The 224,438-nt window shown below is 63.5% G+C and carries 211 protein-coding genes, 11 tRNA genes and 1 riboswitch (2 of these 223 cut by a window edge); of the genes, 152 read left to right on the forward strand and 70 right to left on the reverse strand.

Annotated elements, in window-relative coordinates; all coding sequences use genetic code 11:
- On the forward strand, positions 1 to 26 hold the 3' end of the coding sequence (locus ACP92_RS09185; RefSeq protein WP_013233852.1) for an RES family NAD+ phosphorylase. It extends 445 nt beyond the left edge of the window; the window shows 26 of its 471 coding nt (coding positions 446-471); the start codon falls outside the window, past its left edge; the stop codon is at positions 24 to 26.
- Between the two features lie 24 nt (positions 27 to 50).
- Here ACP92_RS09185 and ACP92_RS09190 read toward each other — a convergent pair whose 3' ends face one another.
- Positions 51 to 944, reverse strand: a complete 894-nt coding sequence (locus tag ACP92_RS09190; protein ID WP_013233853.1) for a ketopantoate reductase family protein — start codon at positions 942 to 944, stop codon at positions 51 to 53.
- 163 nt (positions 945 to 1,107) lie between these two features.
- On the opposite strand from ACP92_RS09190, the gene ACP92_RS09195 reads away from it, so the two are divergent.
- Together ACP92_RS09195 and ACP92_RS09200 are read left to right on the forward strand one after the other, a co-directional pair.
- Positions 1,108 to 1,569: a MarR family winged helix-turn-helix transcriptional regulator gene (locus ACP92_RS09195; RefSeq protein ID WP_013233854.1), complete on the forward strand. Its 462-nt coding sequence runs from the start codon at positions 1,108 to 1,110 to the stop codon at positions 1,567 to 1,569.
- A gap of 362 nt (positions 1,570 to 1,931) precedes the next feature.
- Entirely contained in the window at positions 1,932 to 2,954 is a 1,023-nt protein-coding gene (locus ACP92_RS09200; RefSeq protein ID WP_013233855.1) for an alpha/beta hydrolase, read from the forward strand.
- Positions 2,955 to 3,218: 264 nt separating this feature from the next.
- Here the strand turns inward: ACP92_RS09200 and ACP92_RS09205 are convergent, their stop codons facing one another.
- Complete coding sequence (locus ACP92_RS09205; protein WP_013233856.1) at positions 3,219 to 3,887, reverse strand: alpha/beta hydrolase; 669 nt, start codon at positions 3,885 to 3,887, stop codon at positions 3,219 to 3,221.
- Positions 3,888 to 4,051: 164 nt separating this feature from the next.
- Between ACP92_RS09205 and ACP92_RS09210 the strand changes: the two genes are divergently transcribed.
- Positions 4,052 to 4,714: a hypothetical protein gene (locus ACP92_RS09210; protein ID WP_013233857.1), complete on the forward strand. Its 663-nt coding sequence runs from the start codon at positions 4,052 to 4,054 to the stop codon at positions 4,712 to 4,714.
- 12 nt (positions 4,715 to 4,726) lie between these two features.
- Here the strand turns inward: ACP92_RS09210 and mog are convergent, their stop codons facing one another.
- Positions 4,727 to 5,356: a molybdopterin adenylyltransferase gene (mog, locus tag ACP92_RS09215; protein WP_013233858.1), complete on the reverse strand. Its 630-nt coding sequence runs from the start codon at positions 5,354 to 5,356 to the stop codon at positions 4,727 to 4,729.
- Positions 5,346 to 5,951, reverse strand: coding sequence for a ribosome biogenesis factor YjgA (gene yjgA, locus ACP92_RS09220; RefSeq protein ID WP_013233859.1), 606 nt, complete (start codon positions 5,949 to 5,951; stop codon positions 5,346 to 5,348). Before yjgA ends, mog begins: the two co-directional genes overlap by 11 nt.
- A 75-nt stretch (positions 5,952 to 6,026) precedes the next feature.
- On the opposite strand from yjgA, the gene pmbA reads away from it, so the two are divergent.
- The 3 genes from pmbA (at position 6,027) to ACP92_RS09235 (ending at position 9,637) form a co-directional block, all read left to right on the forward strand.
- The gene (pmbA, locus tag ACP92_RS09225; protein WP_013233860.1) at positions 6,027 to 7,391 is read left to right on the forward strand and encodes a metalloprotease PmbA; all 1,365 of its coding nucleotides are present in this window, start codon (positions 6,027 to 6,029) and stop codon (positions 7,389 to 7,391) included.
- 75 nt (positions 7,392 to 7,466) lie between these two features.
- Positions 7,467 to 7,958 (forward strand): GNAT family N-acetyltransferase, encoded by a 492-nt coding sequence (locus tag ACP92_RS09230; protein ID WP_013233861.1) that lies wholly within the window; start codon positions 7,467 to 7,469, stop codon positions 7,956 to 7,958.
- Positions 7,959 to 7,999: 41 nt separating this feature from the next.
- Entirely contained in the window at positions 8,000 to 9,637 is a 1,638-nt protein-coding gene (locus ACP92_RS09235; protein WP_269147549.1) for an MDR family MFS transporter, read from the forward strand.
- Between the two features lie 74 nt (positions 9,638 to 9,711).
- Here the strand turns inward: ACP92_RS09235 and ACP92_RS09240 are convergent, their stop codons facing one another.
- Both ACP92_RS09240 and ACP92_RS09245 read right to left on the reverse strand, forming a co-directional pair.
- A complete protein-coding gene (locus ACP92_RS09240; protein ID WP_013233863.1) occupies positions 9,712 to 11,196 on the reverse strand; it encodes a cryptochrome/photolyase family protein in 1,485 nt (494 codons plus the stop codon).
- Positions 11,197 to 11,721: 525 nt separating this feature from the next.
- A tRNA-Leu gene (locus ACP92_RS09245) sits at positions 11,722 to 11,806 on the reverse strand.
- Between the two features lie 237 nt (positions 11,807 to 12,043).
- On the opposite strand from ACP92_RS09245, the gene rnr reads away from it, so the two are divergent.
- The 3 genes from rnr to cysE all read left to right on the forward strand — a co-directional run bounded on the left by rnr (position 12,044) and on the right by cysE (position 16,288).
- Entirely contained in the window at positions 12,044 to 14,563 is a 2,520-nt protein-coding gene (rnr, locus tag ACP92_RS09250; protein ID WP_013233864.1) for a ribonuclease R, read from the forward strand.
- A 110-nt stretch (positions 14,564 to 14,673) separates the two neighbouring features.
- Complete coding sequence (gene rlmB, locus ACP92_RS09255; protein WP_013233865.1) at positions 14,674 to 15,411, forward strand: 23S rRNA (guanosine(2251)-2'-O)-methyltransferase RlmB; 738 nt, start codon at positions 14,674 to 14,676, stop codon at positions 15,409 to 15,411.
- Positions 15,412 to 15,535: 124 nt separating this feature from the next.
- Positions 15,536 to 16,288, forward strand: a complete 753-nt coding sequence (gene cysE, locus ACP92_RS09260) for a serine O-acetyltransferase (RefSeq protein ID WP_013233866.1) — start codon at positions 15,536 to 15,538, stop codon at positions 16,286 to 16,288.
- 55 nt (positions 16,289 to 16,343) lie between these two features.
- Here cysE and ACP92_RS09265 read toward each other — a convergent pair whose 3' ends face one another.
- The 5 genes from ACP92_RS09265 to ACP92_RS09285 all read right to left on the reverse strand — a co-directional run bounded on the left by ACP92_RS09265 (position 16,344) and on the right by ACP92_RS09285 (position 21,163).
- Positions 16,344 to 17,135 carry a UDP-2,3-diacylglucosamine diphosphatase gene (locus ACP92_RS09265; RefSeq protein ID WP_013233867.1) on the reverse strand — a complete coding sequence of 264 codons (792 nt, stop codon included), beginning with the start codon at positions 17,133 to 17,135 and terminating at the stop codon, positions 16,344 to 16,346.
- A gap of 30 nt (positions 17,136 to 17,165) precedes the next feature.
- On the reverse strand, positions 17,166 to 17,654 hold the full coding sequence (locus ACP92_RS09270) for a peptidylprolyl isomerase (RefSeq protein WP_013233868.1): 489 nt from the start codon (positions 17,652 to 17,654) through the stop codon (positions 17,166 to 17,168).
- Positions 17,655 to 17,783: 129 nt separating this feature from the next.
- Positions 17,784 to 18,353 carry a peptidylprolyl isomerase gene (locus ACP92_RS09275; protein WP_013233869.1) on the reverse strand — a complete coding sequence of 190 codons (570 nt, stop codon included), beginning with the start codon at positions 18,351 to 18,353 and terminating at the stop codon, positions 17,784 to 17,786.
- Positions 18,350 to 19,567, reverse strand: coding sequence for a L,D-transpeptidase family protein (locus ACP92_RS09280; RefSeq protein ID WP_085943896.1), 1,218 nt, complete (start codon positions 19,565 to 19,567; stop codon positions 18,350 to 18,352). The genes ACP92_RS09275 and ACP92_RS09280 overlap by 4 nt, the downstream gene beginning before the upstream one ends.
- Before the next feature lie 36 nt (positions 19,568 to 19,603).
- Positions 19,604 to 21,163 (reverse strand): nuclear transport factor 2 family protein, encoded by a 1,560-nt coding sequence (locus tag ACP92_RS09285; protein ID WP_048348526.1) that lies wholly within the window; start codon positions 21,161 to 21,163, stop codon positions 19,604 to 19,606.
- A 232-nt stretch (positions 21,164 to 21,395) separates the two neighbouring features.
- On the opposite strand from ACP92_RS09285, the gene cysS reads away from it, so the two are divergent.
- The 4 genes from cysS to tilS all read left to right on the forward strand — a co-directional run bounded on the left by cysS (position 21,396) and on the right by tilS (position 26,087).
- Complete coding sequence (gene cysS / locus ACP92_RS09290) at positions 21,396 to 22,787, forward strand: cysteine--tRNA ligase (RefSeq protein ID WP_013233872.1); 1,392 nt, start codon at positions 21,396 to 21,398, stop codon at positions 22,785 to 22,787.
- 1 nt (position 22,788) lies between these two features.
- Complete coding sequence (locus ACP92_RS09295) at positions 22,789 to 23,448, forward strand: DNA-3-methyladenine glycosylase family protein (RefSeq protein WP_013233873.1); 660 nt, start codon at positions 22,789 to 22,791, stop codon at positions 23,446 to 23,448.
- A gap of 160 nt (positions 23,449 to 23,608) precedes the next feature.
- Entirely contained in the window at positions 23,609 to 24,589 is a 981-nt protein-coding gene (locus ACP92_RS09300) for an acetyl-CoA carboxylase carboxyltransferase subunit alpha (protein ID WP_013233874.1), read from the forward strand.
- Positions 24,590 to 24,668: 79 nt separating this feature from the next.
- Positions 24,669 to 26,087, forward strand: coding sequence for a tRNA lysidine(34) synthetase TilS (gene tilS, locus ACP92_RS09305; RefSeq protein WP_041310518.1), 1,419 nt, complete (start codon positions 24,669 to 24,671; stop codon positions 26,085 to 26,087).
- A gap of 320 nt (positions 26,088 to 26,407) precedes the next feature.
- On the opposite strand, the gene ACP92_RS09310 is transcribed toward tilS, so the two are convergent.
- Together ACP92_RS09310 and ACP92_RS09315 are read right to left on the reverse strand one after the other, a co-directional pair.
- Entirely contained in the window at positions 26,408 to 26,695 is a 288-nt protein-coding gene (locus ACP92_RS09310) for a hypothetical protein (protein ID WP_013233876.1), read from the reverse strand.
- A gap of 100 nt (positions 26,696 to 26,795) precedes the next feature.
- Positions 26,796 to 27,101 (reverse strand): hypothetical protein, encoded by a 306-nt coding sequence (locus ACP92_RS09315; protein ID WP_013233877.1) that lies wholly within the window; start codon positions 27,099 to 27,101, stop codon positions 26,796 to 26,798.
- Positions 27,102 to 27,361: 260 nt separating this feature from the next.
- On the opposite strand from ACP92_RS09315, the gene ACP92_RS09320 reads away from it, so the two are divergent.
- On the forward strand, positions 27,362 to 28,021 hold the full coding sequence (locus ACP92_RS09320) for a LysE family transporter (RefSeq protein ID WP_013233878.1): 660 nt from the start codon (positions 27,362 to 27,364) through the stop codon (positions 28,019 to 28,021).
- 72 nt (positions 28,022 to 28,093) lie between these two features.
- Here ACP92_RS09320 and ACP92_RS09325 read toward each other — a convergent pair whose 3' ends face one another.
- Positions 28,094 to 28,393 (reverse strand): PsiF family protein, encoded by a 300-nt coding sequence (locus ACP92_RS09325; RefSeq protein WP_013233879.1) that lies wholly within the window; start codon positions 28,391 to 28,393, stop codon positions 28,094 to 28,096.
- An 84-nt stretch (positions 28,394 to 28,477) separates the two neighbouring features.
- The gene (locus ACP92_RS09330; RefSeq protein ID WP_013233880.1) at positions 28,478 to 28,876 is read right to left on the reverse strand and encodes a lysozyme inhibitor LprI family protein; all 399 of its coding nucleotides are present in this window, start codon (positions 28,874 to 28,876) and stop codon (positions 28,478 to 28,480) included.
- Positions 28,877 to 29,041: 165 nt separating this feature from the next.
- Between ACP92_RS09330 and ACP92_RS09335 the strand changes: the two genes are divergently transcribed.
- From ACP92_RS09335 to ACP92_RS09350, 4 genes are all read left to right on the forward strand, one after another.
- Entirely contained in the window at positions 29,042 to 29,392 is a 351-nt protein-coding gene (locus ACP92_RS09335) for a hypothetical protein (protein ID WP_041310520.1), read from the forward strand.
- 85 nt (positions 29,393 to 29,477) lie between these two features.
- Entirely contained in the window at positions 29,478 to 31,976 is a 2,499-nt protein-coding gene (locus tag ACP92_RS09340; RefSeq protein WP_013233881.1) for an ABC transporter permease, read from the forward strand.
- 81 nt (positions 31,977 to 32,057) lie between these two features.
- On the forward strand, positions 32,058 to 32,459 hold the full coding sequence (locus tag ACP92_RS09345; RefSeq protein ID WP_013233882.1) for a group II truncated hemoglobin: 402 nt from the start codon (positions 32,058 to 32,060) through the stop codon (positions 32,457 to 32,459).
- A 7-nt stretch (positions 32,460 to 32,466) separates the two neighbouring features.
- Positions 32,467 to 33,948 carry a DNA recombination protein RmuC gene (locus ACP92_RS09350; protein ID WP_232284919.1) on the forward strand — a complete coding sequence of 494 codons (1,482 nt, stop codon included), beginning with the start codon at positions 32,467 to 32,469 and terminating at the stop codon, positions 33,946 to 33,948.
- Between the two features lie 394 nt (positions 33,949 to 34,342).
- On the opposite strand, the gene moeA is transcribed toward ACP92_RS09350, so the two are convergent.
- The 4 genes from moeA to ACP92_RS09370 all read right to left on the reverse strand — a co-directional run bounded on the left by moeA (position 34,343) and on the right by ACP92_RS09370 (position 40,867).
- A complete protein-coding gene (gene moeA, locus ACP92_RS09355; protein ID WP_013233884.1) occupies positions 34,343 to 35,629 on the reverse strand; it encodes a molybdopterin molybdotransferase MoeA in 1,287 nt (428 codons plus the stop codon).
- Positions 35,626 to 36,252 (reverse strand): molybdenum cofactor guanylyltransferase MobA, encoded by a 627-nt coding sequence (mobA, locus tag ACP92_RS09360; protein ID WP_013233885.1) that lies wholly within the window; start codon positions 36,250 to 36,252, stop codon positions 35,626 to 35,628. Before mobA ends, moeA begins: the two co-directional genes overlap by 4 nt.
- 13 nt (positions 36,253 to 36,265) lie before the next feature.
- Entirely contained in the window at positions 36,266 to 37,381 is a 1,116-nt protein-coding gene (moaA, locus tag ACP92_RS09365; RefSeq protein WP_041310524.1) for a GTP 3',8-cyclase MoaA, read from the reverse strand.
- A 297-nt stretch (positions 37,382 to 37,678) separates the two neighbouring features.
- The gene (locus ACP92_RS09370; RefSeq protein WP_013233887.1) at positions 37,679 to 40,867 is read right to left on the reverse strand and encodes an Rne/Rng family ribonuclease; all 3,189 of its coding nucleotides are present in this window, start codon (positions 40,865 to 40,867) and stop codon (positions 37,679 to 37,681) included.
- A gap of 801 nt (positions 40,868 to 41,668) precedes the next feature.
- Here ACP92_RS09370 and ACP92_RS09375 point away from each other — a divergent pair.
- The 4 genes from ACP92_RS09375 to ACP92_RS09390 all read left to right on the forward strand — a co-directional run bounded on the left by ACP92_RS09375 (position 41,669) and on the right by ACP92_RS09390 (position 44,978).
- Positions 41,669 to 42,736 carry an RluA family pseudouridine synthase gene (locus ACP92_RS09375; protein ID WP_013233888.1) on the forward strand — a complete coding sequence of 356 codons (1,068 nt, stop codon included), beginning with the start codon at positions 41,669 to 41,671 and terminating at the stop codon, positions 42,734 to 42,736.
- A gap of 118 nt (positions 42,737 to 42,854) precedes the next feature.
- Positions 42,855 to 43,514 (forward strand): HAD-IIIA family hydrolase, encoded by a 660-nt coding sequence (locus tag ACP92_RS09380; RefSeq protein WP_013233889.1) that lies wholly within the window; start codon positions 42,855 to 42,857, stop codon positions 43,512 to 43,514.
- Between the two features lie 9 nt (positions 43,515 to 43,523).
- Positions 43,524 to 43,898, forward strand: coding sequence for a Rieske (2Fe-2S) protein (locus tag ACP92_RS09385; protein WP_013233890.1), 375 nt, complete (start codon positions 43,524 to 43,526; stop codon positions 43,896 to 43,898).
- A gap of 48 nt (positions 43,899 to 43,946) precedes the next feature.
- Positions 43,947 to 44,978, forward strand: coding sequence for a S49 family peptidase (locus ACP92_RS09390; protein ID WP_013233891.1), 1,032 nt, complete (start codon positions 43,947 to 43,949; stop codon positions 44,976 to 44,978).
- Positions 44,979 to 45,086: 108 nt separating this feature from the next.
- On the opposite strand, the gene ACP92_RS09395 is transcribed toward ACP92_RS09390, so the two are convergent.
- Complete coding sequence (locus tag ACP92_RS09395; RefSeq protein WP_013233892.1) at positions 45,087 to 45,851, reverse strand: SAM-dependent methyltransferase; 765 nt, start codon at positions 45,849 to 45,851, stop codon at positions 45,087 to 45,089.
- 202 nt (positions 45,852 to 46,053) lie between these two features.
- Between ACP92_RS09395 and ACP92_RS09400 the strand changes: the two genes are divergently transcribed.
- Positions 46,054 to 47,511 (forward strand): Ppx/GppA phosphatase family protein, encoded by a 1,458-nt coding sequence (locus ACP92_RS09400; protein ID WP_013233893.1) that lies wholly within the window; start codon positions 46,054 to 46,056, stop codon positions 47,509 to 47,511.
- A gap of 284 nt (positions 47,512 to 47,795) precedes the next feature.
- Positions 47,796 to 48,830 carry a Fe(3+) ABC transporter substrate-binding protein gene (locus tag ACP92_RS09405; protein ID WP_013233894.1) on the forward strand — a complete coding sequence of 345 codons (1,035 nt, stop codon included), beginning with the start codon at positions 47,796 to 47,798 and terminating at the stop codon, positions 48,828 to 48,830.
- A 95-nt stretch (positions 48,831 to 48,925) separates the two neighbouring features.
- Here ACP92_RS09405 and ACP92_RS09410 read toward each other — a convergent pair whose 3' ends face one another.
- Entirely contained in the window at positions 48,926 to 50,068 is a 1,143-nt protein-coding gene (locus ACP92_RS09410; protein ID WP_171941728.1) for a GNAT family N-acetyltransferase, read from the reverse strand.
- Positions 50,069 to 50,188: 120 nt separating this feature from the next.
- Between ACP92_RS09410 and ACP92_RS09415 the strand changes: the two genes are divergently transcribed.
- The 4 genes from ACP92_RS09415 to ACP92_RS09430 all read left to right on the forward strand — a co-directional run bounded on the left by ACP92_RS09415 (position 50,189) and on the right by ACP92_RS09430 (position 55,027).
- A complete protein-coding gene (locus ACP92_RS09415) occupies positions 50,189 to 52,246 on the forward strand; it encodes an NAD(+) synthase (RefSeq protein WP_013233896.1) in 2,058 nt (685 codons plus the stop codon).
- Positions 52,247 to 52,422: 176 nt separating this feature from the next.
- Positions 52,423 to 52,761 (forward strand): P-II family nitrogen regulator, encoded by a 339-nt coding sequence (locus ACP92_RS09420; RefSeq protein ID WP_006463535.1) that lies wholly within the window; start codon positions 52,423 to 52,425, stop codon positions 52,759 to 52,761.
- Between the two features lie 265 nt (positions 52,762 to 53,026).
- Positions 53,027 to 54,547 (forward strand): aldehyde dehydrogenase, encoded by a 1,521-nt coding sequence (adh, locus tag ACP92_RS09425; protein WP_013233897.1) that lies wholly within the window; start codon positions 53,027 to 53,029, stop codon positions 54,545 to 54,547.
- 99 nt (positions 54,548 to 54,646) lie between these two features.
- Positions 54,647 to 55,027 (forward strand): DUF779 domain-containing protein, encoded by a 381-nt coding sequence (locus tag ACP92_RS09430; RefSeq protein ID WP_041310527.1) that lies wholly within the window; start codon positions 54,647 to 54,649, stop codon positions 55,025 to 55,027.
- Here ACP92_RS09430 and ACP92_RS09435 read toward each other — a convergent pair.
- Complete coding sequence (locus ACP92_RS09435; protein ID WP_013233899.1) at positions 55,008 to 57,035, reverse strand: sigma-54-dependent Fis family transcriptional regulator; 2,028 nt, start codon at positions 57,033 to 57,035, stop codon at positions 55,008 to 55,010. The genes ACP92_RS09430 and ACP92_RS09435 overlap by 20 nt on opposite strands.
- 187 nt (positions 57,036 to 57,222) lie before the next feature.
- Between ACP92_RS09435 and ACP92_RS09440 the strand changes: the two genes are divergently transcribed.
- Positions 57,223 to 58,476: a PA0069 family radical SAM protein gene (locus tag ACP92_RS09440; protein ID WP_013233900.1), complete on the forward strand. Its 1,254-nt coding sequence runs from the start codon at positions 57,223 to 57,225 to the stop codon at positions 58,474 to 58,476.
- 33 nt (positions 58,477 to 58,509) lie between these two features.
- On the opposite strand, the gene ACP92_RS09445 is transcribed toward ACP92_RS09440, so the two are convergent.
- The 3 genes from ACP92_RS09445 to trxB all read right to left on the reverse strand — a co-directional run bounded on the left by ACP92_RS09445 (position 58,510) and on the right by trxB (position 60,640).
- On the reverse strand, positions 58,510 to 59,163 hold the full coding sequence (locus ACP92_RS09445) for a Smr/MutS family protein (protein ID WP_171941729.1): 654 nt from the start codon (positions 59,161 to 59,163) through the stop codon (positions 58,510 to 58,512).
- A 69-nt stretch (positions 59,164 to 59,232) separates the two neighbouring features.
- On the reverse strand, positions 59,233 to 59,565 hold the full coding sequence (locus ACP92_RS09450; RefSeq protein ID WP_041310529.1) for an I78 family peptidase inhibitor: 333 nt from the start codon (positions 59,563 to 59,565) through the stop codon (positions 59,233 to 59,235).
- A 118-nt stretch (positions 59,566 to 59,683) separates the two neighbouring features.
- Positions 59,684 to 60,640, reverse strand: coding sequence for a thioredoxin-disulfide reductase (trxB, locus tag ACP92_RS09455; protein WP_013233903.1), 957 nt, complete (start codon positions 60,638 to 60,640; stop codon positions 59,684 to 59,686).
- Positions 60,641 to 60,999: 359 nt separating this feature from the next.
- Here trxB and ACP92_RS09460 point away from each other — a divergent pair, with 359 nt between their 5' ends.
- A complete protein-coding gene (locus tag ACP92_RS09460) occupies positions 61,000 to 63,342 on the forward strand; it encodes a DNA translocase FtsK (RefSeq protein WP_013233904.1) in 2,343 nt (780 codons plus the stop codon).
- A gap of 59 nt (positions 63,343 to 63,401) precedes the next feature.
- Positions 63,402 to 64,115: an outer membrane lipoprotein chaperone LolA gene (gene lolA, locus ACP92_RS09465; protein WP_013233905.1), complete on the forward strand. Its 714-nt coding sequence runs from the start codon at positions 63,402 to 63,404 to the stop codon at positions 64,113 to 64,115.
- 84 nt (positions 64,116 to 64,199) lie between these two features.
- Here lolA and fdxA read toward each other — a convergent pair whose 3' ends face one another.
- A complete protein-coding gene (gene fdxA / locus ACP92_RS09470; RefSeq protein WP_013233906.1) occupies positions 64,200 to 64,538 on the reverse strand; it encodes a ferredoxin FdxA in 339 nt (112 codons plus the stop codon).
- 237 nt (positions 64,539 to 64,775) lie between these two features.
- Between fdxA and ACP92_RS09475 the strand changes: the two genes are divergently transcribed.
- The gene (locus ACP92_RS09475; protein ID WP_013233907.1) at positions 64,776 to 66,080 is read left to right on the forward strand and encodes a replication-associated recombination protein A; all 1,305 of its coding nucleotides are present in this window, start codon (positions 64,776 to 64,778) and stop codon (positions 66,078 to 66,080) included.
- 3 nt (positions 66,081 to 66,083) lie between these two features.
- Here the strand turns inward: ACP92_RS09475 and ACP92_RS09480 are convergent, their stop codons facing one another.
- The gene (locus ACP92_RS09480) at positions 66,084 to 66,725 is read right to left on the reverse strand and encodes an alanyl-tRNA editing protein (RefSeq protein ID WP_013233908.1); all 642 of its coding nucleotides are present in this window, start codon (positions 66,723 to 66,725) and stop codon (positions 66,084 to 66,086) included.
- A gap of 97 nt (positions 66,726 to 66,822) precedes the next feature.
- Between ACP92_RS09480 and ACP92_RS09485 the strand changes: the two genes are divergently transcribed.
- Complete coding sequence (locus tag ACP92_RS09485) at positions 66,823 to 67,770, forward strand: LysR family transcriptional regulator (RefSeq protein ID WP_013233909.1); 948 nt, start codon at positions 66,823 to 66,825, stop codon at positions 67,768 to 67,770.
- A gap of 6 nt (positions 67,771 to 67,776) precedes the next feature.
- Here ACP92_RS09485 and ACP92_RS09490 read toward each other — a convergent pair whose 3' ends face one another.
- The gene (locus tag ACP92_RS09490) at positions 67,777 to 68,400 is read right to left on the reverse strand and encodes an anaphase-promoting protein (RefSeq protein WP_156181769.1); all 624 of its coding nucleotides are present in this window, start codon (positions 68,398 to 68,400) and stop codon (positions 67,777 to 67,779) included.
- Between the two features lie 189 nt (positions 68,401 to 68,589).
- Between ACP92_RS09490 and serS the strand changes: the two genes are divergently transcribed.
- Positions 68,590 to 69,891: a serine--tRNA ligase gene (gene serS / locus ACP92_RS09495; RefSeq protein WP_013233911.1), complete on the forward strand. Its 1,302-nt coding sequence runs from the start codon at positions 68,590 to 68,592 to the stop codon at positions 69,889 to 69,891.
- Positions 69,892 to 70,004: 113 nt separating this feature from the next.
- Here serS and ACP92_RS09500 read toward each other — a convergent pair whose 3' ends face one another.
- The gene (locus ACP92_RS09500) at positions 70,005 to 71,885 is read right to left on the reverse strand and encodes a GGDEF domain-containing protein (RefSeq protein WP_041310532.1); all 1,881 of its coding nucleotides are present in this window, start codon (positions 71,883 to 71,885) and stop codon (positions 70,005 to 70,007) included.
- Positions 71,886 to 72,149: 264 nt separating this feature from the next.
- Between ACP92_RS09500 and ACP92_RS09505 the strand changes: the two genes are divergently transcribed.
- Both ACP92_RS09505 and ACP92_RS09510 read left to right on the forward strand, forming a co-directional pair.
- Positions 72,150 to 72,239, forward strand: a tRNA-Ser gene (locus tag ACP92_RS09505).
- A gap of 307 nt (positions 72,240 to 72,546) precedes the next feature.
- Positions 72,547 to 74,304: a GGDEF domain-containing protein gene (locus ACP92_RS09510; protein ID WP_013233913.1), complete on the forward strand. Its 1,758-nt coding sequence runs from the start codon at positions 72,547 to 72,549 to the stop codon at positions 74,302 to 74,304.
- Positions 74,305 to 74,312: 8 nt separating this feature from the next.
- Here ACP92_RS09510 and ACP92_RS09515 read toward each other — a convergent pair whose 3' ends face one another.
- Entirely contained in the window at positions 74,313 to 75,335 is a 1,023-nt protein-coding gene (locus tag ACP92_RS09515; protein ID WP_013233914.1) for a LacI family DNA-binding transcriptional regulator, read from the reverse strand.
- A gap of 100 nt (positions 75,336 to 75,435) precedes the next feature.
- On the reverse strand, positions 75,436 to 75,861 hold the full coding sequence (locus ACP92_RS09520) for a MarR family transcriptional regulator (RefSeq protein WP_013233915.1): 426 nt from the start codon (positions 75,859 to 75,861) through the stop codon (positions 75,436 to 75,438).
- A 156-nt stretch (positions 75,862 to 76,017) separates the two neighbouring features.
- Here ACP92_RS09520 and ACP92_RS09525 point away from each other — a divergent pair, with 156 nt between their 5' ends.
- Positions 76,018 to 77,214 carry an HPP family protein gene (locus tag ACP92_RS09525; RefSeq protein WP_081441937.1) on the forward strand — a complete coding sequence of 399 codons (1,197 nt, stop codon included), beginning with the start codon at positions 76,018 to 76,020 and terminating at the stop codon, positions 77,212 to 77,214.
- A gap of 74 nt (positions 77,215 to 77,288) precedes the next feature.
- On the forward strand, positions 77,289 to 77,414 hold the full coding sequence (locus tag ACP92_RS25190; protein WP_013233917.1) for a hypothetical protein: 126 nt from the start codon (positions 77,289 to 77,291) through the stop codon (positions 77,412 to 77,414).
- Positions 77,415 to 77,488: 74 nt separating this feature from the next.
- On the opposite strand, the gene ACP92_RS24555 is transcribed toward ACP92_RS25190, so the two are convergent.
- On the reverse strand, positions 77,489 to 77,758 hold the full coding sequence (locus ACP92_RS24555; protein ID WP_156181770.1) for a hypothetical protein: 270 nt from the start codon (positions 77,756 to 77,758) through the stop codon (positions 77,489 to 77,491).
- Between the two features lie 22 nt (positions 77,759 to 77,780).
- Between ACP92_RS24555 and ACP92_RS09530 the strand changes: the two genes are divergently transcribed.
- Positions 77,781 to 77,999, forward strand: coding sequence for a DUF1289 domain-containing protein (locus ACP92_RS09530; protein ID WP_041310534.1), 219 nt, complete (start codon positions 77,781 to 77,783; stop codon positions 77,997 to 77,999).
- On the opposite strand, the gene ACP92_RS09535 is transcribed toward ACP92_RS09530, so the two are convergent.
- The gene (locus tag ACP92_RS09535; RefSeq protein ID WP_041310536.1) at positions 77,993 to 78,628 is read right to left on the reverse strand and encodes a Maf family nucleotide pyrophosphatase; all 636 of its coding nucleotides are present in this window, start codon (positions 78,626 to 78,628) and stop codon (positions 77,993 to 77,995) included. The two genes, ACP92_RS09530 and ACP92_RS09535, sit on opposite strands and share 7 nt — an antisense overlap.
- Before the next feature lie 187 nt (positions 78,629 to 78,815).
- Here ACP92_RS09535 and ACP92_RS09540 point away from each other — a divergent pair, with 187 nt between their 5' ends.
- From ACP92_RS09540 to ACP92_RS09680, 29 genes are all read left to right on the forward strand, one after another.
- The gene (locus tag ACP92_RS09540) at positions 78,816 to 79,316 is read left to right on the forward strand and encodes a YceD family protein (RefSeq protein WP_013233920.1); all 501 of its coding nucleotides are present in this window, start codon (positions 78,816 to 78,818) and stop codon (positions 79,314 to 79,316) included.
- 107 nt (positions 79,317 to 79,423) lie between these two features.
- Complete coding sequence (rpmF, locus tag ACP92_RS09545; protein ID WP_006463510.1) at positions 79,424 to 79,606, forward strand: 50S ribosomal protein L32; 183 nt, start codon at positions 79,424 to 79,426, stop codon at positions 79,604 to 79,606.
- Positions 79,607 to 79,826: 220 nt separating this feature from the next.
- Positions 79,827 to 80,924 carry a phosphate acyltransferase PlsX gene (gene plsX / locus ACP92_RS09550; protein WP_013233921.1) on the forward strand — a complete coding sequence of 366 codons (1,098 nt, stop codon included), beginning with the start codon at positions 79,827 to 79,829 and terminating at the stop codon, positions 80,922 to 80,924.
- Between the two features lie 17 nt (positions 80,925 to 80,941).
- A complete protein-coding gene (locus tag ACP92_RS09555; protein ID WP_048348527.1) occupies positions 80,942 to 81,928 on the forward strand; it encodes a beta-ketoacyl-ACP synthase III in 987 nt (328 codons plus the stop codon).
- Between the two features lie 73 nt (positions 81,929 to 82,001).
- Entirely contained in the window at positions 82,002 to 82,934 is a 933-nt protein-coding gene (gene fabD / locus ACP92_RS09560) for an ACP S-malonyltransferase (protein ID WP_013233923.1), read from the forward strand.
- The gene (fabG, locus tag ACP92_RS09565) at positions 82,931 to 83,686 is read left to right on the forward strand and encodes a 3-oxoacyl-ACP reductase FabG (RefSeq protein ID WP_013233924.1); all 756 of its coding nucleotides are present in this window, start codon (positions 82,931 to 82,933) and stop codon (positions 83,684 to 83,686) included. The genes fabD and fabG overlap by 4 nt, the downstream gene beginning before the upstream one ends.
- A 163-nt stretch (positions 83,687 to 83,849) precedes the next feature.
- Positions 83,850 to 84,089, forward strand: coding sequence for an acyl carrier protein (gene acpP / locus ACP92_RS09570; protein WP_006463505.1), 240 nt, complete (start codon positions 83,850 to 83,852; stop codon positions 84,087 to 84,089).
- Positions 84,090 to 84,122: 33 nt separating this feature from the next.
- On the forward strand, positions 84,123 to 85,364 hold the full coding sequence (fabF, locus tag ACP92_RS09575) for a beta-ketoacyl-ACP synthase II (protein WP_013233925.1): 1,242 nt from the start codon (positions 84,123 to 84,125) through the stop codon (positions 85,362 to 85,364).
- Positions 85,365 to 85,445: 81 nt separating this feature from the next.
- A complete protein-coding gene (locus ACP92_RS09580; protein ID WP_013233926.1) occupies positions 85,446 to 85,946 on the forward strand; it encodes a protein YgfX in 501 nt (166 codons plus the stop codon).
- A gap of 91 nt (positions 85,947 to 86,037) precedes the next feature.
- Positions 86,038 to 86,640 carry an RNA polymerase sigma factor RpoE gene (gene rpoE / locus ACP92_RS09585; protein ID WP_006463502.1) on the forward strand — a complete coding sequence of 201 codons (603 nt, stop codon included), beginning with the start codon at positions 86,038 to 86,040 and terminating at the stop codon, positions 86,638 to 86,640.
- A gap of 79 nt (positions 86,641 to 86,719) precedes the next feature.
- A complete protein-coding gene (locus tag ACP92_RS09590) occupies positions 86,720 to 87,418 on the forward strand; it encodes a sigma-E factor negative regulatory protein (protein WP_013233927.1) in 699 nt (232 codons plus the stop codon).
- Between the two features lies 1 nt (position 87,419).
- Positions 87,420 to 88,436: a MucB/RseB C-terminal domain-containing protein gene (locus ACP92_RS09595; protein WP_013233928.1), complete on the forward strand. Its 1,017-nt coding sequence runs from the start codon at positions 87,420 to 87,422 to the stop codon at positions 88,434 to 88,436.
- 14 nt (positions 88,437 to 88,450) lie between these two features.
- Positions 88,451 to 89,929 carry a DegQ family serine endoprotease gene (locus ACP92_RS09600; protein ID WP_013233929.1) on the forward strand — a complete coding sequence of 493 codons (1,479 nt, stop codon included), beginning with the start codon at positions 88,451 to 88,453 and terminating at the stop codon, positions 89,927 to 89,929.
- A 93-nt stretch (positions 89,930 to 90,022) separates the two neighbouring features.
- On the forward strand, positions 90,023 to 90,316 hold the full coding sequence (locus ACP92_RS09605) for a glutaredoxin family protein (protein ID WP_013233930.1): 294 nt from the start codon (positions 90,023 to 90,025) through the stop codon (positions 90,314 to 90,316).
- 177 nt (positions 90,317 to 90,493) lie between these two features.
- A complete protein-coding gene (gene lepA, locus ACP92_RS09610) occupies positions 90,494 to 92,287 on the forward strand; it encodes a translation elongation factor 4 (protein WP_013233931.1) in 1,794 nt (597 codons plus the stop codon).
- A 1-nt stretch (position 92,288) separates the two neighbouring features.
- Positions 92,289 to 93,203 carry a signal peptidase I gene (gene lepB / locus ACP92_RS09615; protein ID WP_013233932.1) on the forward strand — a complete coding sequence of 305 codons (915 nt, stop codon included), beginning with the start codon at positions 92,289 to 92,291 and terminating at the stop codon, positions 93,201 to 93,203.
- 193 nt (positions 93,204 to 93,396) lie between these two features.
- The gene (gene rnc, locus ACP92_RS09620; RefSeq protein WP_013233933.1) at positions 93,397 to 94,356 is read left to right on the forward strand and encodes a ribonuclease III; all 960 of its coding nucleotides are present in this window, start codon (positions 93,397 to 93,399) and stop codon (positions 94,354 to 94,356) included.
- Entirely contained in the window at positions 94,353 to 95,282 is a 930-nt protein-coding gene (gene era / locus ACP92_RS09625) for a GTPase Era (protein ID WP_013233934.1), read from the forward strand. Before rnc ends, era begins: the two co-directional genes overlap by 4 nt.
- A 103-nt stretch (positions 95,283 to 95,385) precedes the next feature.
- Entirely contained in the window at positions 95,386 to 96,246 is an 861-nt protein-coding gene (gene recO, locus ACP92_RS09630) for a DNA repair protein RecO (RefSeq protein ID WP_013233935.1), read from the forward strand.
- A 146-nt stretch (positions 96,247 to 96,392) separates the two neighbouring features.
- The gene (pdxJ, locus tag ACP92_RS09635) at positions 96,393 to 97,166 is read left to right on the forward strand and encodes a pyridoxine 5'-phosphate synthase (RefSeq protein ID WP_013233936.1); all 774 of its coding nucleotides are present in this window, start codon (positions 96,393 to 96,395) and stop codon (positions 97,164 to 97,166) included.
- A 10-nt stretch (positions 97,167 to 97,176) separates the two neighbouring features.
- Positions 97,177 to 97,569 carry a holo-ACP synthase gene (gene acpS, locus ACP92_RS09640; protein ID WP_013233937.1) on the forward strand — a complete coding sequence of 131 codons (393 nt, stop codon included), beginning with the start codon at positions 97,177 to 97,179 and terminating at the stop codon, positions 97,567 to 97,569.
- Positions 97,566 to 98,594, forward strand: coding sequence for a beta-N-acetylhexosaminidase (nagZ, locus tag ACP92_RS09645; RefSeq protein WP_048348528.1), 1,029 nt, complete (start codon positions 97,566 to 97,568; stop codon positions 98,592 to 98,594). Before acpS ends, nagZ begins: the two co-directional genes overlap by 4 nt.
- Positions 98,595 to 98,614: 20 nt before the next feature.
- Positions 98,615 to 100,480 carry an excinuclease ABC subunit UvrC gene (uvrC, locus tag ACP92_RS09650; protein ID WP_013233939.1) on the forward strand — a complete coding sequence of 622 codons (1,866 nt, stop codon included), beginning with the start codon at positions 98,615 to 98,617 and terminating at the stop codon, positions 100,478 to 100,480.
- A gap of 123 nt (positions 100,481 to 100,603) precedes the next feature.
- Positions 100,604 to 101,203 carry a CDP-diacylglycerol--glycerol-3-phosphate 3-phosphatidyltransferase gene (gene pgsA, locus ACP92_RS09655; protein WP_013233940.1) on the forward strand — a complete coding sequence of 200 codons (600 nt, stop codon included), beginning with the start codon at positions 100,604 to 100,606 and terminating at the stop codon, positions 101,201 to 101,203.
- A 70-nt stretch (positions 101,204 to 101,273) separates the two neighbouring features.
- Positions 101,274 to 101,349, forward strand: a tRNA-Gly gene (locus tag ACP92_RS09660).
- 152 nt (positions 101,350 to 101,501) lie between these two features.
- Positions 101,502 to 101,575, forward strand: a tRNA-Cys gene (locus ACP92_RS09665).
- 11 nt (positions 101,576 to 101,586) lie between these two features.
- Positions 101,587 to 101,662, forward strand: a tRNA-Gly gene (locus tag ACP92_RS09670).
- Positions 101,663 to 101,715: 53 nt separating this feature from the next.
- Positions 101,716 to 101,791 (forward strand) — tRNA-Gly (locus ACP92_RS09675).
- Positions 101,792 to 101,845: 54 nt separating this feature from the next.
- Positions 101,846 to 101,921, forward strand: a tRNA-Gly gene (locus tag ACP92_RS09680).
- 121 nt (positions 101,922 to 102,042) lie between these two features.
- Here the strand turns inward: ACP92_RS09680 and ACP92_RS09685 are convergent.
- The 6 genes from ACP92_RS09685 to ACP92_RS09710 form a co-directional block, all read right to left on the reverse strand.
- Positions 102,043 to 103,170 (reverse strand): ABC transporter permease, encoded by a 1,128-nt coding sequence (locus ACP92_RS09685; protein ID WP_013233941.1) that lies wholly within the window; start codon positions 103,168 to 103,170, stop codon positions 102,043 to 102,045.
- Between the two features lies 1 nt (position 103,171).
- The gene (gene rbbA, locus ACP92_RS09690; protein WP_013233942.1) at positions 103,172 to 105,913 is read right to left on the reverse strand and encodes a ribosome-associated ATPase/putative transporter RbbA; all 2,742 of its coding nucleotides are present in this window, start codon (positions 105,911 to 105,913) and stop codon (positions 103,172 to 103,174) included.
- Positions 105,910 to 106,986: an HlyD family secretion protein gene (locus ACP92_RS09695; protein ID WP_013233943.1), complete on the reverse strand. Its 1,077-nt coding sequence runs from the start codon at positions 106,984 to 106,986 to the stop codon at positions 105,910 to 105,912. The genes rbbA and ACP92_RS09695 overlap by 4 nt, the downstream gene beginning before the upstream one ends.
- A 7-nt stretch (positions 106,987 to 106,993) precedes the next feature.
- Positions 106,994 to 108,427, reverse strand: coding sequence for an efflux transporter outer membrane subunit (locus tag ACP92_RS09700; protein WP_049788058.1), 1,434 nt, complete (start codon positions 108,425 to 108,427; stop codon positions 106,994 to 106,996).
- Between the two features lie 242 nt (positions 108,428 to 108,669).
- Positions 108,670 to 109,875, reverse strand: coding sequence for a sensor histidine kinase (locus tag ACP92_RS09705; protein ID WP_013233945.1), 1,206 nt, complete (start codon positions 109,873 to 109,875; stop codon positions 108,670 to 108,672).
- The gene (locus ACP92_RS09710; protein WP_013233946.1) at positions 109,872 to 110,576 is read right to left on the reverse strand and encodes a response regulator transcription factor; all 705 of its coding nucleotides are present in this window, start codon (positions 110,574 to 110,576) and stop codon (positions 109,872 to 109,874) included. Before ACP92_RS09710 ends, ACP92_RS09705 begins: the two co-directional genes overlap by 4 nt.
- A gap of 121 nt (positions 110,577 to 110,697) precedes the next feature.
- Here ACP92_RS09710 and ACP92_RS09715 point away from each other — a divergent pair, with 121 nt between their 5' ends.
- The 7 genes from ACP92_RS09715 (at position 110,698) to ACP92_RS09745 (ending at position 118,167) form a co-directional block, all read left to right on the forward strand.
- Positions 110,698 to 112,080: an aminotransferase class I/II-fold pyridoxal phosphate-dependent enzyme gene (locus ACP92_RS09715; RefSeq protein ID WP_244273916.1), complete on the forward strand. Its 1,383-nt coding sequence runs from the start codon at positions 110,698 to 110,700 to the stop codon at positions 112,078 to 112,080.
- Positions 112,077 to 113,201, forward strand: coding sequence for a GNAT family N-acetyltransferase (locus tag ACP92_RS09720; RefSeq protein ID WP_041310541.1), 1,125 nt, complete (start codon positions 112,077 to 112,079; stop codon positions 113,199 to 113,201). The genes ACP92_RS09715 and ACP92_RS09720 overlap by 4 nt, the downstream gene beginning before the upstream one ends.
- Positions 113,198 to 114,454 (forward strand): MFS transporter, encoded by a 1,257-nt coding sequence (locus tag ACP92_RS09725; RefSeq protein WP_013233949.1) that lies wholly within the window; start codon positions 113,198 to 113,200, stop codon positions 114,452 to 114,454. The genes ACP92_RS09720 and ACP92_RS09725 overlap by 4 nt, the downstream gene beginning before the upstream one ends.
- Before the next feature lie 80 nt (positions 114,455 to 114,534).
- Positions 114,535 to 115,509 carry a chemotaxis protein gene (locus ACP92_RS09730; RefSeq protein ID WP_013233950.1) on the forward strand — a complete coding sequence of 325 codons (975 nt, stop codon included), beginning with the start codon at positions 114,535 to 114,537 and terminating at the stop codon, positions 115,507 to 115,509.
- A gap of 155 nt (positions 115,510 to 115,664) precedes the next feature.
- Positions 115,665 to 116,699 (forward strand): nicotinate-nucleotide--dimethylbenzimidazole phosphoribosyltransferase, encoded by a 1,035-nt coding sequence (gene cobT / locus ACP92_RS09735; RefSeq protein WP_013233951.1) that lies wholly within the window; start codon positions 115,665 to 115,667, stop codon positions 116,697 to 116,699.
- Complete coding sequence (locus tag ACP92_RS09740) at positions 116,692 to 117,516, forward strand: adenosylcobinamide-GDP ribazoletransferase (RefSeq protein ID WP_013233952.1); 825 nt, start codon at positions 116,692 to 116,694, stop codon at positions 117,514 to 117,516. The genes cobT and ACP92_RS09740 overlap by 8 nt, the downstream gene beginning before the upstream one ends.
- A 3-nt stretch (positions 117,517 to 117,519) precedes the next feature.
- Complete coding sequence (locus ACP92_RS09745) at positions 117,520 to 118,167, forward strand: histidine phosphatase family protein (RefSeq protein ID WP_013233953.1); 648 nt, start codon at positions 117,520 to 117,522, stop codon at positions 118,165 to 118,167.
- 6 nt (positions 118,168 to 118,173) lie between these two features.
- Here ACP92_RS09745 and ACP92_RS09750 read toward each other — a convergent pair whose 3' ends face one another.
- Complete coding sequence (locus tag ACP92_RS09750) at positions 118,174 to 118,827, reverse strand: response regulator (protein WP_048348529.1); 654 nt, start codon at positions 118,825 to 118,827, stop codon at positions 118,174 to 118,176.
- Between the two features lie 4 nt (positions 118,828 to 118,831).
- A complete protein-coding gene (locus ACP92_RS09755) occupies positions 118,832 to 120,226 on the reverse strand; it encodes a cache domain-containing protein (RefSeq protein ID WP_013233955.1) in 1,395 nt (464 codons plus the stop codon).
- A 234-nt stretch (positions 120,227 to 120,460) separates the two neighbouring features.
- On the opposite strand from ACP92_RS09755, the gene ACP92_RS09760 reads away from it, so the two are divergent.
- The 7 genes from ACP92_RS09760 (at position 120,461) to ACP92_RS09790 (ending at position 127,623) form a co-directional block, all read left to right on the forward strand.
- Positions 120,461 to 122,530, forward strand: a complete 2,070-nt coding sequence (locus ACP92_RS09760; protein WP_013233956.1) for a carbon starvation CstA family protein — start codon at positions 120,461 to 120,463, stop codon at positions 122,528 to 122,530.
- 19 nt (positions 122,531 to 122,549) lie between these two features.
- Positions 122,550 to 122,765 (forward strand): YbdD/YjiX family protein, encoded by a 216-nt coding sequence (locus tag ACP92_RS09765; protein ID WP_013233957.1) that lies wholly within the window; start codon positions 122,550 to 122,552, stop codon positions 122,763 to 122,765.
- A gap of 319 nt (positions 122,766 to 123,084) precedes the next feature.
- On the forward strand, positions 123,085 to 123,453 hold the full coding sequence (locus ACP92_RS09770) for a hypothetical protein (RefSeq protein ID WP_041310543.1): 369 nt from the start codon (positions 123,085 to 123,087) through the stop codon (positions 123,451 to 123,453).
- A 152-nt stretch (positions 123,454 to 123,605) separates the two neighbouring features.
- On the forward strand, positions 123,606 to 124,484 hold the full coding sequence (htpX, locus tag ACP92_RS09775; protein WP_013233958.1) for a protease HtpX: 879 nt from the start codon (positions 123,606 to 123,608) through the stop codon (positions 124,482 to 124,484).
- Between the two features lie 145 nt (positions 124,485 to 124,629).
- Complete coding sequence (gene ybaL, locus ACP92_RS09780) at positions 124,630 to 126,270, forward strand: YbaL family putative K(+) efflux transporter (protein WP_013233959.1); 1,641 nt, start codon at positions 124,630 to 124,632, stop codon at positions 126,268 to 126,270.
- Between the two features lie 94 nt (positions 126,271 to 126,364).
- A riboswitch (FMN riboswitch) is annotated at positions 126,365 to 126,533 on the forward strand.
- An 87-nt stretch (positions 126,534 to 126,620) separates the two neighbouring features.
- On the forward strand, positions 126,621 to 127,130 hold the full coding sequence (locus tag ACP92_RS09785) for a 6,7-dimethyl-8-ribityllumazine synthase (protein ID WP_013233960.1): 510 nt from the start codon (positions 126,621 to 126,623) through the stop codon (positions 127,128 to 127,130).
- A gap of 175 nt (positions 127,131 to 127,305) precedes the next feature.
- Positions 127,306 to 127,623 carry a hypothetical protein gene (locus tag ACP92_RS09790; protein ID WP_041310545.1) on the forward strand — a complete coding sequence of 106 codons (318 nt, stop codon included), beginning with the start codon at positions 127,306 to 127,308 and terminating at the stop codon, positions 127,621 to 127,623.
- 111 nt (positions 127,624 to 127,734) lie between these two features.
- Here the strand turns inward: ACP92_RS09790 and ACP92_RS09795 are convergent, their stop codons facing one another.
- The gene (locus ACP92_RS09795) at positions 127,735 to 128,292 is read right to left on the reverse strand and encodes a DUF2242 domain-containing protein (RefSeq protein WP_013233962.1); all 558 of its coding nucleotides are present in this window, start codon (positions 128,290 to 128,292) and stop codon (positions 127,735 to 127,737) included.
- A gap of 373 nt (positions 128,293 to 128,665) precedes the next feature.
- Between ACP92_RS09795 and ACP92_RS25060 the strand changes: the two genes are divergently transcribed.
- Entirely contained in the window at positions 128,666 to 128,809 is a 144-nt protein-coding gene (locus ACP92_RS25060; RefSeq protein WP_232284921.1) for a hypothetical protein, read from the forward strand.
- A gap of 59 nt (positions 128,810 to 128,868) precedes the next feature.
- Here the strand turns inward: ACP92_RS25060 and ACP92_RS09805 are convergent.
- Positions 128,869 to 128,955, reverse strand: a tRNA-Leu gene (locus ACP92_RS09805).
- A gap of 309 nt (positions 128,956 to 129,264) precedes the next feature.
- On the opposite strand from ACP92_RS09805, the gene ACP92_RS09810 reads away from it, so the two are divergent.
- The 6 genes from ACP92_RS09810 to ACP92_RS09835 all read left to right on the forward strand — a co-directional run bounded on the left by ACP92_RS09810 (position 129,265) and on the right by ACP92_RS09835 (position 133,920).
- Positions 129,265 to 130,131, forward strand: a complete 867-nt coding sequence (locus tag ACP92_RS09810) for an alpha/beta fold hydrolase (RefSeq protein WP_013233963.1) — start codon at positions 129,265 to 129,267, stop codon at positions 130,129 to 130,131.
- 96 nt (positions 130,132 to 130,227) lie between these two features.
- Positions 130,228 to 130,578, forward strand: coding sequence for a RidA family protein (locus ACP92_RS09815; RefSeq protein ID WP_013233964.1), 351 nt, complete (start codon positions 130,228 to 130,230; stop codon positions 130,576 to 130,578).
- A gap of 6 nt (positions 130,579 to 130,584) precedes the next feature.
- Complete coding sequence (locus ACP92_RS09820) at positions 130,585 to 132,834, forward strand: RelA/SpoT family protein (RefSeq protein WP_013233965.1); 2,250 nt, start codon at positions 130,585 to 130,587, stop codon at positions 132,832 to 132,834.
- Positions 132,835 to 132,939: 105 nt separating this feature from the next.
- Positions 132,940 to 133,016, forward strand: a tRNA-Val gene (locus ACP92_RS09825).
- A 91-nt stretch (positions 133,017 to 133,107) separates the two neighbouring features.
- A tRNA-Val gene (locus ACP92_RS09830) sits at positions 133,108 to 133,184 on the forward strand.
- 328 nt (positions 133,185 to 133,512) lie between these two features.
- Entirely contained in the window at positions 133,513 to 133,920 is a 408-nt protein-coding gene (locus ACP92_RS09835; protein ID WP_013233966.1) for a response regulator, read from the forward strand.
- 98 nt (positions 133,921 to 134,018) lie between these two features.
- Here the strand turns inward: ACP92_RS09835 and ACP92_RS09840 are convergent, their stop codons facing one another.
- Positions 134,019 to 134,213, reverse strand: coding sequence for a hypothetical protein (locus ACP92_RS09840; protein WP_041311729.1), 195 nt, complete (start codon positions 134,211 to 134,213; stop codon positions 134,019 to 134,021).
- Between the two features lie 483 nt (positions 134,214 to 134,696).
- On the opposite strand from ACP92_RS09840, the gene thrS reads away from it, so the two are divergent.
- From thrS to ACP92_RS09885, 9 genes are all read left to right on the forward strand, one after another.
- Positions 134,697 to 136,604 carry a threonine--tRNA ligase gene (gene thrS / locus ACP92_RS09845; protein ID WP_013233967.1) on the forward strand — a complete coding sequence of 636 codons (1,908 nt, stop codon included), beginning with the start codon at positions 134,697 to 134,699 and terminating at the stop codon, positions 136,602 to 136,604.
- A gap of 73 nt (positions 136,605 to 136,677) precedes the next feature.
- On the forward strand, positions 136,678 to 137,199 hold the full coding sequence (gene infC / locus ACP92_RS09850) for a translation initiation factor IF-3 (protein ID WP_081441899.1): 522 nt from the start codon (positions 136,678 to 136,680) through the stop codon (positions 137,197 to 137,199).
- A 292-nt stretch (positions 137,200 to 137,491) separates the two neighbouring features.
- On the forward strand, positions 137,492 to 137,689 hold the full coding sequence (rpmI, locus tag ACP92_RS09855; protein ID WP_006712688.1) for a 50S ribosomal protein L35: 198 nt from the start codon (positions 137,492 to 137,494) through the stop codon (positions 137,687 to 137,689).
- 25 nt (positions 137,690 to 137,714) lie between these two features.
- A complete protein-coding gene (gene rplT, locus ACP92_RS09860; RefSeq protein ID WP_006712690.1) occupies positions 137,715 to 138,077 on the forward strand; it encodes a 50S ribosomal protein L20 in 363 nt (120 codons plus the stop codon).
- A gap of 191 nt (positions 138,078 to 138,268) precedes the next feature.
- Entirely contained in the window at positions 138,269 to 139,297 is a 1,029-nt protein-coding gene (gene pheS, locus ACP92_RS09865; protein ID WP_041310552.1) for a phenylalanine--tRNA ligase subunit alpha, read from the forward strand.
- 79 nt (positions 139,298 to 139,376) lie between these two features.
- A complete protein-coding gene (gene pheT, locus ACP92_RS09870) occupies positions 139,377 to 141,803 on the forward strand; it encodes a phenylalanine--tRNA ligase subunit beta (protein ID WP_013233970.1) in 2,427 nt (808 codons plus the stop codon).
- A 64-nt stretch (positions 141,804 to 141,867) separates the two neighbouring features.
- Positions 141,868 to 142,281 (forward strand): integration host factor subunit alpha, encoded by a 414-nt coding sequence (locus ACP92_RS09875; protein WP_026051953.1) that lies wholly within the window; start codon positions 141,868 to 141,870, stop codon positions 142,279 to 142,281.
- A 3-nt stretch (positions 142,282 to 142,284) separates the two neighbouring features.
- Positions 142,285 to 142,692, forward strand: coding sequence for a MerR family transcriptional regulator (locus ACP92_RS09880; RefSeq protein ID WP_013233972.1), 408 nt, complete (start codon positions 142,285 to 142,287; stop codon positions 142,690 to 142,692).
- A 158-nt stretch (positions 142,693 to 142,850) separates the two neighbouring features.
- Positions 142,851 to 143,360: a GNAT family N-acetyltransferase gene (locus ACP92_RS09885; RefSeq protein WP_013233973.1), complete on the forward strand. Its 510-nt coding sequence runs from the start codon at positions 142,851 to 142,853 to the stop codon at positions 143,358 to 143,360.
- 72 nt (positions 143,361 to 143,432) lie between these two features.
- On the opposite strand, the gene ACP92_RS09890 is transcribed toward ACP92_RS09885, so the two are convergent.
- Positions 143,433 to 144,059 carry a phosphatase PAP2 family protein gene (locus tag ACP92_RS09890; RefSeq protein WP_013233974.1) on the reverse strand — a complete coding sequence of 209 codons (627 nt, stop codon included), beginning with the start codon at positions 144,057 to 144,059 and terminating at the stop codon, positions 143,433 to 143,435.
- Between the two features lie 423 nt (positions 144,060 to 144,482).
- Here ACP92_RS09890 and epsL point away from each other — a divergent pair, with 423 nt between their 5' ends.
- The 11 genes from epsL (at position 144,483) to ACP92_RS09945 (ending at position 158,991) form a co-directional block, all read left to right on the forward strand.
- Positions 144,483 to 145,661 (forward strand): XrtB/PEP-CTERM-associated polysaccharide biosynthesis outer membrane protein EpsL, encoded by a 1,179-nt coding sequence (gene epsL / locus ACP92_RS09895; RefSeq protein WP_231944470.1) that lies wholly within the window; start codon positions 144,483 to 144,485, stop codon positions 145,659 to 145,661.
- Positions 145,662 to 145,671: 10 nt separating this feature from the next.
- On the forward strand, positions 145,672 to 147,084 hold the full coding sequence (locus tag ACP92_RS09900) for an undecaprenyl-phosphate glucose phosphotransferase (RefSeq protein ID WP_048348530.1): 1,413 nt from the start codon (positions 145,672 to 145,674) through the stop codon (positions 147,082 to 147,084).
- Positions 147,085 to 147,141: 57 nt separating this feature from the next.
- Complete coding sequence (locus ACP92_RS09905; RefSeq protein WP_013233977.1) at positions 147,142 to 148,056, forward strand: EpsD family peptidyl-prolyl cis-trans isomerase; 915 nt, start codon at positions 147,142 to 147,144, stop codon at positions 148,054 to 148,056.
- Positions 148,057 to 148,134: 78 nt separating this feature from the next.
- Positions 148,135 to 148,929 (forward strand): polysaccharide export protein EpsE, encoded by a 795-nt coding sequence (epsE, locus tag ACP92_RS09910; protein WP_013233978.1) that lies wholly within the window; start codon positions 148,135 to 148,137, stop codon positions 148,927 to 148,929.
- Positions 148,930 to 148,993: 64 nt separating this feature from the next.
- On the forward strand, positions 148,994 to 150,394 hold the full coding sequence (gene epsF / locus ACP92_RS09915) for a chain length determinant protein EpsF (RefSeq protein WP_013233979.1): 1,401 nt from the start codon (positions 148,994 to 148,996) through the stop codon (positions 150,392 to 150,394).
- A gap of 94 nt (positions 150,395 to 150,488) precedes the next feature.
- Positions 150,489 to 151,370, forward strand: coding sequence for a chain length determinant protein tyrosine kinase EpsG (gene epsG, locus ACP92_RS09920; RefSeq protein WP_013233980.1), 882 nt, complete (start codon positions 150,489 to 150,491; stop codon positions 151,368 to 151,370).
- A gap of 22 nt (positions 151,371 to 151,392) precedes the next feature.
- Positions 151,393 to 153,036, forward strand: a complete 1,644-nt coding sequence (gene xrtB / locus ACP92_RS09925; protein ID WP_013233981.1) for an exosortase B — start codon at positions 151,393 to 151,395, stop codon at positions 153,034 to 153,036.
- A 43-nt stretch (positions 153,037 to 153,079) separates the two neighbouring features.
- A complete protein-coding gene (locus tag ACP92_RS09930) occupies positions 153,080 to 154,516 on the forward strand; it encodes an O-antigen ligase family protein (RefSeq protein WP_013233982.1) in 1,437 nt (478 codons plus the stop codon).
- A 23-nt stretch (positions 154,517 to 154,539) separates the two neighbouring features.
- Positions 154,540 to 155,799 carry a glycosyltransferase family 4 protein gene (locus ACP92_RS09935; protein ID WP_013233983.1) on the forward strand — a complete coding sequence of 420 codons (1,260 nt, stop codon included), beginning with the start codon at positions 154,540 to 154,542 and terminating at the stop codon, positions 155,797 to 155,799.
- Positions 155,796 to 156,908: an acyltransferase family protein gene (locus ACP92_RS09940; RefSeq protein ID WP_232284924.1), complete on the forward strand. Its 1,113-nt coding sequence runs from the start codon at positions 155,796 to 155,798 to the stop codon at positions 156,906 to 156,908. Before ACP92_RS09935 ends, ACP92_RS09940 begins: the two co-directional genes overlap by 4 nt.
- A 94-nt stretch (positions 156,909 to 157,002) precedes the next feature.
- Positions 157,003 to 158,991, forward strand: a complete 1,989-nt coding sequence (locus ACP92_RS09945) for an acyltransferase family protein (RefSeq protein WP_013233985.1) — start codon at positions 157,003 to 157,005, stop codon at positions 158,989 to 158,991.
- Positions 158,992 to 159,069: 78 nt separating this feature from the next.
- On the opposite strand, the gene ACP92_RS09950 is transcribed toward ACP92_RS09945, so the two are convergent.
- Positions 159,070 to 160,440 (reverse strand): hypothetical protein, encoded by a 1,371-nt coding sequence (locus ACP92_RS09950; protein ID WP_048348531.1) that lies wholly within the window; start codon positions 160,438 to 160,440, stop codon positions 159,070 to 159,072.
- A gap of 277 nt (positions 160,441 to 160,717) precedes the next feature.
- Here ACP92_RS09950 and ACP92_RS09955 point away from each other — a divergent pair, with 277 nt between their 5' ends.
- From ACP92_RS09955 to ACP92_RS09995, 9 genes are all read left to right on the forward strand, one after another.
- Positions 160,718 to 161,908, forward strand: a complete 1,191-nt coding sequence (locus ACP92_RS09955) for a glycosyltransferase family 2 protein (protein WP_013233987.1) — start codon at positions 160,718 to 160,720, stop codon at positions 161,906 to 161,908.
- A complete protein-coding gene (locus ACP92_RS09960; RefSeq protein WP_232284925.1) occupies positions 161,895 to 163,112 on the forward strand; it encodes a WecB/TagA/CpsF family glycosyltransferase in 1,218 nt (405 codons plus the stop codon). The genes ACP92_RS09955 and ACP92_RS09960 overlap by 14 nt, the downstream gene beginning before the upstream one ends.
- A 271-nt stretch (positions 163,113 to 163,383) precedes the next feature.
- Complete coding sequence (locus ACP92_RS09965) at positions 163,384 to 164,799, forward strand: mannose-1-phosphate guanylyltransferase/mannose-6-phosphate isomerase (protein ID WP_013233989.1); 1,416 nt, start codon at positions 163,384 to 163,386, stop codon at positions 164,797 to 164,799.
- Positions 164,800 to 164,858: 59 nt separating this feature from the next.
- Entirely contained in the window at positions 164,859 to 165,761 is a 903-nt protein-coding gene (locus ACP92_RS09970) for a beta-1,6-N-acetylglucosaminyltransferase (RefSeq protein ID WP_013233990.1), read from the forward strand.
- 96 nt (positions 165,762 to 165,857) lie between these two features.
- Complete coding sequence (locus ACP92_RS09975; RefSeq protein ID WP_013233991.1) at positions 165,858 to 167,234, forward strand: UDP-glucose dehydrogenase family protein; 1,377 nt, start codon at positions 165,858 to 165,860, stop codon at positions 167,232 to 167,234.
- A gap of 7 nt (positions 167,235 to 167,241) precedes the next feature.
- Positions 167,242 to 168,105 carry a hypothetical protein gene (locus tag ACP92_RS09980; protein WP_013233992.1) on the forward strand — a complete coding sequence of 288 codons (864 nt, stop codon included), beginning with the start codon at positions 167,242 to 167,244 and terminating at the stop codon, positions 168,103 to 168,105.
- 11 nt (positions 168,106 to 168,116) lie between these two features.
- Positions 168,117 to 169,535, forward strand: coding sequence for an MOP flippase family protein (locus ACP92_RS09985; protein ID WP_232284926.1), 1,419 nt, complete (start codon positions 168,117 to 168,119; stop codon positions 169,533 to 169,535).
- 55 nt (positions 169,536 to 169,590) lie between these two features.
- Complete coding sequence (locus ACP92_RS09990) at positions 169,591 to 170,478, forward strand: glycosyltransferase (protein WP_013233994.1); 888 nt, start codon at positions 169,591 to 169,593, stop codon at positions 170,476 to 170,478.
- A 20-nt stretch (positions 170,479 to 170,498) separates the two neighbouring features.
- Positions 170,499 to 171,437: an acyltransferase family protein gene (locus ACP92_RS09995; RefSeq protein WP_013233995.1), complete on the forward strand. Its 939-nt coding sequence runs from the start codon at positions 170,499 to 170,501 to the stop codon at positions 171,435 to 171,437.
- On the opposite strand, the gene ACP92_RS10000 is transcribed toward ACP92_RS09995, so the two are convergent.
- Positions 171,421 to 172,425, reverse strand: coding sequence for a beta-1,6-N-acetylglucosaminyltransferase (locus ACP92_RS10000; RefSeq protein WP_167578386.1), 1,005 nt, complete (start codon positions 172,423 to 172,425; stop codon positions 171,421 to 171,423). The two genes, ACP92_RS09995 and ACP92_RS10000, sit on opposite strands and share 17 nt — an antisense overlap.
- Positions 172,426 to 172,507: 82 nt before the next feature.
- Here ACP92_RS10000 and ACP92_RS24845 point away from each other — a divergent pair, with 82 nt between their 5' ends.
- From ACP92_RS24845 to ACP92_RS10015, 4 genes are read left to right on the forward strand one after another with little or no spacing between them, the layout of a single operon-like run.
- Positions 172,508 to 172,684, forward strand: coding sequence for a hypothetical protein (locus ACP92_RS24845; protein ID WP_167578387.1), 177 nt, complete (start codon positions 172,508 to 172,510; stop codon positions 172,682 to 172,684).
- Between the two features lie 20 nt (positions 172,685 to 172,704).
- Positions 172,705 to 173,271 carry a serine acetyltransferase gene (locus ACP92_RS10005; RefSeq protein WP_013233997.1) on the forward strand — a complete coding sequence of 189 codons (567 nt, stop codon included), beginning with the start codon at positions 172,705 to 172,707 and terminating at the stop codon, positions 173,269 to 173,271.
- Entirely contained in the window at positions 173,268 to 174,299 is a 1,032-nt protein-coding gene (gene galE / locus ACP92_RS10010) for a UDP-glucose 4-epimerase GalE (RefSeq protein WP_013233998.1), read from the forward strand. Before ACP92_RS10005 ends, galE begins: the two co-directional genes overlap by 4 nt.
- A 41-nt stretch (positions 174,300 to 174,340) precedes the next feature.
- The gene (locus ACP92_RS10015) at positions 174,341 to 175,420 is read left to right on the forward strand and encodes a glycosyltransferase family A protein (RefSeq protein ID WP_013233999.1); all 1,080 of its coding nucleotides are present in this window, start codon (positions 174,341 to 174,343) and stop codon (positions 175,418 to 175,420) included.
- A gap of 285 nt (positions 175,421 to 175,705) precedes the next feature.
- Here the strand turns inward: ACP92_RS10015 and ACP92_RS10020 are convergent, their stop codons facing one another.
- Positions 175,706 to 176,869 (reverse strand): glycerate kinase, encoded by a 1,164-nt coding sequence (locus tag ACP92_RS10020; protein WP_013234000.1) that lies wholly within the window; start codon positions 176,867 to 176,869, stop codon positions 175,706 to 175,708.
- Positions 176,870 to 177,108: 239 nt separating this feature from the next.
- On the opposite strand from ACP92_RS10020, the gene ACP92_RS10025 reads away from it, so the two are divergent.
- From ACP92_RS10025 to ACP92_RS10040, 4 genes are all read left to right on the forward strand, one after another.
- Positions 177,109 to 177,348: a hypothetical protein gene (locus ACP92_RS10025; RefSeq protein ID WP_041310562.1), complete on the forward strand. Its 240-nt coding sequence runs from the start codon at positions 177,109 to 177,111 to the stop codon at positions 177,346 to 177,348.
- Positions 177,349 to 177,481: 133 nt separating this feature from the next.
- Positions 177,482 to 178,342 carry a hypothetical protein gene (locus tag ACP92_RS10030; protein WP_216665949.1) on the forward strand — a complete coding sequence of 287 codons (861 nt, stop codon included), beginning with the start codon at positions 177,482 to 177,484 and terminating at the stop codon, positions 178,340 to 178,342.
- A 132-nt stretch (positions 178,343 to 178,474) separates the two neighbouring features.
- Positions 178,475 to 178,837, forward strand: a complete 363-nt coding sequence (locus ACP92_RS10035) for a hypothetical protein (protein WP_156181771.1) — start codon at positions 178,475 to 178,477, stop codon at positions 178,835 to 178,837.
- A 37-nt stretch (positions 178,838 to 178,874) separates the two neighbouring features.
- Positions 178,875 to 178,951, forward strand: a tRNA-Pro gene (locus ACP92_RS10040).
- 303 nt (positions 178,952 to 179,254) lie between these two features.
- Here ACP92_RS10040 and ACP92_RS10045 read toward each other — a convergent pair.
- Complete coding sequence (locus ACP92_RS10045) at positions 179,255 to 179,578, reverse strand: hypothetical protein (RefSeq protein ID WP_048348532.1); 324 nt, start codon at positions 179,576 to 179,578, stop codon at positions 179,255 to 179,257.
- Positions 179,579 to 179,715: 137 nt separating this feature from the next.
- Between ACP92_RS10045 and ACP92_RS10050 the strand changes: the two genes are divergently transcribed.
- The 3 genes from ACP92_RS10050 (at position 179,716) to ACP92_RS10060 (ending at position 181,730) form a co-directional block, all read left to right on the forward strand.
- A complete protein-coding gene (locus tag ACP92_RS10050; RefSeq protein ID WP_013234002.1) occupies positions 179,716 to 180,387 on the forward strand; it encodes a TetR/AcrR family transcriptional regulator in 672 nt (223 codons plus the stop codon).
- A 55-nt stretch (positions 180,388 to 180,442) separates the two neighbouring features.
- Entirely contained in the window at positions 180,443 to 181,354 is a 912-nt protein-coding gene (locus tag ACP92_RS10055; RefSeq protein WP_081441901.1) for an NAD(P)-dependent oxidoreductase, read from the forward strand.
- Positions 181,355 to 181,505: 151 nt separating this feature from the next.
- The gene (locus ACP92_RS10060; RefSeq protein WP_041310574.1) at positions 181,506 to 181,730 is read left to right on the forward strand and encodes a hypothetical protein; all 225 of its coding nucleotides are present in this window, start codon (positions 181,506 to 181,508) and stop codon (positions 181,728 to 181,730) included.
- A 77-nt stretch (positions 181,731 to 181,807) separates the two neighbouring features.
- Here ACP92_RS10060 and dmeF read toward each other — a convergent pair whose 3' ends face one another.
- Positions 181,808 to 182,797, reverse strand: a complete 990-nt coding sequence (gene dmeF / locus ACP92_RS10065; protein WP_013234004.1) for a CDF family Co(II)/Ni(II) efflux transporter DmeF — start codon at positions 182,795 to 182,797, stop codon at positions 181,808 to 181,810.
- Between the two features lie 11 nt (positions 182,798 to 182,808).
- Positions 182,809 to 183,084, reverse strand: coding sequence for a metal/formaldehyde-sensitive transcriptional repressor (locus ACP92_RS10070; protein ID WP_013234005.1), 276 nt, complete (start codon positions 183,082 to 183,084; stop codon positions 182,809 to 182,811).
- 247 nt (positions 183,085 to 183,331) lie between these two features.
- Here ACP92_RS10070 and ACP92_RS10075 point away from each other — a divergent pair, with 247 nt between their 5' ends.
- The 11 genes from ACP92_RS10075 to ACP92_RS10125 all read left to right on the forward strand — a co-directional run bounded on the left by ACP92_RS10075 (position 183,332) and on the right by ACP92_RS10125 (position 195,611).
- Positions 183,332 to 184,954 (forward strand): methyl-accepting chemotaxis protein, encoded by a 1,623-nt coding sequence (locus ACP92_RS10075; RefSeq protein WP_048348534.1) that lies wholly within the window; start codon positions 183,332 to 183,334, stop codon positions 184,952 to 184,954.
- Between the two features lie 195 nt (positions 184,955 to 185,149).
- Entirely contained in the window at positions 185,150 to 186,022 is an 873-nt protein-coding gene (locus ACP92_RS10080; protein WP_013234007.1) for a CheR family methyltransferase, read from the forward strand.
- Positions 186,019 to 186,624, forward strand: a complete 606-nt coding sequence (gene cheD, locus ACP92_RS10085; RefSeq protein WP_013234008.1) for a chemoreceptor glutamine deamidase CheD — start codon at positions 186,019 to 186,021, stop codon at positions 186,622 to 186,624. Before ACP92_RS10080 ends, cheD begins: the two co-directional genes overlap by 4 nt.
- A 60-nt stretch (positions 186,625 to 186,684) precedes the next feature.
- Complete coding sequence (locus ACP92_RS10090; RefSeq protein WP_013234009.1) at positions 186,685 to 187,764, forward strand: protein-glutamate methylesterase/protein-glutamine glutaminase; 1,080 nt, start codon at positions 186,685 to 186,687, stop codon at positions 187,762 to 187,764.
- Between the two features lie 173 nt (positions 187,765 to 187,937).
- Positions 187,938 to 188,333: a chemotaxis response regulator CheY gene (gene cheY / locus ACP92_RS10095; protein ID WP_006712751.1), complete on the forward strand. Its 396-nt coding sequence runs from the start codon at positions 187,938 to 187,940 to the stop codon at positions 188,331 to 188,333.
- A complete protein-coding gene (gene cheZ, locus ACP92_RS10100) occupies positions 188,326 to 188,985 on the forward strand; it encodes a protein phosphatase CheZ (protein WP_041310577.1) in 660 nt (219 codons plus the stop codon). Before cheY ends, cheZ begins: the two co-directional genes overlap by 8 nt.
- Before the next feature lie 274 nt (positions 188,986 to 189,259).
- Positions 189,260 to 190,435 (forward strand): flagellar biosynthesis protein FlhB, encoded by a 1,176-nt coding sequence (gene flhB / locus ACP92_RS10105; RefSeq protein WP_013234011.1) that lies wholly within the window; start codon positions 189,260 to 189,262, stop codon positions 190,433 to 190,435.
- A gap of 2 nt (positions 190,436 to 190,437) precedes the next feature.
- Positions 190,438 to 192,555, forward strand: coding sequence for a flagellar biosynthesis protein FlhA (gene flhA / locus ACP92_RS10110; protein WP_013234012.1), 2,118 nt, complete (start codon positions 190,438 to 190,440; stop codon positions 192,553 to 192,555).
- Entirely contained in the window at positions 192,552 to 194,036 is a 1,485-nt protein-coding gene (flhF, locus tag ACP92_RS10115; RefSeq protein ID WP_013234013.1) for a flagellar biosynthesis GTPase FlhF, read from the forward strand. The genes flhA and flhF overlap by 4 nt, the downstream gene beginning before the upstream one ends.
- A 34-nt stretch (positions 194,037 to 194,070) precedes the next feature.
- Positions 194,071 to 194,871, forward strand: a complete 801-nt coding sequence (locus tag ACP92_RS10120; protein WP_013234014.1) for a MinD/ParA family ATP-binding protein — start codon at positions 194,071 to 194,073, stop codon at positions 194,869 to 194,871.
- 5 nt (positions 194,872 to 194,876) lie between these two features.
- Positions 194,877 to 195,611 carry an RNA polymerase sigma factor FliA gene (locus ACP92_RS10125; RefSeq protein WP_013234015.1) on the forward strand — a complete coding sequence of 245 codons (735 nt, stop codon included), beginning with the start codon at positions 194,877 to 194,879 and terminating at the stop codon, positions 195,609 to 195,611.
- Between the two features lie 89 nt (positions 195,612 to 195,700).
- Here ACP92_RS10125 and ACP92_RS10130 read toward each other — a convergent pair whose 3' ends face one another.
- The 3 genes from ACP92_RS10130 to flgA form a co-directional block, all read right to left on the reverse strand.
- The gene (locus ACP92_RS10130) at positions 195,701 to 196,159 is read right to left on the reverse strand and encodes a flagella synthesis protein FlgN (RefSeq protein ID WP_013234016.1); all 459 of its coding nucleotides are present in this window, start codon (positions 196,157 to 196,159) and stop codon (positions 195,701 to 195,703) included.
- 24 nt (positions 196,160 to 196,183) lie between these two features.
- Positions 196,184 to 196,501 carry a flagellar biosynthesis anti-sigma factor FlgM gene (gene flgM, locus ACP92_RS10135; protein ID WP_041310580.1) on the reverse strand — a complete coding sequence of 106 codons (318 nt, stop codon included), beginning with the start codon at positions 196,499 to 196,501 and terminating at the stop codon, positions 196,184 to 196,186.
- 164 nt (positions 196,502 to 196,665) lie between these two features.
- Entirely contained in the window at positions 196,666 to 197,403 is a 738-nt protein-coding gene (flgA, locus tag ACP92_RS10140) for a flagellar basal body P-ring formation chaperone FlgA (protein WP_232284927.1), read from the reverse strand.
- 210 nt (positions 197,404 to 197,613) lie between these two features.
- On the opposite strand from flgA, the gene flgB reads away from it, so the two are divergent.
- From flgB to flgL, 11 genes are all read left to right on the forward strand, one after another.
- Positions 197,614 to 198,042 (forward strand): flagellar basal body rod protein FlgB, encoded by a 429-nt coding sequence (gene flgB / locus ACP92_RS10145; RefSeq protein WP_013234019.1) that lies wholly within the window; start codon positions 197,614 to 197,616, stop codon positions 198,040 to 198,042.
- A gap of 6 nt (positions 198,043 to 198,048) precedes the next feature.
- Entirely contained in the window at positions 198,049 to 198,453 is a 405-nt protein-coding gene (flgC, locus tag ACP92_RS10150; protein ID WP_013234020.1) for a flagellar basal body rod protein FlgC, read from the forward strand.
- A 10-nt stretch (positions 198,454 to 198,463) separates the two neighbouring features.
- Complete coding sequence (locus tag ACP92_RS10155; protein ID WP_013234021.1) at positions 198,464 to 199,186, forward strand: flagellar hook assembly protein FlgD; 723 nt, start codon at positions 198,464 to 198,466, stop codon at positions 199,184 to 199,186.
- Between the two features lie 39 nt (positions 199,187 to 199,225).
- Positions 199,226 to 200,524, forward strand: coding sequence for a flagellar hook protein FlgE (gene flgE / locus ACP92_RS10160; protein WP_013234022.1), 1,299 nt, complete (start codon positions 199,226 to 199,228; stop codon positions 200,522 to 200,524).
- Positions 200,525 to 200,638: 114 nt separating this feature from the next.
- Positions 200,639 to 201,376, forward strand: a complete 738-nt coding sequence (gene flgF / locus ACP92_RS10165) for a flagellar basal-body rod protein FlgF (RefSeq protein WP_013234023.1) — start codon at positions 200,639 to 200,641, stop codon at positions 201,374 to 201,376.
- Between the two features lie 37 nt (positions 201,377 to 201,413).
- The gene (gene flgG, locus ACP92_RS10170) at positions 201,414 to 202,196 is read left to right on the forward strand and encodes a flagellar basal-body rod protein FlgG (RefSeq protein WP_013234024.1); all 783 of its coding nucleotides are present in this window, start codon (positions 201,414 to 201,416) and stop codon (positions 202,194 to 202,196) included.
- A 65-nt stretch (positions 202,197 to 202,261) separates the two neighbouring features.
- Positions 202,262 to 202,921, forward strand: coding sequence for a flagellar basal body L-ring protein FlgH (locus ACP92_RS10175; protein ID WP_013234025.1), 660 nt, complete (start codon positions 202,262 to 202,264; stop codon positions 202,919 to 202,921).
- Positions 202,922 to 202,959: 38 nt separating this feature from the next.
- Complete coding sequence (locus ACP92_RS10180; RefSeq protein WP_013234026.1) at positions 202,960 to 204,090, forward strand: flagellar basal body P-ring protein FlgI; 1,131 nt, start codon at positions 202,960 to 202,962, stop codon at positions 204,088 to 204,090.
- Between the two features lie 93 nt (positions 204,091 to 204,183).
- Complete coding sequence (flgJ, locus tag ACP92_RS10185) at positions 204,184 to 205,158, forward strand: flagellar assembly peptidoglycan hydrolase FlgJ (RefSeq protein ID WP_013234027.1); 975 nt, start codon at positions 204,184 to 204,186, stop codon at positions 205,156 to 205,158.
- 138 nt (positions 205,159 to 205,296) lie between these two features.
- Positions 205,297 to 207,633, forward strand: a complete 2,337-nt coding sequence (gene flgK / locus ACP92_RS10190; protein WP_013234028.1) for a flagellar hook-associated protein FlgK — start codon at positions 205,297 to 205,299, stop codon at positions 207,631 to 207,633.
- A gap of 21 nt (positions 207,634 to 207,654) precedes the next feature.
- On the forward strand, positions 207,655 to 208,788 hold the full coding sequence (gene flgL, locus ACP92_RS10195; protein WP_013234029.1) for a flagellar hook-associated protein FlgL: 1,134 nt from the start codon (positions 207,655 to 207,657) through the stop codon (positions 208,786 to 208,788).
- Between the two features lie 97 nt (positions 208,789 to 208,885).
- Here flgL and ACP92_RS10200 read toward each other — a convergent pair whose 3' ends face one another.
- The 16 genes from ACP92_RS10200 to fliF all read right to left on the reverse strand — a co-directional run.
- Positions 208,886 to 210,298, reverse strand: coding sequence for an efflux transporter outer membrane subunit (locus ACP92_RS10200; protein WP_048348535.1), 1,413 nt, complete (start codon positions 210,296 to 210,298; stop codon positions 208,886 to 208,888).
- On the reverse strand, positions 210,295 to 212,268 hold the full coding sequence (locus ACP92_RS10205; RefSeq protein WP_013234031.1) for a MacB family efflux pump subunit: 1,974 nt from the start codon (positions 212,266 to 212,268) through the stop codon (positions 210,295 to 210,297). The genes ACP92_RS10200 and ACP92_RS10205 overlap by 4 nt, the downstream gene beginning before the upstream one ends.
- Before the next feature lie 8 nt (positions 212,269 to 212,276).
- On the reverse strand, positions 212,277 to 213,494 hold the full coding sequence (locus tag ACP92_RS10210; RefSeq protein WP_041310583.1) for an efflux RND transporter periplasmic adaptor subunit: 1,218 nt from the start codon (positions 213,492 to 213,494) through the stop codon (positions 212,277 to 212,279).
- A gap of 116 nt (positions 213,495 to 213,610) precedes the next feature.
- Positions 213,611 to 214,414, reverse strand: coding sequence for a flagellar biosynthetic protein FliR (fliR, locus tag ACP92_RS10215; RefSeq protein WP_013234033.1), 804 nt, complete (start codon positions 214,412 to 214,414; stop codon positions 213,611 to 213,613).
- Positions 214,415 to 214,453: 39 nt separating this feature from the next.
- Entirely contained in the window at positions 214,454 to 214,723 is a 270-nt protein-coding gene (gene fliQ / locus ACP92_RS10220; protein ID WP_013234034.1) for a flagellar biosynthesis protein FliQ, read from the reverse strand.
- Positions 214,724 to 214,744: 21 nt separating this feature from the next.
- Positions 214,745 to 215,542, reverse strand: coding sequence for a flagellar type III secretion system pore protein FliP (gene fliP, locus ACP92_RS10225; RefSeq protein ID WP_231944479.1), 798 nt, complete (start codon positions 215,540 to 215,542; stop codon positions 214,745 to 214,747).
- Positions 215,526 to 216,086 (reverse strand): flagellar biosynthetic protein FliO, encoded by a 561-nt coding sequence (gene fliO, locus ACP92_RS10230; RefSeq protein ID WP_232284929.1) that lies wholly within the window; start codon positions 216,084 to 216,086, stop codon positions 215,526 to 215,528. The genes fliP and fliO overlap by 17 nt, the downstream gene beginning before the upstream one ends.
- 79 nt (positions 216,087 to 216,165) lie before the next feature.
- The gene (fliN, locus tag ACP92_RS10235; protein WP_013234037.1) at positions 216,166 to 216,621 is read right to left on the reverse strand and encodes a flagellar motor switch protein FliN; all 456 of its coding nucleotides are present in this window, start codon (positions 216,619 to 216,621) and stop codon (positions 216,166 to 216,168) included.
- Positions 216,622 to 216,623: 2 nt separating this feature from the next.
- Entirely contained in the window at positions 216,624 to 217,628 is a 1,005-nt protein-coding gene (fliM, locus tag ACP92_RS10240; RefSeq protein ID WP_013234038.1) for a flagellar motor switch protein FliM, read from the reverse strand.
- Between the two features lie 29 nt (positions 217,629 to 217,657).
- Positions 217,658 to 218,173 (reverse strand): flagellar basal body-associated protein FliL, encoded by a 516-nt coding sequence (fliL, locus tag ACP92_RS10245; protein WP_013234039.1) that lies wholly within the window; start codon positions 218,171 to 218,173, stop codon positions 217,658 to 217,660.
- Positions 218,174 to 218,308: 135 nt separating this feature from the next.
- A complete protein-coding gene (locus ACP92_RS10250; RefSeq protein ID WP_013234040.1) occupies positions 218,309 to 219,604 on the reverse strand; it encodes a flagellar hook-length control protein FliK in 1,296 nt (431 codons plus the stop codon).
- 48 nt (positions 219,605 to 219,652) lie between these two features.
- Positions 219,653 to 220,093, reverse strand: a complete 441-nt coding sequence (gene fliJ / locus ACP92_RS10255) for a flagellar export protein FliJ (RefSeq protein ID WP_013234041.1) — start codon at positions 220,091 to 220,093, stop codon at positions 219,653 to 219,655.
- 37 nt (positions 220,094 to 220,130) lie between these two features.
- On the reverse strand, positions 220,131 to 221,537 hold the full coding sequence (fliI, locus tag ACP92_RS10260; protein WP_013234042.1) for a flagellar protein export ATPase FliI: 1,407 nt from the start codon (positions 221,535 to 221,537) through the stop codon (positions 220,131 to 220,133).
- 38 nt (positions 221,538 to 221,575) lie between these two features.
- Positions 221,576 to 222,277, reverse strand: a complete 702-nt coding sequence (gene fliH / locus ACP92_RS10265; protein WP_013234043.1) for a flagellar assembly protein FliH — start codon at positions 222,275 to 222,277, stop codon at positions 221,576 to 221,578.
- Positions 222,278 to 222,330: 53 nt separating this feature from the next.
- Entirely contained in the window at positions 222,331 to 223,326 is a 996-nt protein-coding gene (gene fliG / locus ACP92_RS10270) for a flagellar motor switch protein FliG (protein ID WP_006462657.1), read from the reverse strand.
- Positions 223,319 to 224,438 carry the 3' portion of a flagellar basal-body MS-ring/collar protein FliF gene (gene fliF / locus ACP92_RS10275; RefSeq protein ID WP_041310586.1) on the reverse strand. 662 nt of this gene lie beyond the right edge of the window, so 1,120 of the gene's 1,782 nt are visible here — the last part of the coding sequence; the start codon falls outside the window, past its right edge; the stop codon is at positions 223,319 to 223,321. Before fliF ends, fliG begins: the two co-directional genes overlap by 8 nt.

Below are 224,438 nucleotides of genomic sequence, written 5' to 3' on the forward strand. Positions count from 1 at the left end.
AGTTCGATGCCAGACTGTTCGGCTGATGACGGCTGATGAGGCGGTACAGGCTACTGGGCCTTGCTTTCGATCAGCTTGACCAGGGCATGGACGGTCAGGTTGGCCGGCGCGGACAACCCATGCGCCTGCGCGCGCGCCACGATGAAACCATTGAGGTGATCGATCTCGCTGGGCTTGCCGCGCGCCAGGTCCTGGGCGGTGGAAGAGAACTGGCCGGGCATGGTCTGGACGATCTTGCGCACGGCGCTGTCCACGTCGTCGGCCAGGGTCACGCCTTCGGCCGCAGCAACTGCCTTGCATTCAGTCACCAGCTGGGCAATCACCTCGGGGATGCCAGGGCCTTCGACCAGCTTGCCATAAGGCAGTTGCGCAATGGCCGAGAGGGCATTGTAGGCGCAGTTGAGGATGAGCTTGAGCCAGAGCTCGCCGCGCACATTGTCTGATATCTCGGTGGGAACGCCCGCTGCGACGAGCGCATCGGCGGCATCGCGGCTCCCCGCTGCGGGCTCGATGACCAGCTCGCCCCGGCCATGATGCTTGACGTGTCCTGGTCCGGCCATCTCGGTGGCCACATAGACGACGGCGGCTGCCACCGGCTGAGCCATCACGGTGCGCAGGCGCTCGGCGTTGTCGGTGCCGTTCTGCAAGCTCAGCACCAGCGTATCGGGTGCGAGATGGGGCGCCAGTTGCGCGCCGGCAGTTTCTGTATCGGGCGACTTGACGCAGAACAGCACCAGCTCAGCATCAGCGGCAATGGCCGCATCGGTGCTGGCCTTCACCGCAATGGTCTCGTCGAAGGCCTTGGTTTCGAGACGCAGGCCACGGGTGTTGAAGGCCTCCACGTGCTGCGGCCGGCCCACCAGCGCCACCTGATGCCCGACCCGCGCCAGCATGCCGGCAAAATAACAGCCCACTGCGCCTGCGCCCATCACTGCGACTTTCATCCCTGTCTCCTCGCTGGTCAAAGCGGAAAGGCTAGCACAGCGCAGCTTGGATTTCAGGAACAGGATGGGCATTGTCAGCAAGCTGACGACGCAACGATAGCGATGGAAGAAATTTCAATTAAATAGCTTGCTATTTAATTTTGACCTCGCTAAACTGCGTTCCATGGTTTCGAAAACAGACAAACGCAAGGCGGCCCCGCTACTGGATGCCCAGTTGTGTTTTGCGCTGTATTCGACGTCCTTGTCGATGAGCAAGCTCTACCGCAAGCTCTTGCGCGACTTGGGCATCACCTATTCGCAGTACCTGGTGCTGATGGTGTTGTGGGAACAGGATCAGCTCACCGTCTCCGAGATCGGCGAACGCCTGGTGCTGGATTCGGCCACGCTGACCCCCTTGCTCAAGCGCATGGAAGCGCAGGGCCTGGTGACCCGGGAGCGGGCGGCCAGCGACGAGCGGCAGGTGGTCATCTCGCTCACCGCCGAGGGCGACACGCTGCGCGAGAAGGCGGTGGAGTTGCCGCGTGAAGTCTTGCGCGCCACCGAATCGACCGCTGCGGAGCTGGCGGCGATCAAGGAAGAATTGATGCAGTTGCGGGCGCGCCTGCACAAGAATACCGGCGACTAGCCAGACGCCGTAGAGCAAGAGCAATGCAGGCAGGGACATGGGCCGGATGGCGTGTCCCTTTTTTGAAGTCAAATATATAGTGCGCTATTTAATAGTATGTAATTACGCATTCAGGAAGTCGTACGCAGCTTGATGTGCAGGTTCTCCTTTCCCTCCGACAGGTCCGCAGGAGGGCAGTTATACCGAGAGCCAATAGCGTCATATAAGTAGTTTGCTATTTAATAGTTCTTTAATAGTTATTTGGTAGTTATTTAATGGTTGTTTGATTGAAACGCCGTTTTTTTGCTGTAACCCGACGCAGTCCCCTCGTTGCAGTTCTCCGGTGTCCGCACCGATTTGATATTTGATAAAGGAAGAAAATCATGACATCGTTCAAGCAACTCGCCGCCGTCGCCGCCATCGGCCTGGTATTCGGTAATGCCTATGCCGCTGGCGACGCTGGCGTGGAACCCACCACCCAGGCTTTCCTGCAGGCCCTCGAAGCCGGCGGCGGCAAGCCCCTGGAACAGCTTTCGCCGGCGGACGCCCGCGCCGTGCTGGTGGGTGCGCAAGCCAGCGTGAAGCTGCAACTGCCCAAGGCCGATGTCTCCGAGAAGACCATCAGCGCCGACGGCCAGCAGATCAAGCTGACCATCGTGCGTCCGGCCGGTTCGGCCAAGAAGACGCTGCCGGCCTTCATGTTCTTCCACGGCGGCGGCTGGGTGCTGGGCGACTTCCCCACCCACGAGCGCCTGGTGCGCGACCTGGTAGCCAACTCGGGTGCAGTGGCGGTGTTCGTGAACTACACGCCTTCGCCTGAAGCGCATTATGGCGTGGCGATCAACCAGGCCTATGCCGCTACCAAGTGGGTAGCAGAACATGGCAAGGAGATCAACGTCGATGGCAAGCGCCTGGCCGTGGCCGGCAACAGCGTGGGCGGCAACATGGCTGCCGTGGTGGCCCTGATGGCCAAGGACAAGGGCGGCCCGGCGCTGCGCTCGGAAGTGCTGCTGTGGCCGGTGACCGATGCCAATTTCGAGACCGCATCCTACAACCAGTTCGCCAATGGCTACTTCCTGACCAAGAACATGATGAAGTGGTTCTGGGACAGCTACACCACCGACGCCGCCAAGCGCAAGGAAATCACCGCCTCGCCCTTGAACGCGACCCCGGCGCAACTGTCCGGCCTGCCGCCGACCCTGATCCAGACCGCCGAAAAGGACGTGCTGCGTGACGAGGGCGAAGAGTATGGCCGCAAGCTGGCTGCTGCCGGCGTGGCCGTGACCAGCGTGCGCTACAACGGCATGATCCACGACTTTGGCCTGTTGAACGTGCTGGCCAAGGTGCCGGCGGTGCAGACGGCGATGCGCCAGGCGGGTGAAGAGCTCAAGTTCCGCCTGAAGTAATTGCATCAGCTTGTCCTGCGCGTGAAGTCGCGCAGGGCGTGGTGCTTCAAATGCAAAAGGCTCCTGGACGCATGCATGTGTCCGGAGCCTTTTGCGTTTTTGCCTTTTGTGTACCTGCTAACCGTTCGTCCTGAGTAGCGGCGGCAGCCGCGTATCGAAGGCGCTGCTACCTGTACGCCTGCGATACGGCCCTGCGGGCCTACTCAGGACGAACGGGCGGCGGGGCGCAAAGGAATGCCTTGCACCTCTCTCGCCCATCCATCTTTACGCCAGCACGCGCGTCAGCCACGCGCCGATATCCTCGACTTCTTCACCACACACCGAGTGCTGCATGGGATAGTCATGCCACTCGACCGGATGGCCCAGTTGCGTGAGCAGTTCGCGCGACTTCACGGCGCGCTCCAGCACCACCACTGGGTCCATGGTGCCATGGGCCATGAAGATGGGCGTGTCGTGGTTGGCGGCATGGCGTTCGGCCTCGATGGTGGCGGCCAGCGGCAGGTAGCCGGACAGGCACATCAGGCCCGCCAGGCGTTCCGGATGGCGCAGGCCGGTCTGCAGGGTCATGGCGCAACCTTGCGAGAAGCCGGCCAGCACAATCCGGTTGGCCGGGACGCCGCGCGCCTTTTCCTGGGCGATCAGGGCTTCGATGGCGGCCTGCGAGGCGCGCAGGCCGGGTTCATCCTCGCGGCGCACCAGGTCGGGGGCGAAGATGTCGTACCAGGCGCGCATCACATAGCCGCCGTTGATGGTCACCGGCATGGTCGGCGCGGTCGGGAAGATGAAACGGATCGGCGGGCAGGCCGAGAGGTCCAGCTCGCGCACGATAGGCACGAAGTCCGAGCCATCGGCTCCCAGGCCATGCAGCCAGATGACGGAGGCGGTGGGATTGGGAGCGGTATCGATCTGGATGGTGTCGAGTGGTGCGGCCATGGGCGTGCGGTTCCTGATTCCTGTGCGGTTGGGGGAGGGCGATTTGTCTGTCTCGCTGCCCGGGCGCACAATACGGTCTTGTCCAAGGATGTGCGCCTGGGCGATGGGCTCACATCATACGATGAACGCGGCCGTCCTGCTGCGATCGGTCACAAGGAGCTTTGATGAAGTGCAAACGATTTTCCGGACTGCTGGCCGGCGCCCTGAGCCTGTTGCTCGTCTTGCCGCCGCCCCTGGCGCAGGCTGAGGCCGAGGGCAGGCTGTTCCAGCCCACCGGCGAGAACCTGATGATCTCGCCGCCCGCTGGCTGGCGGCTGGCCTACATGGACGGCGATCCGGAGGGAGATTATGTGGTCGATTTCCTGCCGCAGAACGAGGCCCACGATTCCTGGCGCGAAGGCTACATGAGCGTGCAGCGTCGCACCTTCCCGGAAGCGGCCCTGCGGGACAACATCCGCGCCCGCAACCTGACCATGCCGCAGGTGGCGATCTCGGAGGTGATGCAGATCGCACAGCGCAAGTGTCCTGGCCGTTTCGTGCCGATGGGGCAGAAGGACAGCCTGACCAACAATATTCCGACTTCCGTGAGCGGTGGTTTCTGCGACCGGCTGGGACCCAGCGCACCCTATGGCGAAGGTTCGGTGATGGCCGTCTTCGAGGGCAAGGAGCGTCTGTTCGTGGTGCAGTTCAGCTGGCGTCCGTCCACCGAGAACGAACTGAAGCAGTTCGCTTACCGGATCAGTCCGGCGCGACTGCAACAGTTCCTGGACTTGCTCAATGCGGCCACGCTGTGCGGCGGCCCGGACGAGGGGAAATGCCCCAACTAGGGCCTGCCTGGCCTAGTTGCCGGCCGGGCTGGTCGGGCGGATTGCCGACTTGGGACGGAAGGCCTTGCAGACCGCGTCATCGGTCTCGATGTAGGGCCCGCCGATGAGGTCGATGCAGTAGGGGATGGCGGCGAAGATACCGGCTACGCGGGTCTTGCCGTCTTCATCCTTCAAGCCTTCCAGCGTTTCGCGGATGGACTTGGGCTGGCCGGGCAGGTTCAGCACCAGTGCAGCATGGTCGGCCGTTTCGCGGATCACCGCGACCTGGCGCGAGAGGATGGCCGTGGGAACGAACTGCAGGCTGATCTGGCGCATCTGCTCGCCAAAGCCCGGCATTTCCTTGGTGCCGATGGCCAGCGTGGCTTCGGGCGTGACGTCGCGCCGCGAGGGGCCGGTGCCGCCGGTGGTCAGCACCAGGTCGCAGCGGGCCACATCGACCAGCTCGACGATGGTCTGCTCGATCTGGGCGCGTTCATCGGGGATGAGGCGGGTCTGCACCTCGAAGGCGCTGCGAAGCGCACGGCCCAGCCATTCTTCCAGGGCCGGGATGCCCTGGTCCTGATAGACGCCACCGGAGGCGCGGTCCGAGATCGACACCAGGCCCACCCGCAGCACCTCACGCTGGACGGCTTCAGCGCTCATCGCCGTCCTGCTCGTCATCGGCCTGCTCGGCGGCTTCGCCCTTGGCCAGCGCGGCCTGGGTCTGCAACTGCTTGAGGATCTGGAAGATCTCGCGGTAGGCCTTGGGCGGCTTGTTTTCCGCCTGTTCCTTGCGGGCATTGCGGATCAGGGTGCGCATGTGCTGCACGTCCACCTCGGGATGGCGGTTCAGCAGTTCGGTGAGCGCCTGGTCGTCGGCCAGCAGCTTTTCGCGGCGGCGTTCCAGCGCGTGCATGGCGGCGGTTTCGGCCTTGGAGGCGCCGTGCCAGCTGTCGATGGTCTTCTGAATGATGGCGATCTCGTCGGCTTCCAGCGTGCGCATCTTCTTGCCCACGTACTGCATCTGGCGGCGACGGCCTTCGTGGTCCTTGATCTGCTGGCATTCGAGGATGGCCTCGCGCACATCCTCGGGCATGGGTACGCGCTTGACGCGGTCGCGCGGTTCGTTGACCAGGGATTCGCCCAGCTTTTGCAGGGCATCCATCTCGCGCTTGAGCTGGGACTTGGAGGGGCGGTCGTATTCCTGTTCGAATTCGCTGGACTGGAATCCGACAGCGCCGCGGTTGGCATTGGGCATATCGTGACTTCGAGAAATAAAGCTTAACGACTGCTATGATAACCGCTTTACCCGGATTTCAGAGAAAACAGGCTCATGAGCGATACCCCATTCACGCACAGTCAGGACCAGTTGAAGCAGTTGGCGCAGGATGTCCTGCGTTATGCCCGTGACAAGGGCGCCTCGGACGCCGCCGTCGACATCAGCGAAGGCAGCGGCCTCTCGGTAGCGGTGCGCAAGGGCAAGATCGAGACCATCGAGCAGAACAAGGACAAGGGCATCGGCGTGACCGTGTTCCTCGGAGAAGGCCGCCAGGTGCGGCGCGGCAATGCCAGCACCTCGGATTTCTCGCAGCAGGCCCTGAAGGAAACGGTCGAGGCCGCCTACAACATTGCCCGCTTCACCTCCATCGATGACTGCGCCGGCCTGCCCGATGCCGAGATGCTGGAAATGGCGCCGCGCGACCTGAAATTGTTTTCGCCGTGGAATATTTCCGCCGAAGAAGCTGTGGCGCTGGCCCAACGCTGCGAAACCGCTGCGCTGGAGACGGATCCCCGCATCAGCAACAGCGAAGGCGCCGGTGTCTACGTGCAACACTCGCATTTCATCGCCGCCAACAGCCGTGGTTTCATGGGCGGCTATCCCTTCTCGCGCCACACCATCTCGGTGGCGCCGATCGCCGGCAAGGGTGCGAGCATGCAGCGCGACGACTGGTATTCCTCCAAGCGCGACCCTAAAAAGCTGGCCCAGCCCGAAGCCATCGGCCGTTACGCCGCCGAGCGCGCGCTGGCGCGCCTGAACGCACGCAAGCTGAGCACCCGCAAGTGCCCGGTGCTGTTCGAGGCGCCGCTGGCAGCGGGTCTGCTGGGTGCATTCGTGCAGGCCGTCTCGGGTGGTGCGCTGTACCGTAAATCGACTTTCCTGCTGGACTCCCTGGGCCAGCAGGTGTTTCCGGAACACATCCAGATCCTGGAAGATCCGCACGTCATCGGTGGCGTCGGCTCGGCCCCGTTCGATGAAGAGGGTGTGCGCACGCTCAAGCGCGAAGTGGTGCGCAATGGCGTGGTGCAGGGTTATTTCCTGTCCACCTATTCGGCCCGCAAGCTGGGCATGCAGACCACCGGCAACTCGGGCGGTTCGCACAACCTCACGCTGCGCTCGGAGCTGACCACCCGCGCCGATACCTTCAAGGGCATGTTGAAGAAGATGGGCACCGGCTTGCTGGTGACCGAGCTGATGGGCCAGGGCGTGAACTACGTCACCGGCGACTATTCGCGCGGCGCTTCCGGTTACTGGGTCGAGAATGGCGTGATCCAGTATCCGGTGGAAGAGATCACCATTGCCGGTAACATGAAGGACATGCTGCGCCAGATCGTGGCCGTAGGTAACGACACGCTCATCCGCGGCACCAAGGAAACCGGTTCCATCCTGCTGGAAAGCATGACCATCGCGGGCGACTGAGTCTGGCGCCAGCCGCCATGTCTTGCGACATGGCGGCACACCACGGCCGTCGCCGCCTGTACGGGGAGGCAAGCCATGGACGACATCCACATCCGGCGCGGCTATCTGCCAGGCGCCATCGGGCGTGTAGCTGAACTGCACGCTGCCTATTACACCGAGAACTGGAGCTTCGGCGTCTACTTCGAAGCCCGCATCGCTACCGAGCTGGCGGCCTTCATGAGTCGCTACGACGACGCCCGGGACGGCTTCTGGACGGCCACCGTACACGGACGCATCGAAGGCGCGCTGACCATTGACGGCCAGCATGCACAGGAGCAGGGCGCCTGGCTGCGCTGGTTCATCGCCTCCGAGAAGCTGCGCGGGCGCGGCGTGGGCGATGCGCTGCTGAGCGAGGCCGTGCGCTGCTGCGCCGAGCGTGACATTGCCTCCATCTACCTGTGGACCTTCGAGGGGCTGCACGCGGCCCGCACGCTCTACGAGCGCCACGGCTTCGTGAGGGTGGAGGAGCGCATCGGCTCGCATTGGGGCGTGAAGCTCAAGGAACAGCGCTACGAACTGCTGCTGTGAGGGCGCCGGCAAGCTGTCCGGCGCAGCGCTAGAATGGCGGATTGCGCCTTGCGCGACTTCCGGATGACATTTCCCGCAACATGGCTCTCCATACCGACTCCGCCCATTCCAGCGGCCAAGTCCTGCCGTTTCGCGAATCCTTGCTGGCCACGCTGGGCATTTGCTTCGTCATCATGCTGGTGGCGCTGGACCAGACCATCGTGGGCACCGCGCTTCCCACCATCGTGGCCGAGCTCAAGGGCTTCGAGCTCTACGCCTGGGTCGCCACAGCCTACCTGCTGACCTCGGTCATCACCGTGCCCATCTTCGGGCGGCTGGGCGACTACTTCGGCCGCAAGCCTTTCGTGATCGCTTCCATCATCGTCTTTGTCGGCGCCTCCGCCTTGTGCGGCATGGCCAACAGCATGTTGTTCCTGGTGCTGGCGCGCGGCTTGCAGGGCATTGGCGGGGGCATGCTGGTGGGAACCTGTTTTGCGTCGGTGGCCGACCTGTTTCCCGATCCCCGGGTGCGCTTGCGCTGGCAGATCATCCTCTCGGTGTCCTTTGGCATTGCCACGGCGGTCGGTCCCTCGCTGGGCGGCTTCCTGACCCAGGGCCTGGGCTGGCGCTGGGTGTTCTACTGCAACCTGCCCATCGGTGTGATTTCGCTGTTCTTCGTGTGGCGTTTCGTGCCGCATATCCGCCATATGCAGCATGCAGGCAAGATGCGGCTGGACTGGCCCGGCGCGCTTCTGATCTCGCTGTCGCTGGGCAGCCTGCAACTGCTGGTGGAGCTCTTGCCCAAGCGCGGCGTCACCAGCGGCATGCTGGTCTTGCTGGCGGTGTCGGTGGCGGCTTTCTATGCCTTGTGGAAATGGGAGCAGCGCGCCGCCCAGCCTATCCTGCCCTTCGAGATGCTGCGCGACCGTGCGCTGGCCAGCCTGTTCCTGCTGTCGGTGCTGGCCGGTTTTGCCATGTTCTCGATGCTCATGTATGCGCCGCTGCTGTTCCAGGGCGGGTTCGGCCTGAGTCCGCGCGAAGCCGGGTTGCTGATCACGCCCCTGGTGGCCTGTATCACCGTGGCCAGCATCGTCAACGGACGCATCATCACCCGTATTCCCAATCCCAACCTGATGATGAATCTGGGCTTTGCCCTGATCGCCGCGTCCTGCCTGGGCATCGTGCTGTGCGACCGCGTCACGGGCAAGGGCTTCCTGCTGGCGGTGATGCTGGCCGGCGGGTTCGGGCTGGGGCTGGTCCTGCCTAACCTGACCGTGTTTGCCCAGCAGGCCGCCGCGCGCGAGCACCTGGGCATTGCGACGGCCTTGCTGCAATCGCTGCGCATGATAGGCGGGATGCTGGGGACGGCCATCACCGGTACGCTGGTGAGCCAGATGTATGGGGCGGGCGTCGAGAAGGCGCTGGAGGGCGATCATGCCGCGCAATGGCTCAAGGATTTCAGTGACCCCGAAGTGCTGGTCAACCACGACATCCAGTCGGTGCTGCTGGCCCAGCTGATGCAAGCCGGCCATGATGGTTCGGCCTTGCTGGAAGCAGCCCGCGAGGCCTTGGTGGGGGCCATCCACATGGGCATTGCGATTGCCATCGTCGCTGCGCTGGTGGGACTCTGGATGGTGCGCCGGGTGCCGCCTATCCGCTTCGATCAGGACAAGAAGGTCGAGCCGGTGATGTCGGAATGAGCGGCAGCCGGGAGGGCATAACACCAAAGGGACTGCATGCAGTCCTTTTTTCTTGCACCTGGAGATTGCTCTGCTTACTCGGCTTTCTTCACGACCGCATAGCGCGCCAGCGTGCGCTCGCGCGCCTGGGCGTGATCGACGATGGGGCGGGGATAGTTCTGTCCCAGCACCACGCCGGCATCCATGCGTTCATCTGGCGTGGCCGTCCACGGCGCATGGATGCGCTTGTTGGAGAGCTTGGCCAGTTGCGGCAGATAGCGGCGGATGAACTTGCCGTCGGGATCGAATTTCTCCGACTGCGTCACCGGATTGAAGATGCGGAAGTAGGGCTGGGCATCGCAGCCCGAGGAGGAGGCCCACTGCCAGCCGCCGTTGTTGGCGGCGAGGTCGAAGTCATTGAGGTGACGCGCAAAGTAGCGCTCGCCCCAGCGCCAGTCGATGCCCAGGTCCTTGGTCAGGAAGCTGGCCACCACCATGCGCAGGCGGTTGTGCATGTAGCCGCTCTGGTTGATCTGCGCCATGGCGGCATCGACCAGCGGATAGCCGGTGCGGCCCTCGCACCAGGCGGCAAAGAGTGCTTCGGCCTGCGGGCCTTGCTCCCACTGGATGGCGTCGTATTCGGGCTTGAAGGCGTGGCGGGTGACGCGGGGGTGGTGGTGCAGGATCATGAAATAGAAATCGCGCCAGGTCAGTTCCGACAGCCACACCGCCGCGCCCGCCGCTCCTTGTCCGGCATGCATGGCCTGCATGGCCGCCCGCGCCAGGGTGCGGATGGAGATGGTGCCAAAGCGCAGATGCACCGACAGGTAGGACGGTCCCTTCACCGCCGGGAAGTCGCGCGCCGCGCCATAGCTGCCGATGCGGTCGAGGAATTCGTCCAGCAGGCTTTGTGCGCCCGACATGCCGGTGGGAATCTTCAGTTCCTGCAGATTGCTGGGCGCAAAGCCCAGTTGCCTGTGCGAGGGCAGGGCGTGTCCTGCCTTGCCGGGTGGGCTTGCCAGGGCCGTGAGGTACTTCTCGACCGGATAGGGCTTGAGGAAGAAGTCGCCGTCGGCTGCGGCCAGCTTGCTCATCCAGGCATTCTTGTAGGGCGTGAAGACAGAGAAGGGTTTGGCCGATTGCGTCAGCACTTCGTCCTTCTCGAAGATCACCTGGTCCTTGTAGCTCAGCAATTGAGCGCCGCTCTTGGCCAGGGTCTGGGCCACCGCCGCGTCGCGTTCCACGGCAGCGGGTTCGTAGTCGGTGTTGGCATAAACCGCTTGCACGTCCAGCTCGGCGGCTAGCGCCGGGATCTGCGTGACGGCCGACCCGTGCAGCACGATCAGTCCGCCGCCGGCGTGGCGCAGGGCTTCATCGAGCTCGGCCACGCTGGCCAGCAGGAAATCGATGCGGCGATCCTGCGTGACGCCCTCGGCCTTGAGGGCAGCGAGGATGTCGGTGTCGAAGACGAACACGCACCACACTTGCCGGCTCTGCGAAAGCGCGTAGTAGAGCGCAGCGTGGTCGGTCATGCGCAGGTCACGGCGGAACCAGACCAGGGATCTGTCGAATTGAGGCATTGCGATGATGAACGGTGAAGGAGGATAGGATGGAGAGCACCCCAGGATGGCTGCTGGGCAACCGTGTCGTCAGAGATGATAAGAGATTTGAACTGCATCGGCCCGGATGGGAGGGGGGTGACCCAGCTTTGACACAGGATGCGTGCAGGTGGTGCTGGGGCGCGGGAAGGCGGATCCACGATATCCCGCCCGTTCGGATTGAGTAGCGCCGCAGGCGCGTATCGAAGGCGCGCATGGGATGGTGATTCGTCCTTGCGCCTTCGATACGCTGCGCGTGGCGCAGCTACTCAGTCCGAACGGGAGGAGGGGGTGTTCTGGTCCCAAAACGCAAAAGGCCGATTGATTTTCATCAATCGACCTTTTTTGTTTTGCTGCGCACTGAGGCACTCGGTCACGTCCCGCGACCCCGTCCGGCCTTGTAAGGCCGGACTTTCTCGTCCCTCTCGCAAGGCGCGCAGGCGCCTTGCTCGTGGACCCCAAAATACAAAAGGCCGACTGACTTTCGTCAATCGACCTTTTCTATTTTGGTGCCCACGGAGGGACTCGAACCCCCACACCTCGCGGCACATGGACCTGAACCATGCGCGTCTACCAATTCCGCCACGTGGGCTGCGCTGTAAAGCGAAGACCGTGATTATAGACGGTCTGCGGGAACTGTCAACAGCTTTTTTGCTGCAGTGAAGGATTTTTCGTTGCAATACGATGCTCCAAGCGTTCTCACCCCTATTATTGCGGTTAGGTAAATGGCCGCAACTCCGTTACACTAGGCACATCCACCCGCCGGGGCGACTGATACACCGTTGTTTTCCTGTCCCGGCATTGTTAACAATTGCGCGAAACGAAACTTTTGAGCCAATTTCCCTATTCCATTCCCAGCCGGGAAGAAATCCTCGGCATCCTGCGCACTTCGTCCGGCGCGCAAAACGCTGCCGCCCTGGCAGCCGCGCTCGGCGTCAAGCCTGAAGAAATGGATGGCCTGACGCGCCGCCTCAACGCCATGGAGCGTGACGGCCAGATCAAGCCGGATCGCGCAGGTCACTACAAACTGACCCATTCGCCCGACTTCATCCTGGGCCGCGTCTCCAGCCATCGCGATGGCTTCGGTTTCCTGCTGCCCGATGACGGCAGCGATGACCTGTTCCTGCCAGAGAAGGAAATGCAGAAGGTCATGCATGGCGACCGCGTCCAGGCGCGCATCGTCGGCACCGACCGCCGTGGTCGTCCGGAAGGCACCATCGTCGAAGTCGTGGAGCGCGCCAACACCCACGTGATCGGCCGCCTGCTCAATGAAAACGGCGTCTGGATCGTCGCTCCGGAAGACAAGCGCATCGGCCACGACGTGCTGCTGGCCGGTCCCCCGGGCAAGGCCAAGGCGGGGCAGGTGGTCAGCGTGGAGCTGACCGAGCATCCCTCGCGCTACACGCAACCGGTGGGCAAGATCGTCGAGATCCTCGGTGACATCGACGACCCCGGCATGGAAATCGAAATCGCCGTGCGCAAGTACGGCGTGCCGCATGAATTCTCCGAAGCGGCCAAGAAGCTCTCGGCCAAGCTGCCCAGCGAAGTCAAGGCGGCGGACCTGAAGGATCGCGTCGACCTGCGCGATGTGCCGCTGGTCACCATCGATGGTGAAGACGCCCGCGACTTCGACGACGCGGTCTACTGCGAACCCGTCAAGATCGGCCGCACCAAGGGCTATCGCCTGATCGTCGCCATTGCCGACGTGAGCCACTACGTCAAGCCCAATGACGCGCTGGATGTGGATGCGCTGGAGCGCAGCACCTCGGTCTACTTCCCGCGCCGGGTCATCCCGATGCTGCCGGAAAAGCTCTCCAACGGCCTGTGCTCGCTGAACCCGGACGTGGACCGCCTGACCCTGGTGTGCGACGCTGTCATCACCGCCAAGGGCGAGATCAAGGCCTACCAGTTCTATCCCGCCGTGATCCACTCGGCAGCCCGCCTGACCTATACCGAAGTGGCCTCCATCCTGGCCAATACCAAGGGCCCGGAAGCGGCGCGCCGCATCGGCCTGGTGCCGCACCTGACGCACCTCTACGAAGTGTTCCAGGCGCTCTTGACGGCGCGCCAGGCGCGTGGCGCCATCGACTTCGAGACCACCGAGACCTACATCGTCTGCAACGCCGCCGGCAAGATCGAGAAGATCCTGCCACGCACCCGCAACGATGCGCACCGCCTGATCGAGGAATGCATGCTGGCCGCCAACGTCTGCGCGGCCGACCTGCTCAAGCGTCACGATCATCCCGCGCTCTACCGCATCCACGCCGGTCCGACCAAGGAAAAGCTGACGACCTTGCGGACCTTCCTCAAGCAGGTCGGCCTCACGCTCGGCGGTGGTGACACCCCCAGCGCTTCCGACTATGCCGAGCTGATGCCCAAGGTCAAGGCCCGCCCGGATGCGGTGCTGATCCAGACCATGCTGCTGCGCTCCATGCAGCAGGCGGTCTACAGCCCCGACAACATCGGCCACTTCGGCCTGTCCTACGAGTCCTACGCGCACTTCACCAGCCCGATCCGCCGTTATCCCGACCTCTTGACGCACCGCGCCATCAAGGCCGTGCTGCAGGGCAAGCGCTACGAACCCAAGGGGATCGACAGCGGCGCCTTGAATACCTCGATCTCGCCCGCGGCCCGCAAGGCGCAGGCGCAACAGCGCGCCGCTGACAAGGCGGCAGGCAAGAAGCCGCGCGGCGAGAGTGCGCTGGCGATCTGGGAAGCGCTGGGCCTGCACTGCTCGGCCAACGAACGCCGCGCCGACGAGGCTTCGCGTGATGTGGAAGCCTGGCTGAAGTGCTACTTCATCCGCGACAAGCTGGGCGAGGAATTCACCGGCACCATCTCCGGCGTGGCCACCTTTGGCATCTTCGTGCAACTCGATGCGCTCTACATCGAAGGCCTGGTGCACGTCACCGAACTGGGGGCGGACTACTTCCAGTACGACGAAGCGCGCCATGAGCTGCGCGGCGAGCGCACTGGCATCCGTTACCAGTTGACCGACCGCGTCACCGTGCAGGTCAGCCGCGTGGACCTGGATGCGCGCAAGATCGACCTGTCGCTGGTCAACGAACCGGGCATTCGCACCTTGCTCAAGAACGAAGCCAAGCGCGCTGAAAGCGCCGCACGCAGCAAGTCCGCTGGCGGCCGGCAAGCACAGGAGGCCAGCCAGCCCGCCGCCCGCGGCAAGAAGGGCGCAGCCGCCAAGCCGGCCGCCTCGGCCGCCGGCAGCAAGGCCAAGGGCGGCGCCAAGGCCAAGGCCGGCGGAGCCCGCACCAGCACGACCCGGCCCGGTGAGGCCGACCGCAAGCGCGCAGCCTCCAAGGGTTTCGCCAAGGGCAAGAAGAAGCGATGAGCATGTCCCCGGTCGTGCGTGATCGCGTAATGGCGTGACGCGTAGGCCGGGTTTGATGGAACGAGGGGCAGATGCCCCATCAAGCAAGACGAAAGACACAAGCAGGATCTATGAAGAGCAAAATGATTTTCGGCTTCCATGCCGTGACCTCCCGCATCCGCCACGAGGCTTCCTCGGTAGACGAGATCTACGTGGATGCCGAGCGCCGCGACCGTCGCATGCTGGATCTGCTGCATGCGGCCAAGGAAGCCAATGTGCGCATCATCCAGGCCGATGACCAGCGCCTGGCGGCCATGGTCGGCACGCGCCGTCACCAGGGCGTGGTGGCCAAGGCCGCCGCGCTGTCGCTGGCGCGCACGCTCGATGAGCTGCTCGACGCCGTGGTCGGCCCGCCGCTGCTGCTGATCCTCGATGGCATCACCGATCCGCACAACCTGGGCGCCTGCCTGCGCGTGGCCGACGGCGCCGGCGCGCACGCCGTGATCGCTCCCAAGGATCGCGCCGTGGGCTTGAATGCCACGGCCATGAAGGTGTCCAGCGGTGCGTCCGATACCGTGCCCTACATCACCGTCACCAACCTGGCGCGCACCATGCGCGACCTGAAGGAGCGCGGTGTGTGGATCATCGGCACCTCCGATGATGCCGAGAAGGGTCTCTACGAAGGCGACTTCACCGGTCCCACCGCCCTGGTGATGGGCTCCGAAGGCGAGGGCATGCGCCGTCTCACCCGCGAGACTTGCGATGTGCTGGTCAACATCCCCATGTTCGGTTCGGTCGAGAGCTTGAATGTGTCCGTGGCGTCGGGTGTGTGTCTGTACGAGGCGCGACGCCAGCGCTTGCCCAAGTAAGTCCGGTCATCTCCGCATGACAGCATCGCCGGACTGCGTGTCCGGCGATTTTTTTTGTCATCCCACTTTTTCTTTTATTCTTTTTATTCCTTTTATTCTTTTTATATCGTTCAGGGAAGTCATCATGTTCAGCCGACTCAGAGAAGACATCGCCAGCATCCGTGCGCGGGACCCCGCCGCACGCAACAGCTGGGAGGTGCTGACCTGTTATCCCGGCCTGCATGCGCTGATCCTGCATCGCTGGGCCAAGGCCTGCTGGCAGGCGCAACTGAAATGGCTGGGCCGTTTCATCTCGCAACTGGGTCGCATGCTCACCGGCATCGAGATCCATCCGGGCGCCACCATAGGGCGGCGCGTGTTCATCGATCACGGCATGGGCGTGGTGATCGGCGAGACCGCCATCGTGGGGGACGATAGCACCATCTACCAGGGCGTGACGTTGGGCGGCACATCGCTGGTCAAGGGCGCCAAGCGCCATCCTACGCTGGGCCGTGGCGTCATCATCGGCGCCGGCGCCAAGGTGCTGGGCGGCTTTACTGTCGGTGATGGGGCCAAGGTCGGTTCCAATGCCGTGGTGACCAAGGAAGTGCCGGCTGGAACGACAGCGGTGGGTAACCCGGCGCGCATCATCGAACGCAACACCGTCTCGGCAGAGCCTGATCAGGCGGCTGCGCGGCTGTTTGCGGCCTATGGCGTGATGCCCAACGGCGATGATCCGCTGTCGAAGGCCTTGCACGGGCTCATCAACCAGGTGGCGGCGCAGGAGCAGCAGCTCCAGGTGATGCTGGCCGCCTTGCAGGGAGCGGGGATAGGGTGTCGACGCCTGGAAGAGGCCGGACAATTCGACGCCGCGCAGCTGAACCGGCTGGTCGACTGAGGAGGAGGGGCGCAGCCGGTATCAGACCGGCTGCGTGGTTCGTCTTGGCTTTCGCTCAGGCGATCTCGTCGCCGTTCACATCATGCCGGTGCAGCGCGCCATCGGCCGTCAGGCTGATCCAGCCGCCACGCGGCGTTTCCACGTCGTATTCCCAATCCGGCAGGACATAACGCAGTTTCCCGGCCGGCCCTTCGCCCAGGCGATGCAGGGCAGGGCGATGCGTATGGCCGTGGATCAGTGTATCGGTCCCGGTCTGCGCAAAGAGAGTGTCGATGGCGCCAGCGTTGACATCCATGATCGCCATTTCCTTGCTCTGGTTGGCGTCCTGGCTGTTCTTGCGGATGCCCTCGATGATGGCCTTGCGCTGCGCCAGCGGCATGGCCAGGAACTGCTGCTGGTAGGCCGGCTGGCGTACCTGGGCGCGGAAGGCCATGTAGGCATGGTCATCGGTACACTGGGCGTCGCCATGGGCCAGCGTCAGCCTGCGGCCAGCGGCGGTGATGACGTGCGGGTCCTGCAGCAGCGTCAGGCCGGCGGCGTCGGCAAAGGCCTGGCCGACCAGGAAGTCGCGGTTGCCGGCCATCCAGTACAGTTGCACGCCCTGAGCCTGCAGCGCTTTGAGCGCATCGGCAATGAACTGGTTGTAGGGGGTGGCCAGGTCGTCGTCGCCGGCCCAGTATTCGAAGATGTCACCCAGCAGGTACAACTGCTGCGTCTGCGCTGCATGGCTCTGCAGGAAGGCCAGGAAGGCGGCCGTGGTGCGCGGCAGGCTGGCCTGCAAATGGAGGTCGGAAACAAAAAGCGCAACCGTCGGTTGCGCTTTCTGCATGAACTGGAAATCAGTCATGGTCGATGAAGTCAGCGGTCAAGGCCGGGCTCAGACCACTTCTGCCTTCTCGATCACCACGTCTTCCGCCGGCACGTCGGCGAACATGCCGGCGCGGGTGGTCTTCACACCCTTGATCTTGTCGACCACTTCAGTGCCTTCGACGACCTTGCCGAAGACGCAGTAGCCCCAGCCATCCTGGCCCGGGTAGTCCAGGAAGCTGTTGTTCTTGACGTTGATGAAGAACTGCGCCGAGGCCGAGTGCGGAGCGGCGGTGCGGGCCATGGCCAGGGTGTAGGGCTCGTTCTTCAAGCCATTCTTGGCTTCGTTCTCGATCGGCTCGCGGGTTTCCTTCTGCTTCATGCCGGGTTCGAAACCGCCGCCCTGGATCATGAAACCGTCGATGACGCGGTGGAAGATGGTGCCGTTGTAGTGGCCGGCGTTGACGTAGGCCAGGAAGTTTTCAACGGTCTTGGGCGCCTTTTCCGCATCCAGTTCGATCTTGATGGTGCCGTGGTTGGTGGTGAGCAGAACTGCCATGATGAATCCTTTGCTGATGTAGGGGAAATAAAAAACCGGCGGGCGACATGGGCCCGCCTTGTGATACCTCTGGTACCTCTGATGCCTTCGATACCGCCGAGGCCGCCGAGGTCGGTAGCGCCGGCTGGCTTACTTGACCAGGGTGGCCGATTCGATCACCACCGGGGTGCTCGGGACATCGCCGGCGCCGGTGCGCACCTGCTTGATCTTGTCGACTACCTCAGTGCCGGCCACGACCTTGCCGAACACGGCGTAACCCCAACCATCCTGGCCCGGATAATCCAGGAAGCGGTTGTTGGCGACATTGATGAAGAATTGCGCGGTCGCCGAATGCGGGGCCGAGGTGCGCGCCATGGCGATAGTATAAACCTCGTTCTTCAAGCCGTTATTGGCCTCGTTCTTGATCGGCGCATCGGTGGGCTTTTCGCGCAGGTTCTGGTCCATGCCGCCGCCCTGGATCATGAAGCCATTGATGACGCGATGGAAGACGGTGCCGTTGTACTGGCCCTTCTTGACGTACTTGAGGAAGTTCTCCACCGAGACCGGCGCCTTTTCGGGGTTCAGCTCGACGGTGATATCGCCCATGCTGGTCTTGAGCAGCACGCGCGGGGCGTCAGCAGCCAGCGCCGGGACGGCCAGCGCAGTAGACAGGGACAATGCTGCGGCCATGCGCAGCAGGTGACGACGGGAGAGGATCATGCGTTGCCTTCGTAAATGATTTTCCATTGCGAACCTTCACGCACCCAGTATTGGCGCTTGCGGATCGCGTTCTTGCTCTTGCCGACAGCACTTTCCTGGGTGAAAGTGCTGACGATCATGTCTTCCGGTGTGCCCGGGTAGCGGAACAGGCTGACATCGCGCAGTTTGACACTGGTATAGCGCGCGCCGTTCAGGCTCTTCTGCTGGCGACCGAACCAGGTGGCCAGGCTTTCGCCCTGGGCCGAGCGGAATTCGGGGGAATAATACGACAACACCTTCTCGGGGTCGGCGTTTTCCAGCGACTGGCCCCATTGTTCCAGGATGGCCGAGGCGGCGTCGCGCTGGCGCGCCCATTCGTTCTTGTCCACGAACTGCACATGCTGGCTGATCACCACCACCGTCTTGCCGACCTCGGCGGTGGAGTACAGGCTCTGCAGGTCCGGGTTGGCCAGTACCACGCAGCCGTCCGAAGACAGGGGCGGGCGGCTGAAGTTGTCCGAGGGCGTGCCGTGCAGCCAGATGCCATAGCCGCTGCGGCCATTGCGCTTGTCCCATTCGTTCGGATAGGACAGGGGCAGCGCGCCCGTGCCATAGAAATCAGGCAGCTTGGGGCCGGGAATACGGTTGTTGACGTAGTACACGCCAATAGGCGTGCGCTGGTCGCCGGACTTGGACTTGTTGGCGCCGAAGCGGCCCTGGGAAATGTAGAAGTCGGTCTGGAATTTCAGCTCGCCGCCCTGGTTCTCGTAGACGTACATGCGCGAGCGCGTGGTGTCGACCACCAGCACGTTCTTCTGGTCTTCGCCCACTTGCAGCACGGCCTTGGGGATCAGGTTGGGGTCGGGCTTTTCCTGCAGGGAGCGGATGCGCACCATGGCTTCATCGCGCAATTCCTTGAGCTTGTCGGCGGGGCCGTCAGCCATCGCGCCGAAATTGCGCACCGGCCGAGCATGCATCAAGAGCAGGTCGCCACGCACCAGATGGCCCAGTCGGAAGGTCGGGTAGGCCGCCACCAGGGCGTCGGCCTTGGCCTGGGCTTCGCGCAGGCGGTTGGCGCCCAGGTCCTTGTAGATGTCGATCAACAGGGCTTCCGGGTCCGGCTTGGCTACGGGCGCACCGGCCGGGGCGCTCTGGGGCGGAATGGAAGACGAGGAAGCGACGCTGCCCACCGAAGGCAGACCCGCCAGACACAACATCAGCAGGCGTCCCAGCATGCGCGCGGGACGCCCTTGCAAAGCGCTAGCCACCAATTACCCTCCCGATCGTTCCTGTTTGATCAGCCATCGATTGCCCTGTTTTACGAAGATCAGGGTCTTGCGGCTGTCTACCGTTAGTCGATCCGAATTATATATCTGGCGATAACGCACGGTGGCGGTGTTGCCATTGATGCTCACCGTGGCATTGCTGACCTTGACACTGATGCGACCCTTGTCTTCGATACGGGCGCGGCGCTCTTCGGCCCATTCCTTGCGGGAGGCGCCCTTGGGGGTGTCGAAGTCGCTGGCGTAGTGGCCCAGGTAGCCACGCACATCCTTGTCGCTCCAGGCCTTGGCCCAGCCATTCAAGGCAGCCAGCACGGCCGTCTTGTCCTGCTCGGCGCTGGCTTGCTCCTTGGCCTTTTCCTTGTCGGCGCGGGCCTTGTCCGCCTTGGCCTTTTCGGCCGCGGCCAGCTTGTCGGCTTTGGCCTTCTCTGCGGCGGCCAGCTTGTCGGCCTTGGCCTTGTCGGCGGCAGCCTGGGCGGCCTTTTCCTTCTCGGCGCGGGCGGCCTGCTCGCGGGCCAGCTTCTCGGCCTGTTCCTTGTCCTTCTGGGCTAGCAGTTCCTTCTGCTTCTGCTCGGCGGCGGCCTTCTCGGCAGCCGCCTTTTGCGCACGCGCCTGTTCGGCTGCGAGCTGCTCGGCGCGCGCCTTCTCGGCCCGGGCCTTCTCGGCGGCAGCCTTGTCTGCAGCGGCTTTTTCGGCCGCTGCCTTGTCGGCTGCAGCCTTGTCGGCTGCAGCCTTGTCGGCGGCGGCTTTCTCCGCTGCAGCCTTGTCGGCAGCGGCCTTTTCCTTCTCGCTGGTGGCCTTGGAGATGGCGTTCTTCTCGGCCTCGGCCTTGTCGGCAGCGGCCTGCTGGGCCAGCTTTTCGGCTGCCAGGGCCTTGGCGCGCTGCTGCTGTTCGGCGGCGCTGGCTTCGGCCTTGGCCTTGGCTTCGCGCTGGGCGGCCGCTGCCGAGGCCAGGCGCGGCACGGTGCCACCGGTGGTGTTGCCGTTGAGCGAACGCAGCAGCGTCAGCTTGGGTTGCGGCACATTGGCGCCCGGGTCGATCTGCAAGGCCTTGTCATAGGCCTGGCTGGCCAGCTTGGCGTAGACGTCGCCCAGGTTTTCCAGCGCGGTGGCATAGGTCGGGTTGGTGCGCATGGCCATGTCCAGCGCCGCCCGGGCCTTGTCGTACTGGCCATCGGCCGCGTACAGCACGGCCAGGTTGTTGTAGGGCTCGGGCAGGTCAGGGAAATCTTCGGTCAGCTTGGTGAATACCGCGATGGCCTCGGCAGAACGGTTTTGTTCTGCTAAGATCAGGCCCTTCGTGAAACGCAGTTGCGCATCGCGCGGGTGTTTCGCCAGCACGGCATCGGTCTTGGTCAGCGCTTCGGCATATTGTCCGGCCCGCATCAGCTTGTTGATGTCAGACATTTCACTGGCATGCGCGAGGCTGGCGGGCGCCGCGAAGAGGGCGGCCACCAGGCTGGACATCACTGCCGTCTTATGGGCAGTTTTGCTGATCAGATCGCGCAAACCATGAATGGGTGTCTGTTCTTGTGATTCTGGGGCCATGGTTTTATCGATGCTATACTCGAAGAGATTCGAAGAAAGCTGGCATTTTATATCAAACAAGTAAGACCAAAAGAGGTTTGGCGACCGTGACCCGTTCATGTTGCAACTGCTGCTAGAACAATGATCCCCAGGCAGGGGTGTTTCGGCGCGCGGGCTTTCGCGGCGCGAACCCCACGCACAATGCATGAACCAGGCGCCTTCTGCGGCGTCGCCAGATCCATAATCCCATCCCATGAGCGAGCTCAAGATTTACAACACGCTAGCGCGCGATAAGCAGACCTTTTCTCCGATCGAACCCGGCAAGGTACGCTTGTACGTGTGCGGCATGACCGTCTATGACTATTGCCATATTGGCCATGCTCGCGTGCTGGTGGTATTCGACATGGTGCAGCGCTGGCTGCGCGCCTCCGGTTACGAGGTGACCTATGTGCGCAATATCACCGACATCGATGACAAGATCATCAAGCGCGCCGTGGAAAACGGCGAGACCATCGCCCAATTGACCAATCGCTTCATCGATGCCATGAACGAGGATGCCGCCGCCCTGGGCGTGCAGCGTCCCGACCATGAGCCGCGCGCCACCCAATACGTGCCGCAGATGCTGGACCTGATCGGCAAGCTGGAAAAGAACGGCCTGGCCTACAAGGCCAGCGATGGCGACGTCAATTATTCGGTGCGCGATTTCCCTGGCTACGGCAAGCTCTCCGGCAAGTCGCTGGACGACCTGCGCGCCGGCGAGCGCGTCGATGTCAACACCGGCAAGCGCGATCCGCTGGACTTCGTACTCTGGAAAGCGGCCAAGCCGGCGGAACCGGACGAGGCCAAGTGGGATTCGCCCTGGGGCTGTGGCCGTCCGGGCTGGCACATCGAGTGCTCGGCCATGTCCAGCGACCTGCTGGGGGACCACTTCGACATCCACGGCGGCGGCCAGGACCTGCAGTTCCCGCACCACGAAAACGAGATCGCCCAGTCCGAAGGCGCGCACCAGCACACCTTCGTGAACTACTGGATGCACAACGGCTTCGTGCGCATCGACAATGAGAAGATGTCCAAGTCCCTGGGCAATTTCTTCACCATCCGCGATGTGCTCAAGAAGTATGACCCGGAAGTGCTGCGCTTCTTCATCCTGCGCGCCCACTACCGCAGTCCGCTCAATTATTCCGATGCGCACCTGGACGACGCCCGCCAGGCGCTGACCCGCCTGTACACGGCCTTGAAGGACGTGCCGCCGCAAGCCGGCGGCCTGGTGGCCGACGAGGCCCACGCCGTGCGCCTGGCCGATGCGCTCAATGATGACTTCAATACGCCGGTGGCCATCGCGGTGCTGTTCGAACTGGCCAATGAGGTCAACCGCAGCCGTTCACCCGTGCAGGCGCGCCAGTTGAAGGCGCTGGCCGGCATCCTGGGCCTGTTGCAGCGTGAGCCGGGCGAGTACCTCAAGGGCGGCGTGGCGGCTGCGGAGGGCCTGGGCGAAGCCGAGATCGAGGCCTTGATCGCTGCCCGCAAGGCCGCCAAGGCCGGCAAGAACTTTGCCGAAGCCGACCGCATCCGGGCCGAACTGACCGAGGCCGGCATCATCCTGGAAGACAAGCCGGGTGGGCTGACCGAATGGCGGAGAGCGTGATTTGAATACCAACCGAAAAGCCAGCGACGTCGATCCCAGCCTGATCGTGCCGGCCTACTGGGAAGAGGCCAAGGCCGAGCTGATGAAGCGCGACCGCATCATGCGCAAGATCATCCCGCAGTTCGGGGACCTGCAACTGACGGTGCGCGGCGACGCCTTCACCACGCTGGCGCGTTCGGTGATCGGCCAGCAGATCTCGACCAAGGCCGCCAATGCGGTCTGGCAGCGTTTCCTGGAAGCCTGCCCGCGCTGCACACCCGGCCAGGTGATCCGCACCGGTCCGGAAGGGCTGGCCGGCTGCGGCCTGTCCAAGCGCAAGGCCGAATACATCCTCGACCTGGCCGCACACTTCAAGGCCAAGACCGTGCATCCCGACAAATGGGCGGAGATGGAAGACGAAGCCGTCATTGCCGAGATGATCCAGATCCGTGGCATTGGCCGCTGGACAGCCGAGATGTTTTTGATATTTAATCTGCTGCGCCCCAATGTGCTGCCGCTGGATGACCTGGGATTGCTCAAAGGCATCAGCATCAGCTACTTCTCGGGCGAGCCCGTCTCGCGCAGCGATGCGCGGGAAGTCGCCGCGAACTGGGAACCGTGGCGCACCGTGGCGACCTGGTATCTGTGGCGCAGCCTGGACCCGCTGCCCTCCGATTATTGATCCAAGGGGAAGAGGGCGCAGGCACTGCTGGTGTATACTCCCGTCCTCGCAAGAATTGAAGGCAAACCGATACATCCGGGATCATCGCGCCGCAACCCGCACCGGGCCGGCATTTTCACCGATCCTCGCCGCATGATCGGACTTGTTGAAAAGGAACACAATGACTAAATCGACAACGACTTTTCTGGGCTTCGAGCAGGCCATCGCCGAGCTGGACGCCAAGATCGAAGAGTTGCGTTTCGTACAGGACGACTCGGCCGTTGACATCTCCGAAGAGATCGAACGCCTGGTCAAGAAAAGCCAGCAACTGACCAAGGACATCTACGCCAAGCTCACCCCTTGGCAGGTCTCCCAGATCGCCCGCCATCCGCAACGTCCGTACACCATGGACTACGTGCGCGAGATCTTCACCGACTTCCACGAACTGCACGGCGACCGCACCTTTGCCGACGACCAGTCCATCGTCGGCGGTCTGGCCCGCTTCAACGGCCAGGCCTGCATGGTGATCGGCCACCAGAAGGGGCGCGACACCAAGGAACGCGCCATGCGCAACTTCGGCATGCCCAAGCCGGAAGGCTACCGCAAGGCCATGCGCCTGATGAAGGTGGCAGAGAAGTTCGGTTTGCCTATCTTTACCTTTGTCGACACCCCGGGCGCATTCCCCGGCATCGACGCCGAAGAGCGCGGCCAGTCCGAAGCCATCGGCCACAACCTGTACGTGATGGCTGAACTGAAGGTGCCGCTGATCGCCACCATCATCGGTGAAGGCGGTTCCGGCGGCGCGCTGGCCATCGCCGTAGGCGACTCGGTGCTGATGCTGCAATACGCCACCTACTCGGTGATCTCGCCGGAAGGCTGCGCTTCCATCCTGTGGAAGACCGCCGACCGCGCCGCCGACGCGGCCGAAGCCCTGGGCCTGACCGCCCATCGCTTGAAGGCCATCGGCCTGATCGACAAGATCGTCAACGAACCGCTGGGCGGCGCCCATCGTGATCCCAAGCAGATGGCCGGTTTGCTCAAGCGCGCGCTGTCGGATTCGCTGCGCCAGTTCCAGGGCATGAAGACCAAGGACCTGCTGGCCGCACGTCACGAAAAGCTGATGGCCTATGGCAAGTTCAAGGAATTGAATTCGGCGGAATAATCTTCCCCGCTTGCTTTGTCCGCCCAGGCGCCAGCGATTGCTTCGCTGGCGTTTGTCTTTTCCGGCTCTGATTTCTTCCATGTCCGCTCATCCTCGTCACGCTCGCCACACCACCCTTGTCCTCTTGCAGCAGGCGCTGCAGGACAGCCTGTCCGCGAGCGGCTTTGACGCCGCCCACGACACGCTGGCCGTGGCCTACAGCGGCGGGCTCGATTCCACCGTGCTGCTGTGGGTAGCGGCGCAATGGGCGCGTGAGAATGGCGGCACTAGCAGGCTGGCGCCGCTGCATGTGCATCATGGCCTCAGTCCCCATGCCGATGCCTGGCTGGCCCATGCCCAGGCTTGTTGCGCGCAGCTGGGGCTGGTCTTGCAGTCCGAGCGTGTGCAGCTGGAAGGGGTGGCCGACAGCGGCGTCGAAGAAGCGGCGCGGCTGGCCCGCTATGCGGCGCTGGGCCGCCTGTGCCGCCAGCAGGGTGCGCGGGTGCTGCTGACGGCCCATCACCTGGATGACCAGGCCGAGACGGTGCTGTTGCAACTGCTGCGCGGCAGCGGCCTGGCCGGCCTGTCCGGCATGGACCGTTGCAATACCGCCCCGGCCTTGCTGGGCGACGATCGATTGCTGATGGCGCGGCCTTTCCTGGGCGTGACCCGGGCGCAGCTGGAGGCGGTGGCCGATGCGATGTCGCTGAAGTGGATCGAGGACGAGTCCAACAGCGATCCGCGCTATACCCGCAACGCCTTGCGCCATCAGGTCATGCCAGCGCTGGGCCAGGTCTTCCCCGGCTATCAGCAGCGGCTGGCGCGCGCCGCCGGCCATGCCCAGGGCGCGCAGGAACTGCTGCGGGAAGTGGCCGAGCAGGATCTGGCGCACTGCCGTGAGGATGAGCACCTGCGCATGCCGCCTTTGCGCGAGCTCAGCGAACAGCGTTTCCTGAACCTGATGCGCCACTGGTTCGGCCTGCGCGGCATGCGCATGCCTTCGGCAGCGTGGATGCAGGAAATGCGCCATCAACTGCTGCAAGCCGATGTGGAGGCGCAATTGTGCGTCTCCCATCCTGATGGTGAAGTACATCGTTATCGCGAGCGCGTTTTCCTTGCGCCGCGCCGTATGCCGCCCGACGAGGGCGCAGTGGCCACGCTGCGTTGGGACGGTCAGGCGCAATGGCGCTTGCCGGCCTGGTACGGGACGCTGCACTTCGACCGTATCGGCGGCGATGACGCCCGCCCTGGTTTTGATCCCGCCTGGCTGCAGGGACAGTCCCTGCTGGCGTGCGGACGCAGCGGCGGAGAGCGCATCAGGCTGGCGGCCAATCGTCCGGCGCGCAGTCTCAAGCAGCAATACCAGAGTGCGGATGTGCCCGCCTGGGAGCGTCCTTACCTTCCGCTGGTCTGGGCGGGCGAGTCATTGCTCTTTGCGGCGGGGATAGGCATGGATTGCGGGCAGTTTGCGCCGTCCGCTACGGCGCAGCGAATTGCCTTGCGCTGGCAGCCCGATTGAAGGGCTCTGAGACGCACAGCGTGTTCATTCGGGATGCGGCACCGACCGTCGACCTGAGTAGCGGTGTAGCCGCGTATCGAAGGCACGCGCCGTCGGTGAGCCTTCGATACGGCCCTGTAAGGGCCTACTCAGGTCGAACGGTAGGATGTATGTGTCGTAGGTCGTAACGGTCGTGAAGTCATTCGCATGATGCCAGTCATCGATCATCGGAAATGATATAAAAAATATCGCCCCCGGACCTGATGGTGCGGAGGCGATATCCCTGTCATCCCTGACATGGGTGGGCGTTGCACACGCCCGGTCTTGCTCAGTGCCAGCGCTTACTTCTTGGCGCCGTCAGCGGCCGGCTTGGCTTCGGTGCCGGCGGCTTCCTTCTTTTCAGCCTTGGCTTCGCCCTTCTTTTCAGCCTTCTTGTGCTTGGCGTGATGCTTGGCCTTGGGTGCAGTCTCGGTCTTGGCGGCTTCTGCCTTGGCCGGTGCGGCGGCGGTCGCGGCCGCAGCCGCAGCCGGAGCCGCAGGGGTGGCGGGAGCCGCAGCGCCAGTCTGGGCGAACACGGGCAGGGTCAGTGCCGACAGCAGGGAAGCAACGATGATGGTCTTGGTTTTCATGATGGTGTCCTTTCGAAGACGGATGTCTGTAATGTCTGTGACGGTGTCAGTAATGAACCGAATGAATCTGATGAATCAGTAGTACGGTGTGCTGCCGGTCTTACTTGGTCTTGGCGGTGTCGGCGGCCGGCTTGGCGTCAGCGCCTGCGGCTTCCTTCTTTTCTGCCTTCTTCTCGGTCTTGCCTTCAGCCTTGGCTTCCGACTTCTTCTCGGACTTCTTGTGCTTGGCGTGATGTTCGGACTTGGCCTTGGGTGTCGCTTCGGTCTTGCCTGCTTCCGCCTTGGCCGGAGCGGCCGTGGTCGCAGCCGGCGCGGCAGCGGCAGGGGCGGTGGCGCCGCTCTGGGCAAACACCGGCAGGGCCAGCGCGGTCAGCAGGGAAGCGACGATGACGGATTTGGTTTTCATGGCAATTTCCTTTTGAAAGTGGTTATTACGCTCGGCGCTTGATTTTGCGTAATCGCTACATCGTTTCGTTGCGCCTTGCTTCCTATAACGACCCGGCGACGGGAAGGACGACGTCAAAGTGTTTCAATTCATCGTGGATTTGTAAGCATTCGTTGCTGGTGTCGGCGCGACCCGATTTGCCCCGATGTGTGAGGGGCTCAGCAGCGCGCGGGCTGCTTCTCTATAATGGTGGGCTTTCCTGTCTGCCCATCGAGATTCCCATGGATTATCAAACCTGGTTTGCCTTCTTCGCCGCTGCCTGCGTCATCGCCATCTCCCCCGGTTCGGGCGCGGTACTGTCGATGAGCCATGGCCTGAACTACGGCGTGCGCCGCACCAGCGCGACCATCCTCGGGCTGGAGATCGCGCTGGTGGTGATCCTCATCATCGCGGGTGCGGGCGTGGGTTCGCTGCTGGTGGCCTCGGAGACGGCCTTCAATGTCATCAAGGTGGCGGGGGCGCTCTATCTGATCTATCTGGGCTTTTCGCAATGGCGTGCGCGCGTGCCCAGCGAAGAGCAGGGCGAAGCGCTGGACGCGGCCAATGCTTCGGCGCGCGCCCATGCTCGCCAGACCTGGTGGCAGCGTTGCATGACCGGTTTTCTCACCAATGCCACCAATCCCAAGGGCATTGTCTTCATGGTGGCGGTGCTGCCGCAGTTCATCGACCACGATCGCCCGCTGTGGCTGCAACTGCTGGTGCTGGCGGTGACCATGGTGGCGGTGGACCTGGTGGTGATGCACGGCTATGCCTTTGCCGCCAGCCGCCTGCAGCGCTTCTTCCGCAGCCAGAAGGCGATCCGTGCGCAGAACCGCTTCTTCGGCGGCGTGCTCATGCTGGTGGGGGCAGGCCTGTTCTTCTTCAAGCGCACGCAGCACTGAAGTCGCTGCCCAATAAAAAACCCGCAAGCCAGTGACTTGCGGGTTTTTTCTTCCCGGTAGCCGGAAGGGGGATTACTTGTCCTTCTTCAGGCAGGACGACATGAAGGCCTTGCGTTCGTCGCCTTTCTTGCCCGCGGCGTCAGCATTGCACTGCTTCATCTTGTCCTGCTGGGTGGCTGGCTTGGGCGCGTCCTTCTTCAGGCAGGACGACATGAAGGCCTTGCGTTCGTCCCCTTTCTTGCCAGAGGCAGTGGCGTCGGCATTACACTGCTTCATCTTGTTCTGCTGGGCGTTTTCCGCCATGGCGGGGGAAGCCACCAGCAGCGGTGCGGCCAGTGCGAAAGTGGTCATGGCGAAGAGCAGTTTTTTCATTGGATTCTCCCAGGGCTGGTGGATGCGAGATGTCTATTAATTCAGACGAGCGCATTACAGCATGAAAGTTTGCCACTGACTAGCTTAGCGTACGCAGGCCACATCCCCTTCCTGGCAACCCGCCAGTGCCTTGAGCTCATCGGTGCGCTGGCGCGTCTTCTCGGCCAGGCAGGTCTGGCGCACCGTGGCGGCGACCGAGCCGCCGGCGCTGGCGGCGCTTTCGAAGCGGCAGGACAGGTCACGGTATTTCAGCCAGGCCAGTTGTACCTCGCGCAACTCGTTCTGGCGGGCGCGGTCGAGCTTGTCGCGGTAGGCCATGTAGGTGGCGTTGAGGTCGGCGTCGCTCTGGGTCAGGGTCTGCGAGGCGCAGGCATTCATCTCGGCCTGGGTGGCGGCCTTGGTGCAGTCGGCGGCCTGGGCGGCCTGACTGCCCAGGACCAGCAATGCGCCCAGCAGGGACAGGGAACGCAAGAGAGCTTTCATCTTTGGGAACTCCATGGGCGAGGACGAAGCCGCAGCGGGACCGCGTACCGTACTTCGTCGGGATAAAATCACATTTTGCGTGTCTTAGAAGAACGCGCAAGGCTGAGGTTCTCGGTCATTTGCAACAAGCCGTATCCGGCATGAGCCGAAAAAGGAGAGGTAGCGATGGGATTGAGCTGGTTGTCTGCCATCAAGTTGATTCCCTGGGGCGATGTGGTCCAGGCCACGCCGGGCATCGTCAGGGGCGCGCGCGAACTGTGGTCGCGCACCCGCAAGGCCAACACGGCGGCCCAGGCCCCGCAGGTCGCGCCTGCCGCCACCGATGCCGAACGGCTGGCCCAGCGTATCGGCCAGCTCGAGGCTGAGCAGCTGGAAGCCACCCAGCTCATCAACACCCTGGCCGAGCAGAACGCGCAACTGGTGGCTACCGTCGATGGCATGCGCCGCCGCCTGCGCATGCAGACGGCCTTCTGCGTGCTGCTGGCGGTGGGGCTGGCGGCGCTGTGGTGGCGCTAATGCATCCTGGACATCCTGGGGTGTCCTGAAGCGGCCTTGCTGATGTCGAGGCCGCCTTTTTCCATTCCATCACCTTACTTTCCGCATGTTCCAACAAGCACTGCGCATGACCTGGCGCGACTGGCGCACAGGTGAACTCCGTTTCCTGCTGATCGCGTTGATCGTGGCAGTGGCCTCGCTGTCCTCGGTCGGTTTCTTCGTCGATCGCATGCGCGCCGGCATGACCCGCGACGCCCACCAGTTGCTGGGCGCCGACCTGCTGGTGGCGGCAGACCAGCCCTTGCCGCCGCAATGGATGCAGCGGGCCGCCGCGCAGGGCCTGCAGCAGGCGCAGACCCAGGTCTTCCCGAGCATGGCGCAGGCCGGGGAGGGCGATGCGGCGCGCGCGGTGCTCGCGTCCATCAAGGCGGTCACGGCGGGCTATCCGCTGCGCGGCCAGCTCAGGCTGCAAACGGCGTCGGGCGCTGACCGTCCGGCTGAGGGCATCCCCCAGCCAGGCACGGTCTGGGTAGATCCGCAAATCCTCTCGCAACTGGATGTACGGGTGGGCGATACCCTCAAGCTCGGTGACCTGCCCCTGAAGATCGCGGCAGTCATCGCCGTAGAGCCGGATCGCGGCAGCGCCTTCGTCAACTTCGCCCCCCGCGTGATGCTGGGCGAGGCCGACCTGGCCGCCACCCATCTGGTGCAGGTCGGCTCGCGCGTGACCTATCGCCTGCTTCTCGCCGGGCCGGCGCCAGTCGTCAAGCAATTCCAGCAAGAGCTGGAACGGCAGATCGAGGCCGACAAGCTGCGCGGCGTACGCCTGGAATCGCTGGAAAACGGCCGCCCCGAGATGCGCGCCACGCTGGACCGCGCCGAGCAGTTCCTGTCCCTGGTGGGCCTGCTGTCGGCCATGCTGGCCGCGCTGGCCGTGGCGATGGCGGCGCGCCGCTTCATGCTGCGCCACCTGGACGCCTGCGCCATGCTGCGCTGTTTTGGCCTCACGCAGGCGCAGGTGACGCGGCTGTACCTGGGCGAATTCATGCTGGTCGGACTGGCGGCCAGCGTGCTGGGCATGCTCATCGGCTACGCCGCCCATTTCGCGCTGCTGCAATGGCTGGGCAATTTCATGCCGACCGCCTTGCCGCCTGCCGGCTGGCAGCCGGCCGTGCAGGGCGTGGCGGCCGGCCTGTTGCTGCTGCTGGGGTTTGCCCTGCCGCCCATCCTGCAATTGCGCAACGTGCCGCACAACCGCGTGATCCGCCGCGACCAGCTCACCCCGCAACCCTTGACGGTGGCCACCTACGGGCTGGGTACCCTGGTGTTCTCCGGCTTGCTGCTGTGGCAGGCGGGTGACCTGAAGCTGGGCCTGCTGACCATCGCCGGTTTCCTGGGCGGCTTTGGCCTGTTTGCGCTGGTGGCGTGGCTGTGCCTGCGGGCACTGCGCTCGCTGCGCGGCCTGGTGGATCGGCAGAGCTGGCGCTTTGCCATCGACGGCCTGCAACGCCGTCCTGCCGCTGCCGTGATGCAGGTGGTGGCGCTGGGACTGGGCCTCATGGCGCTGCTGTTGCTGACGGTCATTCGCGGCGATCTGGTGGGCGCCTGGCGTCAGGCCACGCCCGCCGATGCCCCCAACCGCTTCATCATCAACATCCAGCCCGACCAGCGCCAGGCCGTGGAACAGCTGCTGCGCCAGGGCGGGGTGGGAGATGTCGCGCTGTATCCGATGATCCGTGGCCGACTGGTGCAGATCAACGGGCGCGCCATCAGCGCCGCCGACTATGCCGAGGATCGCGCCAAGCGCCTGGTGGACCGTGAATTCAATCTCTCGACCCTGCGCGAGATCCCGCCCGGCAATGGCATCGTGGCGGGGCGCTGGTACGACGACCGCCAGCCGGAAGCCTCGGTCGAACGCGGTCTGGCCCAGACGCTGGGGATCAAGCTGGGTGACCGCCTGCAATTCGACATCGCCGGGCAACTGGTGGAAGCTCCGGTGACCAGCCTGCGCAAGCTGGAATGGGGCTCGCTGCGGGTGAATTTCTTCGTCATCCTCAACCCCACGCTGATGCGCGACACGCCGCAGAGCTGGATCACCGCCGTCCATCTGAACCCGCAGCAGGAAGCACTGGGCAACACCCTCACGCGTGACTATCCCAACCTCACCGTGGTCGATATCGGCAGCGTGCTGCGCCAGATCCAGGACGTGGTGGGGCAGGTGATCTCGGCGGTGGAATTCCTGTTCCTCTTCACGCTCTGCTCCGGCGTGCTGGTGCTGTATGCGGCGCTGGCGGGTTCGCAGGACGAGCGGGTGCGCGAGGCCGGACTGTTGCGCGCGCTCGGCGCCACCCGCGTGGAGCTGGCGCGCGCCCAGCGTATCGAGGTACTGCTGGTGGGCGCCTTGGCGGGGTTGCTGGCGGCCAGCGGTGCGGCCGCCATTGGCTGGGCGCTGGCGCACTATGTCTTCAATTTCGACTGGAGCTTCAGCCCGCTGGTATGGCTGGCCGGCATGAGCCTGGGTGCGGCCTGCTCGGCCCTGGGCGGTTGGGCCGGACTGCGCCATGTGCTGCGCCGTCCACCCTTGCAGACCCTGCGCGAGGGCTGATACGCGCCAGGTCAAATCGCCTGCATATCGCCGCCGGGCGGCCCGCCGTGGGCTGGCCGGCTGCGGTATCATGACGCTCTTATGCAAATCGAAGACCCCAACCAACCCACCACCTTCGAACTCATCGGCGGCGCGGAGAAACTGCGCGAGATGGTCGATCGTTTCTATGACCTGATGGACCTGGAGCCGGAGTTCGCCGGCATCCGCGCCCTGCATCCGCCCTCGCTGGAGGGTTCGCGCGAGAAGACCTACATGTTCCTCTCCGGCTGGACCGGCGGTCCCAGCCTGTACATGGAGAAGTTCGGCCATCCGCGCCTGCGGGCGCGCCACCTGCCTTTCCCCATCGGCATTTCCGAGCGTGACCAGTGGCTGCGCTGCATGACCTGGGCCATGCAGGACGTGGGCCTGCCGGAAGACCTGATGAAACGCCTGCTGGCAGCGCTCTACCAGACCGCTGACTGGATGCGCAACAAGCCCGAGTAAGCTCCCCATGAACACATTCGAGATGATCCTGGCCGGCCTGGTGGTGGCCGGCATCGTGCTGCAGGTGCTGGTGCTGTTGCGTTCGGGACAGCGCGAGGAGGTCGGCGCCGAGGTCGAAGAGATGCTGGCGCACATGCAGCAGGTCCTGCAGCGCCACCAGCAGGATATCGGCGAGCGCATCGAGCGCGAGCTGCGCAGCCAGGTCCAGGCCAGCGCGCAGAGCACGCGCCAGGAGCTGGGCGCCAGCTTCGCGCAGCTGCAACAGACGCTGGCGACCCAGATGGCCAGCGTGGCCAGCCTGCAGAACCAGCAGATCGATGGCTTTGCCCAGCAACTGGTCAAGCTCAACGAGACCAATGCCCAGCAGCTGGACAGCATGCGTCAGTCCATCACGCTGCAGGCCCAGGTCAGCCGTGAGGAGCAGGCGGTCTCGCTCAAGCGCTTTGGCGATACCCTGAACCAGCAACTGTCGGCCCTGACCGAGTCCAACGCCCAGCGCATGGGCGAAGTGCGGGCCACGCTGGAAGCCAAGATCAAGGACCTGCAGACCGACAACGCGCAAAAGCTCGACGAGATGCGCAAGACCGTCGATGAGAAGCTGCACGCCACGCTGGAGCAACGTCTGGGCGAATCCTTCAAGCTGGTGTCGGACCGCCTGGACAAGGTCCACCAGGGACTGGGCGAGATGCAGCAACTGGCCACCGGCGTGGGCGATCTCAAGCGCGTGCTGACCAATGTGAAGACCCGTGGCACCTGGGGCGAAGTCCAGCTGGAAATCCTGTTGGAGCAGATGCTCACTCCCGAGCAGTACGGCAAGAACGTCGAGACCGTGCGCGGCAGCGGCGAGCGGGTCGAATTCGCTATCCGCCTGCCGGGCGCGAAGGAAGAGGGCGAGCCGGTGTGGATGCCGATCGACGCCAAATTCCCCAAGGAACAGTACGAACGCCTGGTCGAGGCCGCCGAGCGTGCCGACGCCGATGGCGTGGCCGCCGCCGGCAAGGAGCTCGAGCGCGCCGTGCGCACCGAGGCCAGGACGATTGCCGAGAAATACCTGTCGCCGCCGCTGACGACCGATTTCGCCATCCTCTTCCTGCCTACCGAAGGACTGTATGCCGAGGTGATGCGCAGGCCGGGCCTGTCCGACGATCTGCAGCGCAGCTGCCGGGTCACGATTGCCGGGCCGTCGACCTTGTCGGCGCTGCTCAACAGCTTGCAGATGGGTTTCCGCACCCTGGCGCTGGAAAAGCGTTCTTCGGAAGTGTGGCAGGTGCTGGGCGCGGTCAAGACCGAGTTCGGCAAGTTCGGCGAAGTGCTGGCCTCCACCAAGACCGCGCTGGAACGCGCCGCCCGCAACATCGACCAGGCCGAGACCCGGACCCGCCAGATGACCCGCAAGCTCAAGTCGGTGGAAGCCTTGCCGGCAGACGCTGCGCAGAAGCTGCTGGGGGCGGCGGAGCCAGAGCTGGGCGAGTCGGACGAGGCGCTGTGAGCGCGATGCAATCGCAGCACGGAAAATTGAACCCGTCCGTCCTTGAGGTGCTGGCCTTCTGAACCTCCCCGTTCGGACTGAGTCGCTGCGCGAGCAGCGTATTGCAGGTGCGCTACCGCTGGTGCGCCCTTCGATACGACGCGATGCGTCTACTCAGGGAGAACGGGGTGGAAGGTGTACGACGATCAGCGGGATGCAATCGCAGCAAGAACGCACGAACCACGCACTTCTCCGTTCCAAGTTTCTGGCGTTTTGAACCTCCCCGTTCGGACTGAGTAGCTGCGCGAGCAGCGTATCGAAGGCGCGCTACCAGTGGTGCGCCCTTCGATACGACGCGATGCGTCTACTCAGGGAGAACGGGGTGGGAGAGGTGCGTCGATCCGGCTGAACTGATTTACACCAGTCCGTCGAACAAGACCACCGCCACTTCTTCGCCCGCAGCCACATCGCCGCGATCATGCTCCAGTTCGATGATGCAATTGGCGTCCGACATGGATCGCAGGATGCCCGAGCCTTGCATGCCGGTCAGCCGCACACTCCAGTTCCCACTGTCATCAGGCGCCAGGATGCCGCGCTGGTATTCGGTGCGCCCGGCCTTCTTGCGGATCGCCGTAGCGGTCTTCACACGCAGGCGTGGCAAGGGTTTGGCTTCGGCCCCGGCCAGGCGCAGCAGGGCGTCCCGCACGAAGAAGGAAAAGCTCACCGTCACCGCCACCGGATTGCCCGGCAGGCCAAACAGGTAGGCCTCCCGCCCGCGCGAACGGATGCGGCCAAAGGCCAGCGGACGGCCAGGACGCATGGCGATCTTCCAGAAGGCCATCTCGCCCAGGCTGGCCATGATCTGCTTGGTATAGTCGGCCGCCCCGACTGACACGCCCCCCGAAGTGATGACTGCATCGGCCTCTTCACAGGCGCTGCGGAAAGCCGCTTCCAGCGCCGCCGGATCGTCCGGCACCACGCCCATGTCGAGCACCTCGCAGCCCAGGCGCGTGAGCATGCCGTGCAGGGTGTAGCGGTTGGAGTCGTAGACGCAGCCCTCATCGAGCGGCTCGCCCACCGAACGCAATTCGTCACCGGTGGAGAAGAAGGCCACGCGCAGGCGGCGCTGCACCGGCGCCTCGGCCAGGCCCAGCGAGGCCAGCAGGCCGATGTCGGAAGGCCGCAGGATGCGCCCGCGCGGCAGCGCCACGCTGCCTAACGCCAGGTCTTCGCCACGCAGACGGCGGTTGTCGCCGGCACGTACGCGGCCGGGTGGCACGGTGACCGCGCTCTGGTCGGCATCCACCGTCAATTCCTGCGGGATGACCGTATCGCATCCTGCGGGCATGGGAGCACCGGTCATGATGCGCACGCATTGACCAGGCCCGACCTGGCCCGTGAAGCGGTCCCCGGCATGGACTTCGCCGATGATCTGCAGACGCAGTTCGCGGCCCTCGGCCAGGTCTTCGCCGCGCAGCGCATAGCCATCCATGGCCGAGTTGTCATGCGCGGGGACATCGATGCGCGAGACGATGTCTTGCGCCAGCACACGCGAGAGAGCGCTGCGGATAGGCAGTTTTTCGACCGCCTCGATGGGGTGGATGAACTCGCGGATCACCGCCTGGGCGCGCTCCACGGTCATGGCGTGCGGGTCATAGCCGCTGATGCAGCTGACGATATCGTTCAGGGAAGGAAGGGTCATTGTTCTTCTTCGAGCCGTTGCAGTTCCAGCCCGGTATTGATGTTGCAGAAGGCGCGCTCGTCGGGAAACTCGACTTCCACGCAGGCCAGCGTAGCGAACCAGTGGTCCATCTTGCGCTCGCCGGCGGCCAGGAAAGCTTGCAGCGAGGCTTGCGTGGACCGGCGTAGCAGGGAGCAGACAGGATGGCGCTGCCGGCCATGCGCGCCATCGGTCAGCGCCACGGCGGCGTCGGCCTTGGCCTCGGCCAGGGCAGTGGCCAGCCGGGCCACCATGTCATAGGGAATCAGCGGCGAGTCGCAGGGCGTACTGGCCAGGAAATCGGTGGTGCAATGGACCAGCCCGCTGTGCAGGCCGGCTAGCGGGCCGGGGAAGCCTTCCTCCAGGTCATGCCAGACCGGATAGCCGAAGCGGGCATACTCCAGCTGGGAACGGTTGGCGTTGATGGCCAGCGTGCCGACCTGGGGCGCCAGCCTTTCCAGTACATGCTGCACCAGCGGCTTGCCATGCAGCAATTGCAGGCCCTTGTCGACGCCGCCCATGCGCGTGCCACGGCCGCCGGCCAAGACCAGGCCGGTGATGTGGCTGGTGCAGAGCAGGGAGCTGGTCGTGGCGGCGGAGCGCATGATCGGCCCCGGCTCAGCCGCCAATATAGGACATCTCGACCTTGCGCAGCGGCGCTTCCCGCAGGGCGCTGCGCAATTCGGAATAACGATCGCCACGCTGGCCCCACAGTGCCGCGATGGCTCCGGCGATCTCGGCATCGCTGCCGCCGCTGCGCACGATGCTGCGCAAGTCGTGGCCTTCGCTGGCGAAGAGGCAGGTGTAGACACGGCCCTCGGTGGACAGGCGCGCGCGCGAGCAATCCTGGCAGAAGGCCTGGGTCACGCTGGAGATGACGCCGATCTCGCCGCTGCCATCGACATAGCGCCAGCGTTCGGCGGTTTCCCCGGTGTAGTTGGGATCGGCCACTTCCAGCGGCATCTCGGTGGCGATCAGTCGCACCACCTCGGCCGAGGGCAAGACCTCATCCATGCGCCAGCCGTTGGAGGAACCCACGTCCATGTATTCGATGAAGCGCAGGATGGCCGGCGTGCCCTTGAAATAGCGCGCCATGGGGAGGATCTGGTCGTCGTTGACACCTTTCTTGACCACCATGTTGATCTTCACCGGACCCAGGCCGGCGGCGTGGGCGGCGTCGATGCCCTCCAGCACGCGCGCCACCGGAAAATCGACGTCGTTCATGCGACGGAAACCCTCGTCATCGAGCGAATCCAGCGATACCGTCACGCGCTTGAGCCCGGCGTCCTTGAGCGCCTGGGCCTTTTGCTTCAACAGGGTGCCGTTGGTGGTCAGGGTGAGATCGACCGGCTCGTCCTCAGGCGTGCGCAGGGCCGCCAGCATGCCGATCAGGGTCTCGATGTTCTTGCGCAGCAGGGGTTCGCCGCCGGTCAGGCGGATCTTGCGCACGCCGTGGGCGACGAACTGGGCGGCTACGCGGGTCAGTTCCTCGAAGGTCAGCAGGTCCGAATGCGGCAGGAACTGGTACTGCTTGTCGAACACATCCTTGGGCATGCAATAGACGCAACGGAAATTGCAGCGGTCGGTGACCGAGATGCGCAGATCATGCAGCGGCCGGCCCAGGCTGTCGCTGAGCCAGCCGGTAGGTTGCACTGCCATCGGCGCAAGCCGTCCTGCCTCGCTGGCGGGGAAGGCTTGCCGGTAATCGACGATGGGAATGACGCGCTGGTTCATGCTGGCTGGCGGTAACAGGTGTGTAACGATAGCACGGCTGGCGATCCGGCGTAGATGCACGATCATGCATATTTTCCGACGCCTAGGCGATCAGTGCTGCGCAACCCCAGCACCGGCGCGGCCCAGGCAGGATGGGCGCAGAAAGAGGGCTTGCACTGTATCGCGCGGGTCGCCGGTCAACTGTCACCAAATAGGGGCTGGATTGCCGATGGCAAGACGGGCGACCTATGAGGCTGGCAAAGAAAAAGGGAGCCGAAGCTCCCTTTTTCCCGGACCATCAGGCGCTTGCCTGGTCGATCAACGACGCGTTTCCACTTGCACCAGCGGCTCGGTCGACTGCGGCGGCAGCGGCTTGCGCTCGCGTGGCACGCGTGGCGCCGGCACGAAGGCCGCTGCGGCTTCCTGGGCGGCACGCAGCTTGACCGGATCGGTGGTGGCCAGGGTCAGGCCGGCCTGCGACAGCATCTGCTGCAGCGAGTCCCACTGGGCGCCATTGCCGGCGGCTTGCGCCGGGGCAGGGGCGGCTTGCGGCGCGGGCGCTGCTGGTGCTGCTGGTGCAGCAGGTGCCGAGGCAACCACCGGCGCTGCTTCCACAGCGTCCAGCAGGCTGATCTGCTGCTGCACCACCGGAGCGGGCGCTGCAACAGGCTCGGCGGCCACCACTGGGACCACTTCCACTGGCGCTTCCGAAGCTGCCGGAGCCTGCGCGGGCGCCTGCACAGCTGCCTCTACCGGCGCCGGTGCGAAGCTGGCGTCGATGGACGGGGCAACCGGCTCGATGGCGGGCTGGTGCGAGAAGACGGCTTCGGTCGCTTCGGCAGCTGCAGCGGCCACGGCTTCCACCGAGTTGACGCCGCTTTCTACCTTTGCTGCGCTCTCTGCAACAGGGGCATCCTCTGCGGCCGGTACCGGCGATGCGGCAAAGGAGGCCTGCGCCACGGCAGCCTGCGCCGAGGCGGCAGCGGCGTCAGCCACGGGCACGAAGGCCGGGATGGCCGCTTCAGCGCCTTCGGCGGTTTCAGCGGCATCGCCTTCAGCGCTGTCGCCGGCTTCAGCGTTGTCGATCAGGTTGCCGTTCTCGTCGCGTTCACGGCGATGACGGTTGCGACCGCCGCGACGGCGGCGGCGACGCGGTTCGGTTGCGCCTTCGGCGGTTTCAGCGCCTTCGCCAGCTTCGCCAGCCTCGACCTGGGCGGCCTCGACTTGCGTGGCGGCCTCATCGCTGGCGATGACGGCAGTGCCAGCGGCCACGGCTACACCGGCAGTGCCGGCAGCCAGAGCGGCTTCCAGCGGCAGGCCTTCCTCGGACTTGGCTTCCTTGCGTTCGCCACGTGGGGCGCGGGGCGCACGCGGTTCACGGCCTTCGCGGGGCTCGCGGCCTTCGCGGCCTTCACGTGGTTCACGGGCTTCGCGAGGCTCGTTACGGCGGGTTTCCTTTACTTCCTGGCCGTCACGGGCCTGGGCCTGCAGTTCGCGCGGTTCACGGGGCTCGCGGCCTTCCTTGGGTTCGCGCGGCGGACGCGGTGCGCGCACCTGCTTGCCTTCGGCGGCGTCGCCGGCCTTCAGTTCGGCAGCCGCCGGATTGCGGCCATTGCGCTGTTCGCCGTTGCGTTCTGCGCGCTCGCCACGTTCAGCACGGTCGCCACGCTCGTTGCGGTTGCGGTTACGGCCATTGCGATCGCCGCCACGGCCATTGCGCTCGCCCTCGCGCTTGGCGGGAGCCTTGGCTTCCACCGGAGCGGGGGCAGCCACCGGCGCGACCGGCTTCTTGCGGAAGAAGCTGAAGATCTTGCCCAGCAGGCCCGATTCCGGCGCCAGCGTCGGCGGCGGCACGGGGGCAGCCACCGGTTCGGGGGCCTTGCGCTCGACGATGGGGGCCGGCTGGTCCGGAGTGATGCCCTTGACCACGGCTTCCTGGCGCGGACGCACGTCTTCCTTCTGGCGCTTGCTGTAGCCGATGTCGGTATCGGCCTGCTCGGCCATGGTATAGCTGGCTTGGGCGTCGTCCAGGCGCGGATCGTCGTGCTTGATCCGTTCCATCTTGTAGTGCGGGGTTTCCAGGTGCTTGTTGGGGATCATGATGACCGTGACGCGATGGCGCGTCTCGATCTTCAGGATTTCGCCACGCTTCTCGTTCAACAGGAAGGCGGCCACGTCTACCGGCGCCTGCACGTGGATGGCGGCCGAATTTTCCTTCATGGCCTCTTCCTGGATGATGCGCAGCACCTGCAGGGCGGAGGATTCGGTATCGCGGATGTGGCCGGTGCCGTTGCAGCGCGGGCAGGTCACGTGGCTGCCTTCGGAGAGCGACGGACGCAGGCGCTGGCGCGACAGTTCCATCAGGCCAAAGCGCGAGATCTTGCCCATCTGAACGCGGGCGCGGTCGTGGTGCAGGGCGTCCTTGAGACGGCCTTCCACTTCGCGCTGGTTCTTGGAATTCTCCATGTCGATGAAGTCGATCACGATCAGGCCGCCCAGGTCGCGCAGGCGCAACTGGCGGGCCACTTCATCAGCCGCTTCGAGGTTGGTGTTGAAGGCGGTGGTCTCGATGTCGCTGCCACGGGTGGCGCGCGCCGAGTTCACGTCCACCGACACCAGCGCTTCGGTGTGGTCGATCACGATGGCGCCGCCGGAAGGCAGCGGGACCGTACGCGAGTAGGCGGTCTCGATCTGGTGTTCGATCTGGAAGCGGGAGAACAGCGGCACGTCGTCGCGGTAGCGCTTGACGCGGTGGACCATGTCCGGCATCACGTGGGCCATGAACTGCTGGGCCTGGTCGTGGATGTCGTCGGTGTCGATGAGGATTTCGCCGATGTCGGGCTGGAAGTAGTCGCGGATGGCGCGGATGACCAGCGACGACTCCTGGTAGATCAGGAAGGCGCCCGAGGCGGACTGGCCGGCGCCTTCGATGGCGCGCCACAGTTGCATCAGGTAGTTCAGGTCCCACTGCAGTTCATCGACGTTGCGGCCGATGCCGGCGGTGCGGGCGATGACGGACATGCCATTGGGCAGGTCCAGCTTGTCCATGGTCTCGCGCAGTTCCTGGCGGTCTTCGCCTTCGACACGGCGGGAGACGCCGCCGCCGCGCGGGTTGTTGGGCATGAGCACCAGGTAGCGGCCAGCCAGGGAGATGAACGAGGTCAGGGCGGCGCCCTTGTTGCCGCGTTCTTCCTTCTCGACCTGGACGATGATTTCTTGGCCTTCGCGCAGCGCTTCCTTGATGCTGGCGTTACGGACGTCGATGCCTTCCTTGAAGTAGGAACGGGCCACTTCCTTGAAGGGCAGGAAGCCGTGGCGTTCTTCGCCGTAGTTGACGAAGCAGGCTTCCAGCGAGGGCTCGATGCGGGTGATGACGCCCTTGTAGATGTTGGACTTGCGCTGTTCGCGTCCGGTCGTTTCGATGTCGATGTCGATCAGCTTCTGACCGTCAACGATCGCTACGCGCAGTTCTTCCTGCTGCGTTGCGTTGAACAACATACGTTTCATGTTTTCACTCCGGGACCCGTAGGTCCTTCAAATGGCCCGTCCGTATGTGGTAGCGGGCCAAAAGTACAGGGGATGTACGCGGGAACGAAGTGATCGGGGAGGGAATTGCCTTGATTGTGTGAGTGCGCCTTAGCGGGCGCTCCAGCACAAAGGGGCGCGGATGCGGTGGACCGGAACGCCGGGCAGCGCCGTATCCGCGCCGCGCGCTCCGCCATAGGCGGTCGCGCAGGCAACTGCGGACGGTAAGCTGGTCTGTGAAGCCAAACGTAACATATCAATAGGGTTGGCGACGGCGATCGGGTTTCACTGCATCAACCGGCAAGCTTCGCGACGCCTCGGCCTGAATTGCGGCATGGCCCGTGCGATGCGCTGCAAGAGGGGAGGCGGATGAGCCTGCCGCTGTTGCGCTGCTGGTCGCCGGTGGGCTGTGCGCTGCTGTCCTGGGCCGGAACGCCGGATGCGAGTCTTGCCAGACTTTTATCCTGATGATCCAAACAATTCTATTCCGCTTCCAAGTGCGTTATCCGATTGCAACTGCGGTGCAAACTGGACTCGCGCAGGGAAGATGCGTACTCGTTTCGAGGCCTTTATGTGGACCAGGCAAGCGGCATGATCGGCTGTATTGTCAACCGTTGCAGCGCTTTTGAAGCGTCTGCGATGCCGCGCGTCGTGGTTTTCGGGGCCCCCTCCGTCTATTTTGCAAATGAGCGAGGCTGACGAAGTCTCCTCTTGTGTAGAATGTTCCTTTTTATTCTACTGACGCTGCTTTTTTGTTCAGCGTCGATCGATTATATATTCAAAATGAAGGACTTAGCGAGATTTTCTAGGGGGGCTTCTGAAAGCGCCAAAGCGGCGCCGGCCTCCCGGAACGCAACAGCCTCGCAGAGCGTCCCTCAGGTGCAGTTGCTGACCATTTCCGACGAAGAGGCGGGCCAGCGGATTGACAATTTCCTGCTGCGGGTCTGCAAAGGTGTTCCGAAAAGCCATATCTATCGTGTCCTGCGCTCGGGCGAGGTGCGCGTCAACAAGGGCCGCATCGACCAGACCTATCGGCTGGCCGAAGGCGACGTGGTGCGCGTGCCGCCAATACGAGTTGCAGAGAAGCAAGAGACGGTGGTGCCGGGGGCGGAATTCCGTATCCTTCTGGAAGACAGCCACCTGCTGGTCATCGACAAGCCGGCCGGCGTGGCCGTGCACGGGGGCTCCGGGGTGAGCTACGGCGTCATCGAGCAGTTGCGCGCCGCCCGTCCGCAGGCCAAGTTCCTGGAATTGGTGCACCGGCTGGACCGCGACACTTCCGGCGTCCTGTTGATCGCCAAGAAACGCTCGGCCCTGACCAATCTGCATGACCAGATGCGCGAGGGCACGACCGACAAGCGCTACTTCACCCTGGTGCAGGGCGACTGGAAGAATGCCCGCCAGCATGTGAAGCTGCCGCTGTTCAAGTACAGCACGCCCGACGGCGAGCGTCGCGTGCGGGTGCAGGCCGATGGCCAGCCTTCGCATACGGTGTTTTCGCTGTTGCGCCGTTTCGGCGACTTCGCCTTGCTGGAAGCCGAACTCAAGACCGGTCGCACCCACCAGATCCGAGTGCACCTGTCTTCCAGCGGTTTTCCCATCGTCGGCGACGACAAGTATGGCGATTTCGCCCTCAACAAGGCCCTGCAGAAGGCCGATGGCCGCCGCATTGCCTTCAAGCGCATGTTCCTGCATGCCTGGCGCATCAGCTTCAGGCATCCGGAGTCGGGCGACACCGTCACCCTCAAGGCCGGCCTGCCGCAGGAATGCGCCAGCTTCCTGCGCAGCCTGGAAGGCGGCGAGGAGGGCGAGCTGTTGCCCTACGGCATGCTGGCTTGCGCGGAGGGCTGAAGGACAGTACACGTAGTTGGCCGGGATATGATACTTTCTGCCCGGCATTGACAGAATCGCATGCTCGTTCGCCAGGGTGGATCTGGCGACGGGCGGGCAAGCAAAGAGCATCTCAACCATGGCAAGAAAGCAATTCGACCTGATCGTCTTCGACTGGGACGGCACCCTGATGGACAGCACCTCCACCATCGTGCGCTGCATCCAGGCGGCCGCGCGCGACCTGGGCTTGCCCATTCCCGACAAGAGCGCGGCTTCCTACGTGATCGGGTTGGGCTTGCAGGATGCGATGCAGGCCGCCATCCCGGATGTGGACCCGAAGTATTACCCGCGCATCGTCGAGCGTTATCGTCATCACTACCTGGGCCAGGACAAGGACCTCACCCTCTTCGAGGGCGTGCCCGAGATGCTGGCCGACCTGTCGCAGCAGGGTTATTTCCTGGCGGTGGCCACTGGCAAGAGCCGGGTCGGGCTGAACCGGGCGATGAACACGACCGGGCTGTTGTCGATGTTCGATGCCAGCCGTTGCGCCGATGAAACCTTTTCCAAGCCGCATCCGGCCATGCTGCAGGAACTGACCCGTGAGCTGGGCCAGGACATGCATCGCACGCTGATGATCGGCGATACCACGCACGACCTGCAGATGGCCATCAATGCCGGCGCGGCCGGGGTGGCGGTCGAATTCGGCGCGCATCCGCCGCAACAGTTGCAGACCCTTTCGCCGCTGTACTCGGCGCGCTCCATCCGCGAGCTGCACCAGTGGCTCTGCGATCACGCATAAGGCGCCGCCATGACCGCTTCCGACGCCATCCTCATCTGCGCCTCGGCCGAGCTGGTCGAGGGCGGGCTGGGCAAGCGCTTTCCGGTGCAGGTGCGGGGCGATGAGGCCAGCGGCTTTGTGGTGCGCTATGGCGGTGTGGTCTATGGCTACCTGAACCGTTGCGCCCATTTGCCGGTGGAGCTGGACTGGGCCGAGGGCGAGTTCTTCGAGTCCAGCGGCCTGTATCTCATGTGTGCAACACATGGCGCAGTGTATGCGCCTGATACCGGCAAATGCGCGGGCGGTCCCTGTACCGGCGCGCATTTGCGTAAGATCATGACGGTTGAGCGGGAAGGCCAGGTGTTCTGGCGCCCGGACGATGTCGTCAAGCCCGTCGAGGCATGAGCTTCGAGGGAAACCGGCGCAGCTGGCTGCGCAGTCTTGAGTGAGCCTATGAGCAACAACGAATCTGAACATCCGGAATCGCAACCGCAATCCACGCCGCCGGCGCCATCTTCTTCCATTCCCGCCAGCGTGCGCGATGACAAGAAGAGCGGCTGGGAGCGCGATGTCCTGGAAAAGCTGGCCCTGTTCGCCGTCAAGGAACAGCGCGCACGACGCCGCTGGGGCGTGTTCTTCCGCATCGCGCTGCTGGCGGTGGTGGTCCTGGGCGTGTGGATGGCCTTCACCTTCAACCGCATCGAGAACGAACCGCTGGGGCCGCATACGGCCCTGGTCGAGATCAAGGGCGCCATCGACTCCGAAGGCCAGGGCTCGGCTGGCGTGGTGATCCCCGCGCTGGACAAGGCCTTTGCCGCCAACGACTCGGTGGGCGTGATCCTGAAGATCAATAGTCCCGGCGGCAGCCCCGTGCAGGCCGGCATGATCAATGACGAGATCACCCGCCTGCGCAAGCAATATCCGAAGAAACCCATCTACGTGGTGGTCGAAGAGGTCTGCGCTTCCGGTGGCTATTACATCGCCGCGGCGGCTGACAAGATCTTCGTCAACAAGGCCAGCCTGGTCGGTTCGGTGGGCGTGCTCATGGACGGCTTCGGCTTTACCGGCCTGATGGACAAGCTGGGCGTGGAGCGTCGTCTGCTCACGGCGGGCGAGAACAAGAGCTTCCTCGACCCCTTCAGCCCGCAAAGCCCCAAGCAGCGCGAGTATGCGCAGTCCATGCTGCAGGAGATCCACCAGCAGTTCATCGAAGTGGTGCGCCAGGGACGCGGTGCGCGCCTGAAGGAAACGCCGGACACCTTCTCCGGTCTGGTCTGGACCGGCTCCAAGGCGGTCGAACTGGGCCTGGCCGATGGCTTTGGCACGGTGGACAGCGTGGCGCGCGATGAGATCAAGGCCGAGGATGTGGTGGACTACACCCAGACCGAGAACCTCTCCGAGCGCGTGCTCAAGAAATTTGGCGTGGCCTTTGGCGCCGGTTTCGCCAAGACCGTAATGTCGTCGTCGCTGCCGCAGTTGCGCTGAGGCTTGCGATCCTTGATGTAGAAAGGCCGGTTGCGTAGTGCAACCGGCCTTTGTCTTTGGTGGTCTTTGGTGGTCGTTGGTGCTGTTGACGCTGGTGGCGCAGCCGACTTAGTCTGCCAGCAGCAGGAAGACCGTGGGCTTCTTGTGGAAGTCCGGGGCCTGCCTGGCCGCCAGCGCGGCCTGCCACTGGGCCGCTGTCTGCGTGCGCACCGTCTCGGTGGGCAGGGACAGGTCGGTGGCGACGCAGATCAAGGTGCCGGGCTGGCAACTCTGCGCCAGCGCATCGAGCATGGCGCCGTTGCGATAGGGCGTTTCGATGAGCAGCTGGGTCTGCTTTTCCTTACGGGAACGGTCTTCCAGCTGGCGGATGCGCTTGCTGCGCGCCTCGGCGTCGGTGGGCAGGTAGCCATTGAAGGCGAAGCTCTGGCCATTCAAGCCGCTGGCCATGACCGCCAGCAGCAGGGAAGAGGGGCCCACCAGCGGTCGCACCTGGATGCCATGCTGGTGCGCCAGCCGTACCAGGTTGGCGCCGGGGTCGGCGACCGCGGGCACGCCCGCTTCCGAGATCAGGCCGCCGTCGCGACCGGCCAGCAAGGGCGCGAGCAGCGCCGGCAGGGCGGCTGCCGGGGTGTTGACGTTGAGCTCGCTGATCTCGATTTCCTGGATCGGCCTGGCCAGCGCCTGGCTGCTGCCTAGCAGCTTCAGGAAGGCGCGTGTGCTCTTGGCGTTCTCGGCCACGAAGTAGTCCAGGCCGGCGGTGATGACCTGCACCTGGCGCGGAATGATGGCCTCCAGCGGATGGGCGTCGCCGGGCTCTGTGCTGAGCTCGGTGCTGCCGAGCGTGTTGGGAACCAGATAAAGAATGCCGGGCATGGAAGGGAAATGGGATAAATTGTATAAAATAATATGTGCAACGCAGCACGACTTCGCTGAGCCGCCATTCTACAGGGTGCAAGCTGTCATCAAAGTGTAATGCGCGCCCATTATCTTGTCGGAGTGGAGACAGGATGCGGTTTAAATTATTTAGCAATTGTTTCGGGGGCCATCCGCCTGGAACCCTTGCGAAAGGAAATGCATGTTTGCTGCGGTAGATCTCGGTTCCAACAGTTTTCGCTTGCACATCGGCAAGTATGAGGACGAGGGCATACGCGTCATCAAGAGCGCGCGTGATCCCATTCGTCTGGCTGCCGGCATCGACAAGACCGGCAACCTCACCGAACAGGCCTGCCAGAGCGCCATCGATTCGCTCACGCGTTTTCGCGCCATCCTGCGCGACTATCCGCTGACCGCTGTGCGGGTGGTGGCCACCAATACCCTGCGCGTGGCCAAGAACGCCGGCGAACTGCTGCCGGCGCTGGAGCGCGCCATCGGTTATCCGGTGGAAATCATTTCCGGCGAGGAAGAGGGTCGCCTGATCTACATGGGCGTGGCCGGCGTGCTGGCCGATGCGGGTGAAGAGCGCATGGTCATCGACATCGGCGGCGGCTCCACCGAGGTCATCCGCGGGCTGGGCGAGCATATCCGTCACGTCGAGTCCTTCGGTATCGGCACGGTCAACCAGAGCCTGGCCTTCTTCCCTGACGGCGCCATCACCGCGGCCGCCTTCGAGCGCGCCATCATCTCGGCCCGTTCGCATGTGGAGGATGCCGTCCATCTGTTCAGCTTCGATGCGGCCAAGGTCAATGTCTACGGCTCCTCGGGCACGATGCGGGCCATCGCCGATACCATCCGCCGCAACAACATGGGCGACGGTCGCATCACCTTGCCCAGCCTGGCCGACCTGATGCAGCGCCTGATCGACTTTGGTCACGTCAGCCAGATTGCGCTGGACGGCATGAAGCCCGACCGCGCAGGCGTGATCATGGGGGGATTGGCGGTGCTGATCGGGTTCATGCAGGAATTCGGCATCGAGGTCATCACGCCGGTGGAGGCCGGCCTGCGCATGGGCGTGATGTGGGACTTGCAACTGCGCGCCACCAAGGCCGACCGCCGCGACCGGTCGGTCGAGGAGTTCGCCCGCCGCTTCCATATCGACGCCGCCCGCGCGCATGGCGTGGCCGATACGGCGCTGGGCTTCTTCCAGCTCTTGAAGCCTGCTACCGATTCCTATGCCCGCTACCTCTACTGGAGCGCGCTGTTGCACGAGACCGGGCTGGTGGTCTCGCCGACCGGCTATCACAAGCATTCGGCCTACATGATCGCCAATGCCGACCTGCCTGGTTTCACCACCCGCGAGCAGCGCCTGATGAGCACGCTCATCCTCGGACAGAAGGGCAACCTCAAGAAGATCAGCGAGATGCTGGCCGACATCGATTTCGCCAAGGCCGTGCTGGCCCTGCGCCTGGCGGTGATGTTCCGCCATGCGCATATCACGCTGGACCTGGAGAAGGTGCGGGTCAAGCTCAAGAGCAGGATCGACCTGGAAATCCGCCGTGATTACATCAAGGAGCATCCCAGCATTTCCTTCTGGTTCCAGAAGGAGCAGGAGTGGTGGGCCGGCATTGGCGTCGATTTCGCCGTCAAGGTGATCTGAGCGCCTGACTGTCTGGCTCTACCCGCAAACGCCCTTGCCGCGCAATCGCCGGCGAGGGCGTTTTGCTTTCTCGGGCAGGGGGGATTCTGCTGATGATAATGCTTCTTATTTGTGATATAGTCGCCTGCGGTTTATCAACCGCATACTCATAACGAGGCGGCCATCAGGCCGCCCGCTGCGACAGTCAAGTCCCCCAGGAGCGCGCTCCCGGACCGTCTTCCGCGCCAAAAGAAAACGCCGTTTTGCCACGGTGGTCGTTTACTTTTTTTTGAAAAGGATGGTCCATGTTCCCTCGTCACCTCGCTGTCGGCGCCATGCTGGCTGCCATTGCCACGTCCAGCTTCGCCCAGGAGAAGGTCATCAACCTCTACTCGGCGCGCCACTACCAGACCGATGAAGCGCTCTACGCCGACTTCACCAAGACCACCGGCATCAAGATCAACCGCATCGACGGCGACGACGCCGGCATCCTGGCGCGCTTGAAGAGCGAAGGCGCCTCCAGCCCGGCCGATGTGATCCTGCTGGTGGACGCCGCGCGCCTGTGGAAGGCGCAGAGCGATGGATTGTTCCAGCCGGTCAAGTCCAAGCTGCTGGACGAACGCATTCCCGCCAACCTGCACAGCAAGGAAGGCAGCGATGGCACGCTATGGTTCGGCTTCTCCACCCGCGCCCGCGTGATCGTCTACAACAAGGCCAGCGTCAAGCCGGAAGACGTGGACACCTACGAAGCCCTGGGCGACCCGAAGAACAAGGGCAAGCTGTGCACCCGCAGCGGTTCGCATCCCTATAACGTGTCGCTGTTCGGCGCCTTGCTGGAGCATGACGGTGCTGCCAAGACCGAATCCATCTTGAAGGGCATGGTCGCCAACCAGGCACGCCAGCCGGTCGGTGGCGATACCGACCAGATCAAGGCGGTTGGCTCGGGCGAGTGCGGCGTGGCCATTTCCAACTCCTACTACGTGGCGCGCCTGATGCGCTCGACCAAGCCGGAAGACGTGGCGCTGATGGAAAAGGTCGGCATCGTCTGGCCCAACCAGAAGAGCTATGGCGCCCACGTCAACATCGCCGGTGGCGGTGTGGCCAAGCATGCGCCGCACAAGGCCGAAGCGGTGCAGTTCCTGGAATACCTGGCCAGCGATTCGGCCCAGCGCTACTTCGCCGAGGGCAATAACGAATGGCCCGCCGTCAAGAGCGTGAAGACCGAGAACCCGGCCCTGGTCAAGATGGGTCCGTTCAAGGCGGAAGTGATCAATATCGGCGCAGTGGGCGCCAACCAGCAGAAGGTGTTGCAGATGCTGGATCGTGTCGGATATAAATGATTTAGACGATTTATATCGTTTTCAAGGAAAGCCGGTCCATGCGCTGCATGGGCCGGTTTTTTCATGCCTGCCGGCCAGGCGCGACCAGGCACCGTTCAGCGCGGTGGATCGCGGAAGGGATTGTGTTCGTTCAACTCGGAAATATAGCCATCGATGCCATTGCTTTCGCGTGACAGGAAGTGTTCCACCGCATCGTAGAATCCCGGATGCGCCAGCCAGTGCGCCGACCAGGTCTTCTGCGGCAGGAAGCCGCGCGCCATCTTGTGCTCGCCCTGGGCGCCACCCTCGAACCAGCTGATCTTTTCGGCGATGCAGAATTCCAGCGGCTGGTAATACGCGGTCTCGAAGTGCAGGCAGGGGACGTGTTCGAGCGCGCCCCAATAGCGGCCATAGAGGGTGTCGGCGTCATGCACGGTCAGCGAGGAGGCAATCGGCTCCTCGCCGCGCAGGGCCAATGTCAGCAGCAGGTGCTGCGGCATGGTGGCGCCGATGCGGCGGAAGAAATCCAGGTTCAGGTAGGGCGTGGAGTAGTGCGCGGCATAGGTGTGCCGGTAGCAGCGGTTGAAGAAGCGCCAGTGCGCATCAGTGATCTCGGCGCCGCGCAGCCAGACGAAGCGCACGCCTTGCTCGGCTACCTTGCGCCGTTCGGCCAGGATGTTCTTGCGCTTCTTGCGGTCCAGCGTATCGACGAAGTCGGCAAAGCTGCCGTAGCCTTCATTGTGCCAGTGGAACTGCACGCCGCTGCGCAGCAGGAAGCCGGCTTCGGCCAGCTGTCCGGCCTGTTGCTCAGGCGGGTAGAGGATATGGGTGGACGAGTGCTGGCCTTGCTGCTGCAGCCGTTGCAGCGCCTCCAGCAGGGCGACGCGGGCGGTCTCGTCGATGGCCATGAGCCGTGCGCCGCGCACCGGCGTGAAGGGGATGGCCGAGAGCAGCTTGGGGTAGTATTCCACGCCATGGCGCTGGTAGGCCTCGGCCCAGGCCCAGTCGAAGACGTATTCGCCATAGGAATGGAACTTGCGGTACAGGGGCAGGGCGGCCGCCAGGGACTCGTCCTGCCATAGCGTCAGGTAGTGCGGCTCCCAGCCTGACTCTGCACTGGCGCTGCCGCTCTCGTGCAGCGCATGCAGGAAGGCGTAGGAGAGGAAGGGATTGCCTTCCTCCTGGGTCGCTACCAGAGCGTCCCAGCGGGCCTGGCCGATCTCGGCCAGAGAAGAAACGATTCGCGTGCGATAATCCATGGACTGCGAGTGACCTGCGAAAGATGGCGCGGCCCACGGCCCCGCTCGAACAGGCATTCTACGCAAAATGAACAGAACGCGTCGCCGCCGCGGCGACGTGCACGGAGTCCAGAACACGCTATGCAAAGCCCCTTCTTCAATCTCTACAGCCACGGTTTCGCCCGCGTCGCGGTGGCGGTGCCGGACTGCAAGGTGGCCGATCCCGGCTTCAATGCCCAGCGCACCATCGCCCTGGCCGAACAGGCCGCCGCCCGTGGCGCAGTGCTGGTGTCCTTCCCCGAACTGGGCCTGTCGGCCTATAGCTGCGAAGACCTGTTCCAGCAACGCGCCTTGCTCGACGCTTCCCTGCAAGCCCTGCAATCGGTGCTGGAAGCATCCATGCGCATCCCGGCAGCATTGATCGTGGGGCTGCCGCTGAAGGTCGATCACCAGCTCTACAACTGCGCCGTGGTGCTTCATCACGGGCGCATCCTGGGCGTGGTGCCCAAGAGCTACCTGCCCAACTACAGCGAATTCTACGAGGCGCGCCAGTTCAGCAGCGCCGATTGCGCAGTCACGCGCAGCGTGCATCTGCTGGGGCAGGAGGTGGGCTTTGGCAGTCATCTGCTGTTCGAGATCCGCAATATCCCTGACTTCCGTTTCCACATCGAGATCTGCGAAGACGTCTGGGTGCCGATCCCTCCCTCTTCCTTCGCGGCCCTGGCCGGGGCGACCGTGCTGGTGAACCTGTCGGCGTCCAATATCGTGGTGGGCAAGTCGGGCTACCGCCATCAGCTGGTCTCGCAGCAATCGGCGCGCTGCCTGGCGGCCTATCTGTATTCCTCGGCGGGCAATGGCGAATCGACCACCGACCTGGCCTGGGACGGCCAGGCGCTGATCTGCGAGAACGGCGAACTGCTGGCCGAGTCCGAGCGCTTCGCCCAGGGCGGCCATGTGATCTATGCCGATGTCGACCTGGAACGCCTCTCCCGCGAGCGCTTCCACCAGACCACCTTCGGTCAGTCGGTGCGCCGTCATGCCGACGAAGTGCGCCGTTTCGAGGTAGTCGGCTTCGAGGTGCAGATCCCGCAGCAGCAGGCGCTGCCGTTGCAGCGGCGGGTGGCGCGCTTCCCCTATGTACCGGCCAATGCCGAACAGCGCGAACTGCGCTGCCGCGAGGTCTACAGCATCCAGGTGCAGGCGCTGGTGCAGCGCTTGTCCTCGGCGGGGCTGAAGAAGGTGGTCATCGGCGTCTCGGGCGGGCTCGATTCCACCCATGCGCTGCTGGTCTGCGCCAAGGCCATGGACAAGCTGGGCCTGCCCCGCAGCAACATCCTGGCCTATACCATGCCGGGCTTCGCCACCAGCAGCCGCACGCTGGTGCAGGCGCACCAGCTGATGGCGCAGGTCGGTTGCTCGGCGCAGGAAATCGATATCCGTCCCAGCTGCGAACAGATGTTGAAGGACCTCGGCCACCCGTATTCGCGCGGCGAGCCGGTCTATGACATCACCTTCGAGAACGTGCAGGCCGGTGAACGCACCAACCATCTGTTCCGCCTGGCCAACCACCATGGCGCCATCGTCATCGGCACCGGCGACCTCTCCGAGCTGGCGCTGGGCTGGTGTACCTACGGGGTGGGCGACCACATGTCGCACTACAACGTCAACGCCAGCGTGCCCAAGACCCTCATCACCCACATGGTGCGCTGGGTGGCCGAATCGGGTTCGCTGGAACTGAAGCAGCCGGAAGTGCTGATCCACGTCCTGGAAACCGAGATCAGTCCGGAACTGGTGCCAGGCGCCTCCGATGGCGAGCCAGGCCAGCGCACCCAGGACTTCATCGGTCCCTACGAGCTGCAGGACTTCAACCTGTACTACATCCTGCGCTACGGCTTTACCCCCGCCAAGGTCGCCTTCCTGGCGCACAGCGCCTGGCATGACCGCGGGGTCGGGCATTGGCCCGATGGACTGCACGGGGCGCACAACGAATACAGCTTGCCGCAGATCAAGAAGAACCTGGGCATCTTTGTCTATCGCTTCTTCAAGACCAGCCAGTTCAAGCGTTCTTGCGTGCCCAACGCCCCCAAGGTGGGGAGCGGCGGCTCGCTCTCGCCGCGTGGGGATTGGCGCGCGCCCAGCGATGGCGAGGCCACCGTCTGGTTGCAGGATCTGGAAAGGATTCCCGATCTGGAGGGCTGAAATCCACTTTTTACGGTCGCGCTTGCGAAGGAAGGTTGAAAGCTGCGCAAGCCTGATTGACAATGTGCAAGTGGACAGGACGCCACGAGCCTGTCAGTAAAAGAATAACAACGCCTTACCGCTACCCAACAGATCGACAGATCGTTTCTTTACGACATACCAAGAGAGGAATTGCCATGAAACAAGTGACCGCCATCATCAAACCGTTCAAGCTGGACGAGGTGCGTGAATCCCTCGCCGAAGTCGGCGTCACGGGCCTGACGGTCACCGAAGTGAAAGGCTTCGGGCGCCAGAAGGGCCATACCGAACTCTATCGCGGTGCTGAATACGTGGTCGACTTCCTGCCCAAGGTCAAGATCGAAGTCGTGGTGGACGACAAGGTGGTCGAGCAGGCTGTGGACGCCATCATCAAGGCCGCCCGCACCGGCAAGATCGGCGACGGCAAGATCTTCGTGCAGGAAGTGGAGCAGGTGATCCGTATCCGTACCGGCGAAACCGGGCCGGATGCCGTCTGATCCCGACTTTGCGTCATGCATCACCAGAAACCGGCCACCTGGCCGGTTTTTTTACGTCTGCGGCCAGCGGGGAGGGTGTTGCTGACTGTTGCCCGGGCGTGTCACAGGCTGCGCCAGATTGACACAGCGTGACAAGGGCGCTGGCTGCACAGGCGCGTCCACGCTGGGATTCGTGGCTGGCATGCGATTTGCCATCCAGAGGGATGAAGGTCCGCTGCGGCCATGATGGCGGCGGGATTTCAACCATAACCCCAACGGAGACGACATGAACCTGGCAGACATCAGCAAACTCGGCGTACGCGACCCCTTCAAGCAACGTTACGACAATTTCATCGGTGGCAAATTCGTGCCGCCGGTCAAGGGTGAATACTTCGAGAACATCAGCCCGGTGATCGGACGCGCCTTCTGTGAAGTGGCCCGCTCCAGCGCCGAAGACGTGGAGCTGGCGCTGGACGCCGCCCACGCAGCCAAGAAGAGCTGGGGCAAGACCTCCCCCACCGAGCGCGCCAATATGCTGTTGAAGATCGCCGACCGCATGGAAGCCAACCTGGAGCTGCTGGCCACTGCCGAAACCCTGGACAACGGCAAGCCCATCCGCGAGACCATGGCCGCCGACATCCCGCTGGCCATCGACCACTTCCGCTATTTCGCCGCTGCCGTGCGCACCCAGGAAGGCAGCATCTGCCCCATCGACAATGACACCTACGCCTACCACTTCCATGAGCCTCTGGGCGTGGTCGGCCAGATCATCCCCTGGAACTTCCCCATCCTGATGGCGGTGTGGAAACTGGCCCCGGCGCTGGCCGCCGGCAATTGCGTGGTGTTAAAGCCCGCCGAGCAGACCCCGGCCTCCATCATGGTGCTGATCGAACTGATCGCCGACCTGATCCCGCCGGGCGTGGTCAACATCGTGCAGGGCTTTGGCGTGGAAGCCGGCAAGCCGCTGGCCTCCAACAAGCGTATCGCCAAGATCGCCTTCACTGGCGAGACCACCACTGGCCGCCTGATCATGCAATACGCTTCGCAGAACCTGATCCCGGTGACGCTGGAGCTGGGCGGCAAGTCGCCCAATATCTTCTTCGCCGACGTGCTGGACAAGGATGACGACTTCTTCGACAAGGCCCTGGAAGGCTTTGCCATGTTCGCGCTGAACCAGGGCGAGGTCTGCACCTGCCCCTCGCGCGTGCTGGTGCAGGAATCGATCTACGAGCGCTTCATCGAGCGCGCCTTGAAGCGCGTGGCGGCCATCAAGCAGGGCAATCCGCTGGACAAGAGCACCATGATCGGCGCGCAGGCCTCGCAGGAACAGCTGGAAAAGATCCTGTCCTACATCGACATCGGCAAGCAGGAAGGCGCCAAGGTGCTGGCCGGCGGCGGGCGCGAAGAACTGGGCGGCGACCTGGCCTCGGGCTACTACGTCAAGCCGACCGTGTTCCAGGGCAATAACAAGATGCGCATCTTCCAGGAAGAAATCTTTGGCCCGGTGGTCTCGGTGACCACCTTCAAGGATGAAGAAGAAGCGCTGGCCATTGCCAATGACACGCTGTACGGCCTGGGCGCGGGCCTGTGGACCCGGGATGGCACGCGCGCCTTCCGCATGGGGCGTGAGATCCAGGCTGGCCGTGTCTGGACCAACTGCTATCACCTCTATCCGGCGCATGCGGCCTTCGGCGGCTACAAGCAATCCGGCATCGGCCGCGAAAACCACAAGATGATGCTGGACCACTACCAGCAGACCAAGAACCTGCTGGTCAGCTACAGCCCGAAGGCGCTGGGCTTCTTCTGATCCTTCGCTGGTCTCCTTGCAGCAAGGCAGCTTCGGCGCCGGTCCGCTCTGTGCGGCCGGCGCCGTTTTTATCTGGATCATTGAGGCAGGAGGATGCCGATGACAGCCTTACCCCGCGTCACCGCCACCGACGCTACCGTGGATCTGTTGCGACAGTTGAAGACGCGGCATGGCGCGCTGATCTTTTTCCAGTCCGGCGGCTGCTGCGATGGCAGCGCACCGATGTGCTATCCCGAGGGTGATTTCACCCTGGGCGATACCGATGTCTATCTTGGCGACATCGATGGGGTGCCGTTCTACATCGGCGCTGACCAGTTCGAGTACTGGAAGCACACGCAACTGATCATTGACGTGGTCAATGGCAATGGCGGCATGTTCTCGTTGGAGAACGGCAGCGGCAAGCGCTTCCTGACGCGCTCGCGGCTGTTTACCGATGAGGAGTATGACGCCCTGGCCCCGCTCAGTGCCCGCGTGACTTGAGGCGCCGGTAGATGGTATTGCGCGACACGCCCAGGGCCTTGGCGGCGGCGCTGACATTGCCGGCGTGGGTGCGCAGGGCCCGTTCGATCGCGGCCCATTCATTGTCCTGGATGGACAGGCAATCGCTGCGCACGGCGTGCATGGTGTGCATGCCGTCGTGTAGCGCACCGGGTGCGCCTGCCTCTTCCAGGAAATCATCGGGCAGGTGATGCGGACCGATGGCCTCTTCGCCTTCGGCCATGGCCAGCGACGTGCGGACCAGGTTGGCCAGCTGGCGCAGGTTGCCGGGCCAGTGGCTGGCCAGCAGCAGCGCCTGTGCTTGCGCGTCGAAGCGCGGCGCGTGGGGGCCGCCTTCGTCTTCCAGGATGCGTTCGATCAGCTGGGGGAGGTCGCTGCGGTCCCGTAGCGCCGGCAGCTTCACCTGCAAGCCATTGATGCGGTAGTACAGATCTTCGCGGAAGGCATGGCGCGCGGCCATCTCGCGCAGCGGCTGATTGGTCGCGCAGACCAGTGCGAAATCCACCGGGATGACGCGCTGGCTGCCCAGCGGCGTCACGGCGCGTTCCTGCAGCACGCGCAGCAGCCGGCCTTGCAGGGCCAGGGGCATGTCGCCGATCTCATCCAGGAACAGGGTGCCGCCGTGCGCCTGGGCGATCTTGCCCAGCGCACCCTTGCGCCGTGCGCCAGTGAAAGCGCCGTCTTCATAGCCGAACAGTTCGGCTTCGATCAGGTTTTCCGGGATGGCCGAGCAGTTCACTGCGACGAAGGGGGCCGCGCCTGCGCGGTTCTGGCGGGCGCCAAAGCGTGCACTGTCGCCATGGATGGCTTGCGCCAGCCATTCCTTGCCGGTGCCGGTCTCGCCGGTGATGAGGATGGGGATGTCGCGGTCGATCACCCGGCGCAGCTTGGCAATGATGGCGCTCATGCGTACGTCCCCGGTATCGAGCGCCTGCAGGTCCGGTCGCCGTTGGTGGCGCGCGCGCTGTTGGGGCGGCGACGGCGGCGGGGTGGTGGTATTGGGCGCAGGCGGGAGCAGGCCGGGCGCATCGATGACGGCCTCGCGCGCGGCCTGGAAATGCTGGTCGCGCAGGCGCAATTCGGCGCGGCCATGGATGCGGATGCCATTGTGCAGGCACAGCTCCAGCAGGCCCGGGGCGGCCTTGCGATGATGCTCGAACAGCAGCGACAGCGGCACCCCGAACAGTGAAGCGAAGGTATGCGATTGCAACGCCGCCAGGGTCAGGCCCAGCTGGAACTGCGCGCTGCGATTGGCCGCCAGGAAGCGACCGCCCGGCGTGAAGCTGACGATGCCTTCGACCAGCGTGCCGACGAATTCGGCGCGGCTGTGGAAATGCAGGGTGATGCAATCAGGAAAGCTGCCGGCCAGCAGGTGATTCTCGATCATCTGCGCCGACATGCGCACCAGCGCCATGGTGTGCTTGTGGAAACTGCCGCATTCACCCGAGACATCCAGCACCCCCAGCACCTGGCCGCGATGGTCGAAGATGGGGGCGGCCGAGCAGGTCAGGAAGCGATTGGCGTCCAGGTAATGCTGCTGGGCGTGTACGGTAGTGGGCTTCTGCTCGAACAGCGCTGTGCCGATGGCGTTGGTGCCGCGCAGTTGCTCGGACCAGCGCCCTCCCGGCCCAAGGGCGACGCGATCGGCCTTGGCCAGGAAATCGCTGTCGCCGAGGGTATGCAGGATGGTGCCTTCTGCATCCGACAGGATCACCATGCTGTGGGTATTGCGGATCTGGTCGTAGAGGGTTTCCATGACCGGGCGGGCGTGGCCGGAGAGGGTCTGGTTGGCTTCGAGGGTCTGCGCCAGGTCGGCGCGCGAGAGCGAGTCGAGGTCGGGCCGCTGGCCGCGCATGATGCCGTAGGACGAGCTGCGCTGGTGAGAGCGCTCGATGGCCTGCAGATCCGGCACGCCATCGGTGCTGGCCTGCACAAGCGGCGAGGTGCCCAGCAATGCACCGGCGCTGGGCCGGTTTGCCTGGTATTGCATCCTTGTCTCCTTGGGACCTCTGGCGGTCCTTGTTCCCCCTTGTGGTGACTTTCTTCTCTGTTGGGAAGCTGAGGGTGAACTAGCATAACCGATTAATGCGGCAGCCGGACAAATTGAAACAGCATTTGCAGGGCCGTCCAAGTGAAGGCAGAATACTGTATATAAATACAGTATTGTTGAGCTTCCGGTGGCCTCCTTCCCCAAATTTCCACAGGGCATCGCCCAGCCTTTCCCGACCCAGCCAGCGCCCACGGCAGAGGACGATCCTACCCTCACGCCTGCGACCTTCATCCATCGCAGCCAGGTAGCCCAGAAGGGCCGGGGTGCGGTCACCAACCTGCGGGGGCGCTATGAATCGGTGAGCCGGGAAGAGTTCGATGATGGCTGGCAGCCCATGCGCTGGGCCGAGGGAGAGGGTGCTGCCGCGCTTGAGCAGGACGAGGAGCCGGCGCGCCTGAAGACCATCGTCACCGAAGAAACCGCCAAGTCCATCATCAGCCGCAATACTTCGCCGGACCTGCCGTTCTCGCTGTCCCTGAATCCCTACCGGGGCTGCGAACATGGCTGCATCTACTGTTTTGCCCGTCCATCGCACAGCTACCTGGGGCTTTCGCCAGGCCTGGACTTCGAAAGCCGGCTGGTGGCCAAGACCAATGCGCCCGAGCTCTTGTTGCGCGAGCTGGCCAAGCCCTCCTACCAGCCCGACACCATCACCGTGGGCATCAATACCGACGCTTATCAGCCCATCGAGCGCGAACGCCAGCTGACCCGGCGCATTCTGCAGATCCTGCACGATTGCGAAAACCCGGTTGCCATGATCACCAAGTCCGCCCTGATCGAGCGCGACATCGACTTGCTGGCCGCCATGGCCGCCAAGGACCAGGCCATCGTGGCCGTCACCATCACCACGCTCGATCCCGCCATCGCCCGCACGCTGGAGCCGCGCGCGGCCAGCCCGGCGCGGCGCTTGCGGGTGATCCGCACCCTAGCCGAGGCGGGCATCCCGGTGAGCGTGTCGATTGCGCCGGTGATTCCCTTCGTGACCGAACCTGATCTGGAGCGGGTGATGGAGGCGGCGGTAGAGGCGGGCGCACGCCAGGCGGGTTATATCGTGCTGAGGTTGCCGTGGGAGGTCAGCCCGCTATTCCGGCAATGGCTGCAGGCGCATTTCCCCGACCGGGCGGCGCGGGTGATGAATCGCATCCAGGACATGCGCGGCGGCAAGGATTACGACGCCGATTTCGCCACCCGCATGCGTGGTACGGGCGTGTGGGCCGACCTGTTGCAGCAGCGCTTCGAGAAAGCCAGCCGCCGCCTGGGCATCCATCATCGCAACCGGGCGTTTGCTACGCTGGATGCGAGCTGCTTCAAGCGGCCGCAGTGGGCGCCCCAAGCGCCGCGGCAGCCAGCCAGGTCGGACGGGCAGATGGATCTGTTCTGATGCGCAGCTTGCCGGTGGCCGATGGCGGTTCGGTCAGGCCCGCTCGCTGGACTTGAGCAGCACTACCAGCGCCCCCGCGCCACCGTCGGCCGCGCGGGCCTGGCAGAAGGCCATGACTTCATCCTTCTGGGCCAGCCAGTTGCGCACCTTGTGCTTGAGTACCGGCTCCTTGTTGACCGAGCCCAGGCCCTTGCCATGGATCACCCGCACGCAGCGCAATCCGCGCCGACGCGACTGGCGCAGGAATTCACCCAGCGCCTCGCGGGCCTGGTCGCGCCGGTAGCCGTGCAGGTCGAGCTGGGCCTGGATCACCCAGTTGCCGCGCCGCAGCTTGGAGAGCACGTCCATGCCCACGCCAGGGCGGGCGAAACTGAGGTTTTCGTCGCTGTCCATCAGTGTGTCGATGGTGAATTCGTCGGAGAGCGACTCCAGCAGCGCCGCCTGCTCATCGGCCAGGTGCTGGCGCGGGATGGGCAGGGGAGCGTCGGGCAAGTGAAGCGCCTTGTCGATGGCCTTGCTGCGCAGCGGCGCGATCTGGCCGATGCTGTTGCGGAAGAGGTTGGCCTCTTCGCGGATCGCTGCTTCCTGGCGCGCGCGCTCGGCCAAGGCCAGCGCACGCGCTTTTTCCTGCTCTTGCAGGTCGCGGCGCAATCCCTTGAGCGCCGCAAAATCCTTCATAGTCGCCATGACAGCCACCCCAACCCTGTAGCGAATTTGTCCCTGAGCGGGCTACTGTAGCAGAAGCTGGCGCAGTCTTCAGCCGCAGGCCAGCTTGATGATGACGCCGCCCGGATCGACGTGGATGTTGAGCCGGCGCGGATTGAAGTCCATCGTGGCCGCGTCGCCGGGCTTGAGCACCCGTGTTTCCTGGGCGCCGGACTCGGCCGCCGCCTGGCGTTCCACATAGCCGCTCAGGTCTTCGCCTATCCAGCGCTGGACCTTGCCGGCGTCGCACTGGCTGGCGGCAGCATCGGCCGGATCGGCGGCGGCAGTGGCCTGCGGCTCGCGCGAGGCGCTGCAGGCGGCCAGGATGCCGCCCAGGGCCAACAGGGCGAGAGCGACGGTGATGGCGGACGCGGAACGGGGCACGTTGTTTTCCTTGGGGAAAGAGGGAGTTGCCGGATTGAAAACAAAAAAGCCGGGACGATCTCCTCGTCCCGGCCCTTGGATGCTCCGTCGCGCTGCGAGTTCTCGCAGCGCAGCAAGATTATTCCAGTCCTTCCAGGTAGCGCTGTGCATCCAGCGCGGCCATGCAGCCGGTGCCGGCGCTGGTGATGGCCTGGCGGTAGACGTGGTCCTGCACGTCGCCAGCGGCGAAGACGCCGTCGATGCTGGTAGCCGTGGCAAAGCCTTCGGTGCCGGTGCGGGTCTTGAGATAGCCGTTCTGCATCGACAACTGCCCTTCGAAGATGCTGGTGTTGGGCTTGTGGCCGATGGCGATGAACAGGCCGTGCACTGGAATCTCGGTGATGGCATCGTCCTGGGTGGACTTGATCTTGATGCCGGTCACGCCGCTGTCGTCGCCGACCACTTCATCCAGGGTGTGGTGCCACTGGATGGCGATCTTGCCTTCGCTGACCTTGTGCAGCAGGCGGTCGATCAGGATGGGCTCGGCGCGGAACTTGTCGCGACGGTGGATGATGGTGACCTTGCTGGCGATGTTGGAGAGGTACAGCGCCTCTTCCACGGCGGTGTTGCCGCCGCCGACCACGGCCACTTCCTTGCCGCGGTAGAAGAAACCGTCACAGGTGGCGCAGGCCGACACGCCACGGCCCATGAAGGCTTGCTCCGAGGGCAGGCCCAGGTATTGCGCCGAGGCGCCGGTGGCGATGATGAGGGCGTCGGCCGTGTACTCGCCGCTGTCGCCGATGAGGCGGAAAGGGCGCTCCGACAGCTTGGTGGTGTGGATATGGTCGAAGATGATCTCGGTCTTGAAACGCTCGGCATGCTGCAGCAGGCGCTGCATCAGCTCGGGGCCTTGCACGCCCAGCGGGTCGCCCGGCCAGTTTTCGACGTCGGTGGTGGTCATCAGCTGGCCGCCTTGCTCCACACCGGTGATGAGCACCGGGTTGAGGTTGGCGCGCGCGGCGTAGACGGCGGCGCTATAGCCGGCGGGGCCGGAGCCGAGAATCAGGACCTTGGCGTGTTTGGGCGTCGTGCTCATAAGCTACTCTTCGTATGTTGTGGGTTCGCCTCCCTAGCTTGAGGCGTGACCCGGGATTTCAATTCCTGACCACGGGCGGACTGCGCAGCCATTCAGGAGACGGGATTCACACGGGCAAACGGACAAACGGATTGCCGCGCTGCAAAACGGGTAAGATTATAGTCCAAGCCCTCCTGCGGGCCGATGGAATTACGCTATGCCGGCGATAGCCGCAGGGGGCCGCGCAGGCAACACAGCAACAGAAGAACGATTACCGTCGGCACCGGTCAGTGCAGCGTAGGACGCCTCTGGCCGGTAAAACCGCGAAGCGCCAATTCAATGCCGTTACAATGGCGGCTAGTTTTTTTTGCACGGAAGTTATGTCGAAGACGAGTCAAGCCCACATCCGCAACACCAAGGCGCCGGCGCCCCCCATGCCCAGCCGTCTGGTGCGGCTGTTATCCGAGGCGCGCTGGCTGGCGCTGTCCGCCTTGCTGGTCTACCTGGTACTGATCCTGCTGAGCTATTCCAAGACCGACCCCGGCTGGTCGGTGGCCAGCTCGGTGCCGCGCGTGGGCAACTGGGGTGGTCGCGTGGGCGCCTGGATGGCCGACCTGATGCTCTACATCTTCGGCTTGTCGGCCTGGTGGTGGTGCGTGCTGGCCGCCCGCTCGGTGTGGACCGGCTATCGGCGCCTGTCCAATCGCTTCCTGGTGGCCCAGCCGGTGGAACCTGAACACCAGCAGGAGCCGCTCATCCGCGCCGTCGGCTTCGTCTTCATGCTCACCGGCAGCATGGGCATCGAATTCACCCGCATGCATCGCTTTGCCCCCAAGCTGCCGCACTCGTCCGGTGGCGTGCTGGGCGAGATGATCGGTTCGGCCGTGCAGCCCACCTTCGGTTTCACCGGTTCCACGCTGCTGCTGCTGATGCTGTTCGGCCTGGGCTTCTCGCTGCTGTTCCATGTCTCGTGGCTGGCAGCGGTGGAGCGCATCGGCGGACTCATCGAGGATGGCCTGTTCTGGGTGCGCGACTTCTTCGCCGCCCGGGCTGACCGCAAGGCTGGCCAGGAGGCTGCCGTCAAGCGCGAGGAAACCGTGGTGCAGGAGCGCGCCAAGATCGTCGAAGCGCCGCCCATCCGCATCGAGCCGCAGATCGTGGAGGTGCAGAAATCCGACCGCGTCCAGAAGGAAAAGCAGACCAGCCTGTTCGACGACGTCAGCACCGACCTGCCGCCGCTGTCGCTGCTGGACGAGGCCCCGCCGTCGCAGCAGACGGTGTCGGTGGAAACCCTGGAATTCACCAGCCGCCTGATCGAGAAGAAGCTCTCCGACTTCGGCGTCGAGGTCAAGGTGGTGGCGGCCTATCCCGGCCCGGTGATCACCCGTTACGAGATCGAACCAGCCACCGGCGTCAAGGGCAGCCAGATCGTCAACCTGGCGCGCGACCTGGCGCGTTCGCTGTCGCTGACCTCGATCCGCGTGGTGGAAGTCATCCAGGGCAAGAATTACATGGGCCTGGAATTGCCCAACCCCAAGCGCCAGATCGTGCGCCTGACCGAGATCCTCGGCTCCAAGGTCTACAACGACAGTCATTCCAGCCTCACCGTGGCGCTGGGCAAGGATATCGCCGGCAACCCGGTGGTGGCCGACCTGGCCAAGATGCCCCACCTGCTGGTGGCCGGCACCACCGGTTCGGGCAAGTCGGTGGGCATCAACGCCACCATCCTCTCGCTGCTCTACAAGTCCACCCCGCGCCAGGTGCGCCTGATCCTGATCGACCCCAAGATGCTGGAACTGTCGATCTACGAAGGCATCCCGCACCTGCTGGCGCCCGTGGTGACCGACATGCGCCAGGCTGGCCACGCGCTGAACTGGGCGGTGGAAGAGATGGAGCGGCGCTACAAGAAGATGTCCAAGCTGGGCGTGCGCAACCTGGCCGGCTACAACCAGAAGATCGCCGACGCCGAAAAACGCGGCGAGAAGATCCCCAATCCCTTCAGCCTCACCCCGGACGCGCCGGAGCCGCTGGAGCAGCTGGAAACCATCGTCATCATCATCGACGAACTGGCCGACCTGATGATGGTGGTGGGCAAGAAGGTGGAAGAACTGATCGCCCGTATCGCCCAGAAGGCGCGCGCAGCCGGTATTCACCTGATCCTGGCGACCCAGCGTCCCTCGGTGGACGTCATCACCGGCCTGATCAAGGCCAACGTGCCGACGCGCATCGCCTTCCAGGTCTCCTCCAAGATCGACTCGCGCACCATCCTCGACCAGATGGGTGCGGAAACCCTGCTGGGCATGGGCGACATGCTCTACAACCCGCCGGGTACGGGGCTGCCGGTGCGTGTGCACGGCGCTTTCGTCTCGGACGATGAAGTGCATCGCGTGGTGGAACACCTCAAATCCCAGGGGGAACCGAATTACATCGAGGGCATCCTAGAGGGAGGCGTGCTCGAAGACGCCGACGGCGGCGGCAGCGGTGCTGCGGCTGGTGGAGCCGGCGGCGGCGAGGGCGACGAGATGTACGACCAGGCCGTGGCCGTGGTGCTCAAGCATCGCCGCGCCTCGATCTCGCTGGTGCAGCGCCACCTGCGCATCGGCTACAACCGGGCCGCTCGCCTCTTGGAGCAGATGGAGCAGAGCGGTCTGGTCTCTACCATGCAATCCAATGGCAACCGTGAAATCCTGGTGCCGGCTGGCGCCAGCGATGCGGCCGAATAAGTCGGTCGAATAAGCAGGTCGCCCCCGGCGGCGGCCACCTCAAGAAGGAATCAAATAACATGGACAATTCCAGAAACGCATCTCGCCTGCGCGCCGCGCAAGCGCCTGCCTCCACGCTGCGTCGCCGACTGATGGCCGCCGGCCTGTCGGCCCTGGTCGTGGCCGGCGCCATCACCATCACGGCCTTGACGCCGGGCCGCGCCTCGGCGGCCGCATTGGACCAGTTCAAGCAATTCGTCAGCAGCACCCAGTCCGCCAAGGGGGCATTCACCCAGCGCATGGTCAGGACCGAGAATGGCGCCACCAAGGTGGTCAACACCTCCAGCGGCAGCTTCGTGTTCTCGCGCCCGGGCAAGTTCATCTGGACCTACCAGAAACCGTACGAGCAGGTGATCCAGGCCGATGGCGAAAAACTGTTCATCTACGACAAGGACCTCAACCAGGTCACCACCAAGAAGCTGGGCAATGCGCTCGGCTCTTCGCCAGCCGCCATCCTGTTCGGCAGCAATGACCTGGAAAAGAACTTCACCCTCAAGGAAGCCGGCGACAAGGACGGCCTGGAGTGGCTGGAAGCCGTCCCCAAGAGCAAGGACACCACCTTCGACCGTATCGGCATCGGCTTGAAGAATGGCACGCCGGTGGCCATGGAATTGCATGATTCCTTCGGCCAGGTCTCGCTGCTCAGTTTCGACAGCTTCGAGAAGAATCCGCCGCTGAAGGTCAACAGCTTCAGCTTCACCATCCCCAAGGGCGCGGACGTCTTCAACAACTGAAGCTGTTCTGTCGGGATCGGCTGGCAAGAATGAAGACAGCCCCGCAGGCGTATGCTTGCGGGGCTGTTTTCCTGTTGCCCTGGGTCAGGCCTGCGGCTGTTCCAGCAGCGGCAGCTTGTCCGCCACGTCCTTCCATTTCTCGTGCCCGGGCAGGGGCGGCTTGGCCTGGGTGATGGGCTTCCAGCCCGGCTGCCGGGACAGCCGGGCATTCAATTGCTCGAAGTGCGCCAGGGTCGCCGGCAGGTCGGTCGCGTTGTAGATCGCCCCCACCGGACACTCCGGCACGCACATGGAGCAATCGATGCAGCCGTCCGGGTCGATGACGAGGAAATTCGGGCCTTCCACGAAGCAGTCCATCGGGCAGACGCTGACGCAATCGGTATATTTGCACTGGATGCAGGAATCGGTGACGACGAAGGGCATGGAGAAGGCTTGGTGAAGAAAAAGGCGCAGGCCGCATTCTAACCGCTGGGCCGGATGGCTGCAGGCGTCGCCCATTGCCCCCGGGGCCGCCTGCTGCGTTAGACTACGGCCTTTGGTGAACGCGTCGGGCAATCCGGCGCTGCGCCCGCATCCTGATGAATATGAACTTTATTTCCCCAGCCGCCCTGCAGCGGTCCTGCTTCCTCGTTGCTTCCAGTTCTGTGGAGGAGCGCCCTCATGGCTGACCTGTTCGCCCAAGAGCCCGCCGCGCCGCTGGCCGAAGCGCTGCGGCCCAAGACGCTCGACGAAGTCATCGGGCAGTCGCACCTGCTCGGGGAAGGCAAGCCGCTGCGCCTGGCCTTCCAGTCGGGCAAGCCGCATTCGATGATCTTCTGGGGCCCGCCGGGCGTAGGCAAGACCACGCTGGCGCGCCTGACTGCGACGGCCTTCGAGTGTGAGTTCATCGCCTTGTCGGCGGTGTTCTCGGGTGTGAAGGATATACGCGCAGCCATGGAGCAGGCCGAGCAGAATCTGGCGATGGGCAAGCACACCATCCTGTTCGTCGATGAAATCCACCGCTTCAACAAGTCCCAGCAGGACGCGCTGCTACCCTATGCGGAAAGCGGGCTGGTGACCTTCATTGGCGCGACCACCGAGAACCCTTCCTTCGAGGTCAATTCGGCGCTGTTGTCGCGCGCCCAGGTGTATGTGCTCAAGTCGCTCACCGATGAGGAGCTCAAGCAACTGCTCAAGCGTGCGCAGGACAAGGCGCTGGGTGATCTGCAATTCGACCAGCAGGCCACCGATACGATCATCGGTTATGCCGATGGCGACGCGCGCCGCTTCCTGAACCTGCTGGAGCAGACCGATACGGCAGCGCGCACCACCGGCACGCGCCTGGTGACTGCGGAATTCCTGCAGAATGCGCTGACTCTCAACAGCCGTCGCTTCGACAAGGGCGGCGACAACTTCTACGACCAGATCTCGGCCCTGCACAAGTCGGTGCGCGGCTCCCACCCGGACGCCGCGCTGTACTGGCTGACCCGCATGCTCGATGGCGGCGCCGACCCGCGCTACCTGTCGCGCCGCATCGTGCGCATGGCCTGGGAAGACATCGGCCTGGCCGATCCGCGCGCCATGCAGATCGCCAATGACGCCGCGCTGACCTACGAACGGCTGGGCAGCCCCGAGGGCGAGCTGGCGCTGGGCCAGGCAGTGATCTACCTGGCCGTGGCGGCCAAGAGCAATGCCGGCTACAACGCCTATAACGCCGCGCGCGCCTTCGTGAAGCAGGACAAGAGCCGGGAAGTGCCGGTGCACCTGCGCAATGCGCCGACCAAGCTGATGAAGGAGCTGGGCTATGGGCATGAGTATCGCTATGCGCATGATGAGCCCAATGCCTATGCGGCCGGTGAGACCTATCTGCCGGACGGCATTGAGGAGCCGGGCTGGTATCAGCCGGTGCCGCGCGGGCTGGAAATAAAGATCGGTGAGAAGCTCGCCACTTTGCGCCAGTGGGATGAAGAGGCCCGCAAGGACTAGGCGTCAGTTGACCACGTCGTAACGAACCGACACCTCACCTTTCTTGATCCGCACGGATTGAATGCGGATCTGCCCGATCTCTCCCAGAGCGGCCACATGCGTCCCGCCACAAGGATAGGCGGGCAAATCCCCAAAGCCGATCTGCCGCAAGCCGTCTTGCATCGCCATCACGCAGGGCAGGTCCTGCGCCAGCAAGGCATTGCAACGGCGCTCCAGTTCCGCCGGCGCCAGCTCTTGCGCCGCGGCCTCTGTCGGGGCAGCCACGCCCACCACGCGCGCTTCTCCCGGCCAGTGGTGGGCCTTGGTCGGCGTCCACCCCAGTTCGGTCATGACCTGGCCAATCACATGGCCCGCCGAATGCAGCCGCGCATGCAGCTGGCGCGGCTGGGCATCGACCAATGCGACGGCTGGGCCGGGTGCGACGGGGGCGGTGGTGTAATGAACGACGCCGTCACTTTCACTGAGCACGCGCAGCACCTCGACCTCAGCGATCCAGCCGGTATCGCTGGGCTGGCCGCCGCCTTGCGGATGAAAGGGCGTGGCGGAGAGCCGGATGGCGTAGCGGCCATCTTCCTGCGGGGTGCAGTCCAGTACGTGGATGTCGGCGCGCAAGGCGCGGTCGGTGAGGTAGAGGCGTTCTGTCATGGCGAGGCTTTCCGATTGGCTGGCAGCAAGTGCCCTGCATTGTATCGATCGGCTGGAGTTGCGATAATCCAGCTCCTGAGCAAATGATCTTTGCACCATGAGCACAAATCAAAGCATCGCGCTGCTGAATGAAATGGCGGTTTTCGCCAAGGTGGTGGAGACCGGCAGCTTTTCGGAAGCGGCCCGCCAACTGGGCGCCACGCCCTCAGCCATCAGCCGCGCCATCGCCCGGCTGGAAAAGGCCCTGGGCACCCAATTGCTGCAGCGGACCACCCGCAAGCTGCGCCTGAGCGAGAGCGGCCAGGACATCCACGCCCGCTGCCGCGACATGCTCAACGCGGCCCAGGCCGTGCTGGCGGTCTCCGGCGCGTTCGACGCCGAGCCGCAGGGGCAGGTGAGGGTGAGCGTGCCCAAGGCGGTGGGGCATGCGCTGGTGCATCCACATGTGCCGGATTTCCTGGCCGCGCATCCCAAGGTGGACGTGCTGCTGCGGCTGGAAGACCGCTATATGGACCTCATCGACGATGAGGTCGACCTGGCCATCCGCATCACCGATCATCCGCCACCGGGCCTGATGGGACGCCGCCTGATGCGTATCGATCATCTGCTGTGCGCCACGCCGCACTACCTGGCCACTCACGGTACGCCAGCCCATCCCCAGGCCCTGAAGGAGCATAGTTGCATCTATCTTGGCGAATCGCCGGCGGATGCGCGCTGGCGTTTCCGCCGGCAGGGAAAGTCGGTCAATGTCGAGGTGCGGGGACGGTATGCGGCCAACCATACTGGCGTGCGGCTCGATGCCGTGCTGCGCCATCTGGGCATTGCCAGCCTGCCGTATTTCATCGCCAGGCCGGCGCTGGAGGAGGGCAGTCTGGTGCAGGTGCTGCCGCAATGGAGCTTCAGGACGCACTACTGTGGCGAGCTGTGGGCGCTGTATCCGGCCACGCGCCATCTGCCGCCGCGCCTGGGCGCCTTCGTCCAGTTCCTGGCGCAGCGGCTGGCGCAGGAGCCGACCCTGGCGGGCGGCGGCAAGGCGGCGCGCTGAGGGGGCTCAGGCGGGCTGGCGGCTCCAGACATGGAAGCTGCCTTCCATGGCCGACATGGCGGCGATCACGGTGCTGTAGTTCTGGTCGTTGTCATAGCCGGGCAGGCGCTGCTTCATGGCTTGCATCAGCTCTTCCAGGCCGTCGGCGTCGTTCGGGACCAAGATGCCCTTGATGCCTTCGGCGCTCTGGCCCGAGAGTATCCATTCGGGTTGCGGCAAGTGGCCTTCGCTGATACGGATGGTCACGTCCTTGACCTCTGCCCAGGCGATGCCTTCGCGCTTGGCGCCGCGCACCATGGTGCGGATTTCTTCGTCATCGAATTCGACGCTGATCTTGCGCGCCTGCTGCGCCGCCAGCCGGGCCGGAGACAGCTCGGCGGCGCCCGGAGCCTGTACCTTCCAGTCGCTCTTGCGCGCCTTGGGCGGGACGAAACGGTTCTTGATCTGCTGGCCGAAGGCAAAGGCCGCGCCGAAGGAGAGGCCGGCGATCAATCCGTAGAACAGGCTGGCGTCGTTGGACATGTAATGGATGCCGGCCCATAAGCCCAGGGCGAAGGCGGCTACCAGGCCCAGCAGGGAAAACAGGACGGGGACGTCGCGCGGGGCGCGGGGATCTTGCGGTGCAGACATGGTGAAAGGGACAGGGTCTCTGGATGGCGGAATTGGCCGAATGGTAACCCGCCCGGATAGGCCCCGGATACCCCCGGCCCGTGCTGAAGTGGCATTTTCTTGCGAACTGGCGTCGCTGGAGGCCCGTGGTGGCCGCCTGACTTGGTACAATCGCGGTTTCGAGCACCAAACCTATCGTATTTTCTTCCCATGATCGACATCCAACTCCTCCGTAAAGACATCGAGAACGTCGCGGCCCGCCTGGCGGCCCGCAAGTTCGTCCTGGACGTGGCCGGCTTCAATGCGCTCGAAGCCGAGCGCAAGCAGATCCAGACCCGTACCGAAGAACTGCAGGGCAAGCGCAACAGCCTGTCCAAGCAGATCGGCATGCTCAAGGGCAAGTGCGAAGACGCTTCCGCAGTGATGGCCGAGGTCAACGGCATCGGCGACGAGTTGAAGGCTTCGGCCACCCGTCTGGAAGAAGTGCAGCAACAGATGAACCTGTTCCTGCAGGCGGTACCCAATCTGCCGCACGAATCGGTGCCGGTGGGCAATGACGAGAGCGGCAACGTCGAGCTGCGCAAGGTCGGCACGCCGCGCCAGTTCGACTTCGAGATCAAGGATCACGTCGATGTCGGCGCTGCGCTGGGCCTGGACTTCGATACCGCCACCAAGCTGACCGGTTCGCGCTTTGCCGTGCTCAAGGGCGGCATCGCCCGCCTGCACCGTGCGCTGGCGCAATTCATGCTGAACACGCACACGATGGAGCATGGCTATACCGAGTGCTACACCCCCTACATCGTCAACGCCGACAGCCTGCGCGGCACCGGTCAGCTGCCCAAGTTCGAGGCCGACCTGTTCGCGGCCAAGAAGGGCGGCCAGGAAGGCGAGGCCGAGAATGCCGCGCTGTACCTGATCCCCACGGCGGAAGTGCCGCTGACCAATTTCGTGCGTGACGAGATCGTGGCCGGCGATGCCTTGCCGATGAAGTTCACCGCCCATTCGCCTTGCTTCCGCTCGGAAGCCGGTTCCTACGGCCGTGATACCCGCGGCATGATCCGCCAGCACCAGTTCGACAAGGTGGAAATGGTGCAGATCGTCCATCCGGAGCAGTCCTATGACGCCCTGGACGAGATGCTGGGCCACGCCGAGACCATCCTCAAGAAGCTCGGCCTGCCGTACCGCGTGATCACCCTGTGCACCGGCGACATGGGCTTTGGTGCGGCCAAGACCTATGACATCGAAGTCTGGCTGCCGGCGCAGAAAACCTATCGCGAGATCTCTTCGGTCTCCAACTGCGAAGCCTTCCAGGCGCGTCGCATGCAGGCGCGTTTCCGCAATGCCCAGGGCAAGCCGGAACTGCTGCATACGCTCAATGGTTCGGGCCTGGCCGTGGGCCGCACCCTGGTGGCCGTGCTGGAAAACTACCAGCAGGCCGATGGCAGCGTGGACATCCCCGAGGCCCTGCAGCCCTACATGGGTGGAGTAACCCGGCTCGTGCCGGGCGCATAAGCGCTCAACCCTGCCGCGTTTCCGCTGCGCTGCATGTGAAAACGGCTGCCTCTGGATGAGGCAGCCGTTTTTTTTACGTCTGGCTGGCGAAAACGTTTTCTTGAGGGCGCTGGCTAGGCGTCCTTGAGGGCCCACGAGAAGGTTGCCGGGATACGGCGCTCGATGAAGAGGCTGTTGCCGGGGATTTTCTTGGCCTGTTTCTTGGCCCGCGTGGCGGCCGAGGCGATCTGGTGCGGCGAGGAATATTGCGACGGCTCGATCTTGACCGCGCCCAGCGACACCGACACCAGTTTATGGAAGACCCGGTTGCCCTGGCGGTCTTCGGTGTAGTAGCCGCCGCGTTCGACGTCTTCGTCGTAGTAGAAGCCGCGGGTCTCGGCGTCGAAATTGTCCAGCATGCTGCGGCAGCGTTTTTCCCAGTCCTCGCTCTGGAACAGGATCAGGAAATCATCGCCGCCGATATGGCCGATGAAGTCCAGTTCAGGGTCGCAGGCCTGCTGCAGCACGCGGCCGGTGGCCTGGATCATGTCATCGCCCTTGCGGTAGCCGTAGACATCGTTGAAGGGCTTGAACTGGTCCAGGTCGCAATAGCAGATACAGAATTCCACGCCGCTTTGCAGCAGGTATTCGATGTGGTCGTTGATGGGCACATTGCCCGGCAATTGCGTGAGCGGATTGGCATGGCGGGCCGCGTCGATCTGCATCTGGGTGATCTCGCGCAGCAGGTCGTGGCCGGTGCCCAGGCCCATGTACTGGCCACGGTCGGTAATGATGAAGCCGTTGGAGAGGTGGTGCGACTCGGCATGCACCAGCAGGTTGGAGAGGTCTTGGAGGCTGGTGCTCTGCTCGGTCAGGATGGGATTGGGGTCCATGAAGAAGGCGCAGGACTTCTTGCCATACAGCTCGCGCCCGTACAGGCGGGCGAAGCGTTCGACCATGCTGTAGCGGTTGATCAGCCCGATCGGCAGGCCATTGCTGACCACCGGCAGGGCCTGCAGCTGGGGATCGTTGACGAACATGTCATAGACCGTGTCATTGCTCACCTCAGGGCTGACGTAGCGGGTCTCGCGCAACAGCTTGAAGACGGTGGTGCTGTGCTTGCCGGGGCCGTATTTCTTGGCGTCCAGCGGCACCTTGTCGCGCCGCAGGGTCTTGGTGACGTCGTCCGAGATCGACACCGGCGGTTCCGGCAGCGGGCGCGAGATGTGGTAGCCCTGGCCGCAGGCGATGCCCAGGTCGCGGATGGTCAGCAGTTCGGCCTGCGACTCGATGCCTTCGGCGATGACGATGGAGCCGGACTTCTCGGCGATCTCCTGGATCGAGCGGACGAACTGCAGCTTCATCGGGTCGTGGTTGATGCCCTGGACGAAGTGCATGTCCACCTTCACGTATTCTGGCTGCAATTCCGACCACAGGCGCAGGCTGGAAAAACCTTCGCCCAGGTCGTCGATGGCGATCTGGAAGCCCATGTCGCGGTAATGCATGGCGGCGTTGCGCAGCTGGGCGTAGTCGTAGGTGGGTTCGTTCTCGGTCAGTTCGATGATGATGCGCTGCGGGTTCACGCCCAGGGTATCGAGATAGCGCAGGGTTTCGCCCTGGATCGCCTCGGGCTGCATCAGCGCCCCGGGCGAGACGTTGAGGAACAGGTTGCCCGGCAGGCCCAGCTGGGCGAAGCGGGTCAGCACGATGTGGCGGCACAGGTATTCCATCTGTACCGACATGTTATGCGCGCGCGCGACCTTGAACAGCGCCAGCGGTGAATGCAGCGGGGTATTGGAAGGGCCGCGGATGAGGCCCTCATAGCCCAGGATCTCGCCATTGCGCATGCGCACGATGGGCTGGAACAGGGCCGTTAGCTTGCGCTGGGCGATGATCTCGTGCAGCAGCGAGAGCATCGGGTCCTCGGTCCCGGACATCGTACCTCCCGCAGCGCGGGCGATCAGGTCGGCGACTTCAGTACCGAGCGGGAAGGAAAGGTTGGAAAGGGGCGCCATCTGGCAGGTACCGGGTTGGAATGGTCGAAAGAACGGCAAATAGTTTACGGATGCTAGAAGTGATTTATGACAAGATGATGATGCCGGGCAGCTCTGCGCTAGGGGAGGTGAAAATTCCTTCACCGACGTTGCGTGCCGGGGCGGGGTTATCAGGTGGATATTATTTTTTTAAACTTTTTTTGTGAAAATAGTTCCACTCTGAAAATAGTTCTGCTATAGTCGCTGTCTTTGCTGCACCACGCAGTGAAACGACCGAAGTTAACCGGAGAGGTGGCAGAGTGGTCGAATGTACCTGACTCGAAATCAGGCGTACGGTTTCCCGTACCGTGGGTTCGAATCCCACCCTCTCCGCCAGTTGGCTCACATGTTGTAGAAGTTGTAGAGATAAGGCTCTGATTTTTCAGGGCCTTATTTTTTTATCTGTCGCTTTGGCAGGCTGCTCGAGGGGAGTGGCCGGCAAGGCGACGGCGTCATCATTGCCAGCGGCGCGTTCTCGTGGGGGGAGCGGGTCGCCAGGCTGTCCTCCTTCCCGCCTTACAGGGCGATCCGCGCGGCCGTCGCTGGCGTGGTGGCTATACACCCCTGCGCCAAGAAGCAGTGTCGCCGGCCCGCCGGCCTTGATATAGTCGTCCAACGCGTTTGCCTTCGTAGCGGATTCATCATGTCCCTGAATCGACTGTTCCGGCTCATTTCCATCGCCTTGCTGCTGCTGTTCCTGGCATTTGCAGTCTCGCTGGTCTGGACCGAGTGGAACAGCTATCGCAACGGCGCCAACAGTGTGCCGGCCTTGCGTACGTTCAGGCTGGCGCTGGTGGCGCTGGAAAAACTGTCGGCCGAGCGGGGACCGGCCAATGCCTTCATGGGCGCGTCGGCCAGCCAGCGGGAGGCTGTCGCCGACAAGCTCAAGAACGCCCGGGCCGAGACCGACGCCGCCTTGGCAGCCTTGCGCCAGGCGCTGCAATCGCATCCCCGGCTGCGCCAGTCATGGTCGCTGGACAAGGTCAAGACGGTCCAGCAGGCGCTGGAGCCGGCGCGTGCCGCCATCGACCGTATCGGCCGCCAGCCGGAGGCGGAGCGCAATAATGTCTATGTACTCTCGGCCGTGGGCGGCATGGTCGACATGATTCCACTGATGATCCGCGTGGCTTCGGAGCTTAGCAGCGAAGTCGATCATGCCGATCCGGAGTTGCGCGAGGGGCTGGCCGCCATCCGTGCCGCCGCCAGCTTGCGCGAATACGCCGGGCAGGTCGGGTCGCGGTTTACGCCGGCCTTGATCGCCCATCGCAAGCTGACCCAGGACGAGGTCATCGAGATCGGACGGCTCTACGGCCGCATCGAGTTGCTGCGCGGTCTGCTCAATACCCAGATGGCCAGCTACGTCCAGCGCCCGGAGTTCGCCCGCGCGCTGGAGCTGGTGGATAAGCAGTATTTCGACAATGGCTTCCAGTTCCTCGATTTCCTCTTGCAGACGGGTGTCGCCTCAGGCGACTACGGCCTGACCTCGGTGGACCTGTTCCGTTTCTACGTGCCACAGATGAAGTCCATCACCGACCTGCGCGATCTGCTGCTGGACGACATGATGGAGCAGGCTGAGCGCCACAACCGGCGCGCCCGTAACTACCTGCTGCTGGTGATCGCCGTGACGGTGGTGGCTTGCCTGTTCTTCCAGGTGCTGATGGTGCTGATCCGCCGCCGCGTGGTGCAGCCTCTGGTGCTGGCGACCGATCTGGTCTCAGGCCTGGTGGAGGGGCGGCTGGACCAGGAGATTCCGCAGCCCCGCTACGAGGACGAGATCAGCGCCATGATGCGGGCGCTCAAGGTGCTGCGCCAGCGCATGCGCGAACGCAACAGCCTGGCCCGCGAGCGCGAAGCGCTGATCACGCAATTGCAGACCTCTTCCAATACCGATTTCCTGACCGGGGTCTTGAACCGTCGCGCCTTCTTTACCCATGGGCAGCAGCAGATGACCGTCGCCAAGCGCTACGGACGCGAACTGGCGGTGGTGCTGTTCGATATCGATCACTTCAAGCAGATCAATGATTCCTACGGCCACCAGGCCGGCGACGCCATCCTGCGCGGTGTGGCGCAGTCGGTGTCGCAGCTCTTGCGCAAGGTCGATGTGTTGGCGCGTTACGGCGGTGAGGAATTCATCATTCTCCTACCCGAATCCAGCCTGCTGCAGGCGGCCGCCGCCAGCGAAAAGCTGCGCGCGGCGCTGGCGGCGGGTGAATTCGAAATCGATGGTGGTCGCCGCATTCGTGTCACGGCCAGCTTCGGAGTAGCCGCCGAAAACGGCGGGCCGGGGCTGGAGCATCTGATCAAGCAGGCGGACATTGCGCTCTACCGCGCCAAGAAGCTGGGGCGCAATCGCGTCGAGCTGGCCGGCGAGGAGGAAGGCGTGGAAGGGGCGGGGACCTGAGCCGTGGCTCAGGTGCTGTCGCGCTCCAGGATGGAGTAGCCCAGGTCGTGTACCGCCTGGTCCAGGGGATCGCCATCGAAACGGGTCAGCAGCATCTCGGCTGCGGTGAGGCCGATCTGGTGTGCGCTGATCTGTACCGTGGTCAGCGCGGGCAGCACTTCGGTGGCAATCTCCAGGTTGGCGAAGCCGGCCAGCGCGATGCGACCGGGCACGGCGATGCCGCGCCGTGCACACTCCAGCGCCGCGCCCGCAGCGATCACATCATTGCTGAAGAAAGCGGCATCCACTTCCGGATGCTGGGTCAGCAGGCGGCCGATGGCTTCGCGCCCGGCCTGCAGGAAGGCGCCCATGGGCATCACCAGATGCACCGGTTCGGCTGCGCCATGGTGGCGTAGCGACTCGCGCAGTCCGGCTACCCGCGCCATCCCGCGCGGGTCGTCGCCGCCCACGAAGGCCATGCGCCGATATCCCTTCTGGTACAGGTAGTCCCCCATGGCGCGGCCAGCGGCGTGATTGTCGAAGCCGGCCAGCATGTCGATGGGCGTGTCAGTCAGGTCCCAGGTTTCCACGACCGGGATGCCGGCCGCCTTCAGACGCTGGCGAGTCATCGGTGAATGCTGTACGCCGGTGAGCACCAGGCCGTCGACGCGACGGCCGATGAAGACTTCTACCAGTCCCGTTTCCGCTTCTTCCGAATAATTGGTCTGGCCCAGCAGCAACTGGTATCCCTGCATGCACAATTGTTCCGACAGCCCACGCAGCGTCTCGGCAAAGATGGAGTGGCTGATGGTGGGAACGATGGCTGCCACGATGCGGGTGCGCCGCGAGGCCAGTCCGCCGGCCAGCAGGTTGGGGATGTAGCCCATGCTGGCGATGAAGGCTTCGACGCGTTCGCGCGTGGCCGGCGAGACCTTTTCAGGGCTATTGATCACGCGCGAGACCGTGATGTGCGACACGCCGGCTGCGCGCGCGACGTCTTCCTTGGTCACGGCGCGCGTTGGCATGGCAGGGGGCTCGGGTTTGTGGCTCATCGTTGCGGTCTGTCAAAGAGGTTGCCGCAAGCATAACAGCAGCATGAGGGCAGCGCCCCCTGCGGACATCCACAGGCAGTCGCTGGCGCTGGGCCGCCTTCTAATCGCGGTCATTGAAGGCCGAGATGTGCGAGACCTGGAACACGCCGGACAAAGACTGCAGCTCATTGCGATGCAATTGCGCCAGGCGGTGCAGGTATTGCTCCCCCAGGGTGGTCAGGCGGACCTGGACCAGGCGCTTGTCGCGGTCATCGGGCGTGCGGGTGACCAGGCCGGCCTTCACGCAGCGTGTGACCAGCGCCACCACGCCGTGGTGCTGGGATTGCAGCCGCTCGGCCAGTTCGCTGATGCTGGCCCAGTCGCGGCCGGGAAATCCCTTGATGTGCAGCAGCAGCAGGTATTGCAGGGGTGTGAGCCCCTCGCTCTGGGCTGCCTCCTCCGAAAAACGCAGGAAACGGCGCAATTGGTAGCGAAATTCCGACAGGGCTTCGAAATCATCCTTTTGCAGGCGGGATGGGCTTGTCATGGCTGCTGGCTCCATCCTTGGATGGAGGTGGAGGACGGCTCGACAGCGGGGAATCGGGACATATATATCATCTTGTGATGTAATTGCGGTCTGGCTGGCGCAGCGGGTGGCGGTGCGCATGGCCAATTCGTATGAAACGTCGTCGCGGAAATGGATATGCCGGATTCTATCTCGCTGTGGTTCAAAAGTTTTATTCCTGCCAAGGCCAATGTCGATCGCTTCGAGCGCATGCGCTCCTGCGCTGGCAGCCTCTTTGGCATCCTGCTGGTCGGTATGGTCAGCTATGCGGTGCTGCCGCACAAGGCCGGCACGATCTGGCTGATTGCGCCCATGGGGGCGTCGGCGGTGCTCTTGTTTGCTGTGCCATCCAGTCCGCTGGCCCAGCCATGGTCCATCATCGGCGGCAACCTGTGCGCAGCGCTCATCGGCGTGACCTGCGCCAAGCTGGTGCCGGAGCCGGCCCTGGCAGCGGCCTTGGCCATTGCCCTGGCCATCGGTGCGATGTTCTATCTGCGTTGCATCCATCCGCCCAGCGGCGCGGTCGCGCTCACCGCAGTGTTGGGTGGGCCGGCGGTGCAGGCCATGGGGTATGGCTTCGTGCTCTCGCCGGTATTGCTCAATTCGGTGCTGCTGCTGGCCACGGCGCTGTTCTTCAACAATGCCAGCGGTCGCCGCTACCCGCATGCCCAGCAGAGCGCCGCGCCTCATCCGCACCATACGCGGGATGAATTGCCGATCACGCGGCTGGGCTTTTCCCATGAGGACCTGGACGAGGTGCTCAAGCGCTACAACCAGGTGCTCGACATCGGCCGGGATGACCTGGAAGAAATCTTCTTGCAGACCGAGATGCGCGCCTATCACCGCCGTTTCGGCCAGACCCTGTGCGCCTCGGTGATGTCGCGCGATGTGGTGGCGGTGGAGTTTGCCACCGGCCTTGATGAGGCCTGGCGACTCTTGCAGGCGCATCGCCTGCGCGCCTTGCCGGTCATTGATCGCGGCCGCCATGTCATCGGCATCATCAGTCGCAGCGATTTCCTGGAGCATGCCGGCGTGGAGGTGCATACCGGCCTGACGGCGCAATTGAGGGCGCTGCTGCATCGCGTGCCGCTGCTTCATTCCGACAAGCCTGAAGTGGTCGGGCAGATCATGAGCCGGCCGGTGGTGACGGCCCAGGTCGATACGCCGCTGCTGGAGCTGGTGCCGCGCATGGCTGATGGCCTGCATCAGATTCCCGTCGTCCAGGCGGACGGCAAGCTGGCGGGCATGCTGACCCAGTCGGACATGATTGCCGCCCTGTATGAAAAGAACCTGGCCGCGGCGCGCAGCGGGCCAAGCTTGCGCAGTGCGGCTTGACAGGTCGGGCGGGCAGGGGGATTCTGCTGCGATGGCGGCAGTCGCCGCTGGAGTGGACACGCAAGGAGAAGCTGATGAGAACCAAGGCGTTGCTGATGCTGCTGTCGGCCATGCTGGTGCTGCAGGCTTGCCAGCGCCAGGAGGCCAATCCGCCCAAGCCGGTCACCTCGGCGCTGGAAGCTTCGATGGATGCCGGTTGAGGGGGGTAACTGGATGGGGTGAGAGAGTAGGGGCGTTGATGGGGTGAGAGAGAGTAGGGGCGTTGATGGGGCTGTCAGATATTTTTCTTGTGAATATCTGCTATTGCCACAATAAAGCAGACGTGATGGGCGAGGATGACTATAGTTGCACCTGTCTCCTCCAATCTCCTCCTTAAGAAATTGGATTCAAGCCCGCACCTCTTGGTCGCGGGCTTTTTTTTGCCTTTTTCTTCTTTTGCCGTCGCGCTGGAGTGATTGTCCCTTCCGGCATCAGGGCCGGGGATGCGCCGCTTCTTGGTAAGATGGCGTGTGCAGCGCCGGGATCCACGGGTGCGCTGCTTCATGTCATTCGTTCAGAACACCTCAATGTCTTCAGCTTCCGTCTCCCCCTCGTCGCCCCAGCCCCTGCCTGAGCGGCCCGACACGCCTTGCGTGGCGGTCTGTTCCACGACCTTTGATGACGTCTGCCGCGGTTGCGGCCGTACCGTCGATGAGGTGGCGCAATGGGTCTTCATGGATGTGGAGCAGCGTGAGCGGGTGTGGCAGCGCATCCTGGCGCAGGGTTACCCGCGTCGCAATTACTGAGGCGCGGTCAGTCCGAAAAATCCCACGCCCGCCTGGCGCAGCATCGTGGTCAGGGCAATGAGCGGTAGCCCGGTCAAGGCAGTGGGGTCGTCGCTGCGGATGCTTTCCAGGATGGCAATGCCCAGGCCTTCGTTCTTGGCGCTGCCGGCGCAGTCGTAGGGTTGTTCGATGTGCAGGTAGGCATCGAGCTCGGCGTCGGAGAGGTCGCGCATGCGCACCAGGGTTTGCACATTGCAGAGCTGGGCTGCCTGGGCGGCGTCAGTGCGGCGGCCATCCCACAGACACAATGCGGTATGGAAGATCACTTCGCGTCCGCGCATCATCTGCAGTTGTCTCAAGGCATTGGCGTGATTGCCGGGTTTGCCGATCTGCTGTCCATCCAGCGTGGCTACCTGGTCCGAGCCGATCACCAGGGCGGCGCCAGCGCGCGCGGCAATGGCGGCCGCTTTTGCACGGGCCAGCCTGAGCGCGGTCGCTTCCGGCGTCTCGCCGGCCTGCGGCGTTTCATCGATATCTGGCGTCATGGTCTCGAAGGGTAGGCCCAGGCGCTCCAGCAGTTGTTTGCGGTACACCGAGCTGGAGCCCAGGATGAGGCGGGTGGTGGGAGCGGTGAAGTGGGAATGCGACATGGTCAGGAGCGGGAAGGGATGGGTTTGCGGGGTAATCGTCCTCATTGCCCGAAGATGGGCGCAGAAGCCTTGCATCAGGCCGCGTCAAGATATTTTTTGCGAGAAATTCGCAAACGCCGCGCTAAGGCTTTGACTGGTAAGGAAATTTTCTGTTATTATCGCAGGTTTTCCGGATTCTGCTTTGGCTATGAATGCATTTGTGATCGACGCGTTCGACTTCTGTCGGCTGAAACAGCAGGCACAGGGCGAGATTCCGGTTGCTGAATTAGGTCGTCTGGCGCAAGAGACGGTTGACCGTTCCGGCACGATTCGTTGGGCTCTGTCCGGCGATATCGACAAGCTGGGGCATGCTCAACTCAGTCTGGCAGTGTCGGGTGCAGTTAATCTGATCTGTCAGCGTTGCCTGACGGCATTGAATTTCGAGATTGATTCGAAGTCGCTGCTGGTATTGGCAAAAGATGAGGCCCAGGCCGACGCAATCGAAGAACTGCTCGATGATGACGAGATCGATGTCATTGTCGGTTCGGCAGCCTTCGATGTGAACTACCTGATCGAGGACGAAGCGTTGCTGGCTCTGCCGGTGGCGCCCAAGCATGACAAGTGTCCCGAGGGTGGTAGTGCGGCGGTCGAGGCCAAAAGTGCTGAACGGGCTTCCCCGTTTGAGGTACTGAAGAAGTTGAAGCAGTAATTGTTTGGGGATGTCTGGCAGGTGCCGGGCAGCGGCACAGCGGGTTTACGGAAACCTGGATCCGGTGTGTTAAAATTTTCAATCTTAAGTAAGGTTTAGGAGTAATCATGGCCGTTCAACAGAACAAAAAGACCCCGTCCAAGCGCGGTATGCACCGTGCACACGACTTTCTGACTGCACCCCCGCTGGCTGTGGAGCCGACGACTGGTGAAACCCACCTGCGTCACCACATCAGCCCCAACGGTTTCTACCGTGGTCGCAAGGTGCTGAAGACCAAGAACGACGAGTAATCTCATTCATTGAGCTTGCTGTTTTTGGAGAAAAGCGGCGCAATGAGCTTCTGTTCAAGGAGGTTCATTTTGCGCCGCTTTTTTATGTCCGCGACATCCGTGTGCGGATCCGCCTGCCTGCTTGCGTGAACCTTCATCTGGCGCATTGTCCGAGTGTGCCAGTTTGAACGGTCTCCAAACTGCCTCATAATGTGGGCTGGCAAGGCTCTGAATCAAATCGATGACAATCAAAATTTCAATCGACTGCATGGGTGGCGATCATGGCCCGTCAGTCACTCTTCCGGCCGCTGCCTCCTTCCTCAAGCGCCAATCTGATGCGGAGCTGATCCTGGTCGGCCAGGAAGCCGTGCTGCAGCCGCTGTTGAAGAAATACAAGCTGGCCGGCGAAGCCCGCATCCGTATCCACAACGCCACTGAAGTGGTGACCATGGAAGATCCGGTCGAGGTGGCCCTGCGCCGCAAGAAGGATTCTTCCCTGCGCGTGGCCGTGACCCTGGTCAAGGACGGGCAGGCCCAGGCGGCCGTGTCGGCCGGCAATACCGGCGCGCTCATGGCGGTGTCGCGCTATGTCCTGAAGACCTTGCCGGGCGTTGACCGTCCGGCGATCTGCACCATCCTGCCCAACCAGAAGGATGGCCCCACCTACATGCTCGACCTCGGCGCCAATGTCGACTGCGAGCCACAGCATTTACATCAATTTGCACTGATGGGCTCGGCCCTGGTGGCGGTCATGGAAGGCAAGGCCAAGCCGACGGTCGGCCTCTTGAACGTGGGCGAGGAAGACATGAAGGGCAACGAGTTGGTCAAGGCGACTGCCGGCCTGCTGCGCGCGGATCATGAGAAGGGTATCCTCAACTTCTACGGCAACGTGGAAGGCAACGACATCTTCGAAGGCACCACCGATCTGGTGGTCTGCGACGGTTTCGTGGGCAATGTGACGCTGAAGGCCTCCGAAGGCCTGGGGCGCTTCGTCAAGCAGGTGCTCACCAGTGAATTCAAGAAGGGCTTGGTCAACAAGCTGGGCGCATTGATCGCCTATGGCGCCATCAAGGCGCTGTCGCGCCGGCTCAATCCTTCCCGTTACAATGGCGCCAGCCTGCTGGGGCTGAAGGGACTGGTCTTCAAGAGCCACGGTGGCGCCGATGTGTATGCGTTTGAATGGGCCATCCGCCGCGCCTACGACGCGGCCAAGTACGATGTGCTGGCCCGTATTGCCGCCAGCATGGCGGAGCTGATGCCCCAGGGACAGGGGCGCACGGCCGAGGCCGCAGCACTGGCTTCCGAGCCGGCGCCGGTCTCGCTGGATCAACCGAACTAACAGAGCAAGAAGACGGCATGACCACTTACAGCAAAATCATTGGCACCGGCAGCTATCTGCCCGCCAAGCGCGTGACCAATCAGGAACTGGCGGCGCAATTGGCCGAGCAGGGCATCGAGACCTCGGACGAATGGATCGTCACGCGCAGCGGCATTTCCGCGCGCCACTACGCCGAGCCCGCCGAGCTCTCCAGCGACCTGGCGTTGCAGGCCGCGCAGCGCGCATTGCAAGCCGCGGGCCTGCAGCCCAATGATATCGACCTGATCATCATGGCCACTTCCACCCCGGATCACCTGGGTGGCTTCCCCAGCACCGCCTGTGTGGTCCAGCGCAAGCTGGGCATCACCAACGGTGCGCCGGCCATGGACGTGCAGGCGGTGTGCAGCGGCTTCGTCTATGCCATGTCGGTGGCGGACAGCTTCATCAAGTCGGGCGCCCACAAGAACGTGCTGGTGATCGGCGCCGAAGTGTTCTCGCGCATCCTCGATTTCAAGGATCGCACCACCTGTGTGCTCTTCGGCGACGGCGCCGGCGCCGTCGTCATGAGCGCCTCGCAGGAGCCTGGCGTGCTGGCCACCAAGCTGCACGCCGATGGCAGCCATGGCCACATCCTGTGTGTGCCGGGCAGCGTCGACAATGGCGCCGTTGCTGGCAGCGCCTACCTGTATATGGATGGTCCGGCCGTGTTCAAGCTGGCGGTGTCCTTGCTGGACAAGGTGGCGCGCGAGGCGCTGGAAGCGGCCAACATGCAGTCCACCGACGTGGATTGGCTGGTGCCGCACCAGGCCAACATCCGCATCATGCAGGGCACGGCCAAGAAGATGGGCCTGCCGCTGGAAAAGATGGTCGTGACCGTCGCCGAACACGGCAATACCTCGGCTGCGTCCATCCCGCTGGCGCTGGACCAGGCGGTGCGCGATGGCCGCATCCAGCCGGGCCACACCGTCATGATGGAAGGCGTGGGCGGCGGCTTCACCTGGGGCGCCGTGCTGGTGCGCATGTAAGCAGGGCGGGGCGGTTCACCGGGCCGCCTTCCGTAGCGTCTGCATTTTTATCCAACTTCAATCACATCCAAGCATGACAACATTTGCTTTCGTTTTCCCGGGCCAAGGTTCTCAGGCCATCGGGATGCTCAATGGTTTTGCCGACAATGACGTCGTTCGCCAGACCGTCGCTGAAGCGTCCGATGCATTGCAGTTCGACCTGGGCAAGCTCATCGCTGAAGGCCCCAAGGAAGACCTGGACCTGACCACCAATACCCAGCCCGTCATGCTGACGGCGGCAGTGGCCTTCTACCGCGCCTGGCTCGCAGCGGGCGGCAAGGCGCCGGCGCTGGTGGCCGGCCACAGTCTGGGTGAATATTCGGCGCTGGTCGCCGCCGGTGTGATCGCCTTCAAGGATGCCGTGCCGCTGGTGCGCTTCCGCGCCCAGGCCATGCAGGAAGCCGTACCGGTCGGGCAGGGGGGCATGGCGGCCATTCTCGGTCTGTCTGATGAGGACGTGCGTGCGGCCTGTGCCGAAGCCGCCCAGGGCGACGTGGTCGAGGCCGTCAACTTCAATGCGCCGGCCCAGGTCGTGATCGCTGGTCACAAGGCTGCGGTCGAACGCGCCTGCGACATCGCCAAGGCCAAGGGCGCCAAGCGCGCGCTGCCGTTGCCGGTGTCGGCGCCGTTCCACTCGTCGCTGCTCAAGCCTGCATCGGATCGCCTGCAGGCCTACCTGGCCAATGTGGCGTTTTCCGCGCCGCAGATCCCATTGATCAATAATGTCGACGTCGCCGTGGTCAATGATCCGGCTGCCATCAAGGATGCGCTGGTGCGTCAGGCTGCAGCCCCCGTGCGTTGGGTCGAGACCGTGCAGAAGATGGCCGCCGAGGGCGTGACCCATCTGGTTGAATGCGGTCCTGGCAAGGTCCTTACGGGTCTGACCAAGCGCATCAATGGCGATCTGGTGGGTGAAGCCATTGTCGACCAGGAATCCCTGAACAAAGTATTGGAGTCGCTGAAATGAGTGCACAGAATCTGCAAGGCCAGGTCGCCCTGGTGACCGGCGCATCGCGCGGTATCGGCCGCGCCATCGCCACCGAACTGGCCCGCCAGGGCGCCAAGGTGATCGGCACCGCCACCTCCGAGTCGGGCGCAGCCGCCATCACCGAGTACCTGGCTGCATTGGGCCCGGAAGCCGGCCGCGGCGCGGTCCTCAACGTCAATGACGCTGAGGCCAGCGTGGCGCTGGTGGAGCAGGTGCAGAAGGACTTCGGTTCGCTGTCCATCCTGGTCAACAACGCCGGTATCACCCAGGACCAGTTGGCCATGCGCATGAAGGATGAGGAGTGGGACAGCGTCATCGCCACCAACCTCACCGCCGTCGGCCGCCTCTCGCGCGCCGTGCTGCGCGGCATGATGAAGGCCCGTACCGGCCGCATCATCAACATCACCTCGGTGGTGGGCGAAGCGGGCAACCCCGGTCAGATGAACTATGCCGCCGCCAAGGCGGGCGTGGCCGGCATGAGCCGCGCGCTGGCCCGTGAAATCGGCAGCCGCAATATCACCGTGAACTGCGTAGCCCCTGGTTTCATCGATACCGACATGACCCGTGCCTTGAACGAGCAGCAGTCCGCCGCCATCTTGCAGCAGATTCCGCTGGGCCGCCTGGGTGCGGCCGAGGAGATCGCCTATGCCGTGGCCTTCCTGGCCTCGCCGCAGGCGGCCTATATCACCGGCACCACGCTCAATGTCAATGGTGGCATGTACATGGGCTAAGTAAGTCCTGGGGGCTTGATTCAAGTCCTTTTGGCGACTTTTGTTTGAAGTTAAGCTGCACTTGGCGCAATCTTGCCAGGAATAGTTAAAAGTAAATTTTCCGCGCGCAAACCTGCTAAAATGCGCGCACTTTTGTAACCTATCATCCCTCTGGAGGAACACTATGTCCGATATCGAACAACGCGTGAAGAAGATCGTCGCTGAGCAACTGGGCGTCGCCGAAGCCGACATCAAGAACGAATCGTCGTTCGTGGACGACCTGGGCGCCGACTCGCTGGACACCGTCGAGCTGGTCATGGCGCTGGAAGATGAGTTCGAAATGGAAATCCCCGACGAACAAGCCGAAAAGATCACCACCGTGCAACAGGCGATCGATTACGCCAAGTCGCAAGTCAAGGCCTGATAAGGGCTTTGGTCAAAGTTTCAGGAGAATTGCTTGAGCCGCACTCGTGAACGTCGTGTAGTCATCACCGGCCTGGGATGCATCTCGCCTGTCGGCAACAACGTCGCCGATACGTGGAGTGCCATCAAGGAAGGCAAGTCCGGCATCGCTACCGTCACCAAGTTCGACGCAACCCCCTTCACCACGCACTTCGCCGGTGAAGTCAAGGGCTTCAATATCGAGGATTACATCCCCGCCAAGGAAGCGCGTCATATGGATACCTTCATCCACTTCGGCATGGCCGCCGGTATCCAGGCCATGCAAGACAGTGGCCTGACGGTAACGGATGAGAATGCCGAGCGCATTGGCGTCATGATCGGTTCGGGCATCGGCGGCTTGCCGCTGATCGAAGAAACCCACGCCGAACTGACCAACCGTGGTCCGCGCCGCATCAGTCCCTTCTTCATCCCGGCCTCGATCATCAACATGATCTCGGGCAACTTGTCCATCAAGTTCGGTCTGAAGGGTCCCAACCTGGCGATCGTCACCGCCTGCACCACCGGCCTGCATTGCATCGGCTCCGCCGCGCGCATGATCATGTACGGTGATGCGGATGTGATGGTGGCCGGCGGCGCCGAATCCAGCGTTTCGCCGCTGGGCATCGGTGGTTTCGCTTCGGCGCGCGCCTTGTCCACCCGCAACGATGATCCGGCGACCGCCTCCCGTCCCTGGGACAAGGATCGCGACGGCTTCGTGCTGGGCGAGGGCGCTGGCGTGATGGTGCTCGAAGAGTACGAGCACGCCAAGGCCCGTGGCGCCAAGATCTATGCAGAACTGCTCGGCTTCGGCATGAGCGGCGATGCTTACCACATGACTGCGCCCAATCTGGATGGTCCGCGTCGTTGCGTGCTCAATGCACTGCGCGATGCCGGCGTGAACCCGGATGAAGTGCAGTACCTCAACGCGCACGGCACGTCGACCCCGCTGGGGGACAAGAACGAGTCGGACGCGATCAAGGCCGCTTTCGGTGACCATGCTTACAAGATGGTTGTCAATTCGACCAAATCCATGACCGGTCACCTGCTGGGTGGCGCCGGTGGCCTGGAAACGGTGTTGACCGTGCTGGCAGTGCACAACCAAGTGTCGCCGCCGACGATGAACATCTTCAACCAGGATCCGGAATGCGATCTGGATTACTGCGCCAACCAGGCGCGGGACATGAAGATCGATATTGCCGTCAAGAACTCTTTCGGGTTCGGCGGCACCAACGGTACCCTGGTCATCGGCAAGATGTAAAATGCATGACCCGGCTTCCCTGCGGAAGCCGGGTTTGTCGTTTTAATGGCGCACATTGCGCACTTCGCGCCCGGGCCTCTCATGTCGATAGCTGTCTCTGCGGATATCAAACCTTCCCGCCTGCTGCTGCTGGTCACTGGTTTCGCCTGCCTGTGCGTGGCGTTGACTGGCGTCCTGCTGTGTGTGTGGTTGCCGGGATCGTGGTCCTGGCCTGCGCGCATTGCGCTGGCGCTGGCCTGCATTATCGCCGCCGGCGTGGCGCTGCTGACGGTGTTGCGCGAGCGCAAGACCATCTGGCTGCATATTTCCGGCACCGGGCAGATTCGCGTGGTGGAACATCTGCTGGCCGCCTCGAGCCGCACCAAGCCACAAGTCATGAGCGCCGGTCTGGCGCAATTGCTGGCCGGCAGCACGATCTGGCCCGGCATGCTGTTTTTGCGGCTGCGCCTTGAAAGCGGCAAGACCCGCACTATCCCCGTCCTGTCGGATTCTGTTTCCGAAGATACATTCCGCGCACTTTCCGTGGCATGTCGTTGGCTGATCAGTCACAATACGGCCAAAGCCAGGATGCTGGAAAAGTAAGGTCGGCAGTCTTGAAAATTGCCGAGGTGGAAGCATCTGCCCCTGGCGATGACGATAAAACAATACTGCCATAAAAAACAAGGAACCCGGTTTGACGACAGAACGCGAAATAGACCAGCAGCTTGTTGAGCGCGTCCAGCGTGGCGACAAGAAGGCGTTCGAGCTATTGGTGGTCAAGTACCAACGCAAGCTGATGCGCCTGGTCTCGCGGCTGGTCCGCGACCAGGCTGAAGCCGAGGATGTGGTGCAGGAAGCCTTCATCAAGGCTTATCGTGCACTGCCGCAATTCCGCGGCGATTCAGCTTTTTATACCTGGCTCTACCGTATCGGTATCAATACCGCGAAGAACTATCTGGTCACCATGGGCAGAAGGGCGCCCACATCGACTGAAGCAGATGCAGAAGAAGCGGAAACTTTTGACGATGCAGACCATCTGAGGGACATCAACACTCCAGAGTCGATGTTGGCCACCAAGCAGATTGCTCAGACGGTCAACGTGGCGATGGAAGCATTGCCGGAAGAATTACGTACTGCCATTACGTTGCGCGAGATCGAGGGGTTGAGCTACGACGAAATTGCAGATGCGATGAATTGTCCGATCGGCACCGTGCGCAGCCGTATTTTCCGCGCCCGGGAAGCAATTGCCGAGAAGTTGCGTCCACTGCTGGATACGGCGGCGGACAAGCGCTGGTGATGCAGCCGCAAGGCTGTTGTTGAAAAAGCAAAATAACAAAGCGGGATATGGAACTAAGATATTTGCCGGGTGACTGCTCATGGATACCAAAGTAACAACCAGAGAACAGACCTCAGCCCTTGCCGATGGCGAGCTGAGTGCTGAAGAAATGACCATTGCCCTCGCGGGCCTGCGTTCCTCCAAGGATGCGCAGCAAGCGTGGGAAGACTACCACCGCATTGGTGAGGTGCTGCGTTCGGAGGAGATGGATGTGCCCCTGAGCGCCGGTTTCTCCGCGCGCATGAGCGCCTTGCTGGAGGCCGAACCGACCATCGTGGCGCCGCAATCCACGGCCGTTGAGCCCGCTCCTGTGGCGCAGCCGGCTGTGGCCGTGCAGGCCGCCAAGGCCGCTGCCAACGGCGATCATCGCGCCGCCCGTCCGGGTCGCCTGGTGCGCTTCCTGATGCCCAGCGCCGCTGCCGCAGCAGCTGCCGTCGCCGCTGTCTTCGTAGCCATGCCGCAGCAGCAGGCCATGGTGACCGCCGACGCCAAGGCGGTTGCGCCGGTCAGCCAGGTGGCCGTGGCGCCGGTCAATGTGCCTTCGGCGATTGCCACGGTGTCCACCACCAACGCCAATCCCCAGAACGTCACCCAGGTGAGTTCGCTGGCCCAGCAGGGTGAAGTCAAGCGCGATCCGCGCATCGACGACTACCTGTTCGCCCATCAGCGCTTCTCGCCCTCCTACAGCTCGGCGCAATACGCCCGTTCCGCAGCCTTCTCCACTGACGCTGACAAGTAATATGCGTCAAACGGGGCGTCTGTTAGGCGTACTGTGCTTGCTTCCCGCGTTGCTCTTGCCATCCGCCCATGCGGCGGAGGGCGAGCAGGCTTCCGCTTCTTCCTTGCTGATGGCGCAATTGCAGAAAATGCAATCGTCCGCCCAGCACCTGAATTATTCCGGTCGTTTCGTCTATCAGCAGGCTGCGCTGATACGCAGTTCACGTGTCACGCATGTGGTCGTGGGCAAGAATGAGCTGGAAAAACTCGAATTGCTCGACGGCAAGCCTGCTGAATTCATCCGCAGTAACGACGAGGTGGCCAGTTATCTGCCGCAATCGCGCACGATCCGGATGGAAAAGCGCGTCACCCGTGACGTCTTTCCCGCCATTGTCGATGTCCGTCCGCAGGACCTGGGTGCGCAATACCATCTGCGGGCCGGTAGCGACGAGCGCGTGGCCGGGCGCGATTGCCGGGTCGTCATGCTGGAGCCGCGCGATAAACTGCGTTATGGTTACCGCTTCTGGACCGACAAGGCCACTGGCTTGCTGCTGCGCGCACAGACGCTGGATGGCCAGGGCGAAGTGATCGAGCAGATTGCCTTCACCCAGATCGAGATTGGCGGGATTGATCGCGCCCGGGTCAACCCCACCTACAAGGACACGCATGGTTGGCATATCGAAAAGGCCGTCATGACGCCCATCGATCTGCCACAGTGGCAGGTCACGCCGCCGCCCGGTTTCCGCAAGATCCAGCAAGTGCGCCGACTGATGGCCGGGAGCGCGGCCGATGGTGCGGCGCCGGCCCAGAACCGGGCCGCCGAGCGTGAAGTGTCGCAGATCGTGTTTTCCGATGGCCTAGCCGCCATCTCGGTGTTCATCGAACCGGGCAGCCCGGGACGTGAGGAGGGCAGCGCCCAGCAGGGCGCCATGCATATCCTCGGGCGTCCCCAGGGGGACTACTGGCTCACCGTGGTGGGGGAAGTGCCGGCGGCCGCGATCCGGCAAGTGGCTGATTCCATAGAATTGAAATCCAAATAAAAGAGACCGTTGCAATGACACCCTTGAAGACTACCCTTGCCAGCGCCTTGCTGGCCGCTTCCGTATTTGTTGCCGCCCCCGTCGCGCTGGCCGCTCCGCCAGTGGCGTCGCCCGCTGTGGCTGCCTTGCCGGACTTCGCTGATATCGTCGAGCGCACCGGTCCGGGCGTGGTCAATATCCGCACTACCGAACGCGTGCGCCAGAATGCCCAGGGGCAGGGCGGTGTCGATGATCCGGAGATGCAGGAATTCTTCCGCCGCTTCTTCGGTATTCCCATCCCCCGCCAGCAACAGCCTGGCACGCCGCGCGGCAATGGCAAGCAGGGTGGCCAAGGGCAGCAGGAAGAAGTGCCGCGCGGGGTTGGCTCGGGCTTCATCATTTCGGCCGATGGCTTCATCATGACCAACGCCCACGTGGTCGAGGGCGCCAGCGAGGTCTATGTCACCCTGACCGACAAGCGTGAATTCAAGGCCAAGATCGTCGGCTCCGATACCCGCACCGATGTGGCCGTGCTCAAGATCGACGGCAGCAACCTGCCGCGCCTGAACATGGGCGACTCCGACAAGATCCGCGTGGGTGAATGGGTGTTGGCCATCGGTTCGCCCTTCGGCCTGGAAAACACGGTCACCGCCGGCATCGTCTCGGCCAAGGCCCGTGACACTGGCGATTACCTGCCGCTGATCCAGACCGACGTGGCCGTCAATCCGGGCAACTCGGGTGGTCCGCTGATCAACCTCAAGGGCGAGGTGATCGGCATCAATTCGCAGATCTATAGCCGCTCTGGCGGCTTCATGGGGATTTCCTTTGCCGTGCCCATCGACGAGGCGCTGCGTGTGGCCGATCAGTTGAAGGCCAGCGGTCGCGTCACCCGTGGCCGTATCGGCGTGCAGATCGGCGAGGTGACCAAGGATGTCGCCGAGTCGCTGGGGCTGGCGCGTGCGCAGGGCGCGCTGGTGCAGCGCGTCGAGGCCGGCGGCCCGGCGGAGAAGGCGGGTCTGGAGGCAGGTGACATCATCCTCAAGTACAACGGCGCCGCTATCGAGCGTCCCAGCGACCTGCCGCGCATGGTGGGTTCCACCAAGCCGGGCGCCAAGGCGACCGTCAGCATCTGGCGCAAGGGCAGTGCGCGTGACGTCAGCGTGACCGTGGTCGAGCTGGAAGCCGACAAGCCTAAGCAGGCCGAAGAGAAGAAGGCCAAGCCTGACAACGCGCCCAATTCCCTGGGTCTGGTGGTCAGTGACCTGTCCGACGCGCAGCGCAAGGAACTGAAGGTCGATAATGGTGTGCTGGTCGAGGCCGTCAGTGGTGCGGCTGCCGCGGCCGGCATCCGCCCGGGAGACGTCATCCAGCGCCTCAACGAAGTGGATGTGAAGGACGCCAAGCAGTTCGCCCAGCTCGTCTCCAAGCTGGACGCCAAGAAGCGCGCCGCCGTCCTGGTGCGTCGTGGCGATTCTTCGCAGTTCGTGCCGTTGCGCCCCAACGGCGGTAACTGATCCCTCGCAGCCCCCGGTGGGCTTGTGACGTCGAGGCTGCGATTCCGTGCGGATCGCAGCCTTTTTCCATCCGCTTGTCTGCTTGTCATTCTTATGTCGCTCACCTCGTCCCCGACCCCCTCCGGCTCCGATGCCTTGCAGTTCCTGATCTATTCGCGCAGTTACTGCCATCTCTGCGAGGACTTGCGAGGGGCCTTGCTGGCGGCGTTGGGAGAGACGGCGGCGCGGGTCGAGATGGTGGATGTGGACGCCGACGCCGCGCTGGTGGCGCAATATGACGAGCTGGTCCCGGTGCTGATGGGGTGTGACCGGGAAGGGCGGTGGGTGCAACTGTGCCACTATCATCTCGATGAGGCGGCCTTGCGCAAATTTCTTGCTTCCCGGTAATTGATGTCGCGCGTCGGCTGATGCTTTTCGGTGCGCCGGCGCGCCAGCCTGCACCGGAAAGTCGGGCTTGTCCCTCTGAAATCCGGTAAAATGCCGGGTCGAATAAGCTGTTGCAAAGGCGCTCGGCTGGGCACTGCCCGCTTCAGAGCGCCTTTTTTCATCGTTTCCAGTCTGTTAATGAACAATATCCGTAATTTCTCGATCATCGCCCACATCGATCACGGCAAGTCCACGCTCGCCGACCGCATCATCCAGTTGTGCGGGGGCTTGTCCAACCGCGAGATGGAAGCCCAGGTGCTGGATTCGATGGATATCGAGCGCGAGCGCGGCATCACCATCAAGGCCCAGACCGCAGCCCTGTCCTACAAGGCCAAGGATGGCCAGATCTACAACCTCAACCTGATCGACACCCCGGGTCACGTCGACTTCAGCTATGAAGTTTCGCGCTCGCTGTCGGCCTGCGAAGGCGCGCTGCTGGTGGTGGACGCTTCGCAAGGCGTGGAAGCGCAGACCGTGGCCAACTGCTATACCGCCCTGGATCTGGGCGTGGAAGTGGTGCCGGTCCTGAACAAGATCGACTTGCCGTCCGCCGATCCCGACAACGCCAAGAGCGAGATCGAGGACGTCATCGGCATCGACGCATCGGACGCCACTCCCTGCTCGGCCAAGACCGGCCTGGGCGTGGAAGACGTGCTGGAAGCCATCGTGGCCAAGGTGCCGGCGCCCAAGGGTGACCCGGAGGCCCCGCTGCAGGCGCTGATCATCGATTCCTGGTTTGACAACTACGTCGGCGTGGTCATGCTGGTGCGCATCGTCAACGGCACCTTGCGTCCCAAGGACAAGATCCTGCTGATGGCCACCGAAACCCAGTACCTGACCGAAAGCATCGGTGTCTTCACGCCCAAGTCGCAATCGCGTGAAGCCTTGACGGCAGGACAGGTCGGCTTCGTCATCGCCGGCATCAAGGAACTGAAGTCCGCGCGCGTGGGCGACACCATCACCCTGGCCAGCAAGCCCGCCCCGGCGCCGCTGCCGGGCTTCAAGGAAGTGCAGCCGCAGGTGTTTGCAGGTCTCTTCCCGGTAGAAGCCAACCAGTACGACGCCCTGCGCGATTCGCTGGAAAAATTGAAGCTCAACGACGCTGCGCTGATGTACGAACCCGAAGTGTCGCAGGCGCTGGGCTTCGGCTTCCGCTGCGGCTTCCTGGGCCTGTTGCACATGGAAATCGTGCAGGAGCGCCTGGAGCGCGAATTCGACATGGACCTGATCACCACCGCGCCGACGGTGGTGTATGAAGTGCAGCAACGCGACGGCACCCTGCTGATGGTGGACAACCCGTCCAAGATGCCGGAAGTGTCCAAGATCGAAGAGATCCGCGAACCCATCGTCACCGTCAATCTGTACATGCCGCAGGAATACGTGGGCTCGGTCATCACCCTGTGCACGCAGAAGCGCGGCATCCAGATGAACATGAGCTACCACGGCAAGCAGGTGCAGTTGACCTATGAAATGCCGATGGCCGAGATCGTGCTGGACTTCTTCGATCGCCTGAAGTCCACCTCGCGTGGCTACGCCTCCATGGACTACGAGTTCAAGGAATACCGCGCCGCCGACGTGGTCAAGGTGGACATGCTGATCAATAGCGAGAAGGTCGATGCCCTGGCCATCATCGTGCACCGTGCTGCGGCCCAGATCCGCGGCCGCCAGGTGGCCGCCAAGATGCGCGAACTGATCCCGCGCCAGATGTTCGATGTGGCCATCCAGGCCGCCATCGGCGCGACCATCATCTCGCGTGAAAACGTCAAGGCCATGCGCAAGAACGTGCTGGCCAAGTGCTACGGCGGCGACATCTCGCGTAAGCGCAAGCTGCTGGAAAAGCAGAAGGCCGGCAAGAAGCGCATGAAGCAGGTGGGCTCGGTCGAAATTCCGCAGGAAGCATTCCTGGCAATCTTACAAGTGGAAGACAAATAACATGCAGGCTTTGTTGGGCAACTTCGCACTGATTCTGTTCGTGCTGATGCTGGTGACCGGCGTGATCTGGTTTGCCGATACCTTCTTCCTCTCCAAGCAGCGCCGCGCCCGTGCCGACGCCGCCCTGGCCGAGTTCGACGCTCGCGTGGCGCGCGACGAGGCACAAGGCATCAAGCGCGATGGCAGCGTCGCCAGCAGCCGCGCCGACCTGCAGGCCCATCACCTGAAGCAGCCGGCCTGGATCGAGTATTCGGGCAGCTTCTTCCCGGTGATCGCGCTGGTGTTCTGCCTGCGCTCCTTCCTGTACGAGCCGTTCAAGATCCCGTCCAGCTCCATGGTGCCGACCCTGCTGGTGGGCGACCTGATCCTGGTGAACAAATTCACCTACGGTATCCGCCTGCCCATCATCAACAAGAAGATCATCGAAGTGAACCAGCCGCAGCGCGGCGACGTGATGGTGTTCAAGTACCCCAAGGACATGTCGGTGGACTACATCAAGCGCGTAGTGGGCGTGCCTGGTGATAAAATAGTCTATAAAAACAAGCGCTTAACGGTTAATGGTGAACAAATTTCTTATAAAGCGCTGCCGGATTATCTGGACGAGGAAAATCTGACGTACTATAAGCAGTGGCAGGAAAACCTGACCGGCGTGGAGCACAAGATTCTGACCGATGAGCGCGCTCCCAACTTCGTGCCCAATCCCGATGCCTTCCCGCATCACGAGCTGTGCACCTACAACGCCGAAGGTTTCGCCTGCACGGTGCCGCCGGGCGAGTACTTCATGATGGGCGACAACCGGGACAACAGCCTCGACAGCCGCTACTGGGGCTTCGTGCCGGACCAGAACATCGTCGGCAAGGCCTTCTTTGTCTGGATGAACCTGGGCGATATCAAGCGGATCGGCAGCTTCCACTAAGAGCGCGCCGCATCCTGGTCCAGCAGCTTTCGTAGTTTCCGCAGTTTCCATTTGGCAACTTTGCATTGTGGAGGCAGACCCGGAGCAGTTTTCAGCTTTGCTTTGAACCGATCCCGCTGACTGGTCAGGCTGGTAATCCCCGACAATCGCGCCACTGCGCGCCGGGGCGGCAGACTGAATGACGGATGAAAAAATGGATCCTCAACTCTTGCAACAACGGCTAGGCCACACTTTCAAGGATGCTTCGCTCTTGCAGCAGGCCTTGACCCACCGTAGCCATAGCGCCTTGCATAACGAGCGGCTGGAATTCCTCGGCGATTCGGTGCTGAACTGTGTGGTGGCCTCGCTGCTCTTCGAACGTTACGACAAGATCGACGAGGGTGACCTCTCGCGTCTGCGCGCCAACCTGGTCAAGCAGCAATCGCTGTACGAGATCGCCCAGCGGCTGGAGTTGTCGCAGTTCCTGCGCCTGGGCGAGGGCGAGCTCAAGTCGGGCGGTTTCCGCCGTCCCTCCATCCTGGCCGATACCCTGGAGGCGCTCTTTGGCGCCATCTTCCTCGATTCCGGCTTCGAGGCCGCGCGCGCGGTGATCCGCTCGCTCTACGTGCCCGTGCTGGAACACGTCGATCCGCGCACCCTGGGCAAGGACGCCAAGACGCTCCTGCAGGAATTCCTGCAAGGCAAGAAGATCCCGCTGCCGCAGTACAACGTCATCGCCACCCACGGCGCTGCCCACAGCCAGGAATTCGAGATCGAGTGCCTGGTGCCCAAGCTGGACATCCAGGTCTTCGGCACCGGCGGCAGCCGCCGCGCCGGCGAGCAGGCCGCTGCCAAGCTGGCGTTGGAGGCTGTGCAACTGGCCCTGGCCAAGACGCCCTCGGCCGGCCGCAAGCCGCGTACCCGTACCACCCAGTTGAAGCTGGCCGGCATTGCCACCATCCAGCCGGATGCGCCGGAGCACGAAAGCGGCAAGGGCAACCGCCCGGACGCCGTCCAGACCAGCGCCGGCAAGCCGGCCAAGCCTGCCAAGGAGCAGAAGAGCGCCCCCGCAGCCGCCCGCAGTGAGGCCAAGAACACCGGCGACCGCCCTGAAACGGCCGCAGCAGAACCCATTTCGGCGGCTTCATCCGCCACGCAATCCAGAACAGCATGACAGATTCCCCCATGGCCGACGACGCGTCGGCACAGACCCCCGATAGCGATTACCGTTGCGGCTACATCGCCATCGTCGGTCGTCCCAACGTTGGCAAGTCGACCCTGATGAACGTGCTGGTCGGCGCCAAGGTCAGCATCACCTCGCGCAAGGCCCAGACCACGCGCCACCGCATCACCGGCATCCAGACCATCGAGAACACCCAGTATGTCTACGTCGACACGCCCGGTTTCCAGACCCGTCACAGCAATGCCCTCAACAAGACCCTGAACCGCACCGTCACCAACACACTGACCGCGGCCGACGTGATCCTGTTCGTGATCGAAGCCGGCACCTTCGGCCCGGCTGACAAGCAGGTGCTGGATCTGCTGCCGGCCAACGTGCCCTGCATCCTGGTGTTGAACAAGGCCGACCGCAACAAGGACAAGACCACGCTCATGCCCTTCGCCCGCGAAGTGGCCTCGCATCATGATTTCGCCGCCGTGGTGCCGGTCTCGGCCAAGCAGCGCTTCCAGCTCGATCGCCTGCAGGAAGAGGTGCGCAAGCTGCTGCCGCAGAACCCGCCGATGTTCGACGAGGACGACATCACCGACCGCAGCGAGAAATTCCTGGCCTCCGAAATCGTGCGCGAAAAGGTGTTCCGTTTCGTCGGCGAAGAGCTGCCCTATACCAGCACGGTGCTGATCGAAAAGTTCGAGCAGGAAGGCAACCTGCGCCGCATCTTCGCCGCCATCCTGGTCGAGCGCGACAACCACAAGGCCATGGTGATCGGCCAGAAAGGCGCGCGCCTGAAGGAAATTTCCACCCAGTCGCGGCAGGACATGGAGCGCCTCTTTGGCGGTCCGGTCTATCTGGAAATCTGGGTCAAGGTCAAATCGGGCTGGGCCGACAACGAAGCCGGCCTGCGCGCCTACGGCTACGAATGATCCCGGCTGCAGTCCGTCCTGCGGGCTGCGCGGAATTCCTGCATCATCATGGCATTACGCCGCGCCCTAACGACGTGGCTTCACGCATTCAGGACGGATATCCATGACCACCATGCTCACCGAATCCCAGCTCGACAGCCAGGCTGACCCGGCCAACGCCGTAGCGCCGGCGGTCGCGCCGCAGGCGCCGGCCAAGACGCCTGCGCGCAAGACGGCCGCCCCGCGTGCGCGCAGCCGCGCCGTGCCAGAGAAGGAGCACAAGGTCCTGGCGCAGCCGGGCTTCGTGCTGCACAGCTATCCCTACAAGGAAACCAGCCTCATCATCGACGTCTTCTCGCGTGATCATGGTCGCGTGGCGCTGGTGGCCAAGGGCGCCAAGCGCCCGCATTCCAAGCTGCGCGGAGCTTTGCAGACCTTCCAGCCGCTCTCGCTGTCGTGGAGCGGCAAGTCCGAAGTGCGCACGCTGACCGACGCTGAATGGGTCGGCGGCCTGCTGCCGCTGGAAAAGTCCGCCTTGCTGTGCGGCTTCTACCTCAATGAATTGCTGGTCAAGCTGCTGGCGCGCGAAGATGCACACCCGGCGCTGTTCGACCATTACGTGGCCACGCTCAACAAGCTGGCCCACGGCGAGAATGCCCCCATCGTGCTGCGCCAGTTCGAACGCATCCTGTTGAAGCAGACCGGCGTGGCCGGCAACTGGAGCCATTGCGTGGTCAGCGGCAAGACCGTGCGGCCCGATCTCATCTACGTGGTCGACCCGGAGCAGGGCACCCGTCCCGAGCGCCTGTCCGACCGCGCCCCCAAGGTCAGCGGCAAGACCCTGCTGGACATGGAGCGCGAGGACTACAGCGATCCCACCACGCAACTGCAGAGCAAGTTCCTCATGCGCTACCTGCTGGCGCACCATCTGGGCGGGGCGCAGTTGAATACGCGCCAGATCCTGATCGACCTCATGCAATTGTGATGCGGCGGCGCTCATCGCGCCGCCGTCTGCGCAGCTCTCTGCCCATATCCGCCCCCATGCCGCTACAATCCAGATCTGGCTGCACCGTCATCGACGTGCAGCCCTGAGTACATCCGAACATCATTCACACGAAGCTTCCTGACGCCATGAGTTTCCTGCAGCCCGCCGGCCCGGCCATTGAACTGGGTATCAACATCGACCACGTCGCCACCTTGCGCAATGCGCGCGGCACGCGCTATCCCGACCCGATCCGGGCCGCACTGGAAGCCGAGGAAGCCGGCGCCGACGCCATCACGCTGCACCTGCGCGAAGATCGCCGCCACATCCGCGACGACGATGTGAAAGCCATCCGTCCGCTGCTGCAGACGCGCATGAACCTGGAAGCCGCGGTGACCCGCGAGATGATCGATTTCGCCTGCTTCATCCGCCCCCAGGATGTCTGCCTGGTGCCGGAAAAGCGCACCGAAGTCACCACTGAAGGCGGCCTGGATGTGGTCGGCCATTTCGCCGACGTGCAGGCGGCGATCCGCCAGTTGCAGCAGGAGCAGATCAGGGTGTCGCTGTTCATCGATGCCGATGTCCAGCAGATCAAGGCCGCCGCCGAGTCCGGCGCGCCGGTCATCGAGCTGCATACCGGCCGCTATGCCGACGCCACCAGCGAGCAGGAACAGCAGGAAGAGCTGGAGCGCATCCGCCTGGCCGTGCAGGAAGGCGTCAAGCTTGGCCTGAAGGTCAATGCCGGCCATGGCCTGCACTACACCAATGTCCAGGCCATCGCCGCCATCCCCGAGATTGCCGAACTGAACATCGGCCATGCGGTGGTGGCCCATGCGGTCTTTGCCGGCTGGCGCAATGCGGTCTCGGAGATGAAGGCCATCATGATCAAGGCGCGCCTGGAAGCGCTCAAGGCCAAAGCCTGAGGCGCACCGCATGATCTACGGCATCGGTACCGACATCCTCCAGATCTCGCGCCTGCAGGCTGCCCTGCAACGTAATGGCGACCGCTTCGCCGGCAAGATCCTGGGCCCGCAGGAAATGGAAAAATACCTGCGCCGCAAGGCCAAGGTGGAAGCCCGTGGCGTGCGTTTCCTGGCCACCCGCTTTGCCGCCAAGGAAGCTTTTTCCAAGGCCATCGGCCTGGGCATGCGCATGCCCATGACCTGGCGCGCCATGCAGGTGCTCAACGCACCCAGCGGCAAGCCGGTGGTGGTCTGCAGCGGCGCCTTGCAGGAATGGATGCAAGAGCAGGGCCTGACGGCCCAGGTGTCCATCACCGACGAAGTGGAATACGCCGTCGCCTTTGTCATCGTGGAGAAGTCATGAATCAAGCCGTCAAACCGCTCGGTCCGGTGATGCTGGACGTGGTCGGCACCCGGCTGGAGGCGGCCGATATCGCCCGCCTCCAGCATCCGCTGACCGGCGGGGTCATCCTGTTTGCCCGCAATTACGAAAGCCGTGCGCAACTGGTCGCCCTGACCAGCGCGATCCGCCAGGCCCGTCCCGGCATCCTCATCGCCGTGGACCATGAAGGAGGGCGCGTGCAGCGCTTCCGCACCGATGGCTTCACGCGCCTGCCTGCCATGGGCCAGCTCGGCCAGCTGTGGGACCGCGACGTGCTGCAGGCCACCAAGGTAGCCACTGCCACCGGCTTCGTGCTGGCCGCTGAACTGCGCGCCTGCGGCATCGATTTGTCGTTCACGCCGGTGCTCGATCTCGATTACAGAGCCTCCACCGTCATCGGTGACCGCTCCTTCCATCGTGATCCACGCGTGGTCACACTGATGGCCAAGAGCCTCAATCACGGCCTGGCGCTGGCGGGCATGGCCAATTGCGGCAAGCATTTCCCTGGTCACGGTTTCGTCACGGCCGATTCGCATGTGGCCATCCCGGTGGACGAGCGCGAGCTCGACGAGATCCTCGGCGACGACGCCACGCCTTACGACTGGCTGGGCATGAGCCTGGCTGCCGTGATGCCGGCGCACGTCATCTATCCCAAGGTGGATGCGCAGCCGGCAGGCTTCTCCAAGGTCTGGCTGTCCATGCTGCGCGAGCGCTTCGGTTTCCAGGGCGTGATCTTCAGCGACGACCTCAGCATGCATGGCGCCAGTGTCGCCGGTGGCCCGCTGGAGGCCGCGCAGGCTGCGCTGGATGCGGGCTGTGACGTGGCCCTCATCTGCAACTCGCCGGACAAGGCCGATGCCATCCTGGCAGGCTTGCAGGGCGGCACGGATGCAGCCTCGGCTGCGCGTCGCGCCACCTTGCTGCCCTGTGGCGAGGCGTTGGCGTGGGACGCGCTGCAGGCCGACCCGCGTTATCTGGCTGCGCGCGCGCTGGTGCAGTCGCTGTAAATCAGTCTTCGCTTTTGCCCATGTCCGACCTGCCTGCCTCCCCGCTGCCCGACCCGCGCGAAGCCGTACTGGAGACGGTCGCCCGCCTGCCGCACCTGCCGGGCGTCTATCGCTATTTTGACGCCGAGGACAATGTCCTCTACGTGGGTAAGGCGCGTGATCTCAAGAAGCGCGTTTCCAGCTATTTCCAGAAGACCCTGACCAGCCCGCGCATCGCCATGATGGTCGAGCGCATCGCCCGGCTGGAAACCACGGTCACCCGCAGCGAGGCCGAAGCACTGCTGCTGGAAAACAATCTCATCAAGACGCTGCGTCCGCGTTTCAACATCCTCTTCCGCGACGACAAGTCCTATCCCTACCTGAAGATCACCGGCCACGCCTTCCCGCGCATGGCCTACTATCGCGGTGCGGTGGACAAGCGCAACCAGTATTTCGGTCCGTTCCCCAATGCCGGCGCCGTCAAGGAATCGATCCAGATCCTCCAGAAGGTGTTCCTGCTGCGCACCTGCGAAGACACCGTCTTCTCCAATCGCACGCGACCCTGCCTGCTGCACCAGATCCACCGTTGCAGCGGTCCGTGCGTGAACCTGGTCAGTCGCGAGGATTACGCCATCGATGTGGAGAATGCTTCCAAATTCCTGCGTGGTCGCCAGAGCGAAGTGATGGAAGCGCTGGAGCAGAAGATGCACGCCTTCGCCGCCGACCTCAAGTTCGAGCAGGCCGCCGCCGTGCGCGACCAGATCGGCTCGCTCTCCAGCGTGTTGCACCAGCAGAGCATGGAAACCGTCAGCGACGCCGACATCGACATCATCGCCGTGGTGGTGCAGGGCGGTCGTGCCTGCGTGAACCTGGCCATGGTGCGCGGCGGCCGCCACCTCGGTGACCGCGCCTACTTCCCCACGCATGTGGACGATGCCATGGACACCGCCGAGGACAGCATCGACGTCGAAGTCCTGAAGGCCTTCCTGGCCCAGCACTACATCGACAAGTTCATCCCCGGCTCGCTCATCGTCGGCACCGAGTTCGATGATCCGGCGCTGATGATGGCCTTGATGGAGCAATGCGGCCATCGCATCACGCTCACCTTCCAGCCCCAGGGGCAGCGCCGCCAATGGCTGGAAATGGCCGCCAAGGGCGCCGAGATCGCGCTGGCGCGGCTACTGTCGGAACAGGGCTCGCAGCAGGCCCGCACGCGCGCGCTGGCCGATGTGCTGGAGCTGGAGCGCGACGACCTCGACGAACTGCGCGCCGAGTGCTTCGACATCAGCCACACGCAAGGCGAAGCCACCCAGGCCTCCTGCGTGGTGTTCCATCACCATGCCATGCAGAACGGCGAATACCGCCGCTACAACATCAATGACATCACGCCCGGCGACGATTACGCCGCCATGCGCCAGGTGCTCACGCGCCGTTACGAGAAGGTGGCCAACGGCGAGGGCGTGATGCCGGACATCGTGCTGATCGACGGCGGCAAGGGCCAGGTCGAGACGGCGCGTCAGGTACTGACCGAACTGGGCCTGGACATCAGCCTCATCGTCGGTGTAGCCAAGGGGGAAGGGCGCAAGGTCGGCCTGGAAACCCTGGTCTTCGCCGATGGCCGCGCGCCCAAGGAACTGGGCAAGGAATCGGCCGCGCTGATGCTGATCGCGCAGATCCGCGATGAAGCGCACCGCTTTGCCATCACCGGCATGCGCGCCAAGCGCGCCAAGGCGCGCCAGAGTTCGCGCCTGGAAGAGATCGAAGGCATCGGCGCCAAACGTCGCCAGCGCCTGCTGGTGCGCTTTGGCGGCTTGCGTGGCGTGGCCGATGCCAGTGTGGACGACCTGGCTTCCGTGGAAGGGATTTCGCGCCAGCTCGCCGAGGAAATCTACCGGCAATTGCACTGACCTTGTCCGCTCAGCCTGTTTTGTCACGCACTCTCCCACGTAAAGGAGGGCGCAGCAGCGGGCGACTCTGCTACTATTCGGTAAATTTTTTTTCGTGTACGCCGCTCCAACCCTCCAAGACGTATGCCTTTCAATATTCCGATTCTGCTGACCTGGTTGCGGGTGGCGCTCATTCCGCTGGTCGTCGGCGTGTACTACCTGCCAGAAATAGGCCTTAACCGTTATGAGCAGGGCATTGCCGCCACCGCCATCTTCATCGTGGCGGCGGCCACTGACTGGTTCGATGGCTTCCTGGCCCGACGCTGGAACCAGACCTCCGCCTTCGGCGCCTTCCTCGACCCGGTGGCCGACAAGCTCATGGTCACGGGCGCCTTGCTGGTGCTGGTCCATCTGGACCGGGTGCATCCGGTGATCGCCTTTGTCATCATCGGCCGAGAGATCGCCATTTCTGCGCTGCGTGAATGGATGGCGCAGATCGGCGCGTCCAAGTCGGTGGCGGTGAGCTCGCTGGGCAAGATCAAGACCACGGCGCAGATGATCGCCATTCCCATGCTGCTGTACTATGACCACCTGTTCGGCTTCATCGACACCCGCCTGTGGGGCAGCCTGCTGCTGCTGGTGGCGGCCGTGCTGACGGTGTGGTCGATGCTGTATTACCTGCGCCGCGCGATGCCCATGATCAAGGATGCCGATGCCGAGAACCGCAAAAAGATAATTAAATAAATAATTAAAAAACCAAGATTGATAGTTGACAAAGGCCAACGGCAGCTTATAATAGCGTTCTGTTTTCGATGCGGGAGTAGCTCAGTTGGTAGAGCGATACCTTGCCAAGGTATAGGTCGAGAGTTCGAGACTCTTCTCCCGCTCCAGGTTACTTGGAAAAAAGGAAGCCTAACAAAGCTTCCTTTTTTTATTGTGATAGGTGAGCGAGCATTGAAAGTTTGGCTTCGGCGGATGTCGAAAAAAGTCAAAAAAGATGTTTGCAAACAACACGTGTTTTAGGTAGTATGCGTGTCCCCAAGGCGGGGTAGCAAAGTGGTTATGCAGCGGCCTGCAAAGCCGTCTACGCCGGTTCGATCCCGACCCCCGCCTCCAGTACGCTCCATGCGGGAGTAGCTCAGTTGGTAGAGCGATACCTTGCCAAGGTATAGGTCGAGAGTTCGAGACTCTTCTCCCGCTCCAGATTCAAGGCAGGCAGCCCCGGCTTCCTGTTGCAGCAAAGTGATGGTTCCCATGCGGGAGTAGCTCAGTTGGTAGAGCGATACCTTGCCAAGGTATAGGTCGAGAGTTCGAGACTCTTCTCCCGCTCCAGGTTTCAAGGCAGGCAGCTTCGGTTTCCTGTTGCAGTAAAGTGGTAGTTCCCATGCGGGAGTAGCTCAGTTGGTAGAGCGATACCTTGCCAAGGTATAGGTCGAGAGTTCGAGACTCTTCTCCCGCTCCAGATTGAAAGAGGAAGCCTTCGGGCTTCCTCTTTTCATTTCTGCCTGGTTTTCCTTCCCTTCCTTTTTCCCTCCGCTTCCTTCGGATATCGCGATCGTCCCGGTCATCCCGATCTGCCGCTTCTAGTTCATCTGCGTGAGCATGGTCCGCAGGCGCCGCAACGAAACCCACAGCAGGATATTGCCGATCAGAAAAAGCGCCAGCAGTTGTGGCCAGACCATTTCCAGGCCGGCGCCGCGATACAGGACGCCTTCGCCAAGCCTGACCAGATGCGTGGACGGGGCGGCCAGCATCAGATACTGGATCAGCACCGGCATGCTCTCGCGCGGCGTAGCCCCGCCCGACAGCAAGATCAGCGGCAGCAACACCAGCATGAGCAAGAGGCCGAACTGCGGCATGCTGCGCGCCACTGTGGCCAGAGAGATCCCCAGCGCGGTATTGGCAAACAGGCTCAGCGCCGCCCCAAAAAGAAAGAGGCCGACCGAGCCTTCGATGGGCACGTCCAGCAAGCCACGCACCACGCCATGCAAGGACAGCGTAGCCGCCACCAGGACCACACCGCCCATGGCCAGGACCTTGGCGCCCATGATCTGGACAGGCGATACCGGCATCACCAGCAGATGTTCGATGGTGCCATGCTCGCGCTCGCGGATCAGCGCAGCACCCGCCAGGATGATGGCCAGCATGGTGATGTTATCGATGATCTGCAGCACGCTGCTGAACCAGGTCTTTTCCAATGCCGGATTGAAACGGGCCCGCAAGGCCAGCGTCGCCGCCTCGCGCGGTTCATCCTGTCTTTTCTGCAGGAACCTGCGGATCTCCAGCTGCAGGATCTGTTCCACATACGCGCTACCGCTGTAGGCCTGGTCCATGCGGGTGGCGTCTACGTTCAACTGCACTTCGGCCGGCTTGCCGGTCTGCAGCTTGCTTTGCAGTCCTGCCGGGAAATGCAGGACGAAGACATAGCGGCCTGCATCCAGCCCGGCATCCATCTCGGCCACGCTGATGCGCTGGGGCGGGCTGAATTGCGGCGCCATGAAAGCCGCGGCCAGGCGCTGCGAGAGCGGGGAATCGTCCTCATCGACAATGGCAATGGCGGCATGGCTCAAGGTGTCGGGGATGGCCGAGGCGGCGCTGTAGACCATGCCCGTGAAGCTCAATACGATCAGGCAGAGCATCACCCGGTCGCGCCAGAGGCTCCACAATTCCTTGAGCGTCAACTGCCACAGATTGGCAAGGCCCTGTCGCATCTCAGCCCTCCTGCTTGCGCAGCATCAGCACCGCCAGCCCCATCACGACGGGCAAGGTGGCCAGCAGGAGGGCCAGCGATGTGGCCACGTCGGCCAGTCCCAGCGCCTTGACATACACGCCTCGGCTGATCAGGAACATGTGGGTCGCAGGATGGATGTCGCCGACCAGACGGCCCATGCCTTCCAGTGCGCTGACCGGTGTGGTCATGCCGGCGAACTGCGTGGCCGGGACCAGGGTGCCGAGCAGGGCGGCAAACATGGCCGCGATCTGGCTGCGTGTGAGCGCCGAGGCAACCAGGCCCATGCCGGTGGCAATCACCAGGTACACCAGCGTGGCCAGCGCCAGCGCGGCGTAGCTGCCCTTGACGGGCAATTCCAGCAGCGTCACGGCAGCCATGCTCATGAGCAGGAAATTGAACATGCCCAGGGCGATATAGGGCAGCTGTTTGCCGCACAGGAATTCCAGGCGCGTCACCGGTGTGACGTAGAAATTGATGATCGCGCCCAATTCCTTTTCCCGCACTACCGCCAAGGCGGTCAGCATGGCCGGCAGCGTCAGCAGCAGCAGTGGAATGACCGCCGGCAAGATGGCCGGCAGGCTGCGCAGGTCAGCGTTATAGCGCAGGCGTGTCTGGATCTCCAGAGCGGGCGTCTGCGGGCGGCCTTGCAGACGCTGCTGGCGCTGCTCCAGCCAGTGCTGGTGCATTCCCTGCACGTAGGCCTGGACCGTCTCCGCCCGGCTGGGCATGGCGCCGTTGATCCACGCGCCGATCTCGACCTGGCGGCCCGCGGCCAGACGACGACCGAAACCGGAGGGAATCTCGATGGCCAGCGTCAGTTCGCCATTGCGCATGCGCTTGTCCAGCTGCGCCGGTCCCTGCAGCGGCGCACGCTCCTGGAAATAGGGCGAGGCGCGCAGCGCAGCCGCATAATCGCGGCTGGCGCTGGACTGGTCCTGGTCCAGCACCGCATAGGGCAGTCCGTTGACGTCCGTACTGATGCCGTAGCCGATGACGAACATCAGCAGCAGCGAGCCCAGCAAGGCCATCGTTGCCCGCACTGGATCACGGCGTAGCTCCAGGGCTTCGCGCCAGGCATAGCTGAGCATGCGCTGCCAGCTGAAAGAGGTGGGCGGGGCGGGATGGGACGGCAGTCCGGGCGGCATCGCCGCGGTCTGCCTGCTCTGGCCTGGCGCGTGCTTCTCATCCTGGCCCGCCTGGACCAGATAGCCGATGAAGGCTTGCTCCAGCGTAGCGGCGCCGCGTTTATGCATCAGCGCGGCAGGGGTGTCGCTGTCGAGCACCTTGCCCGCATGCATCATGGACATGCGATCACAGCGCAGCGCCTCGTTCATGAAATGCGTGGAAAGGAAGATCGTGACCTTGTCACGTCGTGACAGCGTGACCAGCAATTGCCAGAAATGATCGCGCGCCACTGGATCGACGCCGGAAGTGGGCTCATCCAGGATCAATATCTCCGGGCCATGGATGGTGGCGACCGCCAGCGAAAGCCGCTGCCGGATACCCATGGGCAGGTCGGCGGCCAGGCTGTCCATCACCGGCATCAGCGCGAAGCGCCGGGCCATCTCCGCCACGCGCGGGCCGATCTGCGCCGCCGGCAGGTGGAACAGGCGTGCATGCAGCGCCAGGTTCTGGCGCACGCTCAGGTCCTTGTACAGCGAGAAGGATTGCGACATGTAGCCCACCCGCTTGCGCAAGCAGACATCGCGCGGATCGATCTCCTGCCCGAACAGGCGAGCCCGGCCACTGCTGGCCGGCAACAGGCCGGTGAGCATCTTCATGGTGGTGGTCTTGCCGCATCCGTTGGAGCCGAGAAATCCGAATATCTCGCCGCGACGGATACGGAAACTGACATGATCGACCGCCGTGAAGCCGTCCGCGAAGCGCATGCTCAAGTTCTCGGCCTCGATGGCGATGTCATCGGCATGGGTTTCCAGCGGCGGGATGGACAGGGCTTCATGGCCGGCTTTGCGATGGGCTGGCAACAAGGCGATGAAGGCTCTTTCCAGCGAGCTTGCGCCGGTACGCGCCAGCAGCGCTGCCGGCGTACCGGTGGCCAGCACCTGGCCCTGGTCCATCACGGCCAGCCAGTCGAAGGCCTGCGCCTCGTCCATGTAGGCCGTTGCCACGATGACGCTCATGCCGGGATGGCGCTGTCGCAGGCGCGCGATCAGCTCCCAGAACTGCGCCCTGGCCAGCGGGTCCACGCCGGTGGTGGGTTCGTCCAGGATCAGCAGGTCGGGATCGTGAATGAGTGCGCAGCACAGGCTCAGCTTCTGTTTCATGCCGCCCGAAAGCTGGCCGGCCGGCCGCGCCAGGAAGGGCTGCAGGCCTGTGCTGTGGGTGAGGTCATCGATGCGTTGGCGCCGTTCTTGTGCGTCCTGCCCGAACAGGCGGGCGATGAACTGGAGGTTTTCTTCCACCGACAGGGTGGGATAGAGATTCTTGCCCAGTCCCTGCGGCATGTAGGCAATGCACGGGCCCACTGCATCCCGATGCGCCGCCTGGCCGATGTCGCCACCCAGCACATCGATGCGGCCGGCACGGATGCGGCGCGCCCCGGCGATCAGGGACAGCAGCGTGGATTTGCCCACACCATCCGGCCCGATCAGGCCCGCCATGCAGCCACCAGGAATATCCAATTCGACGTGGGACAGTGCCGGGTTCTTGCCGTAGCTGTGACTGACATCGTGCACGCGGGCGGCGCAGATGGGCGCGGTCATGGCGATTGCCCCGGTGCAGGCAAGGTCTTCGGCCACGGGAGTTGTTCGGCGGTCTTGATCCAGGCCACGCCGGGCATGCCTGCTTTCAGATGCGGCGCGATACTGCCGCGCGACGAGGGCGTCAACTGGGCCTTGACCCGGAACATCAGCTTCTGCCGCTCGTTGGCAGTCTCCACCGCCTTCGGTGTGAACTGCGCCTGTCTGGAGACATAGGTGATCCTGGCGGGCAGGGCGTCTGTCGGCGCGGCGTCGAGCACGACCCGCACCTCTTGTCCAAGCCGCACCTTGCCGGCCAGTTCGGCGGGCAGGAAGAAGTGCATGTGCAGGTCCGACAGGTCGATCAGGTTGAGCAGCTTGCTGCCTTCGCTCACTACCTCGCCAGCCTGGGCCAGTCGATATTGGATATGACCATCGCGAGGAGCGCGGATGGCGCTTTCCTCCAGGTCAGCCTCGATTCTTGCTGTGGCGGCCTGGGCTGCCTCCAGCAAGGCGCGGGCGCTGGCAACGTCGGCTTCGGCGGCGCGGATGGCGGCGCGCGCTCCTTCTTCCTGGGCTTGCGCGGCGTCGAGCTGCGCGCGCGCTTCGGCCAGGGTGTTCTCTTCATCGTCCACCTCCTGGGCAGTCAAGGCTTGCATACGGCCCAGGGGCTGGCTGCGCTCGACGCGGCGGGTGGCGGCTGACAGGCTCTTGTGTCGTTGTACGGTCAACGCCTGCGCAATGCGCTGCTCGCTGCGGCGCATGGCCAGTTGGGCCTGCGCCACTGTCACGCCTTGGCTGGCGCGTTGCTGCTGCGCCCGTGCTTCACGCAGTTGTGCATGCAGGGAATCGACCTGCAGATAGGCCAGCACCTGGCCCGCCTGGACCGCTTCACCTTCATCGACCAGCATGTGCCGGATACGTCCGCCGAGGCGGGAGCCGATATCGACCTCGGTGGCTTCCAGGCGGCCATTGCTGGAGACCAGGCCGGCGGGCGCATCTGCATCGCGCCACCAGGCCCAGCCCGTCCAGCCCACTGCCGCCAGGACGACCAGCAGCAGACCCGCAAAGAGGGGATGTTGCAAGCTTCGGTTCATGATGCATCTACTCTTGTTGAGAGGGAGAGGAGGCGGAGAGAGCTTGCGTTCCACCGCCCAGGGCCACGTACAGGGCGATCTGGTTACGCAGCAGGGCGTGTTCGAGCATGTGCTGGCGCTGCTGCGCGCGCAGGTGATCGCGTTCGCTCTCCAGCACATCGAGCCGGCTGGCGCGCCCGTAGCGCAGCCGCATGTGCATCTGCGCCTGCCGTTGCGCTTGCTGCTGCACGACCTCGCGGCGCAACCTGAGCTGCTCTTTCAGCCAGTGCGCCTCCTCCAGACGCTGGGCGACTTCGCGAAAGGCGTTCTGGACCGTTCGTTCATAGTCCAGCAGCGCCCGTTGTTGGTCTAATGCGGCGATATCGTAGCGGCTCTGACGCAAGCCTCCGTCCAGCAATGGCAGGCTGATCTCGGGAACGAAATTCCAGGCCCTGCTGGGCCCTTTGAACAAGTCCTGCAGCGCTGTGCTGGCCACGCCGCCGAAGGCAGTGAGGCTGATGCGCGGGAAGAAGGCCGCACGGGCCGCCGCCACCTGGGCGGCCGACGCCTGCAGGCGATGCTCGGCGGCGATGATGTCAGGCCGGGCGGCCAGCAGTGTCGAAGGCAGTCCGGGCGCCAGCGCGAACGGCAGGAGGATGGTGGTCGGGGCGGGTTCCAGCGCGGCCGGCAGTTGCGTCAGGCCGGCCAGCATTTCCAGCGTCGATCGCTGGCTGGCCCGCATCTGCTGCAGTTCGGCTTGCTCGGCCCGCATCTGCGCCAGCTCGCTGCGTTGCTGCGCCAGTGCGGCCGCATCGGCGCGGCCCGCATCGTGGCGTGCTTGCATCAGGGCCAGCGATTCTGCGGTAGCGGCCTGGAGAGTTTCCAGCAGATGCAGGCGCTCATCGAGTTCGCGCAGGCTGGTCCATGCCGCGGCGACCTGGCCGATCAGGCTGATGACGAGCGCCTGTTCGGCGGCGCGGCTGGCCATCCATTCCTGCAAGGCTGCTTCGTTGAGGCTGGCGATGCGGCCCCAGAAGTCGAGCTCCCAACTGCTCGCGCCAAGGCCCACGCGGTACTCGCGGGTGCTTGCCGCCGGCCCCGATTCGGGTGGCTCCAGTGGCCCGCGTGAGCGGCGCGCCTGCGCCTCCAGGTTGACGGTCGGCAGTCCGGTGCTGCGCTGGATGCGCCATTGCGCCTGCACTTGTTGCAGCCGCAGGCGTATGTCGCGCAGATCAGGATTATGGCGTAGTGCTTCCGCGATCAGGGCTTGCAGTGGCGCTTGCGGGAAGTAGTCTTGCCAGCCTATGGCCGATGCGGTTGGAGCAGCGTTGGCGGGCGCATCTTCTGCAAGGGTCCGAGGGTAATGCGTCGGCAGGTCCAGCGCAGAAGGCGGCAGCGGCGCTGTCAACGGCGCACAGGCGCACAGCGCCAGGGTGGGCAGTAGCCGCAGATGGCGAGACATGGTTCTGCTCATGCCTGTCCCTTGTCAGAGGCGGGTGCGGTATGGTGCTGCGCCAGTGCCGGCGCGTCCGGCAGCAGGGCGGCAAGGCCAGGCAATGAAGACGCCGCGATGGGTGCTAGCGGACATCGGGGCTGGGAGGAAGGGCTGAGGGCTGGGGTGCATGATGGCGGGCAAATTGATGGGGCAGCCCGTAATAAACCATGCGTCCAACAAGCCCGCGCCAAGAATCCATGAAGGATTCCTCAAGCGCCTTGCGGTGCCGTTCCTTCAGCCGGTAATTCGAGGTGCATCCGCGCACCCCCTGCCGGGCGATTGTGTACGCTCAGCTTGCCCCCGTGCGCTTCACAGATCGCCACCGCCACGGCCAGCCCCAGGCCGCTACCGCCTGCATGGCGGCTGCGCGAGTGCTCAGCCCGCCAGAAGCGGTCGCAGGCCAGCTCCAGATGTTCCGGCGCAAATCCGGGGCCATCATCTTCCACATCGATATGGATCTGGCCGTCGTGCAGGCCGGCGCTGATGGTCAACAACTTCCCGCTGGCCGCATAGCGCAAGGCATTGTCGATCAGGATCGAGATGGCTTGCCCCAGGCGGTCGCGGTCGGCGTTCAGCGGCAAGTGTTCGCAGCAGTACAGCGCGGTGGACATGGGCAGCAGGCGCAGGCTCGGTGCGGCCCAGGCCAGGCGCTCTTCCAGCAGGGGACGCAGCTGGAACTGCGAGCGCACCAAGGCCAATTGTCCTGCGCTGACCAGGGAGAGCAGGTAGAGATCGCTGATGAGCCGGTTGAGCTGATCCAGCTGCCGCATGATCATCGACAACTGCTGCGGCGAGCGATCGAAGATGCCATCCATGATGCCCTGCAGCCGGGCCTTGGCCGCCGTCAGCGGCGTACGCAATTCATGGGCGATGGCCGCGCTGGAGGCATGCAGCTCGCGCTCGCGACGCTCCAGCCGCTCTGCCATTTCATTGACGTCGCGCATCAGCGCATCCAGTGCGGCAGGCACTTGCTTGCAGGAGAGGGCGCGCGCGCTGAAGTCGCCGGCAGCGAGGCGGCGCGCTGCCACGGCCACGGCGTCAAGATGCCGGGACAGACGCAGCGAGAGCATCAGACCGGCGCCAACGATGAGCGGCAGGGCGATCAGCACCAGCAGGCTGAACCAGAGCAGATCGGCCTGCAACACTTCAGGGGTGAAATAGTCGCCGTACAGATATTGCCCGTAGATCTGGCGCAGGCGTTCAGCATCGGTGTAGGGATCGTTCTCCAGGCGCTTGAGTTCGTCGAGGATGGCCTCGGGGATGCGCTCGCGCAAGCGCGCCTCCCACCAGAAAAAGCGCAACCACATGCCGGTCCCCACCAGCAGGGCCGCCAGCAGCGCCAGGGCGATCATGCGCAGGCTGATCCAGTACCACAGCTGGCGGGCGCGTGTGTGTGTACGCAAGGGCGCGCTCATGAGGGATTCCGGAAGCGATAGCCCAGCCCGCGCACTGTCACCACCACCTCGCGGATGCCCGCCTGTTCCAGCTTGCGCCGCAGGTTGTGGAGATGGGCGTCCACCACGCGCTCCATGGCGTCGCTTTCGGGTTGGCTATGGGCCAGCAATTCGGCGCGCGAAAACATGCGCGTGGGCGCCGCCATCATCAGCGCCAGCAGGTTCAGTTCGGTGCGTGTCAGGGTCAGTGCTTGTGGATGGCCATCCTTGTCGACCGTGGCCAGGGCGGCATCGGGGTCCAGCGTCAGCGCACCGTGACGCAGGACGGCCTGCTGTGCTGCGCCCGAGACGGGGCGCAGCATGCGTCGCAACACCGCATGCACGCGCGCCACCACCTCGCCGGGATGATAGGGTTTGACGACATAGTCGTCGGCGCCATAGAGAAGGGAATTGATCAGCCGAGGCTGATCGGCCACGGCGGTGACCATGATGACGGCAGTGGAGGCATGTTGACGGATCGCCGCCAGCACTTCATTGCCGCTGAGGCCGGGCAGCATCACATCCAGCAGCACCAGATCGGGCCGCCAACGCCGGTACAGTTCCAGCGCCTGGTGACCGTCGGCAGCCTGACGGGTCTGGAAACCTTCGCGGTTCAGGTAGGCGTCGAGGATGTCGGCGCCGTCGAGATCATCTTCGACGATCAGTATTCGTCCTTTGCTCACAAGGTCCTCCTTAGCGAAATCTTGATAATGTCTTCATCGTGGCTTCACCTTGCGGTGAGACGATGAGTGGATTCAAGCGTGGCGGAGGATCGGTGGGACGATCGTTCGCAATTATAAGCACGTGGAAGGGGTGGGGCAATTCTTTGATGCCGACCAAAAAACCGGGGCAATTCGTTGGGCGACGCGTCGCCCTTGCTGCCGGCAACACATCCATCATCGACACAAGGACAGCATGAGCAATTCGTCGAAAAGCGCGCGTTGGGGGTTCCAGCGTTTCGTCGCGTCATCGGTAGCCGAAGGTTTCCTGCATGAACCGGTCATCATGCAAGGCATGTCAGGCGCCGAAGTGAGCCGCAACGGCCGGTCTTACGTCAATTTTTCGGGAATCAATTATCTCGGGTGGCAGCAGGATGCGCGGGTCTTGGATGCCTTTGTCGAATCGGCCCGGCGTTATGGCCTCTCCACCGGTGGCTCGCGCGCCACCCAGGGCATCTGCGAGCCGCACCTGCGGCTGGAGAACATGCTCAGCACCTTGCACGGAAAGGAGCGCACGCTCAGCTTCGCTTCCGGCATGCTCGCCAATATCGGTTTCATCAACGCCATGACGGCCAAGTTCGGTTTCTCATCGCGCAGCGCGATCGACAACCGCGATGCCGTGCTGATCTTCGACCGGGAGTGTCACTGGAGTCTCTGGAAGGCAGCCTCGCATCTGAAGTTCGGTGAGTCGCTGCTGGCGTTCAAGCACAATGACGTGACCGACCTCACTGCGGTACTGGCCAAGCTGGGTGGGCGCAAGGCCATCGTCGTCTTTGAAAGCCTCTATTCTTCAGACGGCAGTGTCGCCCCCATCGGTGAAATACTGGATGTCTGCCAGCGCTTCGATGCCCTGAGCTACATCGACGACGCCAATGGCTTCATGGTCTACGGTTCACCGCAACGTCCATTCCATGAACAGTTCCGTCACATGCGGCGGGCTGATTTCATCATGGTGTCCTTGTCCAAGTCGGTGGGGCTGGAGGGTGGGGCGATCAGTGGAAGCGCCGAGTTCATCGATGCCTTCGAGGTGCTCAGTGGGACCTCCATCTTTACGGCGGCCATCCAGCCGCCCACTGCGGATCTGGCGGTATTCATCATCGAGCGTCTGCGGGCCAATCCATGGATCATGGAGGACTATCTGGACCGCAGTGCGATGTTTCGCCTGAAACTGCAGGCCAGCGGTCTGCGCCTCAATGACACCGCGTCCTATATCACCTCGGTGATGATCGGCCGGGATGACAAGGCTGAACAGGTACGGCAAGCACTGGAGCAGCAGGGATTCTGCGTTCCCATCTTCCGCTATCCGGCGGTCAAGCCCAACCAGGCATTGATGCGACTGATCCTGCATCGTCTGCATACCGAGCCGCAGATCGACCGTTTCGTGGCCAGCCTCAAAGACCTGTTGGGGCAGGGCGCAAGCAGGGACGCAATCGCCGGCGCCGAGTTCGTCGGGCATCGCCAGAGATGAGCCAGGACATCCCGTCCGGCCGGATGGCAAGGGAGGCAGGGCCTGCTGTACCGCTGGATGCTGCGCTTGATATCCGGCTGCATGGAACGATTGCGGCCATCGATGCGCAGCAGTGGGAACGTCTGCGGCATCCCGGACAATTCTGTCGCCATGATTATCTGCTGGCGCTTGAGCAAAGCAGGATCGCGTGCCAATTCCTCTATGCCACCGCGTGGCGAGAGGGGCAACTGATCGGCGCAGCGGTGGCCACCCTCTGGTCTCTGCGCTTGTGCTGGTGGGCAGAGCTGAAGGTGGGCACCGTGGGGACGCCGCTCAACACGGGCCTGGCCATGATGCTCGCTGGGGACGATGGCAATACGGCCTTGGCCGGCTCGTTGATCGCCGCTCTGGAAAAGGCATCGGTGGCACGAGGGGCGAGGCTGTTCGTCGCCCGCGATTTTCCTGCGCCGCACTGCTGCGGACAAGCATCGCTCGACCTGCTGTACAGGCGGGCTTGCCTGGTTTTGCAGCAGGCCGATTTTGCTGCGTTCGTGGCGAGTCATCCGCGCGGCAAGCATATCCGTCGCGAGATACGTTCTTTGGAAAAAGCCGGTTACACGGTGGAGATACGGCGCGCCAGCGCGCTGAGCCTGTCTGAAGCCCAGCGCCTGCATCAATTGTGGCTGCAGCTGTTTCACAAGCATCGCTCTGCGGACCAGATCGAAGTGAGCCCCGCCTTCTTTGCCAGCATGAGCCGTCTGCCACATGCGCTGTTGCTGCTGTTGCGCCGGGAGCAGCAGATCGACGCCTTCGATCTCTGCTTCATCCTCGGCGACGAACTGGAGTCAACCTATTGCGGTGTTGACCTGGCGCGCACGGCCAGGCTGTCCGTCCATCGCGCCATGGGCTACCACATTGTGCGCGTGGCCTATGAGGCAGGCCTCAGGCGAATCAATTTCGGCATCTCCAATGAACAGCAAAAGCAGGAAATGGGCTGTCAATTCGACGGCCTCTACGCTCGTATCACGGCCTCTCCACGTTGGCTGGGCGGTCCGCTGCGCTACCTGTTGCGGCGTTTCGTGCTGACGCCGACGACAGCGGACGGAGCCAGCCAGCAGGACAGCCGCAAGGTGGCCGGGTGAGCGCGTCGCCGGGCAGGGGCAGGGGCGCCCTGACGCGTCTGATCGTCCTGCAATTCCTGGTCTCGATGGCGGACTGGATGCTCATCGTCCTGTTGCAGATGCTGATGTTCGAACTGACCCAATCGGCGTTTCAGGTGATGCTGCTGGTACTGGCCGAACTGGCGCCGATGTTGCTGCTGGGGCCGTGGGCCGGCGCGGTGACCGACCGCAGTGGCTTGCGCAGGGTCCTGGGCGGTTCATGCGTGGCCAGGCTGGCTCTCCTCCTGCTGCTTGCGCTGCCGGCCGCCCGCAGCAGTGCCGCGCCCTTGCTGGCGGTCGCGGCGCTGACGGCGGTGTGCAACCGGTTCTTCAGCCCGGCTGCCAACGCGCTGCTGCCTTGCCTGGTCTGCCCTGGCCAGTTGCCTGCGGCCAATGCCTGTGCAATGGCCGCCAGGATGGCTGGCATGGCGCTCGGGGCGATGGTCGGCGGCGTGCTGGCTGGCGTGGCGGGAAACGACGCCACGATCCTGACAATGGGACTGTTGATGCTGGGGTGTGGCGGCCTGAGCCTGAGCTTGCCCGAACGCCGGCGCCTCGCCGCTACGCAGTCGCCTGCCTGGCGCTGGACGCTCGTCGTGCAATGCGTCGCGGCCCCGGGGCGCAGCGGCTGGCTAGCCATCGCGGCAGGCATGCTGGTCATGGCGGCCTTGGGCAGCATCGAAATCCTGGCGATCGTGTATGTCAAGCAGGTCTTGCACAGGCCTGCGGCCGATGTGGGGCTGCTCTTCGGCGCCTACGGCGCGGGGGTCGTGCTTGGCCTGGTCTTGTCATCCTGGCATCGCATTGTCGCCCGCAGCGACGACGTCATACGCCTTAGCCTGCTGCTGATGTGCGTGGCCATCGGCCTGGTGTCGCAGGTCGAGCGCCTGGGCAGCGCCGCCCTGCTGGTGAGCATGGCTGGGCTGGCCGAAGGGATGGTGATGAGCCTGGGCTTGTTGCGCTTGTACCAGACGGTCGATCCGTCCCGTCTCGGGCGCGCCACCGCGCTTCTGGATAGCGCCTCCGGCGCGGCCTTCCTGCTGGCCGTGGTGGTCACCGGCCTGCTCGCCGACACCGTCGCTGCAGATCGGCTCATCGGCGGATTGGCCCTCGTTCTTGCCATCCTGAGCGTGCTGCTCATCACCTCAGGGCTGCAAGGTGGGGATGTCGGACGAGCAAAAGAGAACGTTCTTGCGACAAAAATTCATGAAAATCAAAATGATGTGATTGACTGATTGCCACGTAGCACTTTCCCTACTACATTTGTGAATCAGGCATTTGCCTGTCACATCATATCCAACGGGGAGTGGGGGAAATGGATAATTTCCAAAAAGAGATTGATGAAAGAACCAATCTCACGGCATCTAACAAATTCGAGCTGTTGCTGTTCCGGTTGGGGACCGATCCGCACGGCGAGCGCTCTGAATTGTTCGGCATCAATGTGTTCAAGATTCGCGAGATCGTGCCCATGCCGCCGGTGACCAAGGCGGCCGGAACGCAATCTCCCATGCTGGGCATGGTCAATATCCGCGGCCAGATCATCTCCGTCATCGATTTGCCCGCCGTGGTGGGCTGTGTGCCCAAGACCGGCCTGAACATCCTGCTGGTCACCGAATACGCCCGCAGCACCCAGGCTTTCGCCGTGGAATCGGTGGACGAGATCGTGCGCCTGGAGTGGAGCCAGGTGTTGTCGGCCGAGACCAGCAGCGGCGGCGCATTCGTCACCAGCATCGCCCGCCTGGACGCCGACAAGGACACCAGCCGCCTGGCCCAGGTACTGGACGTGGAGCAGATCCTGCACGAGATCATGCCCACCGACCGCGACCTGAAGATGGAAAGCCTGGAAAAGAGCGCCAGCCACGGCATCCGCCCGGGGACGGTGGCCATTGCCGCCGATGACTCCAAGGTGGCGCGCTCGCTCATCGAGCAGGGCCTGCGGGCCATGGAAATTCCCTACGAGATGCACGTCACCGGCAAGGAAGCCTGGGAAAAGATCCAGAAACTGGCCAGGGAAGCCCGTGCCGAGGGCCGGCCCATCTCCGACAAGATCTCCTTCGTCCTGACCGATCTGGAAATGCCTGAGATGGATGGCTTCACGCTGACCCGCAACATCAAGCGCGAGGATTATCTCAAGAGCATTCCCGTCATCATCCACTCCTCGCTGTCCGGTTCGGCCAACGAGGATCACGTCCGTAGCGTCGGCGGCGACGCCTATGTCGCCAAGTTCGAGGCCAATGAGCTGGCCGCGACCATCTACGGCGTGCTCGACAAGGCCGGCGTCAAGGCCTGAGCGCCGCCAGGCGTGGCGCCATCGCCAAGGGAGCCCTGCGGGGCTCCTTTTTTTGTTGGCGCGCTGCGTCGGCTCGCTTCGTCGGCTCGCCCGGCAGCCGACGATCTCGTATACTGTCGCTCCCTTGATCCTGCCCTTGTCGCCGCTACCGCCCCATGCAGATTCCCACCCTTGTTTCCCCGCAGGACGCCAACCTGTCGGCCCGTCTGGACCGCCTCATCGATGACAAGACCAAGCCGCTGGGCAGCCTGGGTGTGCTGGAGCGCCTGGCGCGCCAGATCGGCCTGATCCAGGCGACAGAACGGCCAGTCATCGCCCGCCCGGCCATCATCGTCTGCGCTGGCGACCATGGGGTGACCGACGAAGGGGTATCGGCCTATCCGCAAAGCGTGACCTGGCAGATGGTCGAGAATTTCCTTGCCGGGGGCGCGGCCATCAATGTCTTTGCCCGCCAGAACGGGATTGCCCTGCATATCGTCGATGCCGGGGTCAATCACGACTTCGGCGTGCGCCCCGGATTGGTCGATCGCAAGGTCGCGCCCGGCACCGCCAATTTCTGCCGTGGCCCGGCCATGAGCCAGGCGCAGTGCGCCGCCGCCATGGAGGCCGGCATGCGCTTCGTGGATACGCTGCAGGCCGATGTGCTGGGCTTCGGTGAAATGGGGATTGGTAACACCACCGCTGCGGCGGCCTTGATGGCCGCCTTGACCGGCATCGCCGTCCAGGACTGCGTGGGCGCCGGCACGGGCCTGGATGCCCAGGGTGTCTCCCGCAAGGCAGACGCCATCACGCGGGCCCTGCAGTTGCATGCCCAGGCGCAGACGCCGCTGGAGAGGCTGGCCGCGCTGGGCGGTTTCGAGATCGCCTTCATGTGCGGGGCGATGCTGCGCGGTGCGCAACGGCGCATGGTGCTGGTGATCGATGGTTTCATCGTCACCTCCGCCTTGCTGGTGGCGGCAGCCTTGCAGCCGGTGGTGCTGGAGTATTGCGTGTTCTCGCATTGTTCCGACGAGGCTGGCCACGGCCGCATGCTGGCCCACCTGGGCGCACGTGCGCTCATGCAATTGGACCTGCGCCTGGGCGAGGGCACCGGCGCGGCGCTGGCCTTGCCGCTGTTGCAGGCAGCGGTCAATTTCCTGGCCGACATGGCGACGTTCTCGTCGGCCAGCGTCAGTGGCAAGCATGACTGAGCCCACGTCAAGCCCATCCGCGCCGGGCAGGGGCCTGCTGTACCAACTGCGCCTGTTCTTTACCGCCCTGCAATTCTTCACGCGCTTGCCCATCCCGCGCTGGGTGGGTTTCCATCCGGACTGGCTGGCGCACTCCACGCGCTATTTCCCCCTGGTGGGCTGGATCGTCGCCTGGGCCACGGCCCTGGTGTACTTGCTGGCGGTGCAGTTCTGGCCGCAGCCTGTGGCGGTGTTGCTGGGTACGGCCGCCGGCATCTGGCTCACGGGCGCTTTCCATGAAGACGGATTTGCCGATCTCTGCGATGGACTGGGCGGCGCCGTCAGCCGGGAGCGCGCGCTGGAGATCATGCGGGACTCCCGCCTGGGCAGCTATGGCGTCATCGGCCTGGTCTTGCTGATGCTCACCCGTCTGGCTGCGCTCGCTGCGCTGCAGCCCTGGCAGATCCTGGCGGCGCTGGGCATTGCCCATCCGCTGTCGCGCTGGCTGGCCACCTGCCTGATCTGGCGCATGGACTACGTGCGCGAAGAGGGCAAGTCCAAGCTGCTGGCCCAGCGCATGAGCACGGGCGAATTCCTCGTCGCCACCGTGTGGGTGGTCGTGCCGGTCATTGGCACGGTCGCCTTGGGGCTGATGTCCTGGCAACACATCGCCATGGGCTGTGGGCTGGCGGCGCTGGCAGCGCTCTGGCTGGCGTACCGCTTGCAGCGGCGCCTGGGTGGCTATACCGGCGATGGTCTGGGCGCCGTGCAGCAGTTGAGCGAGACCGTCTTCTACCTCGGCGTGCTGGCAAGCCTGCCAGCCTTCTTGAGCGCGTGAGCGATGGCGCTGCTGTTGATCCGTCATCCCCGGCCGCGCATTGATCAGGGCCATTGCTACGGCAGTAGCGATGTGGAGGTCGCCGACGAGGTCTGGCAGGCCAGCCTCGCCGCGCTGCTGCCGTCATTGCTGCAGGTGCAGCAATGGCCGCAGAGGGCCGCGATCGTCACCAGCCCGCTGCGGCGTTGCGCGGTATTGGCGCAGGCGCTGGCGGATGCCCTGCGGCAGCCCCTGGTGGTCGAACCGGACTTGCGCGAGATGGATTTTGGCGCCTGGGAGCTGCGCGCCTGGGACGATATCGCCTGGAGCGAGGTAGAGGCCTGGAACCAGGATCTGCTGCACTACGCACCGGGCGGCGGCGAGACCTTGCCGGCGGTGGCGCGACGGATGTGGCGCGCCTGGGAGCGGCTACGGCGGCACGCCCAGGCCGAAGCGGACGGGGTGAGCGACCTCATCGTGGTCTGTCATGCCGGATCGATCCGCATGTTGCGCGCCTGCGCGGCCTGGCAGGCAGGGCAGCTTCAGGCTAGCGCACCAGATGCAGCGGCGCTGGAGGCCATCGCCCTGCTGGCGGTGCAGGAGCGTGGCGAGATTGCCTATGGCGAAGTCATGCGCCTGGCGCTGCCGCAGCAGTTGCCGCCGCATCCGTAAAAGCCATCACGGCGCGCCGCCGGCGCTGCGCGATTCCACCGCAAATTTGATCAGCTCGGCCTGGCCATCGATATTGAGCTTGCGCTTGATGTTGAGGCGATGGGTTTCCACCGTCCTTACGCTGAGGTCCAGTTCGCGGGCGATCTGCTTGTTGGACTCGCCATTGGCAATATGCATGAGCACCTCGCGCTCGCGCTGCGTGAGCAACTCGCGGGGCGGCAGTGGCTGGGTCAGCTGGCGCGCCAGCGCGGCGCTGTAGTAGATGCCGCCCGAGCGCACTGTTTCGATGGCGTGGACGATGTCCTGGCTGGGGGCGTCCTTGAGCACATAGCCGCGCGCGCCGGCCTGGATCGACTGCATCACGTATTCAGCCTTGTCATGCATGCTCAGGATCAGCACGGCAATCTCGGGATGGCGGGCATGGAACAGGGCGGTGAGCTCGATGCCATTGATGCCGCGCATGTTGATATCCATCAGGGTCAGGTCGATCTCTTGCGCGGCAGCCGCAGCCAGGGCTTCGTCGGCATGGCCGGCTTCGGCCACCACCTCCAGTCCCGGTACGGTTTCCAGCCGCGCCCGCAGGCCGTCGCGCACCAGCGGGTGGTCGTCGATGAGCATGATGCGGGTGGCGGCGGTGGCGCGGGCGGGGGCAGCGGTCATGGTGTCAGGCAGGGATCAGTGAGGGGAGGGAAGCGCGCGCGATGACGGCGCTGATGCTGGTGCCGGCTGGCGAGGAATCGATGCCCAACTCGCCACCGACGGCTTCGATCCGTTCGCGCATGTTGCGCAGGCCGATGCCATGGCGCGAGTGGTCATCCACCTGGCCCAGGTCGAAGCCGTGGCCATTGTCCTGCACCTGCAGCATGAGCAGGTTGTGGCCTTGGTAGAGGCGCACCTTGATCCGGCTGGCGCCGGCGTGACGGGCGATATTGGTCAGCGCCTCCTGGGCGATGCGGAACAGCACCGTATTGACCACGTCGGGCAGCGTCGCACCGTCGTCTGCCTGGGCCTGGTTTTCAAAGACGATCTCCACGCCCGCGCCGGCCGCATCGCGCCATTCGCCGCACAGGTGTTCCAGCGCGGCGGCCAGCCCCAGGTCATCCAGGATGGCCGGGCGCAGGTCGTGCGAGATGCGCCGCACTTCGGCCAGCACGCCATTGATCTGGGTGGCGGTCTTCTCGAAGCCGGCGCGCGCCGTGGCGGCCTGTTCGGGCGTGCCGTTCAGGCGCACCAGCGCGGCTTCGATCTGCAGCTTGATCGACACCAGCCACTGGCTGATGCCGTCATGCAGGTCACGCGAGAGCCTTGCCCGTTCTTCTTCCTGCGAGCGCACCACGCGCTGGGCCAGTTGGCGCAGCTTGGCGTCGGCCACTCGGTGCTCGCTCAGGTTCAGCAGCAATCCGGCCAGGCCCACGGCCAGGGCGCTGGCCAAGGCGATGGAAGCGATCAGCAGCAGGGTCTGGTGCAGGTAGCCGGAGTTCTGACGGTCGATCTGCGCCAGTGCGGCCTCCACATCATCGAGGTAGATCCCGGTGCCGATCACCCAGCCCCAGCGCGGCAGGCTGATGACGTAGCCGAGCTTGGGCGCGACGGTCTTGCTGGACGGTTTGCGCCACAGATAGCGCTCATAGCCGCCGCCTTGCCGGGCGCGCTCGATGAGATGCTGGATGGTGAAGCTGCCGGAGGCATCGCGCCAGTTCCACATTTCGCTGCCCACCAGCTCGGGCTGGCGCGGATGCATGATGCTGCGGCCAGTGTCGTCGTAGACGAAGAAATAGCCGTCGTCGCCGAACTCCAGGTCAGCCAGCAGGTGGCGCGCCTCTTCCTTGATGGCGTCGTCGGTGCGCCCGGTGTCGTAGAGATGGGCCAGGGCATGCTGGGCCAGGTCGACATAGTGGCGCAGCTCGGTGTTCTTGCTGGCCAGGTAGGCCGCCTCTACCGCAGCGCGCTGCTGGCTGGCCAGTTCCACGGCCTGGTAGCGCACCACCAGCGCGATGGCGGTAAAGGCCAGGCACAAGGGGACGATGGCGAGGAAGATGATTTTCTGGCGCAGCTTCATGCCGCGATTCTACCCAAAGCTTCGCATCGGGCCGCGAAAAACTACCTTGCCGCCGTGCTCTGCGTAGTTCTACGTAGAGGCTCTGCGTAGTGCTGCGCTTGTGGGGCTGGGGTTGGCTGCTGATACTGACGGGCGTCGCGCCAGCCTGCATCAGCGTCCGCGCTGTCGAGGCTGGCGACGCCCATTACAAGAATATTTCCATCACCCTACAAGAACCCCGCAAGGAGGAGAACAATGAACCGGATAGTTTCCCGGCTGGGCTGGCTCGCGCTGGCCCTGGCAGGCGCTGGCGCCTGCGCCTACGTCGCGTTGCAGCGCGGCGAATCGATCAATGCCGTCTGGCTGGTGGTGGCCGCCGTGTGCGTCTACCTGATCGCCTACCGCTTCTACAGCAAATTCATCGCCGACCGCGTGCTGGGCCTGGACGGCGGCCGCATGACGCCGGCCTACAAGTTCAACGATGGCCTGGACTACGTGCCCACCAACAAGTACGTGCTGTTCGGCCACCACTTCGCCGCCATCGCGGGCGCAGGTCCCCTGGTGGGGCCGGTGCTGGCCGCGCAGATGGGCTATCTGCCGGGCATGCTGTGGATCCTGGCCGGGGTCGTCTTTGCCGGCGCGGTGCAGGACTTCATGGTGCTATTCATCTCCACCCGCCGCGATGGCCGTTCGCTGGGCGACCTGATCAAGTCCGAACTGGGCCAGGTGCCCGGCGTGATCGCACTCTTTGGCGCCTTCATGATCATGGTCATCATTCTGGCGGTGCTGGCGCTGATCGTGGTCAAGGCACTGGCGGAATCGCCGTGGGGCAGTTTCACCGTAGCCGCCACCATTCCGATTGCGCTCTTCATGGGCGTCTACTCGCGCTACATCCGCCCGGGCCGCATCGGTGAAGTGTCCTGGATCGGCTTCGTGCTGCTGATGCTGGCCATCGTCGGCGGCCAGTATGTGCAGGAGCATCCGGCCCTGGGCCAGATGTTTACCTTCGACGGCAAGCAGTTGACCTGGATGCTGATCGGCTACGGCTTCGTCGCCTCGGTACTGCCGGTGTGGCTGCTGCTGGCCCCGCGTGACTACCTGTCGACCTTCCTGAAGATCGGCACCATCCTGGCGCTGGCGCTGGGCATCGTCTTCATCGCTCCGCATCTGAAGATGCACGCGGTGACCCGCTTCATCGATGGCAGCGGTCCGGTGTGGTCGGGTTCGCTGTTCCCCTTCCTGTTCATCACCATTGCCTGTGGTGCGGTCTCGGGCTTCCATGCGCTGATTTCCTCGGGCACCACGCCCAAGCTGCTGGAAAATGAAAAGCACGCCCGCTTCATCGGCTATGGCGCCATGCTGATGGAATCCTTCGTGGCCATCATGGCGCTGATCGCCGCCTCCTGCATCGAGCCGGGCATCTACTTCGCCATGAACAGTCCGGCCGCCCTGATCGGCACCACGCCGGAAAACGTGGCCCAGGTGATTTCGCAGTGGGGCTTCCATATCACCCCCGAGATGCTGACCCACACCGCCCAGGCCGTGGGGGAACACACCATCATCTCGCGCGCCGGCGGTGCGCCCACGCTGGCCGTGGGCATGGCCCAGATCCTCTCCGGCGTGACCGGCGAGGCCATGATGGCCTTCTGGTATCACTTCGCCATCCTGTTCGAAGCGCTCTTCATCCTCACCGCCGTGGATGCCGGCACCCGCGCTGGCCGTTTCATGCTGCAAGACTTGCTGGGCGCTTTCATCCCGCCGATGAAGCGTACCGATTCGTGGGTCGCCAGCCTGATCGCCACCGGCCTGTGTGTGGCCGGCTGGGGCTACTTCCTGTACCAGGGCGTGGTCGATCCGCTGGGTGGCATCAATACCCTGTGGCCGCTGTTCGGCATCTCCAACCAGATGCTGGCCGGTATCGCCCTGATCCTGGCCACTTGCGTGCTGTTCAAGATGAAGCGCGACCGCTTTGCCTGGGTCACCGTGCTGCCCACCGCATGGCTGCTGGCCTGCACCCTGACGGCGGGCTGGCAGAAGGTGTTCGACGCCAATCCGCGCGTGGGCTTCCTGGCCCATGCGAGCAAATACCAGGCGGCGCTGGATGAGGGCAAGCTGCTGGCCCCGGCCAAGTCCATCGAGCAGATGCGCCAGGTGATCTTCAATGACTACGTCGATGCCGGCCTGGCGGCCATGTTCATGCTGGTGGTGATCAGCGTACTGGTATTTGGCATCCGTACGGTGCTCAAGGCGCGCTCGGCGCACCAGCCCAGCGTCAAGGAAGCTCCTTACGAAACCCTGCCGGCCAGCGCGCTGGCGCAACAATAATGACGTCCGGGAGTCAGCAATGAGCAAACCTGGCGCTCTGGCGCAACTGCTGGCCTGGCGGCGCCAGGTCGGCCGCACGCTGAACCTGATGGTCGGCATGCCGGAATACGACAACTACGTAGCCCACATGCAAAAGTCGCATCCCGACCAGCGCGTGATGAGTTATGAAGAATTCTTCCGGGAACGGCAGGAGGCGCGCTATGGCGGCAAAGGCCGGGTAGGGCGCTGTTGCTAACGCGTGAGGTGGATCGAGGAGACCGGCAAGGTCTCCTTTTTTCATGGCGGGCGACTTTCCGAAGCGGGTTACCCTTTGGAAAAAAACATGCACCTTTGTGCAAAACTGTAGCAATTTATTGGAAACCCTTGCCACTCAAGCTTGTCAGAATTCTGGCTATTGCTTATCAACAGGCTTGTTCACAGGTTTTGTGGATAACTTCTTTGGGCGCCCGGCCTGGGGAAGGTGGGGCAATGGGCTGATCAGCCGCAATCTTGCGTATAATGCAGCCTTTCTTGCTGACAAGATGCTGACAACTTTTTTCCCTGAATAGGACTCGATGCGCCGACTGCTGCTCTTGCTGTTGACCTTGCTGATCCCGCTGCAATTGCTGGCGGCGACGGCGGAGCCACAGCTGCGCCAGGGCGGGCAGGGTAGTCAGGCGCAGTTGTGCGAGGCCGCAGCCACACTGGGGCAGTGGCATGCACATGCCCTGGCGGGCGTATATCAGACGGACGTGGCCGGCGAGGATACGTCCGACGAGGACGATGACTTTCCGTCCTTGCAAGCCGAGCTGGAAGATCCCACGCTGCCGGCCAGCATTGCCACCCCGGGTGTGCACTGGTATCCGTTTCCTCACGTCTTCTCCACGGTCCTGACCTGGTCGTCCTATCTGCGCGACCAGTTGCGGCCCCCTCCGCTGGCCTGATATCCCGGCCTCCGGCCTGGTTCGGCCGCCCTGCTTTGCGTGCAGGACAGGGTCCGGCCAGCCATCCGGACTGGCTGCCTCCGCTTGTGTCCCTTCGTTCCGACCCGGCCGTGGCCACCGTGCGCGGCCCTCATTGTCATTCAGGAAAAATCATGAAACGCGTCATCCTCTTCCTTGTCACCAACCTGGCCGTCATGCTGGTCTTGAGCGTCACCGCCAGCCTGCTCGGCGTGAACCGCTACCTCACCGCCAACGGCCTCAACTTCGGCATGCTGCTGGTGTTCTGCGGCCTGATGGGTTTTGGCGGTTCCTTCATTTCGCTGTTCATGTCCAAGACCATCGCCAAGTGGTCCACCGGCGCTCGCGTGATCGAGCAACCGCAGAATTCCACCGAACTATGGCTCTTGCAGACCGTGCAGAACCTGGCCGCGCGGGCGCAACTGCCGATGCCGGAAGTGGCCGTCTATGACGGTCCGCCGAATGCCTTTGCCACCGGCGCCAGCAAGAGCAATTCGCTGGTGGCGGTGTCCACCGGCCTGTTGCAGGGCATGACCAAGGACGAGGTCGAGGCCGTGCTAGCCCACGAAGTAGCCCACATCGCCAATGGCGACATGGTCACGCTGACGCTGATCCAGGGCGTGGTCAATACCTTCGTGATGTTCTTTGCGCGCATCGTCGGTTACTTCGTCGACTCCTTCCTGCGTCGCAACAATGAAGAGAACTCCGGTCCCGGCATCGGCTACATGGTCACGGTATTCGTCTGTGAAATCATCTTCGGCATCCTGGCCAGCATCATCGTCATGTATTTCTCGCGCCAGCGTGAATACCGGGCCGATGCTGGTGCAGCCTCGTTGATGGGATCCAACGCGCCGATGATCAATGCCTTGCGTCGCCTGGGCGGCATGCAGTCCGACGGCTTGCCGCAGAACCTGCAGGCCGCCGGTATTTCCGGGCGCGAATCCTGGATGGGCCTGTTCTCCAGCCATCCCTCGCTGGAGTCGCGCATTGCCGCATTGCAGTCGCGCCGCTGATTGGCTTGCTGAGCTTGCTGCTGCGCCCCGCCAAGCGCAGCGCTTCCCTGGCCGGGGTAGTGGCCGTGCTAGTCGTTGTACGGTTGCTGCGCCCGGCCTTCCAGTCATTCCGACAATTCATCCACCCAGAAAGGAAACCTGACTGATGCCCCATCACACTCCCCTGATCGCCACCATTGTCGCAGGCCTGGTGCTGGCCTTCATTTTCGGCACCCTGGCCCATCGTCTCAAGATGCCGCCCTTGGTCGGCTACCTGGTCGCCGGCATTGCCATCGGCCCCTTTACACCCGGTTTCGTGGGCGACGCTGACCTGGCGCAGGAACTGGCCGAGATCGGGGTGATCCTGCTGATGTTTGGCGTGGGTCTGCATTTTTCACTCAAGGATCTGCTGTCGGTCAAGAACATCGCCATTCCCGGTGCGGTAGCGCAGATCACCATCGCCACCTTGCTGGGCATGGCCTTGGGCTGGCTGCTGGGCTGGCCGGTGGGAGAGGGTTTCCTGTTCGGTCTGGCGCTGTCGGTGGCCAGTACCGTGGTGTTGCTGAAGGCCTTGCAGGAACGCCGCCTGGTGGAAACCCAGCGCGGCCGGATCGCCGTGGGCTGGCTCATCGTCGAGGACATCGCCATGGTGCTGGCGCTGGTGCTCATCCCCGCGCTCTCGGGCATTCTCGGCGGCAAGGGCGAGGCCTTGAGCGGCAACGCCGTGCTGCTGACCCTGGGCATTACCCTGGGCAAGGTGGTGGCCTTTGCAGCCGTGATGCTCATCGTCGGTCGCCGGGTCATTCCCTGGATACTGGAACGCATCGCCGATACCGGTTCGCGTGAACTGTTCCGCCTGGCAGTGCTGGCCATCGCGCTGGGCTTTGCGCTGGGTTCGGCTTATGTGTTCGGGGTGTCCTTCGCACTGGGCGCGTTCTTTGCCGGCATGATCCTGTCCGAATCCGAACTGAGCCATCGCGCCGCCGAAGAGTCGCTGCCCTTGCGCGACGCGTTCTCGGTGCTGTTCTTTGTCTCGGTGGGGATGCTGTTCGACCCCTCCATCGTCGCGCGCGAACCGCTGCTGGTGCTGGCCACCGTCCTCATCATCGTGGTGGGCAAGTCGCTGGGGGCGCTCTTGATCGTGCGGGCCTTCGGTTATCCCAACGGTACCGCGCTGACCATTTCGGCCAGCCTGGCGCAGATCGGCGAATTCTCCTTCATCCTGGCCACGCTGGGCCTGTCGCTGGACCTGCTCTCGCCGATGGCGCGCGACCTCATCCTGGGCGGCGCCATTCTCTCCATCTTGCTCAATCCGCTGCTGTTCTCGCTGCTGGACCGTTATGAAGCGCGCCAGCCCAAGGCGCCGCAAGGCGGGGACGAACCGCAGAAGGTGGAGTTGCAGGATCATGTGGTGCTGGTCGGCTTTGGCCGGGTGGGGCGCGGCATTGGCGAGCAGTTGCGCGCCCAGGGCAAGCCTTTCGTAGTGATCGAGGCCCAGCTGGAAAACCTGGAGGCCTTGCGCGCCGCAGGCGTGCCGGCGTTGTATGGCAATGCGGCCCAGAGCGAGTTGCTGCAGGCGGCCGCCATCGACCGCGCCCGCTGGCTGCTGGTGGCGATTCCGGAAGTGTTCGAGGCTGGACAGGTGATCGAGAATGCGCTGGAGCTCAATCCCGGCCTGCAGGTGGTGGCGCGGGCGCATTCCGATGCCGAGATCGAGCACCTGGAAAAACACGGCGCCCAGCGCGTCATCATGGGCGAGCGGGAGATCGCGCGGGGCATGCTGGAACTGGTCGGGCAGGGCGCCTGAGCTTCAGCAATTCGCTCCGCCATCTGCAGCAATTTTCCTGACGTGATACAGTCGCGGCTGCTGTGGCAAGCAGGTTTGCGCCTGCTGCGCAGCAATACGTTCTCGGGGCGGGGTGAAACTCCCCACCGGCGGTAATCAGGCGGCGTCGCCCGACGTCTTCTGTAGCCCGCGAGCGCCCGGTCTGCCTTTCAGGTGAGCCGGGGTCAGCAGACCTGGTGTGATTCCGGGGCCGACGGTCATAGTCCGGATGAAAGAGAACGGGATGATCGGTCAACGCCGCTGCCCTGCAGTGTGCGGGCGGCCGCGCATTCCAACGCCCTGTTTATTCATCGAACAGGAGTCCTGAACCCATGTCGCAATCGCATCTCTCTGCCGTCTCTTCCCATCACGGTCAACGTATCGCCTTCATCCAGGCTTGCTGGCACAAGGATATCGTCGACCAGTGCCGCATCGCCTTCACCGAGGAAATGGCCAAGCTGGGCTGGCCTGCCGCCAGCATCGATTTCTTCGAGCTGCCCGGCGCCTTCGAAATCCCCCTGCATGCCAAGGTGCTGGCCAAGACTGGCCGCTATGCTGGCATCGTCGCCAGCGGGCTGGTGGTCGATGGCGGTATCTATCGCCACGACTTCGTCGCGCAGTCGGTCATCTCCGCACTCATGCAAGTGCAGCTGGACACTGAAGTGCCGGTGTTTTCGGCGGTGCTCACGCCGCATCACTTCCATTCCCACAGCGAGCATCACGACTACTTCCACCAGCACTTCCTGGTCAAGGGTCGTGAAGCCGCCCAGGCCTGCGCCACCACCGTGGCCAAGCTGGCGCAAGTGCGCGCGGGCGCGCAAGCCAGCCTGAATGCGGCCTGAATTGGGCCTGAATGCGGCTGATGTAGCAGCGGGGCTTCCGGACTGAAGCATTGTGATTCAACATTTACTTAACATTTGTGAATCATTTGCTTACAAACCTTACCGGTTTGGTCTGGAAGCGCTGTCGGGGCGGGGCTATAGTCTGGTCACGTATTCAGAACAGCGAGGAGCTAACGTGAAAAAGTCGATTTCTGTGATTGCCGGCATGGCCATCGTTGCCGCCGTGGCCGGCCTGTCTGCCGCCCCGGCGATGGCGGGGCATGTCTCGATCGGCGTGAACATCGGCGTGCCGGGTGCATACGTGGCTCCGCAGCCTGTCTATGTGCAGCCGGCCCCCGTGTACGCGCCGCCGCCGCCGGTCTATGTGCGTCCGGCGCCGGTCTACTACGTCAATCCGGCCCCGGTGTACGTGGAACGTGATTACTACTATTACCGTGGTCATCACCGCCACTGGCACCGTCCGCCGCCGCCTCCGGGATATTGGGGACGTTGAGCTGGCGTCCCCGGCCTGGCTCCTGCAAGCGCAAGAGCCATCAGCAATGAAAATGGCGGCCTAGGCCGCCATTTTCATTGGTCAATCAGCTCAGTCCTGAGCGCTTGTCGGCTACTTCTTGCCCGGCGCCGTGTCGTCGTCGACATCGACCAGCAGATAGCGCTCGGCCGCGCCGAAGAAGCGGTCGTAGAAGTCCGACGAGCGTATCGTTTCACTGGAGACGCGCACCATCGAGTCGTCGCTGGCGGCAAAGGGCATCGAGACCGAACCCAGCACGCTCACGCCCAGGCTGGCTGAACTGTTGCTCTTCTTGATGCCGTAGCCATCCTGCGTGGCGCTGACGAACATGGTCGAGCTCTTGCCGTTGCCATTGGAAGCGCACACCACATGGAAGGCGATTTCCATATGCTTGTCGCTGGCCGGCTGGAAGCTCTTGTTGCCGTCCATGGTGTTGTCGGTGGCCTTGGTGATGATGTAGCCCTGACCCAGCAGCGCACGGCGGGCAGCTTCGCAGACGGCCTTTTCACTGCCGGGGAAGCTGCGCGAGAAGGCGCTGGTGTCGCTGAACTCTTCCTGGTGATAGAAAGCCGCCTTGGTGCCACAGGCGGCCAGGGTCAGCGAAAGGGTGGCGGCGAAGCAGAGCGAAACAGGAAGGCGCGGGTGCAACATGCGGCGGATCTCCAACGGCAGACAGACGAGTGGCGGGAATTGTAAAGGATTCGGGCTAGGCCGGGTTTGGGCAGATGGTAAAGATCGGTAACAGTTCATCCTGGCCCGCTTATCACGAGGCGGGAACAAGGCGGGTCAAAGCTGATCGGTCAGATTCCTGAACATAAAATCACTTGTGAAATTGCCCGACTGAAAGTAATGTTGAGAGCCTGCAGCAGAAGGGTTTTCCATCGGGACTAACGTGAACCTGCATCGCACATGCACCGATTCGAATACAGCCTCGTCAACGACAGCAATGGACAAACATCAGAAAGCGGAATTGGACCGTATCCGGCGTGAGCTGGTTGACGCGCACAATAAAGCTGCGTGGCAGATGGCCGCCACGATCATCAAGGCTTCGCTGGTAAAGAATGGCATGGATCAGCCGCCGACTGCGGCTGAGCTGGCCGAACTCAACGCCACCATCACCAACCTGCGCAGCGTGGCCGAAGACGCGCTGGAGTTGCTCAAGCGCTGAGGGCGCCGAGCTTGCGGGATTTTTTCGGAAAGGCAGGCAGCCGATGCGCTTGCCTGTGGTGGTGGGGGTAGTCGGAATCGAACCGACAAGGCCTTTCAGCCGAGGGATTTTAAGTCCCTTGTGTTTACCAATTTCACCATACCCCCAGCGCGGTCTGGGCGGGGCGACCGATGTCGGCTCCGCTATCTCTGCTGTTTCGGCGAGTCTGGACATCCTGCTTGCGCCATAGTGTGTACCGTGGACGTCTGCCGACGATGGCCGCCGGAAAAGGCGTGCATTATAGCAGCGACTTTCCTGCCTTCATCTGTTTTTTCATCGGTTTTTGCATATGAAAACCCGAGCCCCGCCGTGGAGCTGCGCGGCGTCAGTCCGGATGGACTGCAGTCGCCATTTCGCGCAGACAAGCGCGCCCAAGATAGTAAAATGTCGGCTCTTGCCACCAGAAAGAAGCGACCATGACTGAAGCCGTAGTCAAGACAGTGCAGTGCATCTCGCCCGCCGGGTTGCACACCATGGCCTACAAGGAGTGGGGCGACGCGCGCAATCCCAATGTGCTGGTCTGCGTCCATGGCGTCACCCGCGTCTCCGATGATTTCGATCGCATGGCGCGCGAGCTGTGCGATACCTATCGCGTGATCTGTCCCGATGTCGTGGGACGCGGGCGCTCGGGGCGACTGGCCAATCCGCAGTTCTATACGGTGCCGCAGTACGTCAGTGACATGGTTACCCTGCTGGCGCGCCTGGATGCGCAGATCGTCGACTGGTTTGGCACTTCCATGGGCGGGCTGATCGGCATGGCGCTGGCTTCGCTGCCCGGCAATCCCATCCGTCGCCTGGTCTTGAACGATATCGGCCCGTCCATCAATGGTGCGGCCCTGGCGCGCATCGGCGACTATATCGGCCAGGACGTCCGCTTCGACAGTTTCGAGGAGGCCGCCCAGTACATCCGCACCATCTCGGCCAGCTTCGGCCAGCACAGCGATGAGGAATGGCACAAGCTGGCCAAGGACGTGCTGCGCCAGAACGAGCAGGGTCAGTGGGTGCGTCATTACGATCTTGCCCTGGCGCTGCCGTTCAAGCAGACCACGCCTGAGGCCGCCAGCGCCGCCGAGCAGATGCTGTGGGCCGCCTATGACGCCATCCGCTGTCCCACGCTGCTGGTGCGTGGCGCCCAGTCCGACCTGCTGCTGCCGGAGGTGGCCCAGGAAATGACCCGCCGCGGCCCCAAGGCCAAGCTGGTGGAACTGCCTGACGTGGGACATGCGCCGACCTTCATGCATGCACCGCAGATCGAGGTCGCCCGCCAGTTCCTGCTAGGCTGAGTGCAGCTTGCTGCACGCCGTTCTTGAATTTGAATTTGAATCTGATCTGAATCAGCCGGCTCCCCTCGAGCCGGGCATCACGTAAAAGGAATCACCATGTCCGTACAACGCCTGCACGTCGGCAACCGTCTCTCCGAAGTCGCCATCCACAACGGCACCGTCTACCTGGCCGGCCAGATCGCCGAAGACACCACCCAGAACATCGAAGGCCAGACCCGCGAAGTGCTGGGTCATATCGACCGCCTGCTGGCCGAGGCCGGCAGCGACAAGAGCAAGATCCTGTCGTGCCAGATCTTCCTGTCCGACGTGAAGGATTTCGCTGGCATGAACGCCGTCTGGGACGAATGGGTAGCGCCCGGCAATGCGCCTCCGCGCGCCACCGTCGAAGCCAAGCTGGCCCGTCCCGAACTGCTGGTGGAAATCATCATCGTCGCTGCACAGAAGTAATCATCTATGGTTTCGGTAGCAAGTACACAGGGCGAAGGCCTGGCGGCGCTCACCGCTGGTCTCGGCCCTGAGGATGCCGCACGGGTTGCGCAGGCCTTGGCCGAGCTCGAGCCGCTCTATGCCGACAGGCAGATCCTGTCCGGGCAGAACGCTTTGCAGTTCTCCATCTCGGTGGCCACGGTGCTGACCGCGCTCAATGTCGACGCCGCCACCCGTATCGCCGCGCTGGCCTTCGAGGCGCAGATGCTGCATCCCGAACTGGAAGAGAAGCTGGAAGAACGTTTCGGCAAGGAGATTGCCGATCTGGTGGGCAATGTGCGCCAGCTGATGCGCTTCCACAGCTTCAGCTTCCAGCCGCAGCAGGAGGTCTTGCGCGGCAAGAACGCTGCCCAGCAGGCCGCCGCGCAGATCGAAACGCTGCGCAAGATGTTGCTGGCCATGGCCACCGACATGCGGGCGGTGCTGGTGCGCCTGGCCTCGCGTGTGGCGACGCTGCGCTACTTTGCCGAAACCAAGCAGGAAGACGAGGCCAGCGCCAACTATGCGCGCCAGACCTTCGAGCTGTATGCGCCGCTGGCCAACCGGCTGGGGATCTGGCAGCTGAAGTGGGAGCTGGAGGATCTGTCCTTCCGCTTCCTGGAGCCGGTGACCTACAAGCGCATCGCCAAGATGCTGGAAGAAAAGCGGCTGGAGCGCGAAGCCTTCGTCGCCAACGCCATTGCGCGCCTGCGCGCCGAGATGGCGGCGCAGGATATCCGTGCCGAGGTCAGTGGCCGGCCCAAGCATATCTACAGCATCTGGAACAAGATGCGCGGCAAGCACATCGACTTCTCGGAACTCTATGATGTGCGCGCCTTCCGCGTGATCGTCGATGACGTCAAGACCTGCTATGCGGTGCTGGGCATCGTGCACGATATCTGGACGCCGATTCCCGAAGAGTTCGATGACTACATCTCGCGGCCCAAGCAGAACGGCTACCAGTCGCTGCACACAGTGGTGACGGCCGAGGATGGCCGGGCGCTGGAAGTGCAGATCCGCACCCACGAGATGCATCATTTCGCCGAGTATGGGGTGGCGGCGCACTGGCGCTACAAGGAGAGTGGTGGTTCCAATTTCTCCGCCCAGAAGTACGACGAGAAGATCGCCTGGCTGCGCCAGCTGCTGGCCTGGAAGAATGAGGTCACCGACGCCGTGGTGGACCAGGAAGAGGTGCGTCGCGACTGGGTCGAGAAGCTGAAGTCGGCCACCCTGGACGAGCGCATCTATGTGCTCACGCCGCAGGCGCGGGTGATCGAATTGCCCAGCGGCGCCACGCCCATCGATTTCGCCTATCACCTGCACAGCGATGTCGGCCACCGCTGCCGCGGGGCGCGTGTGGATGGGGTGATGGTGCCATTGAACACGGCGCTCAAGAATGGCCAGACGGTGGAGATCATCACCGTCAAGAGCGGCCCGGGCGTGGGGCCCTCGCGTGACTGGCTCAGTCCAGACTATGCGGTCAGCTCGCGCACGCGTTCCAAGATCCGCGCCTGGTTCAACGCCATCGAGCAGCAGGAAACCCTCTCGGTGGGCCGCGGCCTGCTGGAAAAGACCTTGCAGCGCGAGGGCAAGACGGCGGTCAACCTGGAAGAGCTGGCGCAGAAGCTGGGCTTTGCCAAGGTCGACGATCTGTGCCTGTCCCTGGCCAAGGAAGAATTCAGCCTGCGTCATGTCGAGCAGGCCTTGCACGAGGGGCAGGAAAAGAAGCCCGAGATCGACGACGAGACCCTGATCACCCGCAAGAGCCGTGCGTCCAGCATCGTGCAGGGAGCCAAGTCGGGGGTGCTGGTGGTGGGTACCGATGGTCTGTTGACACAACTGGCGCGTTGCTGCAAGCCGGCGCCGCCGGACGCCATCGCCGGGTTTGTCACGCGCGGCAAGGGCGTGTCCATTCATCGCGTGAGTTGCAAGAACTTCGCCGAGATGAGTTCGCACGCGCCCGAGCGGGTGATCCAGACGACCTGGGGGGCGCCGGCGCGCGAGACGGTCTATCCGGTGGATATCTTCGTGCTGGCCAGCGATCGCCAGGGCTTGCTGCGGGATATCTCCGATATCTTCCTGCGCGACAAGATCAATGTGATCGGCGTGAGTACGCAGAGCGTCAAGGGCCATGCACGCATGGCCTTTACCGCCGAGATCGGCTCTACCGAGCAGTTGCAGAAGGCCTTGACGGTGATCCGCGAGGTCAAGGGCGTGATCGAGGCCAAGCGGCAATAAGGGCGGGGCAGGGCGGTCGAGAAGGGAAGCTGAAATTTTTTGATGATTTTGCTATTTACCCCTTGGCAAAAGTCCAAAAGCTTCCTATACTCTCGCTTCTTCGTTAGGCGCGTAGCTCAGCTGGTTAGAGCACTACCTTGACATGGTAGGGGTCGTTGGTTCGAGTCCAATCGTGCCTACCAATTCTTCCTGGTGTGGATGGGTTGGGGCGAAGAAAGCTCAAAGGAGGCGCTCCGGCTGCTTCCTTTTTGATTTTTGATACACCGTTTCGCTAGGCGCGTAGCTCAGCTGGTTAGAGCACTACCTTGACATGGTAGGGGTCGTTGGTTCGAGTCCAATCGTGCCTACCAATTCTTCTGTAGATGCAGAGGGGTTGGCAGCGAAGTGATACTGCGACGTGATACTCAAAAGGAAGCGCACTGGCGGCTTCCTTTTTTGTTTTGTGCCTCTCTTTTTCTCTCCCCGCACTTTCCTGCTGTGCGTGACCTGCCGTGATCTGTCATGGGCCGGGTTGTCCTCGATCAATGCTTGCGCAATGACAGCCGGGTAAAACCTCGTTTTTGCGCTGGTCCGGCCTGATGTTTCACGGAAGCATCGAAAAATGAATTAAACTTGCTAACGAATTTTTTGCGAGTTTTGTCCTCGAACTCCTCTCTCACCGAAGAAACCAAATTAGCTATGGCGGCAGATGATCAGTATTTCCTGGTAGTTGATGACTTTTCGACCATGCGTCGTATCGTCAGCGGACTGCTGAAGGAACTCGAATACACCAAGATAGTGGAGGCCGATGATGGCTCTTCCGCGCTGAAGATCCTGGAGGCGGGAGCCCTGCCGGTGACGTTCGTGCTGACCGACTGGAATATGCCCGTCATGGATGGCCTGACCCTGCTCAAGAAGATTCGCGCCACTCCCTCGATGGCGCATCTCCCGGTGCTGATGATCACGGCCGAAGCCAAGAAGGAAAATATCGTCGAGGCGGCCCAGTCCGGTGCGGACGGCTATATCGTCAAGCCCTTCAACGCCGCCACGCTCAAGGACAAGATCGAGAAGATCCTGGCGCGTCGCGCCCATCTGGCCAAGGCCTGAGATTCCGATGGTCTGCGCGAGCGGCTGAGCTGTCTTGCGCGGAAAAAGAAACGGCATCTGCGGATGCCGTTTTTTGATGGTGCGGGAGCAGGGCGCTGTCAGCCCAGGCCGAAATAACGGACGACGTCGCCGCGCGTCCATGATTTGATTTCCAGGCCATCCAGCAGCACCCGGTACTCCTCGTGCCGCTCGCCGTTGTCCAGCTCGACCGTACGGCTTTGCAGCGTGTATTCACGGTTGTTGATGACGGTCCGTTGGGAATGTTGCTCGATGCAGTTCTTGGCGTCCGGCATGATGCTGTTCTCCTTGAATTGATCCAAATGCTAGCACGCAAAAGTGACAGGGCGTGGAGCGGTGCGTGTAAAGACGGATATTTGTGTCGGCAAATGATGAGAATCGCTGAGGAACGTTGTGCAGCGGTCGCCCTGGGCCGGGTCGGGCGTCCTGGCTTGTTGTGATGTCATGGTCGTGGCGCGGCGGCAGTGCTGGTGAATACTTGTGTCAATGCATGGGGCGAAATTTGCTATAATCGCCGTCCAGGCTGTGCGACCGCCGTTGGGCGGCCCCAATCAGGCAATCCCTACACCGAATCTGTAAGAGCGAGAAAGGCAAACCGGTTATGACACCGCGAACTACCACCGAGGTTTTCACGCGACGCTAGTCGGGTTCTTTTTCGTCCTTTGAAAAAGCGCGGCTGGTCCGCGTTTTTTTTCGTCCGTCTTTTCGACATTACCCTCAACAGGCAAGGCAGCACGGCTGCCGACATGGAGTACAAAATGGTTTCAGTTCGTCTTCCCGATGGTTCGCAACGGCAGTTCGACAACCCGGTCACGGTGGCGCAGGTCGCCGCCAACATCGGCACCGGCCTGGCCAAGGCGGCCCTGGCTGGCCGCGTCGATGGCAAGCTGGTCGATACTTCCTACCTGATCGACAAGGATGCGGAACTGTCCATCATCACCGACAAGGATGCGGATGGTCTGGAAGTGATCCGTCACTCCACCGCCCACTTGCTGGCCTATGCGGTCAAGGAGCTGTTCCCCGAGGCGCAGGTCACCATCGGTCCGGTCATCGACAATGGCTTCTACTACGACTTCTCGTACAAGCGCCCGTTCACTCCGGAAGACCTGCAAGCCATCGAAAAGAAGATGGCCGAGCTGGCCAAGAAGGATGAGCCGGTCACCCGCAAGGTGTTGCCGCGCGACGAGGCCGTGGCTTACTTCAAGTCCATCGGCGAAGACTACAAGGCCGAGATCATCGCCTCCATTCCCCAGAACGAGGATGTGTCGCTCTACACCGAAGGCAGCTTCACCGACCTCTGCCGCGGCCCGCACGTGCCCTCTACCGGCAAGCTGAAGGTCTTCAAGCTGATGAAGCTGGCCGGCGCCTACTGGCGTGGCGACTCCAACAACGAGATGCTGCAGCGTGTCTATGGCACCGCCTGGGCCAAGAAGGAAGACCAGGAAGCCTACCTGCACATGCTGGAAGAGGCCGAAAAGCGCGACCACCGCAAGCTGGGCCGTGCGCTGGACCTGTTCCACTTCCAGGACGAGGCGCCGGGCCTGATCTTCTGGCATCCCAAGGGCTGGACCATCTGGCAGCAGGTCGAGCAATACATGCGCCGCGTCTACCAGGACAATGGCTATCAGGAAGTCAAGGCGCCGCAGATCCTGGATCGTTCCCTGTGGGAAAAGACCGGTCACTGGGAAAACTATCGTGAAAACATGTTCACGACCGAATCCGAAAATCGCGCCTACGCCCTGAAGCCCATGAACTGCCCGGGCCACATCCAGATCTTCAATTCCGGCCTGCACAGCTACCGTGACCTGCCGCTGCGCTACGGCGAGTTCGGCCAGTGCCACCGCAACGAGCCTTCCGGCGCGCTGCACGGCATGATGCGAGTGCGCGGCTTTACCCAGGACGATGGCCATATCTTCTGTACCGAAGACCAGATCCAGGAAGAGGTTGCCGCCTTCAACCGCGTGGTGCGCGAAGTCTACGACTGCTTCGGTTTCAAGGAAGTGGCGGTCAAGCTGGCCCTGCGCCCGGAAAAGCGCATCGGCGCCGAGGAAGTCTGGGACAAGGCCGAGAACGCCCTGCGTGAAGCCATCCGTGCTTCCGGCTCCGAGTGGGAAGAGCTGCCGGGCGAGGGTGCTTTCTACGGCCCCAAGATCGAATACCACCTGAAGGATTCCATCGGCCGTTCCTGGCAGTGCGGCACCATGCAGGTCGACTTCTCGATGCCGGCCCGCCTGGGGGCGGAATATGTCACGGAAGACAACAACCGCAAGGTGCCGGTGATGTTGCACCGGGCCATCGTGGGCTCGCTGGAGCGCTTCATCGCCATCCTGATCGAAAACCATGCCGGAGCGATGCCCTTGTGGCTGGCGCCAACACAAGTTGTCATCCTGAATATTTCCGATGCGCAGGCCGATTATGTGCAGAACGTTGCACAAACGCTGAAAAAACAAGGGTTTAGGGTCGAGACCGATTTGCGCAACGAGAAGATTACCTATAAAATACGGCAGCATTCCATTCAGAAGCCGCCCTATATCCTGGTTGTCGGCGATAAAGAACGGGATGCCAACACTGTGGCCGTGCGTGCGCGGGGCAATGTCGATCTGGGCGTCATGTCCATCGACACCTTGGTGGAGCGCCTCAAGGATGAGGTCGCCGCCAAAGCCTGAGACGGGGAAGCCTAGGGCTTCCTCCCAGCGCAAGAGCACGGCTTAATTTATTGGATTTTAAAAGGAAACTGCAATAGCTACTGACAAGTCGCATCGCCTCAATCGCGAGATCACTGCGCCGGAAGTGCGCCTTTCGGGTGTCGATAACGAGCCGCTGGGCATCGTGAGCCTGGCTGAAGCCTTACGTCTTTCCGAAGAGGCTGAAGTCGACCTGGTCGAGATTGCGCCTACTGCGCAACCTCCGGTCTGCCGCCTGATGGACTACGGCAAGTTCAAGTACCAGGAGCAGAAGAAGGCGCACGAGGCCAAGCTCAAGCAGAAGGTCATCCAGGTCAAGGAAGTCAAGTTCCGCCCGGGTACCGATGATGGCGATTACAACATCAAGCTGCGCAACCTCACCAAGTTCCTGGAAGATGGTGACAAGACCAAGATCACGCTGCGCTTCCGCGGCCGTGAAATGGCTCACCAGGAAATCGGCATGCGCATGCTGGAGCGCCTGAAGGCTGACCTGGAACCGTATGGCCAGGTCGAGCAGTTTCCCAAGATGGAAGGTCGCCAGATGATCATGGTGCTGGCGCCCAAGAAAAAGAAATAAATCATTTAGATCATTTGGATCATTTAGATCATTTATATCTTTTCCAGCTTTCCAGGTTGTAGAGTTTCAAGCAGTTAGCCGTATCAGGACGACATCTCCCCGGTGTCGTCCATGCCGCCACAACGCGGCAGCGAAGGCCGACAAAGGATTTGCAGGGCGCAGGCGACTGCGCCAGGCAAAAGCAGCGGGTTCTCCCGCTGTCAAATAAGTGAGAGCAGGCATCCAAGAGCAGCGAGCGTGCTGCCACCTGCAATCATCAAAAAATGGAGCTGTCCGAAAGGACAGAGTTGCTATGCCTAAGATGAAATCGAAGAGCAGCGCGAAGAAGCGTTTTCGCGTCCGCCCGGGCGGTACCGTCAAGCGCGGTCAAGCCTTCAAGCGTCACATCCTGACCAAGAAGACCACCAAGAACAAGCGTCAACTGCGCGGTACCGAGGGCGTCCATGAGACGAACCTCAATTCCGTTCGCGCGATGCTGCCGTTCGCTTAACCTCACCATACACTAAGGAGCTACTATGCCTAGAGTCAAACGTGGGGTAACAGCACGTGCCCGCCACAAGAAAGTCCTCGCACTCGCCAAGGGTTACCGCGGCCGTCGTAAAAACGTCTACCGTATCGCCAAGCAAGCAGTCATGCGCGCTGGTCAATACGCGTACCGTGACCGTCGTAACAAGAAGCGCGTGTTCCGCGCACTGTGGATCGCCCGTATCAACGCCGCTGCGCGTTCGCACGGCGTGACCTACAGCGTGTTCATGAACGGCCTGAAGAAGGCTGCGATCGAACTGGACCGCAAGGTTCTGGCCGATATGGCTGTCACCGACAAGGCTGCTTTCGCTGCCATCGTCAACCAGGTGAAGGCCAACATCGCTGCCGCCTAAATCGACAGCGTGTTGACGCGGTAGCCGGCCGCAACATCCACGACGCAAGTCAGACGAGCAGCCGGCGCTGCAAAATCCTGCGGGGCAGAGGTGTCACACCGATGCCCCGTATGTTTTTGATCCACGGTTTCGTGGATTTTTTTCCTTTTCGACTTCGTCGTCGGATTTTCGATTGGAGCGAGACTTACCGCATGAATCCCCTAGACCAACTCCTGGGCCAACTGGTCACGCAGGCGCAGGCTGATTTCGCCGCCGCGCCCGACGCCGCCGCACTGGAAAACGCCAAGGCCAAGTACCTCGGCAAGACCGGCCAGATCACCGAGCAGATGAAGGGGCTGGGCAAGCTGGCGCCGGAAGAGCGCAAGGTGCAAGGGGCGATCATCAACGTCGCCAAGGAACAGATCGAAACCGCGCTGACCGCACGCCGCGATGCGCTGGCCAATGCCCAGATGCAGGCGCGCCTGAATGCCGAAGCCATCGACGTCACCCTGCCGGGCCGCGGCCGTGGCGTGGGCGGCATCCACCCGGTGATGCGCTCCTGGCAGCGTGTCGAGGAAATCTTCCGCTCCATCGGCTTCGATGTCGCCGACGGTCCCGAGATCGAGACCGACTGGACCAACTTCACTGCATTGAACAGCCCCGAGAACCATCCGGCGCGCTCCATGCAGGACACCTTCTACATCGAAGGCAACGACAGCCAGGGCAAGCCCCTGCTGCTGCGTACCCATACCAGCCCGATGCAAGTGCGCTACGCCCGCATGAACAAGCCTCCTATCAAGGTCATCGCCCCGGGTCGCACCTACCGCGTCGACAGCGACGCCACCCACTCGCCGATGTTCCACCAGGTCGAAGGCCTGTGGATCGCCGAGGACATCAGCTTCGCCGACTTGAAGGGCGTCTACCTCAATTTCGTCAAGGCCTTCTTCGAGACCGACGACCTGCAGGTGCGCTTCCGTCCCTCTTACTTCCCCTTTACCGAACCCTCGGCCGAGATCGACATCGCCTTCGGCAGCGGTCCGCTCAAGGGGCGCTGGCTGGAAGTCTCCGGCGCTGGCCAGGTGCATCCGACCGTGGTGCGCAACATGGGCCTGGACCCCGAGCAGTACATCGGTTTCGCGTTCGGCTCCGGCCTGGAGCGCCTGACCATGCTGCGCTATGGGATCAACGACCTGCGCCTGTTCTACGAAGGCGACCTGCGCTTCCTGAAGCAATTCAATTAATCCGAACGAAGGGCGCTGCGCCACCTCAGCTCGAGTTGGGTCACAGCGCGCCTCTGGCTGATAGCTGAAAGTCTGAATCATGCAATTCTCTGAAAACTGGCTGCGTACCATGGTCAATCCGACCATGACCTCGGATGAACTGTCGCATCTGCTGACCATGTCCGGCCTGGAAGTCGAGGAAGTCGAACCGGTCGCGCCTCCCTTCACCAATGTGGTGGTGGGCGAGGTGCTGGAAGTGGCCAAGCATCCCGATGCGGATCGCCTCAACGTCTGCCGCGTCAACGTGCATACCGGCACCATCCTCAACATCGTCTGCGGCGCACCCAATGTGCGTGCCGGCCTGAAGGTGCCTTGCGCCATGGTCGGCGCCGTGCTGCCGCCGGGCCCCGATGGCAAGCCCTTCGAGATCAAGGTCGGCAAGCTGCGCGGTGTGGAATCGCAGGGCATGCTGTGCTCGGCGCGCGAGCTGAAGCTGTCGGAAGATCATGGCGGCCTGCTGGAGCTGCCCGACGATGCGCCGGTGGGCCAGAATTTCCGTGACTACCTGCAGTTGAATGACCTCAAGTTCACTATCAAGCTCACCCCCAACAAGGCGGATTGCCTGTCGGTGCTGGGCGTGGCGCGTGAAGTCTCGGCCCTGACCGGCACCCCGCTGAAGGCCCCGACCTTCCAGTCGGCCGCCGTCAACCTGGATGAGAAACTGCCGGTGCGCATTTCCGCGCCCGACCTGTGCGGCCGTTTCGCCGGTCGTGTCATCCGTGGCCTCAACGCCAAGGCCGCCACCCCGCAATGGATGAAGCAGCGTCTGGAACGCAGCGGCCAGCGCCCGATCTCGGCGCTGGTGGACATTTCCAACTACGTCATGCTGGAGCTGGGACGTCCCTCCCACGTGTTCGATCTCGACAAGATCCACGGCAGCCTGGATGTGCGCTGGGGTCGCAAGGGCGAGTCCTTGAAGCTCTTGAACGGCAATACCGTGGAAGTCGATGAATGGGTCGGCGTGATCTCGGACGACAAGGAGCTCGAATCCCTGGCCGGCATCATGGGGGGCGACGCTACCGCCGTCTCGCTGGACACCACCAACATCTACCTGGAAGCGGCCTTCTGGTTCCCGCAGGCCATCCAGGGGCGCGCCCGCCGCTACAACTTCTCCACCGATGCCGCCCACCGCTTCGAGCGCGGCGTCGACTTCGCCACCGTGGTCGATCACATCGAACGCATCACCGCGCTGTTGCTGGAAATCTGCGGCACCGCCGAGACCCGTGTGGGTCCGGTGGACGACCAGATCGTCAACCTGCCCAAGCGCGCGCCGGTGCAACTGCGCACCGCCCGTGCGGCCAAGGTCATTGGCGTGGAGATCACCGATGAGATGGTCTCCGACATCTTCAAGCGCCTGGGCCTGTCCTTCGACTACCAGCCGGGCCTGTTCTCGGTGACGCCGCCGTCCTATCGCTTCGACATCGAGATCGAAGAAGACCTGATCGAAGAAGTCGCCCGCGTCTACGGTTTCGAGAACATACCGGCACTGCCGCCGGTGGCCGCCCATGCCATGCGCATCGCGCCCGAGAACACCCGTTCGCTGTTCGCCATCCGTCGCCTGCTGGCCGACCAGGATTACCAGGAAGTGGTCAACTTCAGCTTCGTGGAAAGCGCCTGGGAAGCCGACTTCGCGGGCAATACCGATCCCATCAAGCTGTTGAACCCGATCGCCAGCCAGATGAGCGTGATGCGCTCTTCGCTCATCGCCGGCCTGGTCGCCAACGCACGCTATAACGTCAACCGCAAGGCGGCGCGTATTCGCGTCTTCGAAGTCGGTGCGGTATTCAGCAAGAACGCCGCCGTGGCCGATGGTCCGCTGGCCGTGGCCGGTTTCGACCAGCCCAAGCGCGTGGCGGCCCTGGCCTATGGTCCGGTCGCCGAGGAGCAATGGGGGCAGGCGAGTCGCAACGTCGATTACTTCGATGTGAAGGCCGACCTGGAAGCCTTGTTCGCGCCGCGCACCCTGCGCTTCGTCAAGAGCGAGCATCCGGCCCTGCATCCGGGGCGCACGGCCCAGGTGCTGCTGGGTGAGCAGGTCATCGGCGTGATCGGCGAACTGCATCCCAAGTGGCAGCAGAAGTACGACCTGCCACTGGCGCCGGTGGTCTTCGAAGTCGATGCTGATGCATTGCAGCAGCGCGACCTGCCGACCTATGCCGAGATTTCCAAGTTCCCAGCCGTGAGCCGCGATATCGCCCTGGTGGTCAAGCAGTCCGTGGGGGCGCAGCAGCTCATGGATGTCTTCGCCGCCGAAAAGCAAGCCAATCCGGCCTGCCAGATTTTGCAAGCCCTTGTTTTATTTGATGAATATCAAGGCCGCGGACTGGAGAGTGACGAAAAAAGCCTTGCGTTCCGCTGCACCTTGCAAGATACTCAAAACACCCTTCAGGATGACAAGGTTGACCTTGCGATGAATGCACTGGTGGCCGCTGCGAGCGCCAAGCTCGGCGCCAGACTGCGTGCCTGATGTGATGTCCGCGAGCGAAAATAATTACAGACCGGAATCGGTTGAGGCCCAGTCATTCATCGCCATGAACAACGTGAATTCGAACGAATTTCAATCCGTGCTGGACGCCGACCTGCATCGCGCCGTGCTTGAATCCCAGGCGCGTTCGCAGGCCGACAAGAACCTGCCTACGCTGACCAAGGCCGAGCTGGCCGAACTTTTGTTCGAGCAGGTCGGTCTGAACAAGCGCGAAGCCAAGGACATGGTGGAAACCTTCTTCGACGAGATCCGCAATGCGCTCGAGCGCGGCGAGGCCGTCAAGTTGTCCGGCTTCGGCAATTTCCAGCTGCGCGACAAGCCGCAACGGCCTGGCCGCAATCCCAAGACCGGTGAGGAAATACCGATTACCGCACGGCGCGTGGTCACTTTCCACGCAAGTCAGAAACTGAAGGAAATGGTGGAGCTCTCCAGCGGCAGCCCCGTTGAAATGTCCGTCTAATCTATGAACGATCGTGTCAATAAGCCTGCGGCAATCGTCTTGCCGCCCATTCCGGCCAAGCGTTACTTCACCATTGGCGAGGTCAGCGAGCTCTGTGGCGTCAAGCCGCATGTGCTGCGCTACTGGGAGCAGGAATTCACGCAGTTGAAGCCGGTGAAGCGGCGCGGCAATCGGCGCTACTACCAGCATCATGAAGTGCTGCTGATCCGCCGCATCCGCGAGCTGCTCTACGAGCAGGGTTTCACCATCAGCGGTGCGCGCAACAAGCTCGATGGCAGCAATGAGCCCGAGCAGCCCGAGATTGTGGAGCCGCCTGCCATCAGCCTGGACGAGGAGGGCATCGAGAAGGTGCGCGCCGAACTGCTGGATATCCTGAAGGTGCTGCGCCCGGAGGCGGTGGCCCAGGCCTGAGGCTGTCGTGCTCGCCCTCTGTAGAACCGCTGCTTGCCAGCGGTTTTTTTCTTGGTACAGATGGTGTGCGGCGCCGATGCGCAAAAATCAGAAAATCAGAAAATCTGAAGATCATATAAACGATATAAATAATATAAAAAATACAGGTATTTGCTTCTATGAGTATGACATGGCAACCCATGCAGCCCGCCGACCTCGACGCCGTCATGGCGATAGCAGCGGTGGTGCATGTGGGGTTCTACGAACGGCGCGACGTCTTTGCCGAGCGGCTGGCGCTGTATCCGCAAGGATGCTGGATCGCCCGCGTGGAAGGCGGCGCCGGGCAGGCCGTGGGGTATGCGTTCATGCATCCGGCCCTCCTGGGCCAGCCTCCGGCGCTGGACAGCTTCCTGGAAGCACTGGACCCTCAAGCCAACTGTCTTTACCTGCACGACGTCGCCTTGTTGCCGGCAGCGCGCTCAGCCGGACTGGGTCGCGCACTGATGCAGCAACTGTCGATGCTCATGGAAAAGGATGGTCTGGCGCATGCCGCGCTGGTGGCGGTGCATGGCTCTGCGCCTTACTGGCGCAGCCGTGGATTCGAGGTGCTGGCCGATGCGCCGCCGGCATTGCATGCCAAGTTGCGCAGTTACGATGAACACGCGCTCTACATGATCAAGCCGGCCTGATGGGGCCGCTGCTTATCGCATGACGCCGGAGCCGCAGGGCATCCGGCGTTTTTTTTCATCAGGCCGGACAACTCACAGCGGCTCGCTGCGCGTATAGACACGCTCATGCCCGGACAGCCACAGCGCGATCTGTTGCAGCAGTTGCTGCGTCGGCGCGGGCCGCGCATCCGATCCCGCCAGCATGAAGGCCGCGAAGGCCACCAGCACGAAGCGTCGGCGCAAGACCTCGGCCGGTCCGCGCAGTCCCAGCCAGAACCAGGCCCCGGCCAATGCGCCTAGCGCCAGGCCGGTGATCACTTCCGAGGGGGAGTGGACCTTGATCGCCAGCCGCGACAGTCCCACCGTCACCGCCAGCAGTACCGCTCCCGATACCGTCACTGCGCGCGCCGTGCCGCTCTTTCCTTCGCTGAGCAGCAAGCCCAGCCCCAGATAGAAACACATGGCCGAGGCCGAGTGGCCGCTCACGCCGGTGAAGTTGGGTAGCCAGGGCGGCACGATATGCCAGCCCATGAAGAGCAGCTTGCTCACCACCACGATCATCATCGCGCCCCCAAAGGCGCATAGCCAGCGCAGCATCGTGCGCCAGCGCCCATTGGCGGCCAGCCACAAGGCCAGCACAAGCGCACCGGGAACAGTCAGCGCACTGTCGCCGAAAAAGCTCAGGGCATGCCACCACTCTTGGGAAAGAAAACCAAACATCCAGTCTGTCGTCACTTCATCAAGGAAAAGAAAAGGGAGCAGGGCGCTCAACGCCAAGTCCAAGATGAGCTTGATCCCCCGATGCCCGCCAAGTTCATCAAAAACGCAGAAAAACAGCCATGTCGGAGCTTCCGAACCCAAAACTTCCGCTCTTCCTACAAGAGCTATCGGGCTTATCCGATTGACGGAAGTGGGGTGTTTTTGCCTTAGCACACATTGTTTCGTTTGGCAACAAATATTTTTTGATTAAGTGTCAAAAATGATGCATGATGAACTCTGATTTTTTCTGTTGCGACGCAGCAATGCCGACGCCGGAAATCGCCACTGTTATAAAAGATTTATCTAAAAAGAAAGGACATTGGAAAGATGGCTTGGCAGAGACATTCCTGGCTCAATCGTAGACGTAGTGCGCAAGTCCTTGCTGTGCTTGCCTTCATGGCCGCCCAGCAGGCCCGTGCCGACGATGATGGCCAGGTGGTGACGCCGTACGTGCAGTACTCGATCCTCTATGACGACAATTTGCTGCGACTGCGTGATCCGGCGCAGGCGCAGGCCACGCTGGGCACGACGCAAATGTCCGACACCGTGCAGTCCAAGGCAGGCGGCGTGCGCTTTGACCGGATGTTCAGCCGCCAGCATATCCGGCTTGACGCACGGCTGACGCAGAACACCTTTGACAATTTCAGGCAGTTCGACAACGACCAGCGCGACCTCAATGCCTATTGGGGCTGGGTGCTGGGAGAGCATCTTTCGGGTGACATCGGTTATGTGTATTCGCAAGGTCTGACGCCGTTCCAGAACCTGCGCGTGCTGGAGAAGAACATCCGCACCGCGCAGACCCGCTATGCCACGGCAGCCTGGCAATTGCACCCGGACTGGACCGTGCGCGGTCAGTATTCGCGCTTCAGTCTCGGCTACGACCTGCCTTCCTTGCAGAACAACAGCTTTTCGCAGGACATCTACGAAATGGGTCTGGACTACACCGCTCGCAGTGGCAGCATCGCCGGCCTCCAGGTCAGGCATACGCGCGGCAATTATCCGGAACCGGCGCTGGTGAGTGGCGCTCTGATCAACAACTCGTTCAGCCAGGATGAACTCAAGGCGCGCGTTTCCTGGCTCTACAGTGACAAGACCAAGTTGCAGTTCCTCGGCGGCTATGTGCGCCGTGAGCGCGACACGGGTGGCGCGGCCAATTTCAGCGGTCTCAATGCGCGCCTGATCGCCGACTGGGACGCTACCGCCAAGACCGCTTTCACGATGAACCTGTATCGCGAGATCGGTGGCGTGAGCGACATCGACGCCAACTATGCCTTGACCAACGGCCTGAGCCTGTCCACCCGCTGGCGCGCCACCGAGAAGATCCGCGTCGATGCCGGCATCGATTACCAGCGCCGCGACTACAACGGTGCGGCCGTGGTCACGGGTGTCACGCCCTCCGGCCGCAAGGATACCTACAAGAAGTACAGCTTCGGCGTCATCTACGCCCCCCTGCGCTCGCTGTCCCTGATGGCGGCCATCTACCGCGAGGATTCGTCCTCCAACATCAGCGGTTTTGGCTATGTCTCCAACGGTATTGCTTTGACCACGCGCTATGAGTTCTGAGGCCCCCAAAATGAATGAGATCCGTGACACCCTTCCCATGGTGAACGTCAAGCCCAACGTGATCGTCATGGTGTTCAAGCGCCTGCTGGAACCGGCCATGATCGTGGCCTACCTGTGGGTGCTGGTGCGCCTGCACGGGGTGCCGTTCTCGGGGGACTACTGGATGCTGGCCATCATGGCCTTCTTCATCAGTTCCTATTTCTTTACTGAATTCCACGAGCGCCGCCTGCGCCGCAATCCCAAGGGGACGCGTCCGGTGGCGTCGATCTTCGTGGACTGGTTGGCGGTGGTGGCGGTGCTGGGCCTGATCGGCTATGTCTGCGAGTTCTACCAGCAGTTCGCGCCGGGCGTGCTGGCGGCCTGGGTCATCGGCACCCCGGTGGGCCTGTTGGTGTCGCAGTATGCACAGTCGCGCGTCATGCGCGACCTGCATACCAAGGGCGAGGTCAGCAAGGCCATCATCATCGGCGTCAACCCGGCCGCGCTGAAGCTGGCCGAGCGCATGGACAACTATCCGGCGCTGATGATCAAGCTCATGGGCTTCTTCGATGACCGCGAGATCGGCCGCCAGCCGCAGGGCACCTTCACCCCCCTGATGGGCAAGATGTCCGACGTCGCCGCCTACGTGCGCAAGCACAACATCAACATGGTCTACATCAGCATGCCCATCTCGGCCCAGCCGCGCGTGCTGCAGATGATCGACGAGCTGCAGGACACCACTGCTTCGATCTACTTCGTCCCCGACATCTACATCTTCAACCTGATCCAGGCCCGCTTCGACTACGTCGGCGGGATGGCCGTGATGGCCATCTGCGAAACGCCCTTTACGGGCATGAACAATTTCGTCAAGCGCGTCAGCGATATCCTGCTGGCCACCGTCATCCTGCTCATGCTGCTGCCGGTACTGGTGGTCATCGCCATCTGCGTCAAGGCCACCTCGCCGGGGCCGGTGATCTTCAAGCAGCGCCGCTACGGGCTCGATGGCGAAGAGATCGTGGTCTACAAGTTCCGCTCCATGACCGTGCTGGAAGACGGCGCCAATGTGCAGCAGGCCACCAAGGGCGACGCCCGCCTGACCAAGATCGGCGGCTTCCTGCGCAAGTCTTCCCTGGACGAGCTGCCGCAGTTCGTCAACGTCCTGCAGGGACGCATGAGCATCGTCGGCCCGCGTCCGCATGCAGTGGCCCACAACGAGCTCTATCGCAAGCAGATCAAGGGCTACATGCTGCGCCACAAGGTCAAGCCGGGCATCACCGGCTGGGCCCAGGTCAACGGCCTGCGCGGCGAGACCGAGACGCTGGACAAGATGAAGGCCCGCATCGAGTTCGACCTGGAATACCTGCGCCGCTGGTCGCTCACCTTTGATCTCTGGATCATCGTGCAGACCGTGCGCCTGGTGCTCAAGCGGGAAAACGCTTATTGACCTGATCTACCTGGGAACGAAGCACCCAGCCATACCAAGTACCGAGGATACGAAGAAATGAAGACAGAAAAAGGTATCACCCGACCCGCCGCAGGCGCGCTCAAGAGCGGCGCCGCCTTGCTCATGCTGGCCCTGCTGGCAGCCTGCGGCAAGCAGGAGCAGGCCGCTTCCGGGCAGGCCCTGGCCAGCGTGGACGGCAAGGAAATCACCATCCACCAGCTCAACGCCGAACTGGGCAAGGGCGGTGCGCGCGAAGCCAACAAGCAAGTGCTCGATGGCTTGGTGGCGCGCCAGGTGCTGGTCAATGCCGCGCGCAAGGAAAAGCTCGATGCCGACCCGGCCGTGCTGGCCGACATGGAGCGTGCGCGCGACCTGGTGCTGGCGCAAAGCTATGTGCAGCGCAAGCTGGCCAAGCCCACGCGGCCCAGCCAGCAAGAGGTCAGCACCTTCTACGACCAGCATCCGGACTGGTTCGCGCAGCGCCAGCAGTACGAGTTCGCCGAGCTGGTGATCGACCGCGCCAGCGTCAATGAGGAACTCACCAAGATGATGGTGGGCGTGCGCCCGCTGGAAGAGGTGGCGGCCTGGCTGCAGAAGCAGCACATCCCCTTCACCCGTCTGCAGGTCACCAAGACCTCGATGGACCTGCCGCCGCCGATGCTGGCTGGCGTCAAGAAGATGGAAAAAGGCCAGCTCTTCATCGTCAATGAGGGCGATGCCGCCATCCTGGCCGCGCTGGCCGATGTGCGCAACGTGCCGCTTTCGCGCGCGGCCGCCACCCAGCAGATCGAGCAATACCTGGCCAACCAGCGCCAGGGTGAGATCACCGAGCAGGCCGTGGCCCGGCTCAAGGCCGACGCCAAGATCGTCTACTTCGATTCGGCCAAGACCCTGAAGGACAACAGCGTCGCCCCGGTGGCCGACGCCACCAGCCCCGGCAAGGATGCCGCGGCAGGCGCCGCCATCCGCTAGGGCCGCGCCGCCAGAATTTGCAAGACCCCCCAACATCGAATCAGGCCGTACAGGCATAACTCCGGAGTCAAAACAATCATGAGAAAAATTTTGCTAATGCTTGCAGGTTTGCTGGTCGCGGTGCTGGCCTTCTCGGGCAGCGCTCGCGCCGAGGACATCCCCCTGGGGCCAGGTGACGTGATCCGCATCAACGTCTACGGCAGCCAGGACCTGACGCTGGAAACCCGCATCAGCGAGGCCGGCGTCATCAGCTATCCCCTCATCGGCGAGGTCAAGATCGGCGGCATGTCCACCGCCCAGGCTGAGCGCAAGATTGCCGGCATGCTCAAGCAGGGCGGTTACCTGGTCAACCCGCAAGTCAACATCCTGGTCACGGCCCCGGCCAGCCAGATGATCTCGGTGCTGGGCCAGGTCTACAAGCCCGGCCGCTATCCGCTCGATGGTCGCCGCAATGTGGCCGATGTGATCGCGCTGGCCGGCGGCGTCAATCCTGACGGCGGCGACACCATCACCATCGTGCGCACCGAGGACGGCAAGGTCACCCGCACCGCCGTCGATATCTATGCCATCACCCACAACGGCGACACCACCGAACTGCCCACCGTGGGCGCCAATGACGTGGTCTATGTGGAGCGTTACCAGCGCTTCTACATCTACGGCGAAGTGCAGCGTCCCGGCGCCTACAAGCTCGAGCGCGGCACCACCGTGCTGCAGGCCCTGACCCTGGGCGGTGGCCTCACCCCGCGCGGCACCGAGCGCGGGCTCAAGGTCAAGCGGCGCGATGCCAATGGCGAGCTGCAGGAAATCAGCGTCAAGAAGGACGACCTGCTGCTGCCGGACGACATCGTCTACGTCAAGGAAAGCTGGTTCTGACCGGGCGCCGCCAGCGTCCAGCCCAGAGCTTCCCGGTCACGACATTCTTGTCAGGAGTATTCCAATGAACCTATCCCAGTTCCTGCTGATCCTGCGGGCCCATCTCAAGATCATCCTGGCCATCTTCGGCGTCACCGTGGTGGCGGCGCTGGTGGTGAGCCTGGTCTTGCCCAAGACCTACAAGGCCACCTCCTCGGTGGTGCTGAACTACAAGGCCACCGATCCGGTGACTGGCACCATGGTCACGGCCCAGGCGCTGCCGGGCTATATGCCCACGCAGGTGGATATCATCAACAGCCGCAGCACCGCGCTGGCGGTGGTGGATGCGCTCAAGCTGGCGCAAGACCCCGCCGTCAAGGAAAGCTACGCCAACAGCAACAGCCAGCTCGACATCCGCAACTGGCTGGCCGGCATCCTGCTGGGCAACCTCGATGCACAAGCCTCGCGTGACAGCAGTGTGATCGACATCACCTACAAGGGCCGCGACCCGCAGACCGTAGCGACCATGGCCAACGCCTTTGCCGAGGCCTACCAGCAGGTCAGCATGCAGCTCAAGCTGGACCCGACCCGCAAGGCTTCGGCCTACTTCAACGACCAGATCAAGGTCCTGCGCGAGAACTACGAACAGGCCCAGGCCAAGCTGTCCAAGTACCAGCAGGAACACGGCATCACCAACCTGGACAACCGCGTGGACGTGGAAAACAATCGCCTCAATGATCTCTCCACCCAGTTGGTGGCTGCACAAGGTGCGCTGGCCGAAGCGCAATCGCGCCGCCAGGCTGCAGGCAGCGCCCAGAACTCGCCGGACGTCAACGCCAATCCGCTGGTCCAGAATCTGAAGGCCAACCTGGCGGCTTCCGAAGCCCGCTTCGCCCAGGCGGCCAAGCGCCTGGGCACCCAGCACCCGGACTACCTGAACGCCAAGGCCGAAGTCGATGGCCTGCGCGCCCAGTTGAATGCCGCCATTGCCGCCACCTCGGCCAGCGTGGCCACCAACGCCAGCATCCTGCAGAAGCGCGAAGCCGAGATCCGCAGCGAATTCAATGCGCAAAAGCAGAAGGTGCTGGAGCTCAATCGCACCCGCGACGAACTGTCGGTGCTCTCGCGTGATCTCGACAGCGCCCAGCGCGCCTACGAGCTGACCGCCCAGCGCTTCACCCAGACCAACCTGGAAGGCCAGTCCAACCAGTCCGACATTTCCATCCTGGCCAGCGCCATGCCGCCCACGGCGCCGTCCAGCCCGCGCCTGTTCATCAACCTGATCCTGTCCATGTTCGTCGGCCTGGTGCTGGGCGTGATGGCCGCCCTGGGCCTGGAACTGATCAATCGCCGCGTACGTTCCGAAGCGGACCTGGTGGAGGGGATCGGCCTGCCGGTGCTGGGGACCATCTCCCACCCCGCCGCACAGAAGGGCCGCGACCGCCGCCTGGGCTTTGGCCGCGAACCGGGCGCCGCGCCAGTCTGATGGGCTGATGGCCTCAGACTGAACCGCGCCCATCTTCGTACCGGTCAGCCGAGGCTGGCCGGATCGTTACCGCTTCCTATGTAAAGGTCACTCCATGGATACCGTCACTCTCATCCACAGCAAGGAACAAGACAGCTTGCCCAACCGTTCCATCGGCGCGATCCTCATCGACGTCGGCAAGCTCACTCCGGAAAAGGCCGAACGCATCCTGCGCCTGCAGCGCGAGCGCGGCATGCGCTTCGGTGACGCCGCCATCCAGCTGGGCCTCTTGACCCAGGCCGATATCGACCAGGCCCTCTCGCGCCAGTTCGACTATCCCTACCTGATGAAGGGCGAGAGCAAGGTCAGCGAAGCCGTCGTCGCCGCCTACAATCCCTTCAGCGCGCAAGTGGAAACCCTGCGCGCGCTGCGCAGCCAGCTCATGCTGCGCTGGTTCGACGCCGATCTCGGCCACAAGGCCCTGACCATCACCAGCCCGGCGCGCGGGGAAGGGCGCAGCTTCCTGGCGGCCAATCTGGCCGTCGTCTTCTCGCAACTGGGCGAGCGCACCCTGCTGATCGACGCCGACATGCGCCACCCGCGCCAGCACGAGCTGTTCGGGCTGGACAACCGCAATGGCCTGTCCGGCGTGATTGCCGGGCGCGCCACGGCGGCCGAAGCCATCCAGCGCATTCCCGCCCTGATCGACCTGTCGGTCATGCCCACCGGCCCGACCCCGCCCAATCCGCAGGAACTGCTGGGCCGCCAACCCTTCGCGCAACTGTTGCAGGAGCTCGCGCCCAGCTACGACGTCATCCTCATCGACACGCCCGCCGGCGGCGACTGCGCCGATGGTCAGATGGTGGCAGGGCGTACCGGTGCAGCGCTGATGGTGGTGCGCAAGAACGTGAGCCACATGAGCGCCGTGCGCAGCCTCACCGACCGCCTGGCCGATGCCCGCGTGATGGTGGTGGGTAGCGTGCTCAACGAGTTCTGAGCCCGGCGCAGACACGTCCGTCATGAGCCTGGAACAGACCCTCAATCCCCCGCAGGAGCGCAGCCCTGGGCCGCTGTCCTGGCTGCTGGTCGCGCTCGGCCTGGCGGCCATGTACGTGCCCAGCTTCGTGGACCTGCTGCACGGGGTCTGGGGCAGCGAACGCAATGCCCACGGCCCTATCGTGCTGGTGGTGGCCTGCGTCTACCTGGGCGTGCGTATCCGCCAGTTGCGCGATGCGGGCCTGATCGAGCGCCAGCCCGCGCCATTGGCGGGCAGCCTCATGGTGCTGCTGGGCCTGCTGTGCTTTGCCCTGGGCCGGGCGCAGACGGTGCTGTTCATGGAGGCCGGTTCGCTCATTCCCATCCTGGTGGGCATCGTCTTGCTGGTGTATGGCGTGAAGACCTGCCGCCGCCTGTGGTTCGCCTTCTTCTTCATGCTCTTCATGGTGCCGCTGCCGGCCTCGGTGGTGGACGTGCTGACCCAGCCGCTGAAGATAGGCGTGTCCTATGCGGCCCAGCATCTGTTGCAGTGGCTCGATTATCCGGTGGCGCGCAGCGGCGTGATCATCAGCATCGGCCCCTACCAGTTGCTGGTGGCCGACGCTTGCGCGGGCCTGAATTCGCTGTTCACGCTGGAAGCGCTGGGTCTGTTGTACATGAACCTGGTGCGGCATCCCTCGCTGGTGCGCAATACGCTCCTGGCCTTGCTGATCGTACCGATCTCCTTCACCGCCAATACGGTGCGCGTGGTGGTGCTGGCGCTGATCACCTACTACCTCGGGGATGCCGCCGGGCAGGGCTTCCTGCATGGCTTTGCGGGCATGCTGCTGTTCTTCGTGGCGCTCGGCCTGATCATCGGCATGGACAGCCTGTTGCGCTGGATCGCCGTGCAGCTGGCGCGCGGGCGGGGCAGGGCGCTGCCGGCCGCGCCGGTGCGCCGCCAGCCGGCTGCACCGTTGCGGCAGGACGGCCTGTTTGCCCTGCGCCTGCCGGTGGCTGCGGTGCTGGCTGGCGGCATGCTGGTGTCCGTGGGTGCGGCGTATGCGCTGGCGCCGCACCAGGAGAGCGTCGCCAAGACCGCGCCGTTTGCGACCTTCCTGCCGCAGCGCTTCGGCGACTGGCGCATGGTGCCCTCGCCTTATCTGCAGGTGAGCACGGCCTTGCAGGAAGGCACCGGCCGCACCGCCGAGCAGCCCTATGACGACGAGATCGCCCGCACCTACGTCAACAGCCGCGGCCAGCAGGTCATGCTGGCGCTGGCCTACGCCCGCGAGCAGATGCAGGACGTCAAGATCCATCCGCCCGAGGTCTGCTATGTGGCGCAGGGCTTCACGCTCTCCGGGCAACAGCCACTGTCCATGCGTGCTGCCGACGGCAAGACCATCGAAGGGCGGCGCTTCCTGGCCCGCAGCGGCGACCGCATGGAGCCGGTCACTTACTGGACGCGCATTGGCGATGCACTGCCGGTCGGCGGCCTGGATGCACGCCTGACGATCTTCCGCCAGGGCATGCAAGGCCGTATCGCCGACGGCATCCTGGTGCGCGCCTCCAGCCTCATCAGTGATCCATCCGGGCAAGACGCCGCCTTCGCCCTGCAGCAAGGCTTCCTGCAAGACCTCGAAGCCGCGCTGCGCAAGAACAATCCAGGCCTGCTGTTGCCGGCCTGATGCAATCTGAATTTTCTCCTGGCCCCGTGCAGAGGATGCAAGCATGAAACGATATTCCCTCGATCGCAGCCAATGGCTGTTGCTGGCCGCCGCCGTCCTGGTCTCCATCCTGGTCGGCATGGCCTTGCCCGTGGCCATCGCGCTGCTGGGCGACAGCGTCGGCCGCCTGGCGGCGTTGCCGGCGCTGTTCGTGCTCGGCGGGCTGTTCCTGTTCAACCGCAAGCTCTTGCTGCTGCTGATCTTCCTGTTCCGCGCCTCGGGCGACATCGTGCTCGAATCGACCCGGGTGGGGGGCGGCATGGGCCTGGGTGCGGCCATCAATGGCCTGATCATCCTGATCGCCTTCCTCTTCGTGGTGGAAAAGCCCAAGCAGCTGCCGCGCTGGATGGCCGTGCCCTGGCTGGTGCTGCTGGCCGTCGCCTCGGCGGGCGTGCTGATCTCGCCCGATCGCGTGGCCGCCATCAAGATCGTGCTCTCGCTGTGCTCCTACTTCGCCGTCTTCGTCTGCGCCTTCTACGTGGTGCGCACGCCCGAGGATTTCCGCAGCATGGTCAAGCTGATGATCGCTTCTTCCATCGTGCCGGCCCTCTATGGCATTGTCGCCACCGGTCTCTATGGCCGCGGCGGGCTGGCCAACTTCCGCCTGCAGAGTACCTTCGGCCACCCCAACATCCTGGCCTTCTACCTGACGCTGGTGATTTCGCTGGGGCTGTACGTGCTCAAGAGCCCCTTCTTCCGGCTGACCCAGTTCAAGCGCTTTGCGCTGATGGGCTACATGCTGCTGCTGTTCGTGCTCTTGCTGCTGACGCAGACGCGCAGCGCCTGGATCGCCTCCTTCATGCTCATGCTGCTGTATGGCCTGATGTTCGAGCGGCGCTACCTGATCTACCTGGCCATCCTGCCCATGCTGGCCATGCTGGTGCCCAGCGTGCAGGAGCGCGTGATGCAGCTCGACAGCGGCAACACCGTGCAGACCTATGCCAAGCTCAATTCCTTTGCCTGGCGCGTCTACCTGTGGGAGTCGGGCCTGAAGTGGATGTCGCCCTCGCACTACCTGACCGGCTATGGCGTGGAATCCTTCCCGTATTACTCGCAGACCTTCTTCCCGCTGGCCGGCACCACCAAATGGGGCGCGCACAGCGTGTTCGTGCAGTGGTTCTTCGATACCGGTCTCATCGGCATGCTGGCCTACCTGAGCATCTTCTACATGGTGCTGCGCAAGCTGATGAAGCTCTATCGCCTGGACCGCCTGGGCGCGGTCATCCTCATCTGCACCCTGGTCGAATACCTGGTCGTCTCGGCCTCCGACAACCTGCTGTCCTACCTGGCCTTCAACTGGTACTTCTGGCTGTTGCTGGGCATGGGTTGCTCGGTCTACATGAACAGCGAAGCCTGGCAGGAAGAACTGCGCCAGCGCAAGGCGCGTCCCTTGCATCGCGCCGCCATGCCGGGACTGCGCCATCCGGAACCCTCGAACTGAACGCGCATTGCGCACGACACGACATGCCGACAAAAATCGCCTATTTCATCAACCAGTATCCCAAGGTCAGCCACAGCTTCATCCGCCGCGAGATCGCCGCGGTCGAAGCCCAGGGCTTCGAGGTCGTGCGCATCGCGCTGCGCGGCTGGGATGCCGAGATCGTCGATGACGATGACCGCGCCGAACTCGGCCGCACCCGCTATGTGCTGCGCCGGGGCATGGCGGGATTGCTCGCGCCCTTGCTGCGCCAGCTCACGGCCGCGCCCGGACGCTTCCTGGCCGCCCTTGGCCTGGCCCTGAAGATGGCCCGGCGCGGCGAGCGCGGGTTGCCTTATCACCTGGCCTACCTGGCCGAAGCCGCGCAGGTGGCGCAATGGTGCGCCGCTGAAGGGGTGCGCCATATCCATGCCCATTTCGGCACCAACTCGGCCGAGATCGTCATGCTGGCGCAGTGCCTGGGCGGGCCTTCCTACAGTTTCACCGTGCATGGCCCGGAAGAGTTCGACAAGCCCCAGGCCCTGGGCCTGGACGAAAAGATCCGCCGTTCGGCGTTCACGGTGGCCATCACTTCGTTTTGCCAGAGCCAGCTGTACCGCTGGGTGGAGCAGAGCGCCTGGGACAAGGTCGCCATCGTCCATTGCGGCCTGGAGCGCGCCTTCTACGCCGGTGCGCCCACCACACCGCAGATCGCCCTGCGCCTGGTCTGCATCGGTCGCCTGTGCGAGCAGAAGGGCCAGCTCTTGCTGGTGGAGGCAGCGGCGCAACTGATGCGTCGCGGCGTGGCCTTCGAACTGGTGCTGGCCGGCGATGGCGAGATGCGCGCCCAGATCGAAGAGCGCATTGCCCATCACGACCTGCAGCAACACATCCGCATCACCGGCTGGATCAGCAGCGCGCAGGTACGCGAGGAATTGCTGGCTGCACGCGCCATGGTCTTGCCCAGCTTTGCGGAAGGCTTGCCGGTGGTGATCATGGAAGCCATGGCCTTGCGCCGCCCGGTGCTGACCACCTACATCGCCGGTATCCCCGAGCTGGTGATCCATGAAGAAAACGGCTGGCTCTTCCCGGCCGGCGACATCGAACGCCTGACCGACGCCATGCAAGCCTGCCTGCAAGCCACGCCCGAACAACTGGCGGCGATGGGGCAGGCGGCCCAGTTGCGCGCGGTGGAACGGCATTCGGTCAATGTCGAGGCCGCCAAGCTGGCGCGCCTGTTCAACGCCCACCTGGCCCCGCAGCCGCAGGCGCTGGGCCTGGCCGCACCCGCAGGAGGGACCCGATGACGCTGGCCCGCAGCCTCTCTCCCGCCGGCAGCGCCCAGGAGTGGCGCGCCCTGGGCATGGTCCATACCCAGCACAAGGAAATCCCTTCGCTGGATGGCTGGCGCGCGCTGGCCATCGCCATCGTCTTCCTGAGCCACGCCGGCCTGGGCCGCATCGTGCCCGGCGGACTGGGCGTGACCATCTTCTTCTTCCTCAGCGGCTATCTCATCACCACCTTGCTGGTGCGCGAGTTCGACCGCAGCGACAGCGTCAACGTACGCCACTTCTACCTGCGCCGCCTGCTGCGTCTGACGCCGCCCTTGTTGCTGGTGCTGGTGCTGACCTATACGCTCACCTGGCTGGGCATCTTCACTGGCGACGCCTCCTGGTCGGGCTTCCTGGCCCAGTTGTTCTACTTCGCCAACTACTACGTGCTTTTCTTCGACCCTGGCCATACGCTGCCGCAGGGCACCGGGGTGTTCTGGTCGCTGGCGGTGGAAGAGCATTTCTACTTCGTCTTCCCGGCGCTGTTCATCTTCCTGATGCACAAGGCCGACCGCCGCAAGATCCCGCTCTACCTGGGCGGACTCTGCCTGCTGGTGCTGCTGTGGCGCTACGGCCTGGTGTTGCTGGGGGACGCATCGATGGACCGCACCTATTACGCCACCGACACGCGCATCGATTCCATCCTGTTCGGCTGCATCCTGGCCACGCTGAAGCTGCCGCCGGCGGTCTACGCAGCGCTGCACAAGCCGGCCGTGCGCGTGGGCGGCGTGACGCTGGGCGTGCTGCTGTTGTTGCTGTCGCTGGCGGTGCGTGATGAGGTGTTTCGCGAAACCCTGCGCTATAGCGTGCAGGGGCTGGCGCTCATGCCGCTGTTCTTCTACTCGGTGGCGCATCCGCACAGTTTTCCGTTCCGCCTGCTCAATTTGCGCTGGGTGCAGCGCATCGGCATCTATTCATATTCGATCTATCTCTCGCACGAAATCCTGTTGAGCAACGTGGATTGGGTGTCGCACAACGCTGCCGTCAATATCGCCGTGGCCGCCGTGTTCTCGCTGCTGTTCGCCATGGCGGTGGACCGCTGCATCGATGCGCCGCTGCGCATGCTGCGCGCGCGTTTCCGTTGATCCCGATCCGAACCGATAAGGAAGCCTATACGTGTTCTTGACCAAGAAAAATGACGCCGGACCACCGGCACCCCACCCACGCCGCCCGGGGGGGATGGCAGGGGAACATGCGCTCAGCGCGGGCGCAGCGCCGTCCTTGCATCCGGCCTACCGGCCCGACATCGATGGCCTGCGCGCGGTCGCCGTGGGCTCGGTGGTGATCTTCCATGCCTTCCCGGAATGGTTTGCGGGCGGTTTCATCGGCGTGGACATCTTCTTCGTGATCTCGGGTTTCCTGATCTCGCTGATCCTGTTCAAGAACCTGGAACATGGCCGTTTTTCCATCGTCGATTTCTATGTGCGCCGGGTGCGCCGCATCTTCCCGGCCTTGATGACGGTGATGTCGCTGTGCCTGGTGACGGGCTGGTTCGTGCTCTTCGCCGATGAATACAAGCAACTGGGCAAGCACCTCTTCGGCGGCTCCACCTTCATTTCCAATTTCCTGTTCTGGCGCGAGAGCGGCTACTTCGACAATTCTGCCGAGACCAAGCCGTTGCTGCACCTCTGGAGCCTGGCCATCGAGGAACAGTTCTACCTGTTCTGGCCGCTGCTGCTGGCCTTCGTCTGGAAGCGCCGCTGGGGCTTCCTGGGCATTATGGGCGTGATCGGCCTGCTGTCCTTCGGGGTGAATCTCTATTTCATCGGCCATGACCAGAGCGCGGCCTTCTATTCGCCGCTGGCGCGTTTCTGGGAACTGATGATCGGCGGTGCGCTGGCCTATATCAACCTGCACCGGCAAGACCTCACGCGCGGCTACAAGAACCTGCAGGCCTGGCTGGGTGCAGCCTTGCTGGTGGCCGGATTTGCCCTGCTCGATGGTGCGCGCGCCTTCCCGGGCTGGTGGGCGCTGCTGCCGTCGCTGGGCGCCTTCCTGCTGCTCTCGGCGGGACCGGGGGCCTGGTTCAATCGCCGCGTGCTGGCCAGCAAGGGCATGGTGGCGCTGGGCCTGGTGAGCTATCCGCTGTACCTGTGGCATTGGCCGCTGCTGGCCTTTGCCACCATCATCGAGGGCGAGAGCGCGCCAGCCGAATGGCGTGCCGCGGCGGTGCTGGGCGCGCTGCTGCTGTCCTGGCTGACCTATCGCTATATCGAACGTCCGCTGCGCGGTTCCACCCGCAGCCGCACCGTGCTGGTACTGCTGGCCATCAATGTGGCCGTGGGCCTGGGCGGGCTGGCGATCTACCTCAAGGGCGGCTTCGATGAACGCGCCATCAATGGCAAGCTCGATTACCTGACCCAGAGCGATGTCTTCGAAGGCTCGCGCAATTCCGATGGCAGCTGCGCGCGCTTCAATGGCATGGAGGGCGTGGATGAAGAAGTCTGCCTGTCCAACTCGGCCGCGCCGCGCACCTTGTTCGTGGGTGACAGCCACGTGATGGCCTTGCATTCGGCGATCTTCTCGGGCGACGTCAAGATGCCGGCCATGATGGTGGCTGGCCATGCCTGCCGTGTCTATCCCAACCTGCCCTATACGCCGACCCATCTGCTGCGCTGGGCCAACAATTGCACGGCCATCGCCAATGAAGCCATTGCGGTGGCGGGCAAGCTGCCTTCCATCGATACCGTGGTCATCAGTGGCGCCTATCCGCGTGGCGACCTCTCGCAGCCATCCGAATACCAGCAGGACGGGCGCGCGCTGAGCAAGCGTGAGGCTTTCCTGTCGGGCTATGGGGCGCTGATCGAGGCCTTCCGCAAGCAAGGCAAGAAGGTCGTCTTCATGCCCGACGTGCCTTACCTCAAGCTCGATCCACATGCCTGCGTGAACCGCTTCAGCGACGGCCAGGCGCGTGACTGCGCCTATACCGAAGCCGAGCACCAAGCGTTGCGGCGCGACTATGACGCAGCGGTGGCGGCCCTGCAGCGCGCGCATCCGGACGCGGTCTTCTTCGACCCGCAGGGCCTGTTCTGTCCGGATGGCAAATGCCAGGCCAAGCTGGGTGAGGCCTATCTGTACAACGACAACCAGCACATCAGCCTGGCGGCGTCGCGCCTGTTGCTGGCCGAGATGCAGCGGCGCGGCTTGTTGCCGGCGGCGCAGCCGTGAAGTGGCAAGCAGAGCAAAGAAAAGCCCCGCGCTCGTGAGAGGGCGGGGCGCTGAGGCCAGCGGGAAGTGCGGGCGGCCTCAGTCGGCGCTGATCAGTTCGGCCCCCACGGTGGAAGGCTGGCCGCTGCCGCCACTGCGGGCATAGACCGCCAGCGCTGGTTTGGTGGCGGTCCAGGTGAAGGTCTTGCTCTGGCCGTTGTCGAGGTAGCCGCTGTCGAAGGCGGCCTTGCCGGTGGCCTGGTCCTGCACCAGCAAGCGCAGCTTGCCACCGCCAGTGGTGCGGGCGGTCAGCTTGTAGTTGCGGCCAGTGACCGGCTTGGCCCAGTTGATGCCGGCGATGCCGCGGTTGGCGTAGTTGACCACCTCGGAGACGCTGCTGGAGGCCGGGAAGACCACCGCCTGGTCCCAGGAGCTGTACTTGCCCAGGGTGCTGCCGGATTGCTGGGTCCAGTTGCCGCGCATGGAGAGCATGTTCAGGTTCTGGTTGGGCGTGAAGCTGTTGCCGTTGCCATCGACCCAGCCGCTGGCGCCGGTCACGCGGCGCAGGGCGGCGCGGATGACTTGCAGTTCACTGGCGGCGGTGTTGTTCCAGCCATTGGGATGCAGGTTGTAGGACGCACCGATCTCGACATAGATCGCAAAGGGTGTGCCGGTGTTGGCGTCGACGATGTAGGCGCCGTAGCGCTTCAAGGTCTCGGCCACGCGGCGCAGCTCGGGATCGGTCAGCTTGCTGGTGTCGAAGTCGGGCGGCAGCATCACCAGCGCGCCTTCCGGGAAGGCGCCGCTGTTGAGCTTGGCGGCATTGGTATCGGCCGAGGTGGCCGGGAAGACATAGGTCGGGTTGGCCGACAGGCCGTTGAAGGTCAGTGACATGGCCAGCGCATGCGGGTAGTAGGCCGGTTTCTGTTCCACCTCATGGGTGCGGATCAAGCCGCCCGAGGCAGGCACCCCGGTGGCGCGCGCGCCCTGGTAGTAGTGCGCAGGATCGGGCCAGCCGCGGCCATCGAGTTTGGTCCAGGAGTACTGGGCGGCGGTCCACTGGGTGCCGACCTGCTTCAACTGCCAGAAGGAATGGATGATGTTGGTGGTCGGGTCGACGATGTCGGCATGGCCGTCCGAGCCGGACGCCGGTTTCACCGAAGCCGGCCAGTGCGGGATGGTGATGTCGTGGTAGCCCTCTTCGTCGGTGATGAGCAGGCCCTTGCTGCCGGCTGCGCCCGTGACCGTGACCGGCGGATCTTGCGGCGAGGCCAGGAACACGCCAGTGGAATAGGCGCCGGCGTTGATGGCCGGGAAGTAGGTAGAGGTCGGGATCACATCCGGCGCGAAGCTGGGATTGACGGGCCGGCTGTTCCACAGCGAATCGGCGGCGAAGGGCTTGCGGTATGTGCCCCAATCGTCGGCCTGGGCCGGCATGGCGGCGTACAGCGCGCCGAGCATGGCCAGCATGGGAAGAAGTCGTGGTGGGCGGGTGCGAACTTGCATCATCATTCCTTTGAGGTGAGTGTGAGGATGAGGTGAAGGACCGTATTTGTTAGTTTTTCTGACGCTATCGCGAATGGCCATGAGCTGCAGTATAGAGTTTTTTCGCTATGAAGATAGTGGTCGTGTGGCAATGAATGCCATGGAAATGCTCTTCACAATTGTTAGTAAATATCGTGCGGAATCTTTTTGAGGATGAACTCTCCAAAAGGCGGCCGATGAGGTCTGAGACCAAGAAAGTTTGATGATGATCCTGCTATTGCAAATTCTGTTGATGCTGGCCCTGCTGGTCCTGGCCATTCCCGCAGCGGTGCTGCTGGTGCAGGTGCTGGCAGCGCGCTGGGCGGGCCCGCAGCCTGTGGCCGAGAGCCCGCAGCGTCCGCGCATGGCCGTGCTGGTGCCGGCCCACAATGAGGCCGGCGGCATTGCCGAAGTCATTGTCGGGATACGGCGACAGTTGCAGGAGGGCGATCGCGTGCTGGTGGTGGCCGACAACTGCAGCGATGCCACTGCGGATATCGCGCGCCATGCGGGTGCAGAAGTGAGCGAACGCTTCCACGACACACTGCGCGGCAAGGGGTATGCACTCGATCATGGCATCCGCCACCTGGCCGCTGATCCGCCGGAGGTGCTCATCGTGGTTGATGCCGATTGCCTGCTGGGCGCGGGCGCGCTGGAGCGCATCGCCCGGGTGTGCTGGCGCAGTGGCCGCCCGGTGCAGGCCCTGTACCTGATGCATGCGCCGGCGGGCGCGGGCAGCCGGCGCAAGATCGCCGAGTTCGCCTGGGTGGTCAAGAACCTGGTGCGCCCGCTGGGCTGGCACAAGCTGGGCCTGCCGTGCCAGCTGATGGGCACCGGCATGGCGTTTTCCTGGCAGCAGATCGGCCAGGCCGACCTGGCCACCGGCCACATCGTCGAAGACATGAAGCTGGGTGTGGACCTGGCGCGCGCCGGCCAGGCGCCGCTGTTCTGCCCCGACGCCATGGTCTACAGCCATTTCCCCAGCAGCGACAGCGGCGCCGCCACGCAGCGCACGCGCTGGGAGCATGGCCACCTCAGCGTCATCCTTTCCTACGTGCCGCGCCTCTTGGGCGGGGCGCTGGCGTCGGGGCAGGGTGCACTGGCCGGACTGGCGCTGGACCTGTGCGTGCCGCCGCTGGCCTTGCTGGTGATGATGGCTGGCGGGGCGTGGGTGGTGAGCGCACTCGTGGCCGTGCTGACCGGTTGGCTGGCGGCTTGCCTGCTGGCCACGCTGATCGTGGCGGCGATCGCTGCGGCGGTGCTGCTGGCCTGGTCGGGTTTCGGCCGCGACGTCATCAGCCTGCGCGAACTGGGCGCTGCTTTCGCTTACGTGGCGCGCAAGCTGCCCTTGTATTGCAAGTTCATGTTCAACCGGCAAGTCGAATGGGTAAGGTCCAAACGTGATTCAGAATAACGTCAATATCAAGTCGGAAATCAAGGCGCGCGCGGGTGAACCGGCGTCGTCTTCCGCTCCCCGCGAAGCGCCCGGCGAGGTCATCGCCGGCGCACCGGATTTCCAGCGCGATGTCTGGAGCATCCTCGGCCTGCCGTTCGACCGTGTCAGCCTGGGACAGGCCGCAGGCATCCTGCAGCGCGCCGCCAGCGAGCGTCGTCGCTGCTTCCTGTCCACGCCCAATCTCAATTTCGCGGTGGCCTGCCTGGACGATGCAGCGTTTCGCCATTCCGTCATCCAGAGTGACCTGTCCATTGCCGATGGCATGCCGCTGGTCTGGATCGCCCGCGCCCTGGGTCTGCCCATCAAGGAGAGGGTGGCCGGATCGAGCCTCTTCCAGGCACTGCGCGAACAGCGCATGGAAAATGGCCAGGCGCCGCTGCGCGTGTATTTCTTCGGTGGCCCGCCCGGCGTGGCGCAGGCAGCGGACGAAAAACTCAATGCCACCCCCTCCGGTCTGCGCAGCGTCGGTTACGCCTCGCCCGGCTTTGGCAGCATCGAAGAGATGAGCCCGCCGCAGGCCCTGGCGCACATCAATGACAGCCGCGCCGATTTCCTGGTGGTGGCGCTGGGCGCCAAGAAGGGGCAGGCCTGGATCCAGCACAACCTGGTGCAACTGCGCGCGCCGGTGGTCAGTCATCTGGGCGCGGTGGTCAACTTCGTCGCCGGCACGGTGTCGCGTGCACCGCGCTGGGCGCAGAAGACCGGCCTGGAATGGCTGTGGCGCATCAAGGAAGAACCCAAGCTGTGGCGGCGCTACTTCGACGACGGCATGGCCTTGCTGCGGCTGCTGGCCACGCGCGTGCTGCCCTGCATCTGGGAGAGCCGCCGCCATCGTCCTGCAGCGGCACTGTTGGACGAAGCCGAGATCCGTTGCCGCCTGGATGGCGGCGATTGCGAGCTGCTGTTTTCCGGCGCGCTGGGCCAGGCCAATCTGGCGCGCCTGCGCCCGGTGCTGGCCCAGGCCGCACAGGGCGATGCGCCCCTGGTGCTGGACTGCACCCGCTTGCAGTACATCGACAGCGCGGCGCTGGCGCAGCTGATGCTGCTGTATGGCGATTGCGTACGGCGGGGACGGCCCTGGGCCATCATCAATGCCTCGGCGTCGTTGCGGCGACAGATCACGCTGCATTGCGCCGACTATCTGTTGCAGGCGCGCGCCTGAACGTGGAGTCAGCCATGGTGCAGAAAAGGTCAGTCATCGTCAGTTCTTTCGCCCCGGACGGCTTGGCCGCGGCGCGCCTGAACTGGTCGCAGGCAGGGCGTTCTAGTACACTGCCTGCACAGCGCAACACCGCACCAGGACTGCCTTGCAGCAAATTGCAGTGGCGTAGGGCAACAAGTTTCCGTGTGACAAAGAATTCAAACAACAGAGCGCCAGCCGCGCCGGCAACCCTCGCCGCCCGCCACGCTCCAGCCAGTGAAGAGAGTCCATCATGAAGATCTATCCCGTCATCCTTTCCGGCGGCGCCGGTACCCGCCTGTGGCCGCTCTCGCGGGCCGCCTATCCCAAGCAGCTGCTGCCGCTGGTGAGCGAGCAGACCATGCTGCAGGAAACGGTGGCGCGCGTGTGCGCCTGGCCGGAAGCGCTGGCTCCCCTGGTGGTGTGCGGCAACGAGCACCGCTTCATGATCGCCGAGCAATTGCGCGAGATGGATGTGCGCCCCCATGCCATCGTGCTGGAGCCGCAAGGCAAGAATACCGCGCCGGCGGTGGCGGCCGCGGCCCTGCAGCTGATGCGCCAGGACCCCGACGCGGTCATGCTGGTGCTGCCGGCTGACCACGTCATTACTAACCGCGAGGCCTTCCATGAGGCCGTGCGCGCAGCGATGCGCTCGGTGGAGCAGGGCGCGCTGGTGACCTTCGGCATCACGCCCAGCAAGCCGGAAACCGGCTATGGCTACATCCTGCGCGGCGCCGCCCACGGCGACACCGGCAACTTCGCCGTCGAACGCTTCGTGGAAAAGCCGGACCTGGAGCGCGCCCAGGGCTTCGTGGCCGATGGCCGTTACTACTGGAACAGCGGCATGTTCCTGCTGCGCGCCCGCGATTATCTGGAAGAACTGGAACTGCATCGCCCGCTCATCGCCGCAGCGGTCAAGGACGCGGTGGCCAAGGCCTATACCGACCTGGATTTCTGCCGCCTGGGCGAAGCCGCCTTTGGCGCATCGCCAGCAGAATCGATCGACTATGCGGTCATGGAAAACACCCGCCGCGCCGTGGTGGTGCCGGCCGATATCGGCTGGAGCGACGTGGGCTCCTGGAGCGCCTTGCAGGAAGTCATGCCAGCCGATGCCCAGGGCAATGTCACCCGTGGCGATGTCTACCTGGATGGCGTGTCCAACTCGCTGGTGCGCGCCGAGAGCCGCATGGTGGCGGTGCTGGGCCTGCAGGACCTGATCGTGGTGGAGACCGATGACGCCGTACTGGTGGCGCACAAGGACAAGGCCCAGGACGTCAAGGGCGTGGTCGATCAGTTGAAGGACAAGAAACGCAGCGAACATATTCACCACAAGCGTGTCTATCGTCCGTGGGGCAGCTATGAGAGCGTGGATGCCGGCGATCGCTTCCAGGTCAAGCGCATCATCGTCAAGCCAGGCGAAAAGCTGTCCCTGCAAATGCATTATCACCGGGCCGAACACTGGGTGGTGGTGAGTGGTTCGGCGCTGGTCACGCGGGGTGAGGAAGTCACCTTGCTCAGCGAAAACGAATCGATCTACCTGCCCATCGGCGTGACCCACCGTCTGGAAAATCCCGGCAAGCTGCCGCTGCACTTGATCGAGGTGCAGTCGGGCAGCTACCTGGGCGAAGACGATATCGTCCGCTTCGACGACGTCTACAAGCGTGCCTGAGCCATGTCGCTGATGCACCGGTAGACGCGCCGGCGTAGCGGACCTAGAGATTACGATCCATGAACATCGCCTATCTGCTGCTGATCCACAATACGCCTCACCATACCGCACGCATCATCGACAAGCTCGACAGTGGCCGCGCCCGCTTCTTCATCCATCTGGATGCGAAGTCCGACGCGGCGGCCTATGCGGGCCTGCAGCGCGAGCATGTGCAATTCACGGCGCGCCGCCATGACGTGCGCTGGGGCGAGATTTCCCAGGTCGATGCGATCCTGGAACTGATTTCCAGCGCCGTGCAGGCCGGGCCCTTCGACCGCTACGTGCTCATCAGTGGCTCGGATTATCCGCTCTTCGGCGCCGAGCAGATCGAAGGATTCTTTGCCGACAATGCGCACATCGAGTTCATCAACAGCGTGCCGCTGGGTAGTCCCAGCAAGCCGATGAGCCGCATCACCACCTACTGCCCGAGCGCGGCCGATCCGTTGCCGCGCAAGCTGTTCATGAAGCTGTGGTGGAAGCTGGGCCTGAAGGTGCCGCCGCGCCATATCGCGGGTCTGTTCGGCAAGCTGGTGCCGCACGGTGGTTCGACCTGGTGGGCGCTCACGCATGCGGCCTGCACGGTGATCCTGGATTTCCATCGTCGGCGGCCGGAGATCTATCGCTTCCTGGTCAACTCCTATTGCCCGGACGAGACCTATTTCCAGACGATCCTTTCCAATTCGGATCTCAAGGGCAGGATACGGCGCAACCTGACCTACACCTACTGGGTGGAAGGGCGCGCCAATCCGGAAATCATGACCGCTGAGATCTATCAGCGGCTCAAGGCCGGCGGCTTCATCGACGACAGCCGGCTATACGGGGCAGGGCCTGTGCTTTTTGCCAGAAAGTTCAGGGAAGGCGAGGAGACATTGCTGCACACCATCGATCAGAGCGGAGCCCTCACATCCGCCAGTGCAGCTTGACGACATTAATGCTGCGCGCCGGGAATCAAACCGGCGCGCATCAGTCTTAGATCGCTGTAAAAACTTGCTCTGCTCCGAGGAGCTGAAAGGAAACGCATGAATATCACCGTCATCGGGACCGGCTACGTCGGTCTCGTCACCGGCGCCTGCCTGGCTGAACTGGGTAACAAGGTCTTTTGCCTGGACGTGGACCGCAACAAGATCGAGATCCTCAACAGCGGCGGCGTGCCCATCTATGAGCCGGGCCTGAAGGAAATCATTGCCCGCAACCGCGCTTCGGGCCGCCTGATCTTCTCCACCGATGTGGCCGCCAGCGTGGCCCACGGCGAGGTGCAATTCATCGCAGTGGGCACGCCCCCGGATGAAGATGGCTCGGCCGACCTGCAATACGTGGTGGCGGCCGCCCGCAACATCGGCCGCCACATGGAACGCAACTGCATCGTGGTGGACAAGTCCACGGTGCCGGTGGGGACCGGCGAGAAGGTCAAGGCCGCCATCCGCGCTGAACTGGAAGCGCGTGGCCGCGGCGAGCTGGACGCGATGATCGTCTCCAATCCGGAATTCTTGAAGGAAGGCGCGGCGGTGGAAGACTTCATGCGCCCGGACCGCATCGTCATCGGCGTGGAAGAGGGCGCGGCCGGCGCCGAGGCGCGCGAGGTGATGCGCGAACTGTATGCGCCGCTGAACCGCAACCACGAACGCATCCTCTACATGGACGTGAAGTCGGCCGAATTCACCAAGTACGCCGCCAACGCCATGCTGGCCACCCGCATCTCCTTCATGAATGAACTGGCCAACCTGGCCGACCGCCTGGGCGTGGATATCGAACATGTGCGCAAGGGCATCGGTTCGGACCCGCGCATCGGTTTCAGCTTCCTCTATGCCGGCACCGGCTATGGCGGTTCCTGCTTCCCCAAGGATGTGCAGGCGCTGGCGCGCACGGCCAGCGAGCATGGCCAGGAACTGGAAATCCTGGGCTCGGTGGAGTCCGTCAACGACAAGCAGAAGCAGGTGCTGCTCAAGAAGATCGTGGCGCGCCTGGGCGAAGATCTCTCCGGCAAGACCTTCGCGGTCTGGGGCCTGGCCTTCAAGCCCAATACCGATGACATGCGCGCTGCACCCAGCCGCGTGATCGTGCGCGAACTGCTGCAGCGTGGCGCCAAGGTGCAAGTCTATGATCCGGTGGCCATGGAAGAAGCGCGCCATGCCTTCGCCCTGGATCTGGCCGATCTGCCGGGCAAGGAGGCCGACCTGCACTATGCCGGCGGGGCCATGGAAGCGCTGGAAGGGGCCGATGCAGTCGTCATCGTGACCGAATGGAAATCCTTCAAGAGCCCGGACTTCGCCGCCGTCAAGGCCGCGCTGAAAGAGCCGCTGGTCTTCGATGGCCGCAACCTGTTCGAGCCCGTGACCATGGCGCGCCTCGGTGTGGAATACCACGCCATCGGCCGTCCTTCCAAGCGTCCCAAGTGAGGCGGTGATGCTCAAGCGATTGCGCGCCGATGCCAGGCTCTTTCCCACCGCTGGCTTCTTCCTCAAGTTCCAGGCCAACTGGCTGCTCAATGGCCGCCGCTTCGCGGCGCGCCGCCAGGCCGACAGTGGTGTGGTGGTGTCGCTGACCTCGTATCCGCCGCGCTTTCCGACGCTGCACCTGACGCTCATGTCGCTGCTGGCGCAAAGCTATGCGCCGGCGCGCATCGTGCTCTGGATCGCGCACCAGGACATGGACAAGCTGCCGGCCAGCGTGACCGACCTAACGCGCCATGGCCTGGAAATCAAGGCCTGCGACGACCTGCGCTCCTACAAGAAGCTGATCCCGCAATTGCAGAGCGATCCCAGGAGCATCATCGTCACCGCCGATGACGACGTGCATTACTGGCGTCACTGGCTGCAGGAGCTGGTGGACGCCTATGAGCCAGAGCGCAAGGAAGTCATCGCCCACCGCGTCCACCGCATCCGGCTGGGCGCCGATGGATTGCCGCTGCCCTACAACGAGTGGGAGCATTCCATCCGTGAATACGGCGCCGATGCGCTGCATTTCCCCACCGGCATTGGCGGCGTGCTGTATGCGCCGGGCGTGCTCGATGCCCAGGTGCTGGAGCAGGACGAGTTCATGCGCCTGTGTCCGCGCGGCGATGACATCTGGTTTTGGTGGATGGCGCGGCGCAATGGCGCACGCTTCCGGCGCGCGCCCTCGGTCAACCGGGACAGCTATTTCCATTGCTGGGACGGTTCCCAGGCCTGCGCCCTGTGGGAAGACAATCTCACCGGCAGCTACAACGATACGCAGATCGCGGCCATGATAGGCCGCTACGGCTTTGCCGAAGAAAGGAAGGTCGCATAATGGCTTCGGCTATGTCCAACGCACGCTGGTTGACGCTGTCCCAGATGGTGCGCATTGCCTTGCAGATGGTCTCCATCTTCATCCTCTCGCGCCTGCTGGCGCCGTCCGAGTATGGCCTCTTGGCCATGGCCACGGTGGCGGTCAACTTCGCCTCGCTGCTGCGCGACATGGGCACCGGCGCGGCGGTCATCCAGAAAGAGAACCTCACCCGCGAGACCACCAATACCGTCTTCTGGCTCAATGTCGGCCTGGGCGTGTCGATTGCGCTGGTGCTCATCGCCATCTCGCCCATGGTTGAGGATTACTTCCGCACGCCGCATCTGGCCCCGGTGCTGTGCCTGATGGCCTTGTCCTTTCCGCTGACCAGCAGTTGCGCCGTGCACAGCGCCTTGCTGGAGCGCGAGTCCAATTTCCGCACGCTGGCGCGCATCGAGATCGTCTCGGCGGCGCTGGCGCTGGTGACGGCGGTCACGCTGGCCTTTACCGGCTTCGGCGTCTACAGCCTGGTGTGGCAGACGCTGGTGTCGGCCATGCTTTCGGCCTTGCAGCTGTGGTTGGCCAGCCGCTGGCGTCCCGAGAAGATCTGGAGCCGCAGCGAGTTTCGCGGGCTGTGGCGCTTCAGCGGCAACCTGACCGGTTTTTCCTTCGTCAACTTCTTCGCCCGTAATGCCGACAGCATGGTCATCGGCCGCATCCTGGGCGCGATTCCCCTGGGCATCTATGCGCAGGCCTACAAGGTGATGATGTTTCCCTTGCAAAGCATGAGCTATGTGGCCAATCGCGCGCTGTTCCCGGTGATGAGCCGGCAGCAGGGCCAGCGCGCCGAGATGGCGCGGCTCTACCTGCGCTCGCTGCGCCTGATCGCCACCGTGACCGCGCCGATGATGGCGGGCCTGTGGCTGTTGCGCGAACCCTTCGTGCGGGTGGCGCTGGGGCCGCAGTGGCAGAGCGTGCCCATCATCCTGGCCTGGCTGGCGCCGGTGGGCTTCCTGCAATCCATCATCAGCACCACGGGCGCGGTGTTCATGGCCACTGGCCGCACTGACCTGATGATGCGCCTGGGCGCGCTGGGTGCGGTGCTGCAGGTGGGCAGCTTCTTCATCGGCGTGCACTGGGGTATCGAGGGCGTGGCGATCTGCTACCTGATTGCCAATGTGCTCAATGCCATTCCGCATTTCTATTTCGCCACCCGCGAGTTGCATAGCAACCTGCTGCAACTGCTGCGCGCGCTGTGGCAGCCGGTGGCCTTCTCGCTGGTGATGCTGGCCTTGCTGGCGCCGTTGCTGCAATGGATGCGGAGCGACCAGTTCGGCCCGCAGGTGGTGTTGTTCGGCCTGGCAGCCTGCGGTGCGGCGGTGTTTGCGGGATTGACGCTGCTGTTTTCCAAGGAGCTGGTGCTGGACATGAAGAAGATGGTGGGGCGCGCCTGAGCAAGGGCGCTTTCCATTCCCGTTCCCTTCCCATGACAAGAATGACAATCACGCCATGAACGACCTGGTCACCATCTACGTTCCCACCAAGAACCGCCTGGGCCTGCTCACGCGCGCACTCAATTCGGTGCTGGCGCAGTCCTATCGGCCACTGGAACTCATCGTCGTCTCCGACGGCGCCACCGACGGCACCTGCGATTACGTCAATCAGTTGCGCGGCCAGCACAGCGATATCCAGGTCAAGCTGATCCACAACGAGCAATCCCAGGGCGCCTGCGCGGCGCGCAACCTGGCCATCCAGGCGGCCACGGGGCGGTTCATCACGGGCATCGACGATGATGACGTCTTCATGCCCGACCGCATCGAGCGCTTCGTGCGCCAGTGGCATGCGCTGGAAGAAAAGGGCGAGTCCTTCTCCTGCCTGTTCGACCGCCGCATCGTCAATGCCGGCGGCAGCGTGATGCTGTGGGATCTGGACGCCCGCGTCGATCTGCCGGCGATCCTGGAGACCAACGCCATCGGCAACCAGGTCTTCACCACCCCTGAGCGCCTCGTCGAGATCGGCATGTTCGACGCCGCCATGCCGGCCTGGCAGGACTGGGAAACCTGGGTGCGGCTGGTGCGCACGTTCGGCCCGGCCGTGAGCATCTGCTCCAACACCTATCTGATGGACATCTCCCACGAGTTCGAGCGCATTACGCTGAAGTCCCCCGAACGCATCATTTCGGCGGCGCAACTGTTCTACGACCGCCACTGCCAGCGCCGCAACATGGCTGGCCTCTTGCGTTCGCTGGCGGGCTACCAGCAGATCAAGCTGTCAGCCAGCGATTTTTTCACCATGCTCGGTGGTGGACGTTCGCACGCCAAGTTCGCCGTCAAGCAGCTCAAGTACGGCAAGTACAAGGCTTCGCTGGCGCCGACCCTGCACGCGGGCGGCAAGTAGGACGGGCAGGGGAGAGGCAGATGGAAAAACAGCATCATGGCGGCCTGGAAATCCTCAAGCTCATCATGAGCCTGATGGTGGTGGGCATTCATACCAACCCGTTTGCGAGCCTGCCAGCGCTCAATTCATTGACTTCCAACGGCATCTTCCGCATCGCCGTGCCGGTGTTCTTTGTGATGAATGGCTACTTCCTGAGCCTGGAGCGCGACAAGTTCCTGCCCTGGCTGCGCCGCATCGTGCTGCTCTACCTGTTGCTGAGCCTGCTGTTTTCGCCCTTGTGGCTCGATACCGCTTCGCCGCAGGACGCATTGCTTTCGATTGTGCAGAATCTGGCGACGGGCTGGCATCACCTGTGGTATCTGGCGGCCTTGATCGTGGCGGCTTGCCTGGCCTACCTGGGACGCGCGCACTTGTCCTTGCTGCTGCCGGTGGCGCTGCTGTGCTTCGTTGCAGGCATTGTGTTGCAGGCCATTGCGCTGTGGAATGGCAATGACTTTGCCCATGCCATCCACGGCCAGTTCGACCTGTATCGCAATGCCCTCACGGTAGCCTTGCCCTTCCTGCTGATCGGCATGGCGCTGCGCCGGCGCCAGACGCCGTTGCATGTGTCACTGCCGCTGTTGCTGCTGGTGGGCGCGCTGTTCGTGGGCGAGATCGTGCTGTGGGGATGGCTGAGCCGCAACCAGACGCGCGACCTCTACGCCAGCCTGATCGTGGTCGCGCCCGTGCTGTTCCTGGCGGCGCGCCAGGTGCAACTGAACTATCGCGACCACATGTCGGCGCGCATCTACTACTTCCATCCCATCTTCGAGATGGCCTTCAAGCTCAATGGCAAGTTCGGTGGCGGCAAGGTATTCCTGGTGACGGCGGTGCTGTCGGCGCTGCTGGCCTATGCCATCGGCAAGCTCAAGACCCTTCAGGGCGCAGGGCGGCTGGGCTGGGTCAGGCTGATTCCCTGAGCGGCGCGGCAGCCTGGCGCGCTGCCTTGGCCTGCAGCAGCGCGACCAGCTGCTCGATGACCGGCCAGTCCTGCTCATCGAACTTGCGCGCAAACAAGACTTCACCGGGCGGCAGCGGACTATTGTTGTGCGGCGAATTGAAGACCACGTCCTGGGCAAACTGCGCCAGCGTATCGCCGTTGATGGCTTCGGGACTCTGCTTGCCGGGCCGCCAGTCGGTGTAGGTCAGGGTAGGGCGCAGGCTCTCCTTGAAGGGCGAATTCCAGAGGATGGTCTGGAAGAAGAACTCATCCGGGCAATCGGTGTGATGGCAGAAGCGCACGAAGCGCGGATGCTCGCTGACGTAGTCGAGCACGTAGCGGCAGGCCTCGCCAGTGATGGCCCACCATTGCGAACCCGCCGCCGGTTGCAACGGGCCGAAGGCGCGCCGGAAATTGCGGCGCGGCAGGTGGGCGTTGATGAAGTCCTGCAACATCCAGCGATAGCGGTGCATGGGCGGACTGCGGCGTATCCAGTAGTGCTCCAGCCGGCCCAGGCCCTTGCCGTACTCTTCATTGGGCATGGCAAAGGCATCCATGTAGTTGGCCCCGCGCTCGCGCGCAAAGAAGCTGGCGATGTAAGCGGGCGGTTGCACCGGCAGCGTAGCGCCGCTGAGCAGGACGACGCGGTCGGGCGTGCCCAGGGTCTGCATCGCCTGGCGCATCAGCCGCAGCGTGGCTTCCACCAGCGAGAAATGCGCCCATGCGCCATCGACGCGATCGCGGCAGAAGTGCAGGTGCGGATAGCGGTCGGCCAGTCCCAGGAAGGGCGCGATGTCGGTCTTGCGGTCAATGTGCAGGAAGAAATGGGCCTTCGAGGGGGCCGCCGGATGCGCGGGTGCATCGGCCTGCGCCTGGTCACTGTCGAGCTGGGCCATGAGCGTGTCCAGCAGGCGAGGATTGTTGTGGGCCAGGATCAGGTAGGCGATGTTCATCGTGTTGTTCTTCATGCTGGTTCGTGAGGGGCAGCGCCGGGCATGCTTGCGCGAGCGCCTGCACGCTTGAGGTCGATAAAGGAGTACAAAGTTCCGCATGCGCAGCGATCCATTTGTTGCGCTGCACATCGCCGTGCAGGCGGGTGTGTCGCAGTCCGGCGACATCAGTTTTTTGCTCCGCAATAAGAACTTTTCGGCCTTCAGCCGCTCTGTTGAAGGTCATGTGGCGCAGCACCGATTTCACTGGCTGGCCACGTCTGTATTCCTTCAATGACCTTCCGACGAGAGACCTGGATGACGAGAGATCCCGACTGGGAAGCCGACCTGCGGCGCTATGACATGCGCCGCCCCTTCCTCAAGGAACAATCGATCTGGGCGATCTGGGTGTATCGCTGGGGCCGCCGTATCGAGGCGCGTCCGGCGGGACTGTCCCGCAAGATCGCCAACCTGTTCTACTGGCTGGCCTTCCGGCTGGTCGAAACCGTATTCGGCATCAGCCTGCCGCGCACCGCCAGGATAGGCCCGGGCCTGCGCATCTGGCACTTCGGCAACATCTTCCTGCACGGCGACGTGGTCATCGGTGCGGGCTGCACGCTGCGCCAGGGCGTGACCATCGGCAACCGCCGCGAAGGCGGTCCGGTGCCGGTGCTGGGCGACAACGTCGAGCTGGGTGCGTACGCCCAGGTGCTGGGCGCGGTCCACCTGGGCGATGGCTGCAAGGTGGGGGCGATGTCCGTGGTGCTGGACGACGTGCCACCGGGCGCGACCGCCGTGGGCGCACCCGCGCGCGTGATTGCGCGCACCTCGGCGGGCAGCCTTGCATCCGCCTCTTCCGAATTACTGCAAAAGGACATGACATGACCCAAGCCACCATCCTCGTCACCGGCGGCGCCGGCTACATCGGTTCGCACACCTGCGTCGAGCTCATCCATGCCGGCTATGCCGTGGTGGTGCTGGACAACCTGTGCAACAGCCGCGCCAGCGTGATCGATCGCATCGCGCAGATTTCCGGACAACGTCCGCATTTCGTGCAGGGCGACATCCGCGACCGCGCGGTGCTGGATGGCATCTTCAAGAGCCATCGCATCGAGGCCGTGATCCACTTCGCCGGCCTCAAGGCGGTCGGCGAATCGGTGGCGCAGCCGCTGCGCTACTACGACAACAACGTCCACGGCAGCAATGTGCTGTTCGAAGCCATGGCTGCGCATGGAGTGAAGAACATCGTCTTCTCGTCCTCGGCCACCGTCTATGGCGATCCGGCCAGCGTGCCGATCACGGAAGAATTCCCGCTCTCGGCCACCAATCCCTATGGCCGCAGCAAGCTGATGGTGGAGCAGATCCTGGGTGACCTGCACGTGGCCGATCCCAGCTGGCGCATTGCGCTGCTGCGCTACTTCAATCCGGTCGGCGCGCATGAGAGCGGACTCATCGGCGAAGACCCCAGCGGCATTCCCAACAACCTGCTGCCCTTCATCGCGCAGGTGGCCGATGGCCGTCGCGCGGCGCTGTCGGTCTATGGCAGCGATTACCCGACCCCGGACGGCACGGGGGTGCGCGATTACATCCACGTCGTCGACCTCGCGCTGGGCCACCTGAAGACCTTGCGCAAGCTGGAGCAGGGGCCGGGCGTCTACACCTACAACCTGGGCACCGGACGCGGCAACAGCGTGCTGGAAATGCTGGCGGCCTTCGAACAGGCCTGCGGCAACAAGCTGCCTTACCAGTTGGTGGATCGCCGTCCCGGCGATATCGCCTGCTGCTACGCCGCCACCGAACGCGCAGAGCGCGAGCTGGGCTGGCGCGCCCAGCGCGGCATCGAAGCCATGTGCGCCGATACCTGGCGCTGGCAGGCATTGGCCAAGCGACTGGCCCAGGAAGAGGCTGCCTGAGCGGCAGCACGAGAAGCTAATTCAAACAGAGGAGTGTGATCATGGCGACCATCGATGTGCTGCTGCCGGTCAAGAATGGGGTGGATTTCCTGGCGGAGTCGCTGGACAGCTTGCAAGCCCAGACGGTGACCGACTGGCGCGTGCTGGTGCTGGACCACGGGTCCACCGATGGCAGCGCCGAGATGGTGGAGCGCTATCACGAACGCGATGCCCGCATCGAACTGCATCGCTTCCCCGAAGCCGATGGCTTGTCGGGCCTGCTCAACAAGGGACTGGAGATCAGCGATTGCCGCTACGTGATGCGGCATGATGCCGACGACGTCTGCTATCCCGAACGCATGGCCATTTCCCTGGCGGCCTTTGAGGCGAACCCGCAGTGCGTGGCCATTGGCGGCCAGGCCGATGTGATCGATGCCAAGGGCGGTCCTATCCATGAGATGAAGATGCCGGTGGGCGTGCAGCGCGTGGCGGCAGCCAGCCTGTTCCGCAATCCCATTGCCCACCCCACGGCCATGCTGGATTTTGCCGAGGTGCAGCGCCAGGGGATCCGCTATGGCGTCGATTTCATGGGCGTGTTCCCGCAGGAGCAGCAGATGATGGTCAAGAACCTGGCCGAGGATTACTTCCTCTTCGGCCAGCTCGGCATTCAAAGCAAGTGCAACAACGTGCCGCAGAAACTGATCAAGTATCGCTGGCACGGTAATAACGTCAGCGCGACCCGTTTCGATGAACAGATGAAGGTCTCCCTGCAGGTGTCGCGCTATCTGGTGCGGGCCTTTGCGCGGATGAAGCAGCAGCCCTATTTCGATCCCGCGCCGTTCTGCAATCATGGCGGCCTGCTCTTCGAGATCAATGGCCGCAGTGATTTTTCGCCCGAGTTCGAGCGCATGGCCGCAGCGGTGCGCGAGGGACTGATGCATTCGCCGGAGGTGGAGCGTGAGCTGCGCTTCCGCAAGCTCGCCACCACCCGCAATGAATTGCTGCTGCTGTGGCGCTACTTCCTGTTCCAGGCTGGCAACGAGCCCGAGACCGGCGAGTGGAATGCCGTGCGCTCCTGGCTGATCCGCCGCATTCCCGGCAAGCGGCGCATGAGCACCTTGCTGGAGACGGCCGCGGCCTGAGCCTGAGGAGGCTGCTGCGTGGCGGGCAGAAAAAGAAAAATTATTTATATCAATGACTTAGCGGAATCTTCCCGGGCTTGTCCACAGGCTTGCCCCCATTTTTTGGGGATAACTGCCCCAGCGTGAGGACAAGTCCCGTTTCCGCATCGTCGGGGAGTGGTTTGACGGCGCTTTGCATGTCTGCGCGCCGCTCCCATAAAAACCTGTGTATTCAATGGCTTGCCTGGCTTTTCCCAGGCTTCTCCACAGGCCCGTCCCCGATTTTTGTGAACAACTTGGCAGCGCTCAGCGCATCGCCGCGGCGCTTTGCCACAGGCGGGCCAACTGTTCCGCGCTGGCTTGCAGCAGTTGCGGCGCCTGGGCGATGGCGTCCTGCAGCGCGCCGGGGCCGAAGACGATGGAGAAGCAGCCCGAGAAGCTGGTCTGCAGTTGCGCCAGCGAATGCCGATCGATACCGCCGGAGAGCAGGGTGGCAGGCACCCCCAGTTGACGTGCGCGCTGGCTGGCGATGAAGGGCGCTTTGCCGTGCAGGGTCTGGGCATCGCTGCGGCCTTCGCCGGTGATGAGCCAGTCGGCGCCGGTGAGGGCTTGGTCCAGGCCGATATGATCGGCGACTGTCTGCGCCCCCGAGCGGAACTGCGCGCCCAGCATCAGCAGGGCATAGCCCAGACCGCCGGCGGCGCCCGCGCCGGGCAGGGTGGCTGCCTGGCGGCCGAGCGCTTCTTCCAGCACCTGGGCAAAGTGCGCCAGGGTCTGGTCCAGGGGCGCAACCTGGTCGGGCTGCACCCCTTTTTGCGGGCCGAACACGGCGGTCGCGCCTTCTGCGCCGCAGAGCGGATTATCGACATCGGACATGGCCACGAAGTGCGCCTCTTTCACACGCGCATCGAGCCCGGAGGCGTCCACCCGCACCACTCGGTGCAGTTCGGCCGGGGCCGGCGCGACCTCAACCCCTGCCGCATCGTAGAACACCACGCCCAGCGCGGCCAGCAGGCCGGCGCCGCCGTCATTGGTGCTGCTGCCGCCCAAGGCGACCAGGAAGCTGCGCGCGCCGCGATCGAGCAGCGCCTTGATGGCGTCGCCCACCCCCAGCGTACTGCGGCGCTCCACGGCCACCGCCGTGCCAGCCGTATCGGTGAGACCGACGATGGCCGCTGATTCGACCACCGCGCTGCCATCCTTGAGGATGCCCACCAGCGCCTCGGTCATCTGGCCAGCGGCATTGCGGCAGGCGACGGCGAAGCGCTCGCCGCCCGCATGCATGAGCGCGTCGAGCGTGCCTTCGCCGCCATCGGCGATGGGACGCAGGCGGATTTCCGCATCCGGAATCGCCGCCTGGATGCCAGCGCCGATGGCGCGGGCTACGTCCTCGGCCGAGAGCGAACCCTTGAAGGAATCGGGGGCGATGACAACGACGGGAGGGCGAAGGGCAGGGCGGGAAGAAGTCATGGTGAATATCGCGTTGTGCTCGGTAGTCTTTATGGTCGCGCCATTATATAAGCGCAGGCGCGGCCTATTGCCGGGGCAAAGCTGCTTGCGGCAGCCAAGGCTCATGAAGTTTTTTCACGTCCGCATGAGCTTGCCGCCAGGAAGGCAGCGCGGGTAACAAATGGTAAGCGCGATGGCAGCCGCCCCCGAGCTGGTGGATAGTTTCACATTAGCCGCCATTCGGCTGAGGAGTTCGTCCCATGAAATCACTTGCCTGCCTGGTCGTCCTGCCTGCCGCGCTGATGCTCGGCGGCTGTGTGGCCGTGCCCGCCGATCCGTATAACGGCGCGGCGGTCTATCCGGCCCAGCCGGTGTATTCGCCCTACTATGCCTATCCGGCTTATCCGGCCTATCCCGCTTATCCTGCCTACAGCTATCCGTCTTCGTCCTTCTATTTCGGCTATAGCAGCGGCTGGGGCCGGCATGGCCATTGGCGTTGAGTACGGTTGCGCCTGATGGTGCATGCTGCGCGCAGGGCAAAAACAGCTAGAATGTCGCCTTTACTGATCGGCTTCGGAACCGGGCTCAAGGCTTGGTCATCGGGCTGATTCCCAGGAGCCGCCGCCGCAAGGTATGAGTTTGTTCGTTTCAGCTTCCCGTTCACAAAGCCTGTCCCGTTCCCGGCGCAGAACCGCGCTGGGGCTGGGTGCGTCCGTGCTGGTGCATGCGCTGCTGTTCCTGTTCATCCGCGCCAAGCTCAACGAGACGCCGCCGCCCCTGAACAATCCGGGCCGGCCGGATGCGCCCTTGCAAGTGACTTTCGTGCGGCCGCCCGCACCCGTGCCGGTGGCTCAGCCTGAGCCACCCAAGCCAGCGCCGGAGCCGCCCAGGAAAGTCCAGCCGAAAAAGCCTGCGGCCAAGCCCGCAGCGCGCCGCCCAGCCGCGCCGCCGGCGCGGACTGCCCAGCCGCCGCGTCCCACCGCGCCCAGCGCGCCGGTGAGCAATGCCGCGCCCATGGCCCAGGCTGCGCCGCAAGAGGACTTCATGACGTCGATGAATCGCCGCCGCGAGCAGCGCCAGGCCGCCGAACAGGCTGCCGCCGAGGAAAACGCCGCCGCCCGCGCCGCCGAAAATCCCTCGGCCAACGACATCGCCCGCGCCAACATCGCTTTCCAGGACCGGCGCGGACGCGGCACCAATGGTGTCTTCCAGATCATCAGCATGGGGCCGCGCGTGGCCCAGTACAGTTTCCGTGGCTGGACTACCGACCAGCGGCGCAGCGAGAAACAGTTGATCGAAGTGGACGCCGGCTTTGGCGGCAATGTGCAACTGGCCGTGGTCAACAGCATGATTGCGCTGATCCGCAAATACTACAGCGGCGACTTCAGCTTTGATTCGCAGCGGCTGGGCAGGGTGGTGACCTTGTCGGCACGGCTGGAAGATACCAAGGGCTTGCAGAATTTCCTGCTCAACGAGTTCTTCGGCGGCAATTGAGTCAGCCTGGATCGACCTCCAGGCCGGTTCTCTCACCCGTCCTCAAATTCATTCGATTTTTGAGATTTTTCTGACAAATCTAGAAAAATCGCGATGTTATCGTCAAGGTTCTTCAAAAAGGGCTGGGCGCACATGGACATCGAACTCACACAAGAAGAATTCTTCTGGATGCTTGAGGTGTATCGCGGCGAGTTTCGCATCATTCCGCGCCATGTGGTGCGAAGCGTGATCGGGCTCGGCCTGGGGATTCCCAACCTGGGTGGAGCGTTCAACCTGACCCCGGCTGGGCGCGAAGTGGTGCGCAGTTATATTTTTTCGGCGAACCGTGCGTGCCGCAACCGCAACCCGGGCAGGGGCGCAGCTGCAGTCGTAGCGCCTGAGGCACGCGCCAGAGCTGGGTCAGCGGCCAGGTTCAGGCATTTTGGTCCCGCTAGCCAAACGGCCTACCAAAGCGGATATGAAAAAATATTAAAAATGTTTTCCAGAAACAGTTGAATTAAAAACATATGCTGCTATAATCTTTGTCTTCAGTCGGGGCGTAGCGCAGCCTGGTAGCGTACTTGCATGGGGTGCAAGGGGTCGTGTGTTCGAATCACACCGTCCCGACCATTAGATTCAAAGCTTGTGGCGAAAGCCGTAAGAAAAGACAGCACTGTATTGGGCAACTGCCTGATCCAGTGCTGTTTTGCTTTGTGGGGCAGGGTAGCGGAAAGTCGATTCCGAGACCTGGGCAGTCATTGCCTTGATATGGATTCCGGGCGTCTGTTGCGACGCGTGTGTGCCAGGCGGGTCAGGATCTGTTCTATCGGCTGCCTCGTTCGAGCTGCAACAGTAGCGCCCAAGGCGCGCAAATCCCGAATTTGAATCCGCTCATCCGGTGGCGCGCTCTTGGGGCGATTTGATCTGGCAGGATTATGCCGTGCCTGCCGTGCCGTTCTTGGCCATTTCTTTGATGCGCTCGCGAACTTTCTCCGCCAGTTTTTCCTTTTCCTCAGGTGACATCTGTTCGTACTGCTCTTTCGATACGCCCATGGAGTGCAGCACTGTAAAGAACAGCCGCTGATCCGGCGTCATCGCCAGCCACTCCTGCAGTTCCCTCGCGGGATCGGGCTTGGCTGAGCCCTTGGCCAGCTGCAGCTTGCTTTCGAAGGAGGAGGTCGCCGCATTGCTCTTGCTTTGCGCCGACGCGCTGCCCGGGTAGGACGTTCTGTTATCCAGCGAATCGATGTTGTTCATGATGAGTTTGTGATCCCCTATGAATTTATAGTGCTTGAGGCGGGCGACAGCTGCTCGTCTCTGCACTAGGATACACCAAGGTCTGCATTGGGCAATCGCCTGATTCCTTTTCTCCCTTCTTCCCGGAATGCAGAAAAATGGATATATTTGGAAGTAATCATTTCCAAATTAATATTTTCATGCCTGCTTCTTCCTCCTCTTCCGCTCCGTCGTCCCGCCGGCGCAACCCCGGTCGGCCGCGTGAGTTCGATGCCGACCAAGCGCTGGATGGCGCAGTGCGTGTGTTCAGCGAGCGTGGCTATGCCGGCGCCTCGATCAGTGATCTGAGCGAGGCCATGCAGCTGGCTCAAGGCAGTCTCTACAAGGCATTCCGGGATAAACAATCTCTCTTCCTGGCCGCTTTGGAACGCTATCGGACGCAGCGTTCGGAAAAACTCCGGCGCGCCATCGATGCCGGCGCCACCGGGCGTGAGCGCTTGCGCAACATGCTGCTGTTCTATGCGGAGTCTGCCCAGGGCGCGGCGGGGCGGCAGGGTTGCCTGGTCGTCAGCAGCGCCGTGGCAATCACGGGCTTCGAGCCATCCGTAGCGACGCAGATTGCTTCGACGCTGGCGCGCAACGAGGCTTTGTTGGGCGAGCTGATCCGCCAGGGGCAGCAGGATGGGTCGGTGGCTGCGCATGCCGATCCCCCCTCGACGGCGCGCCTGCTGTTGTGCCTGACCCAGGGCATGCGGGTGGTCGGGAAGGCAGGGCGCAGCCGCAAGGAAATGCTGGCGCTGGTGGAGGTGGCGCTGAAAGTGCTGGATTGATTTTTTTACTTGGATTGGAATCGATGGTTTCCAATTTATCCGGATAGGACATGCAATGAATGATTCGACAATCAAAGGAGCTGTGGCTATGAAAATCGCTTTTCTCGGTCTGGGCACGATGGGCTTCCCCATGGCTGCCAACCTGGTGCGCGCCGGCTATGCCGTGCGCGCCTGGAACCGTTCACCGGCGCCCGTAGAACGGCTGGCAGCACTGGGAGCGCAGGCCGCCGCCACGCCGGCGGAGGCGGCTGCCGATGCGGATGTGCTCATCTCCATGCTGGCGGACGATGACGCCACCGAGACCAGCTTGCTGGATGCCGGCGCACTGGCCGCGCTCAGGCCGGGTGCGATCCATGTCAACATGGCAACGATATCGGTTGCGCTGGCGCTACGCCTGGCGGGATTGCATCAGGCGCGTGGCGTGGCCTATGTCGCCGCGCCGGTGCTGGGGCGGGTGAATGTGGCGGAGGCGGGGCAACTCAATATCCTGGCCGCTGGCGAAGAACAGGCGTTGGCGGCGGTCCAGCCCTTGCTGGATGTGCTGGGCCAGAAGACCTGGCGCCTGGGGCGGCAGCCCGAGCAGGCCAATGCTGCCAAGCTGGCCATGAACTTCATGATTGCCAGCGCCATCGGCGCCATGAGCGAGGCCGTTGCGCTGGTGCAGGGGTATGGCCTGGACAAGGCGGGATTCATCGAGCTGGCGACGTCCACGGCCTTCGCGGCGCCGGTCTACAAGGGGTATGGGCAGGCGATTGCCGATGACCGCTTCGAGCCGGCCGGTTTCAAGCTTGCGCTCGGGCTCAAGGATGTGCGCCTGGCGCTGGAGGCGGGCGAGCAGGCCCATGTGCCGCTGTCGCTGGCCAGCGCATTGCGCGACCTGCATATCGATGGTCTGGCCCATGGTGAAGGCCATCTCGACTGGGCGGCGCTCTCGCGCGCTTCGGCGCGCCGGGCTGGCCAGGCCTGAGCGGTCCCGGCGTTGTGGGCCGGGTTACACAAACACACAATTTCGCGTCTGCCTGCGCTCAAGCCCAGCCGTTATCCGACCACCACGGCCACACGTGGCGTCCGGACATCGGCTCCGGAACATTCCGCCAAACACATCCAGGAGCGCAAGCATGAAATCCCTATTACTGATCCCGGCACTGGCCGCCACCTTCGCCTTGGGCGGATGCGTGGTGACGCCGCCTGCAGTCCATCCTGCCTATGTCGCGCCGCCAGGCGTGGTGTATGTCGAGCCTACCTACGCGTCACCCGGGCCGGGCTGGGTCTGGGAATATCACTCCTACTATGGCTGGGGCTGGCACCATCCGCACTATGGCTGGCACCGTGGCTGGCGCTGAGCCCTGATGGCAGCGTGATGTGAAAAAAGCAGCAGGCATACGGCCTGCTGCTTTTTTTTGTCAGCGTGGGCAGTTGGTCAGGCCGGCAGTCGCCGGTATTCGAGGCTCAGATGCTGCAATTGCTCCAGGGCGGCGAGCTTTTGCCGCAAGGGCGTTTCTTCCTGCTCTGCCGGGCCGGACAGGCTGACAATGGCTGCGCGCGCGGTCGGGCCGATGCGCCAGACATGCAAGTCGTCGATCTGCACCGGCTCGTCGGCCAGCGCCTGGCGGATGCGGGTTGCCACCTGTTCATCGGTCACGTCCAGCAACACGGTCGCACTGGCGCGCAGCAGGCTGTACGACCAGCGTGCGATCACCACCGCGCCGACCACGCCCATGGCCGGATCCAGCCAGGTCCAGCCGAGGTAGAGACCGGCCAGCAGGGCGGCGATGGCCAGCACCGAGGTCAGCGCGTCGGCCACCACATGCAGGTAGGCTGAGCGCAGGTTGTTGTCGTGGGCATGGGCATGGTGATGAGGGGGATGGTCCTTGCCGTGTCCGTGATCGGAGTGATGGGTGTGATGGGTGTGATGGGCGTGGTGCGCATGAGCATCATGATGGGCGTGATCATGGTGATGTCCTTCCATCAGCAGCAGTGCGCTGGCAATGTTGACCATCAGGCCGATCACCGCGATCACGATGGCTTCGCCGAACTCTACCGGGCTGGGGCTGGCCAGCCGCCATAGCGATCCGCCGCCGATGCCAATGGCGATCACCGCCAGCACCAGCGCCGAAGCGAAGCCGGCCAGGTCGCCCACCTTGCCTGTGCCGAAGCTGAAACGCTGGTCGTGCGCGTGTCGGCGTGCAAATACATAGGCGCCGGCTGCGATGGCCAGTGCGCCGGTGTGGGTGGCCATATGGAAGCCGTCGGCCAGCAGGGCCATGGAGCCGGTCAGGTAGCCGGCTGCGATCTCGGCCACCATCATCACCGCCGTCAGGACGACCACCCACAGCGTGCGCCGGGTGTTGCGGTCGTGATTGGCGCCCAGGTAGACATGCTCATGGCGGAAGGGGGAGGTGCTTTGCATGGGCGTTCCTTTCATTTGGCGTAGCGGCGAATCGCTTCCAGGACTTCTTCCAGTCCCTGGCTGCGTTCGGCGTCGGTCAGGCCGGGGCGGGCCACATGTTCGCGTGCGTGGGCTTCGATGAGTTCGTCCATCAGGCCGTGCACCGCGCCCCGGATGGCGGCGGCGAGGTGCAAGGTCTTGGCGCAGTCGGTTTCGCCCTCCAGGGCGCGTTCCAGCGCCTGGACCTGCCCGCCGATGCGGCGGACGCGCTTGAGCAGGGCATCCTTGTCCTGCGTCAGGTGTGCCATACCATACCCCCCTATCGTATAAAGCCTGGATTGTATCAGGCATGGCGACAAGTGTGGCTGGGCTGTCAGGGAATGGGGAAAGTGCTGACCAATTCAGCTACGCGTAAGCTAGGCGCTATAGCCTCGGGACAATGCGGCGTTTCTCGTCCGCAACCATACCTGCCCGGGAGCAGGTAAAAACAAGCGGGAAATCCGCAGGGAGACAGCGATGGCAGTAACGAGGGCAGCCGGCGCGACCGGCAAGCTGATGCAATGTGTCCGTGCCGTGGGGCCTTGGCTGGCCGGCCTGTTGGTGGGCAGCCTGGCGGGGCTGGCGCTGGATGCGCTTGGGGCGGGACAGTGGCTGCCTGGCCCCGTGATCCACGCTCTGGGCGTGCTGCTGGGGATGGCGGTGTTCGCGCCTTTGCGCCAGCGCAGCCAGCCGCAGGGCAATCAACTGGTCGACCGGATCAGTGGCGAGATCGATCACATCATGATCGGGGCCGCCGAGACTTCCTTCTTCGTCGACACCATCAAGACCAAGCTCAGCAAGGATGTGGACGCGGCCAATCGCATCGCCGCCAGCGCCGAACAGAACGCGGCGACCACGCAGCAGATTGCCGCCAATGCCGAGCGCGCCTCCTCCATCGCCTCTGAAGTGCGCACCGAGAGCGTGAGCGGACGTTCCGAGGTGGACCGCGGCTTGCAGCAGATCGGCCAGGCCCGGACCGATGCCTTGTCGGCGTCGTCGATGATGGCGCAGTTGCAGGAGAAATCGCGCCGCATCCATGGCATCACCGAGGTGATCAGCGAGATCGCCGCGCGCACCAACCTGCTGGCGCTCAACGCCGCCATTGAAGCGGCCCGCGCTGGTGAGCAAGGGCGCGGATTTGCCGTGGTGGCGGGGGAAGTGCGCCAGTTGGCCCAGCGCACCAAGGAGGCCACCGATGATATCGGCACGATGGTGCGCGCCATTACCGAAGAGGCTGAACGGGCCGCCAGCGGCATGAATTCCCTCAGCAGCCGGGTGCTGGAAGCGGCCCAGAACGTGGAGAAGGTGCATGGGCTGTTGAACAGCATCGAGCGTTCGGCCAGCCAGTCCCAGGAGCAGATCGAGGAAATCGCGGTGGCGTCCCGCGAGCATGTGCAGACCACCCAGGAAATCGCCGACGCCATCACCGACATCCGCAACGGCATGCTGCAGACCGATACCGAATTGCCGCGCGTGGCGGCTTCGGCCATGCAGCTCTCGGAGCGCGCCGAGGCAGTCTTCGAGGCCATCGTCGAGGGCGGCGCACGCGGCGGCCACGATGACATCCGCATTGCCGCCGCCGACGCTGCGGCAGCGGTGGGCAAGCTGTTCGAGGAATCGATCCGGGCCGGGGTCATCACCGAGGCGGCGCTGTTCGACCGCCACTACAAGCCCATTCCCAACACCTCGCCGCAAAAGCATTCCAGTCAGTTCGACGCCTTCACCGACCGCGTGCTGCCAGCCATCCAGGAGGCGCTGCTGGAGCGCATGCCGCAACTGGCCTATGCCGGGGCGGTGGACAACAATGGCTATTTCCCCACCCACAACAAGAAATTCTCCCAGCCGCTCACCGGTAACTACGACGTGGACCTGGTCAACAACCGCACCAAGCGCATCTTCAGTGATCGCACCGGCAAGCGTTGCGGCTCCAATACCAAGCCCTTCCTGTTGCAAACTTATAAACGCGATACCGGCGAGGTGATGCACGACCTGTCGGTGCCTATTCATGTGCACGGCAAGCACTGGGGCGGCTTCCGGGTCGGTTACCGCTCCAGCCACGCGCCTGCGCCTGCGGTGGCGACGACGCCCGCGCCGGTCCCGTCGCCAGCGAAAGTATCGGTGAGAATTGCCAGGGGATGAGAGTCCCATGCACGGCTTGGGGAAATTGACTTGCCGCAATAGCGGGAGAAAACCATTTCATTTCCGAGGTTGATTTGCTTGACCCGGCTAGACGCCTGATAGATTATTCGACAAGGGGACGCCTGCCCATGCGGGGCGGCGAGTAACAGCAAGCGGCGCGCATTTCGAGCGCGTTGCGCCAGGGAAGGAAAGATAGTGAAGCCTACGGTGCCAAGCAAGGGCGAATCATCCGGCAAGGAATTCGATTTCAACAGCCGTGATTTCGAACGCGTGCGTGGCCTGATCTACCAGCGGGCCGGCATCGCGCTGGCCGACAGCAAGCAGGAAATGGTTTACAGCCGCCTGGCGCGCCGCCTGCGCGCCACCGGCATCACCTCCTTCCAGCAATACCTGGACATGCTCGAACGCACCCACGACTCCGAGGAGTGGGAAGCCTTCACCAACGCCCTGACGACCAACCTGACCTCGTTCTTCCGCGAGGCGCATCATTTCCCCATCCTGGCCGATTTCCTCAAGACCTTGAAGGAGCCGGCCACCATCTGGTGCTCGGCGGCCTCCACCGGGGAAGAGCCCTACACCATCGCCATGACGGCCTGTGAAGCCTATGGCTCGCTCACGCCCCCGGTACAGATCGTGGCCACCGACATCGATACCAATGTGCTGGCCACCGGTTCCAATGGCGTCTATCCGATGGAGCGCATCGAGAAGATGTCGCCGGAGCGGGTCAAGAAGTTTTTCCTGCGCGGCAAGGGCAGTCATGAGGGCTACGTGCGCGTGCGCCCGGAACTGCGCAAGCTGATCACCTTCAAGCAGCTCAACCTGCTGGCCGATGGCTGGCCATTGAGCGGGCAGTTCGACGTGATCTTCTGCCGCAACGTGATGATCTATTTCGATAAACCTACCCAGAGCAAGATCCTGTCCCGATTCGTGCCATTGATGAAGCCTCATGCCTTGCTGTTCGCCGGCCATTCGGAGAACTTCCTGTATGTCTCCGACGCCCTCAAGCTCAAGGGCAAGACGGTCTATGAACTCAACGCCACGCAGCGCGGCGCAAGGACCAAGCCATGAGCCAGGCCTCGGAGCAGATTGCCTCCAATCTCTACTACGACCGCACCTTCGACTGCGACGCTGCCAAGATCCTGCCGGGGGAGTATTACTTCACCACCAAGGACATGATGATCGTCACCGTGCTGGGCTCCTGTGTCTCGGCCTGTATCCGTGACCGCGTCTCCGGCATCGGCGGGATGAACCACTTCATGCTGCCCGATGGCGGCGGCGATGACGGCAGCCCCGTATCGGCCTCGGCGCGCTATGGCACCTATGCGATGGAAGTGCTGATCAACGACGTGCTCAAGTCCGGTGCGCGGCGCGAGAATCTGGAGGCCAAGGTCTTTGGCGGCGGCAACGTGCTGCGCGGGTTCTCGGCCATCAACGTGGGCGAGCGCAACGCCGAGTTCGTGCGCCGCTACCTGAAGGCGGAAAACATCCGCGTGGTGGCCGAGGATCTCAACGACATCTATCCGCGCAAGGTGTATTTCTTCCCCCGTACCGGCAAGGTGCTGGTGAAGAAGCTCAAGCAGATGCACAACAACACGCTGGTGGATCGTGAAAAAGCCTACGCCAGCAAGCTGGTCACCAAGCCAGTGGGCGGCGAGGTGGATCTGTTCTGAGGCAGTGGCGCAGGACGGGCAGGGGTTGCAGGCCTATACCGATATTTGAGTGATTGAGTGATGAAAATTAAAGTTCTTATCGTTGACGACTCGGCGCTGATCCGCAGCGTCATGCGCGAAATCATCGGCAGCCAGCCGGACATGGAAGTGGTCGGCGTAGCGCCGGACCCCATCATTGCGCGCGAGCTGATCAAGCAGACCAATCCCGACGTGCTCACGCTGGACGTGGAAATGCCGCGCATGGATGGCCTGGACTTCCTGGAAAAGCTGATGCGCCTGCGCCCCATGCCGGTGGTGATGGTGTCCTCGCTGACCGAGCGCGGTTCGGAAATCACCTTGCGCGCGCTGGAGCTGGGTGCGATCGACTTCGTCACCAAGCCCAAGATCTCCATCCAGAGCGGCATGCAGGAATACGCCGACATGATCGCCGACAAGATCCGCGCAGCCGCCAAGGCCCGCGTGCGCGCCCGTCCGGCGCGCAGCGCCGAGCAGGCCGCCGGGGGCGGTAGCGAAGCCTTGCCGCAGATCCGCAACCCCCTCACCAGTAGTGAAAAGCTGATCATCATCGGCGCCTCCACAGGCGGTACCGAAGCGATCAAGGAATTCCTCATCCGCATGCCATCGGATTGCCCCGGCATCCTGATCACCCAGCACATGCCCGAGGGCTTCACCCGTTCCTTCGCCCAGCGCCTGAACAACCTGTGCAAGATCTCGGTGGTGGAATCGGCCGGCAATGAACGGGTGCTGCCGGGTCACGCCTATATCGCGCCTGGCCATTCGCACCTGAAGCTGGTGCGCAGCGGCGCCAACTACATGACCCAGCTGGACCAGGGTCCGCCGGTGAACCGCCATCGTCCCTCGGTGGATGTGCTGTTCCAGTCGGCGGCGACCTGCGCCGGCAAGAACGCCGTGGGCGTGATCCTGACCGGCATGGGCAAGGATGGCGCGCAGGGCATGCTGGAAATGCGCAATGCCGGCGCCTACAATTTTGCCCAGGACGAGGCTTCCTGCGTGGTCTTCGGGATGCCGCGCGAAGCCATCGCCGTGGGTGCGGCCCACGAAGTGCTGGCCCTGCAGGCCATGCCGGGCCGGGTGCTGGCGTGGCTGGCGGAACACGGAAGCCGGGCGCTGCGGGTCTGAAACACGACTGCCGCGCGCATTGTGCTGCCTTTTTTGGATTTGCTGCACTACAATGCCGTGGCAACCGAGAGGGAAGCGAGCGCCAGGGCGCTTGCCCATAACAGGTGGCGGCTCAAGTTCGTATCCGGGCTTGCCGTTAACCAAGAATTCAATTGAATAGATGGAGTCTTAGCATGTCGGGTCCCAATACCAAGTTCTTAGTCGTCGATGATTTCTCGACCATGCGCCGCATCGTGCGCAACCTGCTCAAGGAATTGGGCTACACCAACGTCGATGAGGCTGAAGACGGCGTGCAGGCGCTGCAGAAGCTGCGCAGCGACCAGTTCGACTTCGTGGTCTCCGACTGGAACATGCCCAACATGGACGGCCTGACCATGCTGCAGGAAATCCGCAAGGATCCGGCGCTGTCCAAGCTGCCGGTGCTGATGGTGACGGCCGAAGCCAAGAAGGAAAACATCGTCGCCGCCGCCCAGGCCGGCGCCAACGGCTACGTGGTCAAGCCTTTCACCGCCGCCACGCTGGATGAAAAGCTGGGCAAGATCTTCGAGAAGATGGCAGCAGGTGGCTGACGTGGACAACGGCGTCAATCCCGTCCGCAACCCGGCGGCCGAAGGCGCCGGGGTCAGCGAAGAGGTGCTGGTCCGCATCGGGCACATGACCCGCAACCTGCACGACAGCCTGCGCGGCCTGGGTTTCGACCGCCTGCTTGAAAAGGCCGCCAGCGACATGCCGGATGCGCGCGACCGCCTCGAGTACGTGGCGCGCATGACCGAGCAGGCCGCCCAGCGTGTGCTCAACGCCACCGAGCTGGCCAGCCCCTTGCAGGATCGCATCAGCGAGGGCGCCACCGACCTCAAGGCGCAGTGGGACGCCGCCACCGCCGGCAGCTTCTCCGAGGCCCACTGCCGCGAACTGGCCGCCCGCACCTCCAGCTTCCTGGCCCAGGCCAGTGAAGACAGCAGCGTGACCAAGCAGCAACTGCTGGACATCATGATGGCCCAGGACTTCCAGGACCTGACCGGCCAGGTCATCAAGCGCGTGACCAAGCTGGCGCATGACCTGGAATCGCAACTGGTGCAACTGCTGGTGGACTATGCGCCATCGGAAGCCAAGCGCGAGGATACGGGCCTGCTCAACGGTCCGCAGATCGATCCGACCGGCAAGGACGTGATCGCCAACCAGGGGCAGGTCGATGACCTGCTGGAGAGCCTGGGTTTCTGAGTTCTCTGCCGGATGGGGTGTTGTTGTCAAGGCAATTCCCCATCCTTTGTTGTGCTGGCAACACATTCCTCCCTGATGATCCCGTTCCGAGACGACGCGTACTGCCACAGGCAGAGCCTTGCGTTTTTGCCTAGTCCGAAATGGGGGACCTTTCCGCCCTTATTCCCCTGATGCCCGCGCGGGCTGCTCGCCAATAATCCTACCCTATTGTTCGATAAATCCGTCCAGCGCACGCGACGCCGGGCGGGCAGCAGTTTAGCAGGGGGTGCGGCGCATGGCCGAAGACAGCGACATGGAGCGGACAGAACCCGCCACGGGCAAACGCATAGAGCGTGCCCGTGAGCAGGGTGATGTGCCGCGTTCGCGCGAACTGGCCACCTGTCTGGTGCTGCTGGTCGGCGGCAGTTGCGTCTGGATGTTCAGCGGCCCGGTGGTGACCAGCCTGGACCGCATCATGGTCGCCATGATGAGCCTGGAGCGGGCGGCCATCTATGACCCGGTGGTGCTGATGAACCTGATCAGCGCGCGCTGTCTGGATGTGGCCATCGCGGTCATTCCGCTGGCCTTCCTGATGACCCTGGCGGCCATGGCCGCGCCGCTGACGCTGGGCGGCTGGCTGTTCAACGTCAGTTCGCTGGCGCCCAAGTTCAGCAAGCTCAATCCGATCAGCGGATTTGCCAACATGTTTTCGGTCAATTCCCTGGTCGAGCTGGGCAAGGCCGTCCTCAAGACCCTGCTGGTGGGGACGGTGGCCTGGGTGACCATCCGCAGCCAGCTCGATGCGGTCATGGGACTGGGGGTGGAGTCGCTCAAGACGGCGGGCGCCCACGCGGCGCAATTGCTCTGGATCAGCTTCATCACCATGGTCAGCGCGCTGATCTTCATTGCCGTGCTGGATGTGCCTTACCAGCTCTGGAATTACGGCCGCAAGCTGCGCATGACGCGCGAAGAGGTCAAGCAGGAACACAAGGAATCCGAAGGTGACCCCCACATCAAGGGCAAGATCCGCGCGATGCAGCGCGCCATGGCCCGCCGCCGCATGATGGCCGAGGTGCCGACCGCCGATGTGGTGGTGACCAACCCGACCCACTATGCGGTCGCGCTGAAGTACAGCGAAGGCAAGATGGGCGCGCCCAAGGTGGTGGCCAAGGGCAGTGACGAGATCGCTGCCAAGATCCGCGAGCTGGCCCGCGAACATCGCGTGCCGCTGCTGGAAGCACCACCGCTGGCGCGCGCCCTGCATACCCATACCGAGATCGGCGACGAGATTCCCGAGGCCCTTTATACCGCCGTGGCCGAGGTGCTGGCCTATGTGTTCCAGCTGCGCACCTACGGCCAGTTCGGCGGTACGCGTCCGGTCGAACCGACCGGGCTGGAAGTGCCCAAGGAACTCGACCCGCTCACCGCGCCCAAGAAACCGCGCGGCTCACAGCGTAGAACCAGGCAGTAACGATGGCAACCAAACTCAATACCATGAAAATCCCGGCCTGGGTGCCGGTCAAGAACGCCAGGGCCATGGCGGCCCCCATCCTCATCGTCATGATGCTGGCGATGATGGTGCTGCCGCTGCCAGCCTTCATGCTGGACTTGCTGTTCAGCTTCAACATCTCGCTGTCGGTGATCGTGCTGATGACGGCGCTCTATACCGTCAAGCCGCTGGACTTCATCGCCTTCCCGGCGGTGCTGCTGGTCTCGACCATGTTGCGCCTGTCGCTCAACGTGGCCTCCACCCGTGTCGTGCTGACCGAAGGCCATACCGGCCCGGACGCCGCCGGCAAGGTGATCGAGGCCTTCGGTCACTTCCTCATTGGCGGCAACTACACGGTTGGTATCGTGGTGTTCGTGATCCTGACCATCATCAACTTCATGGTCGTGACCAAGGGTGCTGGCCGTATCGCCGAAGTGGGCGCGCGCTTCACCCTGGACGCCATGCCCGGCAAGCAGATGGCCATCGACGCCGACCTCAACGCCGGCTTGATCGGTGAGCCCGAAGCCCGCGCCCGCCGCAAGGAAGTGGCGCAGGAATCCGAGTTCTACGGCGCCATGGACGGTGCCTCCAAGTATGTGCGCGGCGACGCCGTGGCCGGCATCATCGTCACCGTCGTCAACATCGTCGGCGGCCTGGTGGTGGGCATGGTGCAGCACGATCTGGCCTTCGACGCCGCCCTGAAGAACTACACCTTGCTGGCCATCGGTGACGGCCTGGTGGCGCAGATTCCCTCGCTGATCATTTCCACCGCCGCCGGTGTGGTGGTCTCGCGTGTGGCCAACGACCAGGACGTGGGCGGCCAGCTGATCAATCAGCTCTTCGCCAAGCCGGAAGTGCTCTACATTACCGCTGTCATCATCGGCGGCATGGGCCTGATCCCTGGCATGCCGCACATTGCCTTCATCCTGCTGGCCGCCGCCATGGGCGGTGGCGCCTACGCCATCAGCAAGCGCGTCGAAAAGGCCAAGACCGAGGCCGCTGCCAGCCAGGCGCAGGCCGCCGCGGGCGGTGGCGCGGCCGCGGCGCCGCAGGAAAGCGAAGAGGCCACCTGGAACGACGTCATGCCGGTCGATACCCTCGGCCTGGAAGTGGGTTATCGTCTCATCCCGCTGGTGGACAAGGGGCAGGGCGGCGAGTTGCTCAAGCGCATCAAGGGCATCCGCAAGAAATTCGCCCAGGAAGTGGGCTTCCTCTCGCCGCCCATCCATATCCGCGACAATCTGGAATTGAAACCCTCGGCCTATCGCATTACTCTGAAGGGAGTGGAAGTCGGCAACGGCGAGGCCCATGCTGGTCAGTACCTGGCCATCAATCCCGGCATGGTGACCGGTCCCTTGCCGGGCATGATGACCACCGACCCGGCCTTCGGGCTGCCGGCGGTATGGATCGACAATGGTCTGCGCGAGCAAGCCTCTACCATGGGCTATACCGTGGTCGATGCCGGCACCGTGGTGGCCACGCACCTGAACCACCTGATCACCACCCATGCAGCAGAGCTGCTGGGACGCCAGGAGGTGCAGAGCCTGCTGGACCACCTGGCCAAGGATGCGCCCAAGCTGGTCGAGGACCTGGTGCCCAAGATGCTGCCGCTGGGCAGCCTGCAGAAGGTGTTGCAGAACCTGCTCATCGAAGGCGTGCATATCCGCGATATGCGCACCATCATCGAGACCCTGGCCGAGCACGCTGCGCGCATCCAGGATCCGACCGACCTTACCGCGATCGTGCGTATCGCGCTGGGCCGGGCGATCGTGCAGCAGATGTTCCCGGGCGAAAGCGAGTTGCCGGTCATGGCGCTCGATTCCAAGCTGGAGCGCCTGCTCATGCAAGCCCTGCAGGCCAGCGGCGAGTCCGGCGGCATCGAGCCGGGCCTGGCCGATTCGCTGGTGCAGCATACCGAGATCGCGGCGCAGCGCCAGGAACAGATGGGGTATTCGCCGGTGCTGTTGGTGGGCGCGCCCTTGCGTACGCTGCTGGCGCGCTTCTTGCGCCGGGCCATGCCACAGTTGCGCGTGCTGTCGCACGCTGAAGTACCCGAGTCGAAAACGATTAAAGTTACCAGCCTAGTTGGAGGGCAAGCATGAACGTCAAGAAATTTATCGCCAATTCTTCTCGCGAGGCCTGGCGCCAGGTCCGCGAGGCGCTTGGGCCGGATGCCGTCATTCTCTCCAACCGCAATATTCCTGACGGGGTGGAAATCCTGGCCATGGCCAATGAGGACATGACCACCCTGGTCGCGCCCACCGGTGCGCGCGACCCGTCCGGTCGTCCGCAGGCGGCCTCGCTGCAGCAGCAGTCGGGCTTGCCGCCGGCACAGCAGCCGCGCCGTCCGGCCTTGTTGTCGTCGCCGCCGGCGCAAGCCCGCCCGGCGCGGGAAGGCGCTCCCTTGCTGGACCAGCCGGGCAGCGAACGCAGCCAGGCACGCGCCGAGGCCGCCCCGGCAGCCGATGCCCGCGTCTGGCGCAGCCGCACCCGTGATAGCGGCAACGCTCAGCGTCGCGCCGCCGCACCAGCAGGCGCCCCGCAGGGGCAAGAACAGGAGCAGGACCGTCCGCGTTCGGCCCTGCCTGAATTCGATGGCAAGGACTATGACGAGATCCTCTCCGAGGTCATGAGCGAGATCCGTTCCATGCGCGGCGTGCTGGAAACCCAGCTGGCCGAGATATCCTGGGGTGGCACGCAAAAGCGTGAGCCGCTCAAGGGCATCGTCCTGAAGGAAATGCTGGCAGCCGGTTTCTCGGCAAGCCTGTCGCGTCTGATCACGGAAAACCTGCCGGCCAATTCCAAGTCCCAGGACATCATGTTCTGGGTCAAGTCGGTCCTGGCGCGCAACCTCAACACCCTGGCCAACGAAAACGAATTGCTGGAGAACGGCGGCGTCTTCGCCATGGTCGGCCCCACCGGTGTAGGCAAGACCACCACCACCGCCAAGCTGGCAGCGCGCTGCGTGATGCGCCACGGCTCCGGCAAGCTGGCCCTGATCACCACCGACGGCTACCGTATCGGCGGCTACGAACAGCTGCGCATCTACGGCAAGATCCTGGGCGTGATGGTGCACTCGGTCAAGGATGAGACCGACCTGCGCATTGCGCTGGAAGAACTCAAGGGCAAGCACACCGTATTGATCGACACCGCTGGCGTGGGCCAGCGCGACCAGATGGTGGCCGAGCAGGACGCCATGCTCACTGGCGCCGGCGTGGACATCAAGCGCCTGCTGTGCCTGAACGCCACCGCCACCGGCGGCACCTTGAACGAAGTGGTGCACGCCTATTCCAGCTCGGGCCTGGCTGGCTGCATCATCACCAAGCTCGACGAAGCTGCCACCATCGGCAATGTGCTGGACGTGGTGATCCGTCACAAGCTCAACCTGCACTATGTGGCCAACGGCCAGCGCGTGCCTGAAGACCTGCATGTGGCCAACAAGCTCTACCTGGCCGACCGCGCCTTCAAGCAAAAGCGCGAGACCGCGCCCTTCGAATTCCAGGAGGGTGAGTTACCCGGCGTGATCGGTCCCACCGCCATGTCGATGAATGACAAAGGTCTGCGCGAGGTGAGCTTTGGCTAGTTACGATGGCGACCAGGCCGCTGGACTGCGCCGGATGCTGGAGCGTCCGGTCCCCAGGCTGTTTACCTTCTTTTCCGTGCTAGCGGAAGAAGACAAGAGCGCCATGCTCATCAATCTGGCGGCTTCGCTGGCGCAGGCCAAGCACAGCGTGCTGGTCATCGATGGCGACGTGGCCACCACCGGGCTGCTTACCCGCATCGGCCTGCGCCATGACGTGGCCACGCTGCAGGAGGTGGCGCGCATGGAGCGCGCACCACGCGAAGCGACCCGCATGTTGCCGGAAGGTTTTTCGATGGCGCGCATTGCGCGACGCAGCGTGCCCTCTGCCAGTGACCCGCAGGCCGGCCAACTGGCGGAGATCTTCGATAGCCTCATCGAGCAGGCCGAGATCACCCTGGTCAATGGCGTGCTGTCGGCGGACCAGTCGCTGCCGGTGCCGACCATGGAGATGGGAGAGATCGTGATCCAGGTCTCGACCACGGCGTCCTCGATCAAGGCTGCCTATGTGCTGCTCAAGAGCCTGAGCGACCGCATCGGTCGTCGCCCGTTCAGCCTCATCGTCAATGATGCGACCGAAGCCGAGGCGCGCACCGTCTACGCCAACATGGCGCAGGCGGCCAGCCGCTACCTGGCGGCGCAGCTCAATTACCTGGGCGCCATCCCGGCCGACGACCATATCCGTCGCGCCACCGGGCAGGGGCGTGCGGTGATGGATGTGTTTCCGTTCGCGACGGCGGCGCTGGCTTTCCAGCGCCTGTCCAAGAAATTCACCGCGGCCGAATCGGCGCGCAGCACTTACGGGATGGCGACCGACGGTGCGAGTCTGGGAGTGTGACGTGCATGTATAACGTCAAGGGAAAAAAAGGCAAGAACGATTTGCTGGAGCAGCATGCGCCGCTGGTGAAGAAGCTGGCGCATCAGCTCAAGGCAAAGTTGCCTCCCAGCGTGGAGGTGGACGACCTCATCCAGGCCGGCATGATGGGCCTGCTCGACGCCGTCAACCGCTACGAGGAAACCCATGGCGCGCAGTTCGAGACCTATGCCGTGCAACGTATCCGCGGCGCCATGCTCGATGAGCTGCGCAGCAGCGACTGGCTGCCGCGCAGCATCCGCCAGAACGCCCGCAAGGTCGAAGAAGCCATGCAGACGCTGCTGCAGCAACTGGGCCGGCAGCCGAAGGAAGCCGAACTGGCGCAGCACATGCAGATCAGCCTGGAGGACTACCAGTCCCTGCTGAGTGAGTGTGGCGGCCATCAGTTGATCTACTACGAAGATTTCCATGACGACGATGGCGGCCACGAGCACTTCCTGGACCGTCACCAGACCTCGGACTCCGACGATCCTCTACAGAACCTGATCAATGGCGGCTTCCGCGAAGCAGTGGTGGATTCGATCAAGGCGCTGCCCGAGCGCGAGCAGATCCTGATGGCGCTGTATTACGAGCAGGAGATGAATCTCAAGGAAATCGGCGCCGTCATGGGCGTGTCCGAGTCGCGCGTCTGCCAGCTGCACAGCCAGGCCATTTCGCGCATGCGCTCCTATCTGCGCGAGCATTCCTGGAGCGGCGTGGCCTGATCCCATCGGCGGCCCTCCAGCATGAAAAAAGCCCGGCAATTTGCATTGCCGGGCTTTTGCTTTTCTGCTGAGGCAGGGAAGGGGGGGGCTTACACTACACCCAGCCTGCGGCCAGAGGCGCTGATACTGTTCTGGCCATCGGGGCCATAGAAATTGCCGGCGCCGGTCTTGCCTTGCAGGATGGTCAGGGCGCTCTGGTTGAGCGAGATCTTCTTGCCGATCAGCAGGCCGTTGACGCGGTTCAGTTCCTTGGCGTCCTGCGCCAGTTCGAACAGGGCGGCCCAGTGCTCACGGTCAGTCTCGCTGCCGTGCTCATTCATCCATTTCTGCATGCCGGCTTCGTCTTCGCTGTAGCCCAGCTGGCCCAGGAGAGCGTGGCGGTTGCCGGCCAGGGTGGCCATGTCGGCGACGATGGTGGCTTTTTCGGAGATCACCTCGGTTAGGCCTTCCGGCGTGGCGTCGGCCAGCAGCGCCTGTTCCTGGCGCAGTTTTTCGACCAGGCGCGACAAGGCCGCTTGTTCCTGTTGCAGTTGGCTAGCCGGGTTCATGCAGATCAATCCTGTACTGGGGGATCAGGCGCGACGGGCGTTGATCAGGGTCTTGACGGTGTCGATGAGGCCGTTGGCCACCTTGTCGGCGTCGATCTGGAAGGTGCCATTGGCGATGGCGGCCTTGATCTCGGCGACTTTCTTGGCATCGAAGCTGCCGCTGCTGCTGCTGACCTTGGTTTCCAGCGACTGGTAGGTCGCCGACAAGCGCACGCTGTCGGAAGCGGCAGAACTGGCGGCGTTGTTGCCGGCAGTCGCGCCCGCCTGGGCGTTGTTGCGAGGCTGGGCCTGGGTCTGCTCAGTGTTGAGCGCGGCGGATTTGAGGGCGTCGTTAACGTTCACGGCAGTATTCCTTGTAGGGTGGGGGCGCTTTGCACCCGCCTGTCGCATTGATTATCGACCATTTCCGCGCAAACTTTAACAGCCAGCGCATCTAATTGAGGGGTGTGAAGGATATTTCTTCACATTCTCTCATATGACGAGACCCGAGGAGGAATTGCCCTGTATCAATAGTTGATTTCCAGAATCCCGCCGGCCTTGGCAATCCCGCTGACCACCTGGCCTGCAGCGGTGCGCGCCTGCGTCATCTGGCCCTCGTTGGCATTGGACAGCGCGCGCGCTTCGGTGGAAATCTGGAAGCCGGGGCCATTGGAGACCACGCGCACTGACTGGCCCTGCTGTACCACCCGCTGGTTGCGGATGGCGTCCATACGCAGGGGCGTGCCGGCGCGCAGGGACATGCCGGCCACACGGCCGATGACCTGCGATTCTTCGGTGATCACGCCGGCTGGCAGGGCCGACATGTCGCCGCGCACCCGGCTGATGTCGCTGGCGCTGATGGTCTGGCCCTGGGCCAGCGGCACGGCGGCGATCAGGTAGTCCGAGATCACCTGGACATTGGCGCGCACGTAGATGGTCCACGGAGCAGGGGCGACGCACTTCACGCCCACCGAGGTGCGGCCCCACAGGCGCGCGCCATTCGGCATGAAGGCCTGGGGATCCAGGCAGGCCGGCAACATCATGCGCTGGTCGATGGGGTCGGTCTGGATGGTGATGCTGCCCGGCAGTCCGGCGGTCTGGGCCTTGAGGAATTGCTCGGCCGTCTGTTGCACGATCTGCAAGTCCTGGCGTTGCGGGGCAGTGGGATCGTTTTGCGCCGAGGCGGGGGACAAGGCCAGCAGTCCGCCAGCCAGCAAGGCCAAGGCGGCGCAGGCGTGACGCAATACGCGGAGAGGGTGTTTCATCTTGAGCAACTTGTCCCAAGGGGACATTGGCGAATCTTGGCAGCAATGTTACTTCGCGCGCGCGAGCTCAAAAGGGCAAACAGGGGAGGCTTTTCTCTCTTTATCGCCCCTTAGAGTCGCGGGTGGAAACGTATGATCAAGCCTACGTAATTCCATCATCGGCGTAGTGCGCGGACAGCGCGGGCGGCGCCGGGTTATCTGGAGGGCCTGATGGTCTCTAAGCTAGACGATTTCTTCCGCTTCAATGAGATGGCGATGAACCTGCGCGCCCAGCGTCAGCAGGTGCTGGCGTCCAACATTGCCAATGCGGATACCCCCAACTACAAGGCGCGCGACGTCAATTTCGCCGATGCGCTCAAGAACGCCCTCGACAACAAGGCCACTGCCATGCCGCCGCTGGAGCTGGCGCGCACTGCTGCGACCCATGTGCCCGGAACAGCGCCCGAGAATGGCCCGGGCAGCATCGGCGGCTCGCCCCTGCTGTATCGCACCGTGACCCAGGGCAGCGTGGACGGTAATACCGTTGACCTGGATGTGGAACGCAATGAATTCGTCGACAACGGCCTTCGCTACGAAGCCGGCGTCACTGCTGTGAACGGCCAGATCAAGGCCATGCTCAACGCCATCCAACCGGGCTGATAAACCATGTCTCTTTCCAATATCTTCAATGTCGCAGGGTCGGCCATGAGCGCGCAGTCGCAGCGTCTCAACGCCACTGCCAGCAACATCGCCAACGCCGACAGCGCCACCAGCCCTGACGGCACGCCCTACAAGGCCAAGCAGGTGGTGTTCCAGGCCATCCCGGTGGGCGGGGTCAAGGACAGCGGCGTCAAGGTGGCCGCGGTGGTGGAAGACCAGGCTCCTCCCAAGCTGGTCTACGACCCCAAGCATCCCATGGCTGATGGCAACGGCTACGTCGCCATGCCCAACGTCAACCCGGTCGAGGAAATGGTCAACATGATCTCGGCCTCGCGCGCTTACCAGACCAACGTGGAAACCATGAACACGGCCAAGGCCATGCTGGTCAAGACTCTTACTATCGGACAATAGGACCTGATCAATGGCTACCGTCTCCAATGACCTGCTCACCGCGATGAATGGCACGAGCAGCAGCTCGTCCACTTCCAATTCCTCGGGCCTGACCGACAACAGCCCGGATGCGATCCAGAACCGTTTCCTGACGCTGCTGATGGCGCAGATGAAGAACCAGGATCCGAACAATCCCATGGACAACTCGCAGCTGACCTCGCAGATGGCGCAGCTGTCCACCGTCTCGGGCATCAGCCAGCTCAATAGCACCCTGGCCACGCTGATGGGCAACCTCAATTCGTCCCAGGCGCTGTCCTCGGCCAACATGATCGGCCACAGCGTGCTGGCGCCGGGCAATAGTGTCCAGCTGACCTCCGAGACCACCAAGGACGCCAGCGGCAACGACGTCACCAAGCAGCACGCCGTGATGGGCGTGAACCTGGCCACCAACGCTTCCTCGGTCGTGGTCACGGTCAAGGATTCCACGGGCGCGGTCGTGCGCACCATGGACCTGGGTACGCAGGCTTCCGGCGTGGTGCCGGTGATCTGGGACGGCACCAACGACGCCGGCAGCAAGGCTGCCGATGGCAACTACACCTTCTCCGTCGCCGCCTCCAACAATGGCACCGCCGTGAACGCCACCGCGCTGGCATTCGGCACCGTGGCCAGCGTTTCGACCGCTGCGGACGGCATCAAGCTCAACGTCTCCAACATCGGCACCATCAAGCCGACTGACGTTGTGCAAATTCTTTAATCGTTACTACCGACAAATTTCGGGGCAAGGGGATATCTCATGGGTTTTCAACAAGGTCTGAGTGGACTGAACGGCGCTGCCAAGAGCCTGGACGTCATCGGTAATAACGTCGCCAACGCCAGCACGGTCGGCTTCAAGCAGTCGCAGGCGCAATTTGCCGACATGTACGCCAACTCGATGAACCGCTCCGGCAACTCGCCGGTCGGTATCGGTGTGAGCGTACCCGCCGTGGCCCAGCAGTTCACGCAAGGCAATATCAGTTCGTCCAACAATCCGCTGGATATCGCCATCAATGGCGACGGTTTCTTCCAGCTCTCGGCCTCGTTGACCAACAAGTCGCCCATGTATGGTCGCAATGGCCAGTTCCAGCTCGACAAGAGCGGCTACATCGTCAACCCCAGCATGAACGGCGCTTATCTGATGGGTTGGGCCGCCGGTGCACAGGGCGGTGATCCGGTGCCGCTGCAGATCGACACCTCGTCCATCCCGGCCACGCCGACGACCACCATCTCGACCAAGGTCAACCTGGACTCGCGCCTGTCGGTGCCGACCACCACACCGTTCAACGCCGCCGATCCGACCAGCTACAACAGCTCCACCGGCGTGGATCTGTATGACAGCCTGGGCAATCCCTACAGCATGCAGACCTATTATGTGAAGGCTGCGCCGACGGGTACGCCCCCGACCACCACCTGGACCGTCTACGCGAAGATCGACAACACCACCCTGAACAATGGCGCCACGCCTGCGGTGCCCGTGGCCCTGGGGACGATGACGTTCGACTCCACCGGTACGATGACCCAGATCAATGGCGCGGCCATCTCCCCCACCAACAACACCCTGACCATCTCCACGGCGCAACTGGCCACCGTGGCCAAGGCCGGTGGCGTGTTCGCCGCACCGATCAATATTTCCTACTCCGGCTCGACCCAGACCGGCTCGGCCTTCGTCAACCTGGCGCAGGTGCAGAACGGCATGCCGCCGGGTTCCCTGTCGAGCTTCTCGGTGGACAAGGATGGCAGCATCATCGGTTCCTACAGCAACCAGCAGACCAAGAACCTGGGCACCGTGGTGCTGGTGAACTTCGCCAACCCCAACGGCCTGCAGCCGCTGGGCAACAACCTCTACCAGGCCAGCAGTGCGGCAGGCAGCCCCCTGGTGGGCAAGCCCACCACCGGCACCTTCGGCACCCTGCAGGCGCGTGCGAAGGAAGACTCCAACGTCGACCTGACCGCCGAGCTGGTCAACATGATCGTGGCCCAGCGCGTCTACCAGGCCAACTCGCAGACCATCAAGGTGCAGGATACCGTGCTGCAGACGCTGGTCAGCCTGCGCTGATAAGGCGGGCAGGGCGCGTCCGGGGGCGCGCATCAAGTACCACGGTCGCCGGCCTTGCCGGCGGCCGGTTTCAATCGGTGGCGCCGCAGGCTGGCGTCACGCCAAAGGGGTTTTATGGATCGTCTGGTCTACACCGCCATGTCGGGCGCCAAGCATACGCTTGAGCAGCAAGCGACCGCCAGCAACAACCTGGCCAATGCTACGACGACGGGCTTTCGCGCCCAGTTGAATACCTTCCGCGCTGCGCCCGTGGTGGGCGATGGCTTGCCCACGCGTACCTTCGTAGTCGATTCGACCGCGGGCAACGATTTTTCGCAAGGGCCGATCCAGGATACTGGCCGTGCGCTGGATGTGGCCATCCAGGGCCGTGGCTGGATCGCCGTGCAGACCGCCGACGGCGGCGAAGCCTATACCCGCAACGGTAGTTTCAAGATCAACGAGAACGGCATCCTCCAGACCCAGTCCGGCCAGACCGTGCTGGGCGATGGCGGTCCGATCACGATCCCGCCCGACGCCACCGTGGCCATTGCCGCCGACGGTACGGTGTCGGCCATCCCGACCAACGGCATTCCCAATGCGGTCAACGTTTTGGGACGCATCAAGCTGGTCAACCCGGATGAAAAGAACATGAAGCGCGGTGATGACGGCCTGTTCCGCACCATCACCGGCGCGGCACAGCCAGACGCCAATGTGCGCCTGGCCAGCGGTGCGCTGGAAGGCAGCAACGTCAATGTGGTGGAGGCGATGGTCAACATGATCAATCTCTCGCGCCAGTTCGAAATGAACATGAAGATGATCCAGACCGCCGAAAGCGATGCGACCAAGGCGACCTCGATCCTGTCGCTGTCCTGATGCACCTGTAGCGTACGCGCTCAATACGGAGAAATAAATGATTCGTTCCCTGTGGATTTCCAAGACCGGCCTGGATGCGCAACAAACGCAACTGGACGTGATCTCCAACAACCTGGCCAACGTCAGCACCAACGGCTTCAAGCGTTCGCGCGCGGTCTTCGAAGACCTGCTCTACCAGACCGTGCGCCAGCCCGGCGCCCAGTCCTCGCAGCAGACGCAATTGCCCTCGGGCCTGCAGATCGGTACCGGCGTGCGTCCGGTGGCGACCGAGCGCATCTTCACCCAGGGCAACGTCAACCAGACCAACAATGACAAGGATCTGGCGATCCAGGGCAATGGCTTCTTCCAGATCCTGCTGCCTGACGGCACCACCGCCTATACCCGCGATGGCGCCTTCCAGACCGACAGCCAGGGCCAGCTGGTGACCTCCAGCGGCTACACCCTGCAGCCGCCGATCACCGTGCCCTTGAACACCACCAAGCTGACCGTGGGCCGTGACGGCGTGGTCTCCATCATGCAGGCTGGCTCGACCGCCACCACCCAGATCGGCACCATCCAGGTGGCCACCTTCATCAACCCGGCCGGCCTGGAAAGCCGCGGCGAAAACCTCTACATGGAGACCGCCGCCTCCGGTGCGCCCAACCCCAACAACCCCGGCACCAACGGCGCCGGTGCGCTGTGGCAGGGCTACGTGGAAACCTCCAACGTGAACGTGGTGGAAGAACTGGTCAACATGATCCAGACCCAGCGCGCCTACGAAATCAACAGCAAGGCCATCACCACCTCGGATCAGATGCTGGCCAAGCTGTCGCAGCTGTAAGCCGGGCAGGGTAGTTGGATTCATTGAACAAGGTAGTTGGCAGCACAAGCAAGGACGAGGCAGAGATGAAGAGCATGCTGAAATGGGTGACCCTCGCGGGAATATTGGCTGTGGCTGGTTGCACCACCGTGCCCGACAGCATCGTGGCGGGACCGAAGTCGGCGCGCCCGCAGCCTGCCTCCTATGCGCCGCCAACCTCGGGCGCGATCTTCCAGGGCGCGGTCTATCGTCCGCTGCTGGAAGACCGCCGTGCACGCCTGGTGGGCGACACCCTGACCATCGTGATCAATGAGAAGACCAGCGCCGGCAAGTCCGCCGCCAGTTCGGCCAGCAAGACGGGTGCGGTGAATTCGCCGGTGCCGACTTTTTTTGGCACCTCCATCAAGGAATTGACGGCCAACGGCAGTTCCTCGGCCAAGTTCGATGACAAGGGGGCGACCACCTCCAGCAATACCTTCACCGGTACCATCGGCGTGACCGTGGTGGAAGTGCTGCCCAATGGCAATCTGGTGGTGGCCGGCGAGAAACAGGTGGCGCTGGACAAAGGCGTGGAGTACGTGCGCTTCTCCGGCACCGTCAGTCCTGACAACATCCAGACCGGCAATACCGTGTCTTCTACCCTGGTGGCCGACGCCAAGGTCGAATACCGTACCAATACCCGCGTGGACATGGCTGACTTCATGTCCTCGCTGGGACGTTTCTTCTTCAGTATTTCTCCTTTCTGATGTGGAGTAGTGTGATGACCCGGAAAGGATTGTTTCCGATGCAATGGACCCGGATAGGCCGCAAGCTGCTGGGTGCGGCTGGTGTCGCCGCGCTGGCCCTGGCCGCTGCCATGCCGGCGCAGGCTGAACGGCTCAAGGACCTGGCCAGTATCCAGGGCGTGCGGCAGAACCAGTTGGTGGGCTATGGCCTGGTAGTGGGCCTGGACGGCAGTGGTGACCAGACCACCCAGACCCCCTTCACCGTGCAAAGCGTCATCAGCATGCTGCAGCAGCTGGGCGTGAATGTGCCCACCGGCACCAGCAGCAACATGCAGCTCAAGAACGTGGCGGCGGCCATGGTGACGGCCAACCTGCCGGCCTTCGCCCAGCCGGGCCAGTTGATCGACGTGACCGTGTCCTCCATCGGCAATGCCAAGAGCATCCGTGGCGGCACCTTGCTGATGGCGCCCTTGAAGGGTGCGGACGGCCAGATCTATGCGATCGCCCAGGGCAACATCGTGGTCGGCGGCGCGGGTGGATCGGCGGCGGGTAGCAGCACCGTCATCAACCAGCTGTCGGCCGGCCGCATCTCGGGCGGAGCAACGGTGGAACGCGCCGTTCCCAGTTCGCTGGGCAGCAGCGACATGATCGTGCTGGAATTGAATGACAACGATTTTTCTACCGCCAGCCGGGTGGTGGACGCCCTCAACAAGCGCTTCGGCAACGAGACCGCCGTGGCGCAGGATGGCCGCGTCATCCGTGTGCGCGCGCCGATCTCCAGTGGCGACCGCGTGGCCTTTTTGGGTGCGCTGGAAAACGTCGATGTGACGCCGGGCAAGCTGGCCGCCAAGGTCATCCTCAATGCGCGCACTGGTTCGGTGGTGATGAACCAGAGCGTCATGCTGGATACCTGCGCAGTCTCGCACGGCAACCTTTCGGTGGTGATCCAGGCCGACAACGCCGTGAGCCAGCCCAATGCCCTGGCCGGTGGCCAGACGGCGGGTGTGCAGAATGCCCAGATCTCGATCAACAAGGAGCCGGGCAAGGTGATGCTGTTGAAGGGCGGTGCTTCGTTGGCCGAGGTGGTCAAGGCGCTCAACGCCATCGGCGCTACGCCCCAGGACCTGCTGGCGATCCTGCAGGCCATGAAGGCAGCCGGTTCGCTGCGGGCTGAACTCGAAGTGATCTGATGTAACAGGACGGACCCGGCAGACCGGCCCAGGCGGCAAGGGTGGCCGGGGCGGCTGCGATCCAACAACAAACGCTCTCATCCAAGGTATTCCATGCTCAACAAGATCAACCCATCCAATCCGACCGAAAGTCTGGCCGTCGATGCGAATGGGCTGAACGGCCTGCGCGAGGCGGCCAAGCAGAACTCGCCGGAATCCATCAAGGGCGCGGCCAAGCAGTTCGAGGCCTTGTTCTTGAACATGATGATGAAGAGCATGCGTGACGCCACGCCGCAGAATGGCCCCTTCGACAACGAGCAGACCAAGATGTTTACGTCCATGCTGGACCAGCAGCTCAGCCAGACCCTGGCCCAGCGCGGGGTCGGCCTGGCCGATGTCCTGACGCGCCAGCTCTCGGCGTCGCTGCCCAAGAAGCTGCCCGACGCGCAGGAGCTCGATGGCCAGACACCGGGCGGCGATGAAGGCTTGCCCATGGGCATCCCGCTGGTCAAGGACATGAGCGAGGCCGACCGGGCCAAGTTCATCCAGAGCTTCGCCAGCCAGCAGGCCGCCGAGAACACCGACCAGGATGGCCGCAACGGCAAGCAGCGCCGCAGCACCAACAAGCCGGCCCACGTGGAAGCCTTCCAGAACCGTCTGCAGGCCGATGCCGAGATCGCCAGCAAGATGACCGGCATCCCGGCCAAGTTCATGCTGGCCCAGGCGGCACTGGAAACCGGTTGGGGCAAGAAGGAAATCATCACCCGCGATGGTCGCTCGGCGCACAACCTGTTCGGCATCAAGGCCACCGGCAACTGGACCGGCAAGGTGGTCGAGGCCACCACCATCGAATACATCAACGGCAAGCCGCAGAAGCGCGTGGAGAAATTCCGCGCCTATGATTCCTATGCGGACGCCTTCAAGGATTACGCCAACTTGCTGCGCAGCAATCCGCGCTACGAGAAGGTGCTGGCCAGCGCCCAGGATGCCCATGGCTTCGCCTACGGCCTGCAGCGCGCCGGCTATGCCACCGACCCGCACTACGCCGAGAAGCTCTCGCGCATCATCCGCCAGTCGCTGTCGGCCTGAGCGCTGGCGCTGCGGCGGTCTAGGCCAGCTCATCGGTACTGGACGGAAACAATTTCGGCCAGTGTCGTCTAAAGTTTTGGCCAATGCTGCCGTTGACTTGGTTATTCCGCTAAAAGCTTTCAGGGACGACAACCTAGCATGGCAACTAATATCTTCAGTATCGGGCAAAGCGCGTTGCAGGCGGCCATGGCGGCCCAGGCCACCACCAGCCATAACATCTCCAACGGCAAGACGCCCGGCTACAATCGCCAGGAAGTCGTGCAAAGCTCGGCAGGCGGTATCAACTATGGCTACGGCTTCGTCGGCCAGGGTACCCAGGTCAACGAGATCAAGCGCGTCTACAACGACTTCCTGAACAAGCAGGCGCTGGCCTCGCAGACCTCGGCCAGCTCGCTGGATTCGTACTATTCCGAGATCTCGCAGATCAACAACATGGTGGCCGACACCAAGGCCGGCCTGTCGCCGGCGCTGCAGGATTTCTTCAGCGCGGTGCAGAACCTGGCCTCCAACCCCAACACCCAGGCGTCGCGCCAGTCGGTGCTGTCGCAGGCCTCCACGCTGGTGGCGCGCATCTCCAGCATCAACGACCAGCTCTCCTCGAGCAGCGCCAGCGTCAACAGCCAGATCACCTCGACCGTCACGTCGATCAATTCCTTCGCGCAGCAGATCTCCCAGCTCAACCAGGCCATCGTCAAGGCCATCGGCACCGGTGGCGGCCAGCCGCCCAACGATCTGCTGGACCAGCGCGACCAGGTCATCTCCCAGCTCAACAAGCTGGTCAAGATCACCACCGTGCCGCAGGATACCGGTTCGGTGAGCGTGTTCATCGGCACCGGCCAGTCGCTGGTGGCGGGTGACAACGTCACCCAGATGGTGGTGACCAATTCGCCCACCGATGTCTCACGTCTGCAGATCGGCCAGGCCATTCCCGGTGGCGGCACCTCGACCATCCCCGACAGCTTCTTCTATGATGGCGGTAGCCTCGGCGGCCTGCTCAAGTATCGTTCCGAAACCCTGGACCCGACCCAGAACGCGCTGGGCCGTATCGCCATCGCCATGGGCACGGCGTTCAACCAGCAGCAGAAGCTGGGCCTGGACCAGAACGGCAACCAGGGCACGGCGCTGTTCAATGTCAGCTCGCCCAACCTGATCGGTTACCCGGGCAACACCGGCACGACCAACCTGACCACCACCATCACGGATCCGTCGGCACTGACCACCAGCGACTACACGCTGAGCTACGACGGCACCAACTACACCTTTACCCGTCTGTCCGACAACACCAAGACCATCAAGGCGCCCGGCGCCTTCCCGGTCACGCTGGACGGGGTGACCTATTCCAATGGTGCGGCCGCGCCGGGTCCGTTTGCGCCCACCATGGCCGCTGGCAATACCTACAAGATCCAGCCGACCGCCAATGGCGCGGCGGGCTTCTCGCTGGCGCTGAACAATACCCAGCTGCTGGCCACGGCCGCTCCGATCGCCACCTCGATCAACGCGACCAACAACGTCAACGCCAGCATGCCGGCCAGCAACACCGGCAACGCCATCATCTCCAACACCTCGCTGGATTCCAGCCAATATCAGCAGGGCTCATCGGTGTCCTTCACTGCCGCCCTGGACGCCTCGACGCCGCCCAAGATGCAGTTGTCGGCAGCCTGGACAGGCGCCGCGCCGGTTCCCGGGGTGACGGTGAACTACGCCGATGGCACCACCGCCAGCGTGACTGGCGCAACGCCCTTCGACTACAAGTCGGGCATGACCATCACCAGCGGTGGCGTGACCTACGCCCTGACCGGTTCGCCCGCCGCCGGCGACAAGTTCAACTTCGCACCGGTCTCCGCCAACAAGGGGACGGCCACCATCAGCACCGGTTCGGTCACCCCGGCTTACCTGACCACCACGACGCCGCTGACCAAGCCAACCACGCTGACCTACAACAGCACGGCCGCGCCGCCGGTATTCAACATCTCGCCTGCAGTGCCCGCTGGCGGCGGCACCATCACCCACAAGGATGGCACCACCACCACCATCGCCGGTGGCGCGACCACGCTGTCCTACACGGCAGGCGATAGCTACGAGATCAGCGGCGTGCAGTTCGCCATTTCCGGCCAGCCCGGCAATGGCGACCAGTTCACCATCGCGGCCAATACCAATGCCGCCTCGGACAACCGCAATGCCCTGGCCATGGGCAAGCTGCAGACGGCCAACACCATCAACGGCACCAGCTTCCAGGGTTCGTATTCCCAGCTGGTGGCCACCATCGGCAACAAGACCAACGAGATCAACGTCACCAACACCGCTGAAAAGGCGCGCCTGACCGCGATCCAGAATCAGCAGCAGTCCGAGTCCGGGGTCAACCAGGACGAAGAACTGGCCCATATGATCCAGAACCAGCAGCAGTACCAGGCCGCCGCCAAGATCATCCAGGCGGCCAGCGACATGATCAACGTGCTGTTGTCGTTGGGCAGTTAAACTGATTAGAGGAAGAAGACCATGCGTATTAGCACCCAGATGATCTATCAGTCGAGCAACAACGACCTGACCAGCATGCAGAGCCAGTTCCTGAAGCTGTCGCAGCAGGTGACTGCACAGCAGCGGGTGCTGCTGCCTTCGGATGACCCGGTGGCTGCCGCCCGCGCCCTGGATATGCAGCAGACTGCGGACCTGAACGAGCAGTACAAGACCAATCGCCAGAACGCCAACAGCGCCTTGTCCAGCGTGCAAGGCAACCTGGAGAGCATGACCAACATGCTGACCAAGTTGAAATCCAACGTGATCACCGCGGGCAATGCCTCGTATTCGAATGCCGAGCGCATCAACATGGCCTCCGAGATCAAGGGCAACCTGGCTGAAGTGCTGGGTTACGCCAATGCCCAGGACGGCCAGGGCAACTACCTTTTCGCCGGGTTCAAGAGCACCACCCAGCCGTTCACCCTCGATGGCACGGGCGGCGTGGTCTACAACGGCGACCAGGGCGCCATGAGCCTGCAGGTCGATTCGACCCGCGTGATGGATATCAGCGCTTCCGGCCAAGCCATCTTCCAGGGCAATGGCCAGGATATCTTCAAGACCATGAACAACTTCATCAACGTCTTGTCGGTACCCGTGACCGAGGCTGCCAACAAGGCTGATGAGACTGCCGCCAACAACTTCGTCTATCCGGCCGGTTCCGGCCTCACGCCGATTGCCGCCTACAAGACCTCGCTGGCGCAGTTGAATGCGTTGAGCCCCACCGATCCGACCTACCAGGCGGTCTTTACGGCCACGGCAGCGCTCAAGCTGCAGTCTGACGCCGCCGACGCCGCACGCACCCCGGTGGTGGGCAGCCAGGCCGCGCTGACCCGTAATCTGGCTTCGTTCAATACCCAGATCGACTCGCTCTTGAGCAATGTCACCACCGCCAAGGCCTCCATCGGTGCGCGTCAGAACGAGCTGGACAATCTGGATGCGGCAGGTGAGGTCAACAAGGAAAACTACACCCAGACCATCAACAACCTGCTGGGCCGCAACCCGTCCGATGTCAACCAGCTCATCAGCGACTACACGCTGACCCAGACCTATCTGTCGGCGGCGCAGAAGGTGTTCGTCACCACCAGCGGTCTGAGCTTGCTGAACTATCTGAAGTAAGTCAGCCCGACCGGTCCTTCAGGATCGTGGCGAACAGTCAAAAAAGGCGAACCCTCGGGTTCGCCTTTTTGCTTGAGGCCTGCTTCGCTCGCCGCACTCACGGCGCACTGATGGCCGCTGGCACGCTGGCGTCTCCGCCTAACGCCTGGTACAGCGTCATCTGGTTCTTCAACTGATTCAGGCGCACCTGGGCCAGCGAGATTTCAGCGGTGCGCCGCTTGTCCTGCTGGTCCAGCCAGAGCTGCAAGGTGGCCGAGCCGGCCCGGTAGCGCACTTCCAGCAAGCGTTCGGCGGCCTGCGCGGCGTCCAGGTTGCGCACCAGCAGCGCTTGCTGGCGGGCGTACTGCTGGCGCGCCGACAGGGCGTTCTCGACCTCGCTGAAGGCGGTGTAGAGACCCTTGCGGAAGTTGAGCACCGCGGTATCGAAGTCGGCCTGGGAGATGCCGACCTTGAACTTCATCTCGCTGTGCTGCAGGAAGGGCAGCGTCAGCGCGCCGCCCAGCGTGGCCACGGGATTCTGTACCAGGCGCAGCAGGGCGTCGCTGCTGGTGCCGAGCGTGCCGGTCAGGCTCAGTTGCGGATAATAATTCAGGCGCGCCTGGTCCACGCCCGCCAGGGCGCTGCGGATGCGCAATTCAAGCGCACGCAGGTCGGGCCGCCGCCCCAGCAGTTCGGCCGGCACGCCAGCGGCCAGCACGGGCAGCGCTTGTTCCGGCAGCCGTGCCGGCAGGGCGATGGCCTTGCCGGGCGGCTGGTCGAACAGGATGGCCAGGGCATTGTCGTTCTCCACCCGTTGCTGCACCAGTTCGGTATAGCTCGACTGCTGGCTGTAGAGATTCTGCTGCGCCGACAGCACTTCCACCGACGACACCGCTCCTGCCTGGTATTGGGTGCGCACCAGTTCCAGGGTCTTTTCTGCATAGGCGATGCTCTGCTCGGCCGTTGCCACGCGCTGGTTCAGGTAGGCCCCGGTCCAGTAGAGATTGGCGGTAGTGCCGATGAGTGTGAGCGCTGTGCTCTGGCGATCCTGCTCGGTGGCCAGGGCTTCCCAGCGACTGAGGTCGGAGGCGGCTGCCAGGCGGCCCCACAGATCCACTTCATAACTGAGTTTGACCGAGCTCTGGCTGGCGCGCGTGCTGATGCGGTCGCCATCGAGCTGCTTGCTGCTGCTCGCTCCCAGGCTGGCGCTGAGCGCTGGCACGAAAGCGTCATCGGCCAGGCCAGCCTGCGCCTGGGCGCGCCTGAGCTTGATGGCCGCCAGGGCCAGGTCATTGTTCTTGCGCAGGGCTTCATCGATGAGTGCGGTCAGCGTGGCGTCGCCAAAGCCTTGCCACCAGCGCTGCACATCCGCTTCGGGCTGGCTGCCGCGCTGCTGCCAGCTGGCGGGCGTCTGCGTGGACACGGGTGTGTAGGCGCTGCGGGTGAGCGGGCTGCAGGCCCCCAGCAGCGTGAGCGCGAGCAGCAGCGAGAGACGGAATGGGACGGGCAGGGACATGGGCAGTGATTTCATTCGCGGGCCAGGGCGTCGACCGGATTCAAGCGCGCCGCGTTGCGCGCCGGCAGGAAGCCAAAGACTACGCCGATCAGGGTTGAGCAGGCGAAGGCGCTGACGATGGACGCCGTGGAGTAGATCATGCGGAAGCTGCTGACGAAATGCGAGAACAGGGCGCCGAAGGACAGCGCCAGCAACACGCCCAGCAGGCCACCAGCCAGGCAGACCAGCACGGCTTCGATCAGGAACTGTTGCATGATGTCGCTCTGGCGCGCTCCCACGGCCATGCGCACACCGATCTCGCGGGTGCGTTCGGTCACCGAGACCAGCATGATGTTCATCACGCCGATGCCGCCCACCACCAGCGAGATCAGGGCGATCATCGACACCAGCAAGGTCAGCGTGGCGGTGGCTTTCTCGACCGTCTGGCGGATGCTGTCGGTGTTGAAGAGGTAGAAATCCTTGGTGCGATGGCGCAACGTCATCAGCTCGACGATGCCTTGCTCGGCCGCGGCGCTGGGCACCTGATCATTCACGCGCACGGTGATGCCGCTGAGGTGGCGCTGGCCGATCACGCGGCTCATGGCGGTGGTGTAGGGGACCCAGACATTGAGGGCATTGTTGTTGCCAAAGCCGTTCTCGCGCTTTTGCGTCACACCGATGATGCGGCAGGGGACGCTGCCCAGGAAGATCACTTCGCCCAGGGCGTTGCCGCCGTCGGGGAAGAGCTTCTTGTAGCTGTTGGCATCGATCACCACTTCCTGGGCGTAGCGGCGGATGCCCTCGGTATCGAAGCTCTTGCCTTGCGCCATCTTCAGGCCGCGCACCCGGAAGTATTGTTCGCCCACGCCGTTGATGGTGGCGGTCACGGAGATGTTGCCGTACCGGGCCGAGGATGACGTGGCCACGCTGGGCGTGACGCTGTCCACGAAGTTCTGCTCGGCCAGCGCCGCAGCGTCGGCGGGCGTGAGGGTGCGGATGGAGGCCGACTTCATGTCGCCGAAATCGGCGCCCGGAAAGATGTCGATGGTATTGGTGCCCATCGCGCTGATGTCGGCCAGGATCTGCTCGCGCGAGCCGCTGCCCAGGGCTACCACCGAGACCACCGAGGCGATCCCGATGATGATGCCCAGCATGGTCAGGAAGCTGCGCAGGCGGTGCGCATTCATGGCCAGGAGCGACATGCGCAGCGCTTCCTTGAAGCGGTCCAGCCAGGCGCGCCAGGGACGGGCCTGGCGGCCTTGCCGGGCAGAGGCGCCGGTATTGTTGCTGGCCGTGGTAGCGAGGGCAGGGACCGTCTCCTCGTTGCGGCGGTCGGCGATGATGACGCCGTCCTTGATCTCGATGATGCGCTGGGCGTGGCTGGCCACCTGCATGTCGTGCGTGACGATGATGATGGTGTGGCCCTCGGCATGCAGTTCCTTGAGGATCTTGATGACTTCCTGCCCGCTGTGGCTGTCCAGCGCACCGGTGGGCTCGTCGGCCAGGATGACGTCGCCGCCGTTCATCAGCGCGCGCGCAATCGAGACGCGCTGCTGCTGCCCACCTGATAATTGCCCGGGCTTGTGATGGCTGCGCTCGGCCAGCCCTAGCCGGGCCAGCAGTTCCCCGGCGCGCTGGCGGCGCTGCAGCGGCTCCAGGCCGGCGTAGACCGAGGGGACTTCGACGTTGGCGGTGGCGTCCAGGTCCGACAGCAGATGATAGCGCTGGAAGATGAAGCCGAAATGCTCGCGCCGCAACTGCGCCAGTTCATCCGCATCGAGCTTGCCGGTCTCGCGGCCAGCGACGAGATAGCTGCCGGCGCTGGGCTTGTCCAGGCAGCCCAGGATGTTCATCAGCGTGGACTTGCCCGAACCGGACGCGCCGACGATGGCCACCAGTTCGCCGGCATGGATGTCCAGGTTGACGTCATTGAGGACGGTGATCTTCTCATCGCCAGCCGGAAAGTCGCGCCGCAGGCCACGCAGCTGTAACAGGGGAGTGCGCATGGCCGGCCTTACATGTGCGGCGGCGGGCCGTCATGCGCGCTGCTGCTGGCGGCGGCGCCGGGCAGGACGGTGCCGGTGACCACGCGTTCACCGGCCTTGACGCCCTCGACGATCTGTACCAGGGCATTGGTGTTGATGCCTATCCTGACTTTGCGCTCATGCGCCTGGCCCTGATCGTCCAGCACGCGCACGGTGTAGCTGCCATCGGCGGCTTTGGCGCCCAGCGCGGTGGAAGGCAGCACCAGCGCATTGCTGGCTTCGGACAGCACGATATTGACCTGCGTGGTCATGGAGATGCGCAGCTTGCCATCGGGATTGGGGACATCCAGCAGGCCGTTGTAGTAGATCGCCGTGGAGCTGGCGCTACTGCTGCTGGTGATGGATGTCGTGCTGCTGGAAGTATCGTCCTGGAGGATGGAGTCCGGCGCCGGCTCGATGGCGCGCAGCGTGGTGCGGTAGCGGTGGTCAGGATCGCCCAGGATGGTGAAGAAGACCGGCTGGCCGGGCTTGACGCGGACCACGTCGGCTTCGGAGATCTGCGCCTTGATGGTCACCGTATCCATGCGCGCCACCTTGATGATGGTGGGGGTGCTCTGGTTGGCGTTCACGGTCTGGCCTTCCTGCGCCACGATGGCCACCACCTGGCCCTCGATGGGCGAGCTGATGCGGGTGTAGCCCAGGTTCAGGCGGGCGGTATCGACCTTGATGGCGCCATCCTTGATCTGCGCCTGCAGGGCGGCAATGTCGGCCTGGGTGGTGTTGAGGGTGGCTTCGGCGCTTTCGAAATTCTCGCGCGAGCTGGCGTCGCCGGCCAGCATCATCTTCTGGCGCGCGTAGGCCAGTTGCGCCTGTTTCAGGCTGGCTTCCTTGGCGCGCAACTGGGCTTGCAGGTTCTGCAGCGAGAACTCCGCGCTGGCCAGGGCATTGGCCTGGGTCAGCGAATCGATCTCGGCCACCAGCTGTCCCTTCTTGACCTGGTCGCCCAGCGCCACCTTGAGCGACTTGATCTGGCCCGATACCTGGGCGCCCACGCTGACCTGCTTGTAGGCCTTGACGGTGCCGCTGGCCAGCACCACGTCCTGGATGTCGGCCACGCGGGCGGTGGCGCTGAGGTAGGTGGGCGGCGCTGGCGGGGTCAGTACACTGCGGATGATCCAGGCCGCGATGAGCAGCACGAGCAGGGCCAGGAAGATGAATTTGGGACGACGTAGCTGGGCAAGTTTCATGCGCAAAAAAGACCTGCAGCGGCCTGGGAAAGATCAGGCGCTAGTGTGAACGGAGAATGACGGCAAGATCGTCAGATCAGGTAAATGTCGCCTCGGTTAGCGGCGGCGCCCTGGCCTCAAGGCTTGGGTAGCGCGTTGACCGGCGGCACGCTGCCCAGCAGGCGCACCATCTCCACGCCATCGGAGAGCAGCTTCTGGACCGGCGTGAGCATATAGGGCAGGGTGATGCCGATCAAGATGAAACCCGCCAACATGGTAATCGAAAAACCGATACCGAACAGGTTCAGCTGCGGCGCGGCGCGCGTGAGCACGCCCAGCGCGAAGTTGGTGATCAACAGGGCAATGAGCAGCGGCAGCGACAATTGCAGGCCCATGCTGAAGATCTTGGCGCCCCACAGCACCAGTTGATGGAAGCCCTCGGTGGTGATGGGCTGGCCGGTGATGGGCAGGGTGTGGAAGCTCTCGGCCATCACCTGCAGCAGGATCAGGTGGCCGTTCAGGTTCAGGAACACCATCGTGGCCAGCAAGGAGAAGACCTGGCTGATGACGGCGGTACGACCCTGGGTCTGGGGATCGAAGAAGGCGGCGAAGGACAGGCCCATGGTGGTGCTGGTGAATTCACCGGCCGCTTCCACGGCGGCAAAGACGATGCGCATGGCAAAGCCCATGGACAGTCCGATGAGCAACTGCTGCAAGAGGATCATGATGCCCGTCATCGAGGTGGGCTCGATGGCTGGCGGGATCGGGACGTCGGGCGCGATCACCGCGCCGATGGCCACGCCCAGCAAGACCTTCACCAGCATCGGGACGCTGGCGCTGCCAAACGGGGGCGCAATGGCCATGAGGCCCAGGATGCGCGTGGTCGGCCAGATGAACATGGCGACCCAGACATAGAGTTGCTGGCTGGAGAAGGTAAGCATGCATCGGAGGCCGCAAGCTGCGCTGCGGCCACGGACCTACTACTGGACCATGGCGGGAATGCCGCTGAACATGGTGTGCATGTAATCCACGATCACCGTCAGAATCCATGGACCGGCCACGATCATGGCCAGGAACACGCCCAGCAGCTTGGGAATGAAGGCCAGGGTCTGTTCGTTGATCTGGGTGGCGGCCTGGAAGATGCTCACCAGCAGGCCAATGAGCAGGGCCGTGAGCAGCATCGGCGCGGCGATCAGGAGGGTGATTTCCATGGCCTGGCGGCCCATGGTCATGACGCTTTCTGGAGTCATCAGGCTCTTCCTTGTCCTAGGCTAGTAAAAACTCTGGGCCAGCGACCCGATGAGCAGCTGCCAGCCGTCCACCAGCACGAACAGCATCAGCTTGAAGGGCAGCGACACCAGCGCTGGCGACATCATCATCATGCCCATGGACATGAGGATACTGGCCACCACCATGTCGATGATGAGGAAGGGCAGGAAGATGGCAAAGCCGATCTGGAACGCCGTCTTCAGTTCGCTGGTGACGAAGGCTGGCACCAGGAGGCGTAGCGGCACGTCTTCCGGGCCCTGCAGGGCGGGACCGCGCGAGAGCTTCACATACAGCGCCAGGTCCGACTCGCGGGTCTGCTTGAGCATGAATTCCTTGAGCGGCTGCGCGCCCTTGTCGAGCGCTTCCATCATCTGGATCTTGTTTTCCGCGAAGGGCTGGTAGGCGTCGGTATAGATGCGGTCGAACACCGGGCTCATGACGAAGAAGGTCAGGAACAGCGACAGCCCCACCAGCACCTGCGTGGGCGGGGTCGACTGGGTGCCCAGCGCCTGGCGCAGCAGCGAGAGCACGATGACGATGCGGGTGAAGCAGGTCATCATCAGCAAGGCCGCCGGCAGGAAGGACAGCGAGGTGAGCAACAGCATCGTCTGGATCGGCAGCGAATAGTTCGTGCCGCCGCCCGGAGCGGGCATGCTGTTGAGTGCGGGAATACCCTGCTGGGCCGAGGCTGCCAAGGGCAGGCACAGCAGCGCCAGCCAGCAGTAACGGTTGCGCAGCAGCGCAGCAGCCTTGCGGGCCGCAGTGGAGACGATGCCTTGCGGCTTAGGAAGTGCTGCCATCTTGACCCGGGCGCTCGCCGTTGCCGGCTGCGCCATTACGTTTATCCATGGTGTGCTTGAGCCAGGTGGCGAAGGCCGGCGCATGGCCGGTAGCGCCCGCCTGTGCGGCGGCAAGCGTCTGGCGCGGCATGGTGGCCAGCGCATTGACCCGGCCAGGCGCGACCCCGACCACGATCCATTGCTCACCCACCTCGATGACCATCACCCGCTCGCGGGTGCCCACGCTCACGCCGCCCACCACCTTGGCCGCGGCGTTGCCGGCCAGGCCCTGGTTGAGGCCGAAGCGCTTGAACAGCCACGCCACCGCCGCCAGCACGGCCAGCACGACGGTCAGGCCGAGCAGCATGGTGAAGACGCTGCCGCCGGAAGACGGCAGGGCCGCGCCAGCGCTCTGCGCCGCCGCAGCCGCCGAATTCGCGGTGGCATGGGCGGCAGCAGCGGGGGTGCTCAGGGTGTTGGCTGCCGTGTTGGCGGCAGCGCCGTTGTCGGCCCAGGCAGCACTGCTGCCGAGCATGGCGCCGCCCAGAAAGAGCAGGGCGGACACAAGGCCCGCCCGGCACTGTTGCAGGCTGCGCGAAAGAGAGGCTGCCACCGGATGATTCATCAACGACCGACCATCCCGTTCAGCGGTTGAGCTTGCGGATGCGTTCGGCCGGCGTGATGATGTCGGTGAGACGGATACCGAACTTGTCGTTGACCACCACCACTTCGCCCTGGGCGATCAGGCAGCCGTTGACCAGCACGTCCATCGGTTCACCGGCCATGCCGTCCAGTTCCACCACCGAGCCCTGCGCCAGTTGCAGCAGGTTCTTGATGGCGATCTTGGTGCGTCCCAGTTCCACGGTCAGCTGGACCGGGATATCGAGGATGAAGTCGATGTCGTTGGGGGTATTGGTCTTGATATCGTCCGCGGAGAGATCCTTGAAGACCGTGGCCATCGCGGGTGCCGCGCTGATGCCTTTCTCGTCTTCCATCTCGCCTTTTTTCTGCGCCTCTTCAGCCTGCGTCTGCTCGGCCATGGCCGCGCCCCACGGATCGTCTTCCGCTGCGCCTGCGCCTGCTACGTTCTCATCAGCCATTACTAATCTCCTTGAAAGCTTTCCGGTGTTTCTTGATGGGTGATGGACAGCAGTTTTTCAACGCGCAAGGCGTATTGGCCATTGGATTGGCCATAGCTGCATTCCATCACCGGCACGCCGTCAACCTGTGCCTCGACGGTCGTATTGGTCTGCAGCGGAATGACGTCGCCCACCTGCATGTGCAGCAGGTCGGTGAAGTTGACCCGGGCGGTGCCGAAATTGACGATCAGTTCGACCTCGGCGGTCTGGATCTGCTGCTTCATCAGGCGGATCCAGCGCTTGTCGACTTCCAGCGCCTCACCCTGCATGCTGCTGGTGAGGCGGTCACGCACCGGCTCGATCATCGAGTAGGGCGTGCAGATATGGATTTCGCCCGACACCGGCCCCAGCTCGACGGTGAAGGTGGTCGAGACCACCACTTCGTTGGGCGTGGCGATGTTGGCGAACTGGGTATTCATTTCCGAGCGGATGAATTCGAATTCGATCGGATAGATCGGTTCCCACGACTTGGCGTAGGTTTCGAAGGTGATCTCCAGCACGCGCATGATGATGCGCTGCTCGGTGGGCGTGAATTCGCGGCCTTCGATGCGGGTGTGGAAGCGGCCATCGCCGCCGAACATGTTGTCCACCAGCATGAAGACGAACTGTGGGTCGAACACCACCAGCCCGATACCGCGGAAGGGCTTGATGTGGACCAGGTTCAGGTTGGTGGGCACCACCAGGTTGCGGATGAACTCGCTGTACTTGGACACCTTCACCGGCCCGACCGAGATCTCGGCGGTACGGTGGATGAAGTTGAACAAGCCGATGCGGAACAGGCGTGCAAAGCGCTCGTTGATGATTTCGAGCGTGGGCATGCGCCCGCGCACGATGCGTTCCTGCGTAGCCAGGTTGTAGGTACGTACCGTACCAGGAGCTTCTTCGACGACTTTTTCTTCGTCTTCATCTCCCGTCACGCCCTTCAAAAGGGCATCGACTTCTTCCTGTGATAGAAAATGCTCGGCCATGGTCGACGATCTCTGACTTCGATGCGGTGTTACTGCTGTTGGATCACGAACGAGGTGTAGAACACGTCGGTGATCTGCGGTCCCTTGCCCTTGCCCGAGAACGGTTCGCCCAGTTGGTCGATGATCTCGTCGGTCAGGCGGCGCTTGCCTTCGCTGGTGAGCAGTTCCGAGGCCTTCTTGCTGGAGAGCACCATGAGCAGGCGGCTGCGCACCTGCGGCATGTACAGCTTGAGCGCTTCGGCAGTCTGGCCGTCCGGCACCTGCAGGGTCATCGCCACTTGCAGGTATTGGTCACCGCTTTCCTGCTGCAAGTTCACCACGAAGGGCTCGATCACCACGAAGGTCGGGGCCTTGGCCTCGGCCTTTTCTTCGGCATGATCCTCACCCTTCTTGCCCTTGCCGCCCATCATGAAGAAGGCTGCCGCACCACCGATGACCAGCACCAGCACTGCGCCGACGATGATGAAGAGCATCTTCTTGCTCGATTTTGCCGGTGCTGCATCTGCTTCAGCTCCCTTGGCCGGGGCTTTTCCTTTTGTTGCCATCTACTATTCCTTTCAGTTCGTCAGCGCGTGGTATGCGGATATCTGCTTAACGGCAAAGTTTTCTTATTGTTGAGTCCTGCGCGGACGATATTGCATTGCGTGGCCTTGCATCAGGGCGTCGATCTTCCCCTGCGCTCAGGCGAAGGTATCGACCAGGCCCAGGCCGCTGGTGGTCGTTGCGGTGGCCGCGCCGGTGATGGCGATCTCGCCGTCCTGTTCCTGGCCGGCACCGCCGGCGCCAGAAGAGCTACGCGCCTGCTGCTGGCCGCCGTTGGCGCCTTGCTGCTGGTTGGGCATGCCGGTGTTGACGGTGGCCTGGCCCAGCTGGATGCCGGCCTGGTCCATCATTTCACGCAGCTTGGGCATGGCCGCTTCCAGGGCTTGCTTGACTTCCGGTTGGGCGGTGATGAAGGTGGCGTCGGCCTGCTGGTTGTGCACGTTCAGCACCACCTGCATCGGTCCCAGGTCGGGCGGGTTCAGCGTCAACGAAGCGCTCTGGATGCCGCCAGTGGCCATCCAGGTGATCTTGTTGCCCACGGCCTGGTCCCAGCCGGCGCTGCCCACATTGGGCTGGATCTTGTCGGTGTAGGTGGTGCCGAAGACGGCCTGCGTCTGGTTGGCCGCCAGCGCCTGCTGCATGGCGGGCATGACCACCGGGGTCGGCGTGGCCTGGGGCAGCTCCTGCTTGGCCGTCGCGACGGTCTCGGTGGTGGCTTTGCCATACTGGGCGCGGTTGGCCAGGGTGCTGGCGTCTTCCTTGGACAGCGCCTGGGCTTTTTCGCTGCCCAGATCGACGGCCGGCTTCTCGCCCTTGGCGGCATGGGCGTCGGTGGGATTGGCTTCGGCTGCATTGGCCTTGCGCGCCAGGTCGGCGGCAGCACCGTCCTGCTTGCCCTTGTTGGCGGCCAGGCTGCTCTGCAGGCCGGCCAGGTCGATCTTGCCATCCTTGCCGTCGCCTGCCAGGGCTTGCTGCTCATCGGCCAGCGACAGGCTGGCGCCGCCGCGCTTGGCCTGGGCCAGCAGGTCGGCGTCGGTATGTTCGCTCTTGCCGTCCGTCACCGGTTTGACGGCGTTCTGGGCAATATTGGCCACCAGGGCCAGCAGTTCTGCCGAGGCCTGGGTGGCGGTGTCGTCGCTATCCTTGTCCTCGTCTTTGGCGCTGTCCTGTTTCTGCTCGCTGCCATTGGCCGCGCTGGCCTTGGCGCTGCTGGCGCTCTGGGTCGGCTGGCTGGGCGCGGCGGGCTGCTGCTCCTGGGCGGCCTGGGGCTTGTCCTGGGACGGGTTCTGCTGGTTGCGGGTGCTGACCTGGCTGTTGAGGACCTGGTTGAAAGGCACATCGGCGCTGAAGCTGTCGGCCGGATTGGCGGAGCGCGCGCCGGTAGCGGCTTGCGAGCCGGTGATCACATTCAACAGCGGCAGGGAAGTGTTCATGATGGTGGCCTGTCGGTAACTTGCGGGTACGTGCTGTCTGGTCGGGCGTCAACGCTTGTAGAACGTGATGCGCGATGCGTGTTCATCCATGGACTTCTGGTCGCGCTTGTTCTGCTTCTGCATTTCCTTGTCCCGCGCGCGCGTGGCCAGCGTGTCATAGGACATGCGCTTGCGCTCGCACGCTTGCCAGGCCGCACGCGCTTCTGCGACGCGCTGCTGGCTGCTTCTGACCACATCTTCCTGGCCGGCAATGGCGTTGTCGATCTTTTCGATGAACAACTGGAAATTGCGGTAGCTCAGGGCGGTGAGGCCATTGCTCAGGGTTTCCTGGAAACGCGCGGCGTAATCGTCGCGGTACTGCTGCAGGATGCCCAGCTTCTGCTGTGCTTCCTCACTCACGCGCACGGCCCGACCGAGACGCTTGGTTGCTTCGTCGGTCTCTTTGGTCGCCAATTCGATCAGCGTGTCGAGTGCGGAGGGAGTCGCCATGATTGCACTGATTATATTTTTGGCCGCTTGCGCTCAATCACCCGAATAGAGCGGTAAGTTGCCTCAAGCTCTCTGATACATCGGCTTGCTCATGGATGCCCTGTTGCAAAAAAGCTTCCATTCTTGGCAATAAGGCAATGGCCTCGTCCAGGATGGGGTCGCTGCCGGCAGCGTAGGCGCCCACGCTGATGAGGTCGCGGTTACGCTGGAAGCGTGAGTACAACTGCTTCAGATGGCGCGAGCTGCGCTGATGTTCGGCGTCGGTGATGCTGTGCATGGCGCGGCTGATGGACTGCTCGATGTCGATGGCCGGATAGTGGCCGGCCTCGGCAAGCTGGCGGTTGAGCACGATATGGCCGTCCAGGATGGCGCGGGCGGCGTCAGCAATGGGGTCCTGCTGGTCATCGCCCTCGGTGAGCACGGTGTAGAAGGCGGTGATGGAGCCGCCGCCTTCGTCGCCATTGCCGGCGCGTTCCACCAGCGCTGGCAGCTTGGCGAACACCGAAGGCGGGTAGCCCTTGGTGGCAGGCGGCTCACCGATGGCCAGGGCGATCTCGCGCTGCGCCATGGCGTAGCGGGTCAGTGAATCCATGATGAGCAGCACGTCCTTGCCCTGATCGCGGAAATACTCGGCAATGGAGGTGCAATAGGCCGCTCCCTGCAGGCGCATCAGCGGCGGGGTATCGGCCGGGGCGGCCACGACCACGGAGCGGGCCAGGCCCTCGGCGCCGAGGATCTGTTCGATGAATTCCTTGACTTCGCGGCCGCGCTCGCCGATCAGGCCGACCACGATCACGTCGGCGCTGGTGTAGCGCGCCATCATCCCCAGCAGCACGCTCTTGCCCACGCCGGACCCGGCAAACAGGCCCATGCGTTGGCCGCGGCCAACGGTGAGCATGGAATTGATGGCGCGAATGCCGGTATCGAGGATGTCGCGGATGGGTGCGCGGCCCAGCGGGTTGGCCGCGCGCACGGCCAGGGGCGCAGAGCGTTCGGTATGCAGCGGCCCGAGGTTGTCCAGCGGGCGGCCAGCGCCGTCGAGCACGCGACCCAGCAATTCCTCGCCCACGGGCAGGCGGCGGCTGTGCTCATCGGCGCGGCGCGGGGTGAAGCTGATGGGGCCGGTGCGCGGCGGCGGGCGGACCGGTTCGACCGGATAGACCCGGGTGCCGGGAACGATGCCTTCGACATCGCTTTGCGGCATCAGGAAGAGGCGATCATCCTGGAAACCGACCACTTCTGCCTCGATCATGGTGCCATTGGGCAGGGGGACGTTGCAGGGGCTGCCTACCGGCAGCTTCAGGCCGACCGCTTCCATCACCAGGCCCGCCACGCGGGTGATGCGGCCAGCGGTCATGGTGGGCTCGGCCATGGCGACCAGGCTGCGACAGTTGTGCAGGTAGGCTTGCCACAGGCTGCTATGGGATGGCATCGGGGAGTTCATGCGGGTCTCCCGTTCAGGTCGGTATCACTTGAAAGACATCATTCCAGCCAGTCGAGCTGCTTGGACAGCGACTCGCCCAGGCGCTTCCAGCGCGTCGCGGTGGTGGCGTCGATCTGGTTGGTGCGGGTTTCGACCTGGCAGCCGCCGCGATCGAGCAGGGCGTCTTCCTCGATCTTCCAGCCTTGCTGGGTCAGTTCTTCGCCCAGGTGCTTGCGCACCAGGGCGGCGTCTTCGGGATGCAGCCTCAGGCTGGCCGGCAGCTGCAGCACGGGCAGGGCCTGGATGGCCGCGCTCACGGTGGGCAGCACCAGCTCAGGCCGCGCCTTGAGCGCGGTCTTGAGCATGGACTTGGCCAGGTCCAGCGCCAGGTCCAGCAGCTCGGGGGCCATCTTTTCACTGCATTGCGAGACTTCGGTGCTGAAATTGACGGCAATCTGGCGGAAGTGCTGGATGACTTCGTTGATTTCCTGCTGACCCTGCTGCAGCCCAGCCATGTAGCCTTCCGAACGGCCTGCCTGCAGGCCGTGTTCGCGGCCTTCGGCAAAGCCTTCCTGGCGGGCGGCCTCGCGGATGGCGTCGAGTTGCTCGGCCGTCAGTTGCGGCACCGGTGGCGGTTCTTCGAGGAATTCTTCCTCTTCCGGCAGCGGTTCCGGCTCCGGTTCGGGCTCGTCGTGGAAGGACGCCAGCTCCCAGCGCTGGTAGGGCGTCATTTCTTCCTTGGGAATGATCTTTGCACGCATGGCTTCTTTGACTCCTCAGGCCGGCATGCCGACAGCAGACTGCATCAGGCGCATCAGATGAACGCGTCCTCGCCCTTGGCGCCCAGCACGATCTGGCCTTCGTCGGCCAGGCGGCGCACGATCTGCAGGATGGCTTTCTGCTGCGCATCCACTTCGGACAGTCGCACCGGTCCCTTGGACTCCAGGTCTTCCTTCATCATCTCGGCCGCACGCTGCGACATGTTGGCGAAGATCTTGTCGCGCAGGCCTTGCGAGGCGCCCTTCAGGGCCACGATCAGCGACTCGGACTGGACTTCGCGCAGCAGCAGCTGGATGCCGCGGCCGTCGATATCGATGATGTTCTCGAAGACGAACATCTCGTCCATGATCTTCTGCGCCATGTCCTCGTCGTAGGAGCGCAGGTTGTTCATGACCGAGGTCTCGTTCTCGCCGGACATGAAGTTCAGGATCTCGGCTGCGGTACGGATACCGCCCATCTGTTGCTTCTTCAGGCTTTCGTTGCCGGTCAGCAGCTTGGTCAGCACATCATTGAGTTCACGCAACGCGGCCGGCTGCACACCGTCCAGGGTTGCAATACGAAGGATGACGTCGTTGCGCAAACGTTCCGTGAAATTGTTGATGATGCCGCAGGCATGGTCGCGCTCCAGGTGCACCAGGATGGTGGCAATGATCTGCGGGTGCTCGTTGCGGATGAGTTCGGCCACCGACTGCGCGTCCATCCACTTGAGGCTTTCGATGCCGGAAGCATCGCGCCCGCCCAGGATGCGGTTGAGCAGGGAAGTGGCCTTGTCGTCGCCCAGCGCCTTGGTCAGGACGCTGCGGATGTATTCGTCCGAATCCAGACCCAGCGAAGAAGCCTGGCCGGTCTCGGCGACGAAGGCTTCCAGCACTTCATTGATTTCTTCGAAGCTCACGTTGCGCAGGGCCGACATGGCCGCACCCAGCTTCTGGACCTCTTTCGGGCCCAGGTATTTCATCACTTCGGCGGCCTCATCCTCGCCCAGGGCGAGCATGAGGATGGCACCTTTCTGAACGCCGTCGTTACTCATTGTTCACCCATGACTTGATGATGCTTGCCACCAGTTTCGGATCATTCTTGGCCCACTGCTTGGCGGTTTCGAGGTTGGCCTTGTACTGGGCGCGTTCGTCGACTTCGGATTCGCCGGAGAGGTTGACGATGGCGTCCGGATCGTCCGGATCGAAGCCGGCGGCAACTGCTGCGGCAGCGGCGGCGGCTTCGGCCTCGGCCTTTTCCTTGGCCAGGCGTTCGCGTTCTTCGCGGCCGGACAGCTTCCAGACGATAGGGCGCAGGACGCGGAAGTACAGGAACAGCAGGACAGCGGCCACCAGCACGTACTTGCCGATCTCCTTGGCCAGGTCGATCATGCCAGGCTGCTTCCACAGCGGCACTTCCGGCTCCATGTCGGTGCTGAACTGGGTATTGACCACGTTGAGCGAGTCGCCGCGATCCTTGTTGTAACCCATCGCTTCCTTGACCAGGTCGGTGATCTGGTTGCGCTCGGCCTCGGTCAGCGGACGCATCACGATCTTGCCGGTATTGTCCATGGTGCGCTTGTAGTTCACCACCACGGCCACCGTCAGGCGACGCACGCCGCCCATCGGTTGCTGGGTATAGCGCACGGTCTTGTCGACCTCGTAGTTGATGGTCTCGTCCTTGCGCGAGTTGCCCGTGGCAGTCGGGGTCGGCAGGGCGCCATTGGGGGTGGCCGCGCCAGTCTGGTTGGCCGCACCGTTGGCCACTGCCGGATTGACGATGGGCGCCGTCGCCGGAGCCGGAGGCTGGTTCGACAGCGCGCCCGGCACACCCGAGGTGCCGTTGGAGGCGCTGTTGGCTTCGCTGCTCTGCTTGCTGCGAACGGCGGCGCTATCCTTGGTCTGGTTGGGCTTGTAGGCTTCCGACGCCTGCTCAGAACGGGAGAAATCGACGTCCGCCGTGGCTTCGGCGCGCACATTGCCGTTGCCGACGATGGGCGCGATGATGGATTCGACGCGCTTGACGATGTCCTGCTGCATGTCCTGGACATACTTCAGCTGGGTCGGATCGAGCGTATTCGGTTGGGCTTGCTTGGTGGTGTCGGAGAGCAGGTTGCCGTTCTGGTCAACGATGGTGACCGCCTTGGGCGAGAGTTCCGGCACGCTG

The sequence above is a fragment of the Herbaspirillum seropedicae genome, assembly GCF_001040945.1.
GTDB lineage: Bacteria > Pseudomonadota > Gammaproteobacteria > Burkholderiales > Burkholderiaceae_D > Herbaspirillum > Herbaspirillum seropedicae.

Excerpts from the sequence above, each read along its gene's own strand:
- recO (WP_013233935.1), top strand. The coding sequence starts at position 95,386 with ATGACCACCATGCTCACCGAATCCCAGCTCGACAGCCAGGCTGACCCG.
- ACP92_RS10120 (WP_013234014.1), top strand. The coding sequence starts at position 194,071 with ATGCTGGAGCGTCCGGTCCCCAGGCTGTTTACCTTCTTTTCCGTGCTA.
- ACP92_RS10130 (WP_013234016.1), bottom strand. The coding sequence starts at position 196,159 with ATGAACCCGGCTAGCCAACTGCAACAGGAACAAGCGGCCTTGTCGCGC.
- ACP92_RS09300 (WP_013233874.1), top strand. The coding sequence starts at position 23,609 with ATGACTAAATCGACAACGACTTTTCTGGGCTTCGAGCAGGCCATCGCC.
- ACP92_RS09340 (WP_013233881.1), top strand. The coding sequence starts at position 29,478 with ATGTTCCAACAAGCACTGCGCATGACCTGGCGCGACTGGCGCACAGGT.
- ACP92_RS09380 (WP_013233889.1), top strand. The coding sequence starts at position 42,855 with ATGGCAAGAAAGCAATTCGACCTGATCGTCTTCGACTGGGACGGCACC.
- rpmI (WP_006712688.1), top strand. The coding sequence starts at position 137,492 with ATGCCTAAGATGAAATCGAAGAGCAGCGCGAAGAAGCGTTTTCGCGTC.
- ACP92_RS09480 (WP_013233908.1), bottom strand. The coding sequence starts at position 66,725 with ATGACAGAACGCCTCTACCTCACCGACCGCGCCTTGCGCGCCGACATC.
- ACP92_RS09905 (WP_013233977.1), top strand. The coding sequence starts at position 147,142 with ATGAAGACAGAAAAAGGTATCACCCGACCCGCCGCAGGCGCGCTCAAG.
- ACP92_RS09730 (WP_013233950.1), top strand. The coding sequence starts at position 114,535 with ATGGATAATTTCCAAAAAGAGATTGATGAAAGAACCAATCTCACGGCA.
- ACP92_RS09200 (WP_013233855.1), top strand. The coding sequence starts at position 1,932 with ATGACATCGTTCAAGCAACTCGCCGCCGTCGCCGCCATCGGCCTGGTA.
- ACP92_RS09820 (WP_013233965.1), top strand. The coding sequence starts at position 130,585 with ATGGTTTCGGTAGCAAGTACACAGGGCGAAGGCCTGGCGGCGCTCACC.
- ACP92_RS09285 (WP_048348526.1), bottom strand. The coding sequence starts at position 21,163 with ATGGCCCCAGAATCACAAGAACAGACACCCATTCATGGTTTGCGCGAT.
- flgF (WP_013234023.1), top strand. The coding sequence starts at position 200,639 with ATGGATCGTCTGGTCTACACCGCCATGTCGGGCGCCAAGCATACGCTT.
- pgsA (WP_013233940.1), top strand. The coding sequence starts at position 100,604 with ATGCCTTTCAATATTCCGATTCTGCTGACCTGGTTGCGGGTGGCGCTC.
- fliP (WP_231944479.1), bottom strand. The coding sequence starts at position 215,542 with ATGGCAGCACTTCCTAAGCCGCAAGGCATCGTCTCCACTGCGGCCCGC.
- ACP92_RS09600 (WP_013233929.1), top strand. The coding sequence starts at position 88,451 with ATGACACCCTTGAAGACTACCCTTGCCAGCGCCTTGCTGGCCGCTTCC.
- ACP92_RS09785 (WP_013233960.1), top strand. The coding sequence starts at position 126,621 with ATGTCGCAATCGCATCTCTCTGCCGTCTCTTCCCATCACGGTCAACGT.
- ACP92_RS09810 (WP_013233963.1), top strand. The coding sequence starts at position 129,265 with ATGACTGAAGCCGTAGTCAAGACAGTGCAGTGCATCTCGCCCGCCGGG.
- ACP92_RS09335 (WP_041310520.1), top strand. The coding sequence starts at position 29,042 with ATGGGATTGAGCTGGTTGTCTGCCATCAAGTTGATTCCCTGGGGCGAT.
- ACP92_RS10075 (WP_048348534.1), top strand. The coding sequence starts at position 183,332 with ATGCAATGTGTCCGTGCCGTGGGGCCTTGGCTGGCCGGCCTGTTGGTG.
- ACP92_RS09410 (WP_171941728.1), bottom strand. The coding sequence starts at position 50,068 with ATGGATTATCGCACGCGAATCGTTTCTTCTCTGGCCGAGATCGGCCAG.
- ACP92_RS09795 (WP_013233962.1), bottom strand. The coding sequence starts at position 128,292 with ATGTTGCACCCGCGCCTTCCTGTTTCGCTCTGCTTCGCCGCCACCCTT.
- flgA (WP_232284927.1), bottom strand. The coding sequence starts at position 197,403 with ATGAAACACCCTCTCCGCGTATTGCGTCACGCCTGCGCCGCCTTGGCC.
- fliM (WP_013234038.1), bottom strand. The coding sequence starts at position 217,628 with ATGGCCGAGCATTTTCTATCACAGGAAGAAGTCGATGCCCTTTTGAAG.
- ACP92_RS09405 (WP_013233894.1), top strand. The coding sequence starts at position 47,796 with ATGTTCCCTCGTCACCTCGCTGTCGGCGCCATGCTGGCTGCCATTGCC.
- ACP92_RS09515 (WP_013233914.1), bottom strand. The coding sequence starts at position 75,335 with ATGAGCCACAAACCCGAGCCCCCTGCCATGCCAACGCGCGCCGTGACC.
- ACP92_RS09400 (WP_013233893.1), top strand. The coding sequence starts at position 46,054 with ATGTTTGCTGCGGTAGATCTCGGTTCCAACAGTTTTCGCTTGCACATC.
- ACP92_RS09490 (WP_156181769.1), bottom strand. The coding sequence starts at position 68,400 with ATGTCTGCACCGCAAGATCCCCGCGCCCCGCGCGACGTCCCCGTCCTG.
- xrtB (WP_013233981.1), top strand. The coding sequence starts at position 151,393 with ATGAGCCTGGAACAGACCCTCAATCCCCCGCAGGAGCGCAGCCCTGGG.
- epsG (WP_013233980.1), top strand. The coding sequence starts at position 150,489 with ATGGATACCGTCACTCTCATCCACAGCAAGGAACAAGACAGCTTGCCC.
- ACP92_RS09700 (WP_049788058.1), bottom strand. The coding sequence starts at position 108,427 with ATGTCTCGCCATCTGCGGCTACTGCCCACCCTGGCGCTGTGCGCCTGT.
- lepB (WP_013233932.1), top strand. The coding sequence starts at position 92,289 with ATGCAGGCTTTGTTGGGCAACTTCGCACTGATTCTGTTCGTGCTGATG.
- ACP92_RS09950 (WP_048348531.1), bottom strand. The coding sequence starts at position 160,440 with ATGCTGGCCATGCTCGGCGCGCTGTACGCCGCCATGCCGGCCCAGGCC.
- ACP92_RS09345 (WP_013233882.1), top strand. The coding sequence starts at position 32,058 with ATGCAAATCGAAGACCCCAACCAACCCACCACCTTCGAACTCATCGGC.
- flhB (WP_013234011.1), top strand. The coding sequence starts at position 189,260 with ATGGCCGAAGACAGCGACATGGAGCGGACAGAACCCGCCACGGGCAAA.
- rlmB (WP_013233865.1), top strand. The coding sequence starts at position 14,674 with ATGAAGAGCAAAATGATTTTCGGCTTCCATGCCGTGACCTCCCGCATC.
- dmeF (WP_013234004.1), bottom strand. The coding sequence starts at position 182,797 with ATGCAAAGCACCTCCCCCTTCCGCCATGAGCATGTCTACCTGGGCGCC.
- ACP92_RS10090 (WP_013234009.1), top strand. The coding sequence starts at position 186,685 with ATGAAAATTAAAGTTCTTATCGTTGACGACTCGGCGCTGATCCGCAGC.
- rpmF (WP_006463510.1), top strand. The coding sequence starts at position 79,424 with ATGGCCGTTCAACAGAACAAAAAGACCCCGTCCAAGCGCGGTATGCAC.
- pheS (WP_041310552.1), top strand. The coding sequence starts at position 138,269 with ATGAATCCCCTAGACCAACTCCTGGGCCAACTGGTCACGCAGGCGCAG.
- flgK (WP_013234028.1), top strand. The coding sequence starts at position 205,297 with ATGGCAACTAATATCTTCAGTATCGGGCAAAGCGCGTTGCAGGCGGCC.
- mobA (WP_013233885.1), bottom strand. The coding sequence starts at position 36,252 with ATGCGCTCCGCCGCCACGACCAGCTCCCTGCTCTGCACCAGCCACATC.
- rplT (WP_006712690.1), top strand. The coding sequence starts at position 137,715 with ATGCCTAGAGTCAAACGTGGGGTAACAGCACGTGCCCGCCACAAGAAA.
- ACP92_RS10020 (WP_013234000.1), bottom strand. The coding sequence starts at position 176,869 with ATGACTTCTTCCCGCCCTGCCCTTCGCCCTCCCGTCGTTGTCATCGCC.
- fliI (WP_013234042.1), bottom strand. The coding sequence starts at position 221,537 with ATGAACTCCCCGATGCCATCCCATAGCAGCCTGTGGCAAGCCTACCTG.
- flgE (WP_013234022.1), top strand. The coding sequence starts at position 199,226 with ATGGGTTTTCAACAAGGTCTGAGTGGACTGAACGGCGCTGCCAAGAGC.
- ACP92_RS10205 (WP_013234031.1), bottom strand. The coding sequence starts at position 212,268 with ATGCGCACTCCCCTGTTACAGCTGCGTGGCCTGCGGCGCGACTTTCCG.
- acpS (WP_013233937.1), top strand. The coding sequence starts at position 97,177 with ATGATCTACGGCATCGGTACCGACATCCTCCAGATCTCGCGCCTGCAG.
- epsF (WP_013233979.1), top strand. The coding sequence starts at position 148,994 with ATGAACCTATCCCAGTTCCTGCTGATCCTGCGGGCCCATCTCAAGATC.
- ACP92_RS10180 (WP_013234026.1), top strand. The coding sequence starts at position 202,960 with ATGCAATGGACCCGGATAGGCCGCAAGCTGCTGGGTGCGGCTGGTGTC.
- ACP92_RS09265 (WP_013233867.1), bottom strand. The coding sequence starts at position 17,135 with ATGACTGATTTCCAGTTCATGCAGAAAGCGCAACCGACGGTTGCGCTT.
- ACP92_RS09210 (WP_013233857.1), top strand. The coding sequence starts at position 4,052 with ATGAAGTGCAAACGATTTTCCGGACTGCTGGCCGGCGCCCTGAGCCTG.
- ACP92_RS09750 (WP_048348529.1), bottom strand. The coding sequence starts at position 118,827 with ATGACCGCTGCCCCCGCCCGCGCCACCGCCGCCACCCGCATCATGCTC.
- thrS (WP_013233967.1), top strand. The coding sequence starts at position 134,697 with ATGGTTTCAGTTCGTCTTCCCGATGGTTCGCAACGGCAGTTCGACAAC.
- ACP92_RS09460 (WP_013233904.1), top strand. The coding sequence starts at position 61,000 with ATGTCGAAGACGAGTCAAGCCCACATCCGCAACACCAAGGCGCCGGCG.
- ACP92_RS09890 (WP_013233974.1), bottom strand. The coding sequence starts at position 144,059 with ATGTTTGGTTTTCTTTCCCAAGAGTGGTGGCATGCCCTGAGCTTTTTC.
- ACP92_RS09980 (WP_013233992.1), top strand. The coding sequence starts at position 167,242 with ATGCTCAAGCGATTGCGCGCCGATGCCAGGCTCTTTCCCACCGCTGGC.
- ACP92_RS09330 (WP_013233880.1), bottom strand. The coding sequence starts at position 28,876 with ATGAAAGCTCTCTTGCGTTCCCTGTCCCTGCTGGGCGCATTGCTGGTC.
- ACP92_RS10000 (WP_167578386.1), bottom strand. The coding sequence starts at position 172,425 with ATGAAGAACAACACGATGAACATCGCCTACCTGATCCTGGCCCACAAC.
- flgG (WP_013234024.1), top strand. The coding sequence starts at position 201,414 with ATGATTCGTTCCCTGTGGATTTCCAAGACCGGCCTGGATGCGCAACAA.
- ACP92_RS09240 (WP_013233863.1), bottom strand. The coding sequence starts at position 11,196 with ATGCCTCAATTCGACAGATCCCTGGTCTGGTTCCGCCGTGACCTGCGC.
- ACP92_RS09280 (WP_085943896.1), bottom strand. The coding sequence starts at position 19,567 with ATGCTGGGACGCCTGCTGATGTTGTGTCTGGCGGGTCTGCCTTCGGTG.
- cysE (WP_013233866.1), top strand. The coding sequence starts at position 15,536 with ATGTTCAGCCGACTCAGAGAAGACATCGCCAGCATCCGTGCGCGGGAC.
- fliJ (WP_013234041.1), bottom strand. The coding sequence starts at position 220,093 with ATGGCGACTCCCTCCGCACTCGACACGCTGATCGAATTGGCGACCAAA.
- ACP92_RS10155 (WP_013234021.1), top strand. The coding sequence starts at position 198,464 with ATGGCTACCGTCTCCAATGACCTGCTCACCGCGATGAATGGCACGAGC.
- ACP92_RS09320 (WP_013233878.1), top strand. The coding sequence starts at position 27,362 with ATGGATTATCAAACCTGGTTTGCCTTCTTCGCCGCTGCCTGCGTCATC.
- ACP92_RS09885 (WP_013233973.1), top strand. The coding sequence starts at position 142,851 with ATGAGTATGACATGGCAACCCATGCAGCCCGCCGACCTCGACGCCGTC.
- ACP92_RS09945 (WP_013233985.1), top strand. The coding sequence starts at position 157,003 with ATGGCAGGGGAACATGCGCTCAGCGCGGGCGCAGCGCCGTCCTTGCAT.
- flgB (WP_013234019.1), top strand. The coding sequence starts at position 197,614 with ATGGTCTCTAAGCTAGACGATTTCTTCCGCTTCAATGAGATGGCGATG.
- ACP92_RS25060 (WP_232284921.1), top strand. The coding sequence starts at position 128,666 with ATGGCCGCCACGATCATCAAGGCTTCGCTGGTAAAGAATGGCATGGAT.
- adh (WP_013233897.1), top strand. The coding sequence starts at position 53,027 with ATGAACCTGGCAGACATCAGCAAACTCGGCGTACGCGACCCCTTCAAG.
- ACP92_RS09445 (WP_171941729.1), bottom strand. The coding sequence starts at position 59,163 with ATGGCGACTATGAAGGATTTTGCGGCGCTCAAGGGATTGCGCCGCGAC.
- ACP92_RS09395 (WP_013233892.1), bottom strand. The coding sequence starts at position 45,851 with ATGCCCGGCATTCTTTATCTGGTTCCCAACACGCTCGGCAGCACCGAG.
- ACP92_RS09760 (WP_013233956.1), top strand. The coding sequence starts at position 120,461 with ATGAACCGGATAGTTTCCCGGCTGGGCTGGCTCGCGCTGGCCCTGGCA.
- ACP92_RS09420 (WP_006463535.1), top strand. The coding sequence starts at position 52,423 with ATGAAACAAGTGACCGCCATCATCAAACCGTTCAAGCTGGACGAGGTG.
- ACP92_RS09965 (WP_013233989.1), top strand. The coding sequence starts at position 163,384 with ATGAAGATCTATCCCGTCATCCTTTCCGGCGGCGCCGGTACCCGCCTG.
- ACP92_RS09720 (WP_041310541.1), top strand. The coding sequence starts at position 112,077 with ATGAGCCAGGACATCCCGTCCGGCCGGATGGCAAGGGAGGCAGGGCCT.
- ACP92_RS09880 (WP_013233972.1), top strand. The coding sequence starts at position 142,285 with ATGAACGATCGTGTCAATAAGCCTGCGGCAATCGTCTTGCCGCCCATT.
- ACP92_RS09995 (WP_013233995.1), top strand. The coding sequence starts at position 170,499 with ATGGAAAAACAGCATCATGGCGGCCTGGAAATCCTCAAGCTCATCATG.
- ACP92_RS09875 (WP_026051953.1), top strand. The coding sequence starts at position 141,868 with ATGAACAACGTGAATTCGAACGAATTTCAATCCGTGCTGGACGCCGAC.
- ACP92_RS10025 (WP_041310562.1), top strand. The coding sequence starts at position 177,109 with ATGAAATCACTTGCCTGCCTGGTCGTCCTGCCTGCCGCGCTGATGCTC.
- fliR (WP_013234033.1), bottom strand. The coding sequence starts at position 214,414 with ATGCTTACCTTCTCCAGCCAGCAACTCTATGTCTGGGTCGCCATGTTC.
- ACP92_RS09975 (WP_013233991.1), top strand. The coding sequence starts at position 165,858 with ATGAATATCACCGTCATCGGGACCGGCTACGTCGGTCTCGTCACCGGC.
- galE (WP_013233998.1), top strand. The coding sequence starts at position 173,268 with ATGACCCAAGCCACCATCCTCGTCACCGGCGGCGCCGGCTACATCGGT.
- ACP92_RS09500 (WP_041310532.1), bottom strand. The coding sequence starts at position 71,885 with ATGGCGCCCCTTTCCAACCTTTCCTTCCCGCTCGGTACTGAAGTCGCC.
- ACP92_RS09415 (WP_013233896.1), top strand. The coding sequence starts at position 50,189 with ATGCAAAGCCCCTTCTTCAATCTCTACAGCCACGGTTTCGCCCGCGTC.
- ACP92_RS24845 (WP_167578387.1), top strand. The coding sequence starts at position 172,508 with ATGCGCAGCGATCCATTTGTTGCGCTGCACATCGCCGTGCAGGCGGGT.
- ACP92_RS10060 (WP_041310574.1), top strand. The coding sequence starts at position 181,506 with ATGAAATCCCTATTACTGATCCCGGCACTGGCCGCCACCTTCGCCTTG.
- ACP92_RS10210 (WP_041310583.1), bottom strand. The coding sequence starts at position 213,494 with ATGAAACTTGCCCAGCTACGTCGTCCCAAATTCATCTTCCTGGCCCTG.
- serS (WP_013233911.1), top strand. The coding sequence starts at position 68,590 with ATGATCGACATCCAACTCCTCCGTAAAGACATCGAGAACGTCGCGGCC.
- cobT (WP_013233951.1), top strand. The coding sequence starts at position 115,665 with ATGCAGATTCCCACCCTTGTTTCCCCGCAGGACGCCAACCTGTCGGCC.
- ACP92_RS09535 (WP_041310536.1), bottom strand. The coding sequence starts at position 78,628 with ATGTCGCATTCCCACTTCACCGCTCCCACCACCCGCCTCATCCTGGGC.
- ACP92_RS09935 (WP_013233983.1), top strand. The coding sequence starts at position 154,540 with ATGCCGACAAAAATCGCCTATTTCATCAACCAGTATCCCAAGGTCAGC.
- ACP92_RS10055 (WP_081441901.1), top strand. The coding sequence starts at position 180,443 with ATGAATGATTCGACAATCAAAGGAGCTGTGGCTATGAAAATCGCTTTT.
- moeA (WP_013233884.1), bottom strand. The coding sequence starts at position 35,629 with ATGACCCTTCCTTCCCTGAACGATATCGTCAGCTGCATCAGCGGCTAT.
- ACP92_RS09765 (WP_013233957.1), top strand. The coding sequence starts at position 122,550 with ATGAGCAAACCTGGCGCTCTGGCGCAACTGCTGGCCTGGCGGCGCCAG.
- ACP92_RS09580 (WP_013233926.1), top strand. The coding sequence starts at position 85,446 with ATGTCGATAGCTGTCTCTGCGGATATCAAACCTTCCCGCCTGCTGCTG.
- ACP92_RS09350 (WP_232284919.1), top strand. The coding sequence starts at position 32,467 with ATGAACACATTCGAGATGATCCTGGCCGGCCTGGTGGTGGCCGGCATC.
- ACP92_RS10035 (WP_156181771.1), top strand. The coding sequence starts at position 178,475 with ATGGACATCGAACTCACACAAGAAGAATTCTTCTGGATGCTTGAGGTG.
- ACP92_RS09590 (WP_013233927.1), top strand. The coding sequence starts at position 86,720 with ATGGATACCAAAGTAACAACCAGAGAACAGACCTCAGCCCTTGCCGAT.
- flhA (WP_013234012.1), top strand. The coding sequence starts at position 190,438 with ATGGCAACCAAACTCAATACCATGAAAATCCCGGCCTGGGTGCCGGTC.
- ACP92_RS10015 (WP_013233999.1), top strand. The coding sequence starts at position 174,341 with ATGGCGACCATCGATGTGCTGCTGCCGGTCAAGAATGGGGTGGATTTC.
- pheT (WP_013233970.1), top strand. The coding sequence starts at position 139,377 with ATGCAATTCTCTGAAAACTGGCTGCGTACCATGGTCAATCCGACCATG.
- ACP92_RS10175 (WP_013234025.1), top strand. The coding sequence starts at position 202,262 with ATGAAGAGCATGCTGAAATGGGTGACCCTCGCGGGAATATTGGCTGTG.
- ACP92_RS09940 (WP_232284924.1), top strand. The coding sequence starts at position 155,796 with ATGACGCTGGCCCGCAGCCTCTCTCCCGCCGGCAGCGCCCAGGAGTGG.
- ACP92_RS09900 (WP_048348530.1), top strand. The coding sequence starts at position 145,672 with ATGAATGAGATCCGTGACACCCTTCCCATGGTGAACGTCAAGCCCAAC.
- ACP92_RS09310 (WP_013233876.1), bottom strand. The coding sequence starts at position 26,695 with ATGAAAACCAAGACCATCATCGTTGCTTCCCTGCTGTCGGCACTGACC.
- ACP92_RS10045 (WP_048348532.1), bottom strand. The coding sequence starts at position 179,578 with ATGAACAACATCGATTCGCTGGATAACAGAACGTCCTACCCGGGCAGC.
- htpX (WP_013233958.1), top strand. The coding sequence starts at position 123,606 with ATGAAACGCGTCATCCTCTTCCTTGTCACCAACCTGGCCGTCATGCTG.
- ACP92_RS09605 (WP_013233930.1), top strand. The coding sequence starts at position 90,023 with ATGTCGCTCACCTCGTCCCCGACCCCCTCCGGCTCCGATGCCTTGCAG.
- ACP92_RS09955 (WP_013233987.1), top strand. The coding sequence starts at position 160,718 with ATGATGATCCTGCTATTGCAAATTCTGTTGATGCTGGCCCTGCTGGTC.
- ACP92_RS10200 (WP_048348535.1), bottom strand. The coding sequence starts at position 210,298 with ATGAAATCACTGCCCATGTCCCTGCCCGTCCCATTCCGTCTCTCGCTG.
- ACP92_RS09205 (WP_013233856.1), bottom strand. The coding sequence starts at position 3,887 with ATGGCCGCACCACTCGACACCATCCAGATCGATACCGCTCCCAATCCC.
- ACP92_RS09325 (WP_013233879.1), bottom strand. The coding sequence starts at position 28,393 with ATGAAAAAACTGCTCTTCGCCATGACCACTTTCGCACTGGCCGCACCG.
- yjgA (WP_013233859.1), bottom strand. The coding sequence starts at position 5,951 with ATGCCCAATGCCAACCGCGGCGCTGTCGGATTCCAGTCCAGCGAATTC.
- ACP92_RS09985 (WP_232284926.1), top strand. The coding sequence starts at position 168,117 with ATGTCCAACGCACGCTGGTTGACGCTGTCCCAGATGGTGCGCATTGCC.
- ACP92_RS09555 (WP_048348527.1), top strand. The coding sequence starts at position 80,942 with ATGACCACTTACAGCAAAATCATTGGCACCGGCAGCTATCTGCCCGCC.
- ACP92_RS09370 (WP_013233887.1), bottom strand. The coding sequence starts at position 40,867 with ATGAAACGTATGTTGTTCAACGCAACGCAGCAGGAAGAACTGCGCGTA.
- ACP92_RS09430 (WP_041310527.1), top strand. The coding sequence starts at position 54,647 with ATGACAGCCTTACCCCGCGTCACCGCCACCGACGCTACCGTGGATCTG.
- cheD (WP_013234008.1), top strand. The coding sequence starts at position 186,019 with ATGAGCCAGGCCTCGGAGCAGATTGCCTCCAATCTCTACTACGACCGC.
- ACP92_RS10070 (WP_013234005.1), bottom strand. The coding sequence starts at position 183,084 with ATGGCACACCTGACGCAGGACAAGGATGCCCTGCTCAAGCGCGTCCGC.
- ACP92_RS09475 (WP_013233907.1), top strand. The coding sequence starts at position 64,776 with ATGGCTGACCTGTTCGCCCAAGAGCCCGCCGCGCCGCTGGCCGAAGCG.
- trxB (WP_013233903.1), bottom strand. The coding sequence starts at position 60,640 with ATGAGCACGACGCCCAAACACGCCAAGGTCCTGATTCTCGGCTCCGGC.
- ACP92_RS09525 (WP_081441937.1), top strand. The coding sequence starts at position 76,018 with ATGCCGGATTCTATCTCGCTGTGGTTCAAAAGTTTTATTCCTGCCAAG.
- flgJ (WP_013234027.1), top strand. The coding sequence starts at position 204,184 with ATGCTCAACAAGATCAACCCATCCAATCCGACCGAAAGTCTGGCCGTC.
- ACP92_RS09530 (WP_041310534.1), top strand. The coding sequence starts at position 77,781 with ATGTCTTCAGCTTCCGTCTCCCCCTCGTCGCCCCAGCCCCTGCCTGAG.
- ACP92_RS09990 (WP_013233994.1), top strand. The coding sequence starts at position 169,591 with ATGAACGACCTGGTCACCATCTACGTTCCCACCAAGAACCGCCTGGGC.
- ACP92_RS09485 (WP_013233909.1), top strand. The coding sequence starts at position 66,823 with ATGAGCACAAATCAAAGCATCGCGCTGCTGAATGAAATGGCGGTTTTC.
- ACP92_RS09695 (WP_013233943.1), bottom strand. The coding sequence starts at position 106,986 with ATGAACCGAAGCTTGCAACATCCCCTCTTTGCGGGTCTGCTGCTGGTC.
- ACP92_RS10050 (WP_013234002.1), top strand. The coding sequence starts at position 179,716 with ATGGATATATTTGGAAGTAATCATTTCCAAATTAATATTTTCATGCCT.
- ACP92_RS09745 (WP_013233953.1), top strand. The coding sequence starts at position 117,520 with ATGGCGCTGCTGTTGATCCGTCATCCCCGGCCGCGCATTGATCAGGGC.
- ACP92_RS09540 (WP_013233920.1), top strand. The coding sequence starts at position 78,816 with ATGAATGCATTTGTGATCGACGCGTTCGACTTCTGTCGGCTGAAACAG.
- ACP92_RS09230 (WP_013233861.1), top strand. The coding sequence starts at position 7,467 with ATGGACGACATCCACATCCGGCGCGGCTATCTGCCAGGCGCCATCGGG.
- ACP92_RS10125 (WP_013234015.1), top strand. The coding sequence starts at position 194,877 with ATGTATAACGTCAAGGGAAAAAAAGGCAAGAACGATTTGCTGGAGCAG.
- fliL (WP_013234039.1), bottom strand. The coding sequence starts at position 218,173 with ATGGCAACAAAAGGAAAAGCCCCGGCCAAGGGAGCTGAAGCAGATGCA.
- fabG (WP_013233924.1), top strand. The coding sequence starts at position 82,931 with ATGAGTGCACAGAATCTGCAAGGCCAGGTCGCCCTGGTGACCGGCGCA.
- ACP92_RS09815 (WP_013233964.1), top strand. The coding sequence starts at position 130,228 with ATGTCCGTACAACGCCTGCACGTCGGCAACCGTCTCTCCGAAGTCGCC.
- moaA (WP_041310524.1), bottom strand. The coding sequence starts at position 37,381 with ATGAACCAGCGCGTCATTCCCATCGTCGATTACCGGCAAGCCTTCCCC.
- ACP92_RS09375 (WP_013233888.1), top strand. The coding sequence starts at position 41,669 with ATGAAGGACTTAGCGAGATTTTCTAGGGGGGCTTCTGAAAGCGCCAAA.
- fabD (WP_013233923.1), top strand. The coding sequence starts at position 82,002 with ATGACAACATTTGCTTTCGTTTTCCCGGGCCAAGGTTCTCAGGCCATC.
- rbbA (WP_013233942.1), bottom strand. The coding sequence starts at position 105,913 with ATGACCGCGCCCATCTGCGCCGCCCGCGTGCACGATGTCAGTCACAGC.
- pmbA (WP_013233860.1), top strand. The coding sequence starts at position 6,027 with ATGAGCGATACCCCATTCACGCACAGTCAGGACCAGTTGAAGCAGTTG.
- acpP (WP_006463505.1), top strand. The coding sequence starts at position 83,850 with ATGTCCGATATCGAACAACGCGTGAAGAAGATCGTCGCTGAGCAACTG.
- flhF (WP_013234013.1), top strand. The coding sequence starts at position 192,552 with ATGAACGTCAAGAAATTTATCGCCAATTCTTCTCGCGAGGCCTGGCGC.
- ACP92_RS24555 (WP_156181770.1), bottom strand. The coding sequence starts at position 77,758 with ATGAAGCAGCGCACCCGTGGATCCCGGCGCTGCACACGCCATCTTACC.
- fliQ (WP_013234034.1), bottom strand. The coding sequence starts at position 214,723 with ATGACTCCAGAAAGCGTCATGACCATGGGCCGCCAGGCCATGGAAATC.
- ACP92_RS10030 (WP_216665949.1), top strand. The coding sequence starts at position 177,482 with ATGAGTTTGTTCGTTTCAGCTTCCCGTTCACAAAGCCTGTCCCGTTCC.
- fdxA (WP_013233906.1), bottom strand. The coding sequence starts at position 64,538 with ATGCCCTTCGTCGTCACCGATTCCTGCATCCAGTGCAAATATACCGAT.
- plsX (WP_013233921.1), top strand. The coding sequence starts at position 79,827 with ATGACAATCAAAATTTCAATCGACTGCATGGGTGGCGATCATGGCCCG.
- ACP92_RS09685 (WP_013233941.1), bottom strand. The coding sequence starts at position 103,170 with ATGCGACAGGGCCTTGCCAATCTGTGGCAGTTGACGCTCAAGGAATTG.
- nagZ (WP_048348528.1), top strand. The coding sequence starts at position 97,566 with ATGAATCAAGCCGTCAAACCGCTCGGTCCGGTGATGCTGGACGTGGTC.
- ACP92_RS09705 (WP_013233945.1), bottom strand. The coding sequence starts at position 109,875 with ATGAGCGCGCCCTTGCGTACACACACACGCGCCCGCCAGCTGTGGTAC.
- ACP92_RS09270 (WP_013233868.1), bottom strand. The coding sequence starts at position 17,654 with ATGGCAGTTCTGCTCACCACCAACCACGGCACCATCAAGATCGAACTG.
- fliN (WP_013234037.1), bottom strand. The coding sequence starts at position 216,621 with ATGGCTGATGAGAACGTAGCAGGCGCAGGCGCAGCGGAAGACGATCCG.
- ACP92_RS09315 (WP_013233877.1), bottom strand. The coding sequence starts at position 27,101 with ATGAAAACCAAATCCGTCATCGTCGCTTCCCTGCTGACCGCGCTGGCC.
- ACP92_RS09275 (WP_013233869.1), bottom strand. The coding sequence starts at position 18,353 with ATGATCCTCTCCCGTCGTCACCTGCTGCGCATGGCCGCAGCATTGTCC.
- flgL (WP_013234029.1), top strand. The coding sequence starts at position 207,655 with ATGCGTATTAGCACCCAGATGATCTATCAGTCGAGCAACAACGACCTG.
- ACP92_RS10005 (WP_013233997.1), top strand. The coding sequence starts at position 172,705 with ATGACGAGAGATCCCGACTGGGAAGCCGACCTGCGGCGCTATGACATG.
- mog (WP_013233858.1), bottom strand. The coding sequence starts at position 5,356 with ATGAGCGCTGAAGCCGTCCAGCGTGAGGTGCTGCGGGTGGGCCTGGTG.
- lepA (WP_013233931.1), top strand. The coding sequence starts at position 90,494 with ATGAACAATATCCGTAATTTCTCGATCATCGCCCACATCGATCACGGC.
- lolA (WP_013233905.1), top strand. The coding sequence starts at position 63,402 with ATGGACAATTCCAGAAACGCATCTCGCCTGCGCGCCGCGCAAGCGCCT.
- ACP92_RS09835 (WP_013233966.1), top strand. The coding sequence starts at position 133,513 with ATGGCGGCAGATGATCAGTATTTCCTGGTAGTTGATGACTTTTCGACC.
- ACP92_RS25190 (WP_013233917.1), top strand. The coding sequence starts at position 77,289 with ATGAGAACCAAGGCGTTGCTGATGCTGCTGTCGGCCATGCTGGTGCTG.
- epsE (WP_013233978.1), top strand. The coding sequence starts at position 148,135 with ATGAGAAAAATTTTGCTAATGCTTGCAGGTTTGCTGGTCGCGGTGCTG.
- ACP92_RS09840 (WP_041311729.1), bottom strand. The coding sequence starts at position 134,213 with ATGCCGGACGCCAAGAACTGCATCGAGCAACATTCCCAACGGACCGTC.
- ACP92_RS09740 (WP_013233952.1), top strand. The coding sequence starts at position 116,692 with ATGACTGAGCCCACGTCAAGCCCATCCGCGCCGGGCAGGGGCCTGCTG.
- cysS (WP_013233872.1), top strand. The coding sequence starts at position 21,396 with ATGAGCGAGCTCAAGATTTACAACACGCTAGCGCGCGATAAGCAGACC.
- ACP92_RS09195 (WP_013233854.1), top strand. The coding sequence starts at position 1,108 with ATGGTTTCGAAAACAGACAAACGCAAGGCGGCCCCGCTACTGGATGCC.
- cheY (WP_006712751.1), top strand. The coding sequence starts at position 187,938 with ATGTCGGGTCCCAATACCAAGTTCTTAGTCGTCGATGATTTCTCGACC.
- ACP92_RS09970 (WP_013233990.1), top strand. The coding sequence starts at position 164,859 with ATGAACATCGCCTATCTGCTGCTGATCCACAATACGCCTCACCATACC.
- ACP92_RS09190 (WP_013233853.1), bottom strand. The coding sequence starts at position 944 with ATGAAAGTCGCAGTGATGGGCGCAGGCGCAGTGGGCTGTTATTTTGCC.
- ACP92_RS09385 (WP_013233890.1), top strand. The coding sequence starts at position 43,524 with ATGACCGCTTCCGACGCCATCCTCATCTGCGCCTCGGCCGAGCTGGTC.
- pdxJ (WP_013233936.1), top strand. The coding sequence starts at position 96,393 with ATGAGTTTCCTGCAGCCCGCCGGCCCGGCCATTGAACTGGGTATCAAC.
- ACP92_RS09390 (WP_013233891.1), top strand. The coding sequence starts at position 43,947 with ATGAGCAACAACGAATCTGAACATCCGGAATCGCAACCGCAATCCACG.
- uvrC (WP_013233939.1), top strand. The coding sequence starts at position 98,615 with ATGTCCGACCTGCCTGCCTCCCCGCTGCCCGACCCGCGCGAAGCCGTA.
- ACP92_RS09595 (WP_013233928.1), top strand. The coding sequence starts at position 87,420 with ATGCGTCAAACGGGGCGTCTGTTAGGCGTACTGTGCTTGCTTCCCGCG.
- fliH (WP_013234043.1), bottom strand. The coding sequence starts at position 222,277 with ATGCGTGCAAAGATCATTCCCAAGGAAGAAATGACGCCCTACCAGCGC.
- flgC (WP_013234020.1), top strand. The coding sequence starts at position 198,049 with ATGTCTCTTTCCAATATCTTCAATGTCGCAGGGTCGGCCATGAGCGCG.
- ACP92_RS09770 (WP_041310543.1), top strand. The coding sequence starts at position 123,085 with ATGCGCCGACTGCTGCTCTTGCTGTTGACCTTGCTGATCCCGCTGCAA.
- ACP92_RS09435 (WP_013233899.1), bottom strand. The coding sequence starts at position 57,035 with ATGCAATACCAGGCAAACCGGCCCAGCGCCGGTGCATTGCTGGGCACC.
- rnc (WP_013233933.1), top strand. The coding sequence starts at position 93,397 with ATGGATCCTCAACTCTTGCAACAACGGCTAGGCCACACTTTCAAGGAT.
- fliG (WP_006462657.1), bottom strand. The coding sequence starts at position 223,326 with ATGAGTAACGACGGCGTTCAGAAAGGTGCCATCCTCATGCTCGCCCTG.
- ACP92_RS09520 (WP_013233915.1), bottom strand. The coding sequence starts at position 75,861 with ATGACAAGCCCATCCCGCCTGCAAAAGGATGATTTCGAAGCCCTGTCG.
- ACP92_RS10250 (WP_013234040.1), bottom strand. The coding sequence starts at position 219,604 with ATGAACACTTCCCTGCCGCTGTTGAATGTGATCACCGGCTCGCAAGCC.
- tilS (WP_041310518.1), top strand. The coding sequence starts at position 24,669 with ATGTCCGCTCATCCTCGTCACGCTCGCCACACCACCCTTGTCCTCTTG.
- era (WP_013233934.1), top strand. The coding sequence starts at position 94,353 with ATGACAGATTCCCCCATGGCCGACGACGCGTCGGCACAGACCCCCGAT.
- ACP92_RS09510 (WP_013233913.1), top strand. The coding sequence starts at position 72,547 with ATGTCCCTGAATCGACTGTTCCGGCTCATTTCCATCGCCTTGCTGCTG.
- ACP92_RS09930 (WP_013233982.1), top strand. The coding sequence starts at position 153,080 with ATGAAACGATATTCCCTCGATCGCAGCCAATGGCTGTTGCTGGCCGCC.
- ACP92_RS09755 (WP_013233955.1), bottom strand. The coding sequence starts at position 120,226 with ATGAAGCTGCGCCAGAAAATCATCTTCCTCGCCATCGTCCCCTTGTGC.
- ybaL (WP_013233959.1), top strand. The coding sequence starts at position 124,630 with ATGCCCCATCACACTCCCCTGATCGCCACCATTGTCGCAGGCCTGGTG.